Below are 230,686 nucleotides of genomic sequence, written 5' to 3'. Positions count from 1 at the left end.
CTACCAGCGTGTCTATCTGCGGGACGGTAATTTCGAAATCATCGCGCATCGAGGCATGGGATTCCGCCATCAGTTGGCCCATACGTTGCAAATCACCTTTCTCCAGCGCGCTTGCTGCTTCAACGGTGCGCGCATTTTCGCTCAATACATGGCGAACGCGTTTTGCGACTACCGGGTCCAGCTCGCTGGCAACGGCATTGAACGTCTCGAGGCTGACATCGCGCAGGGCCGGCTGCTGGAAGAAACGGGCGCCGGTTTCGCACTGTTCACGGCGGGTATTATACTCGCTGCCCACCAGAGTGCGCTTAAAGTTACTATTGATGATCACCACGGCGACGCCTTTCGGCATGGAAACCGCTTTGGCGCCGAGCGTACGGCAATCAATCAGCAACGCATGATCTTTTTTGCCGAGCGCAGAGATGAGCTGGTCCATAATGCCGCAGTTACAGCCGACAAACTGGTTCTCGGCCTCTTGTCCGTTGAGCGCAATTTGCGCGCCGTCCAGCGGCAGGTGATAAAGCTGCTGGAAGACGGTGCCCACCGCCACTTCCAGCGAGGCGGAGGAGCTTAACCCGGCGCCCTGCGGCACATTGCCGCTGATGACCATATCCACGCCGCCAAACGCGTTGTTACGCTGTTGCAGGTGTTTCACTACGCCGCGCACATAGTTAGACCACTGCTGGCTGTCGTGGGTCACGATCGGCGCATCCAGTGAAAATTCGTCCACCTGATTATCGTAATCGGCGGCAATCACCCGCACGGTACGATCGTCGCGCGGCGCACAGCTAATTACGGTCTGGTAATCGATAGCGCAGGGCAGAACAAAACCATCATTGTAATCAGTGTGCTCGCCGATCAGATTGACGCGGCCTGGCGCCTGAATCGTGTGGGTGGCAGGGTAGCCGAAAATTTCAGCAAACAGAGAGCGCGTTTTCTCTTTCAGATTCATTTTTATACTCCGGATTCGCGAAAATGGATGTCGCTGACCGCACGCAGGCGTTCAGCCGCTTGTTCTGCGGTTAAATCACGCTGGGTTTCCGCCAGCATCTCATAGCCGACCATAAATTTACGGACGGTCGCAGAGCGCAGCAGCGGTGGATAAAAGTGCGCGTGCAACTGCCAGTGCGCGTTTTCTTCACCGTTAAACGGCGCGCCGTGCCAGCCCATTGAGTAGGGGAAGGAACACTGAAACAGGTTGTCATAACGACTGGTCAGCTTTTTCAACGCCAGTGCCAAAGAGTCGCGCTGCTCGTCGCTTAAATCGGTAATGCGCAGGACATGCGTTTTGGGTAACAGTAGCGTTTCGAACGGCCACGCCGCCCAGTAAGGCACCACCGCCAGCCAGTGTTCGGTTTCGACCACGGTACGGCTGCCGTCCGCCAGTTCTCGCTGTACATAATCCACCAGCATTGGCGAACGCTGCTCGGTGAAATAGGCTTTTTGTAAACGATCTTCGCGTTCGGCCTCATTCGGCAGAAAGCTGTTGGCCCAGATCTGTCCATGCGGATGCGGGTTCGAACAGCCCATCGCCGCGCCTTTATTTTCAAAGACCTGCACCCACGGATAGGTTTTGCCTAACTCGGCGGTCTGCGTCTGCCAGGTTCTCACGATTTCCGTCAGCGCGGGCAGGCTCAACTCCGGCAGCGTTTTACTGTGATCGGGAGAAAAGCAGATCACGCGGCTGGTGCCGCGCGCGCTCTGACAGCGCATCAGCGGATCGTGGCTGTCCGGCGCATCCGGCGTGTCGGCCATCAGCGCCGCGAAATCGTTAGTAAAGACGTAAGTCCCTTTGTAATCGGGATTTTTATCGCCAGTCACACGCGTATTGCCCGCGCACAGGAAGCAGTCCGGATCGTGCGCCGGTAGTATTTGCTGAGACGGCGTTTCCTGCGCCCCCTGCCAGGGGCGTTTTGCGCGATGCGGCGAAACCAGAATCCACTGACCGGTAAGCGGGTTATAACGACGATGTGGATGATCGATGGGATTAAATGGGGTCATAACAACATCCTTAATCTGGGTATCCCTGCGGATGGCGTGACTGCCAGTGCCAGGTGTCCTGCGCCATTTCGTCAAGCGTGCGGGTGACACGCCAGTTCAGCTCGCGATCGGCTTTGCTGGCATCCGCCCAATACGCTGGCAGATCGCCGTCGCGACGCGGTGCGAAGTGGTAATTAATGGGCTTACCGCAGGCTTTACTAAAGGCGTTGACCACATCCAGTACGCTACTGCCGACGCCAGCGCCGAAGTTATAAATATGTACGCCGGGTTTGTCCGCCAGTTTTTCCATCGCCACGACGTGCCCGTCGGCTAAGTCCATAACGTGAATGTAATCGCGCACGCCGGTGCCATCTTCGGTCGGGTAATCGTTGCCGAAAACGGCGAGCGATTCGCGACGACCCACGGCGACCTGGGCGATATAGGGCATCAGGTTATTCGGAATACCTTGCGGATCTTCTCCCATGTCGCCCGACGGGTGCGCGCCGACCGGGTTGAAATAACGCAGCAGCGCAATACTCCACTCCGGCTGGGCTTTTTGCAGATCGGTGAGGATCTGTTCTACCATCAATTTACTTTTGCCATAGGGGCTTTGCGGCGTGCCGGTAGGAAAACTTTCGACGTAAGGAATTTTGGGCTGATCGCCATAAACAGTGGCGGAGGAGCTAAAAATAAGGTTTTTAACGTTGGCCGCACGCATTGCGCTGATCAACCGCAGCGTACCGTTGACGTTGTTGTCATAGTACTCCAGCGGCCTGGCGACCGATTCGCCGACGGCTTTCAGGCCGGCAAAGTGAATCACGGTATCAATCGCGTGATCGTGCAGAATTTCGGTTATAAGCGCTTCGTTGCGAATATCGCCTTCGACAAAGGTCGGGTGCTTACCGCCCAGACGTTCGATAACGGGCAGTACACTGCGCTTGCTGTTGCAGAGGTTATCGAGGATGACGACGTCATGACCATTTTGCAGCAATTGCACACAGGTATGACTTCCAATGTAACCGCTACCACCTGTAACCAATACTCTCATAATTCGCTCCGTTAAGCATATGGTATGGAATAACCATAGCATAACAAAGATGCGAAAAGTGTGACATGTAATAAATTAGTGGAATCGTTTACACTTGAGTTAGCTCACAAATAGTCGCCAATAATTTGATGATAAATCAATGGATTTTAGAATGATCACGCCTTTTATCTGAAAAAGCACGAAAAAAGGGCGCTTCACACGCCCCGGTTGGCATTAAGGTAACGTAGATTGCCGATAGAGATAGTGGTCGCCTTCTGGCACAAATTCCAGCCGATGGGTAATACAGGCAGGCGCATCCTCTGCATGATGGGAAACGAACAGCAGTTGGGTCTCTCCCTGGCGAATTAATACATCGACAAAACGGCGTACCAGTTGGCGGTTCAGCGGGTCGAGCCCTTGCAGCGGCTCATCCAGTATCAACACTGTCGGATGCTTAACCAGCGCGCGCACGATCAGCGCCAGCCTCTGCTGTCCCCAGGAGAGGCTGTGGAAGGGGGCATCCGCCGTACGCTTATCGATTCCCAGAATATCCAGCCACTGTTGCGCCAGCTTTCGTTGCCTGTCTGAAACGGCCTGGTAAATGCCGATAGAATCGAAATAGCCGGAGAGAATTACATTGCGCACCGTGGTACTGACGCGGTACTCCAGATGTAAACTGCTGCTGACGTAGCCGATATGTTTTTTGATATCCCAAATCGTTTCGCCGCTTCCTCGCCGCCGACCGAACAGAGTGAGATCGTTGCTGTAGCCTTGCGGATGATCGCCAGTAATAAGGCTAAGCAGCGTAGACTTACCCGCCCCGTTAGGACCGACGATCTGCCAGTGTTCGCCCGGATTTACTCGCCAGCTTAGATGGTGGAGGATAGGGCGATCGTTATACGAGACCACGCCATCGTTAAGTACGATCCGTGGTTCGCCATCGGGTAACGCATGGCGGGCGGGAGGTTCGTCCGGTTCGGGTAATTGTACGTCGGCCAGACGCTCGCTGTGCGCGAGTTGAGCGACCAACGCCCGTTGCAGCAACTCTGCCGTCGTTCCGGTTTCCGCCAGCGTACAGTCGGCAAGCACGCCGGCAAACTGAACAAAGTCCGGGATTTCATCAAAACGGTTGAGTACCAGCGCCAGGGTAATACCCGCCTGGCTCAACGCCGTCAGGCGTTGCGCCAGTTGTTGACGGGAGACCACGTCAAGCCCGTCGAACGGTTCATCGAGGATCAATAACTCCGGCTCAGACATCAGCGCCTGACACAGCAGCGCTTTCCGCGTCTCGCCGGTAGAAAGGTATTTAAAACGCCTGTCGAGTAAAGCGGAAATGCCGAACTGCTGCGCCAGCATCTCACAGCGGGCGGGATGGTGAACATCATCCTGAATAATTTCCGCGGTAGTGCGCCCGGTATCTTCTTCGCCAGGACTGAGCATATCGGTGTTATTACGTTGCCACTCATCGCTGACCAGCTTTTGCAATTGTTCAAAGGACAGACGAGTAATGCGGGTAAACCGACACTGGCGTTCGCCTTTTAATAGCGGCAGTTCACCCGCCAGCGCGCGGGCGAGTGCCGACTTCCCGCTCCCGTTAGCCCCAACGAATGCCCAGCTATCGCCCGCATTTAGCGTTAGCGAATCCAGATGAAGTGTTTTTGTATCGCTCAGACGAAACGTGCCTTGCGAAATTTGCAATGATGACATTTTGCATCCCATTTTTTGCAGCGATGAATGACAGGGATACGTCTTTCGGCAACGGATGTCAATGTGCTTAGCACAACGTCGCAATAATCACTCTGTCCGCATTAAACCAGGCAATAACGTCATCGCCTTCCTTTAACGTAGCGGCATCCGCAGTGGGTATAGTGGCGCACAGCGTCTGGCCGTCCGGCAGCGCCATCAACACTTCACACTGTTCTGCGCCGCGCTCAATATGGCTAATCGTTCCCGACAACTGATTGTCAGCGGCGCGCGCAATGGTTGCATCCCGGGTAATGCCAACCCACGGCGCTTTTAGCAGGATCAGCACTTCTTTACCTTCCTCCAGACCGAGTCGTTCGCCGCTTTGTGCCGTCAGCGCGACTTTGAGCCGCGTTTCGCCGTCGGCCAGCAATACGTCGACATGCTGTTGTACCTGATCGCGATCGCGTGCGGTAATGGTGCCGAACCACTGGTTGCGGGCACTGGTTTGCAGTGAAAAGCGGGAGATGGCGGCCAGCAGACTGTCAAGCGGCAGGGCGTCATCGTCGCTTAATACATCGAACGCTTTTTGCTGAATTTGGCCCAGCAGATCGTAAAGCTGGATCAGACGCTGGCCATAGCGGGTTAATACCGCGCCGCCACCGCCTTTGCCGCCCGTCGCGCGTTCAACCAGCATATGTTCGCTAAGCTGGTTCATGTCATTTATCGCATCCCAGGCGCTCTTATAGCTGATTCCCGCGTCTTTCGCGCCCTGACTAATAGAGCCGGAAAGCGCAATGTGTTTCAGCAGAGAGATACGTCGGGGATCGGCAAAAAGCTTTTGCTGAAGTTTCAGGGTAAGAAGGATTTCGGCCTGCATAACCAGCTCCTGGTAAAAAGGCTATTGTGACTGAAAAGCGCGCCAGCGCAAAGCCGACCGCACAAAAGGGGAGTGCTTTTCTGGGTTATGCGGTTAGAATATAAAAAGGACTATATCTGGAGTTGCCCATGTTAGAGTTATTAAAAAGTCTGGTATTTGCCGTCATCATGGTACCGGTAGTGATGGCCGTCATCCTCGGTCTGATTTACGGTCTGGGTGAGGTGTTCAACATTTTTTCCGGTATCGGTCAGAAAGACCAGTCCAGACAGAACCGCTGATTTCCCCAAACGCCCGCTCAGTCGGGCGTTTTTGTTACTCAAGATCCTGCTTTTCCTGCCGATATTTTCTGTGTTTAATCGTTAATGGGTATGAATAACCGCTGGGAAACCTCTGGAATTATCGTTATATTATCATTTACATAACGGAACGCAAAAGGAGTTACAGATGGCTCATTCCTGGTTACGCCTGGTCGCAGGGGCTACATTATCTTTCGCCATCGCTGGTCATGCGCTGGCGGATGAAGGCAAGATTACCGTATTTGCCGCCGCGTCGCTAACGAACGCGATGCAAGACATTGCGGCAGAATATAAAAAAGAGAAAAATGTGGATGTGGTCTCCTCATTCGCCTCCTCTTCAACACTGGCGCGCCAGATAGAAGCGGGCGCGCCGGCGGACCTGTTCATCTCTGCTGACCAAAAGTGGATGGATTACGCAGCCGATAAAAAAGCGGTGGATACCGCGACGCGTGAAACATTGCTTGGCAACAGCCTGGTGGTGGTGGCGCCGAAAGCCAGCGAGCAGAAACCGTTTACCATCGACAACAAAACGGACTGGATTCGTCTGCTGAACGGCGGGCGTCTGGCGGTGGGCGATCCGCAACACGTACCGGCGGGAATTTATGCCAAAGAAGCGCTGCAAAAGCTGGGCGCATGGCAAACGCTTGAACCGAAACTGGCGCCGGGCGAAGATGTGCGCGGCGCGCTGGCGCTGGTCGAACGTAACGAAGCGCCTTTGGGCATTGTATACGGTTCTGATGCGGTCGCCAGCAAGGGAGTCAACGTGGTGGCGACGTTCCCGGAAGATTCACATAAAAAAGTGGAATACCCCATCGCTATCGTGGAGGGGCATAAAAATGCGACCGTCAGCGCGTTCTATGATTACCTGAAAGGACCGCAGGCCTCGGCAATCTTTAAACGTTATGGATTTACGACGAAGTAATGATACTGACCGATCCAGAATGGCAGGCTGTCTTTCTTAGCCTGAAAGTGTCTTCCCTGGCCGTGCTGTTTAGCCTGCCGTTTGGGATCTTTTTTGCCTGGTTACTGGTGCGATGCCGGTTTCCGGGCAAAGCCTTACTTGATAGCGTCCTGCATCTGCCGCTGGTGCTGCCGCCGGTGGTGGTCGGCTATCTGCTGCTGGTGTCGATGGGGCGACGCGGATTTATTGGCCAGTGGCTGTATGACTGGTTCGGTCTCACGTTTGCCTTTAGCTGGCGCGGCGCCGTGCTGGCGGCGGCGGTGATGTCCTTCCCGCTGATGGTGCGGGCCATTCGGCTGGCGCTGGAGGGTGTGGATATCAAGCTTGAACAGGCCGCCAGAACGCTGGGCGCCGGGCGCTGGCGCGTTTTTCTGACTATCACCTTACCGCTTACCCTGCCGGGCATTATTGTCGGTACGGTGCTGGCGTTTGCCCGTTCGCTTGGCGAATTTGGCGCGACCATTACCTTTGTTTCCAATATTCCGGGCGAAACCCGCACCATACCTTCCGCCATGTATACCTTGATCCAGACGCCTGGCGGGGAGAGCGCGGCGGCGAGGCTGTGCGTGATTTCGATTGTATTAGCTCTGATTTCGCTGCTGATTTCTGAATGGCTGGCGCGGATTAGCCGTGAACGGACGGGGCGCTAACCATGCTGGAGCTTAATTTTTCCCAGACGCTGGGAACGCACTGTTTAACCCTCAACGAAACGCTGCCAGCCAGTGGAATCACGGCTATCTTTGGCGTCTCCGGCGCAGGAAAAACCTCGCTGATTAATGCCATCAGCGGTTTGACTCGCCCGCAAAAAGGACGCATTGCGCTGAATGGCCGGGTGTTGCATGACGCGGAAAACGGCATCTGTTTAACGCCGGAAAAACGCCGCATCGGTTATGTTTTCCAGGATGCGCGCCTGTTCCCTCATTACAAAGTACGCGGCAATTTGCGCTATGGCATGGCGAAAAGCATGAGCGGTCAGTTTGACAAACTGGTGTCACTGCTGGGAATTGAGGCGTTGCTTGACCGCCTGCCGGGGAGCTTGTCCGGCGGGGAAAAACAGCGCGTGGCGATAGGCCGGGCATTGCTCACCGCCCCGGAGCTGTTGTTGTTGGACGAACCGTTGGCCTCGCTGGATATCCCGCGTAAACGCGAATTACTGCCGTACCTGCAACGGCTGGCGCGGGAAATCAATATTCCCATGCTGTATGTCAGCCATTCTCTCGATGAAATTCTCCACCTGGCGGATAAAGTCATGGTGCTGGAAGACGGTCAGGTTAAAGCGTTTGGCCCGCTGGAAGAGGTCTGGGGCAGCAGCGTCATGCACCCGTGGCTGCCAAAAGAGCAACAGAGCAGTATTCTGAAAGTCAGCGTACTGGAGCATCACCCGCATTACGCTATGACCGCCCTGGCGCTTGGCGACCAGCACCTGTGGGTGAATAAACTCAGTCAGCCGCTGCAATCCACGCTGCGTATTCGTATTCAGGCGTCGGATGTCTCGTTGGTACTACAGCCGCCGCAGCAGACCAGTATCCGCAACGTATTGCGGGCAAAAGTGGCGAATTGTTATGACGATAACGGACAGGTGGAAGTCCAGCTTGAGATAGGCGGTAGAACGCTGTGGGCGCGAATAAGCCCGTGGGCCAGGGATGAGTTGAGTATCAAGCCTGGCCTGTGGCTTTACGCGCAGGTGAAAAGCGTTTCTATCACCGCCTGACTATAGCAGGTGCGTGTAAATAAATTTTGCGATGCTATCGGTGGTGTTATCGCCGATCACGACGTCAGCGCGCGCTTTCACCGCATCGTCGGCGTTCCCCATCGCAACGCCGGTGCCTGCCGCCTCCAGCATACTGATGTCGTTGTAGTTATCGCCGAAAGCGATCACATTCTTCATTGACCATCCCTGCGCTTCTATCCACTGGGTAAGGCGCTTGCCTTTACTATTGCCCTGGCGAGCGATATCCACCTGATCGTGCCATGACCATTCACACTCCAGGCCCAGCACCTGTTCAACATGCTGACCGAACCGCTGTAGCCTGGGAATATCTTCATCGGTAAGCGCAAACTTCCACACGGCGTTCACGTCGCGCGCCGCCTGCGCCAGCGAAGAGACCTGCGTAAAGGTCGGACGTTGTTCCGGCGGCAAGGTTTGCGCCCACCGGGAGGTACGCACGACGTGACCGGTCGGGCGCTCGTAAAGCATAGCGTCATCAACATACATCAGGCCGTGAATCTGATGCTCATCCAGTAAATCAATCAACTGCAACGCCTTATCCACGGGCATAGGATCGGCATCCAGCACCGTTTTCGCTTGATAATCATACAAATAGGTGCCGTTGCAGCAAATAGCAGGTGTTTCCAGCGCCAGCGCCTGATAAAAAGGATGAATAGCAACATGATGGCGGCCGGTAACGATGATAAGTTGAAAGCCCGCTTCTCTGGCGCGTGAAAGCGCATCGAGTGAGGAGGGGAGTAAGGTTTTTTGCGGAGTTAATAACGTTCCGTCTAAATCGAGGGCAATCACGCGTGCAGTCATAATTTTTTCCAGATTAAGAGTAATAATTCCGTCTGTCGGCATGGTACACCGGGACGGTAAGCAGACAAAATTCTGCGTCTGAATTCAGCATTTGCCGTCAAAAGCGACTACGTTAAGCTGTATCCTGTCATTGCAGCTACATGCCATATGCAAAGGAGTATTCATGAAACAAACAGTCTATACCGCCAGTCCTGAGAGTCAGCAAATTCACGTCTGGAGCCTGAATCACGAAGGGACGCTGACACTGGTGCAGGTAGTGGATGTGCCCGGTCAGGTTCAGCCGATGGTGGTCAGTCCGGATAAACGCTACCTCTATGTCGGCGTGCGCCCGGAGTTTCGTGTGCTGGCGTATCGTATTGCGCCGGATGATGGCGCGCTGACGTTTGCCGCCGAATCCGCCCTGCCGGGTAGCCCGACCCATATTTCTACCGATCATCATGGTCGTTTTGTCTTTGTCGGATCGTATAACGCCGGTAATGTCAGCGTGACGCGTTTACAGGATGGTCTGCCGGTTGAGCTGGTGGATGTGGTGGAGGGGTTGGACGGATGTCACTCGGCGAATATTACGCCTGATAACCGTACTCTGTGGGTGCCTGCACTGAAACAGGATCGCATTTGTCTGTTTACGCTAAGCGATGACGGTCATCTGGTGGCCCAGGAGCCGGCGGAAGTGAATACGGTTGAAGGGGCTGGCCCGCGCCATATGGCCTTCCACCCGAATCAACAATATGCGTATTGCGTCAATGAGCTGAACAGTTCGGTGGATGTCTGGCAGCTTAAAAATCCGCATGGCGAGATAGAGTGCGTACAAACGCTGGATATGATGCCCGCCGATTTTTCCGATACGCGCTGGGCGGCGGATATTCATATTACGCCGGATGGACGGCATCTGTATGCCTGTGACCGCACCGCCAGTCTGATTACCGTCTTCAGCGTCTCCGAAGACGGCAGCGTACTGAGCGTTGAAGGCTTCCAGCCGACGGAAGCCCAACCGCGCGGCTTTAATATCGATCACAGCGGGAAATACCTGATTGCTGCGGGTCAAAAGTCACATCATATCGCGGTCTATGAAATTACAGGCACCCAGGGACTGCTGACGGAAAAAGGTCGTTATGCCGTCGGCCAGGGGCCGATGTGGGTTGTGGTGAACGCGTACTAAAGACGCTGTCTGCCGGATGGCGGCGGCGAGCTTGTTAAACAACTGCTGAATGATACCTGGGATATTGATTATCCCGATGTGGTCGCCGTGTATCTGACCGGCCAGCCGGCGGCGTATGTAGGGCCGCAGGATGTTGCGTTGGCGATGATCGCGCTGCCTTTCCACCCCAGCAACGTCTATGAAAGCGATACTTTAAATGAAAATCTGGCGGATATTCTTCGCCAGACGGAAATAGAATCGGCGCGCATGACGCAGCAGACGCTTATTTATGGACCCAACATTAAAGACTGGCTGGCGTCAGGCACGCTGACAGAGAATACTCTATTCAGGGTCTGCTCGAAAATTCTCGATAAGGTGACTACCATCGACGAGTCGCTCCCTTCCGGCGAGACTTCCTCTTACCGCTCAAATCCGGTGGGGCTGGCGGAATTTACCCTCTCGCACCGCGTCCGGGCTATATCGGCAGAAGTAAAGCCGTCGCCGCGCTGGAAAAACGGCGACAGGACGGCGAGGCCGCCGAACTGGCCCCGATGTTCGCGTGTATTCAGCAGATTGCTGGTCAGGAAAATGTACGCCCCGAGGATACCGGGATAGGGAGCTTGATTTATGCCGTTAAACCGGGGGACGGCTCGGTGCGGGAACAGGCGGCAAGCCTGATCAATTTCAATAAACACCGCTTGCAGTAAAACCACGGGCCGCCGCATCTGATGCGGCGGCCCGTTTATAAGCCTGAACCGGAACTGCGATTACTGCTTAGGTTCCGCCACCACGTTACTGCCTACACCGCGGTTGTTGTATTCCCACATGCGGTTGTAGTTAGTGTCGTTCAGATTACGCTGTACCTCGCCTTTGTCATCCACGGTTCCCGTATTTCCGGCAAACGGACGTTTCGAGATGACCGCGTAGGCCCACGGTTTGGCGACGTTGAAGCCCTCGTTAATCACGCTGTCGCGGATCACCACCTGACCGTTGGTGTTGGCGTCGACATCCAGCGAGCGGCCAAGCTGCGCAACGCCATCGCCGGATGCGTTAAAGCGGCTGTTGATCGCCAGGAAGCCATAGTAAATATTGGACAGCGTCGCCGGGGCGAAGACGTAGGCTTCCTGCTGTGTGCGTGAGTTGACGACCTGGAAGTTGGTGTTATCGAACACCACGGCGCCGCGTCCGGAAACCATATCCACATCACCTTCAATATAGCTATTCGTCACCAGCGTACGCGGCTGGCGATCGGTTTGCAGACGGTTCTGCACGCCGCTGTTGGTCACAAAGAAGGTGTTCTGGCGGCCAAGGATATTTACCTTGTTAATCTGGACTTTATCGCCATCGGTACGCAGCGCCACCGCCGGATGGTTTCCAGCATCGACGCTGTCGCCCAATGTGTTTTCGATGGTCAGATTCTGTAGCTGCAGGCCGTTATTCTGCGACCAGAACGCGGCAGAACACATCACACCGATCGTCGTAGCGTGTTTGCTTTGGCAGTTATCGAACATATACCAGGCGGGTTTACCTGGCATATATTTCCCGCCGGGATTCACCGCGCGGCGCCAGTCAGCGGCACTCATTTCACCATCAATCGCCATACCAATTTTCACATCGATCGGTTTTTCACCGGTCCCGTACAGGGTCAGACTTCCCGGCGCGGCGGGAACATACACGGTCCCCTGATAGTCGCCCGGCATAATAGCGATGTACTGGCGTTTGTTCGTGCGTTTAACCATTGCCGCATCGACGGCGGCCTGAATCGAGGTGTGCGTAACGCCAGGCGTACCTGCCGGACCCACGACAAAGTCAGGCTGCGCGGGTAGGGTAATCGGCGACGGCGACCACGGGGCGGTATTCGGCGTCAGGGAGGCAAAATAGTGCGCCGCAACGAAGTTTTTCGCTTCCTTTGCCGACAGAATCGGGCGCGAGGCGGTGCCAGGCGCGGTTTGATCGGAAGGGATCTGATCGGGTGGCGTAGAGCTACAGGCGCTCAGCGTCACGCCAAAAGCCACTGCCAGCGCCAGACGGGAAACCGATAATGTATTCACAGGTTGCTCCGGGCTTGAAAAAGTTAAATGACATCCATTGAAGCCTGCTTTTTTATACTAAGTTGAACGAAACGGGAAGGCGAAAAGGTAAAAAGTTCCTTTTCAGGCTGGAAACACCTTTAGCATCAGATGGTTTTGTCACAATTAAGTAACAACTTTCGCACTTTGAGTTGACAATCTGGAGCAGAAAGAAAATAAATGTCTATACAACTCATGACAGGCAAGAGAGCGACAGGAATGCGGCAACTTTTACCGGGCGATACTGTCTGGCGAAACATCAGGCTGGCGACAATGGACCCGCAGCGGCAAGCCCCGTATGGGCTGGTGGATAACCAGGCGCTGATTGTGCGCGGAGGGCATATTTGCGATATCGTGCCAGAGACGCAGCTTCCCGTCAGCGGGGACAATATTCATGATATGCAGGGACGACTGGTAACGCCGGGACTTATCGATTGCCACACGCATCTGGTGTTTGCCGGCAACCGCGCCGGAGAGTGGGAGCAGCGGCTTAACGGCGCGTCATACCAGCATATTAGCGCTCAGGGCGGCGGCATTAACGCGACGGTATCAGCGACCCGCGCCTGTGCGGAGGAGACGCTCTATTGGCTGGCGCGCGAACGCATGATGCGTCTTGCCAACGAAGGCGTCACGCTGCTGGAGATTAAATCCGGCTACGGTCTGGAACTGGCGACAGAAGAAAAGCTGTTGCGCGTCGCTGCAAAGCTTGCCGCCGAAAACGCTATCGACATTAGCCCCACGCTGCTTGCCGCTCATGCCACGCCAGCGGAGTATCGTGACGATCCGGACGGCTACATCGCTCTGGTCTGCGAGACGATGATTCCGCAGCTATGGAAAAAAGGGCTATTTGATGCGGTAGACCTCTTTTGCGAGAGCGTCGGCTTTAATGTGGCGCAGAGTGAGCGCGTATTGCAGACGGCGCAGGCGTTAGGTATTCCCGTTAAAGGCCATGTTGAGCAGCTTTCGCTATTGGGCGGCGCGCAGTTAGTGAGTCGTTATCAGGGCTTATCGGCGGATCATATCGAATATCTTGATGAAGCGGGCGTCGCGGCGATGCGTGACGGCGGTACTGTCGGCGTGCTATTGCCCGGCGCGTTTTATTTTCTGCGCGAGACGCAGCGTCCGCCAGTGGAACTGCTACGCCGCTATCAGGTGCCTGTCGCCGTCGCCAGCGATTTCAATCCCGGCACCAGTCCGTTTTGCAGTTTGCATCTGGCGATGAACATGGCCTGCGTACAGTTTGGTCTGACACCGGAAGAGGCATGGGTGGGCGTTACACGCCATGCCGCACGCGCGCTAGGAAGACAGGCGACGCATGGGCAGATCAGGGCCGGCTACCGGGCGGATTTTGTCGTATGGGATGCTGAACAACCGGTAGAGATAGTGTATGAGCCGGGACGTAATCCTTTATATCAGCGGGTATACCGGGGGCAAATCACATGATGCAATGGTATCCGGCTTCCCTGGCGCTTTGGCAGGGGCGCGATGACAGCACAGAAGCGCCGGATGCGCGGCGTCTGTTTCAGACCGTAACGCGCAGCGAGGCTTTTGTGCCCGAAAACTGGCCGCAACAGATCGCGTTAATGGGATTTGCCTGCGATGAAGGGGTAAAACGCAATGCAGGCCGTCCCGGCGCGGCAGGCGCCCCGGACGCGTTGCGTAAAGCGCTGGCGAATATGGCCTGCCATGATGGTCATGAGCGGCTGGTGGATTTAGGCAATTGGGTTGCGCCGACGCCCGATCTGGAAGGCGCGCAGCAGGCTTTGCGCGATGCGGTAAGCCGTTGTCTGCGGGCCGGGATGCACACGCTGGTGCTGGGCGGCGGTCATGAAACCGCGTTTGGACACGGCGCGGGTGTGCTGGACGCGTTTGCGCAGGAGAGCGTAGGGATCATTAATCTTGATGCGCATCTGGATCTCCGTCAGGCCGATCGGGCGACGTCCGGTACGCCGTTTCGTCAACTGGCGCAGCTATGCGACGCGCAGCGCCGCGCGTTTCATTATGCCTGTTTCGGCGTGAGCCGTGCGGCGAATACGCGGGCGTTATGGCGGGAAGCGACGCGGCGGAATGTTACCGTGGTGGAGGATCTGGACTGCCATGACGCTCTGGCGCAGATGACGCAGTTTATCGACAAGGTGGATAAAATTTATCTGACTATCGATCTCGACGTATTGCCTGTCTGGGAAATGCCGGCCGTCTCCGCTCCCGCCGCTCCGGGCGTGCCGCTGATACAGGTTCTGCGTTTAATTGAGCCGGTTTGCCGCAGCGGAAAATTACAGGCGGCGGATCTGGTTGAATTTAATCCACACTTTGATGAAGATGGCGCAGCGGCGCGCGTGGCGGCGCGGCTTGGCTGGCAAATTGCGCACTGGTGGCGTTAATCTGTCATCCCGGAAAATACTATCTGCATAAGGAAGGCTTCACGCATGTATTCATCCCGATCCCGTTCTGCACCTGCCCCTTTTTACGAAACGGTGAAACAGGACATCTGTAAAAAAATTGCCGGCGGCGTCTGGCAACCGCACGATCGCATTCCGTCTGAAGCCGAGCTGGTCGCCCAGTATGGCTTTAGCCGAATGACCATCAACCGGGCGCTACGCGAGCTGACGGATGAAGGCTGGCTGGTGCGTTTACAGGGCGTGGGGACGTTTGTCGCCGAACCAAAAGGCCAGTCCGCGCTGTTTGAAGTCCGCAGTATCGCCGAGGAGATTGCCGCCCGTCATCATCAGCATCGTTGTGAGGTACTGACGCTGGAGCGCGTGCGGGCAAACGTCGTACAGGCCAGCGCTCTCAACGTCAATGAGAGCGATGTCATTTTCCATTCCATCATGGTGCATTATGAAAACGATCTGCCGGTACAAATTGAAGATCGCTGCGTGAATGCGGATATTGCCGTGGATTACCTGACGCAGGATTACCGTCAGACCACTCCACACGCTTATTTGTCGCGGATCGCGCCGCTAACGGAAGGGGAACATATTGTGGAGGCCGTGCGCGCCACGGCGCAAGAGTGCGCGTGGTTAACTATCAAAGAGCATGAGCCCTGCCTGCTCATTCGTCGTACGACCTGGTCCGCGTCGCAGATTGTCTCTCACGCCCGCTTACTTTTCCCCGGGTCGCGCTACCGGTTACAGGGACGATTTATCTCCTGAGCGGGCCGCTGCCGGAAAACGTGATTGCTGACACAATATAACGAAATTGTATCATTTTTGTTAATTTTATTCTTGTTCTTACTTGTATAGACAAGTATATGTCTGGTTCTTATCTGTGGGTCTGCGGCAGTGCCTGATAGTGACGTTTTAGCGTTATTCGGCGATGGCAGACCGATAATAATGAGGAGTCATTGCTATGCCTGAAAGTAAGTGTCGTCAGCAGACTATCCGCGCTCCCAGAGGCACGGTATTAACGGCGAAAAGCTGGCTAACTGAAGCCCCGCTGCGGATGTTAATGAATAATCTTGATCCTGATGTGGCGGAAAATCCGCATGAGCTGGTGGTCTACGGCGGAATTGGTCGCGCCGCGCGCAACTGGGAATGCTATGACGCTATTGTTGATTCGCTAACCCGGCTGGAGGCGGACGAAACGTTGCTTATTCAGTCTGGCAAACCGGTCGGCGTATTTAAAACGCACGACAACGCGCCGCGGGTATTAATCGCCAACTCCAACCTTGTCCCCCACTGGGCGACATGGGAACACTTTAACGAACTGGATGCGAAAGGGCTGGCGATGTACGGTCAGATGACGGCCGGAAGCTGGATCTATATCGGCAGCCAGGGAATCGTGCAGGGAACATATGAAACCTTTGTCGAGGCGGGGCGTCAGCACTATAACGGCACGCTGGCGGGACGTTGGGTGCTTACTGCCGGACTGGGCGGCATGGGCGGCGCGCAACCGCTAGCTGCGACGCTGGCCGGAGCGTGTTCGCTGACGATTGAATGCCAGCAAAGCCGTATCGATTTTCGTCTGCGTACTCGCTACGTGGATGAGCAGGCCGCCACGCTGGATGACGCTCTGGCCCGCATTACGCACTACACCCGCGAGGGGAAAGCCGTGTCCGTGGCCCTGTGCGCGAACGCGGCGGATATCCTGCCGGAGCTGGTTAATCGTGGCGTGCGCCCGGACCTGGTGACCGATCAGACCAGCGCCCACGATCCGCTACATGGCTATTTGCCTTCCGGCTGGCGCTGGGAGGAGTATCAGGAAAACGCGCAATCCGATCCCCAGGGGACGATGCAGGCGGCGAAACGTTCAATGGCGGCGCACGTTCGGGCGATGCTGGCATTCAGTAAAATGGGCGTGCCGACCTTTGACTATGGCAACAATATTCGCCAGATGGCGAAAGAGATGGGGGTGGAAAATGCCTTTGATTTTCCGGGATTTGTGCCAGCCTATATTCGTCCGCTTTTTTGTCGAGGAATCGGGCCGTTTCGCTGGGTGGCGTTGTCCGGCGATCCGCAGGATATCTATAAAACCGATGCCAAAGTCAAAGAGATAGTGGCTGAGGATAAACATCTGCATCACTGGCTGGATATGGCGCGCGAGCGCATTCATTTTCAGGGACTACCGGCGCGTATCTGCTGGGTAGGTCTGGAGTGGCGGCAAAAACTGGGGCTGGCATTCAACGAAATGGTGCGCTGCGGCGAGGTATCCGCGCCCATTGTGATTGGCCGCGATCATCTGGATTCCGGTTCTGTCGCCAGTCCTAACCGTGAAACCGAAGCGATGCGCGACGGTTCCGACGCGGTTTCCGACTGGCCGTTGTTAAATGCGTTGCTCAATACCGCCAGCGGGGCGACATGGGTATCGCTCCATCATGGCGGTGGGGTGGGGATGGGTTTTTCGCAACACGCCGGTATGGTGATTGTCTGTGATGGCACTGACGAGGCCGCTGCGCGTATTCGCCGCGTGTTACACAACGATCCGGCGACGGGCGTCATGCGCCATGCCGATGCCGGGTATGATCTCGCGGTGGAATGCGCTGTTGAGCAAGGTTTACATCTACCCATGGTTGCGGCGACGCAGGGGAAAGGCTGATATGAATACCATGACACTCACTCCGGGGCAGTTAAGCCTCTCTCAACTGTACGACGTCTGGCGTCATCCGGTACAGCTTCGCCTGGACGCCAGCGCCATTGACGGCATTAATGCCAGCGTCGCGTGCGTCAATGATATCGTTGCCGAAGGGCGTACCGCCTACGGCATCAACACCGGTTTCGGCCTGCTGGCGCAGACGCGCATCGCCGATGAAGACTTGCAAAATCTACAGCGATCGCTGGTGTTGTCTCACGCAGCGGGCGTAGGCGACCCACTGGATGACGCGATGGTACGTCTGATCATGGTATTGAAAATCAATAGCCTGGCACGCGGGTTTTCCGGGATTCGGTTGAGCGTGATAGAAGCGCTCATCGCTCTGGTGAATGCCGGAGTGTACTCGCTGATTCCGGCAAAAGGGTCGGTCGGCGCGTCGGGCGACTTAGCGCCGCTGGCACATCTGTCGCTGACGCTGCTTGGCGAAGGAAAAGCGCGCTGGCAGGGCGAATGGCTTCCGGCGCAGATGGCGCTAAAAAAGGCCGGACTGGAGCCTGTCGCGCTGGCGGCCAAAGAGGGGCTGGCGTTGCTTAACGGCACCCAGGCGTCAACGGCCTTCGCGCTGCGCGGCTTATTTGAGGCGCAGGAGTTATTTGCCTCCGCCGTCGTCTGCGGCGCGCTGACCACCGAAGCCGTACTGGGATCGCGCCGTCCTTTTGATGCGCGTATTCATGCCGCGCGCGGACAGCAGGGGCAAATTGACGCCGCGCGGTTGTTCCGGCATCTGTTGACCGATACCAGCGCCATTGCTGAATCACATCACCATTGCAATAAAGTTCAGGACCCGTATTCCCTTCGTTGCCAGCCGCAGGTGATGGGCGCTTGTCTGACCCAGTTACGCCAGACGAAAGAGGTGCTATTAGCTGAGGCCAACGCGGTGTCCGATAATCCTCTGGTCTTTGCCGATGCGGGGGAGGTGATCTCCGGCGGTAATTTCCATGCTGAACCGGTCGCTATGGCGGCGGATAATCTGGCGCTGGCGATAGCGGAAATCGGCGCGCTGTCGGAGCGGCGCATCGCGCTGATGATGGATAAACATATGTCGCAGCTACCGCCGTTTCTGGTGAAAAATGGCGGCGTTAATTCCGGTTTTATGATTGCCCAGGTCACCGCCGCGGCGCTCGCCAGCGAGAATAAAGCGCTGGCGCACCCGCACAGCGTGGATAGCCTGCCGACCTCGGCGAATCAGGAAGATCATGTCTCAATGGCCCCGTCGGCAGGGCGGCGACTCTGGGAAATGGCGGCGAATACCCGCGGCGTCATTGCCGTGGAGTGGCTGGCTGCCTGTCAGGGGATAGATTTACGGGAAGGGTTAACCTCCAGCCCGTTACTGGAACAGGCGCGGCAGATACTGCGCGAACAGGTGGCGCACTATACGCAGGATCGTTTTTTCGCGCCCGATATTGAGTGTGCGACGACGCTGCTGGCGCAAGGCGCGTTACAGCGTCTGGTGCCGGACTTTATGTGAATGCTGCCGCATGGCGAGGCGGTTACTCGACCTACCCAACCCGTTGGCAGGGTAAGACGTTTACGCCGCCATCCGGCACAGCGTTTAACTGAATATCGCCGTTATCGAGGCGCTGGCGAGCGAATGGAAATGCACGTTAAAGCCAACCATTGCGCCGCTGGCGTCTTCATCAACGTCAAGACGTTCGACGTCCAGCGCGTGAACCGTAAAGATATAGCGATGCGTTTCCCCTTTAGGCGGCGCCGCGCCGCCGTAACCCGCTTTACCGAAATCGGTACGCGTCTGAATGACGCCGTCTGGTACGGCCACCAGACCTGAGCCGAACCCCTGGGTCAGTACGCGCGTATCCGCCGGGAGGTTAACCACCACCCAGTGCCACCAGCCGGAGCCGGTTGGCGCGTCAGGATCGTAACAGGTCACGACAAAACTTTTGGTGCCCATCGGTACTTCGTCCCAGGCCAGATGTGGCGAAATATTATCGCCATCATAGCCCATACCGTTAAAAACGTGACGATGAGGAAGTTTATCCCCATCGCGCAGATCGTTGCTGATAAGTTTCATGCGCTCTCCTTTTGACTCACCAGAAGTGTAGCCAGAAGCCGCGCCGCTTACCGCTGATTAATGGCTAAAAAATGTTTCATTGTGTACCGCGTCATTAACCGCCTGGGTCAGACGGCGCAACTGCTCTGGACGAATAATGTAGGGCGGCATCAGATAGATTAGTTTGCCGAACGGCCTGATCCAGACGCCTTGCCCGACGAAGAAGCGCTGAAGCGCCGCCATATTGACCGGATGTGTGGTTTCAACCACCCCAATCGCGCCCAACACCCGCACATCCGCCACCCAGGGCGAACGTTGTGCGGGGGCTAACTCAGCGCGTAACTGAGACTCGATGGACGCCACCTGTTGGCGCCATTCGCCGCTTTCCAGCAGCGTCAGGCTGGCGCAGGCGGCGGCGCAGGCCAGCGGATTCCCCATAAACGTCGGGCCATGCATAAAACACCCCGCCTCGCCGTTGCTAATAGTCTCTGCAACCTGGCGTGTGGTGAGCGTTGCCGAGAGGGTCATGGTGCCGCCGGTTAACGCTTTGCCGAGACACAGAATATCCGGCGCGATCCCGGCGTGCTCGCAGGCGAACAGTTTGCCGGTACGGCCAAACCCGGTGGCTATTTCATCGGCAATCAGCAGAATGCCTTCGCGATCGCACATGTTACGGATACGCCTGAGCCATTGTGGATGATATATGCGCATCCCGCCCGCGCCCTGGACGATGGGTTCCAGAATCACGGCAGCTATTTCATGGCGATGCGCGGCCATCAGGCGGGCAAATGGCGCAATGTCGCTTTCATCCCATTCGCCATCCATCCGGCTTTGCGGCGCCGGCGCGAACAGATTTTCCGGCAGATAGCCTTTCCACAAGCTGTGCATGGAGTTATCCGGATCGCACACTGACATCGCGCCGAACGTGTCGCCATGATAACCGTTGCGGAACGTCAGGAAACGCTGACGCGATTCGCCCCGCGCCCGCCAGTATTGCAGCGCCATCTTCATGGCCACCTCCACCGACACCGAACCGGAGTCGGCCAAAAAGACACACTCCAGCGGCTCAGGCGTTATCGCGACCAGTTTACGGCACAGATTCACCGCAGGCTTGTGGGTTATGCCGCCGAACATCACATGCGACATGGCGTCAATTTGCGATTTCATCGCCGCGTTCAATTGCGGGTGGTTGTAACCATGAATGGCCGCCCACCAGGAGGACATCCCCTCAATCAGGCGTTCGCCCGAGGCGAGGATCAGTTCGCAGCCTTCGGCCCGCTCAACGGGATATACCGGCAGCGGCGAGGTCATGGAAGTGTAAGGATGCCAAATATGGCGTTTATCGAAGGCAAGATCGTCCGTTGTCATAATCGACTTGTAAACCAAATTAAAAAGATTTAGGTTTACGAGTCTACACCATATCAAAAACAAACAACATATTTTGGAGAAGCCCGATGGCTCGCCACCCACGCTGGACACTGTCGCAAGTAACCGAATTATTTGAAAAACCACTGCTGGAATTGCTGTTTGAAGCGCAGCAAATTCATCGCCAGCATTTCGACCCACAGCAGATACAGGTCAGTACGCTGTTGTCGATTAAAACCGGTGCCTGCCCGGAGGATTGTAAATACTGCCCGCAGAGCTCGCGCTATAAAACCGGACTGGAAGCCGAGCGTTTAATGGAGGTCGAGCAGGTACTGGACTCCGCCCGCAAAGCGAAAAACGCTGGTTCGACCCGCTTCTGTATGGGGGCGGCCTGGAAGAATCCGCATGAACGCGATATGCCTTATCTGGAGCAGATTGTACAGGGCGTCAAAGCGATGGGGCTGGAAACATGTATGACGCTCGGCATGTTGAACGAGAGCCAGGCGCAGCGTCTGGCTAACGCCGGGCTGGATTACTACAACCACAACCTCGATACCTCGCCGGAGTTTTACGGCAATATCATCACCACCCGTACCTATCAGGAGCGCCTCGACACGCTGGAAAAAGTCCGTGAAGCAGGGATTAAAGTGTGCTCCGGCGGCATTGTCGGTCTGGGCGAAACGGTCAACGATCGCGCCGGACTGTTGTTGCAGCTCGCGAATCTGCCGACGCCGCCGGAAAGTGTGCCAATCAACATGCTCGTGAAGGTGAAAGGCACGCCGCTTGCGGATAACGATGACGTGGATGCGTTTGATTTTATTCGTACTATCGCCGTGGCGCGCATCATGATGCCGACCTCATACGTGCGTCTTTCTGCAGGGCGTGAACAGATGAACGAGCAGACTCAGGCGATGTGTTTTATGGCCGGGGCGAACTCGATTTTCTATGGCTGCAAATTGTTAACTACGCCAAATCCGGCAGAGGACAAGGATCTGCAGTTATTCCGCAAGCTGGGACTGAATCCGCAGCAGACCAGGGTGCTGGCGGGCGATAACGAGCAGCAGCAACGTCTGGAGCAGACGCTGATGACGCCGGACACTGATGATTATTACAACGCGGCAGCATTATGAGTTGGCAACAACGCGTCGACGATGCGCTGACGGCGCGTCGGGCGACGGATACGTTGCGCCGCCGCTATGTGGTGTCGCAGGGCGCCGGACGCTGGCTGGTAGCGAACGGGCGACAGTATCTTAACTTCTCCAGCAATGATTACCTCGGCTTAAGTCAGCATCCGCAGATCATTCGCGCCTGGCAACAGGCGGCGACGCGTTTTGGCGTCGGCAGCGGCGGGTCGGGGCATATCAGCGGTTATTCCGTGGCGCACCAGGCGTTAGAGGAGGAACTGGCGCAATGGTTAGGATATCCGCGCGCGTTGCTGTTTATCTCTGGCTTTGCGGCGAATCAGGCGGTTATTACCGCGTTAATGAAAAAAAACGACCGGATTGTGGCCGACAGGTTGAGTCATGCTTCGTTGCTGGAGGCCGCTAATCAGAGTCCGGCGCAGCTTCGTCGCTTTATCCATAATGATACGCGGCATCTGTCGCGTTTACTGCAATCGCCCTGCCTGGGTCAGAAACTGGTCGTGACGGAAGGTATGTACAGTATGGACGGCGATAGCGCGCCGCTGGCGGAAATCCAGCACATTGCCCACAAGCATCATGCCTGGCTGTTGGTTGATGATGCGCACGGCATCGGCGTGACTGGCGATGAGGGGCGGGGCACCTGCTGGCAACAGGGGGTGAAGCCTGAGTTGCTGGTGGTGACTTTCGGTAAAGGATTTGGCGTCAGCGGCGCCGCGGTGCTCTGTTCGGAAAGCGTCGCGGATTATCTGCTGCAATTCGCCCGTCATCTGGTTTACAGCACCAGTATGCCCCCCGCGCAGGCGCAGGCGTTAAGCGCCTCGCTGGCCGTGATCCGTAGCGATGAAGGTTGTGAACGGCGCGAAAAACTCGCCGCTCTGGTTCAGCGCTTTCGGGCGGGCGTTAACGCGTCCCGATTTACGCTACTGAATGCCCATAGTGCCATCCAGCCGTTAATGGTGGGCGATAACAGCCGCGCGCTGCGCCTGGCGGAGGCGCTGCGTCGACAAGGATGCTGGGCGACGGCGATTCGCCCGCCGACGGTGCCTGTCGGTACGGCGCGCCTGCGCTTAACGTTAACGCAGGCGCATGAAGCGTGCGATATTGATCGTCTGCTGGAGGTGCTGCATGGCGCAGGTGAATAAGCAGGCTATTGCGGCGGCGTTTGGCCGGGCCGCATCGCAATATGAACAGCACGCCTCTTTGCAGCAACACAGCGCGGATGCGCTGCTGACGCTGTTGGCAGGCCGTCACTTTGCCAGTGTATTGGACGCAGGCTGTGGCCCCGGACGTATGAGCCGTTACTGGCGTGAACGGGGGAGCGAAGTGACTGCCCTGGATCTTTCGCTGCCGATGCTGCAACAGGCGCGCGATCGTAAGGCGGCGCATCACTATTTGCTGGCGGATATCGAAGCGATTCCCCATGACGCCGGCATTTTTGACCTGGCCTGGAGCAACCTGGCGGTCCAGTGGTGCGGTGATTTACGCGACGCGTTGAGCGAGTTGTACCGGGTCGTACGGCCCGGCGGCGTGGTGGCATTTACCACGTTGTGCCAGGGATCGTTGCCGGAACTGCGTCAGGCATGGCAGGCCGTCGATAATCGCGCTCACGCGAATAGCTTTTTGCCGGAAGAGGCAATTGACCACGCGCTACGCGGCTGGCGGGCGTATCGTCATACTCAGGCGATGACATTGTGGTTTGAGGATGCCCTGAGCGCGATGCGCTCGCTCAAAGGAATTGGCGCCACTCATCTTCATGAAGGGCGGGAGTCTGATGTGTTAACCCGCGCCCGGCTTAGAAAAATTCAGTTGGCATGGCCGCAGCGGCAGGGGAAATATCCGCTGACGTACCATCTTTTTATGGGAGTGATTGAACGTGACTAAACGCTATTTCGTCACCGGTACTGATACCGAAGTCGGTAAAACGGTCGCCAGTTGCGCCTTATTGCAGGCCGCAACGCAGTTAGGTTATCAAACCGTAGGCTATAAGCCCGTCGCTTCCGGCAGCGAAATGACAACCGACGGGCTACGCAATAGCGATGCGTTGGCCTTGCAGCGTAACAGCAGCCTGCCGCAACCTTATTCTGCTATCAATCCTTATACTTTTGCCGAGCCTACCTCTCCCCACATCGTTAGCGCCGACGAAGGCCGGACGATAGAGGCGGCGGTGTTATCACGCGGATTGCGAACGCTGGAGGCGCAGGCAGATTGGGTGTTGACAGAAGGGGCAGGCGGCTGGTTTACGCCGCTCTCTGCCACACTGACGTTTGCCGACTGGGTACAGGCGGAGCGGTTGCCGGTGATTCTGGTCGTTGGCGTCAAGCTGGGCTGTATTAATCACGCCATGCTGACGGCGCTGGCGGTAAAACAGGCCGGGTTGCCGCTTGCCGGATGGATAGCCAACGACGTACAGCCGCCGGGCGCGCGTCATAGTGAATATCTCGCTACGCTTCGCCGCGTCATACCGGCCCCGCTATTAGGGGAAATTCCGTGGCTGGGCGTTTCCCCCTCTCAGGCTGCAACAGGACAGTATCTTGATCTTAGCCCCCTGGAGCGGTCATAACCTCGCTTAAAAACCGCCTTCTTGCAGGATCAGACGATCCTGCTGTTCTTTCGCCAGACCCTCCTGGCTTCATCCTGATAAAAATGTGCAAAATGTGAGCGTGTACGCATCAGTTTTTCCCGCTACGTTAGCCAATAATCAGCCAAAAATAGCGATAATTTTTTTTTATCGCCCGGCGAAAACGTCCGGCGCTGATTTTGCCAGGCGGCAGGGGATACGGGCTGGAAGCAGTTATCCACTATTCCTGTGGATAACCTTGTGTATTAGAGTTAGAAAACACAACGTAAGCGAGAGGCGACGCGGCCTGCGACTAAATTGGCGCGAAAGACGGCTTGAGAAAATATCCCTTTTTAGACAGCGAGTTATATAAAATCAATGGTTGTAAAGGAAGGGGGAGGCATTGACATAAAACTTTCATCATACGTCTTGACAAATGTTAAAAAAGACTCTGGTCTGGGGATAACCGCATGCTGCTGGAATTTTATTCCGCGACTGTCTACATTTTGCCTCGCGACGGCGTGGGTTATTTGCCGATAGCCACTATACATTAAAGTGTTACTGTTTTTTCATCCAGTATTTTTTATTGGCAATATTCACCGCCAGGAGTAAAATTATACACCTGCCCGCTCACACCTTCAGGTAGCCGCCCATGAGTAAACCGTTCAAACTGAATTCCGCTTTTAAACCTTCTGGCGATCAGCCGGACGCTATACGTCGCCTGGAAGAGGGACTGGAGGACGGGCTGGCGCATCAGACGCTATTGGGCGTAACCGGCTCCGGGAAGACATTCACCATTGCCAACGTCATTGCTGACTTGCAGCGGCCAACGATGGTGCTTGCGCCCAATAAAACCCTGGCGGCGCAGCTCTACGGCGAAATGAAAGAGTTTTTCCCGGAAAACGCGGTGGAGTATTTCGTCTCCTACTATGACTACTATCAGCCGGAAGCGTATGTGCCAAGTTCGGATACGTTTATCGAAAAAGACGCTTCGGTAAACGAACATATTGAGCAAATGCGGTTGTCGGCAACGAAAGCTCTGCTTGAGCGACGCGATGTCGTGGTGGTGGCTTCCGTGTCCGCTATTTACGGGCTGGGCGATCCGGATCTCTATCTGAAAATGATGCTGCATCTGACGGTCGGAATGCTGATTGACCAGCGTGCAATTTTGCGTCGGCTGGCGGAATTGCAATACACCCGTAACGATCAAGCTTTTCAGCGCGGCACCTTTCGCGTGCGCGGCGAAGTGATCGACATCTTCCCGGCTGAATCTGACGACATTGCGCTACGCGTTGAGCTGTTTGATGAAGAAGTGGAACGTCTGTCGCTGTTTGACCCGTTAACCGGGCAGGTAGAGTCAACGGTGCCACGTTATACCATCTATCCCAAAACGCACTACGTGACGCCGCGCGAGCGTATTCTGCAGGCGATGGAAGAGATAAAAGATGAGCTGGCGGACAGGCGTAAGGTCCTGTTGGCGAATAATAAGCTGCTTGAAGAGCAGCGATTAAGCCAGCGCACGCAGTTCGATTTAGAGATGATGAACGAGCTGGGCTACTGCTCAGGCATTGAAAACTATTCCCGCTTCCTGTCGGGTCGTGGGCCGGGCGAACCGCCGCCAACCTTGTTCGATTATCTGCCCGCCGATGGACTGCTGGTAGTGGATGAGTCCCACGTCACGATCCCGCAGATAGGCGGCATGTATCGCGGCGACCGGGCGCGCAAAGAGACGCTGGTCGAGTATGGCTTCCGTCTGCCTTCGGCGTTGGATAACCGTCCGCTGAAGTTTGAAGAGTTTGAAGCCTTGGTGCCGCAAACCATCTATGTTTCCGCCACGCCTGGCAACTATGAGCTGGAGAAATCTGGTGATGAGGTGGTGGATCAGGTCGTGCGACCGACCGGGCTGTTGGACCCGATCATTGAAGTGCGTCCGGTGGCAACCCAGGTGGACGATCTGCTTTCCGAAATCCGTCAACGTGCGGTCATTAATGAACGCGTCCTTGTCACTACGCTCACCAAACGGATGGCGGAAGATTTGACCGAATATCTGGAAGAGCACGGCGAGCGCGTGCGTTACCTGCACTCGGATATTGATACCGTGGAGCGCATGGAAATCATCCGCGATTTGCGTCTGGGCGAGTTTGACGTTCTGGTGGGGATTAACCTGCTGCGCGAAGGGCTGGATATGCCGGAAGTCTCGCTGGTGGCGATTCTGGACGCCGATAAAGAGGGCTTCCTGCGCTCCGAACGTTCCCTGATTCAGACCATAGGTCGCGCGGCGCGTAACGTTAACGGTAAAGCGATTCTGTATGGCGATAAAATCACGCCGTCGATGGCGAAGGCGATTGGTGAAACCGAGCGTCGTCGCGAGAAGCAGCAGAAGTACAACGAAGAACACGGTATCACTCCGCAGGGACTGAACAAAAAAGTGGTCGACATCCTGGCGTTGGGGCAGAACATTGCGAAAACCAAAGCGAAGGGGAAAGGCAAGGGCCGTTCTACGGCAAAAGCCGGGATTGTCGAACTGGATATGACGCCGAAAGCGTTGCAGCAGAAAATTCATGAGCTGGAAGGGCAAATGATGCAGCACGCGCAAAATCTGGAGTTTGAAGAAGCCGCGCAAATTCGCGACCAGTTGCATCAGCTACGCGAGTTGTTTATCGCGGCATCCTGACAACGCGTCGATCGTCGGCGCTTTCGCATTGTGAGTAGCATCAGGTAAGGGGTACATACATCACCTGTATAATTGCCTGCTTTTGATAGTTTTAGTCCAACAGCAAGGGCTGAGTTAGTCAGGAACGGAAAACAGTTACAGGCGTTGATCAACGAGATTGCCTGAAATATCAAAAAAAACAGTAACTTAGGTGGTTAAATCACTACTGAAGAAAATTAGCGTTGAGGTCGAGCTCAACGCTAAAAGTACCTGTCTCCCCAGCTATGAGAAAAACTGCTTCGTATTATCGGTATAGCTATTCTTATGGTCGTCATTTTAATCTTATGTGAGTTCGTTGAAAGAGTGTTATGGCAGCAGATTACATCATTCTACGTAAAAATGGGGTGATGGAAGTCCTGGCATTTATAAGTAAGGTGCTAAAAATACTGGGTGACTAGCCCAAAATAATAACTAATATGGCCTTTTATTTAAAGTTGAGAATATCTGTATCCGCTACTTTGGGTTACTTCCAGATCAGGGAGGGAAAATATGTTTAATATCACCAATACGCAATCTGCTGTAAGGAATCAAAGTATTAGTAACGAGGAATTAAAAGAGGTACTTCCGGAAGATGAGATATGGAGTAAAATTAGTATTTTTTTCGCTTCAGAATATCAGATTGAAGTACAAAGCTGCATCGCTTATCTTTGTCATCCACCTGAAACCGCCTCGCCAGAAGAGATCAAAAGTAAGTTTGAATGTTTGAGGACGGTAGCTTTCCCAGCGTATGCGGATAATATTCAATGTAGTAGAGGGGGGACAGACCAATACTGTATTTTGAATGAAAATAGTCAGGAGATCCTGTCTATAATTTTTAATACAGATAGTTATACCGTTGAGTGCGGGGGAGAGACGGTAACCTATACCCGTGAGACAGAAAGCGAGCAGGCGAGTGGCGCTCCAGGCTTCAGCCCCAAAGGTGCTGTGAATTATGAGTTAATCTGGTCTGAGTGGGCAAAAGAGGCGCCACCGAAAGAGGCTCAAGGTCGTGAAGAAGCCGTACAACGGATGCGTGACTGCCTGAAAAATAATAAGACGGAACTCCGTCTGAAAATATTAGGACTTACCACTATACCCGCCTGTATTCCTGAGCAGATAACTACTCTGATACTCGATCACAATCAACTGAAAAGTTTGCCGGAAAATTTACAGGGAAATATAAAGACCCTGTATGCCAGAAGTAATCAGCTAACCAGTATCCCTGCCACGTTACCGGATACCATACAGAAAATGGATCTGAGCATTAACTTTATTACTGAATTACCGGGACGTTTGCCTTCAGCGCTTCAATCGCTGGATCTTTTTCATAATAAAATTAGTTGCCTACCTGAAAATCTACCTGAGGAACTTCTGTACCTGAGCGTTTATGCTAACAGCATAGGGACACTGCCAGAACATTTTCCGTCAGGGATTACCCATTTGAATGTGCAGAGTAATTCGTTAACCGCTCTGCCCGAAACACTGCCGCCGGGCTTGAAGACTCTGGAGGCCGGCGAAAATGACTTAACCAGTCTGCCCGCATCGTTACCAACAGAATTACAGGTTCTGGATGTAAGTAAAAATCAGATTACTGTTCTGCCTGAAACACTACCTCCCACGATAATAAATCTGGACGTTTCCCGTAACGAATTGATTAACCTACCGGAAAACCTCCCGGTGGCATTACAAGTCATGCAGGCCTCTCGCAATCACCTGGTCCGTCTCCCGGAGTCGTTACCCCATTTTCGTGGTGAAGGACCTCAACCTACAAGAATAATCGTAGAATATAATCCTTTTTCAGAACGAACAATACAGAATATGCAGCGGCTGATGTCCTCTGTAGATTATCAGGGACCCCAGGTATTCTTCGCCATGGGCGACTTTTCAATTGTTCGGGTAACACGACCACTGCATGAAGCTGTCCAGGGTTGGCTAACCTGTCTCGAGGAGGAAGATGTCAACAAATGGCGGGCGTTTGAGGCAGAGGCAAACGCTGCAGCTTTCAGCAGATTCCTGGACTATCTTGGTGATACGCAGAATACCAGACACCCGGATTTTAAGGAACAAGTCTCCGCCTGGCTAATGCGCCTGGCTGATGATAGCGCACTAAGAGAAACCGCATTTATTATAGCGATGGATGCAACGATAAGCTGTGAAGATCGGGTCACACTGACATACCACCAAATGCAGGAAGCGACGTTGGTTCATGATGCTGAAAGAGGCGCCTTTGATAGCCAATTAGCGGAACTGATTATGGCGGGGCGTGAAATCTTTCGGCTGGAGCAAATAGAATCGCTCGCGAGAGAAAAGGTAAAACGGCTGTTTTTTATTGACGAAATTGAAGTATTTCTGGGTTTTCAGAATCAGTTACGAGAGTCGCTGTCGCTGACAACAATGACTCGGGATATGCGGTTCTATAACGTTTCGGGTATCACTGAGTCTGACCTGGACGAGGCGGAAATAAGGATAAAAATTGCTGAAAATAGCGATTTTCACAAATGGTTTGCGTTGTGGGGGCCGTGGCATAAAGTGCTGGAGCGTATAGCGCCAGAAGAGTGGCGTGAAATGATGGATAAAAGGGCTGAGTGTATTGAAACGGATGAGTATCAGATCCGAGTCAACGCTGAACTGGAAGCGTTAGGAATAGCAGGTGATCCTGACGCAGAGCGCATGACTGGGATGCGGATAATGGAAGAGATTAATCAGACCCTCTTTACTGAGAACATGGAGAATGTATTGATGAAAAAAGGGGTGAGCTCGCTCATGAGCGCCTACTGGCGATAGCTGAGCGCAGTTTATCAGAAGGGGGAGAGAGCCTGTTTACCATTCGGTGTAAACAGGCTTCTGATAAGCGCAGCGTCATCCGGTAAATGTCATTAACCCAACGCCTGTAGCGCTTTTTCCAGCGCATTATGTAATAACTGACGATCGTGGCGATAGGGGATATCGCTGGCCTCCAGCACTTCCTGAATCACCACCCGGTCGTTAACCGCGCTGACATCGACTTTCGGTCCAACCACCACTGCGTCAATAACCTTTTTGCCAATATATTGTTCCATCATCGCCAGCTTATCGACCAGCGTTAAACTGGCGGCGGGCAGACTTAATTCGCGGCCCAGATTGCCGATATACACCATTGGCGCCGGGGTGCGCCGCAGTGCCTGCGCCAGTTCATCCAGCAGCAGGCCAGGCATCAGGCTGGTATAAAAACTGCCAGGGCCAATCAGAATCAAATCCGCGTCATTAATGGCCTGTACCGCTTCCCGCGTCGCCGGAACGTTTGGCGTTAACATGATCTCCTGCGGCGGCGTCGCTAACTGATCGATATTCACCTCGCCGTAAACCTCATGCCCCTGTTCGTCAATCGCCATCAGATCTACCGGTAGTTCGGACATCGGGATCAGCTGCGCGTCCACTTTAAGCAGATTACGAATTAGATTGATCGCTTCCAGAGGCCGCACGCTCAGGTGATCTAACGCCTTTAACATCAAATTTCCGAGATTATGACCAGAAAGTTCGCCATTACCGCCAAAACGATACTCAAACATAGCGGATGCGACGCTGGGTTCGGTAATTAACTGGTTCAGACAGTTGCGCATATCGCCCCAGGCGATCCCGCCTTCCGAACGGCGAATACGGCCAGTTGACCCTCCGTTATCCGTGGTAGTAACAATACCGGTCAGGCGTGAACCTAATGAAGAAAGCGAGGAGAGGACGCGTCCTAATCCATGCCCTCCGCCGAGGGCGACGACACGATCCAGGTCAGCCAGCGTACGATTGCGCATAAAAATTCCTGAAGTCAGATAAACAGCGTTACAGTAGCGCAAATGGCGGGTTTTCAGCAATTAGCTAGCAGGCTAAAAGTCGATAAATTGTTTTTAACTACCCCTTTTTAGCGAGGACGTTGTCACCGCTAAATGATGTATATCAATATAAAAGTGCGATTTTCACGTATTCTGTCGTTAAATAGCACGATCATGTCGCTATGTATATGTTTATATAGCGAAAGCGGGATGGCGAAATTGTCATTTACACGCTAGTATCGGCATAACCACAGTAAACACTCTAGCCTCTGCACCTGGGTCATTTTGATACGGTGTTTTGGCCGTGACAACGTTCAGCGTTTGCCACCAGGGCGCAGGAAGAAATGACTCCGCCTCCCGTATTTGGAAAGGTGTACATGGCTTCACAACTTACCGATGCTTTCGCGCGTAAGTTTTATTACTTACGTTTGTCGATTACCGATGTGTGCAACTTTCGTTGCACCTACTGTCTGCCGGATGGCTACAAACCAGGCGGCGTCACTAACAATGGTTTCCTTACCGTCGATGAAATTCGTCGCGTTACGCGCGCTTTTGCCAGTCTTGGCACGGAAAAGGTGCGTCTTACCGGCGGCGAGCCTTCATTACGTCGCGATTTTACCGACATCATTGCCGCCGTAGGTGAAAATGACGCTATTCGCCAGATCGCGGTGACAACTAACGGTTATCGACTGGCGCGTGATGCTGCGAACTGGCGCGAAGCGGGTCTGACGGGCGTCAACGTCAGCGTGGATAGTCTGGATGCGCGTCAGTTCCATGCGATTACCGGTCAGGATAAATTCCGCCAGGTGATGGCGGGCATCGATGCCGCCTTTGACGCCGGTTTCGAAAAGGTGAAAGTCAATACCGTGCTGATGCGCGATGTGAATCACCATCAGTTGGATACCTTCCTTGCATGGATTCAGCCTCGCCCCATTCAGCTACGCTTCATTGAACTTATGGAGACGGGCGAGGGGAGCGACCTCTTCCGTAAACATCATATTTCTGGTCAGGTACTGCGCGACGAGCTGATTACGCGCGGCTGGAACCACCAGCAACGCCAGCGTAGCGATGGCCCGGCGCAGGTTTTTTGTCACCCCGATTATGCCGGTGAGATCGGCCTCATTATGCCGTATGAAAAAGACTTCTGCGCCACCTGTAACCGCCTGCGCGTTTCGTCCGTCGGTAAGCTGCATTTATGTCTGTTTGGCGACGGCGGCTTGAGTTTGCGCGACCTGTTGCAGGATGACGCGCAGCAATACGCGCTTGAGGAACGTATTTCCGACGCGTTGCGGGAGAAAAAGCAGACCCATTTCCTTCACCAGAGCAATACTGGTATTACGCAAAATTTATCCTACATTGGCGGTTAATCCTTAATAAGGAGATTTCAGATGAGTCAGGTAAGCGCTGAATTTATCCCGACCCGCATCGCTATTCTTACTGTTTCCAATCGACGCGGCGAAGACGACGATACCTCCGGTCATTATCTGCGTGATTCGGCGCAGGAGGCCGGGCATCAAGTAGTGGCAAAAGCCATCGTTAAAGAGAACCGTTACGCGATTCGCGCCCAGGTTTCCGCCTGGATTGCCAGTGATGAGGTGCAGGTCGTATTGATGACTGGCGGGACCGGTTTGACCGAAGGCGATCAGGCGCCGGAAGCGCTGTTGCCGCTGTTCGATCGTGAAGTGGAAGGATTTGGCGAAGTGTTTCGAATGCTCTCGTTTGAAGAGATCGGCACCGCAACTCTGCAGTCGCGCGCGGTAGCTGGCGTGGCGAATAACACCTTGATTTTCGCCATGCCGGGCTCCACAAAAGCGTGCAGAACCGCATGGGAGAATATCATTGCGCCGCAGTTGGATGCCCGTACGCGCCCATGTAATTTTCATCCTCATTTAAAGAAATAACGATGTCGCAATTAACCCATATAAACGCCGCAGGCGAAGCGCACATGGTGGACGTTTCCGCCAAAGCGGAAACCGTTCGTGAAGCGCGGGCGGAAGCATTCGTTACCATGCGTAGTGAGACGCTGGCGATGATTATTGATGGCAAACACCACAAGGGCGATGTTTTCGCGACCGCCCGTATTGCCGGTATTCAGGCCGCCAAACGCACCTGGGAGCTGATCCCGCTGTGCCACCCGTTACTGCTAAGTAAAGTGGAGGTTCAGCTTCAGGCCGAGCCGGAGCATCGCCGCGTGCGTATTGAGTCTCTGTGTCGCCTGACCGGTAAAACGGGCGTCGAAATGGAAGCGTTAACCGCGGCGTCCGTCGCAGCGTTAACCATCTACGACATGTGCAAAGCGGTACAAAAAGATATGGTGATTGGTCCGGTGCGTCTGCTGGCGAAAAGCGGCGGCAAATCAGGGGATTTTAAGGTGGATGCGCATGATTAAGGTGCTTTTCTTCGCCCAGGTTCGCGAGCTTACAGGAACTGACGCGCTGGATCTTCCAGCAGATTTTTCCACCGTTGAGTCGCTGCGACAGCATCTGGCGGCAAAGAGCGATCGTTGGGCGATGGCGCTGGAAGACGGCAAGCTGTTGGCGGCGGTCAACCAGACGTTGGTGAGTTTTGACCATCCGCTGACGGCGGGCGATGAAGTGGCGTTTTTCCCGCCAGTCACGGGAGGCTAACATGCGTGAAACGCGAATTATAGTCGGTCCTGCGCCGTTTAGCATCGGGGAGGAATATCCCTGGCTGGCGGCGCGCGACGAAGACGGCGCGGTCGTCACCTTTACCGGAAAAGTGCGCAATCATAACCTGGGCGATAGCGTTAAGGCGCTGACGCTGGAGTATTATCCTGGCATGACAGAGAAAGCTCTGGCGGAGATCGTCGCTGAGGCGCGCTCCCGCTGGCCGCTGGGTCGGGTAACGGTGATTCATCGCGTTGGCGAATTATGGCCGGGCGATGAGATCGTGTTTGTCGGCGTCACCAGTGCGCACCGCAGTAGCGCGTTCGACGCCGGTCAGTTCATTATGGATTATCTGAAAACCCGTGCGCCGTTCTGGAAGCGTGAAGCCACGCCGGAAGGCGATCGCTGGGTTGAAGCGCGCGACAGCGACCAGCAGTCGGCGAAACGTTGGTAGCATAATGTGATACGCTTTAGGGTATCATTTCCACACAGGAGTTTATCATGGACAGATTTCCACGATCTGATTCAATAGTGCAGGCGCGTTCTGGCCTGCAGACCTATATGGCGCAAGTGTATGGCTGGATGACGGTCGGACTGTTACTGACCGCGTTTATCGCGTGGTATGCGGCTAATACGCCAGCCGTCATGATGTTTGTCTTTTCCAGTAAGATCACCTTCTTTGGGTTAATCATTGCTCAGCTTGCGCTGGTGTTTGTTCTGTCGGGACTGGTGCATAAACTTAGCGCCGGAATGGCGACGACGCTGTTTATGCTCTATTCGGCGCTAACCGGATTGACGTTATCCAGTATTTTTATCGTTTACACCTACTCCTCTATCGCCAGCACGTTTGTGGTGACGGGGGGAATGTTTGGCGCCATGAGCCTGTACGGGTACACCACTAAACGCGATCTTAGCGGTTTCGGCAATATGCTGTTTATGGCGCTTATTGGTATCGTTCTGGCGTCGCTGGTCAATTTTTGGCTGAAGAGCGAAGCGCTGATGTGGGCGGTAACCTATATCGGGGTGGTTGTGTTTGTCGGTCTGACCGCCTACGACACGCAGAAACTGAAAAATATCGGCGAGCAAATAGATACCCGCGATAGTGCTAATCTGCGTAAGTATTCGATTCTCGGCGCGTTAACGCTGTACCTGGACTTTATCAACCTGTTCCTGATGTTACTGCGTATTTTTGGCAACCGTCGCTAAGTTTCATTGCCGGATGGCGATGCGCAGCGCCTTATCAGGCCTACGGCACTTTGTAGGCCTGAAAGCTATGCGCCATCAGGCAGTTTCGCACGATCATTTCGCCATCGCCCGTTCGTTTTTCGCCCGCAGCTTTTTCGCCCGGCTCTCCAGGACCAGATAACACACCAGCGCCAGCAACAGGGGAATAAAATAGTAAAGCACGCGGTAAGCGAGCAGGGCGGCGATAATCGTGCCTTGCGACGTATGTTCGCCCGCCAGCAACGCGAGGAATACGGCCTCCAGCACGCCGATGCCTGCCGGAATATGTACGATGACGCCCGCAATACTGCTCACCAGCAGTACGCCCAGTACAAAGAAATAGTTCACATCCTGGCCCATCAGCAGCCAGATTATGGCGCCCATCGCCATCCAGTTCGCGCTGGAGATCGCCATCTGCGCCAGCGCGAATTTCCATGACGGCAGCACCAGTTTCTGCCCTTTAATCGTCATATGCCGCCGCTTTGCAAAGGCGCAAAACCACAGATAGACCGCGATAATCAACAATAAAACGATACCGAGAATACGTAGCGTGCCTTCATCGATATACCAGTGGTCGGGAAGCTGGACAACGCCGAAGGTAAAAATGATGCCGCCAAGCAGAATATAGCCCAGCCAGTTAGTGGTAATACTGAGCGAGAAAATACGCGTGATAGTACTGCCTGGCAAGCCGAGGCGGGAGTAAAGTCGGTAACGCATTCCGATCCCGCCGACCCAGGTGCTGAGCGTCAGGTTAAAAGCGTAGCAGACGAACGATACCAGCATAACCTGCCGCTTCGCCAGTTTATGGCCGCAATAAAGCCGTCCAAGCAGGTCGTAGCAGCCGTACAGAAGATAGCTAACGATCACCAGTCCCACGGCGCTTAAAAGTGCCGTGCGGTTATAGTCGCGGATGACGGTCCAGACATCGCCCTAGTCGACCTTTTTAGCATAAACCACCAGCAGAACGACGACCGCAATAAAAAACAGCCAGGTCAGCACTTTTTTAGCCAGCCGCCAGCGCGGATGCGATTTAGCCATTAGGGCTTCACTCCTGTATTTTCTGGATCAACGCGATCCTGGGTTTCCATTTCTGGCTGGGCAGGCGGGGGAACCTGCGCCAGATGCGGGGTATGCGCAGGTAGCCAGCCGACCAGCGCCGGGAAATGGCGTAAAAAGTGGAACGCCAGCACGCTTTTGGTCAGGTTCCACCAGGTGCGTTTCGGCAGCATTGACTCATCGACCTGCTTACAATCATTCACGATGATGCCTTGTAAATTATCGCGCAGGGTCTGGTTAAAATTGCGATCGTGAATGATCAGGTTAGCTTCAAGATTAAGCGACAGGCTGAGCGGATCGAGATTACTTGACCCTACCGTGGCCCAGTGATCGTCCATCAGCGCCACTTTGCCGTGCAGCGGACGGCGACGGTATTCATAAACCTGTACGCCGCCCTTCACCAGATAGTTGTAGAGCAACCGCGCGCCGACTTTGACAATCGGCATGTCTGGCTCCCCCTGGACAATCAGTTTTACGCTCACGCCACGGCGGGCGGCTTTACGCATTGCGTGGAGCAAGCGATAGCCGGGGAAAAAATAGGCGTTAGCGATAATCACTTCACGCTTTGCCTGGGTCAGCATTTTCAGATAATGACGTTCGATATCGTCGCGATGCTCTTCGTTATCCCGCCAGACAAACAGCGCCTGCGCCTCGCCGGGCTGGCGGTTTTCTTCTGCCTGATGATGGCGTTTCCACCAGCGGCGCGCAGGGCTTTGCCCCGGCAGGTTCTCGACTTCGAATTGCAGGATATCGGCCACTACAGGCCCTTCGACCCGTACCGCGTAGTCTTGTTTCGCCTGCGGGCCGTAATCCGACATATGCTCGGCGGAATAGTTAATGCCGCCGACAAAGGCAATACGATCATCAATCACCACAATTTTGCGGTGCATTCGGCGGAAGATATTGGTTCGCAACCCCAGTAGACGCGGGCGGGGATCGTAATAGCGAAAAATAACGCCCGCTGCGGTTAACTCACCGACAAACGCGTCGCTGAGATCGGGAGAGCCGTAGCCGTCGAGTAATACTTCGGCTTTTACGCCGCGCTGTGCGGCTTTTAGCAGAGCGGCATGGAGTTTTTTGCCCACCTCATCTTCAAATAAGATAAAGGTTTCCAGAATGATTTTTTGCTGTGCCTGAGCGATAGCCGTAAACACGGCAGGATAGAACTGGTCGCCGTTTTCCAGTAGCTGAATTTGATTACCTTCACGCCAGCCGCATTTCATAGATGGATCTCCGCGCTAAGGGGGGCATGGTCTGATAAATGTCGCCAGTTCCGCAGCGGTAGCGCCGTAGGAGAACTGGCGTTAGCATTCTTGACGTAAATACGATCGAGTCGCAGCAGCGGCATACTCACCGGGAATGTGCGCGCCGGTCGACCGTGGGCGCGGGTGAATATCTCCTCCAGCCCGGCTGCGTTTAGCGGCGGGCCGGCCTTTTGCCGCCAGTCATTAAAGTCTCCGGCCACCAGTACTGGTTCTGATTCCGGCAAGGCATTCACCCATCCCGCCAGCATGGTTAACTGCGCCTGCCGATGGCTCTCCCGCAGGCCGAGATGCACGCACATGACGTGGATAGGGTGGTTGAGCATGGGCGGCGTAATGCGGCAATAGAGCACGCCGCGTTTTTCGCTACCGTCGACCGAGACGTCGCGATTTTCATAATGTTCAATGGGATAGCGAGAAAGAACCGCATTACCGTGGTGGCCTTCTGGATAGACCGCATTGCGGCCATAGGCGAAATCGCTCCACATGGTGTCGGCCAAAAATTCATAATGGGTGGTGTCCGGCCAGTTTTCGATATGCAGCGGATGCACCTCATGCGCACCCATCACTTCTTGCAGACAGACGATATCGGCGCCGACCGTTCTGACGGCGTCGCGTAGCTCCGGCAGGATGAAGCGTTTATTAAAGGCGGTAAAACCTTTGTGCGTATTAATCGTGAGCACTTTGAATGAAAAATTTCGCGTGTGTTGAGTCATTTTCTTCCTGTCCGCGTCACTATCCTGATTGAAATAGTGTAGTCGTCGTCACAAAAAGATGCGGTCTTACGGAATTTTCCGTAAAGTTCGGTACTCTGAATAATGAGAGAAAAATGCTTCAGGAGAAAAGCCATGAAGTGGCAACAACGCGTTCGTGTCGCAACCGGCCTCGGTTGTTGGCAGATTATGTTGCATTTACTGGTAGTGGCGATGCTGGTAATAGGCTGGATGAGCGGCACATTAGTGCGCGTCGGCCTGGGATTATGCGTGCTTTATGGCGTGACGGTACTGCTGATGCTGGCGTTGCAGCGTCATCATGAGCAACGCTGGCGCGATGTGGCGGATGTGCTGGAAGAGCTGACTACCACCTGGTACTTCGGCACCGCGCTGATTGTCCTCTGGCTGCTATCCCGCGTATTGCAAAATAATGTTTTACTGGCGCTGGCGGGGCTGGCTATCCTGGCCGGGCCCGCCGTGGTTTCGCTACTGGCGAAAGATAAAAAGCTACATCACTTTGCGTCTAAACATCGCATACGCCGCTGAACCTGTGGTGGCCGCTATCACCAGTAGCGGCCACAAACTTCCCCAGACAATCCCCAGACTCGCGTCCTTAAGATAAATTTGCTTAGTAATATCAGTAAAGTGGCGGATAGGGTTTATCCACGTCAAGTTTTGCAGCCAGACCGGCATATTTTCCACCGGTGAGACATAACCCGAGAGCAAAATCGCCGGCATCATAAAGACAAAGACGCCGATAAACGCCTGCTGTTGCGTGGCGCAAAGCGATGATATCAGCAAGCCAAAGCCTACCAGCGACAGCCCGTAAATCACCATCGTGAAATAAAACAGCGCTAACGAACCGGCGAAGGGGATTTGGTACGCCCAAATGCCGATAGCCAGCACGATCGTAGCCTGGAAGGTCGCGACAATCAGCGCCGGCACCGCTTTACCGACGAAAATCTGCCAGGTAGTGAGCGGAGAGACCAGCAGTTGATCCAGAGTGCCTTGTTCACGCTCGCGGGCGACGGACAGCGAAGTAACGATCATCACGCCGATAGTGGTGATCATGGCGATCAGCGAGGGCACCACAAACCACTTGTAGTCCAGATTCGGGTTATACCAGTTGCGTACCACCAGTTCGCTATTGTTGGGCTTTGGCTTGCCGTCCATCAACGCCTGCTGATACTCCTTGACGATCTGTTGCAGATAATTGGCGGCGATTTGCGCGCTGTTGGAGTTACGTCCATCAAGAATGAGTTGCATCGGCGCAGGCTGGAAGGTATCCAGATTCCGCGAGAAATCCGCCGGGAAGCGCACCAGCAGCAGCGCTTTTTGCGTATCAATAGTCGGCTGGATCTCCTGCGGACTGTTCAGCAACAGCACATGGGTAAACGCTTTCGCGCGGGCAAAGCGCTGGGTAAGTTCTACCGAATGTTTGCCGTTATCTTCGTTATAAATGGCGATGGTCGCGTTAGTGACTTCAAGCGTCGCGGCGAACGGAAACAGGATAACCTGAATCAGCACCGGCAGAATCAGGATCGCGCGCGTTTGCGGTTCGCGTAAAAGCGATTGCAGTTCTTTGCGGATTAACGTCCATAAACGATGAAACATAGTCTTGCCCTCAGTGCCGGATAGCAAATCATCAGTCCAGCCGTCGTTTGGTTTTTAGCCACGTCAGGCCAATAAACATCACCGCCGAGGCGATTAAAAACAGTACGTTAATGCCTAACACGACCGGAATATTGCCAGCCAGAAACAGACTTTGCAGGGTACTGACAAAATAGCGCGCCGGAATAATATAGGTCACCGCGCGGATCACCGCAGGCATACTGTCTATCTGGAAGATAAACCCGGACAGCATAATCGAGGGTAAAAAGGCGGCGTTCAGCGCCACCTGCGCGGCGTTAAACTGGTTACGAGTGATGGTGGAAATCAACAGCCCCATCCCCAACGTACTCAGTAAAAACAGACTGGTGATGATAAACAGAATCACCAGCGAACCGCGATACGGTACGCCGAGAATAAACACCGATACCAGCATGCAGAGCAGCATCGCCAGCATACCGAGAAAGTAATAGGGAATAAGCTTACACAGCAGCAGTTCAACACGCGTCACTTCGGTTGAGAGCAGCGCCTCCATCGTGCCACGCTCCCATTCGCGGGCAACGACCAGCGAGGTGAGGATCGCGCCAATTACCGTCATGATAATGGTCACTGCCCCGGGAATAATAAAATGTTGACTGATCGCCGCCGGGTTAAACCAGTAGCGCGTCTGAACATCGATGAGCGGTTCAAAAGTGTCGCCGCGATCTTCCGCCCGCTGTTGTTGCCAGATTTGCCAGATGCCTTCAACATAACCCTGAACGAAGTTGGCGGTGTTTGGCTCACTGCCATCGGTAATAACCTGAATTGGCGCGCTGTCACCGGCGCGCGCCATTTGTTGCGCGAAATCCACCGGAATCACCACCAGTCCGCGAATGCGTCCGGCCTGCATTTTTTCAATTAATTCATGGCGATTATCGCTAATGGTCGCGTCGATATAGGGTGAACCGGTCATCGCATGAGTGAAATCCAGCGCCTCCTGGCTTTGCTGTTCAAGCAGAATCCCCACTCGTAGCTTGCTGGAGTCGAGGTTAATGCCGTAACCGAAAATAAACAGCAACAGCAGCGGGATCACCACCGCAATCAGCCAGCTACTGGGATCGCGAACGATCTGGCGCGTCTCTTTGACGCACAACGCACGCACGCGGCGCCAGGAGAGAGACTTACTCATGTATATGCTCCTTATCCCAGTCATTGATGAGAGTGATAAAGGCCTGCTCCATCGTCGGATCGGCCTGTTGCTCATCGGCGGCCTGCGCTTTGAGATCGTCCGGCGTACCGCTGGCGATAAGCTTCCCACGATAAACCAGTCCAATGCGATCGCAATATTCCGCCTCATCCATAAAGTGGGTCGTCACCATTACCGTGACCCCTTTTTCCACCATGCTATTAATATGCAGCCAAAATTCACGGCGGGTGAGGGGATCAACCCCGGATGTTGGTTCATCAAGGAATAAAATATCCGGTTCGTGCATCAGCGAGCAGGCCAGCGCCAGACGCTGTTTAAAGCCCAGCGGCAGCGCATCGGTGGGATGCGACGCAATGCTTTTCAGACCAAACGCTTCGCTCATGCGCTGAATTTTTTCATTCTGCGCGCGGCCCCGCAAACCGTAGACGCCAGAGAAAAAACGCAGGTTCTGCTCGACCGTCAGGTTGCCGTAAAGCGAAAATTTTTGCGCCATATAGCCCAGATGCTGACGAGCTTTGCCGGAGCTGACTTTCAGGTCCATATCCAGCACCAGCGCCTTGCCGGACGTCGGCACCAGCAGGCCGCACATCATTTTAAAGGTGGTTGATTTACCCGCGCCGTTCGGGCCGAGCAGGCCAAAAATCTCGCCGCGTTGTACGACGAAATTAACATGGTTCGTGGCCGCGAAATCGCCAAATTTTTTCGTCAGTTCCTGCGCTTCAATCACCGTTTCGCCGGGAGTGCCTTCAACCGTATGGAGGATTGAACCCAGCGGAGACTCCGCGGTTCCCGCCCCGCCAAGAAGATCGATAAACGCATCTTCGAAGCGTGGCGCGGTCTCATTGAGGGTGATTTCCGGCATCCCTTCGGCCTGACGAATATCTGCTGCAGTTGCCTCTTTTTTCAGGATCAGGCGTACCGAACGCCCCTGAATCATGCCGTCGCTCACCTGTGGTAGTCTGAGCGCTCTCTGTAGCAACTTACGGTTGTTTTCCTGTGGACTGCTCATCAGAAAGCTGCGACCGGCCATCGTTTGCGTCAGCGCTTTAGGTTCACCCTGATAGAGCAATTCGCCTTCATTCATCAGCAGCACGTCGCGACACTGTTCGGCTTCATCCAGATAGGAGGTGCTCCATAAAATCAGCATCCCGTCGCCCGCCAGTTCGTGGACCATTTGCCACAACTCGCGCCGTGAAATCGGGTCAACGCCAACGCCCGGTTCATCCAACAGCAGCACTTTCGGTTCGCCGACCAGCGTACAGGCCAGCCCCAGTTTTTGCTTCATCCCGCCGGACAATTTTCCCGCCAGACGGCCAGTAAAAGGGCCGAGGGCGGTAAACTCCAACAAACGGGCAAAGGTCCGTATCTCGCCGGTAACGCTGCGCAAATCAGCATAGAGATTAAGGTTCTCCATGACGGTAAGATCTTCATACAGACCGAATTTCTGCGGCATGTAGCCCAGAACCGCGTGCAGCTCGCTGTCGTTTTGTATCGGGTCGAAGCCCAATACGGACGCGCTGCCGCCATCGGCTTTGAGCAGGCCCGCCAGCATACGCATCAGCGTGGTTTTTCCTGCGCCGTCCGGCCCTACCAGCCCGGTGACATAACCGGAATGAATGGTACAGTCGAGCGGCGCGACGGCGGGTTTATCCATTCCCGCAAAGCGCTTCGTCAGACCGTGCAGTGTAATAACGGCCTCACTCATGCCGTGCCTCGTCATTAAATTTCACCGTGACCGGCATCCCCTGGCGTAACGCATCGTCCGCATCGGTGACGATAATACGCAGGCGATAGACGAGATCGGTACGCAGATCCGGCGTTTCGACGGTTTTCGGCGTAAATTCCGCGGTCGGTGAAACGAAACCAATCTTGCCGTGGTAAGGTTTGTCAGGACGTCCGTCGGTATACAACAGAATGTCGCGCCCCGGTTGCGTCTGACTGAGGTTGCGTTCATCGACGTAGGCGCGCACCCAGACGGGGCGGGTCAGCGAGAGCGTTAATACCGTGCTGCCGGCGTTCAGCATACTGCCCGGCTCGACCGCGCGGGTGAGCAAGGTCCCGTTGGCAGGCGCGATAAGCGTGGTGTCTTGTAAATCAAGCTGCGCCTGCGCCAGTTGGGCTTTTGCCTGTTCCAGGCTGGCTTTCGCCTGGGCGATATCCTGTTCGCGATTACCGGTGCGGTACTGGCTCAGTTTATCTTGTGCGGATTTCAGCGTTGCCTGCGCCTGATCGCGCGATGAGCGGGCGTTTTCCAGATCATTAGCGGAAATGGTGCGGCTTTTCCACAATCCTTGCTGACGGTTATAAAAGTTTTGCGCGTAGTCATAGGCGGCTTGCGCCTGTCTGACGGCGGCGGCGGCCTGGGCTATCTCTTCATCGCGATAGCCTGCCAGCATCAAATCGTATTGCGCCTGAGCGACCGATACGCCAGCTTTCGCCTGCATCAGCGCGTTTTCGTATGGCGCGTGATCCAGTTCGCCGAGCACCTGTCCGGCTTTGATAGTATCGCCTTCATCAACATTCAGCGACGCCAGCCTGCCGCCGACGCGAAAGCTGATATTGACGGTACGGATATCGACATTACCGTATAGCGTCAGCCCATCGTCCTGCCGACTTTGATACCACCAGGTTCCACCAGCAACCACAGCGACGATCGCTGCGATTACCAGTCCGATAACGACAGGTTTTTTCATCAGTCCAGACTCCTTTGCGTTAAACCGTGCAGAATAAGATCGATGTGGCAGGTTACCGTCTGGTAAATCAGCTCCGCTTTTTCTTCATCAAACTGCGGCCAGCCGGTACGTAACAAAATAGTTTCTTTGCCGAGACGAAACGCCAGCACTTCGCCCAGTAAGGCATGGGTATGCAAAATCATGCGCGTATCATTGGCGTCGCAGCCGGTATAAGCGGCAACCAATCTTGTCAGATGGGTGTGCAACGGAGCGATAACTTGTTCATGAACCAGTTGATAGGCCGACGTGGGAGAGAGCTGCTCGCGTGAAATAAATTTACTCAGGTTAACGGTGTCTTCCTGCGTCAGCAGCATAATCATGTTCTTGCAGGCGAGCAGAATGAGCTCGCGTATGGCGTCCCGGTCAGGATCAGGCTGGCTAAACAGATGTTCCGCTTTTTCAGCATGGGGGCGAAATTTTTCGCCAAGAAAATCGGCAATCCACTGGGCGCAGGCGAGGTATAAATCCTCTTTTGAGCCGAAATAGTAAGTAATGGCGGCAATATTTTGCCCCGCCAGCGCGGCGATATCGCGCGTGGTGGCATGGAGGCCATACTCGCCAAACTGCGCCAGCGCGGCGGCAATTAGCTGGCTTTTCGCCTGCTCGCCCTTGGTGGTCGTGGTGGGAATATTCATCACACGCCCTAATTCTTAATCAATCGATTGATTAAGATTATGACTCATAATGGCACTTGTCCAGTGTGGTCGATTAATTTGTCTTTGCCACCTTTCGGGATAATTTATGCGCCGCATCACAAAAACTGCTACACTCCGCCCCTTCATGACATTGTGGTTTTTGTCATTCCAAATTTGAGCATCTCCCTGAAAACTACACCGGTAACGGTCGGGGCGGTCCGGAGTAGTTATGTCTTTTGATTCCCTGGGATTAAACCCTGATATCCTGCGCGCCATTGCCGAGCAGGGTTACCGTGAACCTACCCCTATTCAGCAGCAGGCGATTCCCGCCGTGCTGGAAGGCCGCGATCTGATGGCCAGCGCCCAGACCGGGACCGGTAAAACGGCGGGCTTTACCTTGCCATTGTTGCAGCATCTGATTACCCATCAGCCGCACGCTAAAGGTCGTCGCCCGGTGCGTGCGTTGATCCTCACGCCAACCCGCGAGCTGGCGGCGCAAATTGGCGAAAATGTCAGAGATTACAGTAAATATCTCAACATTCGCTCGCTGGTGGTATTTGGCGGCGTAAGCATCAATCCGCAGATGATGAAACTGCGCGGCGGGGTGGATGTGCTGGTGGCGACGCCGGGACGTCTGCTTGATCTGGAACATCAAAATGCCGTGAAGCTGGATCAGATTGAGATTCTGGTACTGGATGAAGCCGACCGTATGCTGGATATGGGCTTCATTCACGACATTCGTCGCGTGCTGGCGAAACTGCCGTCAAAACGCCAGAACCTGTTGTTCTCCGCCACTTTCTCCGACGACATCAAAGCGCTCGCCGAAAAGCTGTTGCACAACCCGCTGGAAATCGAAGTGGCGCGCCGCAACACGGCCTCAGAGCAGGTGACGCAGCACGTGCACTTTGTGGATAAAAAACGTAAGCGCGAACTGTTGTCGCAAATGATTGGCCAGGGCAACTGGCAGCAGGTGTTGGTCTTCACCCGCACCAAACATGGCGCGAACCATCTGGCGGAACAGCTTAATAAAGACGGTATTCGCAGCGCGGCGATCCACGGTAATAAATCGCAGGGCGCACGTACCCGTGCGCTGGCCGATTTTAAATCCGGCGATATCCGCGTGCTGGTGGCGACGGATATTGCGGCGCGTGGCCTGGATATTGAAGAACTGCCGCACGTGGTCAACTATGAACTGCCGAACGTGCCGGAAGATTATGTACACCGTATTGGCCGTACCGGTCGCGCGGCGGCAACCGGCGAGGCGCTGTCGCTGGTCTGTGTTGACGAACATAAGCTGTTGCGTGATATCGAAAAGTTGCTGAAAAAAGAGATCCCACGCATTACGACGCCGGGCTATGAGCCGGACCCGTCGATTAAAGCGGAGCCGATTCAGAATGGTCGTCAGCAGCGCGGCGGCGGTCGTGGACGCGGTCAAAGTCAGGGGGGAGCGGGGCGCAGTCAGCAGCCGCGACGTCAGGATAGCGGGGCGGCGAAGGCGAAACCAAAACCGCGCACAGGCGAGGGGAAACCCGCTGGCGACAAAGCACGTCCGCCGCGTCGCCCGCGCAGAATCACGCCTGCCCAGTAAATTTTATCCGGCAACATGCCCGGTGGCGCAACGCTTACCGGGCCTGCGTAATACGCGGCGTAGGCGGATAAGGCGCTTGCCGCCGCCATCCGGCAGATTAAAGCGGCATTGTGAGCCGTATTCCAGAACCGGCAAAAAAGGTACTTCCCGCCCCTGAAATGTGACACAATAGTGGCTATTTATACAGTACTTCAGGTTTTCTCATGGCATTGACCGCTGCGCTGAAAGCGCAAATCGCCGCCTGGTATAAGGCGCTTCAGGAACAGATTCCCGACTTTATTCCCCGTGCGCCGCAGCGGCAGATGATTGCTGACGTTGCCAGAACGCTGGCCGGGGAAGAAGGGAGACATCTGGCTATTGAAGCGCCGACCGGCGTCGGGAAAACCCTTTCCTATCTTATTCCCGGTATCGCCATTGCCCGGGAAGAGCAAAAAACGCTGGTGGTCAGTACCGCTAACGTGGCGTTACAGGATCAGATCTTTAGCAAAGATTTGCCGCTGCTACGAAAAATCATCCCCGATCTGCGCTTTACCGCCGCCTTTGGCCGCGGGCGTTACGTGTGTCCGCGAAACCTGGCGGCGCTCGCCAGTAGCGAGCCTACGCAGCAGGATCTGCTCGCCTTTCTTGATGACGAACTGACGCCTAACAATCAGGAAGAACAAAAGCGCTGCGCCAGGCTGAAAGGGGATCTTGACGGTTATAAATGGGATGGTCTGCGGGATCATACCGACATTGCTATTGCCGACGATCTGTGGCGGCGATTAAGTACCGATAAAGCCAGTTGTCTGAACCGCAACTGTCACTATTACCGCGAATGTCCATTCTTTGTCGCCCGACGTGAAATACAGGAAGCAGAAGTCGTGGTGGCGAATCACGCGTTGGTAATGGCGGCGATGGAAAGCGAAGCCGTACTACCGGAACCAAAGCATCTGCTGTTAGTACTGGATGAAGGTCATCATCTGCCCGATGTCGCTCGCGACGCGCTGGAGATGAGCGCGGAAATTACCGCCTCCTGGTATCGCCTGCAACTGGATCTGTTCAGCAAACTGGTGGCGACCTGCATGGAGCAATTTCGTCCTAAAACCACGCCGCCGTTAGCGAACCCTGAGCGACTTAACGCCCATTGTGAGGAGGTATACGAACTGATCGCCTCGCTCAATGCCATTCTTAATCTGTATATGCCCGCAGCGCAGGAGGCGGAGCACCGTTTTGCAATGGGCGAGTTGCCAGATGAGGTCATGGAAATCTGCCAGCGGCTGGCGAAGTTGACCGAAACGCTGCGTGGGCTGGCGGAATCCTTTCTCAACGATCTCAGCGAAAAAACCGGGTCGCACGATATTGTGCGTTTGCATCGGGTGATTTTACAGATGAACCGGGCGCTGGGAATGTTCGAGGCGCAAAGTAAATTATGGCGGCTGGCTTCGATGGCGCAGTCTTCAGGCGCGCCGGTGTCCAAATGGGCGACGCGCGAAATACGCGAAGGGCAGCTCCACGTCTGGTTCCATTGTGTCGGTATCCGCGTCAGCGATCAGCTGGAAAGATTGTTATGGCGCAGCGTACCGCACATTATTGTCACCTCGGCGACGCTGCGCTCGCTTAATAGCTTTTCGCGCCTGCAAGAAATGAGCGGCTTAAAAGAAAAAGCCGGCGACCGCTTTGTGGCGCTGGATTCGCCGTTTAATCATGTGGAGCAGGGGAAACTGGTGATTCCTCAAATGCGCTACGAACCCACCATTGATAACGAAGAACAGCATATTGCCGAAATGGCGGCCTATTTTCGCGAGCAACTGGAGAGCAAAAAACATCATGGTATGCTGGTGCTATTCGCCAGCGGGCGGGCGATGCAGCGTTTTCTGGAGCATGTCGCTGATGTGCGCTTACTCCTCTTAGTCCAGGGTGATCAGCCGCGTTACCGGCTGGTGGAGCTGCACCGTAAACGGGTGGAGAACGGCGAACGCAGCGTGCTGGTTGGGCTTCAGTCTTTTGCCGAAGGGCTGGATCTTAAAGGCGAGCTACTGACGCAGGTCCATATCCATAAAATTGCCTTCCCGCCGATCGACAGCCCGGTCGTGATCACTGAAGGCGAATGGCTAAAAAGCCTGAATCGTTATCCGTTTGAGGTACAAAGCTTACCAAGCGCGTCTTTTAATTTAATTCAGCAGGTAGGGCGATTGATCCGTAGCCACGCCTGTCGGGGAGAAGTGGTCATTTATGATAAGCGTTTGTTGACCAAAAACTACGGACAGCGTTTATTGAATGCCTTACCTGTTTTTCCGATAGAGCAGCCTGCCGTGCCAGACGTTATAGTAAAACCAAAAGCAAAACCTGCACGCCGCCGACGGCGTTAATGCTGTGAGCACACTTTAAGGAGCTTTCAATGGATTATCGCAAGATCATCAAAGAGATCGGGCGAGGTAAAAATCACGCCCGCGATCTGGATCTGGATACCGCGCGCGGTTTGTATACCCGAATACTGAATGGCGACGTCCCCGACCTGGAAATGGGCAGCATATTGATGGCGCTGCGTATTAAAGGCGAAGGCGGAGCCGAAATGCTGGGCTTTTATGAAGCCATGCAGAATCATACCATCAAACTGACACCGCCTGCGGATAAGCCGCTGCCGATTGTTATTCCCAGCTATAACGGCGCGCGTAAACAGGCGAATTTAACGCCGCTGCTGGCCATCCTGCTGCATAAGTTGGGCTTTCCAGTCGTAGTGCACGGCGTCAGTGAAGATCCGACCCGCGTACTGACGGAAACTCTATTTGAGCTGATGGGGATTGTACCCACCCTACACGGCGGACAAGCGCAGGCCAAACTGGACGGACACCAGCCGGTGTTTATCCCGGTGAGCGCGCTCTGCCCGCCGCTGGAAAAACAGTTGGCGATGCGCTGGCGGATGGGCGTGCGCAACAGCGCGCATTCACTGGCCAAACTGGCGACGCCGTTTGCTGAGGATGCCGCGCTGCGTTTATCAAGCGTTTCTCATCCTGAATATGTACCGCGTGTGGCGACCTTTTTTAGCCGCATTGGCGGGCGGGCTTTGCTGATGCATGGCACCGAAGGCGAAGTCTATGCCAACCCGCAACGCTGTCCGCAAATCAGCCTGATTGATAGCCGCGGCGTGCAGGTACTACATGAGCGTCAGAGCGACACGCACGACGAGCCGTTTTCACTGCCTGCGAATAAAGATCCTGAAATCACCGCGCGCTGGATTGAGCGCTGCGTTGCCGGACGCGAGCCGGTGCCGCAATCATTAAAAACGCAAATGGCCTGTTGTCTGGTTGCGACGGGAGAGGCGGCGACGTTAGAAGACGGGCTTGCGCGAGTCGAACAGACTTTTAGCGAATAAAAAAAGCCCGTCCAGTGGCGGACGGGCAAATAAGGGTAACAAACAGGGTTAATGAGGGTTGGAGCAGTGGGTCTGTTGGCAAGCAGACGAAGGTAATACCCGTCAGAATCCAAACAACAGCGATGTTACAGCCTGAAATCTGGCGGGCAGGTAAATCATTTATAAATCACCGCAGTACCGCTCATTTTGGCATTACCCACGGCGGAGGTGATGTTATAAGCGCTTGCGCCAGCAGCAGCGGCTTTTTCGGCCAGTTTAGCCTCCAGGCCATCCAGCGTGGTGGCGCCGTCGGCAGAAACTACGCCGATTTTATGCAGGTTTTGCGTCTGAGACGCGCTAACCGGTTCTGCGGCAAAAGCGCCAAAAGAAAGGGTGGAAAGCGCGATGGCTGCAACAGCATATTTAATGGTTTTCATGGTTCATCTCTCGCAGGTTATTCTGTTTATGGGACGTTGTTTCGTCGATGTGATGAGTATCACGGTTTTTTGCGAAAGATAAAATCGAATAGAATTGACGTCCTTGCTCAAAATTTTTGAATGACAAATAACCTATTGATTATTAATTAATTCAACGGTGGAATTTACCGTTCTTGTCATCTGGCTTTACAGAGCCGAGGTTAACGGCACATTCTGCGATGCAGAACGCTAAAAAGCATGAGCGTAAAGGAATGGATAATACTGGCGGTTTAGGTAAAGAAAGGTTAGCGTAACTGGCTGTCTTTTGAACCTCTGCGATTATATCCTGAAAATGTTGCGTTATGTAAATCTTTCTCCTGCTGGCAGGATAGACATAACCGAACGCCCGGTACGGCTTTACGCCGCGCTTCAGGGATAGGGTCGCCGCAAGATTCGCATTCATCGAGACTTTCGCCGTGCGGAAGTTCGCCGCGAGCGCGGGCAACGGCATCTTCAATGGTATTGTTGATTTGTTCATTCACTGCGTCGTCATTTGCCCAGCCGGATGCCATCACGCTCTCCTGATTGTAGGGTGCCTGAGGTTAAGTGTAGCGCCGTCAGGCGAAAAAATCGCATCGCACGACCTTTTCAGACCATGAGCAGAGCCAATGATATTCAGGTATCCGATAAATCGAGCGAGACAGGGAATTCGCGGTGGTATATTTACCCCGTGGCGTTATACGGGTATCTTACGCCGCTGCTAAAAGGAGAATGCCATGTCCGCCCAGAAACCGGGTTACACCCGCGCAACCGCCATCAACACCGTTATGATCTCGCCGCACTGTGTCAGACCACGCCGGAATTGACCTCCTTTCTTACCCGCACGCCCGCAGGTGAACAGAGCGTTGATTTTGCTAATCCGCAAGCGGTAAAAGCGCTCAATAAGGCATTGCTGGCGCATTTTTATGCCGTCACACACTGGGACATTCCTCAAGGGTTTTTATGTCCGCCGGTGCCTGGTCGTGCGGATTATATTCACCATCTGGCGGATCTGCTTGGTGAAACGACAGGGAGTATTCCGGCGCAGGCAACCATTCTGGACGTGGGCGTGGGCGCTAACTGTATTTATCCGCTTATTGGCGTACATGAATATGGCTGGCGATTTACCGGTAGTGAAGTCAGCGACGCAGCGATGTCCAGCGCGCAGGCTATCATTCAGGCAAATGCGGGGTTAAGCCGCGCGATTCGTCTGCGTCGGCAAAAAGATCCGGCGGCCATTTTTACCGGTATCATTCATAAAAATGAATCTTTTGACGCAACGCTTTGTAACCCGCCTTTTCACGACTCCGCCGCCGCAGCCCGCGCGGGCAGCGAGCGTAAGCGCCGCAATTTGGGGCAGAATAAAGATGATGCGCTGAACTTTGGCGGTCAACAGCAGGAGCTATGGTGTGAAGGCGGCGAAGTCGCTTTTATTAAAAAAATGATTGCTGAAAGCCAAGCCTTCCGCCGTCAGGTGTTGTGGTTTACGACGTTGGTGTCGCGTGGCGAGAATTTACCGCCGCTTTACCGGGCGTTGACGGAGGCTGGCGCGGTGAAAGTGGTGAAAAAAGAGATGGCCCAGGGGCAAAAGCAAAGCCGCTTTATTGCCTGGACCTTTATGGATGACGACCAGCGTCGCCGTTTTATCACCCGTAAACGCTAAATCGTCGGTTCGCGCGGCGGCAGAGAATCAGGCGACGGGCCGCCAGCGGGGGCGGGCAGAACCTGATACGTTTGTACCGGCGCGCGAACATTGGCCAGATCAAAATGCTTTTTCACCTGGCTATCAAGGGCAAAACGCACCGTCCACTGCTTGAGCGGTAGGGTGGTGAACGATACGCGTAAAGTAAACGCCGTGTTCGTTAAACCGACAATACCGGCGAATGTGGGTTCACCGATAATCAGCCCGCGAATATCCTCCGTCTGCATCAGCGCCGTTACCGCGTCTTTCAGCGCCTGATTCGCTTTATCCGCATCCTCATGGCGATCCACGTCATAGTTGGCGACAACAGAGCCGATACCCCGCACAAAGTTGGCGAAAGTGGTGATCGAGGACCACGGGATAATATGGTATGCCCCGGTATCCTGCCGCACGCCGACGGAACGAATCGACATTCTTTCGACCGTCCCCGTCAGTGGGCCTATGGTGACTAAGTCGCCGGTATTCATCCCGTTTTCAAACTGGATAAAGACGCCGGTAATAATATCTTTCACCAGGGTTTGCGAACCGAAAGAGATCGCCAGACCTAACGCCCCCGCGCCAGCCAGCAATGGCGCGATATTGACGCCGATTTCCGATAACACGATCATGATGGTTATGGTGCTGATAATCACCGCCAGCGCATTGCGAAACAGCGTCAGCAGCGTGCGCGTGCGGGCGCTGGGCAGCGGGCGACCGTGAATATCGGAGGCCAGGCGATTCTCAATCAGACTGGCGAGAATCGTCCATCCCACGGCAGAGAAGAATAAGATTAACGCGATACGGATGAGGATATCGACCATCTTTTCCCCCGCGCCATAATGTAGCCAGTGCCAGAAATCGAATAGCCCCCAGGCGTTGAGCAACAGCATGACGGCGACGCAGACGGTCAGAAAGCGTGCGACTTTTAGCGCCGAGGAGAGCCAGCCGTTAAGCCGCTTTTGTAATTCCGGGTAATTGCGTTGCGTATGGGGCGACAGGGTGATGGTTTTCGCTATCCAGCGGGTAAACATACCGGAGATAAACGCCGCGATACCAATAATCGCCAGACTGCGGACGGTCGCGCCCATCATAAACTTCAGGCTATTGCCGGGATCGAATAACGAGAAGAAAAACAGCACGATAAAGTAAGCGCTGGCCAGCCAGTGCCACACCAGCGCGAAGGCGCGGATAAACAGACTAAAAAAGGCTAACGATCGTTCCGCCAGACTTAACAAATGCTGCGTAATCTCAGCTTTGTTTTTAAAGATCAGGTACAGCGCCCAGATAGTGATGCAGAGCATGATCGCCACATTAGCCATCGCGCCAACCTGAACATTCACCTGGTTGGAAATAATCGGAACGGCAACAATTAGCCCATAGCCAATCAAACTGCTAAGCGAACTCATACGGCGATTCCAGTAACGCGCTGTCGCGTCCTGAATCGTGAATGGACGTAATTCCGGTACATTAGGGCAAAAAATAAGCCGCAGAATCGCTTTAAAGAACTCTATCAGTGCGAAGGCATTCAGGAACAGGCTTTGCTGAAAAGCGATAGTTCGACTTCCGGCATGGAAATTATCACTGAGCATCTGACCGATAAATAATGTGAGCGCCAGTAGCAGGAGGTCGATAATAAACGCGCCGACGATCATCGCCGGGAGCTGTAGCCAGTTGCTGCGTTCACGGTTTTTCTTGCGCGCCCACAGACCCATTTTTCGATATAACGGCAGGGCGCAAAGCCGTATCACGCTATAAAAACCAAATACTGCGACTGCCAGAAATAAAAAGTGGGTTAACGCATTAGTGAAGGTCTGCGAGTTAAACGGCTTGTGCGGTGCATCGGTGATGTTGCGATAAAGCTGGGCGAAACGGGTGGCGAAAGCGTCGCCGTACTGGCGGGTGATGGTGGTGACGTTCTCCAGTACCGTTTTCTCATCTTTGGCCGCAGGCGGCGCAAGCGCTGGCGCCGGTTCGGTCGGCGGCGTGGTTGAGGCTTCGCGTAGTTGCGCTATCAATTCGTTACGTGAAGCCTCGTTTTCCAGTACGTCAGCCAGGGCCGCATAGGCCGCTTTTTTTTGTTCAGGGCTGGGCTCTGGTGTTGTTTGCTGGCTGGTTGATGTCCCTGTGGTCACGCCGGGTATGGTGACCGCATGGGCAGGCGCGCCCAGTAGACAAAACAGGATGAACAGGGTCCACCGCATGACTCCTCCAGTGAGAAAAGAGACGCAAAACACTAAGTATAGATGGCACAGGGGAGGGAAAATGAAATGGGACTATTCCATGATGCCCTGCCTGCCACAGGGCAGGAAGGGCGATATCTCAGGAGACGTGCTGTAAAAATTCCTGTAAACGTGGGCTTGGCGGGTTTTCGATCAACGCCTGCGGACTGCCATCTTCGGCAATACGGCCTTTATCGATGAAAATCAGCCGTGAGGCGACTTTTTCGGCAAAGCCGATTTCGTGAGTGACAATGACCATGGTCATGCCTTCTTCCGCCAGATCCTGCATTACTTTCAGCACTTCATGGCGCAGTTCAGGGTCCAGAGCGGAGGTTGGCTCGTCAAATAGCATCATTTTTGGCTTCACTGCCAGCGCTCGGGCAATGGCGACGCGCTGTTGTTGACCGCCGGAAAGCTCGGAGGGATAGTGGTGCGCCCGTTCCGCCAGTCCAACTTTCGCTAACAGTGCTTTCGCCTGTTTTTCCGCTTCTTCTTTCTTCGCGCCACGCACGCGCAAAGGGCCGAACATAACGTTTTCGAGCGCAGTCAGATGCGGGAACAGATAAAACTGTTGAAACACCATGCCGGCTTCCTGGCGAATCAGCCGTTCGTCTACTTTAGGATCGTTGACTTTCAGACCATCGACAATCAGATCGCCGGAGGTGATCTCTTCCAGTTTGTTGATACAGCGTAATAACGTGGATTTACCCGAACCGGAAGGGCCGATGATCACAACCACTTCGCCCTGACGGATGTTTAAATCAATGTTATGCAGCACCTGGGTGGGGCCAAAGTGCTTGGAGACGTTTTTAAATTCAATCACAGGATTTTCATCCTTCTTTCAAGACGACGCAAAATAAAGCTCAGCACCAGCGTAATGATCAAATAGAAGACGGCCACGGCGCTCCAGATTTCCAGGGCGCGAAAGTTACCGGCAATAATTTCCTGGCCCTGACGGGTCAGTTCGGCTACGCCGATAACAATAAACAACGAGGTGTCTTTGATGCTAATGATCCACTGGTTGCCCAGCGGCGGCAGCATACGGCGCAGAGCAAGCGGTAAAATAACATGGCGGATGGTTTCCCGACGAGAAAGGCCCAGCGCCAGGCCCGCTTCGCGAAAACCTTTGTGAATGGATAGTACTGCGCCGCGAGTAATTTCCGCGATATAAGCGCCGGAATTAATCATAATTGTCACGACCGCTGCGCTGAATGGATCAATACGCAAATCATTAAATGCCATCGGCAGCGCAAAGTAGATAAACATCACCTGGACAACGATGGGCGTCCCGCGAATAATTTCAATGAAAACCAGGGCGATGTGGTTGGCGAACCAACCTCCAAACGTACGGGCAAAACCTGCCGCCAGTCCAATAACCAGGCCGCCAGCCAGACCGAGGACCGAGATCCACAGGGTCATTTTAGCGCCCTCAAGCAAAAGCGGAATGGCGGGCCAGATGGCGCTCCAGTCAAACTGCATATGTTGTTCCTGTTACCGTGGTGTAAATAGTCAAATGCTCTATCCGACGCGATATGGAGTGAAAGTGTCTTACCCGTCACGGAAAAGAGCCGTAGGCCCGGTGAGCGTCCTCACTACCGGGCCACAAGCCAACATCAGGCCGTTTTATTTAGGTTCTGTACCGAACCATTTTTTGTAGATTTCGTTATAGGTGCCATTCTCACGCAGCGTTTTCAGCGCACCGTTGACCTTCTCGCGCAGTTCATCGCTACCTTTCGGGAAGGCAATTCCGTATTGCTGTGCTTCCAGCGATTCGCCTACCGGCTTGAACTGTCCGTTGCCTGCGGTTTTGATAAAGTACAGGATGTTCGGCGTATCGTGCAGAACGGCGTCTGCGCGGTTGGTGCCTAATTCCATATACGCGTTATCAATGTTCGGGAACTGACGCAGGTCTTTGGTTTTGATATTTGCTTTCGCGTAATCCACCGACCCGGTCCCGCTCTTCACGGCAACGACTTTGCCATCCAGGTCTTTAACGCTTTTAATGTCGTTATTGTTGGCTTTAACCATCACGAGCAGACCGCTTTTGTAATAGCCATCGGAAAAGTCGATCGCTTTTTTACGTTCGTCTGTAATCGTAATACCCGCCAGCGCCAGATCGATATTTTTGGTTTGTAACGCCGGAATAATGCCGCTGAAATCCATCGGTTTCAGGGTGTAGTCCAGCTTCAGTTCTTTCGCGATAGCGGCCCACAGATCAACATCAAAGCCAACGTATTTGTCGCCCTGTTTAAATTCAAACGGCACGAACGCCGTATCGGTTGCCACAACGAGTTTTTTATCCGCGGCATGAGAGGACACCGCAAAAGCCAGGGTAAGTGCAGCCAGTGAAACTTTTAATAGAGACTTCATAGCATTTCCTTTTCTATCCATAGGGCGATCCCCTGCGAGAACATTTAGCGTAATGAAAAAATCATGCCAATTCTGTAACCCATTGTTTTAACAGAAGCATGAATCATTCCTGTGCACAATAAGTCGGGCAAAACCAGTATATTGCACCGTTTTGGGGCACTGATTTAGTGCATGAATAACAGCGTAGAAACACAGGGTCTATTTAGCGTAAAAATTGTTGTTAAAACAATCTTTAGTTAACGATTGTGTGAGGTAATTATTACAAATAATTCACTTTTGCTGGAGGGGAGTACAAGAAGTGTGCACTATTTAAGTGCAAAACCCCTGTGCCTGGCAGGGGTATAGGGATTACTTATCTACCCGTAGACATCAAGTTGCAGGTGCGTTCGCCCCAGTCATTGACGGAAGTCAAGCTCCCGGGGATTCGCTGCGTTTGTACCTTCCTGCAACTCGAATTATTCAGGGTAGAGATAGGTTTATTCGATGTTGGATTCGATAAACCACAGGAATTTATCGAGGTCGCGTGATGCGGCGGTAAAGATATCGGCAGTGTCTTCATCTTTGGCTTCACCGATAGCTTTGCGAACATCATTAGCTACAACGGCGTAACGATCGGCCAGTTCTTTTAAGTGATCCTGCACATTATGAATGTCGAGCGGATAGCTTTTCAGCGGGGTTTTGCTGTTGATAACTTGCGTAGTGCCTAACGCCACGCCGCCAAGCTGTACAGCGCGCTCGGCCATAGTATCCAGATGATCGGTCAGCGCAGTACGGAAGCCATCCAGCATCTCATGTACGGCAATAAAGTTAGCACCGCGCATGTTCCAGTGGGCCTGTTTTGTGATCAGCGACAGGTCAATGAACTGGATCACCTGACGATTAAGCAACTCAACCGTCGCTTTTTTATCGCTCTCTGATACATCGTTACGGGTATAAAGCAGATTAGACGCTTTTGTTTTTACCAGTTTAGCGGTACTCATAATCTCATATCCTCTTGATGTTTGTGTCCCAGGTAATTAACGAAAGTAAGTATAGCACCGGTTTTTCACTTTGCTTTTCTGAATTTACCTATCACTTTAATAGTACAGACAAGGTTTAATATTTATTCTAATTTTAAATCAATGGGTTATGTTAAGGTGTTGTTTGGTGGGTAATAATTCTCATTTTAATGTAAAAATGAGAAAAATATGACAAAAAATGACGAAGTAATAGAGCGATAATAAACGGTGAATAATGAGGTGATATTCTGCATGATTATGCATATCATGCAGAATAAGAAACTATTTTACTTCAATCTGTTTAATTTGCGGTTCGCGTCGAATCGTTAGGGTAGACCCCATAGAGGCGGCAATGATGGCACACAGGGCCATCATTTGTACGCCCGTAAGCGTTTCGCCCAGAAAAATCATTCCGGAAACGGCGGCAAGCGCGGGTTCCATGCTCATCAGCGTACCGAAAGTGCGGGTTGGCAGCCGCGTCAGTGCAATCATTTCCAGTGAATAAGGTAGCGCCGTAGAAAGTACAGCTACCGCTAACCCTAAGGGAAGAATCGACCAGTGCCATAGCGCGTCGCCAGCCTGAACTGCGCCAATCGGCACGAAAATGAGGGCTGCAATCAGCGAGCCTACCGCTACCGTGGCCGGACCATGTTCCGCGCCTGCCCGCTGGCCGGTAAGAATATAGACAGCCCAGCACGCGCCAGCGCCGAGCGCTAACGCCGCCCCGGTAAGATCAACGTGAGACACATCTTGTCCTAATGGCAGCAGAAACCACAGTCCAAGCACCGCCAGTACGACCCAAATAAAATCTACCGGCCGCCGGGATGAAAACAGCGCGACCGCCAGAGGACCGGTGAACTCCAGCGCGACTGCAATACCTAACGGCACCGTCTGAATCGACAGATAGAATAGATAGTTCATCCCGCCCAGCGACAGACCATAAAACAGTAAAGGCAGCCGCTGTTCTTTGGCAAAACGCAAGCGCCAGGGTTTGAAAAAGGCGATAAGGATAAGCGTTCCCAGCGCCAGACGAAGCGCCGTTACGCCCGGCGCGCCGACAAGAGGAAATAACGATTTTGCCAGTGAAGCGCCACTCTGAATAGAAGACATGGCAATGAGCAAAACCAAAATGGGCAACCAGACTGGTAATTTACGTGTCGACCCCGGCATCCTTTCTCCTGTCAAAAAATGTCAGTACGAGTAAAAGTGGCAGTGTAATGGAAATTCCCCAGGGTAGTTCAGGATTCGTTGAAAAAAATTTCCAGGATTCCATAAAATGAACTTTAATTGATGGATAAATAGACTGATAGTTTAGGAATAATCTGGATGAATGTATCGCGCCGCACGCGCATTATTGGTGCAATCAACCGGAAAAGTGATGTTAATTGAACAAGATAGCGCGGTATGGAAACGTTCTGTTACATGAAAGGCGCTCTTAGACACCGTGAATCGCAAAGAGTTTCCCATTAATTTTTGATATATTTAAAACTTAGGACTTACTTGAAGCACATTTGAGGTGGTTATGAAAAAAATTGCATGTCTTTCAGCACTGGCCGCTGTTCTGGCTTTTTCCGCAGGTACTGCAGTAGCTGCTACTTCTACCGTTACCGGTGGTTACGCTCAGAGCGATGCGCAGGGCGTAGCGAACAAAATGAACGGTTTTAACCTGAAGTATCGTTACGAGCAGGATAACAACCCGCTGGGCGTAATCGGTTCCTTCACCTACACCGAAAAAGATCGTACTAACGGTGCGGGCGATTACAACAAAGGTCAGTACTACGGCATCACTGCCGGCCCGGCTTATCGTCTGAACGATTGGGCGAGCATCTACGGTGTGGTCGGTGTGGGTTACGGTAAATTCCAGACTACCGACTACCCAACCTACAAACATGACACCAGCGATTATGGCTTCTCCTATGGCGCTGGTCTGCAATTCAACCCGATGGAAAATGTTGCGCTGGACTTCTCTTACGAGCAGAGCCGTATTCGTAGCGTTGACGTTGGCACCTGGATTGCTGGCGTGGGTTACCGCTTCTAATCATTTCGGTGAAAATGAAAAATCCGCCTTTCGGGGCGGATTTTTTTTGCCTGAAACATACATTATTTTAGTGAAAATATATCGGTGCCCAGATGGTTATAGTCCACTTTCTGTAATTTGAAATTGGTGATATAAACGGGCCCGGCTTTTTGTTCCGAAATAAACCGATAGCGATTTTTGATCTCTTTAGCGCTAATTCCCGTCCATTGCGAAAAAAAAGTCAGGAAATCGTTCGCGGAACGGCGAGCTTTAATGATCCTGTGCGCTTTACTGTCGCTGGATAACACCATAAACGGCACCTGGAAGTTTTGCTGGAATTTGTCGTCATGCGCCAGGTACTGTACCGCTTTGCCGCGTTCTTTAAACGCCAGCCCGTGATCGGAGAAATAGACGAGCGAAAAACTGTCGCCGCTATGACGAAGCTGAGTATAGAGCTGACGGAGCAAATCGTCGGTTTGCGTCATTGTGTATAAATAACAAGACGTCTCTTTCGACTGGACAAACGTCGCGTATTTTCCCTGAGTACGGTCGCAGGCCTGGGGATGTGACCCCATTAAATGCAACACAATCAACTGCGGTTGCGTGCGTTCTGTTGCCAATACCTGCGCCGTCATGGTTAACAGCGCGTCGTCGCGAGTATTTTTATCCGCTTCAAAATCGCCGTTTTTCAGGAAATGCGCTTCATCGGCGCGTTTGGCAATACTGGCGATGGCCGTGTCGTATTCGCCGATTTGCCCCTGATTGGAAAACCACCATGTCTGAAAACCGGCGCGGTTAGCCAGCGTGACGAAGTTATCCTGATACTGCGGTTTGTTATCCACCACGCGATTAAGCGTTAAACCGAGCGATTTTTGCGTTGAGCCGCTGGCGGCGATGTAATCCATAAAGAAGTCGCCATTCACATGGCTGGAGAAGGGGGTATTATCCCAGTGGCCGCCGAAAGCGCCCATCGCATCCCGTCGCGCGCTTTCACCAATCACCACGACATAGATGTGATATCTGGGTTTCACCGCAGTAACGGTCCAGCTATCTTTTATGTCGGATAACTGCGCCATACGGTGCTGCTCTTCAATGACTTCGTTGTTATTGACGATGACGTCTTTGGCGAAGCGAAAAACCGGATAGCCGGTATCAATAACCTTAAAAACGCCGCCCCAGGCCAGATTTTGTACCGGCGCGACGAAAAATGCCGCGACGCTAATCAGCAGACACAGGCTATCAAGGCTATTCCAGCGCGGCCTGACCTCTTCTTTTTGGCGGCGAAGCGCAATAATACCCAGCGCGAAAATAAAAAGCCCGGTCAGGTAGCTATACCACGGGAAGATGGTCAGGATTTCGCTTGACTCTTCCATATTGGTGGAGTGCAGCGCCAGCAGAGTATTAAAGTTCGGCGCGCCGTAAGCCTGGCCAAAGGGAAAATAGAAAGCGGCTACCAGCGAACAGATGCCGAGCAGTGCTTTTTGTCCGCGGGGCAGGTAGCGCCAGAGCAGCAGCAACAGGCAGGTAAACGCCGCAGTATAAAGCAAGCTAAAGGGGTAGCCGAGCGCGAGGTTAATCAGCAGCGACTGTAAAAAGTAGAGACCCGCCCACGGGCTTACAGCCCGACGACGGGCCAGAAGTGAATCGATAAGGGTTGAATTCATATGCCACTATTGCAAAAACGCCATGTGCTAACCCTGGCGCGAAGGGTCATTACCTGCCTGATTATGCGTAAAAAATGTATTGGGTTCGCAACGGCGAGTCGCAAAATATTCAGGGCTGCCAGAAGATAGAGCGTGTGGGTAAGAAGGTCAACCGCCGGAAAGAAAATGTTTTGCGAAGAGAATAACAAAACCACAAAAAAACAGGGGAAATGAGCGCCATTTCCGTTGAGGATGCAAAATAAGGCGGCGTACCGCGACGCCGCCTTATTTCGTGGAAGAGTTATCCTGCTCCGGTTTGCCGTTGATCATATCGCACAACATAGAGAGCAGCATTAACCGGACTTTAAAGGGAGAGTGACTGAACACGCGTATACACCTCTTAAATTCGTTCATATAAACCTCCTGATGTTTCTATCCCATCGATCCGTGAGGGATGTCTGCATTACATACAGATATAGCACAGGCTATGTTTTATAGCTATTGCTAAAACGTTAATTTTTTGTGCCCGGACAACTCTGGTTTACAATGAGCGCTCTGTCAGCTGACGCGTTAACGCGTCACAGAAACGAGGAAGCAAAATGAGTCGTCGCGCAGGTACGCCAACAACAAAAAAAGTGACGCAATTGGTGAACGTAGAAGAACACGTTGAAGGATTTCGTCAGGTCAGAGAGGCGCATCGCCGTGAGTTGATAGACGACTACGTTGAGCTGATTTCCGATTTAATTATTGAGGTAGGGGAAGCGCGTCAGGTGGATATGGCGGCGCGGCTCGGCGTGTCCCAGCCGACCGTGGCCAAAATGCTTAAACGCCTGGCATCGTTAGGATTTATTCAAATGATCCCCTGGCGCGGCGTTTTTCTGACGCCGGAAGGGGAGAAACTGGCGCAGGAAAGCCGCGAGCGGCATCAAATCGTCGAAAATTTTTTGCTGGTGTTAGGCGTAAGTCCGGAAATTGCGCGTCGTGATGCGGAAGGGATGGAACATCATGTCAGCCAGGAAACATTGGATGCCTTTTTGGCCTTCACGCAACAGCATGGAACGCCTGTAGAATGAATCTGGCTTTTTTACGGGCGCTGCGGCGAGACCGTTTTTTTCAGTTGTTGATCATTGTGGGTATTGCGTTAAGCCTGTTTGTTCCTTTTGCGCCTCGTGCCTGGCCTGACGCGATTGACTGGCACACCATTATTACCCTCAGTGGTTTGATGCTGCTCACCAAAGGCGTTGAGTTAAGCGGCTATTTTGATGTGCTGGGGCGCAAGATGACGCGCCGATTTCATACCGAGCGGCAACTGGCGATGTTCCTGGTGCTGGCTGCGGCGGCACTGTCGACCTTTCTGACAAACGATGTTGCGTTGTTTATCGTTGTGCCGCTGACGATAACGTTGAAAAAACTGTGCGCGATTCCGGTCAACCGATTGATTATTTTTGAAGCGTTGGCGGTGAACGCCGGTTCGCTGCTGACGCCTGTCGGTAATCCGCAAAATATTCTGTTGTGGGGACGCTCCGGCTTAACCTTTGCTGAATTTAGCGGGCAAATGGCGCCGCTTGCCGTCATGATGATGCTGACGTTACTGCTCTTGTGCTGGTTTTGTTTTCCGGGTAGGGCGTTACAGTACCATACCGGTACGCGTTCGCCGCAGTGGCAGCCCCGTCTGGTGTGGAGTTGCCTGGGATTATATATCGTTTTTCTTACCGCGCTGGAGTTCAGGCAAGACTTATGGGGACTGGTGTTGGTCGCGGTCGGGTTTATTGCGCTGGCGCGCAGGGTGATAGTCAGCGTGGACTGGACGCTGCTGCTGGTATTTATGGCGATGTTTATTGATGTCCATCTGCTGACGCAACTGCCTACGTTGCAGGGCGTTTTCAACCAGGTTGGCGCATTGTCTCACCTGGGACTTTGGCTAACCGCTATCGGCCTGTCGCAGGTTATCAGTAATGTGCCCAGTACCATTCTCCTGCTGAACTATGTACCGGCCTCGACGCTGCTGGCGTGGGCGGTGAATATCGGCGGTTTTGGTCTGCTGCCGGGGTCGCTGGCGAATCTTATTGCTTTACGAATGGCGAACGATCGCCGAATCTGGTGGCGATTTCATCTTTATTCGCTGCCGATGCTGGCATGGGCGGCGTTGGTGGGATATGGATTATTGCAACTGATGTCGTAAGAGAAGCCCGAGAGTGTCTATCGGGCTTCGTAGGCAGAGCCTGTCAGTTCAGACGAACCGGCATCCCGGAACGATCCTGAACCGCCTGTTGTACGATGGTCTGATCAACGTCAGGCTCGTTGGTGACGGCCAGGATACTCTTATTAAGCGTGATCGGCACCGCTTCCTTACCTTCAAACTGCGCTTCCGTCGTTGACAGCGGGTTATGCACCTCAATGTAACGGCTGCCGTCCGGCTCGGTGGTGGCTTTTACCGGTTCATCAATAAACTGCACGCGGGTGCCGACCGGCACATTTTCAAACAGGAACTTGATATCGTCGTTGCGCAGACGCACGCAACCGTGGCTCACGCGAAGCCCGATGCCGAAGTTGGCGTTGGTGCCGTGAATAGCATACAGGCGACCAATGTACAGCGCGTACAGGCCCATCGGGTTATCCGGGCCCGCAGGCACTACGGCAGGCAGCGGCTCGCCGGCAGCGGCGTATTCAGCGTGCATTTTCGCCGTAGGCGTCCAGGTCGGACCGGCTTTTTTACGTTCAACTTTGGTCGTCCAGTTGATAGGCGTGTCTTTACCTAACTGACCAATCCCAATCGGCAGGACGATAACGGTGTTCGTGCCTTTAGGGTAGTAATAGAGGCGCATTTCCGCGCTATTGATGATAATGCCTTCGTGGACGGTATCCGGCAGGATCAGTTGTTGCGGAATATTCAGCACAGTACCGCCCTTCGGCAGGAAGGTATCCACGCCAGGGTTGGCTTCCAGCATGTTGGACAGCCCCATCTGATACTCCGCGGCGAAATACTCCAGCGGTTGGGTATTGCCCTCCGGAACGGTGATGACCTGATTTTGCCCAATTAAACGACTGCCATCGGTAGGCAGCGGGTAAGTGACTGCTGAGGCTGTTTTACAAAAACCAACTACAGCGAAAGCCGCCGCGAAAAGCGTTGTTAATTTCATATTCATGTTATGCGAGATTCTGTGCCAAGCAGGCTAGTGGGTTGAGAATTCTGTCATGTTGGGAGCGCATTATAGGTGCATTCCAGTAAACAGGGAATTCAGATGTGTACGAAATCACGTTTTTTTCCCCTTACGGTTCAGTGTAGCCCTTTGTCACAGGGAGCGATCTTATTTCAGACTTGTGGCATAATAAGCGGTTTGTCACATCTTTTTTCAGGATAAGCCTGTGTTAGTTTCCAGCAACGTTACCATGCAGTTCGGCAGTAAGCCGCTGTTCGAAAACATTTCCGTCAAATTTGGCGGCGGCAACCGTTACGGCCTGATCGGCGCCAACGGTAGCGGAAAGTCCACTTTTATGAAAATCCTCGGCGGCGACCTGGAGCCGACGCTGGGCAATGTTTCCCTCGATCCGAATGAGCGCATCGGTAAGCTGCGTCAGGACCAGTTCGCTTTTGAAGCGTTCACCGTACTTGATACTGTCATTATGGGACATGGCGAACTGTGGGAAGTCAAACAGGAGCGCGACCGTATCTACGCCTTGCCGGAAATGAGCGAAGAAGACGGTTATAAAGTCGCCGATCTGGAAGTAAAATACGGCGAGATGGACGGTTATTCCGCTGAGGCGCGCGCGGGCGAACTGCTGCTGGGGGTGGGCATCCCGCTGGAGCAGCATTACGGTCTGATGAGTGAAGTCGCGCCAGGCTGGAAATTGCGTGTGCTGCTGGCGCAGGCGTTATTCTCTAATCCGGACATCCTGTTGCTCGACGAACCGACCAACAACCTGGATATTGATACTATCCGTTGGCTGGAGCAGGTGCTGAACGAGCGCGACAGCACGATGATCATCATTTCGCACGACCGTCACTTCCTGAACATGGTCTGTACGCATATGGCGGATCTGGATTACGGTGATTTGCGCGTCTATCCGGGTAACTATGATGAGTATATGACGGCGGCGACCCAGGCGCGTGAACGTCTGTTGGCCGATAATGCGAAGAAAAAAGCGCAAATTGCCGAGCTGCAATCTTTCGTCAGCCGTTTTAGCGCCAACGCTTCTAAATCGCGTCAGGCAACGTCGCGCGCGCGGCAGATCGATAAAATCAAGTTGGAAGAGGTGAAAGCCTCCAGCCGTCAGAACCCGTTCATCCGTTTTGAGCAGGATAAAAAACTGTTCCGTAACGCTCTGGAAGTGGAAGCGCTAACGAAAGGTTTTGATAACGGTCCGCTGTTTAAAAATGTCAATTTGCTGCTCGAAGTCGGTGAGAAGCTGGCGGTACTCGGCACCAATGGCGTGGGTAAATCTACGCTGCTGAAGACGCTGGTTGGCGATCTGGACGCCGATCACGGCACCGTTAAATGGTCGGAAAACGCGCGTATTGGTTACTACGCGCAGGACCACGAATATGAATTCGAAAATGACCTGACGGTGTTTGAATGGATGAGTCAGTGGAAGCAGGAAGGCGACGACGAGCAGGCAGTGCGCAGTATTCTGGGCCGCCTGCTATTTAGCCAGGATGACATCAAAAAGCCTGCGAAAGTACTCTCCGGTGGCGAGAAGGGCCGTATGCTGTTCGGCAAGTTGATGATGCAAAAGCCGAATATCCTGATCATGGACGAACCGACTAACCACCTGGACATGGAGTCGATCGAGTCGCTGAATATGGCGCTGGAGCTGTATCAGGGCACGCTGATCTTTGTTTCACACGACCGTGAGTTCGTCAGCTCGCTGGCGACCCGCGTCATTGAAATTACGCCGGAGCGCGTGGTGGACTTTAGCGGCAACTACGACGATTATTTGCGTAGTAAAGGGATTGAAAGCTAAAAACTGACGCCCGGTAGCGCTACGCTTACCGGACCTACGTATCCTGACGCGTAGGTCCGGTAAAACGACAATATTTACTACCGTGCCCACTCACTCCTGTCTTCATTATTTACCCGCAGCTTGCGTTTTTCTCCTGGCGGTAATGATACCTGCAATGTTTGCCACGCCGGGCGATAATCGCCGCGCGCGTTTATCGTCAGATCAATCGTCGTGGCGGTACAGACCATCTCCCATTCCAGCCACAGCGCGTGACCTTCCTTATACCCCCATGACTCGCCGTCATCCTCAAACAGTAGTCCTGACGATACGCCTGCGCCTTTCACCGGGAACAGTTTTAGCTCACGCGAGGTATCTTTAGCCGCGTTCACGTAGGAGATGCGATCGCTCAGCGGCAGTCCCGCGCCTGCGCGTACCAGCAGCGGCAGTTTTTCCAGCGGCGCGTCGACGATAATCCACTGACCGCCGCTGAACCACGCGCCAGTGTAGAAATCATACCAACCCGTTTCGTTGTCCGGCAGCCAGAGGCGGCGCTGACGTTCGCCCGGTATGACGACACTTGCGACCAGAATATCGCGTCCCAGCAGGAAGTCGTCGCACTCCTCAAAAGTCTGCGCGTCGTGCTCGTGGTCGAGGAAAGTAGGGCGCAGCATCGGCTCATCGTCGGCATGCGCCAGCCATAACAGAGTGTAGAAGTAGGGCAACAGACGGTAGCGTAGCTCAATGGCGCTGCGAATCGCTGGCGTGACGCCCGGATACATCCACGGTTCGTTGACCGTATGGTCGTCGTTCCACGAATGGATAGTAAAGCGTGGGTGCATCACGCCGTTCTGTACCCAGCGCACAAATAGCTCCGGGTCTGGTTTATCGCCGGAGAAACCGCCGACGTCGTGGCCCAGGTTATACAGCCCGGAGAGGCTCATCCCCAGCCCCATGCGAATGTTGTAGCGCAGGGTATCCCAACTGGTGCGGTTATCGCCGCTCCATGTTTGTACGTAGCGCTGCATCCCGGCGCAGCCTGAACGGGAGATCAGATACGGGCGTTTTGTCGGCGCAAAGCGTTGCTGCGCTTCCATCGACGCGCGGATCATCAACAGCGGCATCACCGGGCGAATATGTTTAATGGCTATCTCATTGCCAAAGCCGTGGCAGCGCGCTTCGCCGTCCCACACTTCAAATTCGTTGTTATCGTTCCAGGTGGCGTCGATGCCCATCTCCAGCAATTGCGTGGTAATGCCATTCTGCCACCAGGCGACAGTTTGCGGGTTAGTAAAGTCGAGATTGGAGCCTTCATCATCCCAGAAACTGGAGCGTTCCGGCGTATCGTTTTCGGAGTCGCGGATAAATAACCCTTGTTCCGCCACTTCGTGATAGCGCGGGTGATCCTGCAACAGGCACGGTTTGATGTTGGCCGCCAGATGTAGTCCCGCGTCGTGGAATGCCTGACTCATCACCTTCGGCTGCGGCACCTTGTCGTAGTTCCAGTTGAACACGTAGCGCTTGCCGTTAATCGAGGTATAACCTGAAGAGAGTTGGAAGGAATCACACGGAATGGCATGTTCGTCGCACAGGCGAATAAATTTCATCAACTGGTTTTGCGCATCCGACGCATCGGTGTAATGCATAGTCGAACCGCTGTAGCCCAGGCTCCACTTCGGCCCGAACAGCGTTTTCCCGGTCAGGCGAACAAAGGCTTTGGTGACGTCAAGCACACGCTCGCCGGTAAACAGGTAGTAGTCGATATCGCCCGCTTCCGCCTGCCAGCGACGGTAGGCGGTGTGGTAGTTATCAATTTCATTGCCCAGATCCAGCCAGCAGCTACTGAGGTTGTCATAAAACAGCCCGAAGCTAACGTCATCGCGGCGGGTAATGGTAAACGGAATATGTTTATACAGCGGATCGGTGCTGACTGCGTTGTAACCCATCGCGTCAAGATTGCGCATTTCATAGCGTTTTCCGGTACGCTGTAGATCGCCTGCTTTATCGCCCAAACCATAAAAACGCTCGTCCTTACGGCGGTGTTGATAGTGGGCCACGCCGTCGCCGTGGGCGTTCAGCAGATAGGCGCCGGTTGGGCGGTCGTTAACCAATGGCTGCCACTTGCCTTCGTTATTGCGGTATTGCCATTCAATCCACAGCGGCTGGTGGACGGTAGCGCGCAGCGATTCGGTAGCGACAATCAGCGTACCGTCTTGCTGGCGTAGTGTCCAGGCGGGCAGGGTAAAGCCGCTGAGGTCTTCTCGCTTGCGGCCTTTCCACGGTACATCCTGCACAGGAACGATACTCCAGGTGCGGTCCAGCGCCAGTTCGCCTTTGCGTTTTATCAGCATACGAAACAGATTCTCCTCCAGCACGTAAAGACACAGCGTATGCTGGCCGTCGACCAGTAGTTCAACGTGGTGGGATAACTGTTTTTGCAATACCCAGTTCTTCAGCGTTTTCATATTTACATTCACTCTCAGGCGCGTTTTGCGCGACGTTCAGCAATAAAAGTGACCAGGAAGAAGGCGCCAATCAGGTCGAAGAAGCCCATGGCGATAAACAGCGGGTTGAAGCCAATTTTGTCGGCTGTCACCCCGATAATCAGGGAAAACAGAAAGCTCGCGATCCATGCGGCAGAACCGCGCATACCGTTAACGGTCGCCATTTGTCCCTTATCGAACGACTCCACGACCAGCGCGCTTAACATGCAGGAGATGATCTGATGGCCGAAGCCGCCGATGGAAATCAGGATGATGGTGATATAGGGACTTTTGGTGAAGGTGACGATCGCCAGTGAAATCATCAGAAATGCGCCGGTAACGGAGCTCGCGACGACCGAGTTGATGCGGGTAAAACCGAAAATACGGGTATAGAGCCTGGTCAGATAACCACTGGCAACGCTACCGAGATCGGCGGCGAGGAATGGCAGCCAGGCGAACATGGCGATTTGCTTAAGATCCATACCCAGCTCTTTTGACAGATATAACGGCACCCAGAAGCTCAGTACTGCCCAGGCAGGTTCCGCCATAAAAGCCGGGATAGCGATCCCATAGAAACGTTTATCCCTGGCGACCGTTTTTAACGCAGTGAGGAACGGTAATTTTATCGCCGGAGTTTCATTATCCTGGTGAATATAGTCCAGTTCACTCTGGCTCAGGTTCGGGTGTTTATCCGGCGTGTTATAGAATATCCACCACAGTATGACCCACAACATCGCCAGCACGCCGGCAAACATAAACGCGCCCTGCCAGCCAAAAGATGCATGGGCAAAGTAAATGATGGGCGGCGCCAACATTGCGCCGATAGAGAAGCCGACGCCTGCCCAACCCGACGCGATAGGGCGTTCGGATTTCGGGAACCATTCGCCAATGGTTTTAGCATTGGCCGGGGTCGCAGCCGCCTCCGCGCCGCCCATAAAAAAACGCAGAATAGCAAGCTGTAACCAGCTACCAGCGCCAGCATGAAGTAAGCAGGTCAGCGCCCACAATCCGGCGCAGATCATAAAGCCCAGCTTGAGGCCAATCACGTCAATTAGCCAACCGCACAGCGGCTGGAACAAGGTATAGGCTAGCTGGAACGCACCGACAATCCACGAATACTGCTCGGTGGTGATCCCCAGACTGCTTTTCAGTTCCGGCGCCAGAATGCCCAGCGAATTGCGAGTGATGTAGTTAACGGTGACGCCAAGCAAAAAGAGGATCAGCATCCACCAACGCAGATTTTTTACTACGCGGCGGGGTTTGCTGGCGGCCATATTATTATTGATGCCCTGGCTCATAAGGGTCTCCACGTAATGGTATAGGGCGCGGCGGAACAGTTGTTGAGAAAACGGTTACACCACATTATTTAACGTTTTGATTTTTATTATTTTATTTTTTGAAATTTCCACTATTACTGGGGGAAGCTGTTCTGTCAGTTCACAATAAGAGAGTGAAAAAGCGCCGAAAAGCGGGTTTTGTGCACGTTTTTTCATCACGCGCTACGCTAGGGTACAAACACCTTTTTCAGGTCAGGCAAGCCGGGTTTTTTTGGCTATGAAATTTCTTTCATTTCTGAATTTGAAGTGGATCACAAAATGGAAAAGAAGCTGAAAATCGCAGAAATTGCCGCACGCACCGGACTGTCTGCCAGTACGGTGTCGCGCGTGTTGTCCGGGAAATCAAATACCAGCGACCACGCGCGTAAAGAGGTTCTGGCCTGCGCCCGCGAGTTGGGGGTAATGGAAGGTATGGCCGCAGGCCGCCTGTTGCTTAACAATTTGCTTGTTTTCGCGCCGCCGCGGGCGTTTGATGAGCGACTGGATATTTTTTACTACCGCGTAATCCAGAGCATCAGTAAAGCGCTCGCGCCGCATGAAGTACGCCTGCGCTACTGTGCGCTGGAAGAGAACGACAGTGACCCGGCGCTGTTTCTGGCCAGAGTGAATGATGCGGAGACTCAGGCGGCGATCCTGATTGGTATTGATGATCCGCATATTCACGATTTGGCGGTGGATCTCGCTAAACCCTGCGTATTGATCAATTGTCGCGATGATCGGATGCGGCTGCCCTTAATTGCGCCAGACCATCGTCTGATTGGCGCTTTTGCCGCCCGCTATCTTTTTGAGATGGGACATCGGGAGGTAATGAACGTCATGTGCCTGCGCCGTTACACGATGGAACAGCGTCTGGCGGGCATTAAAGAGTCATGGCGGCAGCACAACCTGGATTTTCTGGACGAGCGAGATTTACTGAATATCAGCAACTTCAGCGCTAAAGAAACGGAAGACAAGGTTGGAGCCTGGCTGGATGCAGCCGATGGAAGGCGGTTGCCGACCGCCTTGCTGGTCGGCGGTGATTTTATGGCGGCAGGCGCTATTAATGCGTTACGTCTTCGCGGCCTGCGCGTGCCGCAGGATATTTCAATTATGAGTATTGACGCGTTTAATCTGGCGGCGATCGAAGATGTTCCACTTACGGCGGTGCACGTGCCACGCGATGAGCTGGGCGTGGAGGCGGTACAGATGCTGCAACAGCGCCTGATCCGCCCGCATGCGCCCATCGGCTCGTTATTGTTGCATGGGCGTCTGGTGGTACGGGAGTCGGTACGACGGGTGCGCCCAGGCAAAGGACACACCATTGTCACAGGCGAGGGGCTGTACGACAGTCAAACGTCCATACCTAATGCCCGTTTGCCGTGAATATTCAGATCGCGCAGCGTGAAGCGCCCCTCCCAGGTTGTTTCATAGTCCTCGCGCGGGAAATCGCCCGGTGATGCGCCTGTCTCCAGCGCCGCTTTTACCTTACGCGCATAGGCCAGATTCTTCTCACACACTGGTGCGGCAGGAATGTACATCACATTACCCCAGCCCTGCTGATTTTCGACGGGGGCGACGGAGTGGATGATATCGCAATGCCACCACACGGAATCCCCGGCTTCCAGCGGCGGAATGCTGGTTAACGCCGCCATCAGTAAAGGATGCCACCGTTCCGAAACTGGCAGCACCCGGCCTGGCGCGACGCCGCATAATTCATCTTCCGGGACATCATCCAGTAGCGGGCGCAGCAGAATATACGCCATCGCCTCCGGGATAGGGACGACATGAAGCAAGCCCTGACCGGGCAGCATATCGGAGAGCGCGGTCCAGCCCTGGAAGGTGCGAAATACCGAGCATTTTGTGGTGTTATCCACCGTATACTCTTCAACTTCGGTACGGTGCGCCGCATTCCAAGGATCGTACTGCTCGACATTGCCGTTAAACACGCTGGCGAATACCTGCTGATAGGCTGGCAACAACCAGCGTTCCAGCGCGCCGGAGTCGGTATGCGCTCCCAGCCCTTTGGACGTGGTGCCCGGCGGGCGGCGACGGATACGATCCGGGTAAATTATGCTGATATCCGGATTAAACCATCGCTTGCCGTCGCGTTCTACCTGCCACAGGCGGTTGAGGAACGACTGCGCCAGCGCCATCTCTTCACTTTGGCGGACCTGCATTTGCGCCTGCGACCAGTAGACAGGATAGATTTCAGGCCGGGAGGCGCTCAGCGTACCGAAAAAATTATCCCCCGGTCCTTTATACACCTCGTCAAAATGGTTCTTGTCCAGATAGTCGAGCATCGACTGGTCCCATGCCAGCGCACGTTCGCGTGGAAAATGACCTTTAATTACCGCGCACCCGCGGCGCTTAACCTCGTCGCGGGTGGCATCGCTAATGTTGCCCATCGCCAGTTCGCTAAAAGGGATCATCGGCCATATCGGCTGTCCCTGCGCCTTTAGATCGTTAATTTCCGCCACCCGGGCTGCTATGGTGGCGCTCAGACGGTCGAACACCGCCTGCACGTCGCCGATTTGCGCGCGTAGCGCCTGCTTCATCTGACGAATAGCCGCTTTTGGGTCGGTGGGCAGCGTTTCGTGGGTAAAAGGAATCGTCATATCAACCTCACTAACCTTCGCTCGAAGGTAAAATTCATTACATATGATACTTTAAGTTAAAATAAAGCTAATGCAAGTTTAAAATATTGCAGGGGATCACAAGGCGGAAAGCGAGATGAAAACGTAGGGGGGTAGGACGCTTTAATGTCTTATGCGGCTATTCCTTTCGTTCAGCCACTTTTCATTCGAAATAAATTTGTGGTTCTGCTCACATTGTTATTAAAATGTTTCTGGTCGCAGTTACAGCCAGGAGCTTAAGTATGACCGTTAACGTTGTCGTTACCGATATGGACGGCACTTTTCTCGACGATGCCAAGCAGTACGATCGTGTACGCTTCATGGCGCAGTATCAGGAACTGAAAAAACGTAATATCGAATTTGTGGTCGCCAGCGGTAACCAGTACTACCAGTTGATCTCCTTCTTCCCCGAACTGAAAGACGAAATTTCCTTCGTCGCAGAAAATGGCGCGCTGGTGTATGAACATGGCAAGCAGTTGTTTCACGGGGAGCTAACCCGGCATGAATCGCGTATTGTGATTGGCGAACTGCTGAAAGATAAGCAGCTTAACTTCGTCGCCTGTGGTCTGAAAAGCGCTTATGTCAGCGAAAATGCTCCCGATACTTTCGTGGCGCTGATGGCCAAACATTATCACCGCCTGCAGCCGGTAAACGATTATCACGACATTGACGATATCCTGTTTAAGTTTTCCCTGAATTTGCCCGATGAACAAATTCCGCTGGTTATCGACAAACTGCACGTATCTCTGGATGGCATCATGAAGCCCGTCACCAGCGGCTTTGGTGATTATCCCGGGACTGCATAAAGCGAATGGCATCAGTCGCCTGTTAAAGCGCTGGAACAGGTCACCACAGAATGTCGTCGCCATTGGCGACAGCGGTAATGATGCGGAAATGTTGAAAATGGCGCATTACTCTTTTGCCATGGGCAATGCCGCAGACAATATCAAAGCGCTTTCACGTTATCACACTGATGATAATAACCATCAAGGCGCGCTCAACGTCATTCAAGCCGTGCTTGACGGCACCGCTCCCTTCTGATTAACAGACCTGCGTAGGCGCTGTTAAGCGCAGCGCCATCAGGCAGTTCGGACATATTGCCGGATGGCGCCAGGGTACATTACAGCATATGTTCGGTACGGGCGATGATATCGTCCTGCGCATCCGGCGACAGCGCGGTGAAGAAAGCGGAGTAACCTGCCACACGCACGACCAGATCGCGGTACTGGTCCGGATGTTTTTTCGCATCCAGCAGTGTTTCGCGCGATACGATATTGTACTGAATATGCCAGCCTTTATGCACCTCAAAGAACGTCCGTAGCAGAACCATCAGTTTCTGTTTGTCGGATTCGTTTTCCAGCGTCGTTGGGTTTAGTTTCTGGTTGAGCAGCACGCCGCCGAGAATTGAACCGGTAGGTAATTTGCCTACGGAACCAATCACCGCCGTCGGGCCGAGATGATCCGTACCTGACGCAGGGCTTGCGCCTTCCGCCAGCGGTGTATGTGCTTTGCGACCATCCGGGGTTGCCATGGTCGCGGCGCCAAACGGCACGTTTGCTGAGATAGATGACGTACCGGCGTAATAGTTGCCGCCGATAGGGCCACGACCATAGCGCGGGTTATGATATTGCTTCAGCTCATCAATATAGGTCTGATAAGCGCGCGCCAGCAGAGTATCGACACTATCATCATCGTTGCCGTACTTCGGTGCGCCGTTAATCAGACGGTGGCGCAACTGTTCATGGGTCAGCCCGTCAAAGTCATCGGCCAGCGCGGCGGCAAGCTGCTGTTGACCGATAACGCCCTGTTCGAAGACCAGTTTTTTCACGGCGGCGAGGCTGTTGCCCAGGTTGGCGATACCGACCTGGAGACCGGATACCCAGTCATATTTAGCGCCGCCTTGCTTGATACTCTTCGCGCGCTCAATACAGTCATCTACCAGCGCCGAGCAGAGAATATCGTGGACGTTCTCTTCCAGCATGGTGTCGACCACATACTCAATTTCGATCGATTTGCGCGTGTAGTAGCGTATTTGGGTATCCCAGGCAGCCATCACTTCATCAAAATTGTTGAAGTTGCCTGCGGAAAGCGCCTTTTCCTGCGGCAGAAATACCTTGCCGCTGGTGGCGTCGCGACCGCCTTCCAGCGCCGCCAGCATGACGCGGGCGAAGTTAATAAAGCTCATGCCAGTGCAGCGATAGCCCCATTTCCCGCCGACGGCGGTTTCGATACAGCCAATCGCCGCGTAATCGTAAGCGTCCTGCGGTTCGATCCCCAGCTTGATAAATTCCGGGATGACGATTTCATCATTGTTAAACGCCGGCATCCCAAAGCCACAGCGGATGACCTGGACGCAGGCGTCGAGGAAATCGTTACTCATTCCGGCGTGATAACGCACACTGAGGTTTGGCTGGGTAGAACGCAGACGACCGCAGGACTCCAGAATGGCGTAAGAGAGCGGATTCACTGCGTCCATTGGCTGTCCGTTGGTGAGATTCTGACCGCCAATGGTGACGTTTTGATATAGCGGGCTGCCCGCGGAAGCTTTAGAGTGCGAACCGGAACGGATCTTGTTTACTTCCAGCAGTTTCAGCCAGCAGCTATGCAGCAGTTCAATGGCGTGTTCACGATCCAGCGTCTGGTTTAGCTCGACATCGCGACGATAATAGGAGTAGAGATATTGGTCCATACGACCAAACGACACCGAGTGACCATTAGACTCAATTTGCAGAATCAGTTGGATGAAGTAGCACAATTGCAATGCTTGCCAGAAAGTCTGCGGCGGTTCGTGAGCTATCGCCTCGCAGTTTTCCGCGATGGTGAGTAGCTCTTTACGACGGCTTTCGCGGGTCTCTTCGCCCGCCATCTGGCGCGCCAGCTCGGCAAAGCGCGTGATGTGCTGGCTTACCGCGTCCAGCACAATATCAATCGCCTTCAGGAACTGTTCGCCATGCAGATCTTCCAGTACGGTCAGGTTGATGCGTGATCGACGTTCGGCGACTTTATCGCGCAGGCCATCAAGTCCTTTTTCCAGCAGCAGCGGGAAGTTCACCGCCAGGTGCGCATCGCCGGAGGTCATATTGCCTTCGGCTTTGATAATGCCAGTCGCCAGCAGCCCCTTTTGTTCATCGGTAAACATACCGTAGCAGCGATCCTGGACGGTTTGGCCGCGCCACCACGGGCAGACGTCATGCAGAATACGTTTGTTTTCTTCACTTACGGAAAAACCCGCGCCGGGCCTGTCCGCCAGGGCGTCGATCTCTTTTTCAATCCACGAGACGGTATATTCCGGGAAAATTGGCGCGGCCCGAACTTCGCTTGCCTGGTTGCCGACGATCAGTTCATCATGCTTAATCCAGATAGTGCGTTCCGCCAGGTGATGGGCCAGCGCCAGCGCACGGCGTACCGGAATCGGTTTATCCAGATGCTGCTGATACATTTCGGTATAATGCTGCGCGCGTTCGGTACAGACCGGTGGTTTCACGATATGTACCAGCGCGGTTTTGTGCGCCTTAATGCGGTCGCTGAGCGTGTCCAGTTTCAGTTGGGTCATGATAATTATCCTCGTAGGGTCGCGGTTAAACCTTTTTGGCAGGCGTACTTCTGGGCAAAATCAAGTAACGCCGGCGCATCCAGTGGTTTATCCGGGGCATGATAGGGCTGACTGAGTAAGTGGTATTTATTGATGCCCAGCGTGTGGTAGGGCAGAAAATGAATTTCCCCGACGTGCAGTTCGTCGGCGGCAAAGTCGGTAATGGCTTTAATGGCCTCCTCATCGGCATTAAATCCCTGAATCAGCGGGACGCGAATCACCATTTTTTTACCCGCGGCGGCGAGTTTCCTGAGATTTTCCAGCACCCGCGAGGCGCTGCCATCGGTCCACTGCTTAAACGGCCCGTCGGCGACATGTTTCAAATCAGCCAGAAACAGATCGATATAAGGCAGTGAGGGCGCAATGTATTTCCATGGGACATGCAGACAGGACTCAACCGCAGTATGAATACCGGCGTCATGGCTGGCTTTAAACAGCTCTGTCGCCAGTTCTGGCTGCATAAACGGTTCGCCGCCGGAAAGCGTAAGACCGCCGCCGCTGCGATCGTAAAAAGGTTTATCGCGCAGTACTGTCGCCATGATCTCATCTACGCTTTTTATTTCGCCGCACACGGTTAACGCCTGCGTGGGGCAGCAATGCGCCAGGATAGAAAAATGGGCGTCGGTCAGTTTCTCGCGATGGATGAGCAAGCCGTTTAGCGCGCGCTCAATGACTTCCGGCGCGGCTTGCGCGCACAGGTCGCATCCTTCGAGACACAGCCGCGCATCGTATAACAGATCCTGAGCGCGGGCGCGGCTTTCCGGGTTCTGGCACCAGCGACAGCCCAACGAACAACCTTTGAGAAATACTACGGTACGGATGCCGGGGCCATCGTGGGTAGAATAGCGCTGAATATTGAAGATCATAAACGGCCTCTCTTATTTCATATAAAGATTAAATTACTTTCGAATGAAAGTTGTCTTGATGTACATCAACGAATGGAGTGGTTCTGACAGAGAGGTGTTAAACGAGGTATAACATCACGGATTGAGACTGTGGTATGGCGTTTAGGATTATGCCGCACTGGCGTATCGCGCTGCTTAAGCCGATCGTCAGTGGGAGCTCATGGGCGTAGTGGGTAAGCTGGCTTCGCTTCTGATGACAGGTTGCGCTAATGACAGCCAGCTTAAAACGCTGCTTAATTATCTGTTGATGCAGCACGGCCATAAACCGTGCTTCGGTATGTTTATCCGCAAAGTGACTACTGCCCGCAGACCTCACAGCCGGGGTTGCGCATCAATTTCATTTCGCGAAACTGACAGGTCATCGCATCGTACATGACGATTTTTCCGCTGGCGGGATGACCGTAATGCGCCAGCAGCTTAATGGCCTCCATTGCCTGTAGCGAACCGATCACGCCAATCAGCGGCGCCATCACCCCTGCCTCTACGCAGGTCAGAGCGTTTTCGCCAAACAGACGGCTCAGGCAGCGGTAACAGGGTTCGTTTTCCCGATACGTAAAGACGGTAACTTGTCCTTCCATACGAATTGCCGCGCCGGAGATTAGCGGTACTTTCGCGGTATAGCACCCGGCGTTAAGTTGATTACGTACGCTAACGTTATCGGTACAGTCCAGCACCAGCGAATGCCCGGCAATCAGTCTGGTCATAGCGTCGTCGTCCAGCCGCGCGTTAACTGGCGTAATGGTAATATGCGGGTTGATTCGCGCCAGCGCGTCGCGGGCGGACTCTACCTTCGGCTGCCCGACCGTCGCGTCGCTGTGCAGGGTCTGACGCTGGAGATTGGAAACGGAAACGGTATCAAAATCGAGTAACGTCAGTTGCCCGACGCCAGCGCCGGCCAGATACTGCGTTGCCGCGCAGCCGAGTCCGCCCAGTCCGACCACTAATACCCGCGCATCTTTTAACGCTTCCTGCCCTTCAAAATCGAAGCCGCGCAGAATAATTTGTCGGTTATAGCGCAGCATCTCCTGGTCGCTAAGTTCCGCCATTACAGGCCTCCAAACAGAGCATTAAACGGCTCGACTTCCACCCATTCTCCCGGCTCAACATTGCCGCGTTCACGCTCCAGCACAATAAAGCAGTTGCCCAGACTAAACGAGCTGAAAATATGTGAACCCTGGTGCCCGGTGGTCGTGACCTCCAGTTCGCCGTTGGCGTTACGTTGCAGTATGCCGCGCTGGAAATCGAGACGACCCGGTGTTTTCTTCAGGCGAGATGCTGTGCGTACACGCTGGCGCGGCGGCACAGCGCTTGCCGTGTTGCCGCCAAGCTTCGCCAGTAAGGGCTGAACCAGTTGATAAAAGGTGAGCGCTGCAGAGACTGGATTCCCCGGCAGGCCACAGAACCAGCTATTATTGAGTTTGCCGAAGGCAAACGGTTTGCCTGGCTTGATAGCCAGCTTCCAGAAGGCGATTTCGCCCAGCTCCTCAAGGATGGTTTTGGTATAGTCCGCTTCACCGACCGAGACGCCGCCGGAGCTGATCACTACATCGGCCTGGCTGTCGGCGTCGATAAACGCGGCGCGAAGCTTACAAGGAGCGTCAGGAATAATGCCTAAATTGATAACTTCGCAGCCAAGCTGTTGCAGCATCAAATGTATAGTTAAACGGTTAGTGTCATAAATTTGCCCCGCGCCCAGCGGCTGGCCCGGAAGCTGGAGCTCGTCGCCGGTCGAGAACAGCGCTACGCGCACTTTACGTACTACCTGCGCATCGGCAATTCCCAGCGACGCCAGCACCGGCAGTTCGGCTGTAGTCAGGCGCGTACCGGCCGGAAAGACCACCGCATCCTGACGAATATCCTCGCCGCGGCGACGGATGTTTTGCCCGCAACGAACCCCGGCGGTAAAACGCACTCCGCCATCGGTTTGTTCCGTTTGCTCTTGCATGACGACCGCCTCGCAACCTGCCGGCACCGGGGCACCGGTCATAATGCGAATACAGGTTCCCGCAGGCCACTCTCCTTGGTAAGGCTGACCGGCAAATGCTTTGCCGGCGACGGGTAACGGCTTATCGGCGGACAGATCCGCGACACGTACCGCATAACCATCCATAGCTGAATTATCAAAGCCGGGGACATCGAGGGGAGAAACGATATCGGTCGCCAGGATGCGGCCAAAGCAGTTCACCAGCGGCAACGTTTCTACGGCGGTGAGCGGGGTAATACGTGAAAGCATCTGAGTCAGCGCTGTTTCAAGCGGCATCAATCCGGCGGAAAATTCCATGAACACACTCCTGCGAGGCAAAATCGAATCCGTCTATTATGTCAGAAAACAGCGGCGGGCAGTATGCTACCTCGGTCTTAGTGGCGGCCTTGCGCCTTTACATACCTTACGCATCTTTCTATATTCAAAAATCGAATGAATAACTCACAACAATTCTGATAGTTATAGTAAAAGTTGTGTGCCACCGTGAACAGCGCCTGAATAGGGATACGCCAGGCACAGGAATTTACCGGGAATAAGGAGCCGCAGGTGCCGCACAGCGATGAACTGGATAGCCGCGATGTTCTGTCCGTCAGTGGCCTGAATATCGCGTTTCACCACGAAGAGCAGCAGGTAGACGCCGTGCGTAATTTGTCATTACGCCTGAAGCGTGGAGAGACTCTGGCGATTGTCGGCGAGTCGGGATCGGGAAAATCGGTGACGGCGCTGGCGTTAATGCGGCTGATTGAGCCGTCGGGTGCGAACGTGCGCTGCGGCGAAATGCTGTTGCGTCGGCGTAATCGTCAGGTGATTGAGCTGTCTGAGCAGAGTGACGCGCAGATGCGGCGTGTGCGCGGCGCGGATATCGCCATGATTTTCCAGGAGCCAATGACCTCGCTCAACCCGGTATTTACCGTTGGCGAGCAAATTGCCGAATCTATTCGTTTGCATCAGGGCGCCAGCCACGAAGAGGCGCTGGCGGAAGCGAAACGTATGCTCGATCAGGTACGGATCCCGGAGTCGCAGGCGATTTTATCGCGTTATCCGCATCAGCTTTCCGGTGGGATGCGCCAGCGAGTCATGATCGCGATGGCGCTATCCTGCCGTCCGGCGGTCTTGATTGCCGATGAACCCACTACGGCGCTGGATGTCACTATCCAGGCGCAAATTCTGCAACTTATCAAAGTATTGCAGCAAGAGATGTCGATGGGCGTGATTTTTATCACTCACGACATGGGCGTCGTGGCGGATATCGCCGATCGCGTGCTGGTGATGTATCAGGGCGAGGCCGTGGAAACCGGCAGCGTAGAGCAGATTTTCCATGCGCCAGCGCATCCTTATACCAAAGCGTTGCTGGCCGCCGTCCCTCAGCTTGGCGCGATGCGCGGCCACTCGCTGCCACGCCGTTTCCCGTTGATTTCCGCTGACGAACCGGCCCTTTATGAATCGCAGATTGAGCAAGATACGGTGGTAGAAGGCAAACCTATTCTCCAGGTTCGGGGACTGGTGACGCGATTCCCGCTGCGTAGCGGTCTCTTTAACCGCATTACGCGTGAAGTTCATGCCGTTGAGAATGTCAGTTTCGATCTCTGGCCCGGCGAAACGCTATCGCTGGTGGGCGAGTCCGGTAGCGGAAAATCGACGACCGGACGCGCGTTACTGCGGTTGGTTGAATCCCTGCAAGGAGAGATTGTCTTTAACGGCCAGCGCATTGATACGCTGTCTGCGGGTAAACTCCAGCCGTTGCGCCGCGATATTCAGTGTATTTTCCAGGACCCTTACGCCTCGCTCGACCCGCGCCAGACCGTGGGGTATTCCATTATGGAACCTTTACGGATTCATGGTCTGGGGCAGGGTGACGCCGCGGCAAAGCGCGTGGCCTGGCTGCTTGAGCGTGTCGGGTTACGTCCTGAACATGCCTGGCGTTATCCGCATGAGTTTTCCGGCGGTCAACGTCAGCGCATCTGCATTGCTCGCGCGCTGGCATTGAATCCTAAAGTGATTATTGCTGATGAGGCGGTCTCCGCGCTGGATGTTTCCGTTCGCGGACAGATCATTAATTTACTGCTCGATTTACAACGGGAAATGGGGATCGCCTACCTGTTTATTTCGCATGATATGGCAGTTGTGGAGCGAATTAGCCATCGCGTGGCGGTGATGTATCTTGGTCAAATTGTTGAGATGGGGACGCGGCGCGCCGTTTTTGAAAATCCGCAGCATCCTTATACGCGTAAATTGATGGCGGCGGTGCCGGTTGCCGATCCCTCCAGACACCGGCCTCGGCGCGTTTTGCTATCAGATGATATACCCAGCAATATTCATAAACGTGGCGAAGAGACGCCCGCCGTTTCATTACAGTTGGTCGGGCCGGGACATTATGTTGCGCGGCCCCTGCAGGATAATGCGCTCTCGCGCTTATAACATTCAGACTGGCAGGGTTTCAGGAGAACAACATGACGCAATTTATTACGCATAAATGGCTGGCGGCGCTGGGACTGGCCTCATCCATCGCGGCTTTTCCGGCCCTGGCGGCCAAAGATGTGGTGGTGGCGGTAGGGTCTAATTTCACCACGCTCGATCCGTATGACGCTAACGATACGCTCTCGCAGGCGGTAGCGAAGTCATTTTATCAAGGGTTGTTTGGCCTGGATAAAGACATGAAGGTAAAAAACGTGCTGGCGGAGGGCTATACCGTTTCTGATGACGGCCTGACCTACACCATTACGCTACGACAGGGGGTGAAATTTCAGGACGGCGCTGATTTTGATGCGGCGGCGGTGAAAGCGAACCTTGATCGCGCCAGCAATCCGCATAACCATCTCAAGCGTTATAACCTGTATAAAAATATCGCGAAAACGGAGGTCGTCGATCCGGTAACGGTAAAAATTACCCTGAAACAGCCATTCTCCGCCTTCATTAATATTCTGGCGCACCCGGCGACGGCGATGATCTCGCCGCAAGCGCTGGAAAAATATGGCAAGGATATTGGTTTTCATCCGGTGGGTACCGGCCCATACCAGCTTGAAACATGGAATCAGACCGATTTTGTCAAAGTGAAAAAGTTCGCTGGTTACTGGCAGCAGGGATTACCCAAGCTGGATTCTATTACCTGGCGTCCGGTCACTGACAACAATACCCGCGCGGCGATGCTGCAAACCGGTGAAGCGCAATTTGCTTTTCCTATCCCTTATGAGCAGGCCGCATTACTGGCGAAAAATAAAAACCTCGAACTGGTCGCCAGCCCGTCCATTATGCAGCGCTATATCAGTATGAATGTGACGCAGAAGCCGTTTGATAATCCTAAGGTGCGTGAGGCGTTGAATTACGCCATCAACCGTCAGGCGCTGGTTAAAGTGGCGTTTGCCGGATACGCCACGCCGGCGACGGGTGTGGTGCCGCCGTCGATAGCCTATGCGCAAAGCTATCAGCCGTGGCCCTATGATCCGGCTAAAGCGCGCGAACTGTTGAAAGAGGCGGGATATCCAGACGGTTTCAGTACCACGCTGTGGTCATCGCATAACCATAGCACCGCGCAAAAAGTGTTGCAGTTTACCCAGCAGCAACTGGCGCAGATTGGCATTAAAGCCCGGATAACATCGATGGATGCTGGCCAGCGCGCTGCGGAAGTTGAGGGCAAAGGGCAAAAAGAGAGTGGCGTGCGAATGTTCTATACCGGCTGGTCGGCGTCGACGGGCGAAGCTGACTGGGCGTTATCGCCGCTCTTCGCATCACAAAATTGGCCGCCGACGCAGTTTAATACCGCCTTTTACAGCAACAAGCAGGTCGACAGCGATTTGGCGGCGGCATTAAAGACCAACGATCCGCAGAAGAAAACACGATTGTACAAAGAGGCGCAGGATATTATCTGGAAAGAGTCGCCATGGATACCGTTGGTGGTGGAGAAATTGGTTTCTGCGCACAGTAAAAATTTGACCGGTTTCTGGATTATGCCGGATACCGGTTTCAGCTTTGACGATGCGGATTTGAAGTAAGTAATGCGATGGGGCTGGATGGCGCGTGCGTTGTCCGTCATCCGGTAAAAGGTTTGTGTGATGCTTAACTATGTTTTCAAGCGCCTGCTGGGATTAATTCCTACGCTGTTGATTGTGGCAGTGTTGGTATTTTTATTTGTTCATCTGTTGCCCGGCGACCCGGCGCGGCTGATAGCCGGACCGGAGGCCGACGCGCAGGTGATCGCGCTGGTTCGTCAGCAGCTTGGTCTTGATCGGCCGCTTCACGTCCAGTTTTGGCATTACATCACCCATGTTTTACAAGGCGATTTCGGTACGTCAATGGTTTCCCATCGCCCGGTTTCTGAGGAGATCGCCAGCCGCTTTTTGCCGACTCTGTGGCTGACGATAACCAGTATGATATGGGCGGTTCTGTTTGGCATGGCGACCGGCATCGCCGCCGCCGTGTGGCGTAATCGCTGGCCTGACCGGGTAGGAATGACGCTTGCTGTGACCGGTATTTCTTTTCCGGCTTTTGCGCTGGGAATGCTGTTAATGCAGATTTTTTCCGTGGAGCTGGGCTGGCTACCGACCGTGGGGGCGGATAGCTGGCAACATTATATTTTACCCTCCCTGACGCTTGGCGCGGCGGTGGCATCAGTCATGGCGCGTTTTACGCGCTCCTCGTTTGTCGATGTCCTGAGCGAAGATTACATGAGGACCGCGCGGGCGAAAGGCGTTAGTGAAACGTGGGTGGTGTTAAAACATGGCTTGCGCAATGCGATGATTCCGGTCGTCACCATGATGGGCCTGCAATTTGGTTTTCTGCTTGGCGGATCGATCGTCGTCGAAAAAGTGTTTAACTGGCCGGGGCTTGGGCGATTACTGGTGGACTCCGTCGAAATGCGTGACTACCCCGTGATTCAGGCAGAAGTGCTGTTGTTTTCTCTGGAATTTATTCTTATCAACTTAGTGGTGGATGTCCTCTATGCTGCCATTAATCCGGCTATCAGGTATAAGTAAGGATGCGATTATTTAACTGGCGCCGTCAGGCGATTTTACATGCTATGCCGGTGGTAAAACCCGAACAGATACGCACGCCGTGGCGGGAGTTCTGGCGTCGTTTTCGCCGCCAGCATGTCGCTTTGGTCGCTGGGGGATTTGTCCTGGCGTTAATTCTGGTGGCGATTTTTGCCCGTTGGCTGACGCCCTACGATGCGGAAAACTATTTTGACTACGATAGCCTGAACAATGGCCCCTCTTTGCAGCACTGGTTTGGCGTTGACTCGCTGGGAAGAGACATCTTTAGCCGGGTTCTCGTTGGGGCGCAGATCTCACTGGCGGCGGGCGTGTTCGCGGTATTTATCGGCGCGATAATCGGTACGGTGTTGGGATTGCTGGCGGGATATTATGAAGGCTGGTGGGATCGTTTCATTATGCGCATTTGCGATGTGCTGTTTGCCTTCCCCGGCATTTTGCTGGCGATTGCCGTTGTGGCGGTGTTAGGCAGCGGTATCGCTAATGTGATCGTTGCGGTGGCGATTTTTTCTATTCCGGCGTTTGCTCGTCTGGTGCGCGGAAATACGCTGGTCTTAAAACAGCAGACGTTTATTGAGTCTGCCCGCAGTATCGGCGCCAGCGACACGACGATTTTGTTTAGCCATATCTTGCCGGGAACGGTCTCGTCAATTGTGGTTTTCTTTACGATGCGTATCGGTACGTCAATCATTTCCGCGGCAAGCCTGTCATTTCTCGGATTAGGCGCGCAGCCGCCAACGCCGGAGTGGGGAGCGATGCTCAATGAAGCGCGGGCGGATATGGTCATCGCGCCGCACGTAGCGCTCTTCCCGGCGGTGGCGATTTTCCTGACAGTGCTGGCGTTTAACCTGTTAGGCGACGGGCTGCGCGATGCGCTGGACCCGAAGATTAAAGGATAAGCTTCTGCGGTACTGCCCGGCACCCGCGCCGGGGGAGGAGGCGTTAAACCCGACTGCCCCACAAATCATATTCGTCGACGTTTTCTACTTTCACGCGCACGATATCGCCCGGTTTGACGTTGGTTTCGCCGTTCAAATAGACCGCGCCGTCAATTTCCGGCGCATCCGCCATGCTACGCCCAATAGCGCCTTCTTCGTCAACCTCATCAACGATCACCAGAATTTCGCGGCCCACTTTTTCCTGCAAGCGTTCAGCGGAGATTTGCTGTTGCAGTTGCATAAAGCGGTTCCAGCGTTCTTCTTTCACCTCTTCCGGCACCTGATCCGGCAGGTCATTCGCGCCTGCGCCTTCCACAGGGCTGTACTTGAAGCAGCCTACGCGATCGAGACGCGCCTCTTTCAGGAAGTCGAGCAGCATCTGGAAGTCTTCTTCCGTTTCGCCGGGGAAGCCGACAATAAAGGTGGATCGTAGGGTCAGTTCCGGGCAGATTTCGCGCCACTGCTTAATGCGCGCCAGTTGGCGGTCAACGGAACCTGGACGTTTCATCAGTTTAAGAATCCGCGGGCTGGCATGTTGCAGCGGGATGTCCAGATAGGGCAGGATTTTGCCTTCCGCCATTAGCGGAATCACATCATCGACGTGCGGGTAGGGGTAGACGTAGTGCAGACGCGTCCAGACGCCCAGTTTTGATAACTGCTCGCACAGGCTCACCATACTGGTTTTCACCGGTTCGCCATTGTGGAATCCGGTGCGGTGCTTTACATCTACGCCGTAGGCGGAGGTATCTTGCGAAATCACCAGAATCTCTTTGACCCCGGCATCAACCAGACGTTTCGCTTCGCTTAATACGTCGCCAATTGGACGGCTGACCAGATCCCCGCGCATCGACGGGATGATGCAGAACGTGCAGCGGTGATTACAGCCTTCAGAAATTTTCAGATACGCATAATGGCGCGGCGTCAGTTTTACACCCTGTTCCGGTACGAGGCTTAAAAATGGATTGTGCTTCGGTTTCGGTACGTAATGATGGACGTGCTGCAGAACTTGCTCATAGCTATGCGGCCCGGTGATTTCCAGTACTTTCGGATGCACTTCGCGGATCTGATCTTCTTTTGCGCCCAGGCAGCCGGTGACGATTACCTTACCGTTTTCGTTCAGCGCTTCGCCAATGGCTTCCAGTGACTCTTGTACCGCGCTGTCAATAAAGCCACAGGTATTAACGATAACCATATCCGCATCGTCATAGCGTGGTACAACGTCATAGCCTTCGGTACGCAGTTCAGTCAGGATGCGTTCCGAATCAACGAGGTTTTTCGGACAGCCCAGGGAAACGAAGCCGATCTTTGGCTGGTGGGTTACATTACTCATAGCTTAAAAAGTGTTCATTTATTGGAATGGTCAGGGCAGGGATTCTACAGATATCCGGACAAAAATTGTATCGCAATCTCATCGGGAACGTCGGCGTCAACCGCTGTGGTTATCAGCAAAAGGTGAAAAAGGCTAATTCTAAGAAAATTCTTGATCTCTGACACCCCTTTGTCTAAAAAACGACCATACTATTATGTTGAACCCTGGTAGAAAAGAGGAGGAAAAAAGGTATGGTCGTTGACAGACTGAGAACCGATCTTCTCAACAAGCTGATAAACGCGCGCATCGATCTTGCCGCTTATCTGCAATTGCGAAAAGCGAAGGGGTATATGTCAGTCAGCGAAAGTGACACTCTGCGTGACAATTTTTTTGAACTGAATCGCGAGCTCCACGATCAAGCTTTACGGCAGGGACTGCATCTCGATCAGGAAGAGTGGAACGCGCTGCGCCGTGCCGAAGGCGCGCTCGCAGCCGCCGCCGTTTGTTTAATGAGCGGACACCATGATTGTCCGACCTTTATTGCCGTCAACGCAGATAAACTTGAAAACTGTCTGACAACTTTGACGCTGAGTATTCAGAGTCTGAAAGCACATTCACCGCTTACACAGGTCTGAACAAGGGGGGAGGCGACTCCCCCTTTTTACCGGACCGTGCCGCTTAATGTTTTGTAAAAATAAATCGACCTCTTCCGATGCTGGCTACGCTTTAACGCAGAGCACTGAAGGAGGTGGTATGCGTCGAATACTTCTCGCGGTAGTTTCATTCTCTCTTTTCTCTTCGTGGGCAAACGCGAATCTTGCGCCGGTGAATGTTGAGGTACTGCAAACCCGGCTCGATCACCCGTGGTCGCTGGCTTTTTTACCGGATAATCGTGGGATGCTCATTACCCTGAAAGGGGGACAACTGCGCCACTGGCAGGCGGGGCGGGGACTTTCCGATCCGCTGGCTGGCGTACCGAAAGTGTGGGCAAACGGGCAGGGAGGTTTGCTGGACGTCGTGCTGGCACCTGATTTCGCCCAGTCGCGCCGCGTCTGGCTGAGCTATGCTGAAGCTGACCGCGAAGGAAACGCCGGTACGGCAGTCGGCTTTGGGCGGCTGAGCGACGATCTTCAGCGTCTGGAGCATTTTCGTACCGTGTTTCGCCAGATGCCTAAGTTGTCTACCGGCAACCATTTTGGCGGACGTATGGTATTCGATGCGAAAGGGGCTCTTTTTATTGCCCTGGGTGAAAATAACCAGCGCGCTACCGCACAGGATTTGGATAAATTACAGGGTAAGCTGGTGCGCCTGACCGGGCAGGGCGAAATCCCGCCGGATAATCCGTTTGTACATCAGGCGGGCGTGCGTCCGGAAATCTGGTCTTACGGTATTCGTAATCCGCAGGGACTGGCCATCAATCCCTGGAGCGGCGCGCTATGGCTGCATGAACACGGCCCGCGCGGCGGCGATGAAATTAACATCCCGGAAAAAGGCAAAAATTATGGCTGGCCGCTGGCCACATGGGGCATCAACTATAGCGGTCTGAAAGTGCCGGAAGCTAAAGGTGAAATTGTGGAGGGGACAGAGCAACCGGTTTACTACTGGAAGGATTCTCCGGCGATCAGCGGAATGGCTTTTTATGCCAGCGATGTTTTTGCGCCGTGGCGGCACAAACTGTTTATCGGCGCGCTAAAAGATAAAGAGGTTATTGTGATGCGCGTCGATGGAAATACGGTGACGGAAGAAGGCCGTATTCTGGGTGACAGAAAGCAGCGTATCCGTGATGTACGTGTCGGACCTGACGGCTACTTATATGTGTTAACCGATGAGTCCGACGGGCAGTTACTCAAGGTAAGTCCTTCACCCGATACCGCAGCCACGCGTTAGGTAACCGGGATCATCACCACTTTACGAAAAGCAGGGCGCTCGGTGAGCTGTTGATACCAGCGCTCCAGATTCGGGCGTGGCGTCCACTTCAGACCCACGTTCAACAGGTTATAGACGAAAGGCGCAATGGCGATATCGCCGGTGCCAAAGTTATCCCCGGAGAACCACGGCTGGCGGGCCAGAGCATCATCAAGAAGCACGAACAGGCTATCACACTTTTCGATACCGGCTTCAATTGCCGCCCGATCGCGTTTTTCCGGCGGGGTTCTGACCAGTCCCATCAGGATCACGCGGTGCGCCGGGCTTAACGTTTGATTCGCCCAGTCCATCCATTTTTCGCCCTCCGCACGCCGCGCCGGATTATCAACCCATAGCCGGTTCTGGCCGTATTGCGCCGCCAGATAGCGGACAATGGCATTGGATTCCCACAATAACAGGTTGGTTTCATCATCTTTAAGCAGCGGCACCAGCCCATTAGGATTCATCGCCAGATAGTCGGCATCCTGGTTAACGCCGAATTTTCCGCCTGCCAGAATTTGATCGTATGGCAGTTCCAGCTCTTCAAGCGTCCACAACACTTTTTTAACGTTAGCCGAGTTGTTCCGGCCCCACAGCGTAATCATATTAACCCCTTCTGTTTTATCAGGATGATGACAGTAATCGGCCTACAATGAGATAAACCTAACATTTACACAACATTCTGTAAAAAAATCGTTATGAAGGAAGCGTAACGGGATGTTATTGCATAAACTTTAAAAACTTTACCAAGTTACGGTTTCTTTAACGTTGTGAGTGCGTTATTACTCACCGCACTTATTACACGGTGGTGTGACGTGTGTTTTTGGAATGGATACTCGGGTGGTACTATGACGCAATACGCTTCTTCCCTTCGTAGCCTCGCGGCAGGTTCGGTTCTCTTATTCCTTTTCGTTTCGCCTGTAAAGGCAGAGGAACAAACGATCGCGCCGCCGGGCGTTGATGCGCGAGCCTGGATCTTAATGGATTACGCCAGCGGTAAAGTGCTGGCGGAAGGCAACGCTGATGAGAAACTCGACCCTGCCAGTTTGACAAAAATTATGACCAGCTACGTGGTGGGCCAGGCGCTGAAGGCAGGGAAAATCAAGCTGACCGATATGGTGACGGTGGGCAAAGATGCCTGGGCGACGGGGAACCCGGCGCTACGTGGGTCGTCGGTGATGTTTCTGAAGCCGGGCGATCAGGTGTCGGTTGCGGATCTTAATAAAGGCATCATCATTCAGTCAGGTAACGATGCCTGTATCGCGCTTGCCGACTACGTTGCCGGAAGCCAGGAGTCCTTTATCGGCCTGATGAACGCCTATGCGAAACGACTGGGGTTAACGAATACAACCTTCCAGACGGTGCACGGTCTTGATGCGCCAGGGCAGTTCAGTACCGCTCGCGATATGGCGCTGCTCGGCAAAGCCTTGATTCACGACGTGCCTGACGAATACGCCATTCATAAAGAGAAAGAGTTTACCTTTAATAATATTCGTCAACCAAACCGCAACCGCCTGTTGTGGAGCACCAATCTGCATGTCGACGGCATGAAAACGGGGACAACGACAGGCGCTGGGTATAACCTTGTCGCCTCCGCCACTCAGGGCGATATGCGTCTGATCTCCGTCGTGCTGGGGGCGAAAACGGATCGTATTCGTTTTAATGAGTCAGAAAAACTGCTGACCTGGGGTTTCCGCTTCTTTGAAACGGTCACGCCGATTAAACCTGACGCGACATTCGTGACGCAACGGGTCTGGTTTGGCGATAAGCGTGAGGTCAATTTAGGGGCGGGCGACGCGGGGTCTGTGACGATTCCGCGTGGGCAGCTTAAAAACCTGAAGGCCAGTTTTACGTTGAATGAACCACAGCTCATGGCGCCGTTGAAGAAAGGGCAGGTTGTCGGCGCCATCGATTTCCAGCTCAACGGAAAATCCATTGAGCAACGTCCGTTAATGGTGATGGAAAACGTCGATGAGGGCGGATTTTTTAGCCGGATGTGGGATTTTGTGCTGATGAAATTCCATCAATGGTTTGGCGGTTGGTTCTCGTAAAATAACCTCGTTGCCGGGTGTGCGTCTCATCCGGCGACTTGCGGTTAATACATCAGGTTAATTTGTTGCGCTTTGGCGTAGGCCACAAATGTCTCATCGGGCCGGCGGTCGCTGATAATCGTATCAAAGCGTGATAATTCCCCCATTCGCGCCGGACGTACCTTGCCGAATTTACTGTGATCCACCACCAGCACATGGCACTGCGCCATCGTCATTGCCCAATGTTTTACCGGCAGTTCTTCCAGATTAAAGCAGGTAGCGCCTTTACTGGTATGAACGCCGGCGGCGGAATAAAACGCGATATCCGGACAAATATTGTTTAACGTTTCATGGAAATCAAGCGGTTTGAAAATGGCGTTGCTGGCGTGAAACTCCCCGCCGCTGAGGATGGCGCGACAATGTGGTTTGTCCTGCAGCGCCAGAAAGGTATTAAGTGAATAGCACACCGCCGTAAAGGGAAGGTCATTATCAATGGCTTCAATGATCCACGGCGTGGTGGTGCCGCAGTCAATAAATACCGTCTGATGCGCCTGTACCAAGCCCGCAGCCAACTGAGCGGCTCGGCGTTTTTCTTCCACCAGACGAGATTTTTGATCGCTTAACAGATAATGACTGGCGCTGCGGGGCTCCAGTACGATATAGCCGCCCAGCAACACGACAGGCGCGCTTTTATGGTTCAGGTCGCGACGAATGGTCATTTCAGAGACGCCCAACAGGGTCGCGGCTTCTTTAAGGTGAAGTTTATCGCTGCGTTTTAAGGCCTGCAGCAATTGACCAATACGCTCGTCGCGTCGCGTTTCCATAGTTCTCCTGGAGAGTTAAATAAGCGCTCCGCACCATACAGAGCGCTTAATATTACTCTTTTTTTCGCTGTTTAGTCACGTACCCAGCCTTTTCGAATGGGCAGCGCGAAACAGAAACGGTAACAACGTTGCAGCGCCTGGTAGATCGGCGCGCCGTACCGTTGCCAGATCAGTTGCGCGCTCAGGCAACCAAGCATCGCTACCAGTAGCGCGCCAATCATATCTAACGGCCAGTGTACGCCGAGATAGACGCGCGACCAGGCGATGGTAATAGCTATCGCCATCATCACGATGCCTGACCAGAGGCGGTGCCAGAACAAAAACGCCAGCGCAAAGGTAAAAATCACCGTACCGTGATCGCTGGGGAAAGAGTCATCGGCGGCATGATGCAGGAAGTTGTAGCCGATATGATCGACAAAAGGACGGTCGTGCGGGAAAAGGTGTCCCATTGTCCAGGAGACCGCCAGACTGATAATCAGCGCGATGCCTATTTTAACGATCAGTTGGCGCTGAGCGCAGACCTGATCGCGCGGGCCCCACAGCCAGAGCACAACAACTAAAAGCGGGACGATGTTGATGGCATCTTTGGCGATAAAGATAGCGAGCGAAATCATCCACTGCGCGGAATCAGGCGTGGCGTTAATAACATAAAACAGCGAGTCGTTAAGGTTTTCCAGCATAACATCCAGGCTCAGAGCAATGAAATCAAAAGGGACAGCCAACTCATCCCCGTGCAAACTGAGCATAAATGCAGCGTAACAGGGAGGAAAAGCGGTATTGTCTTATTTGGCTGCAACATGAAGAGATTTAAGACAATGGCATAAAACAACTTCCATGATAACGGCGCAAACTTAAATTAACCTTAAAGTACGCAAGCGCTAAGCGGCTTTCTGTAAAAATGTGCGCTATTTCCCTTGCAGCCTCATAATTCGCTATCTCAGTTCCCGGACTTTCATTACACTCTGCGCGGTTTTTTATTGGCGAAGAGATGGTATGCATAACCGTTTACAATCAGGCGCCAGGCTGGGACGTCAGGCTCTGCTTTTTCCCCTCTGTCTGGTGCTGTACGAATTTTCTACTTATATTGGCAATGACATGATACAGCCGGGTATGCTGGCGGTGGTTGAGCAGTATCAGGCGAGCCTGGACTGGGTTCCTACGTCTATGACCGCTTATCTGGCGGGCGGCATGTTCTTACAGTGGCTGCTTGGACCGTTGTCAGACCGTATTGGCCGTCGTCCCGTGATGCTGGCGGGCGTCGTGTGGTTTATTGTCACCTGCCTGGCGACGCTACTGGCGAAAAACATTGAACAATTTACGTTCCTGCGTTTTTTGCAAGGGATTAGTCTGTGTTTTATCGGCGCTGTAGGGTATGCCGCGATTCAGGAATCCTTTGAGGAAGCGGTATGTATAAAAATTACCGCGTTGATGGCAAACGTGGCGTTAATCGCGCCGCTACTGGGACCACTGGTCGGGGCGGCATGGGTACATGTCCTGCCGTGGGAGGGGATGTTTATTCTGTTCGCCGCGCTGGCCGCTATCGCCTTTTTCGGGCTACAGCGCGCAATGCCGGAGACTGCCACGCGGCGGGGTGAAACGCTATCGCTCAAGGCGCTGGGCCGGGATTATCGACTGGTGATAAAAAACCGGCGGTTTGTCGCAGGGGCGTTAGCGCTGGGATTTGTCAGCCTGCCGCTGTTGGCCTGGATTGCGCAGTCGCCGATTATCATTATTAGCGGCGAACAGCTCAGCAGTTATGAATATGGTCTGCTACAGGTGCCCGTTTTTGGCGCGCTGATCGCCGGTAACCTGGTGTTGGCGCGTTTAACCTCCCGACGTACGGTTCGCTCGCTGATCGTTATGGGTGGTTGGCCTATCGTCGCGGGGCTGATCATCGCCGCGGCGGCGACGGTGGTCTCATCCCATGCTTATTTATGGATGACGGCGGGATTAAGCCTATACGCTTTTGGCATTGGGCTGGCGAATGCCGGACTGGTGCGTCTGACGCTTTTCTCCAGCGATATGAGTAAAGGAACGGTCTCGGCGGCGATGGGAATGCTACAAATGCTGATTTTTACCGTTGGCATTGAAGTAAGTAAACACGCCTGGTTAAGCGGCGGCAATGGGCTATTTAGCCTGTTTAATCTGGCAAACGGTATTCTTTGGCTGTTGCTGATGCTGGTCTTCTTAAAAGATAAGCGGGCGGGGGATTCGCAAACAGACCCAGAGAGCGGCTATGCCTGATAAGCTTTCTGCTATCAGGCATAGAGAGGCCATCCGCTAGAGGTTGAATGGTGGCTCGTTTTTTAATACGCCGTCGATGATATCCAGCACGCCTTCCTGGTTGTTCGATCCGGCGCGGTATTTCGCCGCCGCCGCGACTGCTTCGCTGGCGTGCGACATCGCAAAACTAAACCCGGCCTGACGTAGCATCTCAATATCGTTGCCGCCGTCGCCGAACACTACCACTTCATTATCACGAATGCCCCAGCGCTGCTGTAACAGACGCAGACCGTTGGCTTTATGGACGCCGGGAATAATTAAATCGATGCTGCCATAGCCGGTATGAACCGGGACCATGATATCGCCAATGGCGTTGTGCAGCGCCGCCTGTACTTCCGGTATCCGCTCATCGGTAATATTAAGGCCAAATTTGAAAAAGACATCGTTGATATTATTAAAATTATCTACAAACTCCAGGCGATGGTAATACATCGCCGCAACGGCTTTTAACGCATCATCGTACTGTTTCAGCGTGTAGGCGCTGTTTTTTCCACAGGCGATAATCTCCACATCGGCGCGTGTGAGCAGGTGTTCGACAACCGTCTGGAAGTCGGCTTTTGTCAGCTCGCCATTAAAAACATCCTTTCCTTCGCTGACCACCCAGCCGCCGTTTTCCGCGACAAAAGCGATTTCGTGCGCAATTTCCGGAAAGAAGGAGATTAACTGGTAATACTGATTGCCGCTGGCCACGACAAAGCGAATGCCTTTCCTCTTCATTTGTTGGTACTGCGCCATAAACCGGTCACGGTTATAGGTTTTTTGATCGCTCAGAAAAGTGCCGTCCATGTCGACGGCGATTAATTTGATACTCATGCGTTATGCTCCATTACTGGTTGCGGAGTCAATACAGGTTTGGCGACGGCCTTCGCTACCAGCGCCGCCAGAATAACCAGCGCCAACACGACCATCATGGCGCTGCGTAATCCATAGTGCTCTCCCAGATAGCCCAACAGCGGCGGTCCGACCAAAAACGCCAGATAGCCGGTCGTGGCGACAACGCTCACGCGCGTCGGCGCGTCGGGACCAGTATCGCTGGCGGCGGAAATGGTCAGCGGGAAGCCGAGCGAGGCGCCTAAGCCCCAAAGAATGACTGATACGCCGGCAACCCAGGCGCTATCAACAAAAATAATCAGGCCAATGCCCAGTGCTCCCATCAACGCGCTGGCGCGAACAACCGTCACACGGCTATAGCGGTCAATAAACCAGCCGCCGCTAAAGCGACCAACGGTCATGCCAAGCGTGAAACCGGCGTAAATCAGAGAGCCGGAGGTTGGGCTGAAACCGTGTCCGTCTACCATCAGTAACGGCAGCCAGTCATTCGCAGAGCCTTCGGCGAATGCCATTGCCAGCACCACCACGCCAATGAGTAAAAGCTGGATGTCCCGATAAAAAGGTAATCCTTTTTCCTGAAAGTGAGAACCTTCCGATGCGTTTTTACCCGTACCGTCAGGGATCGCCCGAATGGCGATAAAAATGGGCGCGATAGCCACGGCAGCCGCGAGGATGATATGAATGTTAGCCGGGACGCTTAATGCGGTTAACGCCATGCCGACACCAGCGCCCGCCAGCGTGCCGAAACTGTAAAAACCATGCATCATCGGCAGAACGGTTTTATTCAGCTCGCGTTCGACCGCCGCGCCTTCGACATTAATCGCCACTTCGGCGGCGCCAAAACTGGCGCCGAAAACGGCTAACCCCAGGGCAAAAATCAGCGGCGAGGCGCACCACAGCGCGACGCTAAGAATAACCATCCCGCCTACTGCGCAGGTCATCGTCGTGCGAATAACTTTCCGGGTGCCAAATCGTTTCACCAGCCAGGCGGAACAAAGAATACCGCTCATTGAACCGATAGAAAGCCCGAATAAGACTGCCCCCATTTCCGCGATAGAGACGGAAAGAATATCCCGAATAGCAGGCGTTCGGGTTGCCCAGGAGGCCATCAGCAGGCCGGGTAAAAAGAAGAACATAAACAGCGCCCAGGTACGGCGTTTTAAGGCGTTACGTGAGGAGAGGACGGTCATAGCGTCAGGCCAGAAAATAGAAGCGAGAGGTAAACATTAGCAAGCTTGTGTACATTTGTACATATCGTCGTCATACTTCGTTGTGCAGACAGTTTTTACTATCTGTTTTTTCAGCGTAAGCGGCAGGCTACTATAGCCTGCATCCTGAATGAGATGTGGAACTCATCATGAAAGAAAATGCCGTAAGACGCGCCAATGATCCTAAGCGACGTGAAAAAATTATTCAGGCCACACTGGAAGCGGTAAAGACCTATGGCGTTCATGCCGTGACGCACCGGAAAATCGCCGCTATCGCTCAGGTGCCGCTTGGCTCGATGACCTACTATTTTGCCGGTATGGATGCGTTATTGAGTGAAGCTTTTACACTTTTCACCGAGAACATGTTGCGTCAATACCAGGACTTTTTTGCGCAGGTGACGGATGCGGAGGGGGCGTGCCAGGCAATAACGGAAATGATTTACGGCTCGCAGGTTACGACGCAGGTTACGACGCCGGATAATATGGCGTTAATGTATCAGTTATATGCCTATGCCAGCGATAAGCCAGCGTTAAAAATAGTCATGCAAAACTGGATGCAGCGTAGCCAGAATACGCTGGCGCAGTGGTTTGACGTGCAGACCGCCCGCGCGCTGGATGCGTTTATTGAGGGGATGACGCTGCATTTTGTAACGGATCGAACACCGCTGGCGCGTGAAGAGATTTTACGGATGGTAAAGCGAATCGCCGGAGAGTCAATGTTGCCCCACTCTGCGTCAGGCAACAAAAAACCCATCAACCTTGAACCGAAATGGCGGGGTTGATGGGCTCCACAAAATGGGGACATCAAAGAAAAGCAGTGGCAATAGGTATGACTGATGCTTTAATGAAAAGTTCTACCTATTGGCAAAATTTTTTCACTCAAAGGCAAACTTCAGTTTTATCCTAATCCCGGCCAGATGATGACAATAAGTGTTCCCGCCAGTGTCAGCAGAACGTTGGCGATGGCGTAAGTCCCCGCATAACCCAGCGCCGGAATATTGCTGCGCGCCGTATCGCTAATGATTTCCATCGCCGGGGCGCAGGTACGCGCCCCCATCATGGCGCCGAACAGCAGTGCCCGGTTCATGCGCAGTACATAAGCGCCAAACAGGAAGCAGATCACCACCGGTACCAGGCTGACGACAAGCCCGGCAATCAGCATTTGTCCGCCGACCGCGCCCAGCCCGTTGCTGATACCGCTGCCGGCGCTTAAACCAACGCCTGCCATAAATACCATCAAGCCGAACTCTTTCACCATGTTAAGCGCGCCCTGCGGAATATAACCAAAGGTAGGATGGTTGGCGCGCAGGAAACCGAGCATGATCCCGGCGAACAGCAATCCGGCCGCGTTGCCGATGCCGAAACTAAAATTGCTGAACTGGAAGGTAATCATCCCGATCATTAAACCGATGATAAAAAAAGCGCAGAAAGCGAGCAGGTCAGTCACCTGACTATGGATCGAAATAAAACCAATGCGATCAGCGATGGTTTTTACGCGTCTGGCGTCGCCGCTCACCTGTAACACGTCGCCTTTATTCAGCACTACGTTATCGTCGATAGGCATTTCGATCTGGCTGCGGATGACGCGGTTAAGGAAGCAGCCATGATCGGTCAGCTTGAGCTGAGCGAGGCGGCGACCGACCGCATTGTGGTTTTTCACCACAATTTCTTCCGTCACGATGCGCATATCAAGCAGATCGCGATCAAACACTTCCTTACCATTACGGAAGCTGGGATCGAGCCTGGCGTGCGCGTCCGGATAGCCGACCAGCGCAATCTCATCGCCCATTTGCAGTACCGCATCGCCATCCGGGTTCGCCAGAATACCGTTACGGCGAATACGTTCGATATAGCAGCCTGTCTGGCGGTAAATACCCAGCTCGCGCAGATTTTTGCCGTCAGTCCAGGCCACCAGTTCCGGGCCAACCCGATAGGCGCGGATAACTGGCAGATAAACCTTGCGATTAGCATCGGTATCCAGACCGCGCTCGCGAGCAATTTGCTGGGCGCTGGTTTGCAAATCCTGATGCTGTAGTTTAGGCAAGTAGCGCGCGCCCACGATCAGACTGACCAGCCCGATCAGATAGGTCAGGGCATAGCCCAGGCTCAGATTATCAAGGGCGGAGGAGAGTTGCGTGTTGGCGATGCCGGAATGTCGCAGGGTATCCCCTGCGCCAACCAGCACTGGCGTAGATGTCATTGAGCCGGCCAGCATACCGGCCGTCAGGCCGATATCCCAGCCGAATAGCCTACCAAGGCCTAAGGCGATTAGCAGAGCGCTACCGACCATGACCAGGGCAAGCATCAGATAATTTTTACCGTCACGAAAAAAAATCGAAAAAAAGTTGGGACCAGCTTCGACGCCGACACAAAAAATAAACAGCATAAATCCCAGATTTAGCGCGTCGGTGTTAATACTAAAATGCTGCTGCCCTAATAATAGAGAGACCACCAAAACGCCAATGGAATTACCAAGTTGGACTGAGCCCAGACGTAACTTGCCAAGACACAGGCCAAGAGCCAGGACCACAAATAATAACAGGATGTAATTCCCATTTAACAAATCTGCGACGTTTATATTCACGGAGACTAACTTCTTGTTTACGAGTAAGCTGTTGAAAGAAATGATAATTTACGCTACTGTTTTTATCATGAATTAAGGGTGCAATCGTATTGCATGCAGCATCCAAATAAAAACAACACAACAATATATCCTGCTAGTTTAATCTTATTGCGTACTAACGGCTATAAGAATCGTGCAGGTGTGTTTTTGGCATGGAATGCCACATGACTTTATCTGACTGGACGCCTCACGGCGGAAAGCGTGTTCGATAGAGAGTGTCAGGAGGAACGATTGAAACATAAACAGGGGTGGGCAGGCGTTGTCTGCTGCTTTGTACTCTTTATTGTGGTGTGTCTTTCATTAACTATGCATATGCAAGGCGCTTTTCGCGCGGCAGGGCATCCTGAGATTGGGCTGTTATTTTTTACGTTGCCTGGTGCGGTGGCCAGTTTTTATTCTCACCGACGCGAAGTGATCCGACCGCTGATCGGGGCGATGCTGGCGGCGCCATTTTGCCTGGTGCTAATGCGTGTTGTATTTATGCCAACCCGATCGTTATGGCAAGAACTGGCGTGGTTATTTAGCGCCGTATTCTGGTGTGCTTTAGGCGCGCTCTGTTATTTGTTTATTAGCACCCTGTTTAGTCACCGGCGAAAAAAACACCGATAGCGCCCTCCGGCAGAGGGCGTTGCCAGAGCAATCAGGCGAAAAGATTCAGATTTTCTTTTGCCCATGCTTCAAAGTCCGTACAGCCGCCGATATGTTTTTGATCGACAAAAATCTGCGGTACGGTTTCTACGGGTTTACCTACGGTTTTTTCTAAATCCGCTTTAGTAATGCCTTCGGCATGGATATCAATATAGCGATAGTTGAAATCGTCGCGTTCGTTGCTCAGTTTTTCCGCCAGCTCTTTTGCACGCACGCAATAAGGGCACCCTGGGCGGCCAAAAATAACAGTAAACATATCTCTCCTCGAACATAAAGCCAGACGGCGAACAGACGTTATCATGCCGCGATTTACGGTGGATGAAAAGCAGGTTACGCCTGTTCCTTTGATAATCTAAGACTATATCTGCTAAACACGCCGGACCAGAACGTTCTACACTGTGCCTCAGTTTACCGGGAGGCTTGATATGCGCACAATTGGCGTGTTACCCAAAAGCATACTGATACTGGAATGCCTCGGTATGATTTTGCTGGCGCTCGCTTTGCTATCGCTTAATCATTACCTTACGCTGCCAGCGCCGTGCAATACGCCTCTGGCTGGCGTATTGATGGTTTTCCTGGGCGTCGTGTTGATCCTCCCCGCCGCGGTGGCGATGATGTGGCGTATTGCGCAGTTACTGGCGCCGCAATTGATGAAACGTCCACCCGACATTTCTTCCCGTTCAGATAGAGAAAAGCATAATGAGTCCGACCATTGAACTTCTTTGTGGCCATCGTTCTATTCGCCATTTCACCGATGAACCCGTGACTGACGCGCAGCGAGAGGCCATTATTGCCGCTGCACGCAGCACGTCCAGTTCCAGTTTTTTACAGTGCAGTTCTATTATCCGTATTAGCGATAAGGCGCTGCGCGAGGCGTTGGTGTCCCTGACGGGCGGGCAAAAGCATGTGGCGCAGGCCGCTGAGTTTTGGGTATTTTGCGCCGATTTTAATCGTCATTTGCAAATCTGCCCTGACGCGCAGTTGGGGCTTGCCGAACAACTGCTGCTCGGCGTAGTTGATACAGCGATGATGGGGCAAAATGCGCTGACGGCGGCGGAATCGCTGGGGTTAGGCGGCGTGTATATCGGCGGCATCCGTAATAATATTGAGTCTGTTACCGAACTGTTGAAATTGCCGAAGTATGTATTGCCGCTGTTTGGCTTGTGTTTGGGCTGGCCTGCGGATAATCCGGATCTGAAACCGCGCCTGCCTGCCGCGCTGGTGGTTCATGAGAACCGGTATCAACCGCTTGATGAAAAGCTGTTGGCGCGCTATGACGAGCAGTTGGCTGAGTATTATCTGAACCGCGGCAGCAATACGCGACGCGATACCTGGAGCGATCATATCCGTCGCACCCTGATTAAAGAAAATCGCCCATTTATTCTCGAATATTTGCATAAACAGGGCTGGGCGACGCGCTAAAACCTGCGGGCCAGTGTATGATACGCGGGCTTTTCAGGGTTTTCAGCGAGGTGCAGGGTGAAAATTGCCATATTGTCCAGGGATGGAACGCTCTATTCTTGCAAACGTCTGCGCGAAGCCGCGATGCGGCGCGGCCATCTGGTAGAGATACTCGATCCTCTTTCCTGCTATATGAATATTAACCCGGCAGCGTCGTCGATCCATTACAAGGGACGTCGTCTACCCCATTTTGACGCCGTTATTCCCCGTATTGGTTCGGCCATTACCTTTTATGGTACCGCTGCGCTACGTCAGTTTGAGCTGCTGGGTAGCTATCCGCTGAATGAATCCGTCGCCATTACCCGCGCGCGCGATAAGCTGCGATCCCTACAACTTCTGGCGCGCCAGGGTATCGATCTTCCCATTACCGGGATCGCCCATTCGCCGGATGATACCAGCGATCTCATTGATATGGTCGGCGGGGCGCCGCTGGTCGTGAAGCTGGTAGAAGGCACGCAAGGGATCGGCGTGGTATTGGCGGAGACGCGCCAGGCTGCTGAAAGTGTCATTGATGCGTTCCGGGGGCTTAATGCCCATATTTTGGTTCAGGAATACATTGCCGAAGCTAAAGGATGCGATATTCGTTGTCTGGTCGTCGGCAATGAGGTTGTGGCGGCGATTGAGCGGTGCGCGAAAGCAGGCGATTTTCGCTCCAATCTTCATCGCGGCGGGGTGGCCAGCATCGCGACGATCACTCCCCGTGAACGGGATATCGCCATCAAAGCCGCACAGACGTTGGGGCTGGATGTGGCGGGCGTTGATATTTTACGCGCCGCGCGCGGGCCGCTGGTTATGGAAGTGAATGCCTCACCGGGACTGGAAGGCATCGAAAAGACCACGGGCGTGGATATCGCGGGGCGAATGATCCAGTGGATAGAACGCCACGCCACCCCTGAATTTTGCCTTAAAATCGGCGGCTAATCGCAATCGTGGATTCCGTCGTAGTACGAAGCACGCTTTTTGCGTAAGCTGTGCCGGTAATTTTTTCATCGTCATCGTAAGAGGTAGCACATTATTATGATATCACTGGTCGTTCCCACTCTGGATACGTTGCGTCAATGGCTCGACGACCTGGGCATGAATTTCTTCGAATGTGATACCTGCCAGGCGCTGCATTTGCCGCATATGCAGAATTTTGACGGCGTCTACGATGCTAAAATCGATTTGGTGGACAACACCGTCCTTTTTTCCGCGATGGCGGAAGTCAGGCCTTCCGCGTTGTTGCCGCTGGCGGCCGATCTCTCCGCTATCAACGCCAGTTCGTTGACGGTAAAAGCTTTTCTCGATATGCAGGATGATAATCTGCCAAAACTGGTTGTGTGCCAGTCTTTATCCGTTATGCAGGGTGTCACCTACGAACAATTCGAATGGTTTGTTCGCCAAAGTGAAGAGCAGATCTCTATGGTGATCCTTGAGGCCGGGGCGCATCAGCTTCTGTTTAACGCGGAAGAAGACGCGCAAAAAACCAGCGCAGTTGACCATTTTCTTCACTGATCCCTCCCGATAATCAGGCAGTCGCTGCCAGCGCGGCTGCTGTTTACGTTTTTTTATGCTGCTATTAACCTTTCTTTAAAGAATTATTCACCTCCTTTCTGACCATTTCGCTTTATCACATAGACAAAACCTGCATAAAAAATTGATAAAAGGCGTTTTTTAATCTGGGCTATAGCCTCAAACCTTAGCTAAAGTTATTCTTGCGAAGCTTTCATAGCGAGCTTGATGGCAGGGAGGGCGACCTCTCTTCTTCATTTGTATCAAATGAAAAGGTATGCACGTTTCAGGCATGTTTTAAACCGCGTCTAATGGGTTCATTTGTTAACGGATTTCAGAAGGAAAGCGATGATGACCGCCTTAAATAAAAAATGGCTATCGGGTCTGGCTGCGGGTGCGCTGATGGCCGTCTCTGTCGGCACGCTCGCTGCCGGACAAAAAACGCTGCACATTTATAACTGGTCAGATTATATCGCGCCGGACACGGTGGCGAACTTTGAAAAAGAGACCGGGATTAACGTTATCTATGATGTTTTTGACTCTAACGAAGTGCTGGAAGGTAAGTTAATGGCAGGAAGCACCGGTTTCGATCTGGTGGTGCCGTCGGCCAGTTTTCTTGAGCGCCAGCTCACCGCAGGCGTTTTTCAGCCGCTGGATAAAAGCAAACTTCCCGGCTGGAAAAACCTCGATCCTGAACTGCTGAAACTGGTAGCGAAGCACGATCCTGACAACAAATACGCCATGCCCTATATGTGGGCCACGACGGGCATTGGCTATAATGTTGATAAAGTGAAAGCGGTGCTGGGGGACGATGCGCCAGTGAATAGCTGGGATTTAGTTCTCAAGCCGGAAAATCTGGAGAAGCTAAAAAGCTGCGGCGTCTCTTTCCTTGATGCGCCTGAAGAAATTTTTGCCACCGTGCTGAACTATCTGGGTAAAGATCCGAATAGCAGCAAAGCGGATGACTACACCGGCCCGGCAACCGATCTGTTGTTGAAGCTACGGCCAAACATTCGCTATTTCCACTCCTCGCAATACATTAACGATCTGGCTAATGGCGATACCTGTGTGGCCATCGGCTGGGCGGGCGATGTCTGGCAGGCCGCTAACCGGGCGAAAGAGGCGAAAAATGGCGTCAATATCTCTTTCTCGATCCCCAAAGAGGGGGCAATGGCATTTTTTGATGTGTTTGCCATGCCGGCTGACGCCAAAAATAAAGATGAGGCCTACCAGTTCCTTAATTATCTGCTGCGCCCTGATGTGATTGCCCATATTTCCGATCACGTTTTCTATGCCAATGCGAATAAAGAGGCGACGGCGCTGGTCAGCCAGCAGGTGCGCGATAACCCGGGAATTTATCCGCCGGCGGATGTGCGGGCCAAGTTGTTTACCCTGAAAGTGCAGGAGCCGAAGATTGATCGCGTCCGTACCCGCGCATGGACGAAGGTGAAAAGCGGTAAGTAATTTATTAATGGTATGGTCTGATAAGCGTGCGTTATCGGGCATTCCACCGTTTGTATCGTTTGATTGTATTATGCCGGAGAGCGCCTTGTGAATGATGCCCCCCACCGCCCGCAGGTGAAAACCCGTAAAGCGCTGACGCCGCTTCTGGAAATTCGCAACCTGACGAAGTCATTCGACGGGCAACATGCTGTCGATGATGTCAGTCTGACTATCTATAAAGGCGAGATTTTTGCTCTGCTGGGCGCGTCAGGATGTGGAAAATCGACCCTGCTACGGATGCTGGCAGGTTTTGAAGTGCCGAGCAGCGGGCAAATTATGCTCGACGGCGTCGATCTGGCGCATGTTCCGCCATATCAGCGCCCGATTAATATGATGTTTCAATCCTATGCGTTGTTTCCGCATATGACGGTAGAACAGAACATCGCTTTTGGTCTGAAGCAGGACAAACTGCCGAAGGCGGAGATTGCCAGCCGTGTCAAAGAGATGCTGGGTCTGGTACACATGCAGGAGTTCGCGAAACGTAAGCCGCATCAGCTTTCCGGCGGTCAGCGCCAGCGCGTGGCTCTGGCGCGCAGCCTGGCTAAACGTCCTAAGCTGCTCTTGTTAGATGAACCGATGGGCGCGCTGGATAAAAAATTACGCGACCGGATGCAGCTTGAAGTGGCTGATATCCTTGAGCGCGTCGGCGTGACCTGCGTCATGGTGACACACGATCAGGAAGAAGCGATGACGATGGCGGGGCGCATCGCCATCATGAACCGTGGCAAGTTTGTGCAAATTGGCGAACCGGAGGAGATTTACGAGCATCCGACGACCCGCTATAGCGCCGAATTTATCGGATCGGTAAATGTTTTTGAGGGCTTACTAAAAGCGCGTGAAGAGGACGGTCTGGTCATTGACGCGCCCGGTCTGATACATCCGTTAAAAGTCGATGCGGATGCCTCTATCGTTGATAATGTGCCGGTATATGTGGCGCTACGTCCGGAAAAAATCATGTTGTGTGATGCGCCGCCTGCCGATGGCTATAACTTCGCCGTCGGCGAAGTGGCGCATATTGCCTATCTTGGCGATCTGTCTATTTATCATGTGCGGCTAAAAAGTGGGCAGATGATCAGCGCTCAACTGCAGAATGCGCACCGTTACCGGAAAGGGTTACCAGCCTGGGGCGACGAAGTGCGTTTGTGCTGGGAAGCGGATAGTTGCGTGGTCCTGACGGTATAAGGGGGAAACATGAGCACACTTGAGCCTTCGGCGCGCAACAGCAACCCTGGCGGCGCGGCGCTATGGTTGGCGCGAATGCAAATGAAACATGGGCGTAAGCTGGTTATCGCCTTGCCCTATATCTGGCTCATTCTGCTGTTTTTACTGCCGTTTCTCATTGTCTTTAAGATAAGCCTGGCGGAAATGGCGCGGGCGATCCCGCCGTATACCGATTTACTGGAATGGGCCGACGGTCAGTTGTCGATTACACTCAATCTCGGCAATTTTTTGCAACTGACCGATGATCCTCTCTATTTTGAGGCCTACCTGCAATCTTTACAGATTGCAGGTATTTCCACGATCTGCTGCTTGCTGCTGGGCTACCCGCTGGCGTGGGCGGTGGCGCATAGTAAACCCTCCACGCGCAATATCCTGTTGCTGCTGGTGATTCTGCCCTCATGGACGTCTTTTTTAATTCGCGTCTATGCATGGATGGGCATTTTGAAAAACAACGGCGTGCTGAATAATGTGTTGCTGTGGCTCGGGGCTATCGATCAGCCGCTGACTATCCTGCACACTAACCTGGCAGTCTATATTGGCATTGTTTATGCCTATCTGCCGTTTATGGTTCTGCCCATTTATACCGCATTGACGCGCATTGATTATTCGCTGGTGGAAGCGTCGCTGGATCTCGGTGCCCGACCGCTGAAAACGTTTTTTAGCATCATTGTCCCGCTCACCAAAGGCGGAATCATCGCCGGCTCGATGCTGGTTTTTATCCCGGCGGTGGGCGAGTTCGTGATCCCGGAATTGCTTGGCGGGCCGGACAGTATCATGATTGGTCGCGTCCTGTGGCAGGAGTTTTTCAATAACCGCGACTGGCCGGTCGCTTCTGCGGTCGCCATTATTATGTTGCTGCTGCTGATAGTACCAATCATGTGGTTCCATAAACATCAGCAAAAAAGTGTGGGAGAGCACGGATGAATAACTTACCGGTCGCTCGCTCGCCCTGGCGCATTCTGATTCTGGTGCTGGGGTTTACTTTTCTCTATGCGCCGATGTTAATGCTGGTGATTTACTCATTTAACAGTTCGAAGCTGGTGACGGTGTGGGCGGGATGGTCGACGCGCTGGTACGGCGAGCTGTTTCGGGATACCGCCATGATGAGCGCGGTGGGATTAAGCCTGACGATTGCCGCCTGCGCGGCGACGATGGCGGTGATTCTCGGTACTATCGCCGCGGTGGTGATGGTGCGATTTGGACGATTTCGCGGCGCAAACGGCTTTGCGTTTATGATCACCGCGCCGCTAGTGATGCCGGATGTGATTACCGGACTGTCGCTGCTGCTGCTGTTTGTCGCGCTCGGTCATGCCATCGGCTGGCCCTCCGATCGCGGTATGCTGACCATCTGGCTGGCGCACGTCACTTTCTGTACCGCCTATGTGGCGGTGGTGATCGCTTCGCGATTACGCGAACTGGATCGCTCTATTGAAGAGGCGGCGATGGATCTTGGCGCAGCGCCGCTGAAGGTCTTTTTTGTCATTACGCTACCAATGATCATGCCAGCGGTGATTTCGGGCTGGCTGTTGGCCTTTACGCTCTCCCTTGACGATCTGGTGATTGCCAGCTTCGTTTCCGGTCCCGGTGCCACCACGTTGCCGATGTTGGTTTTCTCCAGCGTGCGCATGGGCGTGAACCCGGAAATCAACGCGCTGGCGACGTTAATCCTCGGCGTGGTAGGAATCGTCGGATTTATTGCCTGGTACCTGATGGCGCGAGCGGAAAAACAGCGGATTCGCGATATCCAGCGTGCAAGACGCGGTTGAAGCCACTAAAATCTTCCACTATGGCAATGCGTTGCCGCGCGGGTCGCGGCATCATTTTCAGGGAAGACATTCATTGGGATTTTTAAAGCAATCAACCTCATCACATGCTCGTCTAAATGTGCCTACGCTGGTGCAGGTTGCGGCTATGGCGATTATTTTGATTCGCGGTCTCGATGTGCTGATGATTATGCATACCCTCGGCATACGTGGGATGGGCGAGTTTATTCATCGCAGCGTGCAGACGTGGAGCTTAACCCTGGTCTTTCTGGCAAGCTTAGTATTGGTCTTTATTGAAATTTATTGCGCGTTTTCGCTGGTGAAAGGGCGTAGCTGGGCGCGCTGGGCGTACATGGCGACACAAATTATTGTGAGCGGCTATCTGTGGGCGGCTTCGTTGGGCTACGGGTATCCGGAGCTGTTTAGTATCGCGGGAGAATCGAAGCGTGATATCCTGCATTCACTGGTCATGCAAAAACTCCCCGATCTTTTAATTCTGTTTCTGCTGTTTATTCCCGCTCCCAGCCGTCGGTTCTTCCGGCTGCAATAATGTGTATAATCGTCGCCCCGGATAATATGAAGGTTTTTTGGTATGCAGTGCGCACTCTATGACGCGGGTCGCTGCCGTTCCTGTCAATGGATTACGCAGCCGGTTAACGAGCAACTTTCCGCAAAAACAGCCGATTTACATCGTTTGCTGACCGGACTGCCTGTTGAACAGTGGTGTGCGCCGATTGGCGGCCCGGAGCAGGGTTTCCGTAATAAAGCGAAAATGGTTGTGAGCGGTAGTGTAGAAAAACCGCTATTCGGGATGCTGCATCGCGACGGTACGCCGGTTGATCTTTGCGGCTGCCCGCTGTATCCCGCTTCCTTTGCCCCCGTGTTCAGCGCGCTAAAACCCTTTATCGCCCGCGCCGGGCTCACGCCTTATAACGTGGCGCGAAAACGCGGCGAACTGAAATACCTGTTGCTGACGGAAAGTCAATTTGATGGCGGCATGATGCTACGCTTCGTGTTGCGTTCAGAAAACAAGCTCAGGCAACTGCGCGCGGCGTTACCGAGGCTGCGCGAGCAACTGCCGCAGCTCAGGGTGATTACCGCGAATATTCAGCCGGTACATATGGCGATTATGGAAGGAGAGACGGAAATCTACCTGACGGATCAGCAGGCGCTGGCGGAACGTTTTAACGATGTGCCGCTGTGGGTTCGCCCGCAAAGTTTCTTTCAAACTAACCCTACGGTTGCCAGCCGATTATATGCGACGGCGCGCGACTGGGTAGGGCAATTGCCGGTACGCCATATGTGGGATCTTTTTTGCGGAGTGGGCGGATTCGGCCTGCACTGCGCGACGCCGCAGATGCAATTAACCGGTATTGAGATCGCGCCGGAGGCGATTGCCTGCGCGAAGCAATCTGCGGCCGAGCTGGGATTAACCCGCCTTCATTTCCAAGCGCTGGATTCCACCCAGTTCGCCACCGCACAAGGCGAAATGCCCGATCTGGTGTTGGTGAATCCTCCCCGCCGCGGCATTGGCAAGCCGTTGTGCGATTACCTTGCACAAATGGCACCGCGTTTTATCATTTATTCAAGCTGTAACGCAAAGACAATGGCGCAGGATATTCGCCATCTGCCGAACTACCGTATTCAACGTGTTCAGCTTTTCGATATGTTCCCCCATACCGCGCATTATGAAGTGTTAACATTGCTTTGCAGGCTGTAGCGCCAGAAGTTATGCATACAAAATATCTATACTAACTGTTTAATTATCCATAAATAATAATAACCATAATCGATCGATAAAAAACACCGATCGATCATGGTTATATATTGCTCTATTTTTGCAAATCAAATCACAAATAGTCACTTTAAATCTTTCAATGACTATTTGTGATTATTACAGTGCGTATAAGGCAAAATGAGATAAGGCGGTTTATCGAATAAATTTTAATAGCATCAGCGAAGCAATACGTAACGTCAGTAAAGGGGTCAATTATGACAACGAATAGGTACGCTTATGGAGGGCGTTCAGATGATGTTTGCCAAATTTATAGATGTTATTCAAACGTTTTTAACTGAACCTGCAATATTAATTGGGATATTAGTCGGTATTGGCTATACACTGGATAAAAAGACGCCTATAAAAATTATTACCGGTATGATCAGCGCGATGGTCGGTTTGATGATGGTGCTATTTGGCGGCTTTCAATTTTCAGCTACTTTTAAACCGGTTGCAGTGGCAGTAAGTAAGGCTTATGGCGTGCATGGATACTTAATGGATTCATACGCGATGAAAGCCGCGACGCAAATAGCTCTGGGTGATAATTTCGGTTATGTCGGATACGTTTTTGTACTGGCGTTTTTTACTAACCTGGTATTAGTTTTATTCGGGCGTTATACCGGTGCAAAAGGTATATTTCTTACCGGCAATACCGGGGTCTCTCATTCGCAAGCGGTACTGTGGTTAATCGTCTTCTGGCTGGGTTTCGGTTGGGTGCAATCAATTGTGATTGCCGGGATATTGACCGGGGTATTTTGGGCGTTTTCAACCACGCTCATTGTTAAACCCATCGCCAAAGTGACCAATAACGCAGGTTTTACCATCGCGCATAACCAGATGCTGGGACTGTGGTTTTTCTCGAAATTCGCGCATAAATTCGGCGATCCGCAAAAGCATGATGCTGAAAACCTGAAACTTCCCGGTTGGTTAGCTATTTTTAACCACAATGTTACGGCAATCGCCATTGTGATGACGCTCTTCGTTGGTGGTTTTTTACTGGCGACAGGGATCGATAACGTACAGCTAATGGCGAAAGGCAAACCCTGGTATATCTATATTATCAATCTGGGCCTGCAATTCTCTATGTATATGGTCATCTTGCTGCAGGGCGTGCGGATGATGGTGGGTGAAATTAATGGCTCGTTTAAAGGATGGCAGGATCGCTTTATTCCTAACGCCATACCGGCTGTGGATGTTGCTGCCTTATTACCTTTCTCGCCGAACGCGGCCACTCTGGGATTCGTCTTTTGTACCTTCGGCACGATTTTTTCCATGGGCATTCTGCTGCTCACTCATAGCCCTATTATGGTATTGCCTGGTTTTGTTCCACTCTTCTTTTCCGGCGGTCCAATCGGCGTATTAGCCAACCGGATGGGGGGATATCGTTCCGTTATTATTTGTACTTTCTTGTTAGGAATTATTCAGACTTTCGGTACGGTATGGGCCATTCCTTTAAGCGGGCTGGCAAAAGAAGGTGTGGGCTGGACGGGAATATTTGACTGGGCAACTTTGTGGCCGGCGATTTGTGAATTACTGAAATTTATTGCTTCAACGTTCCATCTTGGTCCTTATTCCATTTAATTGATTCGGTTTATATAAAGGATTTTATTATGAAAGATTCTGTAAATATTTTATTCGTATGTGGTTATGGCGTAGGTAGTAGCGTAATGCTACAGACTGTTGTTAAAAAAGCGCTAGTAAAATATAACTTCTCTTTTGCTATGGAACATACGGCGGCAGGAGAGGTCGGTGGATTTACCGACTGGGCTGATATTTATGCAATTTCGAAAAAATTGCTTGATGTTGTCAGCCTCGATCCTAAACACGGACAATATCTCATTCCCATTGAAAATATCATGGATGGTGAATCAATAGGTAAACAGATTTACGACGTGGTAGAGAAAAATTTTCCGCACCTGCTCAACAAATGAGGGTGAGTCATGAAAGCGATTATTCTGCTGTTTGACAGTCTGAATAAAAACTATTTGCCGCCCTATGGCGATTTACTAACAAAAGCGCCTAATTTTCAACGTTTGGCGACACATGCCGCCACCTTTGACAATAGTTATGTCGGCAGTATGCCCTGCATGCCAGCCCGTCGGGAGCTGCACACCGGGCGCTATAATTTCCTGCATCGTGAGTGGGGGCCGCTGGAACCCTTTGATGATTCTATGCCGGAATTACTGAAAAAAGCGGGTATCTACACCCATCTTATCAGCGATCACTTGCATTACTGGGAAGATGGCGGCGGTAACTACCATAACCGCTATAGCTCCTGGGACGTAGTGCGCGGGCAGGAGGGCGACCACTGGAAGGCGAGCGTTGGCGAGCCGCCCATTCCGGAAGTGCTGCGTATCCCACAAAAACAAACCGGAGGCGGTGTTTCCGGGTTGTGGCGTCAAGACTGGGCAAATCGCGAATATATTCAGCAGGAAGCCGATTTTCCTCAGACAAAAGTTTTTGACGCCGGGTGCGATTTTATCCATAAAAATCATGCCGAAGATAATTGGTTATTGCAGGTTGAGACGTTCGATCCGCATGAACCGTTTTATACCACCGAGGAATATTTATCGCTCTATGACGATGAGTGGCAAGGCCCACACTATGACTGGCCGCGTGGCAAAGTCAGTGAAAGTGAGGAGGCGATTGCGCATATTCGCTGTCGTTATCGGGCCCTGGTTTCCATGTGCGACCGCAATCTGGGACGCATTCTTGATCTTATGGATGAACGCAATCTTTGGCGCGATACGATGCTGATTGTCGGTACCGATCACGGCTTCTTACTGGGAGAGCACGGCTGGTGGGCTAAAAATCAGATGCCCTATTATAACGAGGTGGCGAATAGCCCGCTGTTTATCTGGGACCCGCGCAGCGCGGTATGCGGAGCGCGACGGCAATCGTTGGTACAGATGATTGACTGGGCACCAACGCTACTGGATTATTTTCAGCAACCCATTCCCGCGGACGTTCAGGGACAAGCGTTGGCGAAAGTGATTGCCAGTAATGAATCCGTCAGGGAAGGCGCGCTGTTTGGCGTGTTTAGCGGGCATGTCAATGTTACCGACGGACGCTACGTTTACATGCGGGCCGCACAGCCGGGGCGTGAGCATGATATTGCGAACTACACGTTAATGCCGATCAAGATGAATGCGCGTTATGACGTGGATGAACTGGGAAAATTATCTTTGGCACCTCCGTTTAACTTTACTAAAGGGCTTCAGGTATTACGTATTCCGGCCAGGGAAAAATATAAAGGTGTGAATAGCTTTGGTCATCTCTTGTTTGATCTCAGAGACGATCCGCAGCAGCAACATCCCATTCGTGATGAGGCCATCGAAGCAAGGATGATCAACTTACTTATTCGCTTGATGAAAGAAAATGATGCCCCGGCGGAGCAGTATCGCCGTCTGGGTCTGGACATTGCCTAAGAACGTTACAACGTTGTAAGCCGGGTACGCGTCAGCGCCACCCGGCAGGTATTAGTGCGAATCGCCTGTTGATGCAGGCGATTGAGACTGATGACAAATTATAGAATGCCCGATGGTGCTGCGCTTATCAGGCCTGGATGATTTCCTGATTGCGACCCGTGGGCTGAATAAGGCATTTACGCTGTCATTTGGCAATACGATGGGCTAATAACATGCGTCTTACTGCGGGAACCACTGATCGCTGATTTTCTGATAAGTGCCGTCCGCTTTAATGGCCGTCAGCGCATTATTCAGTTTTTCCAGCAGCGCTTTATTGTCCGGACGCACCGCGATGCCAAGCCCGGTGCCGAAGTATTGCGGGTCAGTCACTTTCTCTGTTGCCGGACCCAGTTGCGGATTCGTTTTCAGCCACTCATTGACCACCGCGGTATCGCCAAAGACGCCGTCAATACGGCCATTTTTCAGGTCGATAATCGCATTCTGGTAGCTATCGTAGGCCACGGTTTTGACCTCCGGATGTTTATCCTGGAGATATTTCTGATGCGTGGTGCCGTTTTCCATACCGATACGCTTACCTTTTAGGTCGGCAAAGGTTTTATACGTCTCTTTTTTCGCAATCACCAGCGCGGAGTTTGCATAATAGGGGTTGCTAAAGGCGACCTGTTTGCTGCGCTCCGGGGTAATGTCCATTCCGGAAATTACCGCATCATATTTTCTGAATTTCAGCGCCGGGATAAGGCTATCGAAAGCATGATTGGTAAAAGTACATTCTGCCTGCATTTGTTTGCATAATGCGGTCGCCAGATCGATATCAAAGCCCACAATTTTATTGTCCGCATCCAGGGATTCAAACGGTGGATAGGTGGCGGAAACACCGAAATTGATTTTTTCAGCGGCGATGCTGCCAGTGGCAAAAGAGGCGAGTAATGCAGCCAGAACTAACTTTTTCATGATGTCACTCCCGTAATCTTATGATTATGCGCCGTATCTGCGGCATAGATTTACAATGCCATTATTTGAATTTATATGCAATATAAATGATTAAATATTTTATTGAGAATGAAAAAAGACGGACAGGTTAACCACTTGTCCGTCTGATTTATTCAATATTATGCATCGGAGACTTGATAATCGCAGCGCCATTAGACAATTGCCGGATGGCGGCGCGAACGTCTTATCCTGCCTGGTTAATTGCGCCGCTCAAACGCCAGGGCTTTACGCTCAATCAAACGCATCATCAGCGTCAATAGACCGTTGACGACCAGGTAAATTACGCCTGCCGCGCCAAATACCATTACATCGTAGGTGCGACCATAGAGCAATTGACTGTAACCCATGACTTCCATCAAGGTGATGGTATAGGCCAACGAGGTACTTTTGAAGACCAGTACCACCTCATTAGAGTAAGAGGAGAGGGCGCGTTTAAACGCATAGGGCAACAAAATCGCCAGCGTATCTTTTTTACTCATCCCCAGCGCGCCGCAGGACTGCCACTGACCTTCCGGAATCGCGCGAATCGCGCCATAAAATAGCTGCGTGGTGTAAGCGGCGCTGTTTAGCGACAACGCGATCAGCGCGCATAGCCACGGTTCAGACAGTAGATGCCAGAGTATTGGATACTCTTGCAGCGTCGGGAATTGGCCGGGTCCGTAGTAGATCAGAAAAATTTGCACCAACAACGGCGTGCCGGTAAACAACGTGATATAGCCGCGCACCAGCCACACCACGAACGGCGTTTTTAGCGTCAGGATGATGGTAAAAACTAACGCCAGCACCAGAGCGACGGCAATAGAAGCCACGGTCAACGTCAGGCTGGTGTGTAGCCCTTTTAGCAGTTCAGGTAAATACTCAAGCATTAGTTCGGCCTCCGCTCAAAACGTGTCGCGCGCAGGTCTATGCGTTTGAGAATGTACTGACTGATCAGCGTAATGACCAGGTAAATAGCCGCCGCAATAATGTACCAGTTAAACGGTTCCTGGGTGCGGGTGGCAATACTTTTTGTCTGCAACATCAGATCGTTAACGCTGATAAGGCTGACCAGAGCCGTATCTTTTAGCAACACCAGCCACTGATTACCCAGCCCTGGCAGGGCGTGACGCCACATCTGCGGCATCACCAGACGGAAAAAAATCGCCGTCTTTGATAATCCCAGTGCCTGACCCGACTCCCACTGACCCGACGGAACGGCTTTCAACGCGCCGCGTAGCGTCTGCGACGCATAGGCCGCATACAGCAGGGACAACGCAATCACACCGCACAGGAAAGGACTGACGTCAAAGTTCTCAATCTCCATTTGCACTGGGATCTGTGCAAAGCCGAGATGGAGGGTAAACCCGTCAGACAGCGTAAGCAGGAGCTGCGAGGAGCCGAAATAGATAAACAGCACCACCAGAATTTCCGGCAGGCCGCGCAAAATAGTAACCAGCGCGGAACCCATCCAGGCAATCGGGCGCCATTTTACGGACTCCCAGACGGCAAAGAACATGGCTAACGCGAGGCCAATGATCAGCGCGCAGACGGCAAGGCCGACGGTCATCCCGGCGGCGCTTGCTAAAGGAAAAAATTCGTTCATCAAAGATTACTTCTGGAACCATTTGTTATAGATGGTCTCGTAAGTCCCATCTTTCTTCACTTTTTCCAGCGCAGTATTGAATTTCTGCTGCAGCTCGGTGTTGCCCTGGCGTACCGCGATACCCAGACCAGTGCCGAAATAATCTTTATCGGTGACTTTATCGCCGACCGGTGCCAGCTTAGGATTGGCTTTCAGCCATTCGGTCACGACCGCCGTGTCGCCGAAAACGGCGTCGATACGGCCATTTTGTAGATCCAGCTTCGCGTTCTGATAGCTGTCATACGGTACGGTGGTGATTTCCGGATGTTTATCCATGATGAATTTCTGGTGCGTCGTACCGTTCTGTACGCCGACTTTCTTACCTTTCAGTTGATCGACGCTGGTATATTTACCCTGCTGACCAATAAACAGCGCGGAGTTGTCGTAATATGGCGTAGTAAACAGCACCTGCTTTTCACGTTCCGGCGTGATATCCATTCCCGCCATTACAGCGTCGAAGCGGCGGAATTTCAGGCTGGGGATCAGGCTGTCGAACGCCTGATTGGTAAAGGTACAGGTGGCGTCGATCTCTTTACATAGCGCGTTGGCCAGGTCGACGTCAAAGCCGACAATCTTGTTATTAGCATCCATCGATTCGAACGGAGGATAGGACGCTTCGGTCGCAAAACGAATGGTCTGGGCTGCTGTAGCGGAAAGGCTAAAGCCTGCAATTAGCGCGGCAATCAGAACTTTTTTCATTGTCATTGTCCCGAATCTTAGTGAGAGAGATAGTTTTTGAATGCTTCGGTCTGAGGGTGGGCAAAGCAACCCGCATCACCGTGCTCGACGATGTGACCATTTTCCATATAAATCACACGACTGGCGGTCTTACGCGCCACTTCGACTTCATGCGTAACGATCACCTGAGTAATGTTCGTTTCTGCCAGTTCATGAATAATACTGACGATTTGAGCAGTAATTTCCGGGTCCAGCGCGGCGGTCGGTTCATCAAACAGCAGCACCTGCGGTTCCATCATCAGCGCGCGGGCAATCGCGACGCGCTGCTGCTGACCGCCGGAAAGGTGCAACGGATAACGATCGCTATATGGCTTCAGACGCAGACGCTCCAGCAGCTTTTCTGCGCGCGCCAGCGCCTGATCTTTTGTCAGACCCAGTACGCGGCAGGGCGCTTCAATCAGATTCTGCACAACGGTGAGATGCGGCCAAAGATTATATTGCTGAAAGACCATTCCAACATTTTGACGCAGCTCACGAATCGCCTTATCGGACGGCGTTTTCGTAAAGTCAAAATGGTTCCCGGCGATAGTCAGAGTGCCGGAGCGCGGCATCTCAAGCAGATTGAGTACACGCAGCAGCGAACTTTTACCCGCCCCGCTTGGGCCAAGCAACACCAGCGTTTCGCCTTCGGGGCAATCCAGCGTGATATCGAACAGCGCCTGATGCGCGCCGTAAAAGCAATTAATGCCGTTTAATTGAATACTCATTGACACTCGTATACTGGCAGTCTGATAGCTATTGAAGCCGCAGATAGTACCTTTGACAGAATAGTTATGCAATATTTATGCGTTAAAAGTTAAATATATCCCACATTCTTCCCTAAACATAGCACAAAATAGCAGGAGGGATAGACGGTAAGAAGAATTGTCGGCATTCCGTGCAGAATGCCAGACAATTTACGGGGGTTATGAGTGCAGAAGCGGGGAATACTGTCTGTTAACGGTTTTCTATCGACTGGCGTAGCGTACCGGCAGGGGCATGGACATTTCCGCCCAGATAGCGAACGTCGTCAATCACCCAGCATGAGCCTTCGTGAATCATAAGCACTTCATCTTGCCAGCTTTGATCGCCCTGTTTTAACGCCACCCGCAGAGGAATATTGCGCGCATCTCGGTTCGGAATGGTTGATGCGCTGGCGACGTTGGCGCTATCCGGCAGCGTAGCGCGGCTGGAGAACGGATCGCTGCTCATCAACTGACGGTGTTCCGTATCGCGGCTGGCGTCGGTCAACAATTTCGCCAGGTTATCGCTCAAGTAAGGGCGAAGCGCGGTGATATCGTTGCTGTGGTGTTGAATACGGTAGTCGTAAAATTGTTGAGCCACGCTGTCCGGGCCACCTTCTACACACGCGCCGATACGCGGGCCATTATCTTTGTAGGCGGGAGTGACGGTCGTACAGGCGCTAAGCAGAAGCGCGCACGGGATGAGCAAAGAGAGTTTAGAATAGCGCATGATGATTTCCTTATAGGCGATCGAGCAAAAACCGATCTACGATAATCAATTATATCCTTTCAATGATAGCGTATCAGCTTGATAATGCGTTTGAGATCGTGTGCTTAGCTAACCCGGGAGATTCACTATGCAGTTTTCAACTACCCCAACGCTGGAAGGACAAAGCATCGTAGAGTATTGCGGTGTGGTGACGGGCGAAGCCATTTTAGGCGCTAATATTTTCCGCGATTTTTTCGCCGGCATTCGGGATATCGTCGGCGGACGTTCCGGCGCGTATGAGAAAGAGCTGCGTAAAGCGCGTGAAATCGCTTTTCAGGAACTTGGCGAGCAGGCTAAAGCGTTGGGCGCCGATGCCGTTGTGGGCATTGATATTGATTACGAAACCGTCGGCAAGGATGGCAGTATGCTCATGGTCAGCGTCAGCGGAACGGCGGTGAAAACGCGCCGATGAAAGCGCTACTGTGGCTGGTCAGTCTCGCGTTGCTCCTAACGGGTTGCGCGAGCGAAAAAGGGATTATCGACAAAGGCGGATATCAGCTTGATACCCGACATCGGGCGCAGGCGGCTTATCCGCGCATTAAAGTCCTGGTTATTCACTATACGGCGGAAAACTTTGACGTTTCGCTGGCGACGTTAACGGGTCGCAACGTTAGTTCGCATTACCTGATTCCCGCGATCCCGCCATTATATGGCGGTAAACCGCGCATCTGGCAACTGGTGCCGGAACAGGATCAGGCCTGGCATGCGGGCGTCAGTTTCTGGCGAGGCGCCACGCGTCTCAATGATACGTCTATTGGCATTGAGCTGGAAAATCGCGGCTGGCGAATGTCCGGCGGGGTGAAATCTTTCGCGCCGTTTGAATCCGCGCAAATTCAGGCATTAATTCCGTTAGCGAAGGACATTATCGCGCGCTATGACATCAAGCCGCAGAACGTGGTGGCCCATGCGGATATCGCGCCGCAGCGTAAAGATGATCCCGGCCCGCGCTTCCCGTGGCGCGAGTTGGCGGCGCAGGGTATTGGCGCCTGGCCTGACGCCCAGCGTGTGGCGTTTTATCTGGCCGGACGCGCGCCGTATACGCCAGTCGATACCGCAACGATGCTTGCGTTACTCTCGCGCTATGGCTATGAAGTCAAAGCCGATATGACGGCGCGCGAGCAGCAACGGGTGATTATGGCATTCCAGATGCACTTCCGTCCGGCGCAATGGAACGGTATCGCAGATGCCGAAACGCAGGCGATTGCCGAAGCATTACTGGAGAAGTACGGCCAGGATTAACGCGGTAAATTTCCGTGATCGCGCAGCCAGGCGGCGGTGCGCTCAATGCCTTCGTCCAGCGTGACGATGGGCTGGTAGCCCAGTTCGTCCTGCGCGCGAGTCGTATCGAGCGTAAAGTCAAAATTCAGTTTTGACACGCCATAATGCGTTAGCGGGGGCTCTTTGGCGGATTTTTTGCCGAAGCGCTCCATACTGCGGGCGATCATATCCAGCATCGGGTAAGGCACAGAGCGAATGCGGCAGTCGATAGTGAGTTCATCAATTAACTTTTGTACGATGCTGCGTAAGGTGCGATTTTCACCGTTAGTGATGTTATAAGCGCGGCCAGAAGGCAGATGATCGCAACCCGGCAGGTTGGCCAGCCACATGGCGTGGATCGCATTTTCATAATAGGTCATATCGACCAGCGCGCTGCCCCCGTGCGGTAATAAGACGCTACCGTAATGGTGCATCATATGCGCCAGACGCGGGATAAATACTTTATCGTGCGGGCCAAACAGGCTTTGCGGACGCAATACCGTAAAACGTGTTTGCGGATTGGCCTGCGCCAGCAGATTAATCACCTCTTCGCCGGCGGCTTTGCTGCGGGCGAACTCATTAGCAAACCGATGTGGACGGAAATCTTCTTTGATATCACGGTGATGGTGGTAATCAAAATAGAGCGAGGGAGAGGAGATATGAATAAAATTACGCACACCCCAGGCGACTGCCCATTCACCCAGACGGCGAGTGGCGCGAACATTCGCCAGATCGAAAGCTTGTTGGGTTCCCCAGGGCGAGGTAAAGCTGGAGCAGTGCCACAACGTGTCGATTCCGGCGAGCATCACCTTAGCCTGTGAGGAGACCAGTTCGGTTAAGTCCGCATGGACGAATTCCGCGCCCATTTTTTCAAGCAACTTACCCATCGCTTCATTGCGACCCGTCGCTCTGACGCTGATGCCTTTATTGCGCAAAAATTCAACCGCGTTTCGACCTAAGCTGCTGGTGGCGCCGGTAACCAGTACCTTCATATCAATCCACTGTGTTTAATAAACCGTCGTGCGCATTCTTCCGTGAATTACGTCTGTATGCAATGGGAAACATGAAAGAATACAGCAAGTTTTTCTCATTTTTCTGTGATTTGTTCTGCAAGTCTGGCAATACGCTTTGCCATTCCCCGGAAAATAAACAGGTGCGCCGGGATCATCAGTAGCCAGTAAATCAGGCCCGGCATTCCGTGTGGATGCCACCAGGCGCGCACGTCAATTTCGCGATAGCGGCCTTTATCGTGCAGCGTGAAGCTAAGCCGCCCCAGACCCGGCGCTTTCATGCCAAACAAGAGCGTGAGCTGTTTTTCTGGTTCGACAATGATCACTTTCCAGCTATCTACCGTATCGCCAGGCTTGAGAAAGGGATGCGACGGGCGGCCTTTCGCCAGTTTATGCCCCACCAGACGGTCCATCGCGGCGCGCGTCTTCCACAAAATATTGCCGAAAAAATAGCCCTCTTTGCCGCCCAGCCGGTTTACGACCTGCCACAGCGCCGATAGGCTGGCCGGAGTCTGCGCGGTAAAGCCCGCCTGCTTTGGAAAATAGCCGTATTCGGGACGCCAGCGGGCGAAGGCCAGCGCGTCGTAGCCCCAGTCGCTGGAGTTCACCAGTTTTTCTTCTTCTTTCAGCGTGCGGCGAACAGCGTCGTCAAAGGTGATAAGCGTTTGGGGGATCAACATTTTTAACGCGGCGTCATCGGCCAGCAAATCGTGCCTTAGCCCCTGGATTAACGCTTTTGCGGTAGTCGGCGGCACGGAGGTAATGACGTTTAAAAACCAGACCGAAATCCAGCGGGTCGGAAAAGGAACCGGGATCAGCGGACGCCGTTTACCGCTGACCGCCATAAAACGTTCAAACTGCTGCTGATAGCTTAATACCTGCGGCCCGGCGGCTTCCAGAATGCGGTGCTCGCACGCGGGATGGTTCAGTAAGCCGACCAGGTAGTTGAGTAAATTTTCCAGGGCGATAGGCGTGGTGCGCGAACGCACCCAGCGTGGCGGCGTGAGTATTGGCAGGTTGTAAACCATGTCACGCATGACTTCGAAGGCGGCGGAGCCTGCACCGACGATGATCCCGGCGCGTAATTCCGTCACCGGTACGCCCGCGTCGCGCAGCGTGTCAGCCGTAAGCTGGCGGGCGCGCAGGTGATCGGATTGCTCATGCTCCGGTGCCTGCAATGAACTGAGGAAAATAAGTTGTTTAACCGGCATCTGGCGCAGCGCGTCGCGCACATTGAGCGCCGCCTGGCGCTCATGGGCGATAAAATCGCCGCCTTCCCCCATGCCGTGTACCAGATAGTAAACGGTATCAATGTCGCGAAGCAGCGCGGGTAAATTCTCCGGCCAGTGCAGATCGACCTTATGACAACTGACGTTGGCAAGGCGCTGTTTTTCCAGACGTTCGACGCGCCGCGCCGCTGCCCGCACCTGATACCCTTGCTGACTTAGCGCAAAGACCAGGTGCTGGCCGATATAGCCGCTGGCGCCGAGAACCAGAATGCGTTGCGCCACGTTGCTCTCCTTAGCGGGCTAAAAAGGCGCGCCAGTGGGCGACGACGTTGACAAGCTGCTCGCGAGAGACATCCAGATGCGTTACCAGACGCACAATCGGCGCGGCGTTAATCAGGATATTCCGTTCCCGCAAATAGTCGCCAAGCGCGGCGGCTTGTGCTTCGCCAACGCGAACAAATAGCATATTCGTTTCGTGGCGCATGACCTCCGCGCCCGCTTCGCGAAGCTGCTGCGCCAGCCAGGCGGCGTTATCATGATCCTCTTGCAGGCGCGTTACGTTATGCTTTAGCGCATACAGTCCGGCCGCTGCCAGAATCCCTGCCTGACGCATTCCGCCGCCGACCATTTTACGCCAGCGCGTCGCGCGTTTAATGTAGTCGCGGTTGCCGACCAGCAGCGAACCGACCGGCGTCCCGAGACCTTTTGACAGGCAGATGGTAAAAGAGTCGCAGTACTGCGTAATCTCTTTTAGCTCACAGCCGTAGGCGACCACCGCGTTAAAAATTCGGGCGCCGTCAACGTGCAGTGCCAGCCCACGTTCACGGGTAAACGTCCAGGCGTCTTTCAGATACGCACGCGGCAGCACTTTCCCATTATGCGTATTTTCCAGACTGAGCAAGCGCGTGCGCGCGAAGTGGATGTCATCCGCTTTAATCTTCGCCGCCACGGTCTCCAGCGGCAGCGTGCCGTCTGCGGCGGCATCGATGGGTTGCGGCTGAATGCTGCCGAGTACCGCAGCGCCGCCAGCTTCATAGAGATAATTATGCGCGCCCTGACCGACGATATACTCTTCGCCGCGTTCACAATGGCTAAGCAGAGCGACCAGATTGGCCTGGGTGCCGGTGGGTAAAAAAAGCGCCGCTTCTTTGCCGGAAAGGTCGGCAGCATAGTGCTGAAGGTCGTTAACGGTAGGGTCATCGCCGTATACGTCGTCCCCGACCGGGGCGGCCATCATAGCCTCAAGCATGGCGCGGCCCGGTCGGGTAACGGTATCACTGCGTAAATCAATCATGGCACATCCCTGGATTTTAAAAGGTGATGTGCACTGTTTTACCTTAGCCAGTTCGTTTTCGCCAGTTCGATCACTTCATCGCCGCGGCCGCTAATAATGGCGCGTAGCATGTACAGGCTAAATCCTTTAGCTTGTTCCAGTTTGATCTGTGGCGGGATCGCCAGCTCTTCTTTTGCCACGACCACGTCAACCAGTACCGGGCCGTCGATGGAAAACGCGCGCTGTAGCGCTCCGTCCACGTCTGCGGCTTTTTCCACGCGAATACCAGTAATGCCGCAGGCTTCGGCGATACGCGCGAAATTGGTGTCGTGCAGTTCCGTACCGTCGGTAAGGTAGCCGCCGGCTTTCATTTCCATCGCCACAAAGCCCAGCACGCTGTTATTAAAGACCACGATTTTTACCGGCAGCTTCATCTGTACCACCGAGAGAAAATCGCCCATCAGCATACTGAAGCCGCCATCGCCGCACATCGCGATAACCTGACGGCCAGGCGCGGTGGCCTGAGCGCCGAGCGCTTGCGGCATGGCGTTGGCCATTGACCCGTGGTTAAACGAGCCCAGCAGGCGGCGCTTGCCGTTCATTTTTAGATAGCGGGCCGCCCAGACGGTCGGCGTACCGACATCGCAGGTAAAAATGGCGTCGTCAGCGGCGAAATGGCTAATTTGTTGCGCCAGATATTGCGGGTGGATGGCTTTATCGCTGAGTTTGGCTAAGTCATCCAGCCCCTTACGGGCGTCCCGATAGTGCTCCAGAGCTTTATCGAGGAATTTACGATCGCTTTTTTCTTCCACCAGCGGCAGCAGAGCGTGAAGCGTGGCTTTAATATCGCCCACCAGCGCCATGTCGACTTTGCTATGGGCGCCAATACTGCCTGGGTTGATGTCAATCTGAATGATTTTGGCATCGCTCGGATAAAAGGCGCGATAGGGAAACTGGGTGCCGAGCAGGATGAGCGTATCGGCGTTCATCATGGTGTGGAAGCCAGAAGAGAAGCCAATCAGGCCCGTCATTCCCACATCATAAGGGTTATCATACTCAACGTACTCTTTGCCACGCAGAGCATGAATGATTGGCGCTTTTAGTTTTGCCGCAAACTCGACCAACTCCTCATGCGCGCCCGCGCAGCCGCTACCGCACATCAATGCGATATTGCTGGAGTAGCGCAGCAGTTGCGCCAGTTTTTTCAGCTCTTCCTCCGCCGGCGTGACGAGGGGGTGCGGGGCATGATACCAGTGGGTGACGGCGTTTTCAGGCGCGGGTTTTAGCGCCACGTCGCCCGGAAGTACCACCACGGAGACGCCGCGGTTTAGCACCGCTTTGCGCATGGCGATGGCGAGTACCTGCGGGATCTGCTCCGGGCTGGAAACCAACTCGCAATAGTGGCTGCATTCACGGAACAACTCCTGCGGGTGGGTCTCCTGGAAATAACCACTGCCGATTTCACTGGACGGAATATGGGCGGCGATCGCCAGAACAGGGACGTGGTTACGGTGGCAGTCAAACAGGCCATTGATCAGGTGCAGGTTGCCGGGGCCGCATGAGCCGGCGCATACCGCCAGCTCGCCGGTAAGCTGCGCTTCCGCGCCGGCGGCGAAAGCGGCGACCTCTTCGTGGCGGGTTGGCATCCATTCAATGGTTCCCATACGATTAAGACTATCGCTCAGGCCGTTCAGGGAGTCGCCAGTGACGCCCCAGATTCGTTTTACGCCAGCCTGTTCCAGCGTTTTGGCGATAAAAGCGGCAACGGTTTGTTTCATGGTTTTCCATCTCCTTAAATGTGATAACGGTTACAAGTTTAGTTGAAGATGGCGATGACGTTTTTCTTTGGCGGAGAGAGAGGAGCGAAAGGATGAAGCGAGCGGCAAATCGCCTGGTGGCGCTAACGCTTACCGGGCCTATGATGGAACGTTTACCGATTATGCGAGAACAAGATCGCCCTGCGGATGGCAGGAGCAGGCCAGTACGTAACCTTCGGCGATCTCCGCCTCGCTCAGCGTCATGGTGCTGCTCACCGTATAGTCGCCGGAAACGACTTTGGTTTTACAGCAGCCGCAAACGCCTGCCCGGCAGGCAGCGGCAACCGGTACTTTATTACTCTCCAGCGCCTCCAACAGCGTAGTACCGACCGGGGCATAAAATTCCTGCGCTGGCTGTAGTTTGGTGAATTTCAGGCCGCTGGTTGCTGTTTCCGCCACCGGAGTGAAGAACTTCTCTTTAAAGAAGCGCGTTAGGCCAAGTGCTTTCACTTCCTGTTCGACGAAATCCATATAGGGCGCCGGGCCGCAGGTCATGATGGTGCGCGACGCCAAATCCGGTACGCGCTGTAACAATTCCGTGGTCAGACGGCCCGCAACAAAACCTTCCGTGGCATGATTTTCCGCCACTAGCGTGACCGGGTACTGCCGCCACTCGTCGGCGAAAATCACATCTTCCGGCGAGCGGACGTTAAAAATGACCTGTACGTCGGCCTGCGGGCGGTATTTCGCCAGCCAGCGACGCATCGACATGATTGGCGTCACGCCACAACCGGCGGCGAGTAGCAGAAACTTATCTTCTGTTTTATCGTCACAGGTAAAATCGCCCATTGCATCAGACAGCCAGATGTAATCACCGCGCTTGATGTCATGGGTCAACCACTGTGAACCCGTGCCATCTTTAATCCGACGAACGGTCAGCGTAATATATTCACTGACGCCCGGCGTAGATGAAAGGGTGTAGGCGCGCAGCGTTTCCGCTGAGTTACGTACGCTCACCAGCGCATACTGCCCGGCGCGGTAAGGGTAGTAGTCATGGCATAATAGCGCAATCGTCCATACATCTGGTGTCTCCTGGCGGATGTGATGCACCTGCATTCGCCAGGGACATTGTGAGGCTGGCATCGTCATCATTGACCTCCTTACGCGCTCAGCAATTGCTTCATGTCTTCTTCAACGGTGGTCACGGAACGCAGACCGAACTTCTCGTTGAGGATAGCCAGCAGATCCGGCGTGAAGAAGCCCGGCGCGGTCGGACCGGTGACAATATTTTTCACGCCTAATGACAGCAGCGTCAGCAGAATAACGATCGCTTTCTGCTCAAACCATGAGAGCACCAGTGATAGCGGCAGATCGTTTACGCCGCAGCCCAGTTTTTCCGCCAGCGTCACCGCCAGGATAATCGCGGAGTAAGCATCGTTACACTGACCGGCATCGACCAAACGCGGCAGCCCTTCGATGTCGCCAAACTCCAGTTTGTTGAAACGGTATTTACCGCACGCGAGAGTCAGGATCAGGCAGTCATCCGGTACGCTGGTGGCGAAATCGGTAAAGTAGTTGCGCTCGCCGCGCGCGCCGTCACAGCCGCCGACCAGAAAGATGTGGTGCAGTTTTTTACGACTGACCAGATCGATCAGCGTATCGGCAGCGCCGAGCAGGGTCTGACGGCCAAAACCGACGGTGATGAGATGCGGGATTTCGCTATACGGGAAGCCCGCCATCTGCTGCGCCTGGGCGATTACCGGCCCGAAGTCGTCGCCTTCAAGATGGCTAACGCCCGGCCAGCCGACGATGCTACGGGTCCAGATACGGTCGTCATAGCTGCCCACGGTCGGGTCGATAATGCAGTTCGAGGTCATCACGATTGGGCCAGGGAAGCGGGCGAACTCGACCTGCTGATTCTGCCAGCCGCTGCCGTAGTTACCGATCAGATGCTTGAATTTACGCAATTCCGGATAGCCATGTGCGGGCAGCATTTCACCGTGAGTGTAGACGTTAACGCCGGTGCCTTCGGTCTGCTCCAGCAGGTTGTAGAGATCTTTCAGATCGTGACCGGAGATCAGAATGCACTTGCCTTCAGTCGCTTTGACGTTGACCTGAGTCGGCGTCGGGTGTCCATATTTGCTGGTTTCACCGGCATCCAGAATGCTCATCACTTTAAAGTTCATCTGACCGATTTCCATTGCGCACTCCAGCAGCGCGTTCATGTCGGCAGGCCAGGTGCCTAGCCAGGCCATGATTTTGTGGTACTGGGTGTAGATATCGTTGTCTGACTTCCCAAGAACGTGCGCGTGCTCCATGTAAGCCGCCGCGCCTTTCAGACCGTACAGGCACAGCAGACGCAGGCCGAGGATGTTCTCGCCAATGGCGGCTTTATCTTTATTCGGGGTAAATTCTACCGCCTGACGTTGCAGCTCGCCCAGATCGTCGCTAACCAGTTGCAGATTAGCCATCGGATTGTCGCAATACGCATTGGCATCCACGCTCAGGCACTGGGCTTTCAATGCTTCACGCATGGCGATAGCGTCACGGGCGTAGCCGACGATACGCGGAGAGTCGAAGTTAACGTTGGTCAGCGTGGAGAAAAACGCGCGCGGTGCAAAGCTATCAACGTCGTGATTAATGATGCCATATTCACGGGCTTTCGCCGCCCAGGCAGACAAACCCTGCAAGGCCGCAATCAGCAGATCCTGCAGATCGGACGTTTCAGCCGTTTTACCGCACATTCCCTGCGCGTAGGAGCAGCCGTTTCCGGCTGGCGTACGGATGGTTTGTTCACATTGCACACAAAACATGGTCACACCCTTTAAAGTTATATTTAATATACATGTTTAAGGTTATGCCTGTGAACAAAGGGATAAAAGGGATTTCTGCCATAATTTGCAGGGAGATTGATTTAGCGCAATTTTGGCGGCAGATGCCTACCGCCAGAGAGGTATCAGGCCGAGAAGAACGCCATTAAGAGTGGTACCAGCAGGCTGAGGATAAAGCCATGAACGATGGCCGCCGGAACAATCTCTACGCCGCCGGAGCGCTGTAATACCGGCAACGTAAAGTCCATTGAGGTTGCTCCGCACAGGCCCAACGCCGTTGAACGGCTGCGGCGAACCAGACCGGGAATAAGCATAATGGCCAAAAGTTCGCGGGCCAGATCGTTAAAAAATGCCGCGCTACCAATAACCGGTCCAAACGACTCCGTCAGCAAAATACCGGAAAGAGAGTACCAGCCGAAACCTGACGCCATCGCCAGAGCGGTTTTTAGCGGTAAGTCGAGGATAAACGCATTAATCACGCCGCCCAGTAATGAACTTGCCACGACAACGACCGCGACAATCATTCCCCGGCGGTTAAGCACAATTTGCTTTAAGGTCATGCCGCTATTTCGTAGCTGAATCCCCACCAGGAACAATAAAAAGATCAGCGTATATTCACTGGCTTCCGTGGCGTGTTGTAAAACAGAGAGTCCGCTCAGGCCGATAACAAATCCCAATACCACCACGCCGCACAGTTGCAGCGACTCCAGCGCCATGGCAATACGCGAAGGCAGTTTTTCCTGCTGATGATGGTGACGCCACGGGAGGGTACGATCCAGCCAGAATAATGCGGCGATATTGCACAATAAAATGATGGTAATACTGACGGCGGAATAATGAAAAATCGCGACCAGATTACTGGCGAGGTTATCCAAAAACGCCAGGCTTATTCCCATAAAAAAGAGAATAAGGTACACGATCCAGCTCAGTAGTCGATTAATGAGTTGTAATGCGGCTTTATGTCGCAGTGGAATGAGATAGCCCACAATCAGTGGAACCAGAATGATTAAAAGTCCTGAAAACATGAACAGCCGGGCCCTTTTTTATTGTTTGAGTAGCGTACATGACACTACCGAATTCCAGACTATCAGTAAAGCGACACCGTCAGCCGTACATTTATCAGACAGTTGCCCCGGGCAAAGGGGGAATATCACGCCAGGCGGAAGCATTTGCCGTTATACTGCGGTGAGTTTAATGGAGTGGTGACGCTTTTCTGGAGGAAGTATGATTCTCGAACGCGTTGAAATAGTAGGATTTCGCGGTATCAACCGGCTGTCGTTGATGCTGGAGCAAAACAACGTGCTGATTGGGGAGAACGCCTGGGGCAAATCCAGCCTGCTGGATGCGCTGACTCTGTTACTGTCTCCGGAACTCGATCTCTACCATTTTGTCCGTGAGGATTTCTGGTTTCCGCCTGGCGACATAAAAGGACGCGAGCATCACCTGCATATTATTCTGACTTTTCGCGAAACGCAGCCAGGGCGGCATCGGGTACGTCGTTATCGGGCGCTGGAAGCATGCTGGTCGCCTTGCCAGGATGATTTTCATCGTATTTTTTATCGGCTTGAGGGCGAATGCGGCGCCGATGGCAGCGTGATGACGCTGCGCAGTTTTCTCAATAGCGACGGGCAGCCATTGCCGGTTGAAAATATTAACAATCAGGTACGCCACCTGGTTCGTCTGATGCCAGTGCTACGCTTGCGCGATGCGCGTTTTATGCGACGTATTCGCAACGGTACGGTGCCCAATGTGCCGGATGTTGAAGTCACGGCCCGGCAACTGGATTTTCTGGCGCGTGAGCTGGCGACCCGGCCGCAAAATTTAACCGATGGACAGATTCGTCAGGGACTGTCCGCGATGGTGCAACTGCTTGAACACTATTTTTCAGAGCAGGGCGCAGGACAGGCCCGTCACCGACTCATGCGCCGGCGTTCGCAAAATGAACAGCGTAGCTGGCGCTATCTGGATATTATTAATCGGATGATCGACAAACCGGGCAGCCGGTCGCATCGGGTGATCCTGCTGGGGCTTTTCTCCACGTTGTTACAGGCGAAGGGGACACTGCGGTTACATAAAGACGCGCGACCGTTATTGCTGGTGGAAGATCCGGAAACCCGTTTACATCCCATTATGCTCTCGGTCGCCTGGCAATTGCTCAATCTGTTACCGCTACAGCGGATAGCGACAACCAACTCAGGCGAACTGCTCTCGCTAACGCCGGTGGAGCATGTCGTACGGCTGGTGCGCGAATCTTCCCGTGTCGCCGCCTGGCGCCTGGGCCCGGGGGGATTAAGCGCAGAAGATGGACGGCGCATCGCCTTTCATATCCGCTTTAATCGCGCGTCGTCGCTGTTTGCGCGTTGCTGGCTGCTGGTGGAAGGCGAGACGGAGACCTGGGTTATTAATGAGCTGGCGCGCCAGTGTGGACATCATTTTGATGCGGAAGGCATTAAAGTCATTGAGTTTGCTCAGTCCGGTCTGAAACCGCTGGTGAAGTTTGCCCGTCGTATGGGAATCGAGTGGCATGTCCTGGTGGATGGCGACGAAGCGGGGAAAAAATATGCCGCGACGGTCCGCAGCCTGCTCAATAACGATCGGGAAGAAGAGCGCGAGCATCTCACCGCGCTGCCTGCGCTGGATATGGAGCATTTTATGTACCGCCAGGGCTTTGCCGATGTTTTTCACCGGGTTGCGCAGCTACCGCCTAATGTGCCGATGAATACCCGAAAAATTATCACTAAAGCTATCCATCGCTCGTCAAAGCCGGATTTGGCGATTGAAGTCGCGATGGAAGCTGGGCGGCGGGGAATTGACGCCGTGCCGCCGCTGTTCAAAAAGATGTTTTCGCGCGTGGTTTGGCTGGCGCGAGGCCGGGCGGATTAGCGTTTGAATATGGCCGGAACCTGTTCGACGATACTATCGAGTAAAGCATAGCGACGACGATACTCGGCCCGTTTTTTACTGGCGATCTCCGCTTCGCTTTTTCGGGCGATCGCCAGCGGTAGTGCATAGTAATTCCCTTTAATCCGTTCACCGCCTAACGATTCCCAAAACGCGTCATAGTCGGCATGCATTTGCGTCTTTTTATCCATGTATCGCCAGCTACGGTAAACGTGCGCATCGTTACTCACGGCTATAATCTGCTCTGCCTGAAAGACTTGCGCAAACTGACAGAGAGCCTCCATCACGATGCGTTTAGGAAAAAGACCATGGCAGGCTTTGGTCGCCTGCTGGATAACATCGTGAGGGACGTCGTTTGCCGCGCCCTGTAATCCGCCGATAAATAGTGTGCGTTGTTGATTAAAGCGACACAGGGTAAATGTGATCTCTGCCAGAATACGTAACTGTGCGTCGCGAACAACAATGGTGCTTTCACCTTCTTTATCCAGTGAGACCAGACTGACTAAATCAAGTTGAAACAACTCGCCGGTTTTAGTTTCAAATTTAGCAAGATTCAGGCCATACTGACTTAAATAGCTAACTTGTTGTTCCCGCGATAAAAGCTGGCGCATCTGTTGATAATGAAAACACAGAGCATCTAAGGCGAAATCGCGTTTAATATTTACAGCCATATAAGGACGATGTAGCCGAATAGGCAAACGCGGCTGACGAGCAAGTAAAGTATTTAACTCCGGCCACTGGGTAAGATTCGTCAGTAATTGGCTGGTCGCACGCGGCATGACTAATGAGCGGATTAAAAACTTGCGACGAAAGCTGGCTTTACGCCAGAATTTTCCTGGCTGTAATTGCCCGCGCGTCAGACGAATAAATAATTGTAAAGGAGAGATGTAATCTGAAGTGTACCAGGTATTATCTGTAAGCTGTGTCATGATCGTAATCCGCGACATAAGATTGTCGAGATTGAACCACAGGAAACATTAACCAATCGTCAATACGGCCGGCGTTATCTTTATTACGTTAGGTTTGTTTAGATTCGGTTTACTTTCTGGTTAAAATTTTGCCGTCAGGATTTCTATGCGTGCTAAGGGAAAGAAATTTAAAAAGCGTTATCTGGTCATTATTTTAATTCTTTTAGTAGGGGGGATAGCTGGCTGGCGAATGCTAAATGCGCCGCTGCCAACTTATCAGACATTAATCGTGCGGCCAGGCGATCTTGAACAGAGTGTACTGGCGACTGGAAAACTGGACGCGTTGCGTAAAGTGGATGTCGGCGCGCAGGTGAGCGGCCAGTTGAAAACGCTGCTGGTCTCTATTGGCGATAACGTTAAAAAGGATCAGCTACTCGGCGTGATTGATCCCGAGCAGGCGGAGAACCAGATAAAAGAGGTCGAGGCCACCCTGATGGAGCTGAACGCGGAGCGTCAGCAGGCGGCCGCTGAGTTAAAACTGGCGCGGGTTACGCTGACGCGCCAGCAGCAGTTAGCTAAGACTCAGGCGGTATCGCAACAGGATCTGGATACCGCCGCGACGGAGATGGCGGTTAAACAGGCGCGTATTGGCACCATTGATGCCCAGATCAAACGTAATCGGGCCTCTTTGGACACCGCGAAAACCAACCTGGAATATACCCGTATTGTTGCCCCGATGGCGGGGGAAGTGACGCAAATCACTACCCTGCAAGGACAAACGGTGATTGCAGCTCAGCAGGCGCCTAATATTCTGACGCTGGCGGATATGAGCACCATGTTGGTAAAAGCGCAGGTCTCAGAAGCGGACGTGATCCACCTTCGAGCGGGGCAGAAAGCATGGTTCACCATTGCAGGCGATCCGCAAACGCGCTATGAAGGCGTTTTAAAAGATATTCTGCCGACGCCGGAAAAGATCAACGACGCTATTTTTTATTACGCCCGGTTTGAAGTCCCGAACCCCAAAAGAATTTTGCGTCTTGATATGACCGCGCAGGTTTATATTCAACTCATGGATGTAAAAAATGTGCTGATTATTCCCCTCGCCGCGCTTGGCGAACCGGTGGGCGACAATCGTTATAAAGTGGCGCTGTTGCGTAACGGCGAAAAACGTGAGCGTGAAGTCGTCATTGGCGAGCGTAATGATACAGACGTAGAAGTGGTTAAAGGTCTGGAAGCGGGCGATGAAGTGATCATCGGCGAGGACAGGCCGGGAGCGACGCCATGACGGCATTGCTTGAACTGTGCAATGTGAGCCGCAGCTACCCCTCCGGAGAAGAGCAGGTGGCGGTGTTGAAAGATATCTCCCTGCAAATCCACGCCGGGGAGATGGTGGCGATTGTCGGTGTTTCCGGTTCTGGAAAATCAACGCTGATGAATATCCTTGGGTGCCTGGATAAACCGACCAGCGGCACTTATCGGGTGGCGGGGCAGGACGTCTCGACTCTGGACCCGGACGCGCTGGCGCAGCTGCGGCGTGAGCATTTTGGCTTTATCTTTCAGCGCTACCATCTGTTGTCGCATTTAACGGCGGCGCAAGACGTTGAAATCCCTGCCGTCTACGCTGGCATTGAATGCAAAAAACGACAGGCACGCGCCAGGGAGTTGCTCCAGCGATTGGGACTAAGCGATCGCGTCGATTATCATCCTTCGCAGCTTTCTGGTGGACAGCAGCAGCGTGTCAGTATTGCCCGCGCGCTGATGAACGGCGGACAAGTGATTCTGGCGGATGAGCCGACCGGCGCGCTGGATAGTCACTCCGGCGAAGAGGTGATGGCGATTTTGCACCAACTGCGCGATCGCGGACATACGGTGATCATTGTGACGCATGATCCGCTGGTTGCCGCCCAGGCTGAGCGCGTTATTGAAATTCACGATGGCAAGATTGTCCATAACCCGCTCGCGCAGGAAAAGAAACGCGAACAAGGCGTTACCACTGCCGCGGTTAATATGGCTTCCGGCTGGCGTCAATTTGCCAGCAGCTTTCGCGAAGCGCTGGCGATGGCGTGGTTAGCAATGGCTGCTAATAAAATGCGTACTTTACTTACCATGCTGGGAATTATTATCGGTATTGCGTCGGTGGTGTCGATTGTGGTGGTCGGCGACGCCGCAAAACAGATGGTGCTGGCGGATATCCGCGCAATGGGCACTAACACGATTGATATTCATCCGGGCAAAGATTTCGGTGACGACAACCCACAGTATCGCCAGGTGCTGAAATATGATGATCTGGTCGCTATTCAGAAACAGCCGTGGGTTAACTCTGCGACGCCCAGCGTTTCAAAGAGCTTACGTCTTCGCTATGGCAATATTGATATTGCCGTAAATGCTAATGGCGTTAGTGGCGATTATTTTAACGTTTACGGCATGTCCTTTAGCGAGGGGAATACCTTCAATACGGTACAGCAACGGGATCGCGCGCAGGTGGTGGTGCTGGATGCCAACACGCGACGCCAGCTATTTCCAAATAAAGCGAATGTCGTAGGGGAAGTGGTGCTGGTGGGTAATATGCCGGTTATTGTTATTGGCGTGGCGAAAGAGAAACAGTCCATGTACGGCAATAGCAATCTGTTGCAAGTTTGGTTGCCCTACAGCACGATGTCAGATCGCATAATGGGTCAGTCATGGCTTAACTCGATCACCGTTCGTGTGAAGGATGGCGTTAATAGCGATCTGGCTGAACAGCAGCTTACCCGCCTGCTCACATTACGTCACGGTAAAAAAGACTTCTTCACCTGGAATATGGACAGCGTCCTGAAAACTGCTGAAAAAACCACCTATATTCTTCAGTTATTTCTGACGCTGGTGGCCGTCATTTCGCTGGTTGTCGGCGGCATCGGCGTTATGAATATTATGCTGGTTTCCGTCACCGAGCGAACGCGTGAAATCGGCATCCGTATGGCGGTAGGCGCACGCGCCAGCGATGTGCTACAGCAGTTTCTTATTGAAGCGGTGCTGGTCTGTCTGGTTGGCGGGGCGCTGGGGATTAGCGTGTCGATGTTAATCGCATTTATGCTACAGTTTTTCCTGCCCGGCTGGGAGATCGGTTTTTCACTGACTGCGCTGGCGAGCGCGTTTTTATGTTCGACGTTTACTGGGATACTGTTTGGCTGGCTACCGGCGAGAAACGCGGCGCGACTGGACCCGGTGGATGCGCTGGCAAGGGAGTAATCTTGCTGACGTCATTTGTAGGTCTGACAAGACGCAATAGCGTCACCTTCAGGCAATGGCGTTATCAGCCAGAAATAAAAATGCCAGCCGATCGGGCTGGCATTTTGCCTCCTGGATGTACACAATGAGACAGAGGAGCTATGCAACGGCCTCTGCTTCGATGGGCACGATGACGCTGGCGTGATTGCCTTTTGGCCCCTGGTGTACATCAAACCGGACAGACTGCCCGGCTTTAAGCGTTCTGTAACCATCCATCTGAATGGTGGAGTAATGGGCGAAAATATCCTCGCCGCCGCCTTCAGGGCAGATGAAACCAAACCCTTTGGCATTGTTGAACCACTTTACAGTACCCGTTTCCATGCTTCGACATCCTTCGTAAATCTTATATAAGTAAGATGGAATGAACCGGTGACGGAGTGGGGGCTGTTCAAAACCTCACCAACTCTCGACAGTACAATTTAGAGAAATCAGGCGAGGCGTCAAGCATCAGGCAGGGGGAAACGGGTAAAAATGAATCAAAAATTTGAAGCAGTTAACGCTATTGCCGGGAATGTGACAGAGGTCGCGGATGGTACTGATAGATGTTAGTTATCTATCAATTGAGGTAGATTGATTGTGTGCATAGACTCTGGTCAGCGGCAGATTTTCCTGCCGGCAACCGTAACCGATAATGACGACTGACAATGGGTAAGACGAACGATTGGCTGGATTTTGACCAGTTGGTGGAAGATAACGTGCGCGACGCGCTGAAACCACCATCTATGTATAAAGTGATATTAGTCAATGATGATTACACTCCGATGGAGTTTGTTATTGACGTGTTACAAAAATTCTTTTCTTATGATGTAGAACGTGCAACGCAATTGATGCTTGCAGTTCACTATCAAGGCAAAGCCATCTGTGGCGTGTTTACCGCCGAAGTGGCGGAAACCAAAGTGGCGATGGTGAACAAGTATGCAAGGGAGAACGAGCATCCGTTGCTGTGTACGCTGGAAAAAGCCTGAATGCAGGTATAAAAATTGGGGGAGGTGCCTATGCTCAATCAAGAACTGGAACTCAGTTTAAACATGGCTTTCGCCAGAGCGCGCGAGCACCGTCATGAGTTTATGACCGTCGAGCATCTGTTGCTGGCGCTGCTCAGCAACCCATCGGCTCGCGAAGCGCTGGAAGCATGCTCCGTGGATCTGGTGGCGCTCCGTCAGGAACTCGAAGCCTTCATTGAACAAACCACACCCGTACTGCCTGCCAGTGAAGAAGAGCGTGATACGCAGCCGACGTTAAGTTTCCAGCGTGTCCTGCAACGCGCTGTCTTCCATGTTCAGTCTTCCGGGCGCAGTGAAGTGACTGGCGCGAATGTGCTGGTGGCTATCTTTAGCGAACAGGAATCACAGGCGGCTTATCTGCTGCGTAAGCATGAAGTGAGCCGTCTGGATGTCGTGAACTTTATTTCTCACGGGACGCGAAAAGACGAACCGAGCCAATCTTCCGATCTCGGCAATCAGCCAACTAGCGACGAACAAGCTGGCGGGGAGGAACGTATGGAAAACTTCACGACGAATCTTAACCAACTTGCTCGCGTGGGCGGCATCGATCCGCTGATTGGTCGTGAAAAAGAACTGGAACGCGCGATCCAGGTATTGTGTCGTCGCCGTAAAAATAACCCGTTGCTGGTGGGGGAGTCCGGCGTCGGCAAAACGGCGATTGCCGAAGGACTGGCCTGGCGTATAGTACAGGGCGATGTGCCGGAAGTGATGGCCGATTGCACCCTATACTCGCTGGATATCGGTTCGCTGCTGGCGGGCACCAAATATCGCGGCGATTTTGAAAAACGGTTTAAGGCGTTGCTGAAACAGCTTGAGCAGGATACCAACAGCATCCTGTTTATCGATGAAATCCATACCATTATCGGCGCGGGCGCGGCGTCTGGCGGACAGGTGGATGCGGCAAATCTGATTAAACCGCTGCTCTCCAGCGGCAAGATCCGGGTGATCGGCTCAACAACCTATCAGGAATTCAGCAATATCTTTGAGAAAGACCGCGCATTAGCGCGCCGTTTCCAGAAAATTGATATTACCGAGCCTTCGGTGGAAGAGACGGTGCAAATTATCAACGGCTTGAAACCTAAGTACGAAGCGCACCACGACGTGCGTTATACCGCGAAAGCGGTGCGTGCTGCGGTTGAGCTGGCGGTAAAATATATCAATGACCGGCATCTGCCGGATAAAGCCATTGACGTGATTGACGAAGCGGGCGCTCGGGCGCGTCTGATGCCGGTGAGCAAACGTAAGAAAACGGTCAACGTGGCGGATATTGAGTCCGTAGTGGCGCGAATTGCGCGAATTCCTGAAAAGAGCGTCTCGCAGAGCGATCGCGATACGCTGAAGAATCTGGGCGATCGACTGAAAATGCTGGTTTTCGGCCAGGATAACGCGATTGAGGCGTTGACCGAAGCTATTAAGATGAGTCGTGCGGGGCTGGGCCATGAGCATAAACCTGTCGGCTCGTTCTTGTTCGCCGGGCCAACTGGCGTAGGGAAAACCGAAGTTACGGTACAGCTTTCAAAAGCGCTGGGTATTGAGCTGCTGCGTTTCGATATGTCCGAATATATGGAACGTCATACGGTGAGCCGTCTGATCGGCGCGCCTCCGGGATACGTCGGTTTCGACCAGGGCGGGCTGCTGACGGATGCAGTAATTAAGCATCCTCATGCGGTGCTACTGCTGGATGAGATCGAAAAAGCACACCCGGATGTCTTTAACCTGCTGCTACAAGTGATGGATAACGGTACGCTGACCGATAACAACGGCCGTAAAGCGGATTTCCGTAACGTGGTGCTGGTGATGACCACCAACGCCGGCGTGCGAGAAACCGAACGTAAATCTATTGGTCTTATTCATCAGGACAACAGTACCGATGCGATGGGTGAGATCAAGAAAGTGTTTACGCCGGAGTTCCGTAACCGTCTCGACAACATTATTTGGTTCGATCATCTGTCTGGCGAGGTGATTCATCAGGTTGTCGATAAGTTTATCGTCGAGTTGCAGGCTCAGTTGGATCAGAAAGGCGTCTCCCTGGAAGTTAGTCAGGAAGCGCGCGACTGGCTGGCGGAAAAGGGCTATGACCGGGCGATGGGCGCACGACCAATGGCGCGTGTGATTCAGGATAACCTGAAAAAACCGCTGGCCAATGAGTTGCTGTTTGGATCGCTGGTTGACGGCGGACAGGTCTCCGTCGCGCTGGATAAAGAGAAAAATGCGTTGACGTATGGCTTTCAGAGTGCGCAAAAGCATAAGCCGGAAGCCGCGCATTAATCTTCGTTTCACTGTCGTACAAACCGGGCCTTAGCGCCCGGTTTTTTTACGCCGGATAATAGTATTCATGTCTGATGGCGCTGTGCTCGCGGTAGGCCGGATAAGACGCCTGTGCCGCCATCCGGCAATGATGGGGCAATATACGAAAAAAAAGCCCGTACTTTCGTACGAGCTCTTTCTTTAAGATGGCGGTGAGGGGGGGATTCGAACCCCCGATACGTTGCCGTATACACACTTTCCAGGCGTGCTCCTTCAGCCACTCGGACACCTCACCATATTGTATTGCTGCCTGACCGCTTGGGGGCAACGGGGCGCTACTATAGGGAGTTGCGCTAAAACGGTCAAGCAGAATTTACATATTCACTGTCGTTTGCTCATGCAATAGACATAATCCCCGCCCAAACTGGCGCGGGGAGGCAAATTAGCGCTGTGAATCCAACATCTCGTTGTTTTTCACCACATCCTGCGCTTTGCTGTAGCTTTCGATCAGCAGTTGATATGCCGGGAATACCTGAGTATAAACGTCGGCCCACGCGGCGGCGTATTCACGGTTCCAGGTGCCTTGCAGCTCAGAGGCGACCGCGGCGGTATCCATCGGTACGACGCCAGCCTGCACGATACGTGCCAGGGTGATCTCCTGCGCCATCTTGCTGTAGGTGCCGGAGGCGTCGATCACGGCAAATACCTTATAACCTTCCGCTACCGCGCTAATGGCCGGGAATGCCATGCATACGCTGGTAATCGTCCCGGCAATGATCAGCGTCTTACGACCGGTCGCTTTTACCGCGTTAACGAAATCTTCGTTATCCCAGGCGTTAATTTCACCTTTGCGCGCAATGTACTGCGCATGCGGCGCATTAGTGTGGATCTCCGGGATCAGCGGGCCGTTCGGACCTTGCGGTACGGATGCTGTGGTGATGACCGGCATTTTCGCTAGCGTCGCCATCTGCGCCAACGCCGCTGCGCGAGCGCGTAATTCGGGCATTGGCATATCGCCTACGGTCTGGAAAAGACCGCTTTGATGATCGATTAAAAGCATCACGGAATCGTTAACATCAATTACCGGGCGCAAACCATTAAAATTAGCAGGACTGGACATCGTGTTCTCCTTCATGTTTTCAGATTTGGCCAAAACGGCCGGAGTTGAAATCGCGTACTGCTTCTGCGATCTCTTGTTTCGTGTTCATAACAAATGGGCCGTAACCCACAATCGGTTCATTCAGCGGCTCGCCTGATAACAGCAATACGCTGGCGTCGCTGCTGGCCTCAAGGTGCAGCGTTTTCCCTTGCTGGCTCAATACCACCAGTTGCGCTTCGTTGACCGGCGTCGTGCCGTTCACCGTGATATTGCCTTTCAGTACCACCAGCGCGGTACTGTCAGCGCCAGTGATATAAGACGGTAATTCACCATTTGGATTGTCCGCTCCACCCAACATGTTGTTTCCTTAAGGTTCTCACACCAGAAAGGACATCAACATGCTGAGCAGAGAGGACTTTTACATGATAAAGCAAATGCGCCAGCAGGGCGCGTACATTGTCGATATTGCGACTCAGATTGGTTGCTCTGAACGGACGGTCAGACGCTACCTCAAATACCCTGAACCGCCAGCCAGAAAGACCCGCCACAAAATGGTTAAGCTGAAACCGTTTATGGATTACATCGACATGCGCCTGGCAGAGAATGTCTGGAATAGTGAGGTTATCTTCGCGGAGATTAAGGCAATGGGTTATACGGGCGGACGTTCCATGCTGCGTTACTACATCCAGCCCAAACGTAAAATGCGTCCGTCAAAAAGAACAGTTCGCTTCGAAACTCAGCCTGGATACCAGCTCCAGCACGACTGGGGCGAAGTTGAGGTGGAGGTTGCCGGGCAACGGTGCAAAGTTAACTTTGCGGTTAATACGCTGGGGTTCTCCCGCCGCTTCCATGTCTTCGCAGCACCAAAACAGGATGCTGAGCATACCTACGAATCACTGGTTCGCGCCTTCCGCTACTTCGGTGGTTGTGTGAAAACGGTGCTGGTTGATAACCAGAAGGCTGCGGTGCTGAAGAATAACAACGGGAAAGTCGTGTTCAACTCCGGATTCCTGTTGCTGGCCGACCACTATAACTTCCTGCCACGGGCATGCCGTCCACGCAGGGCCAGAACAAAAGGTAAGGTTGAGCGAATGGTGAAATACCTCAAGGAGAACTTCTTCGTCCGGTACCGCAGGTTCGACAGCTTCACTCATGTTAATCAACAACTGGAGCAATGGATAGCCGATGTGGCTGACAAACGGGAACTTCGCCAGTTCAAAGAAACGCCGGAACAGCGCTTCGCGCTGGAGCAGGAACATCTGCAGCCGTTACCGGATACGGACTTCGATACCAGTTACTTCGATATCCGCCATGTGTCCTGGGACAGCTATATCGAGGTTGGTGGTAATCGTTACAGCGTTCCCGAAGCGCTGTGTGGTCAGCCGGTATCGATACGAATATCGCTGGATGACGAGTTGCGGATCTACAGTAATGAGAAACTGGTGGCCTCACATCGCCTCTGTTCGGCATCGTCTGGCTGGCAGACAGTGCCGGAGCATCACGCCCCGCTCTGGCAGCAGGTCAGTCAGGTGGAACATCGACCACTGAGTGCCTATGAGGAGCTGTTGTGATGCATGAGCTGGAAGTCCTGCTGAGTCGCCTGAAAATGGAGCATCTGAGTTATCACGTTGAAAGCCTGCTGGAACAGGCAGCTAAAAAAGAGCTGAACTACCGGGAGTTCCTGTGCATGGCGCTACAGCAGGAATGGAACGGCAGGCATCAGCGCGGTATGGAGTCCAGGCTGAAGCAGGCTCGTCTGCCGTGGGTCAAAACGCTGGAGCAGTTCGACTTTACCTTCCAGCCGGGCATCGACCGTAAGGTTGTCCGGGAACTGGCTGGTCTGGCGTTCGTGGAGCGCAGCGAAAACGTGATCCTGCTGGGACCTCCTGGTGTCGGAAAAACTCATCTGGCCATAGCTCTTGGCGTGAAAGCGGTGGATGCGGGACATCGGGTACTGTTTATGCCACTGGACAGACTGATCGCGACACTGATGAAAGCGAAACAGGAAAACCGTCTGGAGCGTCAGCTGCAGCAACTGAGTTATGCCCGGGTGTTGATCCTGGATGAAATAGGCTATCTGCCGATGAACAGAGAGGAAGCCAGCCTGTTCTTCCGGCTACTGAACCGTCGATATGAAAAAGCGAGCATCATACTGACGTCAAACAAAGGGTTCGCAGACTGGGGAGAAATGTTCGGAGATCACGTGCTGGCAACAGCGATACTGGATCGGTTGCTACATCACTCAACCACGCTGAATATCAAAGGAGAGAGTTACCGGTTAAAAGAGAAACGTAAAGCTGGAGTGCTGACCAAAAACACAACGCCAATCAGTGATGATGAAATGGTGAAAAGCGGACAGCATCAGTAACGAAAGTATCTTAGCGGGCATGAAAATGGCAAATAACGGTCAAACATCGTGGCGTTGACAGTACTCCATCCTTCCGGCTGAGACAGCGTGAGCTGGCGATTGCGTTGCAGGCGCATATCCCAGACATTGAGCGGCGAGAAAGTATGCGCCGGGCCTTTTGTCTCTTCATAACGCCCCGCGATGATGCGCACGGTTCCGGCGTCATCCGGCAACGTAACGGTCGGGATAACATCGTGGTTGATGCTTTGATAACCCGGGGTGGTCATTTTGTCCTTCATTGGAAGGTTGACCCACAACTGCACCATTTCCAGTTCGCCACCCTGACGGGTAAAGGCGTCGGAGTGGAACTCTTCATGCAAAATACCTGCGCCTGCGGTCATCCACTGAACGTCGCCCGGGCCGATAACGCCTCCGCGACCGGTAGAGTCCCGATGCTCGACTTCGCCGCTATAAACAATCGTCACGGTCTCGAAACCGCGGTGTGGATGTTCTCCAACGCCGCGTTTTTCATTACCTGGCGTAAATGAGTGCGGCCCGGCATAATCCAGCAGCAGAAATGGACTCAACTGCTGCGCATGTGACTGATAAGAAAAGAGTGAACGAACCGGAAATCCATCGCCAACCCAGTGCGGGCGAGGTGCGGTATAGACGCCTGTAATCTGTTTCATGGTGTTCTCCTCAATGGCGCTGTCTTGATGTGAATAAGCTTATATTCATGACAAAAGGTTCGGTAGTGGCTAAAATGGCTCATACCGTTCCATTAATAGGACAATGTAATGATAAAAACGGATCTCAATGATTTTGCGTGGTTTGTACATGTGGTCGAAGAGGGGGGGTTTGCTGCGGCGGGGCGGGCGCTTGATGAACCAAAATCAAAACTGAGTCGGCGTATTGCGCAACTGGAGGAGCGGCTGGGCGTGCGATTGATTCAGCGAACCACGCGGCAGTTTAACGTTACCGAAGTGGGGCAAACATTCTATGAGCACTGTAAAGCGATGCTGGTGGAAGCTCAGGCGGCGCAGGATGCCATTGCCGCGTTGCAGGTAGAACCTCGCGGTATCGTGAAGCTGACCTGCCCAGTGACGCTGCTGCATGTACACATCGGCCCAATGCTGGCGAAGTTTATGGCGCGCTATCCTGATGTTTCGCTACAACTTGAAGCGACCAATCGTCGGGTGGACGTCGTAGGGGAGGGGGTGGATGTGGCGATTCGCGTCAGGCCACGCCCGTTTGAGGATAGCGATCTGGTGATGCGCGTCCTGGCCGACAGAGGGCATCGTCTGTTTGCCAGCCCGGATCTCATCGCACGGATGGGAAGCCCTTCCGCCCCGGCGGAGTTGAGCCATTGGCCAGGGCTAAGTCTTGCATCAGGTAAGCATATCCACCGCTGGGAACTTTATGGCCCGCAGGGCGCGCGTGCGGAAGTCCATTTCACCCCGCGTATGATTACCACCGACATGTTGGCGCTACGCGAGGCGGCGATGGCGGGCGTGGGACTTGTTCAGTTGCCTATTTTAATGGTGAAAGAACAACTGGCCGCCGGTGAACTGGTCGCAGTGCTGGAAGAGTGGGAGCCCCGGCGGGAGGTGATTCATGCTGTGTTTCCATCCCGGCGAGGATTATTACCTTCCGTACGCGCGTTGGTCGATTTTTTGACAGAAGAGTATGCGCGCATGGTGGAAGAGTAACCTGCTCGTCATTCATCTATTTAATGGACGCAAAAAAGGCCGGTTAAACCGACCTTTTATCCAGTCGCCCTTCAGGGCGTAGGGGGACAATTAGCGACTACGGAAGACAATGCGGCCTTTGCTCAGGTCGTACGGGGTCAGCTCAACGGTCACTTTGTCGCCCGTCAGGATGCGGATGTAGTTCTTACGCATTTTACCGGAGATGTGTGCAGTAACCACGTGACCGTTTTCTAACTCTACGCGGAACATGGTATTAGGTAACGTTTCGAGAACGGTACCTTGCATTTCAATATTGTCTTCTTTGGCCATCTAATCCTCTGGGGTATCACTACCATAATTTGAACCGGCAAGATAATGCCGAAGTTCTTTTGATAAGTAAAGATTTGTGCGTTTAAAACACAGCAAACCAGGTTTAGCGCATGATTCCGCGACACACGACAACGCCGCGCTATACACCTTTTCCCTGATACTACCGCCTGATGTATCGACATAAGCGCAACATATAAGGGAACGGTGAAATAAACGATGGGCGTTACCTGACAGCGGGCTGCGGGATAATGAGCTAAACCAATTCTGCGGCAGCAATTATAACACCCCAATAAAAAATGTGCCGAAAACATTCACTTCCGGGGCAAAAATAATGTACGTGGTACCCAAAAATGGGAGGTCAGCGGCTGTTGGCGTAAGCACACGAGGTGATCGAGGTAGTCGCGACGTGGAATTTCAATTGCGCCAAGCGAGGCGGTATGACTATTAAGCACCTGACAATCAATAAGTTTTCCGCCGTGATGAGTAAATTCAGCGCAAAAAACCAGCAGTGCGGTTTTAGAGGCATTCTCCTGGCGGCTAAACATCGATTCGCCGCAAAACAGCGCCCCCTGCGAGACGCCATACATCCCGCCGACCAATTCCTGATCGCACCACACTTCAATGGAGTGCGCGTGGCCCAATTCATGTAATCGGCGATAGGCTTCCTCAATGCCGCGTGTTATCCAGGTGCCTTCGTCACGGTGATTGGCGCATCCATCAATGACCCGGTCGAAAGCGTAATTGAGCGTCACACGGTAAGGGGAGGCGTTGTGAAAGCGTTTCATGCTGCGACTGAGGTGAAACTTTTCAGGCCACAGCACGGCACGCGGATCGGGCGACCACCACAGAATCGGATCGCCCGGCGAAAACCACGGAAAAATCCCGTGCTGGTAGGCCATTAACAACCGGGCAGGGCTGAGATCGCCGCCCAGCGCCAGTAAACCGTTAGGCTCGCGTAAAGCGCCTTCAGGCGAAGGGAAGGCGATAGAATGTCGGGAAAGCTGAACCAGACGCATGACGGCGAAACTCCAGTACGCAAGTCGGATCGTTCAATAATAGCTTACAGACGTTGTTTAAACTGATAATAGCGCCCTTGTCCGGCTAACAATTCTGCATGAGTACCCCGCTCAATGATGCGTCCGTCGTCCATTACGATAATTTGATCAAAACGGGCCAGACCGCGCAAACGGTGAGTCACCATCAGGACGGTTTTCTCGCGCATCACATCGGCAAGTAATTCCAGCATTTCGCTCTCGGTGGTCGCATCTAATCCCTCAGTAGGTTCATCCAACAGCATTAACGGGGCATCATGCAACAGCGCGCGAGCGATGGCCAGACGACGAAGTTCGCCGCCGGATAGCAGTCGACCGCCTTCGCCGAGCCAGCTATTAAGCCCACTATCTTCAAGCAGTTTTTCGAGGCCGACGCGACGCAGCATGTCGGAAAGGGCTTCGTCGCTGGCATTGGGCGCCGCCAGTAATAAATTATCACGCAGCGTGGCGCTGAACAGGTGGACACGCTGCGGCACCACGCTGATAGTCCGGCGTAAGGCGGATTCGCTCAGCGAGGATAGCGGAAGATCGTTGAGCAGAATTTCGCCTTGTTGCGGGTCCCAGGCGCGGGTGAGTAGCTGCAACAGCGTTGATTTTCCGCAGCCGGTACGCCCCAGAATAGCGACATGTTCGCCAGGGGTAGCCTGTAATGAAAGGGCACTGAGCGCATTAATCGGCTGGTCGGGATAACGAAACGAAACGTCCCGCAGGGTGAGCGTGACCTTTTCCAGCGCGAGAGATTCTGTCTGCGGAAAGGCCACCTCCGGTTTTTGCTCCGTTAACTCAGTAATACGAAGTGCGGAGGCGATAACCTGTCCCAGATGCTGAAATGCACCAGTAACGGGCGCAAGCGCCTCGAAAGCCGCCAGCGCGCAGAAGACAAACAGCGCGATGAGCGCGCCGGGCTGCGTATTGCCGCCAACGCCGCCGGAGGCCATCCACAACATTAACATCACCGCCAACGCGCCAATCAGCAGCATCAACGCCTGCGATAAGGCGGTCAGTTCAGACTGCCGGCGTTGGGCCTCATGCCATTGTAATTCGGTGGCTTCCATTTGCGCCCGATAGCGTTTGCTGGCGCCAAAAATGGTGAGTTCCGCCTGGCCCTGTAACCATGACGTGAGTTGCTGGCGATACTGACCACGTAGATGCGTCAGATTTTGGCCGGTATTTTTGCCGGCGCGATAAAACACTGGCGGCATAATAAACAGCGTCAACAGCATAATGCCGCCCAGCGTGATCGCCAGCGTAACGTCGAGAATGCTGAGCCCCAGGGTGACAATCATAATCACCACAAAAGCGCCGACCAGCGGGGAGATGACGCGCAAATAGAGATGATCCAGCGTGTCGACGTCGGCAACGATGCGATTCAGCAGTTCACCTTGCTGATAACGCGCCAGACCCGCGGGGGAGAGCGGTAAAAGTTTGCTAAAGGTATAAATACGCAGATGTTGCAGCACGCGGAAGGTGGCGTCATGACTTACCAGACGTTCAAAATAACGACCGGCGGTACGGGTAATGGCTGCGCCGCGAACGCCTGCCGCCGGGAGCATATAGTTAAAACTGTAAATTCCCGCGAAGCCTGCAATAGCGGACGCAGACAGGAACCAGCCGGAAAGCGTCAGTAGCCCGATACTGGCAAGCAGGGTCAGGATTGCCAGCGCAATTCCCAGCGTTAGCATCCATTTGTGGCGTTTATAAAGCGTCAGATAAGGGAGTAGCGCGCGCATTTAAATATCCTCCTGACGGTGAGCCAATAACGTCGCAAAAGCGCCGTTGGCGGCGCTGAGTTCGGCATAACTGCCTTGTTCGACAATCGCGCCATCTTGCATAACCCAGATAGCATCCCAGTCGGCGAGGTCTTCCAGTTGATGCGTCACCATTAATGTGGTCTGGCGTTTTGACGCCGCTTTTAACGCCTGCATGACGTGCTGCTCGCTGTGAGCGTCCAGGCTTGCCGCCGGTTCATCCAGCAGCAGCAGTTGACAGGGGTTAAGTAGCGCACGGGCGACCGCTACACGCTGCGCCTGGCCGACAGAAAGTCTGCTGGCATGATTGCCGAGCGGAGTATCCACTCCCTGCGGTAGCAGCGGTAAAAACTCGCTTACCCATGCGGCGTCAAGCGCGGCGTGAAGTTCCTGCTCACTGGCGTCCGGGCGCGCCAGTAATACGTTTTCGCCTAGCGTCGCCGCAGGTAATTGCGGGTTTTGTCCGACCCAGGAGAGATGCTGGCGCCAGGATTCCGGCGAGAGCTCGCGAAGCTCGACACCGTTAATACGCAAAGATCCCTGATAGGAGAGAAAACCGGATAGTACATTCAGCAGAGAGCTTTTACCGGAACCGCTGCGTCCTACCAGGACGGCGCGTTCTCCTGACGCTAATGAGAAATTCAGCGGCCCGGCAAGCGTTTTGCCTTCTGGCGAGGTGATAATGAGATCGATCGCGTCAATGGTTACAGGTTCGTTTTCCGCCAACTCAACTTCGCCGCGCGCCGGGTGGGCGAGGGGGGTTTCCAGAAAAGTTTTCAGACTATCCGCCGCGCCAACCGCCTGCGCCTTAGCATGATAAAACGTGCCGAGGTCGCGTAACGGCTGGAAAAACTCCGGCGCGAGGATTAAGGCGAGGAACCCGGCGGCGAGCGTCACGCCGGTACCGTAATGACCAAAGTTCAGTTCGCCCAGGTAAGAGAAGCCAAAATAAACGGCGACCAGCGCAATAGAAAGCGAGGTGAAAAACTCCAGCACGCCGGAAGATAAAAAGGCGAGGCGCAGTACTTCCATCGTGCGCTGACGAAAATCCTGTGATGCTGCGCGAATGCTGTCGGTTTCCGCTTCGCCGCGACCGAAAATTCGCAGCGTTTCCATCCCGCGCAGACGGTCAAGAAAATGGCCGCTTAGTCGGGCAAGCGCCAGGAAATTGCGGCGATTGGCGTCAGCCGCGCCCATCCCCACCATCGCCATAAATAAGGGAATGAGCGGGGCGGTGCCCAGCAGAATCAGCGCCGCCGCCCAATTTGACGGGAAAATCGCCGCCACGATTAAGAGCGGTACGCAAATGGCAAGCGCCATTTGCGGCAGATAGCGCGCATAATAGTCATGCATATCGTCAATCTGCTCCTGCACCAGCGTTGCCCAGCTCCCGGCGGGTTTGCCCTGAATCCAGGCGGGGCCGGCTTGCTGCAGACGATCCAACACCTGACGGCGGATCTCAAAGCGAATATGTTGCCCGGCATGAAAACCGACGCGCTCGCGCAACCACACCACCCAGGCGCGGAGGACAAAGACCAGTATCAGCAGGATAAAAGGGAGCAACAGCGCTTCCCGTGGAATGTTCTCCATGATCATATGCTGCAGGATACGCGCCATGATCCAGGCCTGAGCGACAATTAATACGCCACTCATGAGCCCCAACAGGCGGGAAATATTTAACCACCGTTGGGAGATTACGCTTTGCTGTTTTAACCAGCGGGTCAGCTCTTTTTGACGGGTTTTATTCATTGCACGCTTAGCAGGTGAGTTATTGGAATTTCAGGCTGGGGCAATGTTACAACGACGCAAAAATAAAGGCGACTTATAGTCGCCTTTTTTACTTTTGTTACTGATTTGTAAAAACTATTTGCTCGCGTCGGCCAGACCATCGAGATAGCGTTCGGCATCCAGCGCCGCCATACAGCCCGTACCTGCAGAGGTGATCGCCTGACGGTAAATATGATCCATGACGTCACCCGCCGCGAATACGCCAGGGATGCTGGTTTGTGTGGCGTTGCCATGGGTGCCGGACTGAACTTTGATATAACCATTTTCCAGCGCAAGCTGCCCTTCGAAGATCGCCGTGTTTGGGCTATGACCGATGGCCACGAAAAGTCCGGCGACGTCCAGAGTCTCTATATTATCGCTCTGCTGCGTGTCGCGAAGACGCAGACCGGTGACGCCCATCTGATCGCCGGTCACTTCTTCCAGCGTCCGGTTGGTGTGCAGGATGATATTGCCATTTTCGACTTTATCCATCAGGCGCTTAATCAGGATTTTTTCAGCGCGGAAACCGTCACGGCGATGGATAAGGTGCACTTCCGAAGCGATGTTGGACAGATAAAGCGCTTCTTCAACCGCTGTGTTGCCGCCGCCGATCACCGCCACTTTCTGATTGCGGTAGAAGAAACCGTCGCAGGTTGCGCAGGCGGAAACGCCGCGTCCTTTAAAGGCTTCTTCAGACGGCAGACCCAGATAGCGCGCGGAAGCGCCGGTCGCGATAATTAACGCATCGCAGGTATACTCGCCGTTGTCGCCCTTCAGGCGGAAGGGACGGTGTTGCAGATCCACGCTATTGATGTGATCGAAAATGATCTCAGTAGCAAATTTTTCCGCGTGTTCATGCATGCGTTCCATCAGCAGAGGACCGGTTAGATCGTTTGGATCGCCGGGCCAGTTTTCCACTTCCGTCGTGGTAGTCAGTTGACCGCCTTTTTCCATACCGGTAATAAGTACCGGCTGTAAATTTGCGCGCGCGGCATACACCGCCGCGGTATATCCCGCCGGTCCTGAGCCCAGAATAAGCAGCTTACTGTGTTTGGTCGTGCCCATGAGATCCCCATAGTTGTTGGCAGACAATGGGCAGAATTGTAGGGAATTTACAGACGTAAAAAAAGAGCATAACGATTTTGTTAACAATACGTGTAATAGCATGAACCGATGAACGACCACTACAGCGGCGTGATTATCACAAATTTTACTTAAAATCGGTGACTTATAAGGTGACAAAATGACAGTTTACCGCCCTCTCTAATGAATAACTGGCATGTTGTACTAAAAAACGATGTTTTGCTTTGACAATCACCTGCTGTTTTGCGAAAACATTCGAGGAAGAAAAAAACTGTGTTATGTATGTGCTGCATAATCATGCATGTAAATACCATGTTTACCGGGCTAGTGAAATCTACGCATGGCGTGGACAGACGCCATTCGTGATGTTGATAGCTGCCGCGAGGCAACGGTCTTCTCACCATAGACCCAGGCATTGCGCGCCGTTAATCCCTCTGGGTTTCGGTCTATTGTGATGGGCAGCGACTCTGAACAGTGATGTGAGTAGAGTCAGGCAGGAGTAGGGAAGGAATACAGAGAGACAATAATAATGGTAGATAGCAAGAAGCGCCCTGGCAAAGATCTCGACCGTATCGATCGTAACATTCTTAATGAACTGCAAAAGGATGGGCGTATTTCCAACGTCGAGCTTTCTAAACGAGTAGGACTTTCGCCGACACCTTGCCTTGAGCGTGTACGTCGGCTGGAACGACAGGGGTTTATCCAGGGCTATACGGCGCTGCTGAACCCGCATTATCTGGATGCGTCACTTCTGGTATTCGTTGAGATTACCTTAAATCGCGGCGCGCCGGACGTGTTTGAACAGTTTAACGCCGCCGTGCAAAAGCTTGAAGAGATTCAGGAGTGTCATTTGGTTTCCGGCGATTTCGATTACCTGTTGAAAACCCGTGTACCGGATATGTCAGCGTATCGAAAATTATTGGGAGAGACGTTGCTGCGCTTGCCAGGTGTGAACGACACCCGAACTTACGTAGTGATGGAAGAGGTAAAACAGAGTAATCGTCTGGTTATTAAGACACGCTAACACGGAACAGGTGCAAAATCGCCGTAGTTTGATTACACTCCTGTTAATCCATACAGCAACAGTGCCGGGGTAACCCGGTGCTGTTGTCCGTTTTAGCATCGGGCGGGAAAAGCCCGGAACCTGGAGAGCCTTTTTTGAGCCAGGAATATACTGAAGACAAAGACGTCACATTGACGAAGTTAAGCAGCGGGCGCCGACTTCTGGAAGCGTTGTTGATACTTATTGCCCTTTTTGCCGTCTGGTTGATGGCGGCCTTGTTGAGCTTTAACCCTTCGGACCCCAGTTGGTCGCAAACCGCCTGGCATGAACCCATCCATAATTTAGGCGGTGCGCCGGGCGCGTGGCTGGCCGATACTCTGTTCTTTATTTTTGGCGTGATGGCCTACACCATCCCTGTCATTATTGTCGGTGGGTGCTGGTTTGCGTGGCGTCACCAGTCTACGGATGATTACATCGATTATTTCGCCGTGTCGCTACGCCTTATCGGCGTGCTGGCGCTGATTCTCACCTCCTGCGGTCTGGCGGCCATTAACGCCGACGATATCTGGTATTTCGCCTCCGGCGGCGTAATTGGCAGCCTGTTAAGCACCACGCTGCAGCCGTTGCTGCATAGTAGCGGCGGAACGATAACGCTTCTCTGTATTTGGGCTGCCGGGCTGACGCTCTTTACCGGCTGGTCCTGGGTTAGTATCGCCGAAAAATTAGGCGGCTGGTTACTTAATATACTGACTTTCGCCAGCAACCGTACCCGGCGTGATGATACGTGGGTTGACGACGAAGAGTATGATGACGAATACGATGAAGAAACAGACGGTGTGCAGCGTGAATCTCGCCGGGCGCGTATTCTGCGCGGCGCGTTGGCGCGTCGTAAACGACTGGCTGAAAAATTCAGCAATCCACGGGGCCGTCAGACCGATGCCGCGCTCTTTTCCGGCAAACGGATGGATGATGACGATGATATCCAGTATAGCGCGCGCGGCGTCGCTGCCGATCCCGACGATGTTCTGTTTTCGGGCAACCGTGCGACGCAGTCGGAATATGATGACTATGATCCTCTGCTAAACGGTCACTCTGTGGTTGAACCTGTCGCCGCCGCTGCGGCCGCAACCGCAGCCACTCAGACGTGGGCGGCGTCCGCCGATCCCATCATGCAAATGCCGTCCATGCCGGGGGCGGAGCCGGTTGCTGCGCAACCGACCGTGGAGTGGCAGCCCGTACCGGGGCCGCAAACTGGCGAACCGGTTATCGCGCCTGCGCCGGAGGGGTATCCGCCGCATCCGCAATATGCTCAACCGCAGGAGGCGCAAGGTGCGCCGTGGCAGCAACCTGTTCCTGTCGCCTCCGCGCCGCAATACGCCGCGACGCCAGCGACCACAGCAGAATATGAATCTCTTGCGCCGCAGGAAACACAGCCGCAATGGCAGGCGCCGGATGCCGAACAACACTGGCAGTCGGAGCCGACCCATCAGCCGACGCCAGTTTATCAGCCGGAGCCGATAGCGGCTGAACCTTCCCACATGCCGCCGCCGGTTATCGAACAGCAGGTTGCCACCGAGCCTGAACCTGGCATAGAAGAGACCAGACCCGCCCGTCCTCCGCTTTACTATTTTGAAGAGGTGGAAGAGAAACGCGCCCGTGAGCGCGAACAACTGGCGGCATGGTACCAACCGATTCCGGAGCCGGTAAAAGAGAGCACGCCGGTCAAACCTTCGGTATCTGTCGCGCCATCCATACCGCCAGTAGAAGCGGTAGCCGCCGCCGCGCCGCTTGCCGCAGGTATCAAGAGTGGCGCCCTGGCAGCAGGCGCCGCAGCCGCTGCGCCTGCATTTGGTCTGGCTACCGGCGGCGCGCCGCGTTCGCAGGTGAAAGAGGGGATTGGTCCGCAACTGCCGCGTCCGAACCGCGTTCGCGTGCCGACTCGTCGGGAACTGGCGTCGTACGGTATTAAACTGCCGTCGCAGAGGATTGCAGAAGAAAAAGCCCGCGAGGCGGAGCGCAATCAGTACGAGACGGGCCCGCAGTTAACAGATGAAGAAATAGATGCAATGCATCAGGACGAGTTAGCCCGTCAGTTTGCGCAGTCGCAGCAGCATCGTTATGGTGAGGCGTATCAGCACGATACGCAGCAGACAGATGATGACGATACCGCCGCGGAAGCTGAATTGGCCCGTCAGTTTGCTGCTTCGCAACAGCAGCGCTATTCCGGCGAGCAACCCGCTGGCGCGCAGCCGTTCTCACTGGACGATCTTGATTTCTCGCCAATGAAAGTATTGGTTGATGAAGGCCCGCACGAACCGTTGTTCACGCCGGGCGTAATGTCCGAGTCAGCGCCTGTTCAGCAGCCGGTAGCGCAGCCGCCGCAGTATCAGCAGCCGCAACAGCCGGTAGCGCCGCAGCCGCACTATCAGCAGCCGCAACAGCCGGTAGCGCCGCAGCCGCATTATCAGCAGCCGCAACAGTCGGTTACGCCGCAGCCGCAACAACCGGCAGCGCCGCAAGACAGCCTGATCCACCCGCTGTTGATGCGTAACGGCGACAGCCGTCCATTACAGCGTCCGACGACGCCGCTGCCTTCGTTAGATCTTCTGACGCCGCCGCCGAGCGAAGTTGAACCGGTAGATACCTTTGCGCTGGAACAAATGGCGCGTCTGGTTGAAGCGCGCCTGGCGGATTTCCGCATTAAAGCTGATGTGGTGAACTATTCGCCAGGCCCGGTCATTACTCGCTTTGAACTGAATCTGGCGCCGGGCGTTAAAGCGGCGCGTATCTCCAACCTTTCCCGCGATCTGGCGCGTTCATTGTCAACCGTAGCCGTACGCGTTGTGGAAGTCATTCCAGGCAAACCTTACGTAGGGTTGGAATTGCCGAACAAGAAACGGCAAACCGTTTATCTGCGCGAAGTGTTGGATAACGCCAAATTCCGCGAGAATCCGTCACCGCTTACCGTGGTGTTAGGTAAGGATATCGCGGGCGATCCGGTAGTGGCGGATCTGGCGAAAATGCCTCACCTGCTGGTGGCTGGTACGACCGGTTCCGGTAAGTCGGTCGGGGTTAACGCCATGATCCTCAGTATGCTGTATAAAGCGCAGCCGGAAGACGTTCGCTTTATCATGATCGACCCGAAAATGCTGGAACTCTCGGTCTACGAAGGTATTCCGCATCTGCTGACCGAAGTTGTCACCGACATGAAAGACGCGGCTAACGCGTTACGCTGGAGCGTCAATGAGATGGAACGTCGCTATAAGCTGATGTCCGCGCTCGGCGTGCGTAACCTGGCCGGTTACAACGAGAAAATCGCCGAAGCGGCCCGCATGGGACGTCCGATTCCGGACCCGTACTGGAAGCCGGGCGACAGTATGGATATTCAGCATCCGGTTCTGGAAAAACTGCCGTATATCGTGGTACTGGTCGATGAATTTGCCGACCTGATGATGACCGTCGGTAAAAAAGTTGAAGAACTGATCGCGCGTCTGGCACAGAAAGCGCGCGCCGCGGGGATTCACCTGGTACTGGCGACGCAGCGTCCGTCGGTCGATGTGATTACTGGTTTAATTAAAGCCAACATTCCAACCCGTATTGCTTTTACCGTATCCAGCAAGATCGACTCCCGCACCATCCTTGATCAGGGCGGCGCTGAGTCGCTATTGGGGATGGGGGACATGCTCTACTCCGGACCAAACTCCACCATGCCGGTACGTGTCCATGGAGCGTTTGTACGTGACCAGGAAGTCCATGCGGTGGTCCAGGACTGGAAAGCGCGCGGTCGTCCGCAATATGTGGATGGCATTACCTCCGACAGCGAAAGCGAAGGTGGTGGCGGCGGTTTTGACGGCGGCGAAGAATTAGATGCGCTATTCGATCAGGCCGTTAATTTCGTCACCCAGAAGCGTAAAGCGTCCATTTCCGGCGTTCAGCGTCAGTTCCGCATCGGCTATAACCGTGCGGCGCGTATTATCGAACAGATGGAAGCGCAGGGTATTGTCAGCGCTCAGGGACATAACGGTAATCGTGAAGTGCTGGCTCCGCCGCCTTTTGAGTAAACCTGTAAGCCGGATGGCGCCGTTCAGGCTGCCATCCGGTAACAAAATTCAGTATTTTCTTCTTTCCTCATGCTGATTTTTGGCCTGGAATAGAAAGCAAAAGGCGCTCCTGGTCGGGAGTGTCGAAACTTGAGGAATAATGATGAAAAAAATGGCAATCGCCTGTGCATTACTTTCAAGCGTTGTAGCCAGCAGCGTATGGGCTGACGCCGCCAGCTCTCTGAAAAGCCGTCTGGATAAAGTGAGCAGCTTTCACGCCAGCTTTACTCAAAAAGTCACCGATGGCAGCGGCGCTGCGGTGCAGGAGGGGCAAGGTGATTTATGGGTTAAGCGGCCAAATTTATTCAACTGGCATATGACGCAACCCGACGAGAGTATTCTGGTTTCTGACGGCAAAACGTTATGGTTCTATAACCCGTTTGTAGAACAGGCTACCGCCACGTGGTTGAAAGATGCCACCGGAAATACACCGTTTATGCTAATTGCCCGCAACCAGGCCAGCGACTGGCAGCAGTATAATATTAAGCAGGATGGCGATAATTTTGTGCTGACGCCGAAAGCCAGCAACGGCAATCTGAAACAGTTCACCATCAATGTGGGACGCGACGGGACTATCCATCAGTTTAGCGCCATAGAACAAGACGATCAGCGTAGCGCCTATCAGTTAAAATCCCAGCAAAACGGCGCTGTTGATCCATCAAAATTTACGTTTACTCCGCCGCAAGGGGTAACGATAGACGACCAACGTAAGTAGAGGCGATGAGTGAGCAATCTGTCGCTCGATTTTTCTGATAATACCTTTCAACCGCTGGCCGCGCGGATGCGGCCGGAAAATTTAGCGCAGTATATCGGCCAGCAGCATTTGCTGGCCGCAGGTAAACCGTTGCCTCGCGCTATTGAGGCCGGACATCTGCACTCTATGATTTTATGGGGGCCGCCAGGCACGGGAAAAACCACGCTCGCCGAAGTGATCGCCCGCTACGCCAGCGCTGATGTCGAGCGTATTTCCGCTGTTACTTCCGGGGTGAAAGAGATCCGTGAAGCTATCGAGCGTGCCCGCCAGAATCGTAATGCCGGACGCCGTACCATCCTGTTTGTCGATGAAGTGCATCGCTTTAACAAAAGCCAGCAGGACGCCTTTTTACCGCATATCGAAGATGGCACTATCACCTTTATCGGCGCGACCACGGAAAACCCCTCTTTTGAACTGAACTCGGCGCTATTGTCGCGAGCGCGGGTCTATCTGCTGAAATCATTGACCACCGACGATATTGAGCAAGTGCTGGACCAGGCGATGCAGGACAAAACGCGTGGTTACGGCGATCAGGATATCGTGTTACCGGATGAGACACGGCGAGCGATTGCTGAGCTGGTCAATGGCGACGCGCGACGCGCCTTAAATACGCTGGAAATGATGGCCGATATGGCGGAGGCGGATGACAGCGGTAAACGGGTTTTATTACCCGCCTTATTGACCGAGATCGCCGGCGAGCGCAGCGCGCGTTTTGATAACAAAGGCGATCGTTTCTACGATCTTATTTCCGCCTTACATAAATCAGTGCGCGGTAGCGCGCCGGATGCTGCCCTCTATTGGTATGCCCGAATTATTACCGCAGGAGGCGATCCGCTGTACGTGGCGCGTCGCTGTCTGGCTATCGCCTCGGAAGATGTTGGTAATGCCGATCCGCGCGCGATGCAGGTCGCCATTGCCGCCTGGGATTGTTTCACTCGCGTTGGCCCGGCTGAAGGCGAAAGGGCGATCGCGCAGGCTATCGTTTATCTCGCCTGCGCGCCGAAGAGCAACGCCGTCTATACCGCCTTTAAGGCTGCGCTGGCCGACGCGCGCGAACGTCCTGATTATGACGTTCCTGTCCATCTGCGTAATGCGCCAACCAAACTGATGAAAGAGATGGGCTATGGCCAGGAGTACCGCTATGCCCACGATGAGCCCAATGCTTATGCTGCGGGTGAAGTGTACTTCCCGCCGGAAATCGCGCAAACGCGCTATTATCATCCGACAAATCGTGGTCTGGAAGGCAAGATTGGCGAAAAGCTCGCCTGGCTGGCTGAACAGGATCAAAATAGCCCCACAAAACGCTACCGCTAGGGTAAACGTTGCGGTAAGGTTATCTCTAAATATGATGCTCCAGGTATCATGGCGTTGATGATGAATCTCGTTATGCCTGATAGCGCGTTGCTTATGAGGTCCGCGGGTATGGCGCAATGGATGCGTTATTGCTGTTGTCGGTCAGATAAGGCGAAAACGTCGCCATCAAATAAACGGGTTTTACGTTCATCAATATAATCAGATGCGATCATCAATTGATCGCGTTTCCTTTTATTATTCGATAAGCACAGGATAAGCATGCTCGATCCCAATCTGCTGCGTAATGAGCCAGACGCAGTCGCTGAAAAACTGGCACGCCGGGGCTTTAAGCTGGATGTAGATAAGCTGCGCGCTCTTGAAGAGCGTCGTAAAGTTTTGCAGGTCAACACGGAAAACCTGCAGGCAGAGCGTAATTCTCGATCGAAATCCATCGGCCAGGCGAAAGCGCGCGGGGAAGATATTGAGCCTTTACGCCGGGAAGTGAATAAACTGGGCGAAGAGCTGGATGCGGCGAAAGCCGAGCTGGATTCCTTGCTGGCGGAGATCCGCGATATCGCGCTAACCATTCCAAATCTGCCTGCGGATGAAGTGCCGGTAGGCAAAGATGAAAACGACAACGTTGAAGTCAGCCGCTGGGGTACGCCGCGTGAGTTTGATTTTGAAATCCGCGATCACGTCACCTTAGGGGAAATGCACTCCGGCCTCGACTTTGCCGCTGCGGTTAAGCTGACCGGCTCCCGTTTTGTGGTGATGAAAGGACAGATTGCGCGTATGCATCGCGCATTGTCGCAGTTCATGTTGGATCTGCATACGGAACAGCACGGCTATAGCGAAAACTACGTGCCGTATCTGGTTAACCACGACACGCTGTATGGCACCGGTCAATTGCCGAAATTCGCAGGCGACCTGTTCCATACTCGCCCGCTGGAAGAAGAAGCAGACAGCAGCAACTATGCTTTGATCCCGACGGCGGAGGTTCCGCTGACCAACCTGGTACGCGATGAAATCATCGACGAAGATCAGTTGCCGATTAAAATGACGGCGCATACGCCCTGTTTCCGCTCTGAAGCGGGTTCTTATGGTCGTGATACCCGTGGTCTGATTCGTATGCATCAGTTTGACAAAGTTGAGATGGTGCAGATCGTTCGCCCGGAAGATTCCATGGCGGCGCTGGAAGAGATGACCGGCCACGCGGAAAAAGTGCTCCAGCTACTGGGACTGCCGTACCGTAAAATCATCCTGTGCACCGGTGATATGGGCTTCGGCGCCTGCAAAACCTATGACCTCGAAGTCTGGGTTCCGGCGCAGAATACCTACCGCGAGATCTCTTCTTGCTCTAACATCTGGGACTTCCAGGCGCGTCGTATGCAGGCACGCTGTCGCAGTAAGTCCGACAAAAAGACCCGCCTGGTCCATACCCTGAATGGTTCTGGTCTGGCGGTAGGCCGTACCCTGGTAGCCGTGATGGAAAACTATCAGCAGGCTGATGGTCGCATTGAAGTGCCGGAAGTATTACGTCCGTACATGAACGGACTGGAATATATCGGCTAATCCTCGCTTTCTCCTCTCCTAAAAGGCGCCTTCGGGCGCTTTTTTTATGCCAGTTTGATACCGGACAATAATCCCTACTCTATTAGGGGTAATACTGATTTCGAATGAAGGTCAGTTTTTAACGCTATTTTTCTACTTTTTCGATATATATCAGACTTTATAACGGTGTCATCGCTATATAAAAATCTATACATCGACTTATTGTTTTTATTGTGAGCAGCAGAGTGAGCCCTTATGAAAACTAAGATCCCTGATGCCGTGCTGGCAGCCGAGGTGAGCCGTCGTGGTTTAGTCAAAACCACTGCGATAGGCGGCCTGGCGATGGCCAGTAGCGCATTTACCCTGCCATTTACCCGCATCGCTAACGCCGCAGAGGCGATAAGCCCGGCGAAAACGGGCGAGAAAGTCGTCTGGAGCGCCTGTACGGTAAACTGCGGCAGCCGTTGTCCGCTACGTATGCATGTTATGGATGGCGAAATCAAATATGTAGAAACAGATAATACCGGAAACGATGATTACGATGGTCTGCACCAGGTTCGCGCCTGCCTGCGTGGTCGTTCTATGCGTCGTCGCGTCTATAACCCGGATCGGCTCAAGTATCCGATGAAGCGCGTCGGCGCGCGCGGCGAAGGTAAATTTGAGCGTATTAGCTGGGACGAAGCCTACGATATCATTGCCACCAATATGCAGCGTCTTATCAAAGAGTATGGCAACGAGTCCATTTATCTGAACTATGGCACGGGAACTCTGGGCGGTACGCTGACACGTTCATGGCCGCCGGGAAAAACGCTGGTCGCCCGTCTGATGAACTGCTGCGGCGGTTATCTCAACCATTACGGCGATTACTCTTCCGCGCAAATCGCAGCGGGTCTGAACTACACCTATGGCGGCTGGGCGGATGGCAATAGTCCATCCGACATTGAAAACAGTAAGCTGGTGGTGTTGTTTGGCAATAATCCAGGCGAAACCCGCATGAGCGGGGGCGGTGTAACGTATTATCTTGAACAGGCGCGGCAGAAATCAAACGCGCGGATGATCATTATCGATCCCCGTTACACCGACACCGGCGCCGGTCGTGAAGATGAGTGGATTCCGATTCGCCCAGGTACCGATGCGGCGCTGGTCAATGGCCTGGCATATGTATTAATTACCGAGAACATGGTCGATCAGCCGTTCCTGGATAAATATTGCGTCGGTTATGACGAAAAAACCTTGCCTGCCAGCGCGCCGAAAAACGGCCACTATAAAGCCTATATTCTGGGCCAGGGTAAAGACGGTGTCGCGAAGACGCCGGAGTGGGCGGCGCAAATTACCGGTATCCCGGCGGATCGCATTATTAAGCTGGCGCGAGAAATCGGCAGCGCTAAACCCGCCTATATTTGCCAGGGGTGGGGACCACAGCGTCACGCTAATGGAGAAATCGCCACGCGCGCCATCTCGATGCTGGCGATCCTGACGGGTAATGTTGGGATTAACGGCGGTAACAGCGGCGCGCGCGAAGGGTCTTATGACCTGCCATTTGAACGTATGCCCACGTTGGAAAACCCGGTTGAAACCAGCATCTCCATGTTTATGTGGACCGATGCCATTGAGCGCGGCCCGGAAATGACGGCGCTGCGTGATGGCGTGCGGGGTAAAGATAAGCTGGATGTGCCGATCAAAATGATCTGGAACTATGCTGGCAACTGTCTGATTAACCAGCACTCTGAGATTAACCGCACCCACGAAATCTTACAGGATGACAAGAAGTGCGAAATGATCGTCGTTATCGACTGTCATATGACCTCGTCGGCAAAATACGCCGATATTCTGTTACCGGATTGCACCGCTTCTGAGCAGATGGACTTTGCGCTGGATGCCTCCTGCGGGAACATGTCTTACGTTATCTTCACTGACCAGGCGATTAAACCGCGCTTCGAGTGTAAAACGATTTATGAGATGACCAGCGAACTGGCGAAACGTCTTGGCGTGGAGCAACAGTTTACCGAAGGACGGACGCAAGAAGAGTGGATGCGTCATCTGTACGAACAGTCGCGTAAATCCATTCCGAATCTGCCCACCTTTGAGGAGTTCCGTAAGCAAGGCATCTTCAAACAGCGCGACCCCGAAGGCCACCATGTTGCCTATAAAGACTTCCGCGAAGATCCGCAGGCGAATCCACTTACAACGCCATCGGGCAAGATTGAAATCTATTCACAGGCGTTGGCGGATATCGCCGCCACCTGGGAGTTGCCGGAAGGCGACGTGATCGATCCATTACCGATCTACACGCCAGGTTTTGAAAACTATAACGATCCGCTAACGGATAAATTCCCGTTGCAGTTGACGGGCTTCCACTATAAAGCGCGTGTTCATTCCACTTATGGCAACGTAGACGTCCTGAAAGCTGCCTGTCGCCAGGAAATGTGGATTAACCCAATGGACGCGCAGAAACGCGGTATCAAAAATGGCGATAAAGTCCGCATCTTCAACGATCGCGGCGAAGTACATATCGAGGCTAAAGTGACGCCGCGCATGATGCCGGGCGTGGTCGCCCTGGGAGAAGGCGCATGGTACGACCCGGATGCAAAACGCGTGGATCAGGGCGGATGTATTAACGTACTGACGACCCAACGTCCTTCTCCGCTGGCGAAGGGGAACCCGTCACATACGAACCTTGTTCAGGTTGAAAAGGCGTAAGGAGTAACCGATGACAACCCAGTATGGATTTTTTATTGATTCCAGCCGTTGCACCGGTTGCAAAACCTGCGAACTGGCCTGCAAGGACTACAAAGATTTGACGCCGGATGTCAGCTTCCGCCGCATTTATGAGTATGCGGGCGGCGACTGGCAGGAAGATAACGGCGTCTGGCACCAGAACGTCTTTGCCTATTATCTCTCCATTTCGTGCAACCACTGCGAAGACCCGGCCTGTACCAAAGTCTGCCCGAGCGGCGCGATGCACAAGCGCGATGACGGTTTTGTGGTGGTGAACGAAGAGGTCTGTATCGGCTGCCGCTACTGCCACATGGCCTGCCCGTACGGCGCGCCGCAGTACAACGCGGCCAAAGGTCATATGACCAAGTGCGACGGCTGTTATGACCGGGTGGCGGAAGGCAAGAAACCGATTTGCGTGGAATCCTGCCCGCTGCGGGCGCTGGATTTCGGCCCGATAGACGAACTGCGTAAAAAACACGGTGAGCTGGCCGCCGTTGCGCCGTTGCCGCGCGCGCACTTCACGAAGCCGAATATTGTGATAAAACCCAACGCCAACAGCCGCCCGACCGGGGACACCACCGGTTATCTGGCCAATCCGAAGGAGGTATAAGATGGGAAGTGGATGGCATGAATGGCCGTTGATGATCTTCACGGTCTTTGGTCAGTGCGTGGCTGGTGGTTTTATTGTTCTGGCCCTGGCGCTGATGAAAGGCGATCTGCGCGCGGAAACGCAGCAGCGGGTAATCGCCTGTATGTTTGGTCTGTGGGTGCTGATGGGGATTGGCTTTATCGCCTCGATGTTGCATCTGGGTTCGCCGATGCGCGCCTTTAACTCGCTTAACCGCGTGGGCGCTTCCGCACTGAGCAATGAAATTGCCAGCGGCTCGGTGTTTTTTGCGATCGGCGGGATTGGCTGGCTGCTGGCGGTACTGAAAAAGCTGCCGTCGGCCTTGCGTGTACTCTGGCTGGTTATCACGATGGTACTGGGCGTCGTCTTCGTCTGGATGATGGTACGCGTGTATAACAGCATCGATACAGTACCGACATGGTATAGCATCTGGACGCCGCTAGGCTTCTTCCTGACGCTCTTTATGGGGGGGCCGCTGCTGGGTTATCTACTGCTGCGTATCGCGGGCGTGAATGGTTGGGCGATGCGCCTGTTGCCTGCGGTTTCGGTGCTGGCGCTGGTGGTCAGCGCTATTATGGCGGCCATGCAGGGCGCGGAACTGGCGACGATTCACAGTTCCATTCAGCAGGCGTCTGCGCTGGTGCCGGATTATGGTTCGCTGATGGCATGGCGTATGGTGCTGCTGGCGGCGGCGCTGTGCTGCTGGATTGTGCCGCAGTTAAAAGGGTATCAACCTGCGGTACCGTTGCTCTCTGTCGCCTTCATTCTGATGCTGGCGGGGGAATTGATTGGCCGCGGCGTATTCTATGGTCTGCATATGACTGTGGGCATGGCAGTAGCCAGTTAACATACTGCTTTTTATCCGGCAGTGGAGTAAAATCGGGGCTTTCGCCCCGGTTTTCTATTTCTGTTTCGTCAACGTATCATAGCTGGTCATCAAATTGCGATAATCCGGTATGTGATTGGAAAACAGCGTAGCCAGGCCTGTAATATCGTTTCGCCAGTCCCGGTGTAATTCACATGCGATGCCAAACCACGTCATCAACTGAGCGCCAGCCTGAGACATACGATCCCACGCGGAGTGGCGGGTAATTTCATTAAATGTGCCCGAAGCATCGGTCACAACAAAGACCTCAAAACCCTCCTCAATGGCCGACAGCGCGGGAAATGCCACGCATACCTCGGTGACGACGCCCGCAATAATTAATTGCTTTTTGCCGGTTGCTTTGACGGCAGTGACGAAATCTTCATTATCCCAGGCATTAATATTCCCGGGGCGTGCGATATAAGGGGCATCCGGAAACTGTGTTTTTAACTCCGGAACCAGCGGCCCGTTGGGCCCGGTTTCAAAACTGGTGGTCAAAATGGTTGGCAGGTTAAAGTATTTTGCTAAATCGCCGAGGGCGAGCACATTATTCTTAAATTTATCCGGTTCGATATCCCGAACCAACGAAAGTAAACCCGCCTGATGATCAACCAGTAGCACGGCGGCATTATTTTTATCGAGACGAACATAAGGTCTGGCCATTATCTTCTCCATTGGAAGGGGAGTGGGGTAACAAAAGCCTTGCGATGCAGTCCTCCTCTGAAAGCATAGACCGGAAAAATGCGTCTGCAGGAACCATGAAATTTTTCGACTGAGCGAAACGCCGCTTTTGTGGGTTAGATCAATAAAAACAAGGAGATGAATTTTTAACCGTTCAATATATTCACGTTCAGAATCAGTAAATCAAATCGATAGTCTCAAAACTTGCGGATCGCCCATGCGGAGCCGATTGACAATGTTTTTGGCGGTGGCATGATGCGCATGAAATTTGAACTTCCTCACGGTTTTTATTCATGTCCACCTATACCCGTCCCGTCATGCTTTTGCTGTGCGGGCTACTTTTGTTGACTCTGGCCATTGCGGTACTGAATACGCTTGTTCCGTTGTGGCTTGCCCAGGCAAACCTTCCTACCTGGCAGGTGGGGATGGTCAGCTCGTCTTATTTTACCGGCAATCTGGTCGGGACATTATTTACCGGGTATTTAATTAAACGCATTGGGTTTAACCGTAGCTATTATCTTGCCTCGTTGATCTTCGCCGCAGGTTGTGTCGGATTGGGCGTGATGGTGGGGTTCTGGAGCTGGATGAGCTGGCGTTTTATTGCCGGCATCGGCTGTGCCATGATTTGGGTTGTTGTCGAAAGCGCGTTGATGTGCAGCGGAACCTCGCATAATCGCGGGCGCCTGCTTGCCGCCTATATGATGGTCTATTACGTGGGGACCTTTCTTGGACAATTACTGGTCAGTAAAGTGTCTGGTGAATTGCTGCACGTCCTTCCCTGGGTTACGGGTATGATTCTGGCGGGAATTCTACCGCTACTCTTTACCCGGATTGTAAATCAGCAAACGGAGGCGCGTCATTCCACTTCTATTAGCGCCATGCTGAAGCTACGCCAGGCGCGTCTTGGCGTGAATGGTTGTATTATTTCCGGCATTGTTCTTGGTTCATTATATGGCCTGATGCCGTTATATCTGAAGCATCAGGGGATGGCTAACGCCAGCATCGGTTTCTGGATGGCGGTGCTGGTTAGCGCCGGTATTTTGGGGCAATGGCCAATGGGACGTCTGGCGGACAAATTTGGTCGCTTGCTGGTGTTACGCGTACAGGTATTCGTTGTAATACTCGGCAGTATCGCCATGTTAACCCAGGCGGCGATGGCGCCGGCTCTGTTTATTCTGGGGGCGGCGGGTTTTACGCTTTATCCCGTCGCAATGGCCTGGGCCTGTGAAAAAGTCGAACACCACCAGCTTGTGGCAATGAACCAGGCGCTGTTGTTAAGTTATACGGTAGGAAGCCTGTTAGGGCCGTCTTTTACTGCGATGTTAATGCAGAATTATTCAGATAATCTGCTGTTTATTATGATCGCCAGCGTATCGTTTATTTATCTGCTGATGCTGTTACGTAACGCCGGTCAGACGCCCAATCCTGTCGCCCACATCTAACTGTTCTCTGAATCGTATGCAGGACGTGAGTCTTGCATACTCTTTATTTATGTTTTATGTAGAATAATTGACCTGCATAATTTTCTTGCTTTGCTGAAAAATAAAATGTGCCGAAGGTTATAATTTTGCGTTCCTCTATTTTCTCTTCCCGTCTTTACCGCGCATAATTCCCCGCTTCATTTATAGTAATAACATTGTGTTCACGAAGGATCGCGTTATGCCGAATGTGCAGGAAAAACAGTTGCGATGGTACAACATTGCCTTGATGTCGTTTATTACCGTTTGGGGATTCGGCAATGTTGTCAATAACTATGCTAACCAGGGGTTAGTGGTTGTCTTCTCCTGGGTGTTTATTTTTGCGCTCTATTTTATTCCTTATGCCTTGATCGTGGGCCAACTGGGCTCAACCTTCAAAGAGGGAAAAGGGGGCGTCAGTACCTGGATTAAGCATACGATGGGGCCGGGGCTGGCTTACCTTGCGGCATGGACCTATTGGGTGGTGCATATTCCCTACCTGGCGCAAAAGCCGCAGGCGATACTCATTGCTCTGGGATGGGCGTTAAAAGGCGACGGCTCGTTGATAAAAGAGTATACCGTCGTTGCCTTGCAGGGGCTGACGCTGGCATTGTTTGTTTTCTTTATGTGGGTTGCTTCCCGGGGGATGAAATCGCTAAAGGTTGTTGGGTCTGTGGCCGGGATTGCCATGTTTATCATGTCAATTTTATACGTTGTGATGGCAGTGACCGCGCCGGCCATTACAAACGTTGAAATTGCGACCGCTAACATCACCTGGCAGTCATTTATTCCCCATATCGATTTTACCTATATCACCACCATATCTATGTTGGTCTTTGCGGTTGGCGGGGCGGAGAAGATCTCACCTTACGTCAACCAGACGCGGAACCCAGGAAAAGAGTTTCCGAAAGGGATGCTCTTTTTAGCCGTCATGGTTGCGGTCTGCGCTATCCTCGGTTCGTTGGCGATGGGAATGATGTTTGACTCCCGGCATATACCTGACGATTTAATGACCAATGGGCAGTATTATGCGTTCCAGAAATTGGGTGAGTATTACCATATGGGTAATACATTAATGGTGATTTATGCTATTGCCAATACTCTGGGTCAAATCGCCGCGCTGGTGTTTTCTATTGATGCACCACTGAAAGTATTGCTGGGTGACGCAGACAGTAAATATATCCCGCAGCGCTTATGTCGAACTAACGCTTCAGGTACGCCAGTTAACGGTTATTTGCTGACATTAGTGTTGGTCGCTATCTTGATTATGTTGCCAACACTTGGCATCGGCGATATGAACAACCTGTACAAATGGCTGCTTAATCTCAACTCTGTCGTTATGCCGCTGCGCTATCTGTGGGTATTTGTCGCCTTTATTGCCGTCATTCGACTGGCGCAAAAGTACAAACCCGAATATGTGTTTATTCGCAACCGGGCGTTGGCGTTAACCGTGGGGATTTGGTGTTTTTCCTTCACTGCGTTTGCCTGCCTTACCGGTATTTTCCCCAAAATGGAGGCGTTCACGCCGGAGTGGATATTCCAGCTTACGTTGAATATTGTGACGCCTTTTGTGCTGGTCGGGTTGGGTTTAATTTTCCCGTTACTGGCGCGTAGACACGCATAACGATACGCTTTTCCACGGCGCTCCTGTTATATGAGCGCCTTTTAAGGTCACTGGTGTTTTCGCGGTAAGAGCGTTATCCAGATAGCAAAACGGCTACCGTTATAGGTAGCCGTTTAAAAGCGGATAAGACAGTTGTCGATTAATACATCACTTTATGACCATACTGCTCAAGGATGCCTTTTACGCGCTCCATGGTCTCTTTCTTCGGCGGCTTCACGCCATCCAGCTTATATTCTTCGCCCATTGCCACCCATTTATGTTTGCCCAGCTCATGATAGGGCAGCAGTTCGATTTTTTCGACATTGCCCATATCGCGGGTAAACTCGCCCAGGCGATGCGCGGAATCATCGTCGTCAGACCAGCCGGGAACCACAACGTAACGGATCCAGACCTTCACATTTTTCTTTGATAAGTACTGAGCGAATTCCAGCGTCCGGTGGTTGGATACGCCAACCAGATTCTGGTGGATCTCATCATTCATTTGTTTGAGATCGAGCATCACCAGATCGGTAACGTCCAGTAGTTCATCAATCACCGGGTCATAACGGCGCACAAAGCCGTTGGTGTCGAGACAGGTATGGATACCTTCTTTTTTACAGGCACGAAACCAGTCGCGCACAAATTCTGCCTGCAAAATGGCTTCGCCGCCGGATGCCGTCACACCGCCGCCGGATGCGTTCATAAAGTGACGATAGGTCACTACCTCTTTCATTAAGTCTTCAACAGTAACTTCTTTACCGCCGTGCGTATCCCATGTGTCGCGATTATGACAATACAGGCAGCGCATCAGGCAGCCCTGGAAAAAGGTAATAAAGCGGATGCCCGGGCCATCAACAGTGCCACAGGATTCAAAGGAGTGAATGCGACCAATAACCGGCTTTTCATCAGCAGTTACTGCAACATTTTCTTTTGTAATACAATTGGTTAAGTTACTCATATCGCTTCGGCTAGCTCTAAATAACGTGGGGTTTATGGACACATTCCGGGCATGTTGAGCACCCTGGTAAGGGGGTTGCATCCTGTAAAAAAGCGGTACTGCGAGCGTAAATTTTGGACTACAGAATGTGTGGCTGTTCCAGAATGTACTGCAATGGCGCTATTTTACCTCTATTCAGTATAAAATATACGGCAAATCTATGCTGCATAACTTGCACTGCCAGAAATTCTGGTTCATTAACCCGCTCTGAACCTCTGTTTAACGCCTGAACCGCAATACATACTGCAAGCGTATCATCCATAGCGTGCTGGTTTTGCTGTTTATGACCCGCCTCTTTTTTCGAATGGTTGGCGCCGTTTTGTCCTGGTCAGAACGAAAATAATTCTCAACATAATTCAGATGCGTCCAAAGAACGCTATGCCTGTCCAGCGCCTGGCGTCGCATTCAACATGCAATCAGGTCTAAATCTGATGTTATTTCTAAAGCCGGAGTGATTCAATCTCTTAAAATAGAGTGTGGCTTTAATCAAAAAATGAGAGCAACGGATTGAATTTTGCTTTCGCGGTAAATAATCAAAGGAGTTATTATGCCAGTTACGTTAAGTTTTGGTAATCATCATAACTATGAAATTAATGCTTCACGGCTAGCCCATTTGATGAGTTCTGACAAAGAAGAAGCGCTATATATGGGGGTATGGGATAGATTTAAGGACAACTTCAGGACACAAAAAAAACAAGAGGCACTGGAGGCATTATATACACTCATCCATGGATGTAGACGTGAAAATCAAGCTGAACTTAATGTTGATACAGACGGCATGGATAAGATACATGCCTTTGTACAATTAAAAAAATATACTAATCCATCTCAACAAGACCGCTTTGTTATGCGTTTTGATCTGAGTCAGACACAAGTTTTATTTGAGATTGATGGCAAGGTTATTGAGAAATGTAATTTGTATCGTCTCCTCAATGTTTCAGAAAACTGTATTTTTAAAGTGATGGAAGAAGATGAAGAAGAGTTGTTTTTTAAAATATGTATTAAGTATGGAGAAAAAATTTCTCTCTATCCAGACTTATTACAAAACTTTGCTTTTAAACTTAGACAGGAAGTTAATGAGGATGATGAAATTAAGGATGAAGTTTATAAGCTTATGCGGTCTGGAGAAGATCGAAAAATGGCATGTGTTGAATGGAATGGTACGCTTACTGAGGATGAGATGGATAAACTACGCTGTCTTCAAATGGGGTCTTTTGAGATTTCTACCCAATTTTTTAAAATAGGTTACTGGGAATTAGAGGGGGAAGTCCTGTTTGATATGTTTCATCCAACACTTATCTATCTGCTACAAGGATATACACCGTCATTGTCATGTGATTTTACAGAAGCTAACACCATGCTGTTATCTGATGCATTAAATAAGGATGATGATGATTATCACAATAATAAAAGAGAAATTGATTCTATTCTGGAAAAAATATATAGATCACATAATAACACTTTATTTATAAGTAAAAATTCTGGTTGTCGTAATATGCTTTTATAAAAAATTAAAAAGGCCCCACTGACATGGAGCCTTTTTTGTACGCTTTTTATGGCGTAATTTCAGTCAAACCCATTACATGGTCTGCGTGAAGGTACGAGTAATAACGTCCTGCTGCTGTTCTTTCGTCAGGGAGTTAAAACGTACTGCGTAACCAGATACACGGATGGTCAGTTGCGGATATTTTTCCGGATGTTCCATCGCGTCCAGCAGCATTTCACGGTTCATGACGTTCACGTTCAGATGTTGACCGCCTTCAATGGACGCTTCGTGGTGGAAGTAACCATCCATCAGGCCAGCCAGGTTAGTCTTACGAACTTCGTCGTCTTTACCCAGTGCGTTTGGAACGATAGAGAAGGTGTAAGAGATACCATCTTTAGCGTAAGCAAACGGCAGTTTAGCAACGGAAGTCAGAGAGGCGACAGCACCTTTCTGGTCACGACCGTGCATCGGGTTAGCACCTGGTCCGAACGGCGCGCCAGCGCGACGACCATCCGGGGTGTTACCGGTTTTCTTACCATACACAACGTTAGAAGTGATGGTCAGAACAGACTGCGTCGGGATAGCGCCACGGTAGGTGGTCAGTTTCTGAATTTTCTTCATGAAACGTTCTACCAGGTCAACCGCCATGTCATCTACACGAGCGTCGTTGTTACCAAACTGCGGGTATTCGCCTTCGATTTCGAAGTCGATAGCCAGACCATCTTCGTCACGAATCGGTTTAACTTTCGCATATTTGATGGCAGACAGGGAGTCAGCAGCAACGGACAGACCTGCGATACCACACGCCATGGTACGGATAACGTCACGGTCGTGCAGCGCCATCAGAGAGGCTTCGTAGCTGTACTTGTCGTGCATGTAGTGGATAACGTTCAGCGCAGTGACGTACTGTTTAGCCAGCCAGTCCATGAAGTGATCCATACGTTCCATCACTTCGTCGAAGTTCAGAACGTCGCCTTTGATCGGCTCGGATTTCGGACCCACCTGCATTTTCAGTTTTTCATCAACGCCGCCGTTGATAGCGTACAGCATGGTTTTCGCCAGGTTTGCACGCGCGCCGAAGAACTGCATTTGTTTACCAACGATCATCGGGCTTACGCAGCACGCGATAGCGTAGTCATCGTTGTTGAAGTCCGGACGCATCAAGTCATCGTTCTCATACTGCAGAGAAGAGGTGTCGATGGATACTTTAGCGGCGAATTTCTTGAAGTTCAGCGGCAGTTTTTCAGACCACAGTACAGTGATGTTCGGCTCCGGAGACGGCCCCATAGTGTACAGGGTGTTCAGGAAGCGGAAGCTGTTTTTGGTGACCAGAGTACGACCGTCAACGCCCATACCACCGATAGATTCGGTTGCCCAAATTGGGTCGCCGGAGAACAGTTCATCGTATTCAGGGGTACGCAGGAAGCGAACCATACGCAGTTTCATGACCAGGTGGTCAATCATTTCCTGAGCGTCTTGCTCGGTGATTTTGCCTGCTTTCAGGTCACGTTCGATATACGCATCCAGGAAGGTGGATACGCGACCGAAGGACATTGCCGCGCCGTTCTGAGATTTAACCGCAGCCAGGTAGCCAAAGTAAGTCCACTGGATCGCTTCCTGAGCGTTAGTCGCCGGACCAGAGATATCGCAGCCGTATTTAGCCGCCATTTCTTTGATCTGACCCAGAGCACGGTGCTGTTCAGCGATTTCTTCACGCAGACGGATAGTCGCTTCCAGATTTACGCCGTTTTCCAGATCGGATTGCAGAGACGTAAACTGCGCGAATTTGTCTTTCATCAGGTAGTCGATACCGTACAGCGCTACGCGGCGGTAGTCACCGATGATACGACCACGGCCATACGCATCCGGCAGACCGGTCAGAACGCCGGATTTACGGCAACGCAGGATGTCCGGAGTATAAACGTCGAATACGCCCTGGTTGTGGGTCTTACGGTATTCAGTGAAGATTTTTTTGATAGTCGGGTCCAGCTCGCGATTGTACGCTTTGCAGGAACCTTCAACCATTTTGATGCCGCCGAACGGGATAATCGCACGTTTCAGCGGAGCTTCAGTTTGCAGACCAACAATTTTTTCCAACGCTTTGTTGATGTAACCAGCGTCGTGAGAAGTGATGGTAGAAGCAACAGAGGTGTCAAAGTCAACAGGCGCATGAGTGCGGTTTTCCTGTTTAACGCCTTCCATTACGCTGTCCCACAGAGTGGTAGTGGCTTCAGTAGCGCCAGCGAGGAAGGATTCGTCACCCTCATAGGGAGTGTAGTTTTTCTGGATGAAGTCACGGACGTTTACTTCATTCTGCCAGTCACCTTTGGTAAAACCTTCCCAGGCTGTGGCTAACTTTTCATTAAGCTCGGACATGTAACACCTACCTTCTTAAGTGGATTTTTTATTTACTGCGTATAGCGAACATCACGATTAATGATGATCGTTACCACGCAGGTAAATGACCCAGTATGTCAACCCAACCAGCAAACCGCCGCCGATAATGTTACCGATCGTGACCGGAATCAGGTTATCAGTGATGAAGCTCATCACGGTCAGGTGAGAAAAACTTTCCGGAGATGAACCGACCGCGGTCCAAAACTCCGGTGTAGCGAAATCGCGTATTACAATACCCATAGGGATCATAAACATGTTTGCGATACTGTGCTCAAAACCGCTGGCGACAAACATGGCGACGGGCAGTACCATGATGAACGCTTTGTCCATCAGGCTGCGACCTGAATAGCTCATCCACACGGCCAGACAAACCATCAGGTTCGCCAGAATACCGAGGCAGACAGCTTCAATAAAAGTGTGGTGCATTTTGTGGTCGGCGGTTTGCAGGACGTTCAGTCCCCACTGACCGTTGGCAGTCATATACTCGCCGGAAAGCCACATCAGTAACACGAAAAGCAGAGCGCCAATCAGGTTACCAAAATAGACGTTTAACCAGTTTTTAGCCAGTTGCCCCCAGGTGATGCGACCGCTGGCTTTAGCCACAACGATCAGAACGGTGGAGGTGAAAAGATCAGCGCCGCAGATAACACAGAGAATCAGTCCCAAAGAGAAACAGATACCCCCGATAAGTTTTGCCATGCCATAAGGCATCGCGCCAGTACCGGTTGTCGCAGTAATATAAAAAACAAAGGCAATTGAAATGAATACACCGGCGGTAATCGCCAGATAGAAAGTCTTAAGCGGATGTTTCGTTGCTTTATAGACGCCTGCTTCTTCAGCCACTTTGGCCATTGCTGCAGGGAGTAAAAGGTCAAAAGGGTTGTCAGCTTTCACACTAACTCTCTCTTTATTAAGTCGGCGACGAGATACTAACAAAGCATTATAGATGAGAATTTGATATAGATCATATCTCGCCTGGCTTATAGGCCCGTAAGACGCATGGTTTTTATGCAATTACGGTGTAACTTTTTGATTATCCAAATAAAAATAAATTTTAAAAATTATAATGTGAGTTGAATCTTTTCCCTAATCCTCCTGTTACACGGTTAATTAAAATGGAGTAATCAACAAATAAAGTAACATCACTATGTTAATTAATTTAATATTAACTACCAATATTTAACCTTGTTATTACATTTTTGCCGCCTATCGAAAATAAATATTACGGGGGCCCGAAAGCGCCCCGTAATATAACGCAGCCGATAGTGTAAACCTACCCTAAGACACTCATATGGCCTTATTTTAACCAGTATGCTGCTTTCGCGCGCTGTAATTTATCATAAGCTTTTAACAAGGACTGATGGGCCGGGAACGTTTGCAGATCGTGGTCGACAGTCGGTAGTCCGTAAAAAGCCGCTTCACCGCTAAGCGCGGCGCTGGCGGCTTCTACAGCCTCTGCGCCATACATTTTTATAAAAGCATTGAGATATTGCAGCGGCTGACGCGAGTCTTCTTGCGACAGTAACAGTAACGTTTGCAGGCAACGGTAATAGTTCGCGCGTGTCGGACTAAAGATCGACGAATTGAACTCCATCGTCCATTCTGTCCAGATCAGCGCCTGCTCCAAATCGCCGCCCGCTAACGCCAGCATTGCTTTTAATTCGCCGACACGCAGTGTATGCCAACCATTGTCCGCTCCGGTCGCCAGACCCAGCAGTTCACGCACGCGGGTGAAATCGTCAAAACCTTCTTCATCCAATTGTTCAATCAGATTGAGATAGTCGTCTTTATTCCAGGCGCTACCGGGCAGCGAAAGCAGAATCTCACGAAGATGGCTACCCATATTGTTGTTGGCCAGCCACAGATCTTCGGCAGGATAAATATCAGACATTCCCGGTACGATAATACGACAGGCGTACACGCCGAGATGCTCGTAATCGGCAATGTAAACTTCTTTATCTTCAGCAGCGAAGATGGCCATCAGCGTGGCGAACTCTTCTTCGGTAGTGCCGGAGAAACTCCAGTCCGCGAACGGGTAATCGGCGTCCTGTTTGAACAGATCCCAGGAGATCAGGCCGCTGGAGTCGATGAAGTGGGTCTCCAGATTAGTGTGCTCCGCGACTTCTTCATCATCGAACGTTGGCGGGGTGAAGACATCAAGATCTTTCAGACCGCGTCCCTGGAGTAGCTCGGTCACTGTACGTTCCAGCGCAACGCCAAAGTCAGGATGCGCGCCAAAAGAAGCAAAGCAGGTACCGTTAGCCGGGTTGAACAGCACGACGCAGATAACCGGATACTGACCGCCCAGCGAGCCGTCATAGGCGAAAATCGGGAAACCCTCGGCTTCCAGCGTGGCGATTGATTCCATTACCGCCGGATAACGCGCCATCACCTCTGCAGGAATCTCCGGCAGACTGATGCTTTCCGCAATAATACGATTCTTCACATAGCGCTCGAAGACCTCCGACAGTCCCTGAACGCGGGCTTCATTACACGTATTGCCGGCAGACATCCCGTTAGAGACGTACAGGTTGCCGATGATATTCATCGGAATATACACGGTCTGGTTATCGGACTGACGGGTAAATGGCAGGCCGCAGACGCCGCGTGCTTCATTGCCGGACTGAAGATCAATCAACTGACTTCCGGTGAGTTCATTTTCCGGATCGTAAAACGCGCGCAAACGGGCATCAAGCAGGCCTTCCGGCACGTCGTCATTTTCAGTCAGCGGGAACCACTTTTCGTTCGGGTAATGCACGAACGGCCCGTTGGCGACCGTTTCACCAAGCCAGAAATCAGCAAAAAAGTAGTTGGTTGACAGACGCTCGAAGTATTCGCCCAGCGCCGAGGCCAGCGCCGCTTTTTTGGTCGCGCCTTTTCCGTTGGTAAAGCATAACGCGCACTCTTTATCGCGAATATGCACTGACCAGACGTTTGGCACCGGGTTCAGCCAGGAGGCCTCTTCGATGTGAAAGCCGAGGTCGAGTAACTTTTGCTGGAAGCGGGCGATGGAGTCTTCCAGCGCGGCGTCTTTGCCGGGAATAAATGTTTGCGTCATGAAAATCACTTTTGTCGTACGGAAAGCGCGCAATGATACGGGTTTTATGTGACGGGCGCTATCTCGCCGGGACATCGGCGGAAATAAAAGTATTGGCTATGCTTTTACACAGGAATTCACAGGAAGAGCATAAAAAATGAAGGCATTTGATTTGCAACGAATGGCGCTGGATAACGTGCCGATAGCATTTTTGGGGGAAGTGGCGCTACGTAGCTTTTACACCTTTGTCCTGGTCTTTCTCTTCTTAAAGGTGACAGGACGACGCGGCGTGCGGCAAATGTCGCTTTTTGAAGTGTTGATCATTTTGACATTGGGATCTGCGGCAGGCGACGTCGCGTTTTATGATGATGTTCCGATGCTTCCCGTTCTGGTGGTATTCATCACCCTGGCGCTGCTCTATCGTCTGGTCATGTGGCTGATGGCGCATAGTGAAAAGTTGGAGGATCTACTGGAAGGTAAGTCAGTGGTCGTTGTTGAAGACGGCGAACTGGCGTGGGAAAAACTGCAACGCTCGAATATGACAGAGTTTGAATTTTTTATGGAGCTTCGTTTGAATGGCGTTGAACAACTGGGGCAGATCAGGCTGGCCATCCTTGAGACGAATGGTCAAATTAGCGTCTATTTCTTTGAAGATAAAGACGTGAAGCCGGGATTAAGCATTCTTCCTGAACACTGTACGCCACGCTTTACGGTGGTGCCGGAGGCTGGCGATTATGCCTGTGTACGTTGCAGTGAAGTGGTACGAATGACCGTCGGAGAAAAACAATTATGTCCGCGCTGCGCAAATCCAGAATGGACGAAGGCAAGCCGGGCTAAACGCGTTGTTTAACAGCGAAAATATCGGATTTATACGGTTAATCCGGAAGATTCTGTTGTGTGACGTACGCCGCATTTCCCCCGCGTATTGTTTTACCCATTGCGGCGCGTGTCACTGAATGATAAAACCGATATCCACATGAATAACGTTTGCCTGATGTCTGTCAGGCAGGCAACAATGCAGCGTGGTGAGGGGAAATGGCTCAGGTCTTTAATTTTAGTTCAGGTCCGGCGATGCTACCGGCGGAAGTACTTAAACTGGCGCAACAGGAACTGCGTGACTGGCACGATCTTGGTACGTCGGTAATGGAAATTAGCCATCGAGGCAAAGAATTTATCCAGGTTGCTGAGGAGGCGGAGCAGGATTTTCGCGATCTCCTTAATATCCCCTCCAACTATAAAGTTTTATTTTGTCACGGCGGCGGTCGCGGGCAGTTTGCTGGTGTGCCGCTAAATCTGCTGGGCGATAAAACCACGGCGGATTATGTCGATGCCGGTTACTGGGCGGCGAGCGCCATCAAAGAAGCCAAAAAATACTGTGCGCCGCAGATTATCGACGCCAAAATCACCGTTGACGGCAAACGTGCCGTGAAACCGATGCGCGAGTGGCAGCTTTCCGATAATGCCGCTTATTTACACTATTGCCCGAATGAGACCATTGACGGCATCGCCATTGATGAAACGCCTGATTTTGGCCCGGAGGTGGTCGTCACGGCGGATTTCTCTTCTACCATCCTTTCTGCGCCGCTGGACGTCTCTCGCTATGGCGTGATTTATGCTGGCGCGCAGAAGAATATCGGTCCGGCAGGGCTGACGCTGGTTATCGTCCGGGAGGATCTGTTAGGCAAGGCGCATGAGAGCTGCCCGTCTATCCTCGACTACACCGTCCTGAATGATAACGACTCGATGTTTAATACGCCGCCGACTTTCGCCTGGTATCTTTCCGGTCTGGTGTTCAAATGGTTGAAAGCGCAGGGCGGCGTGGCGGCGATGCACAAAATTAATCAGCAAAAAGCGGAACTGCTGTACGGTGTGATTGATAACAGCGATTTCTACCGTAACGATGTCGCGCAAGCCAATCGTTCGCGGATGAATGTTCCGTTCCAGTTAGCGGACAACGCGCTGGACAAGGTATTTCTGGAAGAGTCTTTCGCCGCCGGTCTCCACGCGTTGAAAGGGCACCGTGTCGTCGGCGGTATGCGTGCCTCTATCTATAACGCCATGCCGATTGAAGGGGTGAAAGCCCTGACCGATTTCATGATCGATTTTGAGCGTCGCCACGGCTAATTCGTTTCTTTTTTCATCCCCACGGTCAGTCTGTGGGGTTTTTATTTCTGTTTTTTGAGAGTTGAGTTTCATGGAATCCCTGACGTTACAACCTATCGCGCGGGTCGATGGCGCCATTAATTTACCTGGCTCCAAAAGTGTTTCAAACCGTGCTTTGCTCCTGGCGGCTTTAGCTTGCGGTAAAACCGTTCTGACGAATCTGCTGGATAGCGATGACGTCCGCCATATGCTCAATGCCCTGAGCGCGCTGGGGATTGATTATACTCTTTCTGCCGATCGCACCCGCTGTGACATCATCGGTAATGGCGGTGCATTGCGCGCGCCAGGCGATCTGGAACTGTTTCTCGGTAATGCCGGAACCGCGATGCGTCCGTTAGCGGCAGCGCTATGCCTGGGTCAAAATGAGACAGTGTTAACCGGCGAACCGCGCATGAAAGAGCGTCCGATAGGCCATCTGGTCGATGCGCTGCGTCAGGGCGGGGCGAATATTGATTACCTGGAACAGGAAAATTATCCGCCCCTGCGTCTGCGCGGCGGTTTTACCGGCGGCGACGTTGAGGTTGACGGTAGCGTTTCCAGCCAGTTCCTTACCGCGCTGCTGATGACCGCGCCGCTGGCGCCTAAAGACACAGTGATCCGTATTAAAGGCGAACTGGTATCAAAACCTTACATCGACATCACGTTAAATTTAATGAAAACCTTTGGCGTGGAGATAGCGAACCATCGCTACCAACAATTTGTCGTGAAGGGCGGTCAACAGTATCAGTCGCCGGGTCGCTATCTGGTCGAGGGCGATGCCTCGTCGGCTTCTTATTTCCTCGCCGCCGGGGCGATAAAAGGCGGTACGGTAAAAGTGACCGGGATTGGCCGTAATAGTATGCAAGGCGATATTCGTTTTGCCGATGTGCTGGAGAAAATGGGCGCGACCATTACCTGGGGCGATGATTTTATTGCCTGTACGCGCGGCGAGCTGCACGCCATAGATATGGATATGAATCATATTCCGGATGCGGCGATGACGATTGCCACCACGGCGCTATTTGCGAAAGGAACCACGACGCTGCGCAATATTTATAACTGGCGGGTGAAAGAAACCGATCGCCTGTTTGCGATGGCGACCGAGCTGCGTAAAGTGGGGGCTGAAGTCGAAGAAGGGCACGATTATATTCGTATCACGCCGCCAGCAAAGCTCCATCACGCGGATATCGGCACGTACAATGACCATCGTATGGCGATGTGCTTTTCACTGGTCGCGCTGTCCGATACGCCAGTCACGATCCTGGACCCTAAATGTACCGCAAAAACGTTCCCTGATTATTTCGAACAACTGGCGCGGATGAGTACGCCAGCCTGATCCTTCTGTTGCGCCAGCCGACAGGCTGGCGCGCCGGTGTCCGCACTCGCGCTATTTTTACAATCACGACTACTGCTAATCTTTCGGGCTGGTTCCTCGTCGGCCCGCTATAATTGCGCAATTATTCCGCATCTGATTACAGACAAAACTGGTTTTTGCACGCAACGTTAACGGTCGCGAGCGTTGGCGCGTATAATGCGCGGCGTTTACGTTAACGGTACGCCTGTTTAAGGAGATAAAGATGACGGCAATTGCCCCGGTAATAACCATTGATGGCCCAAGCGGTGCAGGTAAAGGCACCTTGTGCAAAGCAATGGCGGAAGCATTGCAATGGCATCTGCTGGATTCCGGCGCGATATACCGCGTACTGGCGCTGGCGGCATTGCATCACCATGTCGATCTCGCCTCTGAAGATGCGCTGGTGCCGCTGGCGTCCCATCTGGATGTGCGTTTCGTCTCAACGGACGGCAATCTGGAGGTTATCCTGGAAGGCGAGGACGTTAGCGGCGAAATCCGTACGCAGGAAGTCGCGAACGCGGCATCCCAGGTGGCGGCGTTTCCACGCGTGCGTGAAGCGCTTCTTCGTCGCCAACGCGCGTTCCGCGAAGCGCCCGGTTTAATCGCCGATGGGCGCGATATGGGCACCGTGGTCTTCCCGGATGCGCCGGTAAAAATTTTCCTTGACGCCTCCTCGGAAGAACGTGCGCATCGACGCATGCTACAGTTGCAGGAGAAGGGCTTTAGTGTTAACTTTGAACGCCTTTTGGCCGAGATCAAGGAACGCGACGATCGCGATCGTAATCGCGCTGTAGCGCCGTTAGTTCCTGCTGCTGATGCATTAGTTTTGGATTCTACCCGATTAAGCATTGAGCAAGTGATTGAAAAAGCGTTACAATACGCGCGCCAAAAATTGGCTCTCGCTTAAATGCGACCGAATTTGCAGTACCCCCGCTGCAAGGGAATGACAGCGGGTATGTTAAACAACCCCATCCGGCACGGAGCCAGGTGGACGTTAAATATGAAACCTGAAGATTAAACATGACTGAATCTTTTGCTCAACTCTTTGAAGAATCCTTAAAAGAAATCGAAACCCGCCCGGGTTCCATCGTTCGTGGTGTTGTTGTTGCTATCGATAAAGATATCGTACTGGTTGACGCTGGTCTGAAATCTGAATCCGCCATTCCGGCTGAGCAGTTCAAAAACGCCCAGGGCGAACTGGAAATCCAGGTTGGTGACGAAGTTGACGTTGCTCTGGATGCAGTAGAAGACGGCTTCGGTGAAACTCTGCTCTCTCGTGAGAAAGCTAAACGTCACGAAGCATGGATCACGCTGGAAAAAGCTTACGAAGATGCTGAAACTGTTACCGGTGTTATCAACGGCAAAGTTAAGGGTGGCTTCACTGTTGAGCTGAACGGTATTCGCGCGTTCCTGCCGGGTTCTCTGGTCGACGTTCGTCCGGTGCGCGACACTCTGCACCTGGAAGGCAAAGAGCTTGAATTCAAAGTAATCAAGCTGGACCAGAAACGTAACAACGTTGTGGTTTCTCGTCGTGCCGTTATCGAATCTGAAAACAGCGCAGAACGCGATCAGCTGCTGGAAAACCTGCAGGAAGGCATGGAAGTTAAAGGTATCGTTAAGAACCTCACTGACTACGGTGCATTCGTTGATCTGGGCGGCGTTGACGGCCTGCTGCACATCACGGACATGGCCTGGAAACGCGTTAAGCATCCGAGCGAAATCGTGAATGTTGGCGACGAAATCAACGTTAAAGTGTTGAAGTTCGATCGCGAACGTACCCGTGTATCCCTGGGCCTGAAACAGCTGGGCGAAGATCCGTGGGTTGCTATCGCTAAACGTTATCCGGAAGGTACCAAACTGACCGGTCGCGTGACCAACCTGACCGACTACGGCTGCTTCGTTGAAATTGAAGAAGGCGTTGAAGGCCTGGTTCACGTTTCCGAAATGGACTGGACCAACAAAAACATCCACCCGTCCAAAGTGGTTAACGTTGGCGACGTAGTGGAAGTGATGGTTCTGGATATCGACGAAGAACGTCGTCGTATCTCCTTAGGGTTGAAGCAGTGCAAATCTAACCCGTGGCAGCAGTTCGCAGAAACCCACAACAAGGGCGACCGCGTTGAAGGTAAAATCAAGTCTATCACTGACTTCGGTATCTTCATCGGCCTGGACGGCGGCATCGACGGCCTGGTTCACCTGTCTGACATCTCCTGGAACGTTGCAGGCGAAGAAGCAGTTCGTGAATACAAAAAAGGCGACGAAATCGCTGCAGTTGTTCTGCAGGTTGACGCAGAGCGTGAACGTATCTCCCTGGGCGTTAAACAGCTCGCAGAAGATCCGTTCAACAACTGGGTTGCCCTGAACAAGAAAGGCGCTATCGTAACCGGTAAAGTGACTGCAGTTGACGCTAAAGGCGCAACCGTAGAACTGGCTGACGGTGTTGAAGGTTACCTGCGTGCTTCTGAAGCATCCCGTGACCGCGTTGAAGATGCAACTCTGGTTCTGAGCGTTGGCGACGACGTTGAAGCTAAATTCACCGGCGTTGATCGTAAAAACCGCGCAATCAGCCTGTCTGTTCGTGCGAAAGACGAAGCTGACGAGAAAGATGCAATCGCAACTGTTAACAAACAGGAAGATGCAAACTTCTCTAACAACGCAATGGCTGAAGCATTCAAAGCAGCTAAAGGCGAGTAATTCTCTGGAACTTCGGGCATTTTAGTCCGAAGTATAACGAGTTTACTTGACAGATTGCAGGATTCGTCCTGTAATCAAGCACTAAGGGCGGCTACGGCCGCCCTTAATCAATCTAACGGCTGCAGCCAAATTTGCCTTTAAGGAACCGGAGGAATCATGACCAAGTCAGAATTGATTGAAAGACTTGCAACCCAGCAATCTCACATTCCCGCTAAGGCGGTTGAAGACGCAGTAAAAGAGATGCTGGAGCATATGGCCTCGACTCTTGCGCAGGGCGAGCGTATTGAAATCCGCGGTTTCGGCAGTTTTTCTTTGCACTATCGCGCGCCTCGTACCGGACGTAACCCCAAGACCGGTGATAAAGTGGAACTGGAAGGAAAATACGTTCCTCACTTTAAACCAGGTAAAGAACTGCGCGATCGCGCCAATATTTACGGTTAAGTTTTAACGCAAAACTTAAATCCGAAAAAAGCACCGTCAGGGTGCTTTTTTCATTTATACGCCGTCAGGCGCAAACTGGAAAGCGTTTCGCATTTTTTGCTGCGCCTTACATTTGCCGGGTAAAAAACCTGGAATCCGCGCCGTATAGCACAAAATCCCCACCAGACAATGGCGTCCTGAACCTGCACACTTTCCTGCACAGGGAGGTGTCTATGAAGATAACGACGGTCAGCGTATGCGTAGTATGCGGCATACTTCCACTTACGATATTGCCAGTATTACCCGACACGTGGATTCTCGCGACGCTGTTTTGTCTGGCATGTTTACTTTGCCTCATTCCTCACCACTATGCGCGCTACGCGGCATTAACCTTGCTCTTTTTCCTGTGGGGAATATTTGCCGCCAGGCAGGCCATTTGGGCGGGTAACGTCCTGCCCGCCGCGACGCAGGAGGCGACAGTCGTCATTACCGCCACCGATCATATGACGACCCATTATGGGCGAATTACCCATTTGCGCGGAAAGCCGCTCTTTCCTGCTGTAGGGGTTGTCCTGTATGGTCAGTACTTACCCACGGAAGTGTGTGCCGGGCAACAGTGGGCGATGACGCTGAAGGTCAGAGCGATACACGGTCAGCTTAACGAAGGCGGTTTTGATAGCCAACGCTACTCACTGGCGCAGCACCAACCATTGACCGGGCGTTTTCTACAGGCTAAAGCCATTAACCCAGAGTGTAGCTTGCGTGCGCGCTACCTTGCTTCGCTTCGCGCTACGCTTGCGCCTTATCCGTGGCAGCAGGTTATTCTGGCGTTGGGAATGGGGGAGCGGGGAGCGGTGTCGCAGGAGGTGAAAGCCATTATGCGCGATACAGGGACCGCCCATTTGATGGCGATTTCCGGCCTGCATATCGCTTTTGCCGCGTTATTGGCTGCCGGGTTAATCCGCGGCGGGCAATTCTTTTTGCCGGTCAGATGGATTCGTTGGCAGACGCCATTGCTGGGCGGCATTCTTTGCGCGATGTGTTATGCATGGCTTACCGGCTTACAACCGCCTGCGCTGCGCACGATGGTGGCGCTGAGCGTCTGGGGAGGATTAAAATTAAGCGGACGACAGTGGAGCGGCTGGCAAGTCTGGTGCTGCTGTCTGGCCGCGATTATTTTCGCCGATCCTGTGGCGGTTATATCGCAAAGTCTTTGGCTGTCAGCATTTGCGGTTGCCGGCCTGTTATTCTGGTATCAGTGGTTTCCTGCGCCAAACGGAAATTTTCCACGGGGCGTACGCTGGTTGCTTAACCTGCTTCACCTACAGGCAGGCATTACACTTCTGCTTTTGCCTCTCCAGGTGGCGCTTTTTCATGGCATAAGCGTTACCGCAATACTGGCGAATCTTTTTGCCGTACCCTGGGTCACATTTTTGACGGTTCCGCTCATCCTGGCGGGAATGATTCTGCATTTAACCGGGCCGCTTTTTCTTGAAGAGTGGGTATGGTTCCTGACCGATCGCGCGTTAGCCGCGCTATTTTACCTATTGAATGCTTTACCGCAGGGCTGGGTGAATATTGATAACCGTTGGCAGTGGCTGACGCTATCGCCCTGGTTAACGCTTATCGCGTGGCGATTAAACGTCTGGCGTACCTGGCCGGCGGTCTGTTTATGCGGGTTATTGCTGATGAGCTGGCCACTCTGGCGGCCGATAAACGCCAGCGGATGGCAGGTGCATATGCTGGATGTCGGTCAGGGGCTGGCGATAGCGATCGTCAGGGGCGATAAAGTAATACTCTACGATACCGGCCGGGCATGGCCGGAGGGCGATAGCGGGCAACAGGTTATTATTCCCTGGTTGCGCTGGCATAATCTGACGCCGGAGGGCGTTATTTTGAGTCATGAGCATCTGGATCATCGGGGCGGGCTGCGTTCGCTACAGCGGGTCTGGCCGTCAATGTGGATTCGCAGCCCGTTAGGCTGGCAGGGACATTTGCCCTGTTTTCGCGGCGAGCAGTGGCAATGGCAGGGGCTGACGTTTCAGGCGCACTGGCCGTTACGCGAAAGTACCGATCGAGGAAATAACCGCTCTTGTGTGGTCAAAGTGGATGATGGCGTACACAGCATCCTGTTCACGGGCGATATTGAAGCGGGCGCTGAACAAAAAATGCTAAGTCGTTACTGGCGACATCTTGCGGCGACGTTTATCCAGGTGCCGCATCATGGCAGTAATACGTCGTCGTCGCTACCGCTTATTCAGCGGGTACATGGTAAAGCGGCGCTGGCGTCCGCCTCGCGCTATAACGCATGGCGGCTGCCGTCACGTAAGGTAAAACAGCGCTACCGACAGCAGGCGTATCAGTGGCTTGATACACCCCACCAGGGGCAAATTTCGCTGCGGTTTTCTCCGCAGGGCTGGCGCATACAAGGCTTACGGGATCAAATTTTACCTCGTTGGTATCATCAGTGGTTTGGCGTGCCCGAGGATAACGGGTAGAATATGCGGCTATTTCAACAAATGCTGGTTTTTTGAATGCATAACGATAAAGATCTCTCTACGTGGCAGACCTTCCGCCGACTGTGGCCAACCATAGCGCCTTTTAAAGCAGGTCTGATCGTGGCGGGCATAGCGTTAATTCTCAACGCAGCCAGCGATACCTTCATGTTATCGCTCCTCAAGCCATTACTGGATGATGGTTTCGGTAAAACGGATCGCTCAGTGTTGCTGTGGATGCCGCTGGTGGTTATTGGGCTGATGGTATTACGAGGCATCACCAGCTATGTCTCCAGCTACTGTATTTCATGGGTGTCAGGCAAGGTGGTAATGACCATGCGCCGTCGCCTGTTTGGTCATATGATGGGAATGCCCGTCGCCTTCTTTGATAAACAGTCTACCGGTACGCTGCTGTCGCGTATTACTTACGATTCAGAACAGGTTGCCTCTTCTTCATCTGGCGCGCTGATTACCGTGGTGCGTGAAGGGGCATCGATCATCGGATTGTTTATCATGATGTTCTATTACAGCTGGCAGTTGTCGATCATCTTGGTTGTTTTAGCGCCGATTGTGTCGATTGCGATTCGCGTTGTCTCAAAGCGGTTCCGCAGCATCAGTAAAAATATGCAGAACACGATGGGACAAGTGACTACCAGCGCCGAACAAATGTTAAAAGGGCATAAAGAGGTACTGATTTTCGGCGGTCAGGAAGTCGAAACTAAACGCTTTGATAAAGTCAGCAATAAGATGCGACTACAAGGCATGAAAATGGTCTCAGCCTCGTCAATTTCCGATCCTATCATTCAGCTCATTGCCTCGCTGGCGCTGGCGTTTGTCCTCTATGCAGCGAGCTTCCCAAGCGTAATGGATAGCCTGACGGCTGGGACCATCACCGTGGTGTTCTCCTCCATGATCGCGCTGATGCGTCCGTTAAAATCGCTGACAAACGTTAACGCGCAGTTCCAGCGTGGGATGGCGGCTTGTCAGACGTTGTTTGCAATTCTGGACAGCGAACAGGAGAAAGATGAAGGTAAACGTGTCATTGACCGCGCGACCGGCGATCTTGAATTCCGCAATGTGACGTTTACTTACCCGGGCCGTGAAGTTCCGGCATTGCGTAACATCAATTTGAAAATTCCTGCGGGGAAAACCGTGGCGCTGGTGGGGCGTTCCGGATCGGGTAAATCGACTATCGCCAGCCTGATCACGCGCTTCTACGATATTGATGAAGGACACATCCTGATGGATGGTCACGATCTGCGCGAATACACTCTGGCCTCTCTACGTAATCAGGTGGCTCTGGTTTCGCAAAACGTGCATCTGTTTAACGACACGGTCGCCAATAACATTGCTTATGCACGGACGGAAGAATACAGCCGCGAGCAGATTGAAGAGGCGGCGCGCATGGCCTATGCCATGGACTTTATCAACAAGATGGATAATGGTCTGGATACCATCATCGGCGAAAATGGCGTACTGCTTTCCGGCGGTCAGCGCCAGCGTATCGCGATTGCCCGCGCCTTACTGCGCGACAGCCCGATTTTGATCCTTGATGAAGCCACGTCCGCGCTGGATACCGAGTCTGAACGTGCGATTCAGGCGGCGCTGGATGAACTGCAGAAAAACCGTACCTCGCTGGTGATTGCGCACCGTCTCTCCACCATTGAACAGGCGGATGAGATCGTTGTGGTCGAAGATGGCATTATCGTTGAGCGCGGCACTCATAGCGAGCTGCTGGCGCAACGCGGCGTTTACGCCCAGCTACATAAGATGCAATTTGGCCAATGATTGCGCGTATCTGGTCGGGTGAATCCCCACTATGGCGGTTACTGCTGCCGCTCTCCTGGCTGTATGGCCTGGTGAGCGGGGCGATTCGTCTGAGCTATAAGCTTGGTCTTCAACGCGCCTGGCGAGCGCCGGTACCGGTGGTTGTGGTAGGGAATCTCACGGCCGGCGGTAACGGTAAAACGCCGGTGGTAATCTGGCTGGTGGAGCAGTTGCAACGGCGTGGCATGCGCGTGGGGGTCGTTTCTCGTGGCTACGGCGGGAAAGCCGCGGCTTATCCGCTACTCCTGACGCCGGAGACGACAACCGCAGAAGCGGGAGATGAACCAGTATTGATCTATCAACGGACCTGTGCGCCTGTCGCGGTTGCGCCTGAACGCGCCGCGGCGGTGAAAGCGATTCTGGCGGCGCATGATGTGCAGATCATTATCACCGACGATGGGTTACAACATTACCGACTGGCGCGAGATATTGAAATTGTGGTGATTGACGGCGTGCGCCGATTTGGCAACGGCTGGTGGCTTCCCGCCGGTCCTATGCGCGAACGCGCCAGTCGCCTGAAAACCGTGGACGCCGCCATCGTGAATGGCGGCGTCGCCCGGGCGGGCGAAATACCCATGCAGCTAGCGCCTGGACTGGCGGTGAACTTACGTACGGGAGCGCGTTGCGACGTAGCGCAACTGAGCAATATTGTGGCGATGGCGGGCATTGGTCATCCGCCGCGCTTTTTCGCAACGCTGGAATCCTGCGGCGCGCATCCGCAAAAGTGCGTCCCGCTGGCGGATCACCAGACGCTTGCCCCTGCTGAGGTTCAGGCTCTGGTCAGCGAGGGGCAGACCCTGGTAATGACGGAAAAAGACGCGGTGAAATGCCGTGCTTTTGCCGAGGAAAACTGGTGGTTTTTACCGGTTGATGCGCGTTTGTCCGGCGAGCAGCCTGATAAGTTGCTTGAGCATATCACCTCGCTGGTTCGCTAGCGCACCCTAATGCAGCGGCAGTGATGAATTTATGGAGTTATGAATGTCATTGCCGTACCTCTCTCTTTCCCAGGCCCGTTGTCTCCATCTTGCTGCGCAGGGGCTATTGAAAAAGCCGCGCCGTAACGCGATGCCTGGCGATGTTCTTGCCGCCATTTCACGTATGGCGTTGCTGCAAATTGATACCATCAATGTTGTCGCGCGTAGCCCCTATCTGGTGCTGTTTAGCCGTCTCGGCTCGTACCCACAGGCCTGGCTGGATGAGGCGCTGCTACGCGGCGAGCTGATGGAATACTGGGCGCATGAGGCCTGTTTCTTACCACGCCGCGACTTCAAACTTATCCGTCATCGTATGCTGTCGCCGGAAAAGATGGGCTGGAAATATCGCGCGGCATGGATGCATGACCATGAGGCAGAAATAGAACAGCTAGTGCGGCATATCCAGGAGCACGGTCCGGTGCGTTCTGCCGATTTTGAACATGCGCAGAAAGGTGTCAGCGGCTGGTGGGAATGGAAACCGCATAAACGCCACCTTGAGGGATTATTTACCGCCGGAAAGGTCATGGTTGTTGAGCGGCGTAATTTTCAACGCGTATATGATTTAACGTACCGTGTGATGCCGCATTGGGATGATGAACGCGATGGACTGTTACAGCCGCAGGCGGAACGTCTGATGCTGGATAATAGCGCGCGCAGTCTGGGGATTTTCCGTGAACAGTGGCTGGCGGATTACTACCGCCTGAAACGTCCTGACCTGAAGGGATGGCGGGAGAGCCGGGCGAAACAGCAGCAGATTATTCCGGTCGAGGTGGAAACGTTGGGGCGGATGTGGCTTCATGCCGATCTTTTTTCGCAGCTTGAACCGGCGCTGAATAACACCTTAAAGGCGACCCATAGCGCAGTGCTGTCGCCTTTCGACCCCGTAGTATGGGATCGTAAGCGGGCAGCGCAGCTCTTCGCATTCAACTACCGGCTGGAATGTTATACGCCCGCGGCGAAGCGCCAGTACGGTTATTTTGTGCTGCCGCTATTATACCGGGGCCGTTTAGTCGGGCGAATGGACGCCAAAATGCACCGTAAAACGGGGGGGCTTGAGGTCATCTCGCTGTATCTGGAGGACGATATTCGCCCTGGCGCTAGTCTGCAAAAAGGAATTTTGCAGGCCATTAGCGCGTTTGCCACCTGGCAACGGGCATCGCGCGTGACGTTGGGACAATGTCCGCCAGGCTTGTTTAGCGGCATGCGTCACGGCTGGGAAATAGACCCTGCACCATAACCGATTATGTTAATATTGAAGGATTCACAATCCGGTCCATCTGGAGGAACTATGGATCATCGTCTGCTTGAAATCATCGCCTGCCCGGTATGCAATGGCAAACTCTGGTACAACCAGGAAAAGCAAGAATTAATTTGCAAACTGGATAATCTGGCTTTCCCGTTACGCGACGGCATTCCTGTATTGCTGGAAAATGAAGCTCGCTCCCTGACATCTGATGAGAGTAAATCATGAGTTTCGTCGTGATCATTCCGGCCCGTTTTTCATCTACCCGACTGCCAGGCAAACCATTGCTGGATATCAATGGCAAGCCCATGATTGTTCATGTCCTGGAGCGGGCGCGCGAATCTGGCGCGGAACGCATTATTGTCGCGACCGATCATGAAGATGTGGCCCATGCGGTAGACGCGGCTGGCGGCGAAGTGTGCATGACGCGCGCCGATCACCAGTCCGGTACCGAACGGTTAGCGGAAGTGGTAGAGAAGTGCGGATTCAGCGACGATACCGTTATTGTGAACGTCCAGGGCGATGAGCCGATGATCCCGGCGGTTATTATTCGCCAGGTCGCAGAAAATCTGGCGCAGCGCCAGGTTGGCATGGCGACGCTGGCGGCGCCGATTCACAGCGCCGAAGAGGCATTTAATCCGAATGCGGTGAAAGTTGTGCTGGATGCCGAAGGCTATGCGCTCTACTTCTCCCGGGCGACGATTCCCTGGGATCGCGATCGCTTTGCAAAAAGTCTGGAAACGGTAGGGGATACTTGCCTGCGCCACTTGGGCATTTACGGCTATCGCGCGGGTTTTATCCGCCGTTACGTGAGCTGGCAGCCCAGCCCGCTTGAACATATTGAAATGCTGGAGCAACTCCGTGTGCTGTGGTACGGCGAAAAAATTCATGTCGCTGTCGCCAAAGCGGTGCCTGGTACGGGCGTAGACACCGCCGACGACCTTGAGCGCGTTCGCGCCGAAATGCGTTAATATGACCCTGTTCATGATCGTCGCAGACGGTCATGAACAGCCCTGTATGGTAGCGCAAAGATGAATACTCACGTCTGCTCGCCAGTGACCCTTCTCTCGTACCGTTACGATTTTCCTCATTTTTCTTTTCTTCTCTTGATCTCATACGGGTGACATCTGTCCATACGACGCTCATTATTAAAGCAGTAGCACTAATGGGGGTAATCTGGAATGGAACAGTTGCGGGCCGAACTCAGCCATTTACTGGGTGAAAAACTTAGCCGTATAGAGTGTGTAAATGAGAAAGCGGATTCCGCATTGTGGTCATTATATGACAGCCAGGGAAATCCGATGCCGCTGATGGCGCGAAGCTTTACAACTCCCGGCGTGGCGCAGCAACTGGCATGGAAAACCTCAATGCTGGCGCGTAGCGGTACGGTGAGGATGCCGGTAATCTATGGCGTATTGACGCATGAAGAGCATCCTGGTCCGGATGTGCTGCTGTTGGAACGACTGCGCGGCGTGTCGGTAGAGGCGCCAGCGCGCACGCCGGAACGCTGGGAACAGCTAAAAGATCAGATTGTTGAAGGATTGCTAGCCTGGCATCGGCAGGATAGCCGCGGTTGCGTTGGCGCCGTAGACCATACTCAGGAAAATATCTGGCCTTCCTGGTATCGCCAGCGGGTGGAGGTGCTGTGGACGACGCTAAACCAGTTCAGCAATACCGGCTTAACGATGCAGGACAAACGCATTCTGTTTCGCACCAGAGAGTGTCTTCCTTCGTTATTTGAGGGGTTTAATGACAACTGCGTACTGGTGCATGGTAACTTCTGCCTGCGCAGTATGCTTAAAGACGCCCGTAGCGATCAGCTCCTGGCGATGGTCGGCCCCGGGCTGATGCTGTGGGCGCCGAGAGAGTTCGAACTGTTTCGCCTGATGGATAATCCCTTGGCGGAGGGATTGCTTTGGCATTATCTGCAACGCGCGCCAGTGGCGGAGTCATTCATCTGGCGGCGTTGGCTCTATGTGCTGTGGGACGAGGTTGCGCAGTTGGTGAATACCGGGCGTTTTAACCGTACCAATTTTGATCTGGCGGCGAAATCATTGCTCCCCTGGCTTGCCTGATGCCCCTTTCAGCCATTGCCAGAGTCGTCCTAATGTTTCATACCCAGCGCGATCGCTATGCATTAGCCAGACCGGGGACGGAATTGCCCGCTCCCAGGGATTGAGTGGCGAATCGATCGCCAACTGATTCGCTGGCGCAGGAAGCGGGTTCAACCCGACATGCTGAAAAAAGATCATCGCGCGTGGCAAATGCGAGGCGGATGTCACCAGCAGGAAAGGTGCGTCGCCGATGGCCTGCTTAACGGCGGCGGCTTCTTCTTGCGTATCTTTTGGCTTATCCAGCGTAATAATATCGCTACGCGGTACGCCCAGCGACTGCGCCACTCGCGCGCCGACTTCCGCCGTGCTTACCGTATTGGTTTTTGCTACACTGCCGGTAAAAATCAGCTTTGCTCCCGGATTCGCTCGCCATAGTCGAATGCCCTCCGCAAGCCGCGGCAAACTGTTGTTAATTAAATTAGAGCTCGGCGCCCACTGCGGGTTCCAGGTATAACCGCCGCCGAGAACCACAATATACTCCACCTTTTGCGGACCCTGCCAGGTGGGGTAGCGGTTTTCTATCGGACGCAGCAGATGGTCAGCGACGGGTTGCAGGCTTAATAGCAATAGCGCCAGTCAACCTACGCTGATAAATACTTTTCCGGTCTTCTGAAAGCGGCTAAACCAGACCAGCACCAGGCCGACGCCAATCATCAGCAACATCAGCGGGAGCGGCAACAACATACCGCCAATCACTTTCTTTAGCGTAAAAAGCATCCTTTTTGGTTCCTTTTTTAACCATATAGCGGAGGATTAACGGTGATATTACACCAGACAGGTTCATTCTCGCCGTGGCTGTGACAAAATAGCGGTTTTATCAGATAACGCCTGAGCCAGCCTGTGGAGAGTCCGATGCAGGATCGCAATTTTGATGACATTGCTGAAAAGTTTTCCCGTAACATTTACGGCACAACCAAAGGGCAACTGCGGCAAGCCATTCTGTGGCAAGACCTGGATCGCGTGCTGGAGGCGTTCGGCGGGCGAAAATTGCAGGTGCTGGATGCTGGCGGTGGCGAAGGGCAAACGGCGATTAAGATGGCTGAGCGCGGCCATCAGGTGACGTTATGCGATCTGTCTGGTGAAATGATCGCCCGCGCGCGGCAGGCGGCCGAGGCAAAAGGTGTGAGCAAAGACATGCATTTTATACAATGCCCGGCTCAGGACGTCGCTGCGCATTTGGAAAGCCCGGTTGATCTGATATTGTTTCATGCTGTGCTGGAGTGGGTAGCCGATCCTGTCGGCGTATTAGAAACGCTCTGGTCAGTATTGCGCCCTGGCGGCGCGCTGTCGTTAATGTTCTATAACGCTAACGGTTTGCTGATGCACAATATGGTGGCGGGTAATTTTGACTACGTGCAGGCGGGGATGCCTAAACGCAAGAAGCGCACGTTGTCGCCTGACTACCCGCGCGACCCCGCGCAGGTGTACCAGTGGCTGGAGGCGATTGGCTGGCAGATTACCGGTAAAACCGGCGTGCGTGTGTTTCATGATTATCTGCGTGAAAAGCACCAACAGCGTGACTGTTATGAGACATTGGTCGAACTGGAAACGCGTTATTGCCGCCAGGAGCCGTATATTAGCCTTGGGCGCTACATTCATGTCACCGCGATTAAAAGCCCGGCGCTAGCCGCAGATGCAAGGATAACCTATGAGTGAATTTTCCCAGACAGTCCCCGAACTGGTTGCCTGGGCCAGAAAAAACGACTTTTCCATCTCGCTGCCGGTAGACAGGCTTTCCTTCCTGCTGGCGGTCGCCACGTTGAACGGCGAACGCCTTGACGGCGAGATGAGTGAAGGCGAGCTGGTGGATGCATTCCGCCATGTGAGTGATGCGTTTGAGCAAACCAGCGAAACCATCGGCGTGCGCGCTAATAACGCGATTAACGATATGGTGCGTCAACGTCTGCTGAACCGCTTTACCAGCGAGCAGGCGGAAGGCAATGCGATTTACCGATTAACGCCGCTGGGAATTGGCATCACCGATTATTATATTCGCCAGCGGGAGTTCTCTACGTTACGTCTCTCCATGCAGCTATCAATTGTGGCAGGCGAATTGAAAAGCGCGGCGGATGCGGCACAAGAGGGCGGCGACGAGTTCCACTGGCACCGTAATGTCTACGCGCCGCTGAAATATTCGGTGGCGGAAATTTTCGACAGTATCGATCTGACTCAGCGCATCATGGATGAGCAGCAGCAGCAGGTAAAAGATGATATCGCACAACTGCTGAATAAAGACTGGCGCGCGGCGATTTCGAGTTGTGAACTGCTGCTTTCCGAAACGTCCGGTACGCTGCGTGAATTGCAGGATACGCTGGAAGCGGCGGGCGATAAGCTGCAGGCTAACCTGCTGCGTATTCAGGATGCCACGATGTCCCACGACGATCTGCATTTTGTCGACAAGCTGGTCTTTGACCTGCAAAGCAAACTTGACCGTATTATCAGTTGGGGACAGCAGTCTATCGATTTATGGATCGGCTACGACCGTCACGTGCATAAATTTATCCGTACCGCGATCGATATGGATAAAAACCGTGTCTTCGCCCAGCGTTTGCGTCAGTCTGTGCAAACGTATTTCGATGAACCGTGGGCGCTAACCTACGCGAATGCCGATCGTTTGCTGGATATGCGCGATGAAGAGATGGCGTTGCGTGACGATGAAGTCACCGGGGAGTTGCCGCCGGATCTGGAATATGAAGAGTTTAACGAGATCCGTGAGCAACTGGCGGCCATTATCGAAGAACAGTTGGCTATCTACAAAACCAGACAAAAGCCACTAGATCTTGGACTGGTGGTGCGCGAGTATCTGGCGCAATACCCGCGCGCGCGTCATTTCGACGTGGCGCGTATTGTTATCGATCAAGCGGTACGTCTTGGCGTAGCGCAAGCAGATTTCACCGGACTGCCAGCCAAATGGCAGCCGATTAATGATTACGGAGCCAAGGTACAGGCGCATGTCATTGACAAATATTGAACAAGTGATGCCGGTTAAGCTGGCGCAGGCGCTGGCGAATCCGTTATTTCCGGCGCTGGATAGCGCATTGCGTTCGGGCCGCCACATCGGGCTGGACGAACTGGATAATCATGCCTTTCTGATGGATTTTCAGGAATACCTGGAAGAGTTTTACGCGCGTTATAACGTGGAGCTGATTCGTGCGCCGGAGGGGTTTTTCTACCTGCGTCCGCGTTCCACCACGCTTATCCCGCGCTCGGTGTTATCCGAACTGGATATGATGGTCGGTAAAATTCTCTGCTACCTCTATCTCAGCCCGGAGCGTCTGGCGAACGAAGGGATTTTTACCCAGCAGGAGCTGTACGACGAGCTGCTTACCCTGGCGGACGAAGCCAAACTGCTAAAGCTGGTGAATAACCGCTCGACGGGATCTGACGTCGATCGCCAGAAACTGCAGGAAAAGGTACGTTCTTCTTTGAACCGCCTGCGTCGTTTGGGCATGGTGTGGTTTATGGGCCACGACAGCAGCAAATTCCGCATTACAGAATCGGTCTTCCGTTTTGGCGCGGATGTACGCGCCGGCGACGATCCTCGCGAGGCGCAGCGTCGTCTTATCCGCGACGGAGAAGCGATGCCAATTGAAAACCATCTGCAACTTAATGATGAGACCGAAGAGAATCAGCCGGACAGTGGAGAGGAAGAAGAATGATTGAACGCGGTAAATTTCGCTCGCTAACGCTGATTAACTGGAACGGTTTTTTTGCCCGTACCTTTGACCTTGATGAACTGGTCACGACGTTATCCGGGGGTAACGGCGCCGGGAAATCCACGACGATGGCGGCGTTCGTCACGGCGCTGATTCCGGATCTCACATTACTGCACTTTCGTAACACCACGGAAGCCGGCGCCACCAGCGGTTCGCGCGATAAAGGTTTGCACGGTAAGCTGAAGGCGGGCGTTTGTTACTCTATGCTCGACACCATTAATTCCCGCCATCAGCGGGTGGTGGTCGGCGTGCGTCTGCAGCAGGTCGCCGGGCGCGATCGCAAAGTGGACATTAAACCGTTCGCTATTCAGGGACTGCCGATGTCGGTACAGCCGACGCAACTGGTGACAGAGACATTAAACGAACGTCAGGCGCGTGTACTGTCGCTTGCTGAGCTGAAAGACAAGCTTGACGAGATGGAAGGCGTGCAGTTTAAGCAGTTTAACTCCATCACCGATTATCATTCGCTGATGTTTGACTTAGGGATTATCGCTCGTCGTCTGCGCTCAGCGTCGGATCGCAGTAAATTCTATCGTTTGATCGAGGCCTCGCTGTACGGCGGGATCTCCAGTGCTATTACCCGATCGCTACGCGATTATTTATTGCCGGAAAACAGCGGCGTGCGCAAGGCGTTCCAGGATATGGAAGCGGCGTTGCGCGAGAACCGGCTCACGCTGGAAGCGATCCGCGTTACCCAATCCGATCGCGATCTGTTTAAGCATTTGATCAGCGAAGCCACCGATTATGTGGCTGCGGATTATATGCGCCACGCCAATGAGCGTCGGGTTCACCTTGATCAGGCGCTGGCGTTTCGACGCGAACTGTACACATCGCGCAAGCAACTGGCGGCGGAGCAGTATAAGCATGTCGATATGGCTCGCGAGCTGGGTGAGCATAACGGTGCCGAAGGTTCTCTTGAAGCGGATTACCAGGCGGCGAGCGATCACCTGAACCTGGTGCAAACCGCGCTGCGCCAGCAGGAAAAAATTGAACGCTACGAAGCGGATCTTGAAGAACTGCAGATTCGACTTGAAGAGCAAAACGAAGTGGTGGCGGAAGCTGCCGAAATGCAGGACGAAAATGAAGCGCGTGCCGAAGCCGCCGAGCTGGAAGTCGATGAACTCAAAAGTCAGCTTGCGGATTACCAGCAGGCGCTGGATGTACAGCAAACGCGCGCGATTCAGTATAACCAGGCGATATCCGCGCTCGCCCGCGCCAAAGAAATTTGCCATCTGCCGGATCTAACGCCTGAAAGCGCCGCCGAATGGCTGAATACTTTCCAGGCAAAAGAGCAGGAAGCTACGGAAAAACTGCTGTCGCTGGAACAAAAAATGAGCGTGGCGCAAACCGCGCACAGCCAGTTTGAGCAGGCTTACCAGTTGGTTGCGGCGATCAACGGCCCGCTGGCGCGTAGCGAAGCCTGGGACGTGGCGCGCGAGCTGTTACGGGACGGCGTGAACCAGCGTCATCTGGCGGAGCAGGTACAGCCGCTGCGGATGCGCCTGAGCGAACTGGAACAGCGGCTGCGCGAGCAGCAAGAGGCGGAACGTCTGCTGGCGGAGTTCTGTAAGCGACAGGGCAAAAATTTTGATATTGACGAACTGGAAGCGCTGCATCAGGAGCTTGAAGCGCGCATCGCGGCGCTGTCTGACAACGTGGCTAACGCCAGCGAACAGCGTATGACCTTGCGTCAGGAGCAGGAGCAGCTTCAGTCGCGTATTCAACATCTGATGCAGCGTGCGCCCGTCTGGCTGGCGGCGCAAAACAGCCTTAACCAGCTTAGCGAACAGTGCGGCGAGGAGTTTACGTCCAGCCAGGAAGTGACAGAATACCTGCAACAGTTACTGGAGCGTGAGCGCGAAGCCATTGTCGAACGCGACGAAGTGGGCGCGCGTAAAAATGCGGTTGATGAAGAGATCGAACGTTTAAGTCAGCCGGGCGGCGCGGAAGATCAGCGTTTGAATGCGCTGGCGGAGCGTTTTGGCGGGGTATTACTGTCGGAAATCTACGATGATGTCAGCCTTGAAGATGCGCCGTACTTTTCCGCACTGTATGGCCCGTCGCGCCATGCGATCGTCGTGCCGGATTTATCACAAATAGCCGAACAGCTTGAAGGTCTGACCGATTGCCCGGAAGATCTGTACCTGATCGAAGGCGATCCGCAGTCTTTTGATGACAGCGTATTCAGCGTTGACGAGCTGGAAAAGGCGGTGGTAGTGAAAATTGCCGATCGTCAGTGGCGTTATTCGCGCTTCCCGTCGCTGCCTATTTTTGGCCGTGCGGCGCGCGAGAACCGTATTGAAAGTCTCCATGCGGAACGGGAAGTGCTTTCCGAGCGCTTTGCCACGCTCTCGTTTGACGTTCAGAAAACCCAGCGTTTGCACCAGGCGTTCAGCCGTTTTATCGGCAGTCACCTTTCCGTCGCCTTTGAGGACGATCCGGAAGCGGAAATTCGCCGACTGAACGGGCGTCGCGTCGAGCTGGAGCGCGCGCTGGCGACGCATGAAAACGACAACCAGCAGCAGCGCATTCAGTTTGAGCAGGCGAAAGAGGGCGTTTCCGCGCTTAACCGTTTGCTGCCGCGGCTGAATTTATTGGCCGATGAAACGCTGGCCGATCGGGTCGATGAAATTCAGGAGCGGTTGGATGAGGCGCAAGAAGCGGCGCGATTTGTGCAGCAATATGGCAACCAGTTAGCCAGACTGGAGCCAGTGGTTTCCGTTCTGCAAAGCGATCCGGAACAGTTTGAGCAGTTAAAAGAAGACTATGCATGGTCGCAGCAAATGCAGCGCGACGCGCGCCAGCAGGCTTTTGCGCTGGCTGAAGTTGTCGAACGTCGGGCGCATTTCAGCTATTCCGACTCGGCGGAAATGCTGAGCGGCAACAGCGATCTCAATGAAAAGCTGCGCCAGCGGCTGGAGCAGGCGGAAGCCGAGCGTACCCGCGCCCGCGAAGCGCTGCGCAGCCATGCTGCGCAGCTAAGTCAGTACAGTCAGGTTCTGGCCTCGCTAAAAAGTTCTTACGACACGAAAAAAGAGCTGCTTAACGATTTGCAGCGCGAATTACAGGATATTGGCGTTCGCGCCGACAGCGGGGCGGAAGAGCGCGCCCGCCAGCGTCGGGATGAGCTGCACGCCCAGTTGAGCAATAACCGTTCGCGTCGCAATCAGCTTGAGAAAGCGCTCACCTTCTGCGAAGCGGAGATGGATAACCTGACCCGCAAGCTGCGCAAGCTGGAGCGCGATTATCATGAAATGCGCGAGCAGGTCGTGACCGCGAAAGCCGGTTGGTGCGCAGTCATGCGGATGGTTAAAGACAATGGCGTGGAACGTCGTCTGCACCGTCGTGAGCTGGCTTATCTGTCGGCGGATGAACTGCGCTCCATGTCGGATAAGGCGTTGGGCGCGCTGCGCCTGGCGGTCGCGGATAACGAACATCTGCGCGACGTGTTGCGCCTGTCGGAAGATCCAAAACGCCCGGAACGTAAAATCCAGTTCTTTGTGGCCGTTTATCAGCATCTGCGCGAACGTATTCGTCAGGATATTATTCGTACCGACGATCCTGTTGAAGCCATTGAACAGATGGAGATTGAACTGAGCCGTCTGACGGAAGAGCTGACGTCGCGTGAGCAAAAGCTAGCGATCAGTTCCCGCAGCGTGGCGAACATTATCCGCAAGACTATCCAGCGCGAACAGAACCGTATCCGAATGCTGAACCAGGGTTTGCAAAGCGTCTCGTTTGGACAGGTGAATAGCGTGCGGTTAAACGTCAACGTGCGTGAAACGCATGCCACCCTGCTGGATGTGCTTTCAGAACAGCATGAGCAGCACCAGGATCTGTTTAATAGCAATCGTCTGACCTTCTCCGAAGCGCTGGCGAAATTGTACCAGCGCCTGAATCCGCAGATCGATATGGGGCAACGCACGCCGCAGACTATCGGCGAGGAGTTGCTGGACTACCGTAACTATCTGGAGATGGAAGTCGAAGTTAACCGTGGATCAGACGGTTGGCTGCGTGCGGAATCCGGCGCGCTGTCTACCGGGGAAGCTATCGGGACCGGGATGTCGATCCTGGTGATGGTGGTACAAAGCTGGGAAGACGAAGCACGCAGATTGCGCGGGAAAGATATTTCGCCATGTCGCCTGCTGTTCCTCGATGAAGCGGCGCGTCTGGATGCGCGCTCTATCGCCACGCTGTTTGAACTGTGCGAACGTTTGCAGATGCAGCTCATCATCGCGGCGCCGGAAAACATCAGTCCGGAGAAGGGCACGACGTATAAACTGGTGCGTAAAGTGTTTCAGAATACTGAGCACGTTCATGTTGTCGGACTGCGTGGCTTTGCGCCGCAACTTCCGGAAACGCTTCCCGGTACGCAGACGGAAGATACACCTTCAGAAGCGAGTTAAACACAGCAGAAACGGTGGCATGCCTGATGGCGTTTGTTTCGCTTATCAGACCTGGATGATTTCCTGACGTATTGAAATTATCGCGAACAGAGGCCGGATAAAGCGTTTACGCGTCATCCGGCAAAATAAGTTCTGCTTTATCATTAGACTGGGGCGGCGAAAGCCGCCTTTTTCTTTATCTGAAAAATCTCTCCGGGTAGTGTATTTTCTTTAAACTTCTTTACATTAGGTTAGGCAAAAACGTATCGAACTTTATATACTGGAGTTAAGCCTGACGAGTGAGCAGGCTGACTCGTCATACTAAACAAAAGCATTGGTGAGGTTGACCCGCGCCGCGGGCTGCACCGTCATGCGGAGTATGATAACGAAAACAGGGGGCAAGGGATGTTGCTTAACAAGATGTGTGGTCGTCGTCTGTCGGCAATCAGTTTATGCCTGGCCGTAACATTCGCTCCACTGTTCAATGCGCAGGCCGATGAGCCTGAAATGATACCTGGCGATAGCGCCGTTGCCGCGACTGGTCTGGCTGGGCCGCAGAAGCAATCAGCCGCGACGGCGATTCTGGCCGGGATTCAGCCGCTGCCGGAGGGCGCTTCAGCCGGGAAAATTCGGGCTGATCTACAGTCGCAGCTCCCTTCCGGCTATACGCCGGTCTATATGAGCCAGTTGGCATTGCTTTACGCCGCGCGCGACATGAAGCCCATGTGGGATAATCGCGATGCGGTGAAAGCCTTCCAGCAACAACTGGCGGAGGTGGCGATTGCCGGATTCCAGCCGCAGTTTACCGCCTGGGTGGCATTGTTGACCGATCCCGCCGTAAACGGTATGGCGCGCGATGTCGTGTTGTCAGACGCCATGATGGGCTATCTCCATTTCATTGCGAATATCCCCGTCAAAGGCAATCGCTGGTTATATAGCAACAAACCTTATGCATTGGCGACGCCGCCAGTCTCGGTGATTAACCAGTGGCAAATCGCGCTGGAAGAGGGGCAGTTGCCGACGTTTGTCGCCAGCCTGGCGCCGCAACATCCACAGTATGCACTCATGCATGACGCGTTGCTGAAGTTGGTGGCGGACTCTCGCCCGTGGCCGCAGTTGACCAATACCGTGACGCTGCGCCCGGGGCAATGGAGTAACGATGTGCCTGCGCTGCGCGAAATATTACAGCGTACGGGGATGCTGGATGGCGGTCCAAAGATTGCCTTACCCGGCGATAATACTGCTGATAGCGCCGTTGTCAGCCCCTCCGCCGTGGGCGTCGAAACACCGGCGGCGCAGCCGGTCGCCGAACAAACGGCCCGCCGTAGCAAGCCGGCTCCGGCGGTACGCGCCGCCTACGATCGTGAACTGGTCGAGGCGGTAAAGCGTTTCCAGGCATGGCAAGGTCTGGGGGCGGATGGCGTAATTGGCCCGGCAACGCGTAACTGGCTCAATATGACCCCCGCGCAACGCGCAGGCGTACTGGCATTGAATATCCAACGTTTACGCCTGCTGCCGGCGGAATTATCTACCGGTATTATGGTGAACATTCCCGCTTATTCGCTGGTCTACTATCAGAATGGCAACCAGGTGCTGGCTTCGAGGGTGATCGTCGGGCGTCCTGATCGCAAAACGCCGATGATGAGCAGCGCGCTGAATAATGTGGTGGTGAACCCGCCGTGGAACGTTCCGCCCACGCTTGCGCGTAAAGACATTTTACCGAAGGTGTGGAATGACCCAGGCTATCTGGAGCGCCATGGCTACACCGTGATGCGCGGCTGGAACAGCAAAGAAGCGATCGATCCGTGGCAGGTTGACTGGGCCACCATTACGCCATCGAATCTTCCGTTCCGTTTCCAGCAGGCGCCAGGCGCGCACAATTCGCTGGGGCGTTATAAATTTAATATGCCGAGTTCAGATGCGATATATTTGCACGATACGCCCAACCATAATCTCTTTCAGCGTGACGCCAGGGCGTTAAGTTCCGGTTGCGTGCGCGTCAATAAGGCCTCTGAACTGGCTAATATGCTTTTGCAAGATGCGGGCTGGAACGATGCGCGGATCTCTGGCGCTCTGAAGCAAGGCGACACGCGGTATGTCAATATCCGGCAGAACATTCCGGTTAATCTTTACTATCTGACCGCGTTTGTCGGCGCAGATGGTCGTATGCAGTATCGTACAGATATTTACAATTACGATCTCACAGCGCGATCCAGCGCACAAATTGTGCCAAAGGTTGAACAATTAATCAGGTAAATGAAGAAGTTCTGGTAAATATGTTGTCCTAATGTTTAGCTTCAACGGGGTCGTTTCGCTGTAGACCCCGTCGTTGCTGGGGGAGGGCAATCTTGACGCAGGCTTTATCGCCAGTTAAGGTGCCTTTCGTGCGCCAGAAGTGCATATACAACAACCTTTGAGTCGACCGGGCCGTTCAGAAGCCTGTGCCTGTCGGTATTATGCCTGCTTAAAGGTAGAAGTGTATTAACGATAACATTGACCTGTAGACCTGATTATCATGGACAAATTTGACGCTAATCGCCGCAAGCTGCTGGCGCTTGGTGGTGTCGCCCTCGGCGCCGCCATCCTGCCCGTGCCAGCGTTTGCCACACTCTCGACCCCACGCCCGCGTATTTTGACGTTAAACAATCTCCATACCGGAGAGTCAATCAAGGCGGAGTTTTTCGATGGAAGAGCCTACATTCAGGATGAATTAGCAAAGTTAAACCATTTTTTCCGTGACTATCGCGCGAATAAAGTCCGATCAATCGATCCCCGCCTGTTTGACCAACTTTACCGACTTCAGGGGCTGTTAGGGACACGTAAACCTGTGCAGCTCATCTCGGGCTACCGCTCTCTTGATACCAATAATGAATTACGCGCCCGTAGCAGCGGCGTAGCGAAAAAAAGCTACCATACGAAAGGGCAGGCGATGGATTTTCATATTGAGGGCGTGGCGCTGAGCAATATTCGCAAAGCGGCGTTATCTATGGGCGCAGGTGGTGTAGGATATTACCCACGTAGTAACTTTGTGCATATTGATACCGGGCCGGCGCGGCACTGGTAATCAGCGAGGCTTAATCAAAGGAGCAGTATGAACTATCGTATTATTCCGGTCACCGCGTTCTCCCAGAACTGTTCATTAATCTGGTGCGAACAAACCCGGCTGGCGGCGCTGGTCGATCCGGGCGGCGACGCTGAAAAAATTAAACAGGAAGTGGACGCCAGCGGTGTGACGTTGATGCAAATTTTACTCACGCATGGTCATCTCGATCATGTCGGCGCAGCGAGTGAACTGGCGCAGCATTACGGCGTTCCTGTTATCGGTCCGGAAAAAGAAGATGAGTTCTGGCTGCAAGGACTGCCGGCGCAAAGCCGCATGTTTGGTCTGGATGAGTGCCAGCCGCTGACGCCTGACCGCTGGCTGAACGAAGGCGATCGCGTCAGCGTAGGGAATGTGACGTTACAGGTGTTACATTGTCCGGGACACACGCCGGGACACGTGGTTTTCTTTGATGAACAGTCGCAACTGCTGATCTCCGGCGATGTGATTTTCAAAGGCGGCGTCGGGCGCAGCGATTTTCCTCGCGGCGATCACAATCAGTTGATTGACGCCATTAAGCGTAAACTACTGCCGCTTGGCGATGATGTGACCTTTATCCCTGGCCACGGCCCGCTCTCCACGCTCGGTTACGAGCGTCTGCATAACCCTTTCCTGCAAGACGAGATGCCGGTCTGGTAAGCAGAATGAAAAAAGCCTGCAATGTGCAGGCTTTTTTGTCGGTCACGCCAGCCGACAGGTTTTTACAGTACCGCGACGATGGCTTCGCACAGCGGTGCCATATTATCCGGCGTCATACCTGCCACGTTCACGCGACCAGAAGCTACGGCATAAACGCCAAACTCTTCACGCAGACGTAGCACCTGCTCTTTGGTCAGACCACTGAATGAGAACATCCCGTTCTGCTTGATAATAAAGCTGAAGTCGCGGTTTGCGCCTTTCTCCTGCAAGGTATTCACGAACAGTTGACGCATACGCTGGATACGCTGGCGCATGTCCGTCAGCTCCTGTTCCCAGATGGCGCGCAGTGCGTCATTACTCAGGATAGTGGCGACGATGGACGCGCCGTGCGCCGGCGGGTTAGAGTAGTTAGCGCGAATGGCTGATTTCATCTGGCTAAAAGCGCGATCCACGGTTTCCGCGTCGGCGGCAACGAGTGTGCAGGCACCGACGCGTTCATTATATAAACCGAAGTTTTTGGAGTAGGAGCTGGCGACAATCAGCTCCTTATGCAGCGCGGCAAAGGCGCGCAGACCTTCCGCATCTTCTTCCAGGCCGCGGGCAAAGCCCTGGTAAGCGAAATCAAATAGCGGTAGCCAACCTTTTTCAACAGAAAGCTCAGCCAGAGCTTTCCACTGTTCCAGAGTAGGGTCAATGCCGGTTGGGTTGTGACAGCAACCATGGAACAGAACCACATCGCCGGCCTGTGCTTCGCTCAGACTGGCTTGTAGCGCGTCAAAATCCAGCGTGTGATTCTCCGCATCGTAGTAAGCGTACTCCCGGACTTCCAGTCCGGCGGCGTTAAACACGCTTTTGTGGTTCGGCCAACTGGGGTTGCTCACCCACACCCGTTTTACCGGGGTATTTTTTGCCAGGAAGTCGGCGGCAACGCGTAGCGCCCCGGTACCGCCCGGCGTTTGCGCCGTGCGTGCGCGCTTGTCGTTAATCAGCGCGCTGCCTTTGCCAAACAATAATTCCTGGGTGCAGCGAGCAAATTCCGGAATCCCGTCAATGCCGAGATAGTTTTTCGTCGTTTCATTTTCCAGTAAATACTGCTCGGCTTTTTTAACGCTGGTGAGCACCGGTGTTTTGCCGGTTTCATCCTTATATACGCCAATGCCAAGGTTAATTTTCCCTGGACGGTCATCGGCGCGAAACAGATCGGCCAGGCCCAAAATCGGGTCGGCAGGAGCGGCGGTTATGTTCTCAAACATGACGAGGTTCCATTATAGTTACAGAAGGGAAATCCGCTATCAGGTTAACGGCAGATTTACAAAATGCCAACCGTTAGCGCTAAAAAGCCCGACTGTTTTTGAAAGACGCACGTTTTCTCTAAGAGACATAAAAAAACAGGACCGAAGTCCTGTTTTTGAGGCATAAAACAAAGGGGTCTGCTGGTCAGAACTGGTAAGTAATACCGACTGCCGCCTGATCGTCGGTGCCAACGTAGCTGGAGCTGTAGTCGTTTTTGTCCAGCAGGTTGAAACGGTAGTCAACCCATACGTTCATGTTTTTGTTGAAGTAGTAAGTCGCGCCCGCCTGAATGTATTTCGCCAGGTCGGCTGTGCTGTCGGCACCGTTCAACTGCTTACCTTTACTCTGCACATACGAGATTGCCGGACGCAGGCCGAAGTCAAACTGGTACTGAGCGACCACTTCAAGGTTCTGCGTTTTGTTTGCCATTTCCACGGTATTGGTAACCGTATTTTCAACAATGCTCATATTGCGGGTTTCGGCATATACGGCAGCCAGGTAGACGTTGTTCGCATCATATTTCGCGCCAACGGCCCACGATTCTGCGCGATCGCCATTACCATCGCGATCCTGCTGATCGTTAGTACGCTTGCTGTTGCTGTACGCTGCGGTGACGCCAAAGCCGTCGAACTCATATGCCATGGTGTAACCTACGCCATCGCCATTCTGAGAGTTGATGCTGTGGTTGTCCTGATTTTTACCCTGATACTGGATACCGAAAGAGAGACCGTCCACCAGACCGAAGAAGTCAGAGTTACGGTAGGTCAACAAACCGCCAGCACGGCTGGTCATGTAGTTATCAGTATAGGCGCCGCCCCAGGTTTCGCCGGAGAAGTAGGGTGCCATATCGGTATATGATTCAACATCGTAAACGATACCGTAGTTACGACCATAATCGATTGAACCCACTTCTGCATATTTCAAACCTGCGAAGGCCAGACGGACCAGATTCGAGTTCTGCTGTTCGCCTTCAGCGCGATCTGCTTTGGTACGGTATTCCCACTGACCGAAACCGGTCAGATCGGTGTTAATTTGCGTTTCCCCTTTAAAACCAATCTGGGCATAAGTCTGGTCGGCATTTTTGCTATCGCCGGTCGTTGTCCATACGTGACGACCCACGGCTTTACCGTACAGATCCAGCTTATTACCATCTTTATTATAAATTTCTGCTGCGTTTGCGGTTGCAGCAGCCAGCAGGGCAGGGATCACCGCTGCCAGGATTTTGCGCTTCATCATTATTTATTACCCTCATTGGTTTTTTTATATGACACCTGCCACTGCCGCCAATAAATTCCGTCAATAAAACTTTACAGAAATATTGATGAGAGTTTGGTGTCTTTATGTGTCTGACAGGCATCTTTCCATTCAAACTAACGTTTCGCTACCGTGAAAATGCTACAAATATAAAGATTTAGTATCAAAAGGAAAAAATATGTAATAAAATGTTATTTTTGCGGAACTTTGTGAACAACGTCAAACTTCCCCTGATTTTTCGTCTTAATTTGTTCTTTTTAATTTTATTCATATGATTTTATTATATTTATTGGCATGCGACACCATTGTGCCTGAAAAAGCAGCAGATGAGCCATTTTATAAAAATAGCCATTTAGATGTCCTGATGTCTGAAATGATGGGGAAAAATTGTGCTATTAGAGCATAAAAATCTAATCCTTAATAAAATTAAGGATTAGATTTTTATGTGTAAATATTTTTGTGAAATATACAGTAACAAGATGTGGTAATTCAGAGGGTTGTAATTAAATTTATTTACTTATTGAGAATAAAACTGACATTCAGGTGAAAAAAAGGCCAGCATAGCTGGCCTTGAGTGTGACGTAAAAATTAGAAGCTGGCGTTGCGTGGCGTCCGTGGGAACGGAATAACATCGCGCACGTTTTGCACACCCGTGACGTAAGCGATCAGGCGTTCAAAGCCCAGGCCAAAGCCGGAATGCGGTACAGTACCGTAGCGACGTAAGTCGCGATACCACCAGTAATCCTCTTTATTCAGCCCCATTTCGGCCATACGGGCATCCAGCACATCCAGACGCTCTTCACGCTGGGAACCGCCGATGATTTCGCCGATTCCCGGCGCCAGTACATCCATTGCCGCTACGGTTTTGCCGTCTTCGTTAAGGCGCATGTAAAACGCTTTAATTTCTTTCGGATAGTTTTTCACCACCACAGGTGCTTTGAAATGTTCTTCCGCCAGATAGCGTTCGTGTTCGGAAGAGAGGTCGACGCCCCAGAACACCGGGTTTTCAAATTTCTTACCACAGCGTTCCAGAATGGCGACCGCATCGGTGTAATCCACCTGAGCGAAGTCGGTAGAGACAAAACGCTCCAGACGAGCGATAGCGTCTTTATCCACGCGTTCGGCAAAGAACTTCATGTCATCCGCACGCTCTTCCAGAACCGCGTTGAAGACATATTTCAGCATGGCTTCCGCCAGACGGGCGTTGTCTTCCAGATCGGCGAACGCCACTTCCGGCTCCAGCATCCAGAACTCCGCCAGGTGACGGCTGGTGTTGGAGTTTTCCGCGCGGAAGGTCGGCCCAAAAGTATAGATTTTGGACAGCGCGCAGGCATACGTTTCGCCGTTTAGCTGGCCGGAGACGGTCAGGAATGATTCTTTGCCGAAAAAGTCTTTGTCAAAATCTACCTTGCCCTGGTCGTTACGCGGCAGGTTTTCCAGATCCAACGTTGAGACGCGGAACATTTCGCCAGCGCCTTCGGTATCGGAAGCGGTAATCAGCGGGGTGGAGACCCAAAAGAAGCCCTGCTCATCGAAGAAGCGATGCAGCGCCTGTGCCAGAGTATGGCGGACGCGCGCTACCGCGCCAATCAGGTTGGTGCGCGGGCGCAGATGCGCGACCTCACGCAGATACTCAATGCTATGGCGTTTTGCCGCCATCGGGTAGGTATCCGGATCTTCCACCCAACCTGCGACCTCTACTTTCGTGGCCTGGATTTCGAAACTTTGCCCTTGTCCCGGCGACGCGACAACCTTACCCGTTACCACCACGGAGCAGCCTGTCGTCAGGTGTAATACTTCTTCATTATAATTGGGCAGAGAATTATTAATTACAGCCTGTACAGGATCAAAGCAGGAGCCGTCATAAACGGCGAGGAAGGAGATGCCAGCTTTTGAATCTCGGCGGGTACGCACCCATCCGCGCACGGTGACTTCTTGGTCAACGGCTACGCGGCCCTGGAGTACGTCGGCTACAGGCACAACGCTCATAATATTCTCTCTGTTAATAGTCGGAAAAAATAAACACTTGTCCACCCGAAATGGGGGGATTCCTATGTTACCTGGCATCTGCAATCAGACAAGCAGAAATCGTAGCTGAAGTGAAAGATTTCGGAAATAAACCTGAAAAAGGAGCCCTGGCAGGCTCCCTGGGAAGAATTAACTGGCTTTGCGGACCTGCGGGAGATCAAAAGCTTTACGCAGCGCACGCACAAACGCTTTATCATGGCAGATCGTTTTACCGGGGCTGTCGGAAAGTTTAGCCACCGGCTTTCCGTTACATTCCACAAGCTTAATAACGATATTGAGCGGTGTTACCTGGGGGATATCGCAGGTCAGGCGGGTACCTATGCCGAAGCTTAACTGCACGCGAGACGCGAAATGGCGATAGAGCTCGACCGCCTTTTGCAGATCAAGGTTATCTGAAAAGACCAGCGTTTTTGTCAGCGGATCAATCCCCAGCTTTTCATAATGGGCAATCGCCTTTTCACCCCATTCGACAGGGTCTCCTGAGTCGTGGCGTAACCCCTGATAACGGCTGGCGAATTCAACGCCGAAATCGCGTAAAAACGCATCCATTGTAATGCAATCTGTCAATGCGATACCAAGCTGGTCCGGATATTCGTTGAGCCAGGCGGCCAGCGCGGCAAGCTGACTGGTCGCCAGATCCGGACTGATTTGTTGATGCGCCTGAAACCATTCGTGCGCCTGAGTGCCCATCGGCGTCAAAGCCAGGCGACGCGCGAGATCATAGTTGCTGGTGCCGACAAACCATGACTCCTGCTGGAGACGTTTAACTATCGCCTGCTGCACTTCACGAGAGAAACGACGGCGGGTACCGAAGTCCATCAGGTGGAAGCGGGACATATCGAGATCGGCGGTTAACGCAGTGAAATCAACCAGCTTACTTTCCAGCGCGTCGAGCGCCTGAGCAACGCCCGCGTTTGGCGAGCGGTAGTGGTGAACCAGTTCACTGATCACGGCCAGCAGCGGCACTTCCCACATAATCACTTCACGCCACGGGCCGGTTAAGCGAATATTCAGCTTGCCGTTATCGTTGGTGACACAGACTTGAGCGGGGTTATAGCGAAATTCGCGTAACCAGTTCAGATAATCCGGTTTAAAAAAGGGCAGGCCAGAGAGCCACTGGAACTCGTCCTTCTGGAGGCGCAGGTGCTGCATCGCGTCCACCTGCTCGCGAATAGCATCGGCATAAATACCCAGCAGGTCGTCGCCACGGCAACGAAACTCAGCCGCTACCTGCACATCATAGTAGTGGTGAAAAACGGCTTGCTGCATATGCAACTTATAAGCATCTGTATCCAGCAACGAGTGCAGAACAGGAGAAGCGAATTGTGTCATAGGTGCGCTGTAGCGTCCTCTCACGGGAGCGTTTAGTACAATAAACAACTAAGAAAACCGCTGGAGTATACCTTGTTTAGCGATTTATTGAACCCCGATCACACCATAAGCTGTCTTTAGGGTCGAGCGCATTTCGTGCCCCATGTTATAAAAATGTAGCAAAGAGGCTGTTTGTGCCTGAAAAGATGAACATTCTGCGTAGCGCGATTTGCGCAACAGGAATAGACTGGAGTCGACACTCTACAAAAGATGCGAAAGGTTTTTTATGACACAACAGCCACAAGCCAAATACCGCCACGACTATCGCGAGCCGGATTACCAGATTACTGATATTGACTTGACCTTTGACCTCGATGCCGAAAAAACCGTGGTCACCGCAATAAGCCAGGCTGTTCGTCATGGCGCGCCTGATGCGCCTCTTCGCCTTGATGGGGAAGATTTAACGCTGGTATCCCTCCACGTCAACGATGCGCCGTGGACAGCATATAAAGAAGAAGAAGGCGCGCTTATCATCAGCGACCTGCCAGAGCGTTTTACGTTACGCATTGTCAACGAGGTAGGTCCGGCGGCGAATACGGCGCTGGAAGGATTGTATCAGTCCGGCGATGCGCTCTGTACTCAGTGTGAAGCGGAGGGCTTCCGCCATATCACCTGGTATCTTGACCGCCCGGACGTACTGGCGCGATTTACCACCAAAATTATTGCCGATAAAACCAAATATCCGTTCCTGCTCTCCAATGGCAATCGTGTTGCGCAGGGCGAGCTGGAGAATGGCCGTCATTGGGTACAGTGGCAAGATCCGTTCCCAAAACCGTGTTATCTGTTTGCGCTGGTGGCCGGTGATTTTGACGTTCTGCGCGATACCTTTACCACCCGTTCCGGACGTGAAGTCGCGCTGGAACTGTACGTTGACCGCGGCAATCTGGATCGCGCGCCGTGGGCGATGACCTCGCTGAAGAATTCCATGAAATGGGATGAAACGCGTTTTGGACTCGAATATGACCTCGACATCTATATGATTGTCGCGGTGGATTTCTTTAATATGGGCGCGATGGAGAATAAAGGTCTCAATATCTTTAACTCCAAATATGTGTTGGCGCGTACCGATACCGCGACGGATAAAGATTATCTCGATATTGAGCGCGTGATAGGCCATGAGTATTTCCACAACTGGACCGGCAACCGCGTCACCTGCCGCGACTGGTTCCAGTTGAGCCTGAAAGAGGGGTTAACCGTTTTCCGCGATCAGGAATTTAGCTCTGATTTGGGGTCACGTGCGGTGAACCGCATCAGTAACGTGCGTACCATGCGCGGTTTACAATTTGCGGAAGACGCCAGCCCGATGGCGCATCCTATCCGCCCGGATAAAGTTATCGAAATGAATAACTTCTACACCCTCACCGTTTATGAAAAGGGCGCGGAAGTCATTCGCATGATCCACACGTTGCTGGGTGAGGAAAATTTCCAGAAGGGGATGCAGCTCTATTTTGAGCGCCATGACGGCAGCGCCGCGACGTGTGATGACTTTGTACAGGCGATGGAAGATGCTTCTAATGTCGATCTGTCCCATTTCCGCCGCTGGTACAGTCAGTCCGGTACGCCGATTGTAACGGTAAAAGATGATTATAATCCGGAAACCGAGCAGTACACGTTGACCATCAGCCAGCGCACTCCGGCGACGGCGGATCAGGCAGAGAAGCAGCCGCTGCATATTCCATTCGCCATTGAACTGTACGATAACGAAGGCAACGTTATTCCGTTGCAAAAAGGCGGTCATCCTGTCAATGCTGTGCTGAACGTCACGCAGGCGGAGCAGACATTTACCTTTGATAATGTCTACTTCCAGCCTGTTCCGGCCTTGCTGTGCGAGTTTTCAGCGCCGGTGAAACTGGAATATAAATGGAGCGATCAGCAACTGACGTTCCTGATGCGCCATGCGCGCAACGATTTCTCCCGTTGGGATGCGGCGCAAAGCCTGCTGGCCACTTACATTAAACTGAATGTGGCGCGTCATCAGCAGGGGCAGCCGTTATCGGTTCCGGTGCATGTCGCTGATGCGTTCCGCGCGGTGCTGTTGGATGAGAAAATCGATCCGGCGTTGGCCGCAGAAATTTTAACGTTGCCTTCGGCCAATGAAATTGCGGAGCTGTTTGAGGTCATCGACCCGATCGCCATTGCGCAAGTTCGTGAAGCGCTAACGCGTACGCTGGTGGCAGAACTGGCGGATGAGTTCCTTGCTATCTATAACGCCAATCATCTGGATGAGTATCGTGTTGATCACGGCGATATTGGTAAGCGCACGCTGCGCAATGCTTGCCTGCGCTTCCTGGCGTTCGGCGAGACGGAGCTGGCTAATACGCTGGTCAGCAAACAGTATCGCGACGCCAATAACATGACCGATGCGCTGGCGGCCCTGTCTGCTGCGGTGGCGGCGCAGTTGCCGTGCCGCGATACGCTGATGCAGGAATATGACGATAAGTGGCATCAGGACGGCCTGGTGATGGATAAATGGTTTATCCTGCAATCCACAAGCCCGGCGGAAAATGTACTGGAAACTGTACGCGGCCTGCTCAAACACCGTTCTTTCAGCATGAGCAATCCGAACCGCATCCGTTCATTGATTGGCGCGTTTGCCGGCAGTAACCCGGCGGCGTTCCATGCGCAAGACGGTAGCGGATACCAGTTTCTGGTCGAGATGCTGACCGATCTGAATAGTCGTAACCCGCAGGTTGCATCTCGCCTCATTGAACCGCTGATTCGTCTGAAACGTTATGATGGTAAGCGACAGGAGAAAATGCGTGCGGCGCTGGAGCAGTTAAAAGGACTGGAGAATCTTTCCGGCGATCTGTACGAGAAGATAACTAAAGCGTTAACCTGATCATATCCGCTATAAAAATGTAAGACATACCCGGTAAGCGTTAGCGCTGCCGGGCATTTTTTTGCCGGATGATGACGCTCCCTGGCGAAGCGTGAAGTGGGGCTGAAGGAAAACGATTGCTATTTATTGCCGTAGGTCAATTCCCTTTTGCACGGTTATCGCCCATAATACGCCCCCGGTTTGCACACCGGGAATCCAGGAGAGTTCATGTACTACCCCTTCGTTCGTAAAGCCCTTTTCCAGCTCGATCCAGAGCGCGCTCATGAATTTACATTTCAACAATTACGCCGCATTACAGGTACGCCGCTGGAAGCACTGGTGCGCCAGAAAGTACCAACAAAGCCGGTCACCTGCATGGGACTTACCTTTAAGAATCCACTGGGGCTGGCTGCCGGTCTGGATAAAGACGGGGAGTGCATCGACGCGCTAGGCGCGATGGGGTTTGGTTCCCTGGAAATCGGCACCGTGACGCCGCGCCCACAGCCGGGTAACGATAAGCCGCGTCTTTTTCGTCTGGTGGATGCTGAAGGTCTGATCAATCGGATGGGATTTAATAATCTGGGCGTCGATAACCTTGTCGAGAATGTTAAAAAGGCCCATTTTGATGGTATTCTGGGAATTAACATCGGTAAAAATAAAGATACCCCTGTCGAAAATGGCAAAGATGACTACCTGATTTGTATGGAAAAAGTCTATGCTTATGCGGGTTATATCGCCATTAATATTTCTTCGCCGAATACGCCAGGGTTACGCACGCTCCAGTATGGCGATGCGCTGGATGATCTATTGAGCGCCATTAAAAATAAGCAAAACGATCTTCAGGCGATCCATCATAAATATGTGCCGGTGGCGGTAAAGATCGCGCCGGATCTTTGTGAAGAAGAATTGATCCAGGTTGCCGATAGCCTGCTTCGACATAATATTGATGGCGTGATTGCGACAAATACCACCCTCGATCGTTCTCTGGTACAAGGAATGAAAAATTGCCAGCAAACGGGGGGATTAAGTGGCCGGCCATTACAATTAAAAAGCACAGAAATTATTGGCCGTTTATCCCAGGAGTTAAAAGGACAATTACCTATTATCGGCGTCGGCGGCATTGACTCAGTTATCGCCGCGCGCGAGAAGATAGCGGCAGGAGCAACTCTGGTACAAATTTATTCCGGCTTTATTTTTAAAGGCCCGCCATTGATTAAAGAAATCGTAACGCATATCTAAACTTTACCCTTTATCAGACAACCAGGGCTTTATTTCCGGCGCTGGTTGTTTTATATTTCTCCACTGTTGCTTATTTAGACATTTTGGGCTTTTATTATTGGGGTAATAAACGAAGCGGCAAAAGGACAATGCTGTTACAAATTGCTTAAAAGCGGGAGAGAGGCCAATGCGAATTAAACCTGACGATAACTGGCGCTGGTATTATGATGAAGAGCACGATCGTATGATGCTCGATCTCGCCAATGGTATGCTTTTTCGCTCGCGCTTCTCTCGTAAGATGCTTACGCCGGACGCGTTTTGCCCGACCGGTTTTTGTGTGGATGATGCCGCGCTCTATTTTTCCTTTGAAGAAAAATGCCGGGATTTCGAATTAACCAAAGAGCAACGCGCGGAGCTGGTGTTGAATGCGCTGGTGGCGATTCGTTATCTCAAACCGCAGATGCCAAAAAGCTGGCATTTTGTGGCGCATGGCGAAATGTGGACTCCGGGAACGGGTGATGCCGCAAGCGTCTGGTTAAGCGATACGGCGGAGCAGGTTAATTTGCTGGTCGTTGAGCCGGGAGAAAATGCCGCGTTGTGCCTTCTGGCCCAGCCGGGCGTGGTGATAGCAGGCCGAACTATGCAGCTTGGCGATGCGATTAAAATTATGAACGACAGGCTGAAACCGCAGGTTCACTGTCACAGTTTCAGCCTTGAACAAGCGGTTTAATTTTCCAGTCGTAACGCGGTTTTAGGCACGCAGCTACAGCTCAGAATCGTACCATCGTCGCCAATGGCCGATTTTTTCAGCGGGCTTACTTCGCCTTCCAGTAAACGTATCCGGCAGCAACCACAGATACCCGCCCGGCAAGAATACGGAATACGAATTCCCTGATTCTCCAACTGTTCCAGTAGCACCTGTTGATTATTCCCGCAGAAGGTTTGTCCTTGCCAGTCGATGGTCACGCTCGCATCCGGGTGTTTATCTGGCGTAATGCTGTCGTCGACCGCTGTGGCGCCATAGGCTTTTGCCGGGGCTGTTGCCAGAATCTCCACCTCATCGCCGACGCGAATGACGCCGCTATTGCGGGCGATCAGGTTCTGACCAAAATCCACATCGCCATTGTCCAGGGCGGTACGAAAAGCTTGCAGCGTCGCCAGCGGTTCGCCGGAGGGATGTTTTTGCCCCTTTTCGGGGCTGACGGTCGTAAAAATACAGCGGCTACAAGGTTTCACAACGTCAAAAATCACCTCGCCAATGCGAAGAACTTTCCAGTTATCTTCTTCCCAGGCCGCTACGCCGGAAACCACTAAGTTTGGGCGAAACTGTTCCATTTGTACGCCAGCCGGACAACGCTGTTGCAGATCGCGCAGCGAGGCTTCGTTAGTCAATAAATACGGGTAGCCATCGGCAAATCCCAGCGGCACCGCGTTATGCCGTTTAACCCGGCGCGTCAACTGCGGCCCAACCCAGCGCAACTGGACATCGCGGGAGAAAAAGCCGCTCAACCATTGATTAATCACCGTCGGAGCGACGCGAGCGGTAAAATGGTTTCCCCAGACTTCGGTCGGCGCATCCTGCGGGGTGAAATCCGTAAAGCGAACCAGTGAGCTACTGCCGTCTGGCGCGGTCAAATGGAGGCCGTCATGTAAGGGAGAGGGGGTAAAACGTACCATTTGTGGAAACTGGCGGGCGGTAATAAATGTACCGTCAGGCTCGGTAATCATGAAGATGCGATCAAAAGCCAGACCGCTGATATCTGCCAGCGCATGAGTCAGACCAATGCCGCGCATGGATTTGACCGGATGAATAAAGAGCCGTGATAACGTCGCCACCGTACAGTCCCTCAAATGAAAATAAGCCTTCAACTTTATGACATGGGCGTGAGATTAGCTATAATGCGCAACAATTTTCTTAGCGTAAAAGTGACAATATGAATTCTCTGTTTGCCAGTACGGCCCGCGGGCTGGAAGAGCTGTTAAAAACTGAACTGGAAAAACTGGGCGCCGTAGAGTGTCAGGTTGTTCAGGGTGGGGTCCATTTTCAGGGCGACACGCGGCTTATTTACCAGAGCCTGATGTGGAGCCGCCTGGCCTCGCGTATTATCCTGCCGATGGGCGAGTGCAAGGTCTACAGCGATCTCGATCTTTATCTCGGCGTTCAGGCGATAAACTGGACAGAGATTTTTAATCCTGGTGCGACGTTTGCGGTGCATTTCAGCGGCCTGAACGACACCATCCGTAATAGTCAGTATGGCGCGATGAAAGTTAAGGACGCGATTGTCGATGCATTTACGCGGAAAAATCTTCCGCGTCCAAATGTGGACCGCGAATCGCCGGACCTCCGTATTAACGTCTGGCTGAATAAAGAAACTGCCAGCATTGCGCTGGATCTCAGCGGTGATGGCCTGCACCTGCGCGGTTATCGCGATCGCGCCGGTCTGGCGCCAATCAAAGAGACGCTGGCGGCGGCGATTGTTATGCGTTCCGGCTGGCAGCCGGGTACGCCGCTGCTCGACCCTATGTGTGGTTCCGGGACATTATTGATTGAGGCCGCGATGTGGGCGACCGATCGCGCACCGGGACTGCACCGTGGCCACTGGGGATTTAGCGGCTGGGCGCAGCATGACGAGACTATCTGGCAGGAAGTGAAAGCCGAAGCACAGACCCGGGCGCGTAAGGGACTGGCGGAGTATTCCTCTCATTTCTACGGTTCCGACAGCGATGCGCGCGTCATTGAGCGGGCGCGCAGCAACGCCCGTCGCGCTGGTATCGGCGAGCTAATCACCTTTGAAGTGAAAGATGTGGCGCAACTGAGCAATCCGTTGCCGAAAGGCCCGTATGGTACGGTTATCAGTAACCCGCCTTACGGCGAACGTCTGGACAGCGAACCGGCGCTGATTGCGCTGCACAGTCTGCTGGGCCGTATCATGAAAAATCAGTTTGGCGGCTGGAACCTGTCGCTGTTCAGCGCCTCGCCCGATCTGCTGGGCAGCCTGCAACTGCGTGCCGACAAACAGTTTAAAGCCAAGAATGGCCCGCTGGACTGCGTGCAGAAAAACTATCATATTGCGAAAACCACCGCAGACAGTAAACCGGCGACGGTGGCGGAAGATTACGCTAATCGCCTGCGTAAGAATCTTAAAAAGCTGGAAAAATGGGCGCGCCAGGAAGGCATTGAATGTTATCGCTTGTATGATGCCGACCTGCCGGAATATAACGTGGCGGTAGACCGTTACGGCGACTGGGCGGTGATTCAGGAATATGCGCCGCCGAAAACAGTGGATGCGCAAAAAGCGCGGCAGCGTTTGTTCGATATTATTGCGGCAACCTTGTCAGTGCTCGGTATTGCGCCGAATAAACTGGTGTTAAAAACCCGCGAACGGCAAAAAGGAAAAAATCAGTATCAGAAAATGAGCGAGAAGGGCGAGTTCCTTGAGGTCAGCGAATATAATGCGCGCTTATGGGTAAATCTGACGGATTATCTCGACACCGGTCTGTTCCTCGATCACCGTATTGCCCGCAGGATGCTGGGAGAGATGAGTCAAGGCAAAGATTTCCTGAATCTCTTTTCTTATACCGGCAGCGCCAGCGTACATGCGGGTCTGGGCGGCGCGCGCAGCACCACAACGGTGGATATGTCCCGCACCTATCTGGAGTGGGCCGAACGTAATTTGCGTCTGAACGGACTGAGCGGTCGCGCGCATCGCCTGATTCAGGCCGACTGCCTGGGCTGGCTGCGCGAGGCGAATGAACAGTTCGATTTGATCTTTATCGATCCGCCGACGTTCTCTAACTCAAAACGTATGGAAGAGTCGTTTGATGTTCAGCGCGATCATGTCGCGTTAATGAAAGATTTAAAACGCCTGCTGCGTAAAGGCGGCACCATCATGTTCTCAAATAATAAGCGCGGATTCCGTATGGATCTGGAAGGTCTGGCCGAACTGGGGCTTACAGCACAAGAAATTACGCAAAAAACGCTCTCCCCGGATTTTGCCCGTAACCGTCAGATCCATAATTGCTGGCTGATCCGCGCTGCCTGAAAGGAAAAGTAAATGTCATTAATCAGTATGCATGGCGCATGGCTGTCGTTCAGCGACGCGCCGCTTCTCGATAACGCAGAGTTGCATATCGAAGATAACGAACGCGTCTGTCTGGTGGGGCGTAACGGCGCCGGGAAATCCACCTTGATGAAGATCCTCAACCGCGAACAGGGTCTGGACGATGGGCGTATTATTTATGAGCAGGATCTGATCGTCGCGCGTCTGCAACAGGACCCGCCGCGTAATATTGCGGGCAGCGTCTATGACTTTGTCGCCGAAGGTATCGAAGAACAAGCGGAATACCTCAAACGCTATCATGAGATTTCCCGTCTGGTGATGAGCGATCCCAGCGAGAAAAACCTCAATGAAATGGCGCGCGTACAGGAGCAGCTCGATCATCATAATCTGTGGCAGTTGGAAAACCGTATTAATGAAGTGCTGGCGCAGCTTGGACTCGATCCTAACGCCGCGCTGTCGTCGCTCTCCGGCGGCTGGCTGCGTAAAGCCGCGCTGGGTCGGGCGCTGGTCAGCAATCCGCGCGTATTGTTACTGGATGAACCGACTAACCATCTGGATATCGAAACCATCGACTGGCTGGAAGGGTTTCTGAAAACCTTTAACGGAACGATTATTTTTATCTCTCACGATCGTTCGTTTATTCGCAATATGGCGACCCGCATTGTCGATCTCGATCGTGGCAAACTGGTCACCTATCCGGGAAATTACGATCAATACCTGCTAGAGAAAGAAGAAGCGCTGCGCGTAGAAGAGCTACAAAACGCGGAGTTTGATCGCAAACTGGCGCAGGAAGAAGTCTGGATTCGCCAGGGTATCAAGGCGCGCCGCACCCGTAATGAAGGGCGTGTGCGGGCGTTAAAAGCGATGCGCCGTGAACGCAGCGAGCGTCGTGAAGTGATGGGCACGGCGAAGATGCAGGTCGAAGAGGCGACGCGCTCCGGTAAAATCGTTTTTGAGATGGAAAATGTCGATTACCAGGTAGAAGGAAAACAACTGGTAAAAGATTTCTCAGCTCAGGTACAGCGCGGCGACAAGATTGCGTTAATTGGCCCGAACGGCTGCGGTAAAACCACGTTACTGAAACTGATGCTGGGACAGCTTCAGGCTGACAGCGGGCGTATCCATGTGGGAACGAAGCTGGAAGTCGCCTACTTCGATCAGCATCGCGCCGAACTGGACCCGGAAAAAACCGTGATGGATAACCTTGCGGAAGGCAAGCAAGAGGTAATGGTAAACGGTAAACCGCGCCATGTACTGGGCTATTTGCAGGACTTCCTGTTTCACCCCAAACGGGCGATGACGCCAGTTCGCGCGCTTTCCGGCGGCGAACGTAACCGTCTGCTGCTGGCGCGACTCTTCCTCAAGCCGAGCAATCTTTTAATTCTCGATGAACCAACGAACGATCTTGACGTCGAAACGCTGGAACTATTAGAAGAATTAATTGATGGCTATCAGGGCACGGTGCTACTGGTCAGCCACGATCGCCAATTTGTCGATAATACCGTGACGGAATGCTGGATTTTCGAAGGCGGCGGCAAAATCGGACGTTATATCGGCGGCTACCATGATGCGCGTGCGCAGCAAGCGCAGCATCTGGCGACGAAACAGCCGATGGTGAAAAAAAATGAGGAAGTTATTGCCCCTAAAGCAGAAATTGTAAAACGGGGCAGTAGCAAACTAAGCTATAAACTGCAGCGCGAGCTGGAGCAATTACCCGGTCAGCTTGAAGACCTGGAAGCGAAGCTGGAAGCGCTACAGGCGCAGGTTGCGGATGCGGCCTTTTTTAGCCAGCCCCATGAGCAAACGCAAAAAGTTCTGGCCGATTTAAGTCAGGTGGAGCAAGAACTTGAGCAAGCCTTCGAACGTTGGGAGTATCTTGAAGGCCTGAAAAACGGGGCATAATTAAAGGAGCGCCTATGTGTGAACATCACCATGCTGCGAAGCACATATTGTGCCCGCAATGTGACATGCTGGTGGCTTTACCCCGCCTCTCGCATGGACAAAAAGCAGCATGTCCACGATGCGGCGCAACGTTAACGACCGAGTGGGACGCGCCCCGGCAGCGTCCTACCGCCTATGCGTTAGCGGCACTATTTATGTTGCTGCTTTCTAACCTGTTTCCCTTCGTGAATATGAATGTCGCGGGTGTCACCAGCGAAGTCACGCTTCTGGAAATCCCCGGGGTCATGTTTTCTGAAGATTACGCCAGCCTCGGCACGTTCTTTTTATTATTTGTCCAACTGGTGCCGGCATTTTGCCTGGTGACCATTTTATTGCTCGTCAACCGAGCCAATCTGCCGTTGTCGGTAAAAAAAACGCTGGCGCGGATCTTTTTCCTCCTGAAATCGTGGGGAATGGCGGAGATATTTCTCGCCGGGGTGCTGGTCAGCTTTGTTAAGCTGATGGCCTACGGCGATATCGGCATCGGCAACAGTTTTATTCCCTGGTGCTTATTTTGTCTCGTTCAACTGCGGGCATTCCAGTGTGTTGATCGCCGTTGGTTGTGGGATGATATCGCCCCTCAGCCGGCGTTGGCGCAGCCGTTAACGCCGGGGATTACCGGTATCCGGCAATCTTTGCGCTCCTGCGCCTGCTGCACGGCGATCCTGCCTGCGAAGAGTCTCGTTTGTCCGCGTTGCCATACGAAAGGCTATGTCCGGCGTAAGAACAGTTTGCAATGGACGCTGGCGTTATTATTTACCTCGATCATGCTTTATCTACCCGCCAATATTTTGCCGATTATGATTACCGATTTATTGGGCTCGAAAATGCCGTCGACCATTCTGGCTGGCGTGATTTTGCTGTGGAGTGAGGGGTCTTATCCGGTTGCGGCGGTTATCTTTCTCGCCAGTATTATGGTGCCGACGCTAAAAATGATCGCCATTGCCTGGCTTTGTTGGGATGCGAAAGGCCACGGTAAACGCGACAGTGAGCGGATGCATTTTATTTATGAAGTAGTGGAGTTTGTGGGGCGCTGGTCAATGATTGATGTATTTGTCATTGCCGTACTCTCTGCGCTGGTGCGTATGGGAGGGTTAATGAATATTTATCCTGCGATGGGTGCGTTGATGTTTGCTTTAGTCGTCATAATGACAATGTTTTCTGCGATGACCTTTGATCCGCGTCTGTCGTGGGATCGTGAATACGAACCAGGCCATGAGGAGTCCTGATAGCATGGAACCTAAAAAAGGGGAAGCCAAAGTACAAAAGGTGAAAAATTGGTCGCCTGTCTGGATATTCCCGATTGTTACTGCGCTTATCGGAGCCTGGATTCTGTTTTATCACTACAGCCACCAGGGACCGGAAGTTACCTTAATCACCACCAATGCGGAAGGTATTGAAGGCGGAAAAACGACGATTAAAAGTCGCAGCGTGGATGTCGGCGTGGTTGAAAGCGCGACGCTGACTGACGATCTGACCCATGTACAAATCAAAGCGCGGCTTCATTCCGGTATGGAAAAGTTGTTGCATAAAGACTCGGTATTTTGGGTCGTAAAACCGCAGGTGGGGCGTGAAGGCATCAGTGGGCTTGGGACGTTGTTATCAGGCGCGTATATTGAACTACAACCAGGGAGCAAGGGCAGTCAGCCGGAAAGCTATCAGCTTCTTGATTCACCGCCGTTGGCGCCGCCCGATGCCAAAGGTATTCGTGTGATTCTGGACAGCAAAAAGGCTGGCCAGCTCAGTCCTGGCGATCCTGTTCTGTTCCGAGGCTATCGGGTGGGGTCCGTTGAAACCAGCTCTTTCGATCCGCAAAAACGGACAATGAGCTATCAGTTGTTCATTAAGGCGCCAAACGATCGGCTGGTCACCAGTAATGTACGATTCTGGAAAGATAGCGGTATCGCTGTGGATCTGACATCTGCGGGAATGCGCGTGGAAATGGGATCGTTGACGACGCTGTTTGGCGGCGGGGTGAGTTTTGACGTGCCGGAAGGACTTGAGCAGGGACAACCCGTCGCCGAAAAAACGGCGTTTAATCTCTACGACGATCAAAAAAGTATTCAGGATTCGCTGTACACCGATCATATCGATTACCTGATGTTCTTTAAAGATTCGGTGCGCGGATTGCAACCTGGCGCGCCGCTGGAGTTCCGCGGTATTCGTCTGGGGACGGTAAGCAAAGTGCCTTTCTTTGCGTCTGATATGCGTCAGGTGTTTAACGATGATTACCGTATTCCTGTGCTGGTGCGCATTGAACCGGAGCGTCTGAAAGCGCAACTGGGAGAAAATGCAGATGTTGGCGCGCATTTGACGGAACTGCTTAAGCGCGGTTTACGCGCTTCGCTTAAAACAGGTAACTTGGTTACCGGGGCGCTGTATGTCGATCTGGACTTTTATCCCAAGGAGCCGCCGATTACCGGGCTACGCGAATTTGATGGCTATGAAATTATTCCTACCGTCAGCAGCGGCCTGGCGCAAATTCAACAGCGGCTGGTGGAAACGTTGGATAAGATTAACAACCTGCCGCTGAATCCGATGATTGAACAAGTGACCAATACGCTGTCTGAAAGCCAGCGCACTATGCGTCGGCTGCAAACCACGCTGGATAATATGAACAAGATTACCTCCAGTCAGTCGATGCAGCAGCTTCCGGCGGATATGCAAACGACGTTACGCGAACTTAATCGCAGTATGCAAGGCTTCCAGCCTGGATCGGCAGCGTATAACAAAATGGTGGCGGATATGCAGCGTCTCGATCAGGTGCTTCGTGAGTTACAACCGGTGTTGAAGACTTTGAACGAGAAAAGCAACGCGCTGGTATTTGAAGCGAAGGATAAAAAAGATCCCGAGCCTAAGAGGGCGAAACAATGAAAAAATGGCTAGTCGTGATAATGGCGTTCTGGCTGGCGTCATGTAGCTCCGGCAGAGAGAATAAAAGCTATTATCAGCTCCCGATAGCGCAAAGTGGTGTGCAAAGCACTACGAGCCAGGGCAACCGCCTCTTATGGGTAGAGCAGGTTTCCGTACCTGACTATCTGGCAGGTAACGGCGTGGTGTATCAAACCAGTGATGTCCAGTATGTGATTGCCAATAACAATCTATGGGCCAGCCCGCTGGATCAGCAATTGCGTAACACTCTGGTGGCAAATCTTAGCGCCCGGCTTCCTGGCTGGGTCGTCGCTTCTCAGCCATTGGGAACAACCCAGGATACGTTAAACGTGACTGTAACCGGGTTCCATGGACGTTACGATGGTAAGGTTATCGTGAGCGGGGAGTGGCTATTAAACCACAACGGACAACTGATTAAGCGGCCTTTCCATATTGAAGCCAGCCAGCAGAAAGATGGCTATGATGAAATGGTCAAAGTACTGGCGAGCGCATGGAGCCAGGAAGCGGCCGTTATCGCTGATGAGATAAAACGGCTTCCCTGAGATAAAAGTAATGTAAATTTAACCGCTTCAGGTCATGCGCCTGAGGCGGTTTTTTTACGTTTAACGCCGGAAAAATAGTTGTTCTGGCTCACATTTTTTGTACAAATGATTTTCCGTATAGCTCACAAATATGACATTGGTGTGAATTTTGCGCATTGACGGGCGATCCATTTAGAGGTATTCGTGTAGTGTGATTGCACATTTTGTAATCACTGTTTTCTTTTCCACCAGATACAAATATGAGGGAAACGAGGCATGAAGAGACAAAAACGAGATCGCCTGGAACGGGCACATCAACGTGGATATCAGGCCGGCATCGCCGGACGATCAAAAGAAATGTGTCCCTATCAGACGCTGAATCAACGGTCATACTGGTTGGGAGGTTGGCGACAAGCCATGGAGGACAGGGTGGTAATGGCCTGATTCTGTCTCTTTAGAAAAAGAAACCTCCGCACTGCGGAGGTTTCGCCTTTATTGGCTTTGCAAGCATGATACCGATAGCGCGGAATATCAATTCAACACTTAGAACGCGGAAGTATCCTGGAACAAACCGACTTTCAAATCGTGTGCGGTATAGATCAGACGACCATCCACCAGAACCTCACCGTCCGCCAGTCCCATGATCAGGCGACGGTTTACGATACGTTTGAAATGAATGCGATAGGTGACTTTCTTTGCCGTCGGCAGAACCTGACCGGTAAATTTCACTTCGCCCACGCCTAGCGCGCGGCCTTTGCCTTCGCCGCCCAACCAGCCCAGGTAGAATCCCACCAATTGCCACATAGCATCCAGACCCAGACAGCCGGGCATCACCGGATCGCCGATAAAGTGGCATCCGAAGAACCATAGATCAGGATTGATATCCAGCTCGGCTTCGACATAACCTTTGTCGAAATTGCCGCCCGTTTCGGTCATTTTAACGACGCGGTCCATCATCAGCATGTTCGGCGCAGGGAGTTGCGGCCCTTTAGCGCCAAACAGTTCACCACGACCAGAGGCAAGAAGGTCTTCTTTTGTATAGGATTCGCGTTTATCTACCATGTTTTATGTAAACCTTATTTTATTGAAGCACGCAGGATAGCTAACACGTGTACGCTGAACAAGTCCGATCAGTTCGGAATAAAAGCGTTCAGCCAACGTAATGGCCACGGGAAACGATGACGGCCTTCCTGTTGCGTCGCCTGCGCGATACGCTCCTGGATAGTCTGCATCAATGTCGTTTGTCCTTCGCCATCCCACACCAGATTTAACAGTAGCGGTAAGGCGTCGGTCACGTCGTCTACCGCCCAGATAGTGAACTTCTCTTCTTTAACCGCTTGCAGCAGTTCAGATTTAAGACTGAGATGCCGGACATTGGCGGCAGGGATAATGACGCCCTGTTTACCGTTTAATTCCCGCTGCTCGCAGATGGCGAAGAAACCTTCAATTTTTTCGTTTAGCCCGCCCACCGGTTGCGCGCGACCAAACTGATCGACCGAGCCAGTAATCGCAATGTTTTGATTCACAGGCACATTGGCCAGCGCGCTGATGAGCGCACATAATTCAGCCATTGAGGCGCTATCGCCATCCACTTCGCTGTAGGACTGCTCAAAGGTTAACGAGGCAGAGAAGGGAATTTGTTGCTCAAGCTGCAACTCCGACATCAGGAAGGCTTGCATAATCATCATTCCCTTAGCGTGAATATTTCCGCCAAGTTCGGCCTTCCGCTCAATATCGTTAAATTCGCCATCGCCGATATGCACAACACAGCTAATTCGCGACGGTTCGCCAAAGGCGCGAGGATGCCCGGGAAACTCAATGACGGAAAGCGCGTTGATTTGTCCAACGCGTTCGCCTTCGGTTTCAATCAGGATCTGCTCTTGCAGAATCTCGTCCTGCATCCGTTCCGCCAGAAAGCCTTCTCGCCATTCGCGTCGGGCAAGCATCAGGCTGAGCGCTTCTGCGCCGCATGTATCGCCTTCGCATAAGGGCGCCGCCTCCTTAAACTGGCGGGCTATCCACAGTGGGCAAAGGGGCAGAGTGTCCTGTTCGCCGGTATAACGCACAGCCTCGCGTATCAGGACGGGCCAGGCGTCCGGTGCCGGGGCAGGCAAATTATCGCGTGAAGCGATACGCGTCACCCATTGACACCACAGGGTCATAGCTTCTGCGTCCGCTATCTGTAAATTGTCTTCAAATTCACTGTAGATAGCTTGTTCCGCGAGCTCCGGTTCCATCTCCTGAAAATCGGCCAGTGATTCACGTTCGCCAACCAGAATCACCTTCAGTTTGAGCGGCATTGATGGCACGGAGACCGGCAATGGACGCGACTCGTCAAACGCCACCCAGTCAAAACGCTCGCGGCTAACGATCGCTTTCAGACGCATCCATAGCAACGGCTGCGCCAGAAGGGTTCGTAAGGAAATAATAAGTACGCCGCCGTTCGCCTGATGAACCAGACCCGGCTGCAGGGAAATGTCGCCATTATACTGCCGCAGGCAACCAAAAAGCTGTTCGGCTTCGACCCAGTCCGCGCTGACGACTTGTGTGACGGTGGCAAAGTTGTCTTGCGCATTCTGCGCGGCGCGGTAATGAATAGTATGCCCGGAAACGTCATAATGCCCGCCGGTTAATTGTCCGGCGTCGGTTTGCAGAGCGCGGACGGCATCTGAAAGTAAAGTAAGATACTCTTGCTCTTCAGGCGCTTTAGTCAGCATAAAAGAGGATGATGTCCACGGCTGAATAAGTTGCTCAAGCGCAAATTGCAGTCGTGGCTGAGTATCACTGAGTAAGGTGTCGTTTTCGTCAGTCGCGTGTGGCTGTGCAAATATCTCCTGATAGCTTTCGCTATCCGGAACCAGATCACGCCATGCAAGTTTCGTAATGGTCAAAGTTGAGGTTTTTTAGTCTGTTGTAAAAGGGGGGATTATAGCCTAACCCGTCACGCTGCACACGCGGAAAGCGAATGCAAAGTAATGTGAAGACGTGTAACCATTCACAGGTTCGAGATTCTTTTCTTCAGATGGCTAAAAAACTGATATTCTGATAACAGTTACACGGTAACATTGGGATCACAATGAAATATCAACAACTTGAAAATCTTGAAAGCGGTTGGAAATGGAAATATCTGGTGAAAAAGCACCGCGAAGGGGAGTTGATCACCCGCTACGTGGAAGCCAGTGCTGCCCAGGAAGCCGTCAATTTGTTGTTGGCCCTCGAAAATGAACCGGTGCGGGTAAATGTCTGGATAGACAGGCATATGAATCCTGCCTTGCTTAATCGGATGAAACAAACCATTCGGGCAAGACGCAAACGACACTTCAATGCGGAACATCAGCATACGCGCAAAAAATCTATTGATTTAGAGTTTATGGTCTGGCAGCGTCTGGCGGGCCTTGCGCAGCGACGCGGTAAAACATTATCCGAAACGATTGTGCAACTCATAGAAGACGCGGAGCATAAAGAGAAATATGCCACGCAAATGACCACGTTAAAGCAGGATTTACAGGCGTTATTAGGCAAGAAGTAACGCTGAAAGGCGTTGTCACCCAGACCAGAGCAAAAAACCCCGCGACGCGGGGTTTTTTATCAGACGGAAACTTAAGCCTGCGGCTGAGTTACCACGTCTTTAATGCCTTTAACTTCGATCTCTACGCGACGATCCGGTGCCAGGCAGTCAATCAGGGCAGCGCGAGGTTTCACGTTGTCACAGGTGTTGCCGGTAACCGGGTTAGATTCGCCCATACCACGTGCGGAGATTTTGTCAGACGGGATACCTTTGGAGATCAGGTAATCAACAACAGACTGAGCACGTTTCTCGGACAGACCCTGGTTGTAAGCGTCAGAACCGATGCGGTCAGTGAAGCCCAGAACGACTACGGAACCGTCTTTCGGGTCCAGGTTGCTCAGCTGGTTGTACAGTTGATCCAGCGCCTGCTGACCTTCCGGCTTCAGGGTAGATTTGTTGAAGTTGAACAGTACGTCAGACTTCAGAGTGAAGTGCTTGGTCTGTACTTCCGGAGCCGGAGCCGGGGCTGGAGCCACTACCGGAGCAGCTTCTTGCTGGCCGAAACGGTAGGAAACACCTACGCTCAGCAGGCCGTTATCCGGACGGGTGCTGATGGTGTTGGCATCACCGATGTTGTTAGTCCACTGGTATTCCAGACGGGTTGCGATTTCAGGGGTGATGGCATACTCGATACCGCCCGCGAATACCGGGGAAACGCCGGTGTCGTGGTTTTTAGTAGACTCACCGCCAGGGGTGTTAGACTTAGTGTCTGCACGCCATACCATACCACCCAGACGGGTATAAACGTCCAGATCGTCAGTGATTGGGTAACCCAGTTTAGCGGTCAACTGAACGCCCTGAGCTTTGTAAGCGCCATTGATGTTGTCGCCTTTGTACGGCATACGGCCTAACCAGTCGTAGCCCATTTCAAAGCCAACGTACGGATTAACCTGGTAACCACCAAAAGCACCTGCGCCCAGTTGGTTTTCATGGGTCGGGCCATTGTTAGGAATGAAGCCAGTGTCATGGTACTGAGACCAGCCCAGTTTAGCACCAGTGTACCAGGTGTTATCTTTCGGAGCGGCCTGCGCTACGGTAGCGAAACCAGCCAGTGCCACTGCAATCGCGATAGCTGTCTTTTTCATTTTTTGCGCCTCGTTATCATCCAAAATACGCCATGAATATCTCCAACGAGATAACACGGTTAAATCCTTCACCGGGGGACCTGCTCAATAGTTACTCTACCGATATCTACGGCTTATGCCGAGCACCCCTGGCGATGTAAAGTCTACAACGTAGTTGGAAACTTACAAGTGTGAACTCCGTCAGACATGTGAAAAAAACATGACGAACATACACATCATTTAACACTTTTAGATGATAAATCGTACAGCAAAAATCGCGGAAACCGCTTCTGACAAGCTTTCTCGTAAAAAAAACGTTAGCACTCAAAGGAGATGCAATCGCGTAAAAAAAAATTCCAGGATAAATCCTAATTTTACTTAATGATACAAATTAGAGTGAATTTTTAGCCCGGAATGCTGTCTCCTGGGTAAAGCGTGCGCACGTACAGGGCGCATGATAAACCCTACCGCATTGCCTACATTTGCTGCTTCAACCAGGCTGGCATGCTCTTCTTCCGTAAGTTCTTCCGCCAGCCAGCCAATCACTACACTGTAATTTCCTGTACGCAGAGCGCGAATCATTGCCTCCAGCGTATGACGAGGCGCAAGCTGACTAATTTGCATCACTTTCGTTAATGGCAAACCTGCAGACTGTACCCATTCACGGCTGAGTTTTTGCTGCGGCGTGAGCCAGAGCTGCCAACGTGATTGTTGGCCTAACTGCCGGAGTAAAGGCAAAAGCAGGAGTTGCGCCATCATGGGCTGGTCTTCGTGGTAGACAACTTCACTGACCAGCCCTGCGGCGGCATTTTCCGTAGCGGCACGCGCAGTGTTGTGGGGAGTGGTAGAAAATGACGAAGAACGATTTGCATAACCTGAAGTGTACATAATCAATCCAGCCCTGTGAGTTACTGTATATCCATACAGTACCCCTGTAGCGATGAAAGATCAACTCTATTTTCGGAAACTGTCTCGCAATTTTTATTCTTAGTGACGTCAAAAATAAAAATCATCTTGCTCGCGGAGTATAAGTTGCCTATTTTCGTCATTAACGGATCTGTTATTACAAATCATTCTTTTACTTTATGATTTAAAAGGAATTTTATGAGAGCACTCTCTTATGACAGGATCTATAAATCGCAAGAATATTTGGCCTCTCTGGGGACGATCCAGTATCGATCCTTATTCGGCAGCTATAGTCTGACCGTGGAAGATACCGTCTTTGCGATGGTGGCTAACGGCGAGCTTTATCTCCGCGCCTGTGAGCAAAGCGTACCCTATTGTGTGAAGCATCCTCCCGTCTGGCTCACATTTATGAAGTGTGGACGCCCTGTTATGCTCAACTATTATCGGGTGGATGAAAGCCTGTGGCGCGATCAGCAGCAACTGGTACGTTTATCGAAGTATTCTCTTGACGCGGCAATGAAGGAAAAACACAGCCGTATTTTACAGCACAGGCTCAAAGATCTCCCCAATATGACCTTCCATCTGGAAACATTGCTCAATGAGTCAGGGATAAAGGACGAGAATATGTTACGCGTACTGGGTGCAAAAATGTGCTGGCTAAGGTTGCGACAAAGTAATCCTTTGCTGACGGTAAAAGTTCTGTATGCGTTAGAAGGCGCAATTGTTGGCGTACATGAAGCGGCGCTCCCGGCGAGTCGTCGCCAGGAGCTTGCCGATTGGGCTCATTCGCTTACGGCTGGGTAATGGATGTAGAAGATGGCGGTGAAATTTGCCGTTGTAAGCGCCCGATTTCGGGTAGTAAGGCAATGAGCAAACCAATTTGTTGAACAACCAGAGGTTCTTTGCTGTCCGGACGTGTTTCCAGCGACTGAACTCGCTGCTTTAAATCCTCCAGCGCCTGGTGTACTCGCTGTTCGTCTTCAGGTTGATGATGAAGCGCATCATCAACGTAGCAGACCGCGTCATCCAGAAGCCCCAGCACATCCGGATTACTGAGCTTTTCGCGGTGCGCGCCGAGGGCGGAAATATAGCTGGTAAAAGTATGATTGAGGCAAAGCAGCCTGAACGCCGCTTCCCGGGTTTCGGCCTTGACGTCGGGTTCGCTTGACATATTAGAAACCACGGATGCCAGTTCCGCATCGCGGTTGTGCGCGTCGCGCCTGGCAATGCGATAGGTCAGGCGGTTGTCCCGGCCCTGGTGATATTGCTCAAGGATCGCATCAAGGTAGCGGCAATTCGCATCGGTGGCGCGCTGGAGTACCCGGGGAAGGTTGCGAAAGCGCCAGTCCGGCCAAATAAAGCTGACCGCAGCCCAGGCGATAGCGCAGCCAATCAACGTGTCGATGACGCGCGGTAACGCTACCTCAAAGCCTTCGCCCAAGAGGTTAAAGCAGAGTAATACCAGCAGAGTGATGAACATCGTCGCATGGGCATACTGTACATTACGGAATGCGAAGAAAAGCACGCCGGTAATCACCAGCAGAACTAACTGTCCTTCAAGCGAAGGAACAAACCATAAAATCGGCAGGCCGATAGCAACGCCTACCAACGTACCGATAATCCTGAGCGCAAGGCGATGGCGGGTCGCGTTATAGTTAGGCTGACAAACGAACAGGCTGGTGAGTAATATCCAGTACCCGTGGCGCATCCCGGTAATTTGAATGAGAGCATAACCCACGCACAATACCAGCGACATGCGTACTGCATGGCGAAAGAGAGCGGACTCTGGGGTAAAATTACGGCTCAGACGCAGCCAGATGTCGCTAAACCCGTGCAGGCTATCATCAGCCAACTGGTTTTCTGACTCATTGCGCGGCATTGCCTGGGCCTGCTCCGACTCGATCGTCGCCAGTTGCGCGTCAATGGCGCGCAGGTTGGTTAATAAGAACCCAAGCGTATTCAACAGTTCCAAAGAAGCGCCGCTGGCGCGCATACGTTCAAGCGCGGCGTCAATGTGGGTAAAGACGCGTTCAAAGCGCGGATCATGCTGGTATGGCGTGCGCAGTAAGATACAGCGCGCCAGCTGCGTGCAGGCCTGTGCCTGCATTGACATCAGACGTTGAAAGCGAAACATCACGTCGCTGTGACGAAAGTGGTCGCGCAGCGTCTGGTATTGAATATGCGAAGAGCTGGCGCGTTCATGAATATCCTGCGCCACAAAATAGTAATGGAGGGTGCGACGCGTGCCGCGTTGACCGCGATCGCCGCGCAGGCGAGTCAACAACGACACTTTCGTTTGGTTCAGCGTCGCCATTAACTGCCCGTTCGCTAATGCTAAATCATAGAGCGGTGCCTGGCTCTCATCTTCAATATCAGGATCAAACAGGCGTGATTTCAGTTCCAGATAGTGCGCCAACTGTTCGTAACTGCGCGCCAGATTATCCTGTAATGGGCGGATAGGAAATAGCAGGTGCCCGGTTAGGGTCAGCAGGTTATACCATACCGCGCCCGCCAGCAGGAGTAGAGGTTGCTGATACCAGTGCGCATATAAAGAGGCGCCCAGCATCGTGTAGATGGCAATGAGTAATGCGCCGAACGCGATGGTGGCATAGCGTTGCCCTAATCCTCCCAACAGAATAAATCCACTGGTGGATAAAGTTAAGCCCAACGCAAATAGCCACGGCCAGGGAAAGAGCAGCTCAACAGAAGCAGAAGCGATAAAAAAGCAAATTAACGTAATGATTAAATTACGTAAACGCCCGGCAAGGCGGTCGTCGAGATCGGTTAGCGCCGTGGCAACCATACCGAGCGTGAGCGGGATGGTAAGTTTGACGTCGCCCAGCCACCAGGGCAGGGCGGTGGTGCCGCACAGAGCGATAAAAATGCGGATGTAATACAGCCAGGTACTGTTCCAGGTATAACGGCGAATCAACGGACTTAACATAAAGGCTATTTGTCCCGATCATTCAAAACGGCGGCGCGCGTTAGCTTCTCGCGCGGCGCGAGCGGTTTCTACAGAGACGACGCGGCGACCGACAGGCCAAAGCGCAATCGCGGCAATTTTAAAGTTCGCAATGCCGACAGGTATCCCGATGATAGTGACACACTGCGCGATACCGGAGGCAATGTGCATCAGGCATAGCCACCAGCCGAAAAAAAGTAGCCAGAAAATATTCAGCAAGGTACCGCCAGTATTCATTAATAGGTTTTTCGCCGCCGGATTAAGTTCGTCAACATGGATGGCCTCATTGCCGTAAGGGAACAGGGACAGTTTGGTTATCTCCCAGCAAGAGCGGGTCAACGGCAGGGTAAAAATCAGCACAATACTGACAAGCGTCGCCAGCAGCCAGGCCAGCGTAGTGGCAAAGCCGCCCAATACAAAGTTTAAAATATTCAGAACGGTACGCATAAACCCTCAGTTCATTCCGGTTTTCTATCACTGCGGGCAATTGTAACGTTTTTTTAGACTGGAGCACGTTTTCTCTGGCGGTTACACTGATAAGCACATCTTTACGTCTGGATTCGCTGAGTCATGGAACTGAAAGCAACTTCTCTTGGAAAACGTCTGGCGCAACACCCGTATGATCGTGCCGTGATTCTTAACGCTGGGGTGAAAGTGTCTGGCGACAGGCATGAATATCTTATTCCATTCAATCAGTTATTGGCGATTCACTGTAAGCGTGGGCTGGTGTGGGGCGAACTGGAGTTTGTCCTCCCGGAGGATAAAGTCGTGCGTTTGCACGGTACTGAGTGGTCGGAAACCCAGCAATTCCATCGCTTTCTGGACGCGCACTGGCGTCGCTGGAGCCAGGAGATGAGCGATGTCGCCGCGCAGGCATTACAAGAGCAATGGGCGCGTATCAGTGAGCGAACGGGCGAAAACCAATGGCTTACCCGTGAGCGGGTTCGGGGGCTGGAACACGAAATTCGCCAGACGTTTGCCGCCTTGCCGCTACCCATCTCACGTCTGGAGGAGTTTGCTCACTGTCGCGAGATATGGCGTAAATGTCTGGCATGGTTACAGGATAGCGAGGGAAGTCGGCAGCAGCATAATCAGGCGTATGCCGATGCCATGCTGGAAGCGCATGCCGACTTTTTTACGCAGATAGAATCCTCTCCGCTTAATCCCTCCCAGGCCAGAGCGGTGGTTAACGGCGAATCATCGTTACTGGTACTGGCGGGAGCGGGGAGCGGCAAAACCTCGGTGCTGGTGGCGCGCGCGGGTTGGCTGTTAGCGCGCGGACAAGCCGATGCGGGGCAAATTCTTTTACTGGCGTTTGGTCGCAAGGCGGCAGAGGAGATGGATGAGCGTATCCGCGAGCGGTTGCATACGGAAGAGATTACTGCCCGTACGTTCCATTCACTGGCGCTGTATATTATTCAGCAAGGCAGTAAAAAAGCGCCGGTTGTCAGTAAGCTGGAAAGTGACGCCACAGCGCGGCATCAGCTATTTCTGCACACCTGGCGTCAGCAGTGTAGCGAGAAGAAAGCGCAGGCCAAAGGCTGGCGTCAGTGGCTGGAAGAGGAGATGCAATGGTCGGTGCCGGAAGGTAATTTCTGGGACGATGAGACATTGCAGCGGCGTCTGGCCCCTCGCCTGGATCGTTGGGTCAGTTTGATGCGTATGCACGGCGGCGCGCAGGCAGAAATGATCGCTGGCGCGCCAGAGGAGTGCCGCGAACGGTTCGGCAAACGCATTAAGCTGATGGCGCCGCTGCTGAAGGCCTGGAAAAGCGCGTTGAAAGCGGAAAATGCCGTTGATTTCTCCGGGCTGATCCATCAGGCAATAGTGATCCTCGAAAAAGGGCGTTTTATCAGCCCATGGAAGCATATTCTGGTCGATGAATTTCAGGATATTTCCCCGCAACGGGCGGCGCTGTTAGAGGCGCTGCGCAAGCAGAATAGCCAGACTACGCTGTTTGCCGTTGGCGATGACTGGCAGGCGATTTACCGTTTTAGCGGGGCGCAGCTCTCCTTAACGACGGCGTTTCATCAGTCGTTCGGCGAGGGCGAGCATTGCCACCTGGACACTACGTACCGTTTTAATAGTCGGATTGGCGATATTGCCAACCGCTTTGTGCAGCAGAATCCGCATCAGCTTAAAAAACCGTTAAATAGTCTTACCGTAGGCGATAAAAAAGCGGTTACGCTGTTGGATGAAAGCCAGTTGGACGCATTACTGGATAAATTATCCGGCTATGCAAAGGAGGATGAACGTATCCTGGTGCTGGCGCGCTATCATCATCTGAAACCCGCCAGTCTACAAAAAGCGGCGACTCGCTGGCCGAAGTTACAGATAGATTTCATGACTATCCATGCCAGCAAAGGCCAGCAGGCCGATTACGTTATTCTTGTAGGGTTACAGGCGGGTAACGACGGTTTTCCCGCACCGGCGCGAGAGTCTGTTATGGAAGATGCGCTTCTTCCTCAGGTTGAGGATTTTCCGGACGCTGAAGAGCGGCGTTTGTTATATGTGGCGTTGACGCGCGCGCGCGCGCGGGTCTGGCTGCTTTTCAATAAAGATAATCCCTCGCGCTTTGTGGAAGCACTTAAACAGCTAGATGTGCCGGTGGCAAGAAAGCCTTAAAGCGCGGGCGGTACAGCATCCCGCCCGCTTAGCGGTTATTTCAGGCGCTCGGCCAGATAACGCGCATAATCCGGAATAAGAATATCTACAGCGTCATTAAAATGCGGGGACTGGATGATAAAGTCCGCCGTTGAGACGTTAGTGGCGACAGGGATATTCCATACGGTAGCCAGACGCAGTAGCGCTTTTACATCGGGGTCGTGCGGTACCGCGTTAAGCGGGTCCCAGAAGAAAATCAGCACGTCAATTTTCCCTTCTGAAATGAGCGCGCCAACCTGCTGGTCGCCGCCCATCGGGCCACTCAGCATCGCATTAACGTCCATACCGGTTGCGCGCTGGATCAGATTCCCTGTGGTGCCGGTTGCATAAAGAACGTGCTTTTCCAGCAACGGTTGATGGCGTTCCACCCAGTTCATTAACATCTGTTTGCAGTGGTCGTGAGCAACCAACGCGATATGTTTGCGCGTCGGCAAGGTGCGAGTCGTCAGTTCCATAATTCGATTCCGTAGTTAACCTGTCTACAGATTACTGGAAGCGCTTGATGCTGCAAGAGAAAGACAAAAAAATTGCGCTCTGGGGCAACTCATATCAAGAGGGCGGCTGTTTTTCCGCCCATTGCAGGAAATGATTGCGTGTCTGCGGGTCGGCCAGACGGAACCAATATTTCAGCCGCTGTTCTGTCAGAGTTTGTGATTGCGGCGGTACGGTGTCAAGCTCTGAGACGTCGGAAAGTAATGTACTGTCGTCTGCCATCATCGTGGCGAACTGAGGAAGCGAGGCGCGTTTCGCCGATTTGTTATAACGCTCGGTCTCTATTTCATAATCGACCACTTTAGCCGTAGAAGTAATTGCCAGAATATCGAGTTTTACCGGAATAGGCATGGCGTTGCCATCCAAAAGCGTCAAGCGTGGCGCTGCGTTAAAATGCGAGGCTTCGCGCTCGTTTTCCAGCCGCGGGAGCTGGAAATTGACCTGATTTATCAGTTGAGTATCGAAACTTATTACCAGCGGTGGAGAAATATAAAGCCGCTCTTCATTACCGGGCAGGCGGATGGTTTTTTCCACACGGAAAACGAGTTGGTGCGGCCCGTTTTCCAGTTCGATGCTCTCTGCGCCGCGTAATAACGAGCTGGACACCTTTTTGCCGTCCAGCACCAGCAGATCGATCTCATTCGACAGACGGAGTGTTGTGGCAAAAACAGTCACCGGCAAACAGAGAGCAAGGAAGGTGGTTAGCGCGCCGGTTTTCATAAGGTTCTCCTGTCCAAAGGCCGTCTGGCTAATAATGTATCGAAATTTTTCTTAGATCATGTTTACTAACATATAGACATATTTTGGCGTTTTGCTCTCATACATCGGTATGGGATGAATGGTTGCTATGTCAGGTTTGTCGTACACTTTGCAAAACAGCCAGGAGAAAGATGATGAAAGAGACCGATATTGCCGACGTTTTGACGTCCACTCGCACCATCGCGCTGGTAGGCGCGAGCGATAAACCCGATCGTCCAAGTTATCGGGTAATGAAATACTTGCTTGAACAGGGCTACCATGTGATTCCGGTTGCGCCAAAAGTGGCCGGTAAGACATTGCTGGGGCAACAGGGGTATGCCACGCTGGCTGACATTCCTGAAAAAGTCGATATGGTGGATGTTTTTCGCAACTCTGAAGCTGCGTGGGGCGTCGCGCAGGAAGCTATCGCCATCGGCGCAAAAACGCTGTGGCTACAGCTTGGCGTGATCAACGAACAGGCGGCGGTGTTGGCGCGGGATGCAGGCATGACCGTGGTGATGGATCGCTGCCCGGCGATTGAGATCCCCCGTCTGGGGCTGGCGAAATAAAAGTTAAAATGGCCGGATAAAGCAGCATGTCGCCATCCGGCCTGTTAAATACAATCAGTTACGTAGTCGCGGCGCCTGAAGCTGCTTGCGAATCGTACGCGCCAGTTCATCCATCGATGGCTGTTCTGGGTGCTCATCCCGCATTTCGCTTCGCAACTGGGCCTCGGCCAGATAAGTGTGGACTGGCTGACCATCGTCATCTTCCATTACCACGTGGTACCACGGAGCGGCGCGAAGTTCGTCGTTAACCGCCAGTTCATCAGGCGACGGCTCATCAAGCGAATATTCCGGGTCGATATCGACGACCACTCCGAGGTAACCTAACAGGGAATGGCGGACCTGCTGGCCGATACCGAATTTGCTGGCTATCATAGT

General features: G+C 53.1%; 193 protein-coding genes, 1 tRNA gene, 8 pseudogenes and 1 riboswitch (1 of these 203 running past the window's edge). Of the genes and pseudogenes, 111 read left to right on the top strand and 91 right to left on the bottom strand.

Annotation, left to right across the window (positions count from 1 at the left end):
* The 5 genes from galK to modE form a co-directional block, all read right to left on the bottom strand.
* Positions 1-949: the 5' portion of a galactokinase gene (galK, locus tag ACE15A_RS15275; protein WP_053510121.1), read on the bottom strand. 200 nt of this gene lie to the left of the window's left edge; the window shows 949 of its 1,149 coding nt (coding positions 1-949); it begins with the start codon at positions 947-949; its stop codon lies beyond the left edge, outside the window.
* 2 nt (positions 950-951) lie between these two features.
* Positions 952-1,998: a galactose-1-phosphate uridylyltransferase gene (gene galT, locus ACE15A_RS15270; protein ID WP_023248197.1), complete on the bottom strand. Its 1,047-nt coding sequence runs from the start codon at positions 1,996-1,998 to the stop codon at positions 952-954.
* A gap of 10 nt (positions 1,999-2,008) precedes the next feature.
* On the bottom strand, positions 2,009-3,025 hold the full coding sequence (gene galE / locus ACE15A_RS15265) for a UDP-glucose 4-epimerase GalE (protein ID WP_064055744.1): 1,017 nt from the start codon (positions 3,023-3,025) through the stop codon (positions 2,009-2,011).
* A 213-nt stretch (positions 3,026-3,238) separates the two neighbouring features.
* Complete coding sequence (gene modF, locus ACE15A_RS15260) at positions 3,239-4,711, bottom strand: molybdate ABC transporter ATP-binding protein ModF (protein ID WP_053510117.1); 1,473 nt, start codon at positions 4,709-4,711, stop codon at positions 3,239-3,241.
* A gap of 67 nt (positions 4,712-4,778) precedes the next feature.
* Positions 4,779-5,567 carry a molybdenum-dependent transcriptional regulator gene (modE, locus tag ACE15A_RS15255; RefSeq protein WP_023248194.1) on the bottom strand — a complete coding sequence of 263 codons (789 nt, stop codon included), beginning with the start codon at positions 5,565-5,567 and terminating at the stop codon, positions 4,779-4,781.
* A 128-nt stretch (positions 5,568-5,695) separates the two neighbouring features.
* On the opposite strand from modE, the gene ACE15A_RS15250 reads away from it, so the two are divergent.
* From ACE15A_RS15250 to modC, 4 genes are all read left to right on the top strand, one after another.
* Positions 5,696-5,845, top strand: a complete 150-nt coding sequence (locus ACE15A_RS15250; protein WP_053510115.1) for an AcrZ family multidrug efflux pump-associated protein — start codon at positions 5,696-5,698, stop codon at positions 5,843-5,845.
* Between the two features lie 166 nt (positions 5,846-6,011).
* Entirely contained in the window at positions 6,012-6,785 is a 774-nt protein-coding gene (modA, locus tag ACE15A_RS15245; protein ID WP_023248192.1) for a molybdate ABC transporter substrate-binding protein, read from the top strand.
* A complete protein-coding gene (modB, locus tag ACE15A_RS15240) occupies positions 6,785-7,474 on the top strand; it encodes a molybdate ABC transporter permease subunit (RefSeq protein ID WP_000604021.1) in 690 nt (229 codons plus the stop codon). Before modA ends, modB begins: the two co-directional genes overlap by 1 nt.
* A 2-nt stretch (positions 7,475-7,476) precedes the next feature.
* Complete coding sequence (gene modC, locus ACE15A_RS15235) at positions 7,477-8,535, top strand: molybdenum ABC transporter ATP-binding protein ModC (protein ID WP_023248191.1); 1,059 nt, start codon at positions 7,477-7,479, stop codon at positions 8,533-8,535.
* Here the strand turns inward: modC and ACE15A_RS15230 are convergent, their stop codons facing one another.
* Entirely contained in the window at positions 8,536-9,354 is an 819-nt protein-coding gene (locus ACE15A_RS15230; protein WP_053510139.1) for a pyridoxal phosphatase, read from the bottom strand.
* A 163-nt stretch (positions 9,355-9,517) separates the two neighbouring features.
* Here ACE15A_RS15230 and pgl point away from each other — a divergent pair, with 163 nt between their 5' ends.
* Both pgl and ACE15A_RS15220 read left to right on the top strand, forming a co-directional pair.
* Positions 9,518-10,513, top strand: a complete 996-nt coding sequence (pgl, locus tag ACE15A_RS15225; RefSeq protein WP_053510113.1) for a 6-phosphogluconolactonase — start codon at positions 9,518-9,520, stop codon at positions 10,511-10,513.
* A gap of 15 nt (positions 10,514-10,528) precedes the next feature.
* Positions 10,529-11,166 (top strand): annotated as a pseudogene (locus tag ACE15A_RS15220) (hypothetical protein); the annotation flags it as partial.
* Positions 11,167-11,259: 93 nt separating this feature from the next.
* Here the strand turns inward: ACE15A_RS15220 and ACE15A_RS15215 are convergent.
* Positions 11,260-12,543 (bottom strand): putative acyl-CoA thioester hydrolase, encoded by a 1,284-nt coding sequence (locus ACE15A_RS15215; protein WP_053510109.1) that lies wholly within the window; start codon positions 12,541-12,543, stop codon positions 11,260-11,262.
* Positions 12,544-12,780: 237 nt separating this feature from the next.
* Here ACE15A_RS15215 and hutI point away from each other — a divergent pair, with 237 nt between their 5' ends.
* The 5 genes from hutI to hutH all read left to right on the top strand — a co-directional run bounded on the left by hutI (position 12,781) and on the right by hutH (position 19,117).
* Positions 12,781-14,004 (top strand): imidazolonepropionase, encoded by a 1,224-nt coding sequence (gene hutI / locus ACE15A_RS15210; RefSeq protein WP_023248185.1) that lies wholly within the window; start codon positions 12,781-12,783, stop codon positions 14,002-14,004.
* Positions 14,001-14,942 (top strand): formimidoylglutamase, encoded by a 942-nt coding sequence (hutG, locus tag ACE15A_RS15205; protein WP_023248184.1) that lies wholly within the window; start codon positions 14,001-14,003, stop codon positions 14,940-14,942. Before hutI ends, hutG begins: the two co-directional genes overlap by 4 nt.
* A 45-nt stretch (positions 14,943-14,987) precedes the next feature.
* Positions 14,988-15,713, top strand: coding sequence for a histidine utilization repressor (locus ACE15A_RS15200; RefSeq protein WP_023248183.1), 726 nt, complete (start codon positions 14,988-14,990; stop codon positions 15,711-15,713).
* Between the two features lie 196 nt (positions 15,714-15,909).
* Positions 15,910-17,595 (top strand): urocanate hydratase, encoded by a 1,686-nt coding sequence (gene hutU, locus ACE15A_RS15195; RefSeq protein WP_053510107.1) that lies wholly within the window; start codon positions 15,910-15,912, stop codon positions 17,593-17,595.
* Position 17,596: 1 nt separating this feature from the next.
* Entirely contained in the window at positions 17,597-19,117 is a 1,521-nt protein-coding gene (hutH, locus tag ACE15A_RS15190) for a histidine ammonia-lyase (RefSeq protein ID WP_053510105.1), read from the top strand.
* A gap of 84 nt (positions 19,118-19,201) precedes the next feature.
* Here the strand turns inward: hutH and ACE15A_RS15185 are convergent, their stop codons facing one another.
* Positions 19,202-19,678, bottom strand: coding sequence for a kinase inhibitor (locus ACE15A_RS15185; protein WP_053510103.1), 477 nt, complete (start codon positions 19,676-19,678; stop codon positions 19,202-19,204).
* Between the two features lie 57 nt (positions 19,679-19,735).
* On the bottom strand, positions 19,736-21,025 hold the full coding sequence (gene bioA, locus ACE15A_RS15180) for an adenosylmethionine--8-amino-7-oxononanoate transaminase (protein WP_053510101.1): 1,290 nt from the start codon (positions 21,023-21,025) through the stop codon (positions 19,736-19,738).
* 86 nt (positions 21,026-21,111) lie between these two features.
* On the opposite strand from bioA, the gene bioB reads away from it, so the two are divergent.
* The 6 genes from bioB (at position 21,112) to slrP (ending at position 30,197) form a co-directional block, all read left to right on the top strand.
* Positions 21,112-22,152 (top strand): biotin synthase BioB, encoded by a 1,041-nt coding sequence (gene bioB, locus ACE15A_RS15175; protein WP_023248179.1) that lies wholly within the window; start codon positions 21,112-21,114, stop codon positions 22,150-22,152.
* The gene (bioF, locus tag ACE15A_RS15170) at positions 22,149-23,306 is read left to right on the top strand and encodes an 8-amino-7-oxononanoate synthase (RefSeq protein WP_023248178.1); all 1,158 of its coding nucleotides are present in this window, start codon (positions 22,149-22,151) and stop codon (positions 23,304-23,306) included. Before bioB ends, bioF begins: the two co-directional genes overlap by 4 nt.
* The gene (bioC, locus tag ACE15A_RS15165) at positions 23,290-24,045 is read left to right on the top strand and encodes a malonyl-ACP O-methyltransferase BioC (RefSeq protein WP_023248177.1); all 756 of its coding nucleotides are present in this window, start codon (positions 23,290-23,292) and stop codon (positions 24,043-24,045) included. The genes bioF and bioC overlap by 17 nt, the downstream gene beginning before the upstream one ends.
* Positions 24,038-24,724 (top strand): dethiobiotin synthase, encoded by a 687-nt coding sequence (gene bioD, locus ACE15A_RS15160; protein ID WP_053510099.1) that lies wholly within the window; start codon positions 24,038-24,040, stop codon positions 24,722-24,724. The genes bioC and bioD overlap by 8 nt, the downstream gene beginning before the upstream one ends.
* Positions 24,725-25,373: 649 nt before the next feature.
* Positions 25,374-27,395 carry an excinuclease ABC subunit UvrB gene (gene uvrB, locus ACE15A_RS15155; RefSeq protein ID WP_053510097.1) on the top strand — a complete coding sequence of 674 codons (2,022 nt, stop codon included), beginning with the start codon at positions 25,374-25,376 and terminating at the stop codon, positions 27,393-27,395.
* Positions 27,396-27,923: 528 nt separating this feature from the next.
* On the top strand, positions 27,924-30,197 hold the full coding sequence (gene slrP / locus ACE15A_RS15150; protein ID WP_053510095.1) for an SPI-1 type III secretion system effector E3 ubiquitin transferase SlrP: 2,274 nt from the start codon (positions 27,924-27,926) through the stop codon (positions 30,195-30,197).
* Positions 30,198-30,289: 92 nt separating this feature from the next.
* Here the strand turns inward: slrP and yvcK are convergent, their stop codons facing one another.
* Complete coding sequence (gene yvcK / locus ACE15A_RS15145; RefSeq protein ID WP_023248174.1) at positions 30,290-31,198, bottom strand: uridine diphosphate-N-acetylglucosamine-binding protein YvcK; 909 nt, start codon at positions 31,196-31,198, stop codon at positions 30,290-30,292.
* A gap of 264 nt (positions 31,199-31,462) precedes the next feature.
* Positions 31,463-31,606, top strand: a riboswitch (molybdenum cofactor riboswitch).
* On the opposite strand from yvcK, the gene moaA reads away from it, so the two are divergent.
* The 6 genes from moaA to ACE15A_RS15115 all read left to right on the top strand — a co-directional run bounded on the left by moaA (position 31,594) and on the right by ACE15A_RS15115 (position 35,049).
* Entirely contained in the window at positions 31,594-32,583 is a 990-nt protein-coding gene (gene moaA / locus ACE15A_RS15140) for a GTP 3',8-cyclase MoaA (RefSeq protein ID WP_053510094.1), read from the top strand. Its footprint overlaps the riboswitch before it by 13 nt.
* A gap of 21 nt (positions 32,584-32,604) precedes the next feature.
* Positions 32,605-33,117 carry a molybdenum cofactor biosynthesis protein B gene (gene moaB, locus ACE15A_RS15135; protein WP_053510092.1) on the top strand — a complete coding sequence of 171 codons (513 nt, stop codon included), beginning with the start codon at positions 32,605-32,607 and terminating at the stop codon, positions 33,115-33,117.
* A gap of 2 nt (positions 33,118-33,119) precedes the next feature.
* The gene (moaC, locus tag ACE15A_RS15130) at positions 33,120-33,605 is read left to right on the top strand and encodes a cyclic pyranopterin monophosphate synthase MoaC (RefSeq protein ID WP_023248171.1); all 486 of its coding nucleotides are present in this window, start codon (positions 33,120-33,122) and stop codon (positions 33,603-33,605) included.
* Entirely contained in the window at positions 33,598-33,843 is a 246-nt protein-coding gene (moaD, locus tag ACE15A_RS15125; protein WP_023248170.1) for a molybdopterin synthase sulfur carrier subunit, read from the top strand. Before moaC ends, moaD begins: the two co-directional genes overlap by 8 nt.
* 1 nt (position 33,844) lies before the next feature.
* Positions 33,845-34,297: a molybdopterin synthase catalytic subunit MoaE gene (gene moaE, locus ACE15A_RS15120; protein WP_023248169.1), complete on the top strand. Its 453-nt coding sequence runs from the start codon at positions 33,845-33,847 to the stop codon at positions 34,295-34,297.
* Positions 34,298-34,344: 47 nt separating this feature from the next.
* Complete coding sequence (locus ACE15A_RS15115; protein WP_000373611.1) at positions 34,345-35,049, top strand: Bax inhibitor-1/YccA family protein; 705 nt, start codon at positions 34,345-34,347, stop codon at positions 35,047-35,049.
* Between the two features lie 93 nt (positions 35,050-35,142).
* On the opposite strand, the pseudogene ACE15A_RS15110 reads toward ACE15A_RS15115, so the two are convergent.
* From ACE15A_RS15110 to ACE15A_RS15100, 3 genes and pseudogenes are all read right to left on the bottom strand, one after another.
* Positions 35,143-36,105: pseudogene (locus ACE15A_RS15110) on the bottom strand (YbhN family protein).
* Positions 36,105-37,346, bottom strand: a complete 1,242-nt coding sequence (gene clsB / locus ACE15A_RS15105) for a cardiolipin synthase ClsB (RefSeq protein WP_053529665.1) — start codon at positions 37,344-37,346, stop codon at positions 36,105-36,107. The pseudogene ACE15A_RS15110 and the gene clsB overlap by 1 nt, the downstream one beginning before the upstream one ends.
* The gene (locus ACE15A_RS15100) at positions 37,343-38,101 is read right to left on the bottom strand and encodes an endonuclease/exonuclease/phosphatase family protein (protein ID WP_053510087.1); all 759 of its coding nucleotides are present in this window, start codon (positions 38,099-38,101) and stop codon (positions 37,343-37,345) included. The genes clsB and ACE15A_RS15100 overlap by 4 nt, the downstream gene beginning before the upstream one ends.
* A gap of 132 nt (positions 38,102-38,233) precedes the next feature.
* On the opposite strand from ACE15A_RS15100, the gene ACE15A_RS15095 reads away from it, so the two are divergent.
* Complete coding sequence (locus tag ACE15A_RS15095) at positions 38,234-38,644, top strand: YbhQ family protein (RefSeq protein WP_000871970.1); 411 nt, start codon at positions 38,234-38,236, stop codon at positions 38,642-38,644.
* Here the strand turns inward: ACE15A_RS15095 and ACE15A_RS15090 are convergent.
* The 5 genes from ACE15A_RS15090 to cecR are packed head-to-tail and all read right to left on the bottom strand — an operon-like array spanning position 38,606 to position 44,259.
* Positions 38,606-39,712 carry an ABC transporter permease gene (locus ACE15A_RS15090; protein ID WP_000469042.1) on the bottom strand — a complete coding sequence of 369 codons (1,107 nt, stop codon included), beginning with the start codon at positions 39,710-39,712 and terminating at the stop codon, positions 38,606-38,608. The genes ACE15A_RS15095 and ACE15A_RS15090 overlap by 39 nt on opposite strands.
* A gap of 31 nt (positions 39,713-39,743) precedes the next feature.
* The gene (locus ACE15A_RS15085) at positions 39,744-40,874 is read right to left on the bottom strand and encodes an ABC transporter permease (RefSeq protein WP_023246492.1); all 1,131 of its coding nucleotides are present in this window, start codon (positions 40,872-40,874) and stop codon (positions 39,744-39,746) included.
* A complete protein-coding gene (locus tag ACE15A_RS15080) occupies positions 40,867-42,597 on the bottom strand; it encodes an ATP-binding cassette domain-containing protein (RefSeq protein ID WP_053510085.1) in 1,731 nt (576 codons plus the stop codon). The genes ACE15A_RS15085 and ACE15A_RS15080 overlap by 8 nt, the downstream gene beginning before the upstream one ends.
* Positions 42,590-43,585: a secretion protein HlyD gene (hlyD, locus tag ACE15A_RS15075; RefSeq protein WP_053510083.1), complete on the bottom strand. Its 996-nt coding sequence runs from the start codon at positions 43,583-43,585 to the stop codon at positions 42,590-42,592. The genes ACE15A_RS15080 and hlyD overlap by 8 nt, the downstream gene beginning before the upstream one ends.
* Positions 43,585-44,259, bottom strand: coding sequence for a transcriptional regulator CecR (cecR, locus tag ACE15A_RS15070; RefSeq protein ID WP_053510082.1), 675 nt, complete (start codon positions 44,257-44,259; stop codon positions 43,585-43,587). Before cecR ends, hlyD begins: the two co-directional genes overlap by 1 nt.
* A gap of 229 nt (positions 44,260-44,488) precedes the next feature.
* Here cecR and rhlE point away from each other — a divergent pair, with 229 nt between their 5' ends.
* Positions 44,489-45,847: an ATP-dependent RNA helicase RhlE gene (gene rhlE / locus ACE15A_RS15065; RefSeq protein WP_053510079.1), complete on the top strand. Its 1,359-nt coding sequence runs from the start codon at positions 44,489-44,491 to the stop codon at positions 45,845-45,847.
* Between the two features lie 3 nt (positions 45,848-45,850).
* Here rhlE and ACE15A_RS15060 read toward each other — a convergent pair whose 3' ends face one another.
* The gene (locus ACE15A_RS15060; protein ID WP_254893416.1) at positions 45,851-45,982 is read right to left on the bottom strand and encodes a hypothetical protein; all 132 of its coding nucleotides are present in this window, start codon (positions 45,980-45,982) and stop codon (positions 45,851-45,853) included.
* Positions 45,983-46,050: 68 nt separating this feature from the next.
* Here ACE15A_RS15060 and dinG point away from each other — a divergent pair, with 68 nt between their 5' ends.
* Both dinG and ybiB read left to right on the top strand, forming a co-directional pair.
* A complete protein-coding gene (gene dinG, locus ACE15A_RS15055) occupies positions 46,051-48,195 on the top strand; it encodes an ATP-dependent DNA helicase DinG (RefSeq protein ID WP_064055746.1) in 2,145 nt (714 codons plus the stop codon).
* Positions 48,196-48,224: 29 nt separating this feature from the next.
* Positions 48,225-49,199 carry a DNA-binding protein YbiB gene (ybiB, locus tag ACE15A_RS15050; RefSeq protein ID WP_053510075.1) on the top strand — a complete coding sequence of 325 codons (975 nt, stop codon included), beginning with the start codon at positions 48,225-48,227 and terminating at the stop codon, positions 49,197-49,199.
* 155 nt (positions 49,200-49,354) lie between these two features.
* Here the strand turns inward: ybiB and ybiJ are convergent, their stop codons facing one another.
* Positions 49,355-49,615: a DUF1471 family protein YbiJ gene (ybiJ, locus tag ACE15A_RS15045; protein WP_053510073.1), complete on the bottom strand. Its 261-nt coding sequence runs from the start codon at positions 49,613-49,615 to the stop codon at positions 49,355-49,357.
* Positions 49,616-49,899: 284 nt separating this feature from the next.
* Positions 49,900-50,166, bottom strand: a complete 267-nt coding sequence (locus tag ACE15A_RS15040) for a DksA/TraR family C4-type zinc finger protein (RefSeq protein WP_053510071.1) — start codon at positions 50,164-50,166, stop codon at positions 49,900-49,902.
* A gap of 204 nt (positions 50,167-50,370) precedes the next feature.
* On the opposite strand from ACE15A_RS15040, the pseudogene rlmF reads away from it, so the two are divergent.
* Positions 50,371-51,296, top strand: a pseudogene (gene rlmF, locus ACE15A_RS15035) (23S rRNA (adenine(1618)-N(6))-methyltransferase RlmF).
* Here rlmF and ybiO read toward each other — a convergent pair.
* The 6 genes from ybiO to rhtA all read right to left on the bottom strand — a co-directional run bounded on the left by ybiO (position 51,293) and on the right by rhtA (position 58,071).
* On the bottom strand, positions 51,293-53,515 hold the full coding sequence (gene ybiO / locus ACE15A_RS15030) for a mechanosensitive channel protein (protein ID WP_053510069.1): 2,223 nt from the start codon (positions 53,513-53,515) through the stop codon (positions 51,293-51,295). The pseudogene rlmF and the gene ybiO overlap by 4 nt on opposite strands.
* A 118-nt stretch (positions 53,516-53,633) precedes the next feature.
* The gene (glnQ, locus tag ACE15A_RS15025) at positions 53,634-54,356 is read right to left on the bottom strand and encodes a glutamine ABC transporter ATP-binding protein GlnQ (RefSeq protein ID WP_023246504.1); all 723 of its coding nucleotides are present in this window, start codon (positions 54,354-54,356) and stop codon (positions 53,634-53,636) included.
* On the bottom strand, positions 54,353-55,012 hold the full coding sequence (glnP, locus tag ACE15A_RS15020) for a glutamine ABC transporter permease GlnP (RefSeq protein ID WP_001159076.1): 660 nt from the start codon (positions 55,010-55,012) through the stop codon (positions 54,353-54,355). Before glnP ends, glnQ begins: the two co-directional genes overlap by 4 nt.
* A 144-nt stretch (positions 55,013-55,156) precedes the next feature.
* Entirely contained in the window at positions 55,157-55,903 is a 747-nt protein-coding gene (gene glnH / locus ACE15A_RS15015) for a glutamine ABC transporter substrate-binding protein GlnH (RefSeq protein ID WP_000838670.1), read from the bottom strand.
* 476 nt (positions 55,904-56,379) lie between these two features.
* The gene (dps, locus tag ACE15A_RS15010) at positions 56,380-56,883 is read right to left on the bottom strand and encodes a DNA starvation/stationary phase protection protein Dps (RefSeq protein WP_000100805.1); all 504 of its coding nucleotides are present in this window, start codon (positions 56,881-56,883) and stop codon (positions 56,380-56,382) included.
* Between the two features lie 300 nt (positions 56,884-57,183).
* Entirely contained in the window at positions 57,184-58,071 is an 888-nt protein-coding gene (gene rhtA, locus ACE15A_RS15005) for a threonine/homoserine exporter RhtA (protein WP_023246505.1), read from the bottom strand.
* Positions 58,072-58,423: 352 nt separating this feature from the next.
* Here rhtA and ompX point away from each other — a divergent pair, with 352 nt between their 5' ends.
* The gene (gene ompX, locus ACE15A_RS15000; RefSeq protein WP_023246506.1) at positions 58,424-58,939 is read left to right on the top strand and encodes an outer membrane protein OmpX; all 516 of its coding nucleotides are present in this window, start codon (positions 58,424-58,426) and stop codon (positions 58,937-58,939) included.
* A 62-nt stretch (positions 58,940-59,001) separates the two neighbouring features.
* On the opposite strand, the gene ACE15A_RS14995 is transcribed toward ompX, so the two are convergent.
* Positions 59,002-60,582: a phosphoethanolamine transferase gene (locus tag ACE15A_RS14995; protein WP_053510068.1), complete on the bottom strand. Its 1,581-nt coding sequence runs from the start codon at positions 60,580-60,582 to the stop codon at positions 59,002-59,004.
* 264 nt (positions 60,583-60,846) lie between these two features.
* Positions 60,847-60,975 carry a manganase accumulation protein MntS gene (gene mntS, locus ACE15A_RS14990; RefSeq protein ID WP_023246508.1) on the bottom strand — a complete coding sequence of 43 codons (129 nt, stop codon included), beginning with the start codon at positions 60,973-60,975 and terminating at the stop codon, positions 60,847-60,849.
* Positions 60,976-61,160: 185 nt separating this feature from the next.
* Between mntS and mntR the strand changes: the two genes are divergently transcribed.
* Both mntR and ACE15A_RS14980 read left to right on the top strand, forming a co-directional pair.
* A complete protein-coding gene (gene mntR, locus ACE15A_RS14985) occupies positions 61,161-61,634 on the top strand; it encodes a manganese-binding transcriptional regulator MntR (protein ID WP_023246509.1) in 474 nt (157 codons plus the stop codon).
* Positions 61,631-62,743 carry an anion transporter gene (locus tag ACE15A_RS14980; RefSeq protein ID WP_053510066.1) on the top strand — a complete coding sequence of 371 codons (1,113 nt, stop codon included), beginning with the start codon at positions 61,631-61,633 and terminating at the stop codon, positions 62,741-62,743. The genes mntR and ACE15A_RS14980 overlap by 4 nt, the downstream gene beginning before the upstream one ends.
* Before the next feature lie 43 nt (positions 62,744-62,786).
* Here the strand turns inward: ACE15A_RS14980 and ldtB are convergent, their stop codons facing one another.
* Positions 62,787-63,707, bottom strand: coding sequence for a L,D-transpeptidase (ldtB, locus tag ACE15A_RS14975; protein WP_023246511.1), 921 nt, complete (start codon positions 63,705-63,707; stop codon positions 62,787-62,789).
* 220 nt (positions 63,708-63,927) lie between these two features.
* Between ldtB and ACE15A_RS14970 the strand changes: the two genes are divergently transcribed.
* Positions 63,928-65,523: an ABC-F family ATPase gene (locus ACE15A_RS14970; RefSeq protein ID WP_000961434.1), complete on the top strand. Its 1,596-nt coding sequence runs from the start codon at positions 63,928-63,930 to the stop codon at positions 65,521-65,523.
* A gap of 77 nt (positions 65,524-65,600) precedes the next feature.
* On the opposite strand, the gene ACE15A_RS14965 is transcribed toward ACE15A_RS14970, so the two are convergent.
* Together ACE15A_RS14965 and ACE15A_RS14960 are read right to left on the bottom strand one after the other, a co-directional pair.
* Positions 65,601-67,964 (bottom strand): TIM-barrel domain-containing protein, encoded by a 2,364-nt coding sequence (locus tag ACE15A_RS14965; RefSeq protein ID WP_053510064.1) that lies wholly within the window; start codon positions 67,962-67,964, stop codon positions 65,601-65,603.
* Positions 67,965-67,978: 14 nt separating this feature from the next.
* Positions 67,979-69,280, bottom strand: a complete 1,302-nt coding sequence (locus tag ACE15A_RS14960; protein ID WP_053510063.1) for an MFS transporter — start codon at positions 69,278-69,280, stop codon at positions 67,979-67,981.
* 297 nt (positions 69,281-69,577) lie between these two features.
* On the opposite strand from ACE15A_RS14960, the gene ACE15A_RS14955 reads away from it, so the two are divergent.
* On the top strand, positions 69,578-70,681 hold the full coding sequence (locus ACE15A_RS14955) for a LacI family DNA-binding transcriptional regulator (RefSeq protein ID WP_053510061.1): 1,104 nt from the start codon (positions 69,578-69,580) through the stop codon (positions 70,679-70,681).
* On the opposite strand, the gene ACE15A_RS14950 is transcribed toward ACE15A_RS14955, so the two are convergent.
* A complete protein-coding gene (locus ACE15A_RS14950; RefSeq protein ID WP_053510059.1) occupies positions 70,648-71,913 on the bottom strand; it encodes a DUF1479 domain-containing protein in 1,266 nt (421 codons plus the stop codon). The genes ACE15A_RS14955 and ACE15A_RS14950 overlap by 34 nt on opposite strands.
* A 260-nt stretch (positions 71,914-72,173) precedes the next feature.
* On the opposite strand from ACE15A_RS14950, the pseudogene ACE15A_RS14945 reads away from it, so the two are divergent.
* Positions 72,174-72,972: pseudogene (locus tag ACE15A_RS14945) on the top strand (Cof-type HAD-IIB family hydrolase).
* 79 nt (positions 72,973-73,051) lie between these two features.
* Here the strand turns inward: ACE15A_RS14945 and ACE15A_RS14940 are convergent.
* The 4 genes from ACE15A_RS14940 to moeA form a co-directional block, all read right to left on the bottom strand.
* Entirely contained in the window at positions 73,052-75,484 is a 2,433-nt protein-coding gene (locus ACE15A_RS14940; RefSeq protein ID WP_023246517.1) for a glycyl radical protein, read from the bottom strand.
* A gap of 5 nt (positions 75,485-75,489) precedes the next feature.
* Positions 75,490-76,389 carry a glycyl-radical enzyme activating protein gene (locus ACE15A_RS14935; protein WP_053510057.1) on the bottom strand — a complete coding sequence of 300 codons (900 nt, stop codon included), beginning with the start codon at positions 76,387-76,389 and terminating at the stop codon, positions 75,490-75,492.
* A 335-nt stretch (positions 76,390-76,724) separates the two neighbouring features.
* Positions 76,725-77,474, bottom strand: coding sequence for a molybdopterin-synthase adenylyltransferase MoeB (moeB, locus tag ACE15A_RS14930; protein ID WP_023246520.1), 750 nt, complete (start codon positions 77,472-77,474; stop codon positions 76,725-76,727).
* On the bottom strand, positions 77,474-78,709 hold the full coding sequence (gene moeA / locus ACE15A_RS14925) for a molybdopterin molybdotransferase MoeA (protein WP_023246521.1): 1,236 nt from the start codon (positions 78,707-78,709) through the stop codon (positions 77,474-77,476). The genes moeB and moeA overlap by 1 nt, the downstream gene beginning before the upstream one ends.
* A 249-nt stretch (positions 78,710-78,958) precedes the next feature.
* Here moeA and gsiA point away from each other — a divergent pair, with 249 nt between their 5' ends.
* The 4 genes from gsiA to gsiD are packed head-to-tail and all read left to right on the top strand — an operon-like array spanning position 78,959 to position 84,296.
* Positions 78,959-80,830: a glutathione ABC transporter ATP-binding protein GsiA gene (gene gsiA, locus ACE15A_RS14920; RefSeq protein WP_053510055.1), complete on the top strand. Its 1,872-nt coding sequence runs from the start codon at positions 78,959-78,961 to the stop codon at positions 80,828-80,830.
* A 32-nt stretch (positions 80,831-80,862) separates the two neighbouring features.
* Positions 80,863-82,401, top strand: coding sequence for a glutathione ABC transporter substrate-binding protein GsiB (gene gsiB, locus ACE15A_RS14915; RefSeq protein ID WP_023246523.1), 1,539 nt, complete (start codon positions 80,863-80,865; stop codon positions 82,399-82,401).
* A 60-nt stretch (positions 82,402-82,461) separates the two neighbouring features.
* On the top strand, positions 82,462-83,382 hold the full coding sequence (gene gsiC, locus ACE15A_RS14910; protein ID WP_053510054.1) for a glutathione ABC transporter permease GsiC: 921 nt from the start codon (positions 82,462-82,464) through the stop codon (positions 83,380-83,382).
* Between the two features lie 2 nt (positions 83,383-83,384).
* Entirely contained in the window at positions 83,385-84,296 is a 912-nt protein-coding gene (gene gsiD / locus ACE15A_RS14905) for a glutathione ABC transporter permease GsiD (RefSeq protein ID WP_001236028.1), read from the top strand.
* Between the two features lie 43 nt (positions 84,297-84,339).
* Here gsiD and rimO read toward each other — a convergent pair whose 3' ends face one another.
* Complete coding sequence (gene rimO / locus ACE15A_RS14900; RefSeq protein ID WP_023246525.1) at positions 84,340-85,665, bottom strand: 30S ribosomal protein S12 methylthiotransferase RimO; 1,326 nt, start codon at positions 85,663-85,665, stop codon at positions 84,340-84,342.
* Positions 85,666-85,895: 230 nt separating this feature from the next.
* Here rimO and bssR point away from each other — a divergent pair, with 230 nt between their 5' ends.
* Positions 85,896-86,279 (top strand): biofilm formation regulator BssR, encoded by a 384-nt coding sequence (gene bssR, locus ACE15A_RS14895; protein ID WP_023246526.1) that lies wholly within the window; start codon positions 85,896-85,898, stop codon positions 86,277-86,279.
* Between the two features lie 118 nt (positions 86,280-86,397).
* A complete protein-coding gene (locus ACE15A_RS14890; RefSeq protein WP_053510052.1) occupies positions 86,398-87,531 on the top strand; it encodes a PQQ-dependent sugar dehydrogenase in 1,134 nt (377 codons plus the stop codon).
* On the opposite strand, the gene ACE15A_RS14885 is transcribed toward ACE15A_RS14890, so the two are convergent.
* Complete coding sequence (locus tag ACE15A_RS14885; RefSeq protein ID WP_023246528.1) at positions 87,528-88,154, bottom strand: glutathione S-transferase family protein; 627 nt, start codon at positions 88,152-88,154, stop codon at positions 87,528-87,530. The two genes, ACE15A_RS14890 and ACE15A_RS14885, sit on opposite strands and share 4 nt — an antisense overlap.
* Before the next feature lie 243 nt (positions 88,155-88,397).
* On the opposite strand from ACE15A_RS14885, the gene dacC reads away from it, so the two are divergent.
* Positions 88,398-89,600, top strand: coding sequence for a serine-type D-Ala-D-Ala carboxypeptidase (gene dacC, locus ACE15A_RS14880; protein ID WP_053510050.1), 1,203 nt, complete (start codon positions 88,398-88,400; stop codon positions 89,598-89,600).
* A 44-nt stretch (positions 89,601-89,644) separates the two neighbouring features.
* Here dacC and deoR read toward each other — a convergent pair whose 3' ends face one another.
* Both deoR and ybjG read right to left on the bottom strand, forming a co-directional pair.
* Positions 89,645-90,403 (bottom strand): DNA-binding transcriptional repressor DeoR, encoded by a 759-nt coding sequence (deoR, locus tag ACE15A_RS14875; RefSeq protein ID WP_023246530.1) that lies wholly within the window; start codon positions 90,401-90,403, stop codon positions 89,645-89,647.
* Positions 90,404-90,474: 71 nt separating this feature from the next.
* Positions 90,475-91,083 (bottom strand): undecaprenyl-diphosphate phosphatase, encoded by a 609-nt coding sequence (gene ybjG / locus ACE15A_RS14870; RefSeq protein ID WP_053510137.1) that lies wholly within the window; start codon positions 91,081-91,083, stop codon positions 90,475-90,477.
* Positions 91,084-91,396: 313 nt separating this feature from the next.
* Here ybjG and ACE15A_RS14865 point away from each other — a divergent pair, with 313 nt between their 5' ends.
* Positions 91,397-92,647: an MFS transporter gene (locus tag ACE15A_RS14865; protein ID WP_023246532.1), complete on the top strand. Its 1,251-nt coding sequence runs from the start codon at positions 91,397-91,399 to the stop codon at positions 92,645-92,647.
* A gap of 36 nt (positions 92,648-92,683) precedes the next feature.
* Here the strand turns inward: ACE15A_RS14865 and ACE15A_RS14860 are convergent, their stop codons facing one another.
* Both ACE15A_RS14860 and ACE15A_RS14855 read right to left on the bottom strand, forming a co-directional pair.
* Positions 92,684-93,499, bottom strand: coding sequence for a Cof-type HAD-IIB family hydrolase (locus tag ACE15A_RS14860; RefSeq protein WP_053510048.1), 816 nt, complete (start codon positions 93,497-93,499; stop codon positions 92,684-92,686).
* Positions 93,496-94,707 carry an MFS transporter gene (locus tag ACE15A_RS14855; RefSeq protein ID WP_053510046.1) on the bottom strand — a complete coding sequence of 404 codons (1,212 nt, stop codon included), beginning with the start codon at positions 94,705-94,707 and terminating at the stop codon, positions 93,496-93,498. Before ACE15A_RS14855 ends, ACE15A_RS14860 begins: the two co-directional genes overlap by 4 nt.
* Positions 94,708-94,874: 167 nt before the next feature.
* Here ACE15A_RS14855 and ACE15A_RS14850 point away from each other — a divergent pair, with 167 nt between their 5' ends.
* The gene (locus ACE15A_RS14850) at positions 94,875-95,507 is read left to right on the top strand and encodes a TetR/AcrR family transcriptional regulator (protein WP_129382456.1); all 633 of its coding nucleotides are present in this window, start codon (positions 94,875-94,877) and stop codon (positions 95,505-95,507) included.
* 116 nt (positions 95,508-95,623) lie between these two features.
* Here the strand turns inward: ACE15A_RS14850 and ACE15A_RS14845 are convergent, their stop codons facing one another.
* Positions 95,624-97,309 (bottom strand): aspartate:alanine antiporter, encoded by a 1,686-nt coding sequence (locus ACE15A_RS14845; protein ID WP_023246536.1) that lies wholly within the window; start codon positions 97,307-97,309, stop codon positions 95,624-95,626.
* A 270-nt stretch (positions 97,310-97,579) separates the two neighbouring features.
* Here ACE15A_RS14845 and ACE15A_RS14840 point away from each other — a divergent pair, with 270 nt between their 5' ends.
* Positions 97,580-97,957 carry an inner membrane protein YbjM gene (locus tag ACE15A_RS14840; protein WP_023246537.1) on the top strand — a complete coding sequence of 126 codons (378 nt, stop codon included), beginning with the start codon at positions 97,580-97,582 and terminating at the stop codon, positions 97,955-97,957.
* A gap of 31 nt (positions 97,958-97,988) precedes the next feature.
* Here the strand turns inward: ACE15A_RS14840 and ACE15A_RS14835 are convergent, their stop codons facing one another.
* Positions 97,989-98,252, bottom strand: a complete 264-nt coding sequence (locus tag ACE15A_RS14835) for a GrxA family glutaredoxin (RefSeq protein WP_000495514.1) — start codon at positions 98,250-98,252, stop codon at positions 97,989-97,991.
* A 169-nt stretch (positions 98,253-98,421) separates the two neighbouring features.
* Here ACE15A_RS14835 and ACE15A_RS14830 point away from each other — a divergent pair, with 169 nt between their 5' ends.
* From ACE15A_RS14830 to ACE15A_RS14770, 13 genes are all read left to right on the top strand, one after another.
* Entirely contained in the window at positions 98,422-98,712 is a 291-nt protein-coding gene (locus tag ACE15A_RS14830) for a YbjC family protein (RefSeq protein WP_023246538.1), read from the top strand.
* A complete protein-coding gene (nfsA, locus tag ACE15A_RS14825; RefSeq protein WP_053510042.1) occupies positions 98,696-99,418 on the top strand; it encodes a nitroreductase NfsA in 723 nt (240 codons plus the stop codon). The genes ACE15A_RS14830 and nfsA overlap by 17 nt, the downstream gene beginning before the upstream one ends.
* Before the next feature lie 57 nt (positions 99,419-99,475).
* Positions 99,476-100,378, top strand: coding sequence for a 30S ribosomal protein S6--L-glutamate ligase (gene rimK / locus ACE15A_RS14820; RefSeq protein WP_023246540.1), 903 nt, complete (start codon positions 99,476-99,478; stop codon positions 100,376-100,378).
* Between the two features lie 96 nt (positions 100,379-100,474).
* A complete protein-coding gene (locus ACE15A_RS14815; protein WP_000624814.1) occupies positions 100,475-100,951 on the top strand; it encodes a YbjN domain-containing protein in 477 nt (158 codons plus the stop codon).
* 348 nt (positions 100,952-101,299) lie between these two features.
* Positions 101,300-102,412 carry a spermidine/putrescine ABC transporter substrate-binding protein PotF gene (potF, locus tag ACE15A_RS14810; protein WP_023246541.1) on the top strand — a complete coding sequence of 371 codons (1,113 nt, stop codon included), beginning with the start codon at positions 101,300-101,302 and terminating at the stop codon, positions 102,410-102,412.
* Between the two features lie 87 nt (positions 102,413-102,499).
* Complete coding sequence (potG, locus tag ACE15A_RS14805) at positions 102,500-103,633, top strand: putrescine ABC transporter ATP-binding subunit PotG (protein ID WP_023246542.1); 1,134 nt, start codon at positions 102,500-102,502, stop codon at positions 103,631-103,633.
* A gap of 9 nt (positions 103,634-103,642) precedes the next feature.
* Positions 103,643-104,596, top strand: a complete 954-nt coding sequence (gene potH / locus ACE15A_RS14800) for a putrescine ABC transporter permease PotH (protein ID WP_023246543.1) — start codon at positions 103,643-103,645, stop codon at positions 104,594-104,596.
* On the top strand, positions 104,593-105,438 hold the full coding sequence (gene potI, locus ACE15A_RS14795) for a putrescine ABC transporter permease PotI (protein WP_023246544.1): 846 nt from the start codon (positions 104,593-104,595) through the stop codon (positions 105,436-105,438). Before potH ends, potI begins: the two co-directional genes overlap by 4 nt.
* A gap of 73 nt (positions 105,439-105,511) precedes the next feature.
* Entirely contained in the window at positions 105,512-105,985 is a 474-nt protein-coding gene (locus ACE15A_RS14790; RefSeq protein ID WP_023246545.1) for a YbjO family protein, read from the top strand.
* Between the two features lie 42 nt (positions 105,986-106,027).
* The gene (gene rlmC, locus ACE15A_RS14785) at positions 106,028-107,155 is read left to right on the top strand and encodes a 23S rRNA (uracil(747)-C(5))-methyltransferase RlmC (protein ID WP_053510040.1); all 1,128 of its coding nucleotides are present in this window, start codon (positions 106,028-106,030) and stop codon (positions 107,153-107,155) included.
* Positions 107,156-107,449: 294 nt separating this feature from the next.
* Complete coding sequence (locus tag ACE15A_RS14780) at positions 107,450-108,793, top strand: PTS sugar transporter subunit IIC (protein WP_053510038.1); 1,344 nt, start codon at positions 107,450-107,452, stop codon at positions 108,791-108,793.
* A 29-nt stretch (positions 108,794-108,822) separates the two neighbouring features.
* On the top strand, positions 108,823-109,143 hold the full coding sequence (locus tag ACE15A_RS14775; RefSeq protein WP_023246548.1) for a PTS sugar transporter subunit IIB: 321 nt from the start codon (positions 108,823-108,825) through the stop codon (positions 109,141-109,143).
* A 9-nt stretch (positions 109,144-109,152) separates the two neighbouring features.
* Positions 109,153-110,640 (top strand): sulfatase, encoded by a 1,488-nt coding sequence (locus ACE15A_RS14770; protein ID WP_023246549.1) that lies wholly within the window; start codon positions 109,153-109,155, stop codon positions 110,638-110,640.
* 219 nt (positions 110,641-110,859) lie between these two features.
* Here ACE15A_RS14770 and artJ read toward each other — a convergent pair whose 3' ends face one another.
* From artJ to ACE15A_RS14740, 6 genes are all read right to left on the bottom strand, one after another.
* A complete protein-coding gene (gene artJ, locus ACE15A_RS14765) occupies positions 110,860-111,591 on the bottom strand; it encodes an arginine ABC transporter substrate-binding protein ArtJ (protein WP_023246550.1) in 732 nt (243 codons plus the stop codon).
* A gap of 236 nt (positions 111,592-111,827) precedes the next feature.
* Positions 111,828-112,496, bottom strand: a complete 669-nt coding sequence (gene artM / locus ACE15A_RS14760) for an arginine ABC transporter permease ArtM (RefSeq protein WP_023246551.1) — start codon at positions 112,494-112,496, stop codon at positions 111,828-111,830.
* On the bottom strand, positions 112,496-113,212 hold the full coding sequence (gene artQ / locus ACE15A_RS14755; protein WP_023246552.1) for an arginine ABC transporter permease ArtQ: 717 nt from the start codon (positions 113,210-113,212) through the stop codon (positions 112,496-112,498). Before artQ ends, artM begins: the two co-directional genes overlap by 1 nt.
* Positions 113,213-113,218: 6 nt before the next feature.
* Entirely contained in the window at positions 113,219-113,950 is a 732-nt protein-coding gene (artI, locus tag ACE15A_RS14750) for an arginine ABC transporter substrate-binding protein ArtI (RefSeq protein ID WP_053510036.1), read from the bottom strand.
* A gap of 17 nt (positions 113,951-113,967) precedes the next feature.
* Positions 113,968-114,696, bottom strand: coding sequence for an arginine ABC transporter ATP-binding protein ArtP (gene artP, locus ACE15A_RS14745; RefSeq protein WP_000027186.1), 729 nt, complete (start codon positions 114,694-114,696; stop codon positions 113,968-113,970).
* Positions 114,697-114,925: 229 nt separating this feature from the next.
* Entirely contained in the window at positions 114,926-115,441 is a 516-nt protein-coding gene (locus tag ACE15A_RS14740) for a lipoprotein (RefSeq protein WP_023246554.1), read from the bottom strand.
* Between the two features lie 127 nt (positions 115,442-115,568).
* Here ACE15A_RS14740 and ACE15A_RS14735 point away from each other — a divergent pair, with 127 nt between their 5' ends.
* Together ACE15A_RS14735 and ACE15A_RS14730 are read left to right on the top strand one after the other, a co-directional pair.
* Entirely contained in the window at positions 115,569-115,892 is a 324-nt protein-coding gene (locus tag ACE15A_RS14735; RefSeq protein ID WP_001160725.1) for a heavy metal-binding domain-containing protein, read from the top strand.
* On the top strand, positions 115,889-116,719 hold the full coding sequence (locus tag ACE15A_RS14730) for an N-acetylmuramoyl-L-alanine amidase (RefSeq protein WP_023249466.1): 831 nt from the start codon (positions 115,889-115,891) through the stop codon (positions 116,717-116,719). The genes ACE15A_RS14735 and ACE15A_RS14730 overlap by 4 nt, the downstream gene beginning before the upstream one ends.
* On the opposite strand, the gene ACE15A_RS14725 is transcribed toward ACE15A_RS14730, so the two are convergent.
* The 7 genes from ACE15A_RS14725 to ACE15A_RS14695 all read right to left on the bottom strand — a co-directional run bounded on the left by ACE15A_RS14725 (position 116,716) and on the right by ACE15A_RS14695 (position 125,862).
* Positions 116,716-117,729 (bottom strand): NAD(P)-dependent oxidoreductase, encoded by a 1,014-nt coding sequence (locus ACE15A_RS14725; protein ID WP_064055748.1) that lies wholly within the window; start codon positions 117,727-117,729, stop codon positions 116,716-116,718. The two genes, ACE15A_RS14730 and ACE15A_RS14725, sit on opposite strands and share 4 nt — an antisense overlap.
* Positions 117,730-117,824: 95 nt before the next feature.
* Complete coding sequence (locus tag ACE15A_RS14720) at positions 117,825-119,258, bottom strand: SDR family oxidoreductase (RefSeq protein ID WP_053510032.1); 1,434 nt, start codon at positions 119,256-119,258, stop codon at positions 117,825-117,827.
* Positions 119,259-119,268: 10 nt separating this feature from the next.
* Positions 119,269-120,270 carry a low-specificity L-threonine aldolase gene (gene ltaE / locus ACE15A_RS14715; RefSeq protein ID WP_053510030.1) on the bottom strand — a complete coding sequence of 334 codons (1,002 nt, stop codon included), beginning with the start codon at positions 120,268-120,270 and terminating at the stop codon, positions 119,269-119,271.
* Positions 120,271-120,308: 38 nt separating this feature from the next.
* The gene (gene poxB, locus ACE15A_RS14710; protein ID WP_053510028.1) at positions 120,309-122,027 is read right to left on the bottom strand and encodes a ubiquinone-dependent pyruvate dehydrogenase; all 1,719 of its coding nucleotides are present in this window, start codon (positions 122,025-122,027) and stop codon (positions 120,309-120,311) included.
* A gap of 159 nt (positions 122,028-122,186) precedes the next feature.
* Positions 122,187-123,155 carry an NADH oxidoreductase gene (hcr, locus tag ACE15A_RS14705; protein ID WP_023249471.1) on the bottom strand — a complete coding sequence of 323 codons (969 nt, stop codon included), beginning with the start codon at positions 123,153-123,155 and terminating at the stop codon, positions 122,187-122,189.
* Between the two features lie 11 nt (positions 123,156-123,166).
* On the bottom strand, positions 123,167-124,819 hold the full coding sequence (gene hcp / locus ACE15A_RS14700) for a hydroxylamine reductase (RefSeq protein ID WP_023249472.1): 1,653 nt from the start codon (positions 124,817-124,819) through the stop codon (positions 123,167-123,169).
* 143 nt (positions 124,820-124,962) lie between these two features.
* Entirely contained in the window at positions 124,963-125,862 is a 900-nt protein-coding gene (locus ACE15A_RS14695; RefSeq protein WP_023249473.1) for a lysine exporter LysO family protein, read from the bottom strand.
* 199 nt (positions 125,863-126,061) lie between these two features.
* Here ACE15A_RS14695 and ACE15A_RS14690 point away from each other — a divergent pair, with 199 nt between their 5' ends.
* Positions 126,062-127,720, top strand: a complete 1,659-nt coding sequence (locus ACE15A_RS14690; protein ID WP_023249474.1) for an ATP-dependent endonuclease — start codon at positions 126,062-126,064, stop codon at positions 127,718-127,720.
* On the opposite strand, the gene ACE15A_RS14685 is transcribed toward ACE15A_RS14690, so the two are convergent.
* Complete coding sequence (locus tag ACE15A_RS14685) at positions 127,717-128,667, bottom strand: VirK/YbjX family protein (protein WP_023249475.1); 951 nt, start codon at positions 128,665-128,667, stop codon at positions 127,717-127,719. The genes ACE15A_RS14690 and ACE15A_RS14685 overlap by 4 nt on opposite strands.
* A 145-nt stretch (positions 128,668-128,812) precedes the next feature.
* Here ACE15A_RS14685 and macA point away from each other — a divergent pair, with 145 nt between their 5' ends.
* Entirely contained in the window at positions 128,813-129,931 is a 1,119-nt protein-coding gene (macA, locus tag ACE15A_RS14680) for a macrolide transporter subunit MacA (protein WP_023249476.1), read from the top strand.
* Entirely contained in the window at positions 129,928-131,874 is a 1,947-nt protein-coding gene (gene macB / locus ACE15A_RS14675; RefSeq protein WP_053510027.1) for a macrolide ABC transporter ATP-binding protein/permease MacB, read from the top strand. The genes macA and macB overlap by 4 nt, the downstream gene beginning before the upstream one ends.
* A 138-nt stretch (positions 131,875-132,012) precedes the next feature.
* Here the strand turns inward: macB and cspD are convergent, their stop codons facing one another.
* Complete coding sequence (cspD, locus tag ACE15A_RS14670) at positions 132,013-132,234, bottom strand: cold shock-like protein CspD (RefSeq protein WP_000447499.1); 222 nt, start codon at positions 132,232-132,234, stop codon at positions 132,013-132,015.
* 323 nt (positions 132,235-132,557) lie between these two features.
* Between cspD and clpS the strand changes: the two genes are divergently transcribed.
* Positions 132,558-132,878, top strand: coding sequence for an ATP-dependent Clp protease adapter ClpS (clpS, locus tag ACE15A_RS14665; RefSeq protein WP_000520786.1), 321 nt, complete (start codon positions 132,558-132,560; stop codon positions 132,876-132,878).
* 30 nt (positions 132,879-132,908) lie between these two features.
* Entirely contained in the window at positions 132,909-135,185 is a 2,277-nt protein-coding gene (clpA, locus tag ACE15A_RS14660) for an ATP-dependent Clp protease ATP-binding subunit ClpA (RefSeq protein ID WP_053510025.1), read from the top strand.
* Between the two features lie 186 nt (positions 135,186-135,371).
* Here clpA and ACE15A_RS14655 read toward each other — a convergent pair.
* The 3 genes and pseudogenes from ACE15A_RS14655 to ACE15A_RS14645 all read right to left on the bottom strand — a co-directional run.
* Positions 135,372-135,459: transfer RNA gene (locus tag ACE15A_RS14655), tRNA-Ser, on the bottom strand.
* 147 nt (positions 135,460-135,606) lie between these two features.
* Positions 135,607-136,284 carry a hydrolase gene (locus ACE15A_RS14650; RefSeq protein ID WP_053510023.1) on the bottom strand — a complete coding sequence of 226 codons (678 nt, stop codon included), beginning with the start codon at positions 136,282-136,284 and terminating at the stop codon, positions 135,607-135,609.
* Positions 136,285-136,303: 19 nt separating this feature from the next.
* Positions 136,304-136,561, bottom strand: a pseudogene (locus ACE15A_RS14645) (pirin-like C-terminal cupin domain-containing protein); the annotation flags it as partial.
* Between the two features lie 100 nt (positions 136,562-136,661).
* On the opposite strand from ACE15A_RS14645, the gene istA reads away from it, so the two are divergent.
* Positions 136,662-137,834, top strand: a complete 1,173-nt coding sequence (gene istA / locus ACE15A_RS14640; protein ID WP_000952373.1) for an IS21-like element IS21 family transposase — start codon at positions 136,662-136,664, stop codon at positions 137,832-137,834.
* A complete protein-coding gene (gene istB, locus ACE15A_RS14635; RefSeq protein ID WP_000544830.1) occupies positions 137,834-138,631 on the top strand; it encodes an IS21-like element IS21 family helper ATPase IstB in 798 nt (265 codons plus the stop codon). Before istA ends, istB begins: the two co-directional genes overlap by 1 nt.
* Positions 138,632-138,690: 59 nt before the next feature.
* Here the strand turns inward: istB and ACE15A_RS14630 are convergent.
* Positions 138,691-139,299: pseudogene (locus ACE15A_RS14630) on the bottom strand (pirin family protein); the annotation flags it as partial.
* Between the two features lie 108 nt (positions 139,300-139,407).
* On the opposite strand from ACE15A_RS14630, the gene ACE15A_RS14625 reads away from it, so the two are divergent.
* Complete coding sequence (locus ACE15A_RS14625) at positions 139,408-140,319, top strand: LysR family transcriptional regulator (protein WP_053509596.1); 912 nt, start codon at positions 139,408-139,410, stop codon at positions 140,317-140,319.
* Between the two features lie 90 nt (positions 140,320-140,409).
* Here the strand turns inward: ACE15A_RS14625 and infA are convergent, their stop codons facing one another.
* From infA to trxB, 6 genes are all read right to left on the bottom strand, one after another.
* On the bottom strand, positions 140,410-140,628 hold the full coding sequence (gene infA / locus ACE15A_RS14620) for a translation initiation factor IF-1 (RefSeq protein ID WP_001040187.1): 219 nt from the start codon (positions 140,626-140,628) through the stop codon (positions 140,410-140,412).
* Positions 140,556-140,939, bottom strand: coding sequence for a hypothetical protein (locus tag ACE15A_RS14615; protein ID WP_044136385.1), 384 nt, complete (start codon positions 140,937-140,939; stop codon positions 140,556-140,558). The genes infA and ACE15A_RS14615 overlap by 73 nt, the downstream gene beginning before the upstream one ends.
* Complete coding sequence (gene aat, locus ACE15A_RS14610; protein ID WP_023248448.1) at positions 140,940-141,644, bottom strand: leucyl/phenylalanyl-tRNA--protein transferase; 705 nt, start codon at positions 141,642-141,644, stop codon at positions 140,940-140,942.
* Between the two features lie 44 nt (positions 141,645-141,688).
* On the bottom strand, positions 141,689-143,410 hold the full coding sequence (gene cydC / locus ACE15A_RS14605) for a cysteine/glutathione ABC transporter ATP-binding protein/permease CydC (protein ID WP_023248447.1): 1,722 nt from the start codon (positions 143,408-143,410) through the stop codon (positions 141,689-141,691).
* Positions 143,411-145,177 (bottom strand): cysteine/glutathione ABC transporter permease/ATP-binding protein CydD, encoded by a 1,767-nt coding sequence (gene cydD / locus ACE15A_RS14600; protein ID WP_053509598.1) that lies wholly within the window; start codon positions 145,175-145,177, stop codon positions 143,411-143,413.
* Between the two features lie 114 nt (positions 145,178-145,291).
* Positions 145,292-146,260 (bottom strand): thioredoxin-disulfide reductase, encoded by a 969-nt coding sequence (trxB, locus tag ACE15A_RS14595; RefSeq protein ID WP_053509600.1) that lies wholly within the window; start codon positions 146,258-146,260, stop codon positions 145,292-145,294.
* A 547-nt stretch (positions 146,261-146,807) separates the two neighbouring features.
* On the opposite strand from trxB, the gene lrp reads away from it, so the two are divergent.
* The 8 genes from lrp to ACE15A_RS14555 all read left to right on the top strand — a co-directional run bounded on the left by lrp (position 146,808) and on the right by ACE15A_RS14555 (position 159,172).
* The gene (lrp, locus tag ACE15A_RS14590; protein ID WP_000228469.1) at positions 146,808-147,302 is read left to right on the top strand and encodes a leucine-responsive transcriptional regulator Lrp; all 495 of its coding nucleotides are present in this window, start codon (positions 146,808-146,810) and stop codon (positions 147,300-147,302) included.
* A gap of 134 nt (positions 147,303-147,436) precedes the next feature.
* Positions 147,437-151,342: a DNA translocase FtsK gene (gene ftsK / locus ACE15A_RS14585; protein WP_053509602.1), complete on the top strand. Its 3,906-nt coding sequence runs from the start codon at positions 147,437-147,439 to the stop codon at positions 151,340-151,342.
* Between the two features lie 142 nt (positions 151,343-151,484).
* Positions 151,485-152,096: an outer membrane lipoprotein chaperone LolA gene (gene lolA / locus ACE15A_RS14580; protein WP_023183251.1), complete on the top strand. Its 612-nt coding sequence runs from the start codon at positions 151,485-151,487 to the stop codon at positions 152,094-152,096.
* A 9-nt stretch (positions 152,097-152,105) separates the two neighbouring features.
* On the top strand, positions 152,106-153,449 hold the full coding sequence (rarA, locus tag ACE15A_RS14575) for a replication-associated recombination protein RarA (protein ID WP_000067785.1): 1,344 nt from the start codon (positions 152,106-152,108) through the stop codon (positions 153,447-153,449).
* A gap of 258 nt (positions 153,450-153,707) precedes the next feature.
* On the top strand, positions 153,708-155,000 hold the full coding sequence (serS, locus tag ACE15A_RS14570) for a serine--tRNA ligase (RefSeq protein WP_023248443.1): 1,293 nt from the start codon (positions 153,708-153,710) through the stop codon (positions 154,998-155,000).
* Positions 155,001-155,234: 234 nt separating this feature from the next.
* On the top strand, positions 155,235-157,679 hold the full coding sequence (gene dmsA, locus ACE15A_RS14565; protein WP_064055876.1) for a dimethylsulfoxide reductase subunit A: 2,445 nt from the start codon (positions 155,235-155,237) through the stop codon (positions 157,677-157,679).
* Positions 157,680-157,689: 10 nt separating this feature from the next.
* Entirely contained in the window at positions 157,690-158,307 is a 618-nt protein-coding gene (gene dmsB / locus ACE15A_RS14560) for a dimethylsulfoxide reductase iron-sulfur subunit DmsB (RefSeq protein WP_000213069.1), read from the top strand.
* Position 158,308: 1 nt separating this feature from the next.
* Positions 158,309-159,172 carry a dimethyl sulfoxide reductase anchor subunit family protein gene (locus ACE15A_RS14555; RefSeq protein WP_023247073.1) on the top strand — a complete coding sequence of 288 codons (864 nt, stop codon included), beginning with the start codon at positions 158,309-158,311 and terminating at the stop codon, positions 159,170-159,172.
* Between the two features lie 54 nt (positions 159,173-159,226).
* Here ACE15A_RS14555 and ycaC read toward each other — a convergent pair whose 3' ends face one another.
* Positions 159,227-159,853, bottom strand: a complete 627-nt coding sequence (ycaC, locus tag ACE15A_RS14550) for an isochorismate family cysteine hydrolase YcaC (RefSeq protein ID WP_053509607.1) — start codon at positions 159,851-159,853, stop codon at positions 159,227-159,229.
* A 311-nt stretch (positions 159,854-160,164) separates the two neighbouring features.
* Here ycaC and ACE15A_RS14545 point away from each other — a divergent pair, with 311 nt between their 5' ends.
* On the top strand, positions 160,165-161,313 hold the full coding sequence (locus ACE15A_RS14545) for an MFS transporter (protein WP_000109276.1): 1,149 nt from the start codon (positions 160,165-160,167) through the stop codon (positions 161,311-161,313).
* A gap of 217 nt (positions 161,314-161,530) precedes the next feature.
* The gene (locus tag ACE15A_RS14540) at positions 161,531-162,952 is read left to right on the top strand and encodes an APC family permease (RefSeq protein ID WP_023247071.1); all 1,422 of its coding nucleotides are present in this window, start codon (positions 161,531-161,533) and stop codon (positions 162,950-162,952) included.
* Between the two features lie 139 nt (positions 162,953-163,091).
* Here the strand turns inward: ACE15A_RS14540 and pflA are convergent, their stop codons facing one another.
* Together pflA and ACE15A_RS14530 are read right to left on the bottom strand one after the other, a co-directional pair.
* On the bottom strand, positions 163,092-163,889 hold the full coding sequence (gene pflA, locus ACE15A_RS14535; protein WP_023247070.1) for a pyruvate formate lyase 1-activating protein: 798 nt from the start codon (positions 163,887-163,889) through the stop codon (positions 163,092-163,094).
* Between the two features lie 118 nt (positions 163,890-164,007).
* Positions 164,008-164,344: pseudogene (locus tag ACE15A_RS14530) on the bottom strand (cytoplasmic protein).
* A 131-nt stretch (positions 164,345-164,475) separates the two neighbouring features.
* On the opposite strand from ACE15A_RS14530, the gene sopD2 reads away from it, so the two are divergent.
* The gene (gene sopD2 / locus ACE15A_RS14525; protein WP_053509610.1) at positions 164,476-165,435 is read left to right on the top strand and encodes a type III secretion system effector SopD2; all 960 of its coding nucleotides are present in this window, start codon (positions 164,476-164,478) and stop codon (positions 165,433-165,435) included.
* A gap of 72 nt (positions 165,436-165,507) precedes the next feature.
* Here the strand turns inward: sopD2 and pflB are convergent, their stop codons facing one another.
* The 3 genes from pflB to ycaO all read right to left on the bottom strand — a co-directional run bounded on the left by pflB (position 165,508) and on the right by ycaO (position 170,869).
* The gene (pflB, locus tag ACE15A_RS14520) at positions 165,508-167,790 is read right to left on the bottom strand and encodes a formate C-acetyltransferase (protein ID WP_053509612.1); all 2,283 of its coding nucleotides are present in this window, start codon (positions 167,788-167,790) and stop codon (positions 165,508-165,510) included.
* Positions 167,791-167,847: 57 nt separating this feature from the next.
* Positions 167,848-168,705, bottom strand: a complete 858-nt coding sequence (gene focA / locus ACE15A_RS14515; protein ID WP_023247067.1) for a formate transporter FocA — start codon at positions 168,703-168,705, stop codon at positions 167,848-167,850.
* Between the two features lie 403 nt (positions 168,706-169,108).
* The gene (ycaO, locus tag ACE15A_RS14510) at positions 169,109-170,869 is read right to left on the bottom strand and encodes a 30S ribosomal protein S12 methylthiotransferase accessory factor YcaO (protein ID WP_053509678.1); all 1,761 of its coding nucleotides are present in this window, start codon (positions 170,867-170,869) and stop codon (positions 169,109-169,111) included.
* Positions 170,870-171,005: 136 nt separating this feature from the next.
* Between ycaO and ACE15A_RS14505 the strand changes: the two genes are divergently transcribed.
* From ACE15A_RS14505 to ACE15A_RS14445, 13 genes are all read left to right on the top strand, one after another.
* A complete protein-coding gene (locus tag ACE15A_RS14505; RefSeq protein ID WP_053509614.1) occupies positions 171,006-171,698 on the top strand; it encodes a DUF421 domain-containing protein in 693 nt (230 codons plus the stop codon).
* Between the two features lie 185 nt (positions 171,699-171,883).
* Positions 171,884-172,972 carry a 3-phosphoserine/phosphohydroxythreonine transaminase gene (gene serC, locus ACE15A_RS14500; protein WP_023247064.1) on the top strand — a complete coding sequence of 363 codons (1,089 nt, stop codon included), beginning with the start codon at positions 171,884-171,886 and terminating at the stop codon, positions 172,970-172,972.
* 70 nt (positions 172,973-173,042) lie between these two features.
* A complete protein-coding gene (aroA, locus tag ACE15A_RS14495) occupies positions 173,043-174,326 on the top strand; it encodes a 3-phosphoshikimate 1-carboxyvinyltransferase (protein WP_053509616.1) in 1,284 nt (427 codons plus the stop codon).
* Between the two features lie 241 nt (positions 174,327-174,567).
* Positions 174,568-175,251: a (d)CMP kinase gene (gene cmk, locus ACE15A_RS14490; RefSeq protein ID WP_000125003.1), complete on the top strand. Its 684-nt coding sequence runs from the start codon at positions 174,568-174,570 to the stop codon at positions 175,249-175,251.
* 113 nt (positions 175,252-175,364) lie between these two features.
* On the top strand, positions 175,365-177,038 hold the full coding sequence (gene rpsA / locus ACE15A_RS14485; protein ID WP_000140319.1) for a 30S ribosomal protein S1: 1,674 nt from the start codon (positions 175,365-175,367) through the stop codon (positions 177,036-177,038).
* Positions 177,039-177,194: 156 nt separating this feature from the next.
* Complete coding sequence (gene ihfB, locus ACE15A_RS14480) at positions 177,195-177,479, top strand: integration host factor subunit beta (protein ID WP_000167332.1); 285 nt, start codon at positions 177,195-177,197, stop codon at positions 177,477-177,479.
* 212 nt (positions 177,480-177,691) lie between these two features.
* Positions 177,692-179,956 (top strand): ComEC family protein, encoded by a 2,265-nt coding sequence (locus ACE15A_RS14475; RefSeq protein WP_053509618.1) that lies wholly within the window; start codon positions 177,692-177,694, stop codon positions 179,954-179,956.
* 36 nt (positions 179,957-179,992) lie between these two features.
* Positions 179,993-181,741, top strand: coding sequence for a lipid A ABC transporter ATP-binding protein/permease MsbA (gene msbA, locus ACE15A_RS14470; protein ID WP_023247060.1), 1,749 nt, complete (start codon positions 179,993-179,995; stop codon positions 181,739-181,741).
* Complete coding sequence (lpxK, locus tag ACE15A_RS14465) at positions 181,738-182,715, top strand: tetraacyldisaccharide 4'-kinase (RefSeq protein WP_023247059.1); 978 nt, start codon at positions 181,738-181,740, stop codon at positions 182,713-182,715. Before msbA ends, lpxK begins: the two co-directional genes overlap by 4 nt.
* Positions 182,716-182,758: 43 nt before the next feature.
* Positions 182,759-183,991: a winged helix-turn-helix domain-containing protein gene (locus ACE15A_RS14460; protein WP_053509622.1), complete on the top strand. Its 1,233-nt coding sequence runs from the start codon at positions 182,759-182,761 to the stop codon at positions 183,989-183,991.
* Positions 183,992-184,042: 51 nt separating this feature from the next.
* Positions 184,043-184,225 carry a protein YcaR gene (gene ycaR / locus ACE15A_RS14455; RefSeq protein ID WP_000350056.1) on the top strand — a complete coding sequence of 61 codons (183 nt, stop codon included), beginning with the start codon at positions 184,043-184,045 and terminating at the stop codon, positions 184,223-184,225.
* Positions 184,222-184,968 carry a 3-deoxy-manno-octulosonate cytidylyltransferase gene (gene kdsB / locus ACE15A_RS14450; RefSeq protein WP_023247057.1) on the top strand — a complete coding sequence of 249 codons (747 nt, stop codon included), beginning with the start codon at positions 184,222-184,224 and terminating at the stop codon, positions 184,966-184,968. Before ycaR ends, kdsB begins: the two co-directional genes overlap by 4 nt.
* A 210-nt stretch (positions 184,969-185,178) precedes the next feature.
* Positions 185,179-186,072 carry a YcbJ family phosphotransferase gene (locus tag ACE15A_RS14445; RefSeq protein ID WP_053509624.1) on the top strand — a complete coding sequence of 298 codons (894 nt, stop codon included), beginning with the start codon at positions 185,179-185,181 and terminating at the stop codon, positions 186,070-186,072.
* On the opposite strand, the pseudogene elyC reads toward ACE15A_RS14445, so the two are convergent.
* A pseudogene (gene elyC, locus ACE15A_RS14440) lies at positions 186,049-186,828 on the bottom strand (envelope biogenesis factor ElyC). The gene ACE15A_RS14445 and the pseudogene elyC overlap by 24 nt on opposite strands.
* Positions 186,829-186,963: 135 nt before the next feature.
* Between elyC and cmoM the strand changes: the two are divergent.
* The 7 genes from cmoM to ACE15A_RS14405 all read left to right on the top strand — a co-directional run bounded on the left by cmoM (position 186,964) and on the right by ACE15A_RS14405 (position 197,951).
* Positions 186,964-187,767 carry a tRNA uridine 5-oxyacetic acid(34) methyltransferase CmoM gene (gene cmoM / locus ACE15A_RS14435; protein ID WP_023247054.1) on the top strand — a complete coding sequence of 268 codons (804 nt, stop codon included), beginning with the start codon at positions 186,964-186,966 and terminating at the stop codon, positions 187,765-187,767.
* Positions 187,760-189,082 carry a chromosome partition protein MukF gene (gene mukF / locus ACE15A_RS14430; RefSeq protein ID WP_023247053.1) on the top strand — a complete coding sequence of 441 codons (1,323 nt, stop codon included), beginning with the start codon at positions 187,760-187,762 and terminating at the stop codon, positions 189,080-189,082. The genes cmoM and mukF overlap by 8 nt, the downstream gene beginning before the upstream one ends.
* Positions 189,063-189,770 carry a chromosome partition protein MukE gene (gene mukE, locus ACE15A_RS14425; protein ID WP_023247052.1) on the top strand — a complete coding sequence of 236 codons (708 nt, stop codon included), beginning with the start codon at positions 189,063-189,065 and terminating at the stop codon, positions 189,768-189,770. The genes mukF and mukE overlap by 20 nt, the downstream gene beginning before the upstream one ends.
* On the top strand, positions 189,767-194,233 hold the full coding sequence (gene mukB, locus ACE15A_RS14420; RefSeq protein WP_053509626.1) for a chromosome partition protein MukB: 4,467 nt from the start codon (positions 189,767-189,769) through the stop codon (positions 194,231-194,233). The genes mukE and mukB overlap by 4 nt, the downstream gene beginning before the upstream one ends.
* Positions 194,234-194,617: 384 nt before the next feature.
* Complete coding sequence (ldtD, locus tag ACE15A_RS14415; RefSeq protein ID WP_023247050.1) at positions 194,618-196,468, top strand: L,D-transpeptidase; 1,851 nt, start codon at positions 194,618-194,620, stop codon at positions 196,466-196,468.
* Positions 196,469-196,727: 259 nt separating this feature from the next.
* A complete protein-coding gene (locus ACE15A_RS14410; RefSeq protein WP_023247049.1) occupies positions 196,728-197,276 on the top strand; it encodes a YcbK family protein in 549 nt (182 codons plus the stop codon).
* A 27-nt stretch (positions 197,277-197,303) separates the two neighbouring features.
* Entirely contained in the window at positions 197,304-197,951 is a 648-nt protein-coding gene (locus ACE15A_RS14405; protein WP_001109473.1) for an MBL fold metallo-hydrolase, read from the top strand.
* 62 nt (positions 197,952-198,013) lie between these two features.
* Here ACE15A_RS14405 and aspC read toward each other — a convergent pair whose 3' ends face one another.
* The 4 genes from aspC to pncB all read right to left on the bottom strand — a co-directional run bounded on the left by aspC (position 198,014) and on the right by pncB (position 203,858).
* On the bottom strand, positions 198,014-199,204 hold the full coding sequence (gene aspC / locus ACE15A_RS14400; protein WP_053509627.1) for an aspartate transaminase: 1,191 nt from the start codon (positions 199,202-199,204) through the stop codon (positions 198,014-198,016).
* Positions 199,205-199,388: 184 nt separating this feature from the next.
* Positions 199,389-200,480, bottom strand: coding sequence for a porin OmpF (ompF, locus tag ACE15A_RS14395; protein ID WP_023247047.1), 1,092 nt, complete (start codon positions 200,478-200,480; stop codon positions 199,389-199,391).
* A 606-nt stretch (positions 200,481-201,086) separates the two neighbouring features.
* On the bottom strand, positions 201,087-202,487 hold the full coding sequence (gene asnS / locus ACE15A_RS14390; protein ID WP_046093551.1) for an asparagine--tRNA ligase: 1,401 nt from the start codon (positions 202,485-202,487) through the stop codon (positions 201,087-201,089).
* Between the two features lie 168 nt (positions 202,488-202,655).
* The gene (gene pncB / locus ACE15A_RS14385; RefSeq protein WP_053509629.1) at positions 202,656-203,858 is read right to left on the bottom strand and encodes a nicotinate phosphoribosyltransferase; all 1,203 of its coding nucleotides are present in this window, start codon (positions 203,856-203,858) and stop codon (positions 202,656-202,658) included.
* Positions 203,859-204,123: 265 nt separating this feature from the next.
* On the opposite strand from pncB, the gene pepN reads away from it, so the two are divergent.
* The 3 genes from pepN to zapC all read left to right on the top strand — a co-directional run bounded on the left by pepN (position 204,124) and on the right by zapC (position 208,663).
* Positions 204,124-206,736 (top strand): aminopeptidase N, encoded by a 2,613-nt coding sequence (pepN, locus tag ACE15A_RS14380; RefSeq protein WP_380911019.1) that lies wholly within the window; start codon positions 204,124-204,126, stop codon positions 206,734-206,736.
* Positions 206,737-206,943: 207 nt separating this feature from the next.
* Positions 206,944-207,954, top strand: coding sequence for a quinone-dependent dihydroorotate dehydrogenase (gene pyrD, locus ACE15A_RS14375; RefSeq protein ID WP_053509631.1), 1,011 nt, complete (start codon positions 206,944-206,946; stop codon positions 207,952-207,954).
* Between the two features lie 166 nt (positions 207,955-208,120).
* Complete coding sequence (zapC, locus tag ACE15A_RS14370; protein ID WP_001220671.1) at positions 208,121-208,663, top strand: cell division protein ZapC; 543 nt, start codon at positions 208,121-208,123, stop codon at positions 208,661-208,663.
* Here zapC and ACE15A_RS14365 read toward each other — a convergent pair.
* The gene (locus ACE15A_RS14365; protein ID WP_023247042.1) at positions 208,660-209,769 is read right to left on the bottom strand and encodes a YcbX family protein; all 1,110 of its coding nucleotides are present in this window, start codon (positions 209,767-209,769) and stop codon (positions 208,660-208,662) included. The two genes, zapC and ACE15A_RS14365, sit on opposite strands and share 4 nt — an antisense overlap.
* A gap of 98 nt (positions 209,770-209,867) precedes the next feature.
* Here ACE15A_RS14365 and rlmKL point away from each other — a divergent pair, with 98 nt between their 5' ends.
* The 6 genes from rlmKL (at position 209,868) to rmf (ending at position 217,792) form a co-directional block, all read left to right on the top strand.
* A complete protein-coding gene (gene rlmKL, locus ACE15A_RS14360) occupies positions 209,868-211,976 on the top strand; it encodes a bifunctional 23S rRNA (guanine(2069)-N(7))-methyltransferase RlmK/23S rRNA (guanine(2445)-N(2))-methyltransferase RlmL (RefSeq protein ID WP_053509633.1) in 2,109 nt (702 codons plus the stop codon).
* Positions 211,977-211,988: 12 nt separating this feature from the next.
* Positions 211,989-213,896 (top strand): ABC transporter ATP-binding protein, encoded by a 1,908-nt coding sequence (locus ACE15A_RS14355; RefSeq protein ID WP_023247040.1) that lies wholly within the window; start codon positions 211,989-211,991, stop codon positions 213,894-213,896.
* A 14-nt stretch (positions 213,897-213,910) separates the two neighbouring features.
* Positions 213,911-215,164, top strand: a complete 1,254-nt coding sequence (gene pqiA / locus ACE15A_RS14350; RefSeq protein WP_053530141.1) for a membrane integrity-associated transporter subunit PqiA — start codon at positions 213,911-213,913, stop codon at positions 215,162-215,164.
* A gap of 4 nt (positions 215,165-215,168) precedes the next feature.
* Positions 215,169-216,809 carry an intermembrane transport protein PqiB gene (pqiB, locus tag ACE15A_RS14345; protein ID WP_023247039.1) on the top strand — a complete coding sequence of 547 codons (1,641 nt, stop codon included), beginning with the start codon at positions 215,169-215,171 and terminating at the stop codon, positions 216,807-216,809.
* The gene (gene pqiC / locus ACE15A_RS14340; protein ID WP_053509638.1) at positions 216,806-217,369 is read left to right on the top strand and encodes a membrane integrity-associated transporter subunit PqiC; all 564 of its coding nucleotides are present in this window, start codon (positions 216,806-216,808) and stop codon (positions 217,367-217,369) included. Before pqiB ends, pqiC begins: the two co-directional genes overlap by 4 nt.
* Positions 217,370-217,624: 255 nt before the next feature.
* Positions 217,625-217,792 carry a ribosome modulation factor gene (rmf, locus tag ACE15A_RS14335; RefSeq protein WP_023177830.1) on the top strand — a complete coding sequence of 56 codons (168 nt, stop codon included), beginning with the start codon at positions 217,625-217,627 and terminating at the stop codon, positions 217,790-217,792.
* Positions 217,793-217,891: 99 nt separating this feature from the next.
* Here the strand turns inward: rmf and fabA are convergent, their stop codons facing one another.
* Complete coding sequence (gene fabA / locus ACE15A_RS14330; protein ID WP_000227925.1) at positions 217,892-218,410, bottom strand: bifunctional 3-hydroxydecanoyl-ACP dehydratase/trans-2-decenoyl-ACP isomerase; 519 nt, start codon at positions 218,408-218,410, stop codon at positions 217,892-217,894.
* Between the two features lie 68 nt (positions 218,411-218,478).
* Positions 218,479-220,239, bottom strand: coding sequence for a Lon protease family protein (locus tag ACE15A_RS14325; protein WP_053509640.1), 1,761 nt, complete (start codon positions 220,237-220,239; stop codon positions 218,479-218,481).
* Between the two features lie 185 nt (positions 220,240-220,424).
* Between ACE15A_RS14325 and matP the strand changes: the two genes are divergently transcribed.
* Positions 220,425-220,877: a macrodomain Ter protein MatP gene (matP, locus tag ACE15A_RS14320; RefSeq protein ID WP_000877172.1), complete on the top strand. Its 453-nt coding sequence runs from the start codon at positions 220,425-220,427 to the stop codon at positions 220,875-220,877.
* Between the two features lie 71 nt (positions 220,878-220,948).
* On the opposite strand, the gene ompA is transcribed toward matP, so the two are convergent.
* Positions 220,949-222,001, bottom strand: coding sequence for a porin OmpA (gene ompA, locus ACE15A_RS14315; protein WP_053509680.1), 1,053 nt, complete (start codon positions 221,999-222,001; stop codon positions 220,949-220,951).
* Positions 222,002-222,358: 357 nt separating this feature from the next.
* Complete coding sequence (gene sulA / locus ACE15A_RS14310; protein ID WP_023247035.1) at positions 222,359-222,868, bottom strand: SOS-induced cell division inhibitor SulA; 510 nt, start codon at positions 222,866-222,868, stop codon at positions 222,359-222,361.
* Between the two features lie 216 nt (positions 222,869-223,084).
* On the opposite strand from sulA, the gene ACE15A_RS14305 reads away from it, so the two are divergent.
* Positions 223,085-223,690, top strand: a complete 606-nt coding sequence (locus tag ACE15A_RS14305) for a TfoX/Sxy family DNA transformation protein (protein WP_023247034.1) — start codon at positions 223,085-223,087, stop codon at positions 223,688-223,690.
* Here the strand turns inward: ACE15A_RS14305 and yccS are convergent.
* Entirely contained in the window at positions 223,677-225,830 is a 2,154-nt protein-coding gene (yccS, locus tag ACE15A_RS14300; protein WP_129382454.1) for a YccS family putative transporter, read from the bottom strand. The two genes, ACE15A_RS14305 and yccS, sit on opposite strands and share 14 nt — an antisense overlap.
* A gap of 18 nt (positions 225,831-225,848) precedes the next feature.
* Complete coding sequence (locus ACE15A_RS14295) at positions 225,849-226,295, bottom strand: YccF domain-containing protein (RefSeq protein ID WP_001261216.1); 447 nt, start codon at positions 226,293-226,295, stop codon at positions 225,849-225,851.
* 123 nt (positions 226,296-226,418) lie between these two features.
* On the opposite strand from ACE15A_RS14295, the gene helD reads away from it, so the two are divergent.
* On the top strand, positions 226,419-228,473 hold the full coding sequence (gene helD, locus ACE15A_RS14290) for a DNA helicase IV (RefSeq protein WP_053509642.1): 2,055 nt from the start codon (positions 226,419-226,421) through the stop codon (positions 228,471-228,473).
* A 35-nt stretch (positions 228,474-228,508) separates the two neighbouring features.
* Here the strand turns inward: helD and mgsA are convergent, their stop codons facing one another.
* Both mgsA and ACE15A_RS14280 read right to left on the bottom strand, forming a co-directional pair.
* The gene (gene mgsA, locus ACE15A_RS14285) at positions 228,509-228,967 is read right to left on the bottom strand and encodes a methylglyoxal synthase (RefSeq protein WP_000424187.1); all 459 of its coding nucleotides are present in this window, start codon (positions 228,965-228,967) and stop codon (positions 228,509-228,511) included.
* A gap of 94 nt (positions 228,968-229,061) precedes the next feature.
* Complete coding sequence (locus ACE15A_RS14280) at positions 229,062-229,724, bottom strand: DUF2057 family protein (protein WP_053509645.1); 663 nt, start codon at positions 229,722-229,724, stop codon at positions 229,062-229,064.
* A 173-nt stretch (positions 229,725-229,897) separates the two neighbouring features.
* On the opposite strand from ACE15A_RS14280, the gene ACE15A_RS14275 reads away from it, so the two are divergent.
* Positions 229,898-230,311 carry a CoA-binding protein gene (locus tag ACE15A_RS14275; protein ID WP_001537782.1) on the top strand — a complete coding sequence of 138 codons (414 nt, stop codon included), beginning with the start codon at positions 229,898-229,900 and terminating at the stop codon, positions 230,309-230,311.
* Between the two features lie 54 nt (positions 230,312-230,365).
* Here ACE15A_RS14275 and hspQ read toward each other — a convergent pair whose 3' ends face one another.
* Positions 230,366-230,683: a heat shock protein HspQ gene (gene hspQ / locus ACE15A_RS14270; protein WP_000561983.1), complete on the bottom strand. Its 318-nt coding sequence runs from the start codon at positions 230,681-230,683 to the stop codon at positions 230,366-230,368.
* Positions 230,684-230,686: the final 3 nt, after the last annotated feature.

Origin of the sequence: Salmonella sp. HY31, from assembly GCF_042604575.1 — a bacterium.
Taxonomy (GTDB): domain Bacteria; phylum Pseudomonadota; class Gammaproteobacteria; order Enterobacterales; family Enterobacteriaceae; genus Salmonella; species Salmonella diarizonae.
The sequence above is the reverse complement of the archived record's forward strand: the minus strand, read 5'-3'. Positions and strand labels throughout refer to the sequence as shown.

Bases quoted from the DNA above. Each gene is read 5' to 3' on its own strand.
- galT (WP_023248197.1), bottom strand. From the start codon at position 1,998: ATGACCCCATTTAATCCCATCGATCATCCACATCGTCGTTATAACCCG.
- galE (WP_064055744.1), bottom strand. From the start codon at position 3,025: ATGAGAGTATTGGTTACAGGTGGTAGCGGTTACATTGGAAGTCATACC.
- modF (WP_053510117.1), bottom strand. From the start codon at position 4,711: ATGTCATCATTGCAAATTTCGCAAGGCACGTTTCGTCTGAGCGATACA.
- modE (WP_023248194.1), bottom strand. From the start codon at position 5,567: ATGCAGGCCGAAATCCTTCTTACCCTGAAACTTCAGCAAAAGCTTTTT.
- ACE15A_RS15250 (WP_053510115.1), top strand. From the start codon at position 5,696: ATGTTAGAGTTATTAAAAAGTCTGGTATTTGCCGTCATCATGGTACCG.
- modA (WP_023248192.1), top strand. From the start codon at position 6,012: ATGGCTCATTCCTGGTTACGCCTGGTCGCAGGGGCTACATTATCTTTC.
- modB (WP_000604021.1), top strand. From the start codon at position 6,785: ATGATACTGACCGATCCAGAATGGCAGGCTGTCTTTCTTAGCCTGAAA.
- modC (WP_023248191.1), top strand. From the start codon at position 7,477: ATGCTGGAGCTTAATTTTTCCCAGACGCTGGGAACGCACTGTTTAACC.
- ACE15A_RS15230 (WP_053510139.1), bottom strand. From the start codon at position 9,354: ATGACTGCACGCGTGATTGCCCTCGATTTAGACGGAACGTTATTAACT.
- pgl (WP_053510113.1), top strand. From the start codon at position 9,518: ATGAAACAAACAGTCTATACCGCCAGTCCTGAGAGTCAGCAAATTCAC.
- hutI (WP_023248185.1), top strand. From the start codon at position 12,781: ATGCGGCAACTTTTACCGGGCGATACTGTCTGGCGAAACATCAGGCTG.
- hutG (WP_023248184.1), top strand. From the start codon at position 14,001: ATGATGCAATGGTATCCGGCTTCCCTGGCGCTTTGGCAGGGGCGCGAT.
- ACE15A_RS15200 (WP_023248183.1), top strand. From the start codon at position 14,988: ATGTATTCATCCCGATCCCGTTCTGCACCTGCCCCTTTTTACGAAACG.
- hutU (WP_053510107.1), top strand. From the start codon at position 15,910: ATGCCTGAAAGTAAGTGTCGTCAGCAGACTATCCGCGCTCCCAGAGGC.
- hutH (WP_053510105.1), top strand. From the start codon at position 17,597: ATGAATACCATGACACTCACTCCGGGGCAGTTAAGCCTCTCTCAACTG.
- ACE15A_RS15185 (WP_053510103.1), bottom strand. From the start codon at position 19,678: ATGAAACTTATCAGCAACGATCTGCGCGATGGGGATAAACTTCCTCAT.
- bioA (WP_053510101.1), bottom strand. From the start codon at position 21,025: ATGACAACGGACGATCTTGCCTTCGATAAACGCCATATTTGGCATCCT.
- bioB (WP_023248179.1), top strand. From the start codon at position 21,112: ATGGCTCGCCACCCACGCTGGACACTGTCGCAAGTAACCGAATTATTT.
- bioF (WP_023248178.1), top strand. From the start codon at position 22,149: ATGAGTTGGCAACAACGCGTCGACGATGCGCTGACGGCGCGTCGGGCG.
- bioC (WP_023248177.1), top strand. From the start codon at position 23,290: ATGGCGCAGGTGAATAAGCAGGCTATTGCGGCGGCGTTTGGCCGGGCC.
- uvrB (WP_053510097.1), top strand. From the start codon at position 25,374: ATGAGTAAACCGTTCAAACTGAATTCCGCTTTTAAACCTTCTGGCGAT.
- slrP (WP_053510095.1), top strand. From the start codon at position 27,924: ATGTTTAATATCACCAATACGCAATCTGCTGTAAGGAATCAAAGTATT.
- yvcK (WP_023248174.1), bottom strand. From the start codon at position 31,198: ATGCGCAATCGTACGCTGGCTGACCTGGATCGTGTCGTCGCCCTCGGC.
- moaA (WP_053510094.1), top strand. From the start codon at position 31,594: ATGGCTTCACAACTTACCGATGCTTTCGCGCGTAAGTTTTATTACTTA.
- moaB (WP_053510092.1), top strand. From the start codon at position 32,605: ATGAGTCAGGTAAGCGCTGAATTTATCCCGACCCGCATCGCTATTCTT.
- moaC (WP_023248171.1), top strand. From the start codon at position 33,120: ATGTCGCAATTAACCCATATAAACGCCGCAGGCGAAGCGCACATGGTG.
- moaD (WP_023248170.1), top strand. From the start codon at position 33,598: ATGATTAAGGTGCTTTTCTTCGCCCAGGTTCGCGAGCTTACAGGAACT.
- moaE (WP_023248169.1), top strand. From the start codon at position 33,845: ATGCGTGAAACGCGAATTATAGTCGGTCCTGCGCCGTTTAGCATCGGG.
- ACE15A_RS15115 (WP_000373611.1), top strand. From the start codon at position 34,345: ATGGACAGATTTCCACGATCTGATTCAATAGTGCAGGCGCGTTCTGGC.
- clsB (WP_053529665.1), bottom strand. From the start codon at position 37,346: ATGAAATGCGGCTGGCGTGAAGGTAATCAAATTCAGCTACTGGAAAAC.
- ACE15A_RS15100 (WP_053510087.1), bottom strand. From the start codon at position 38,101: ATGACTCAACACACGCGAAATTTTTCATTCAAAGTGCTCACGATTAAT.
- ACE15A_RS15095 (WP_000871970.1), top strand. From the start codon at position 38,234: ATGAAGTGGCAACAACGCGTTCGTGTCGCAACCGGCCTCGGTTGTTGG.
- ACE15A_RS15090 (WP_000469042.1), bottom strand. From the start codon at position 39,712: ATGTTTCATCGTTTATGGACGTTAATCCGCAAAGAACTGCAATCGCTT.
- ACE15A_RS15085 (WP_023246492.1), bottom strand. From the start codon at position 40,874: ATGAGTAAGTCTCTCTCCTGGCGCCGCGTGCGTGCGTTGTGCGTCAAA.
- ACE15A_RS15080 (WP_053510085.1), bottom strand. From the start codon at position 42,597: ATGAGTGAGGCCGTTATTACACTGCACGGTCTGACGAAGCGCTTTGCG.
- hlyD (WP_053510083.1), bottom strand. From the start codon at position 43,585: ATGAAAAAACCTGTCGTTATCGGACTGGTAATCGCAGCGATCGTCGCT.
- cecR (WP_053510082.1), bottom strand. From the start codon at position 44,259: ATGAATATTCCCACCACGACCACCAAGGGCGAGCAGGCGAAAAGCCAG.
- rhlE (WP_053510079.1), top strand. From the start codon at position 44,489: ATGTCTTTTGATTCCCTGGGATTAAACCCTGATATCCTGCGCGCCATT.
- dinG (WP_064055746.1), top strand. From the start codon at position 46,051: ATGGCATTGACCGCTGCGCTGAAAGCGCAAATCGCCGCCTGGTATAAG.
- ybiB (WP_053510075.1), top strand. From the start codon at position 48,225: ATGGATTATCGCAAGATCATCAAAGAGATCGGGCGAGGTAAAAATCAC.
- ybiJ (WP_053510073.1), bottom strand. From the start codon at position 49,615: ATGAAAACCATTAAATATGCTGTTGCAGCCATCGCGCTTTCCACCCTT.
- ACE15A_RS15040 (WP_053510071.1), bottom strand. From the start codon at position 50,166: ATGGCATCCGGCTGGGCAAATGACGACGCAGTGAATGAACAAATCAAC.
- ybiO (WP_053510069.1), bottom strand. From the start codon at position 53,515: ATGCGGTGGACCCTGTTCATCCTGTTTTGTCTACTGGGCGCGCCTGCC.
- glnP (WP_001159076.1), bottom strand. From the start codon at position 55,012: ATGCAGTTTGACTGGAGCGCCATCTGGCCCGCCATTCCGCTTTTGCTT.
- glnH (WP_000838670.1), bottom strand. From the start codon at position 55,903: ATGAAGTCTCTATTAAAAGTTTCACTGGCTGCACTTACCCTGGCTTTT.
- dps (WP_000100805.1), bottom strand. From the start codon at position 56,883: ATGAGTACCGCTAAACTGGTAAAAACAAAAGCGTCTAATCTGCTTTAT.
- rhtA (WP_023246505.1), bottom strand. From the start codon at position 58,071: ATGCCGGGGTCGACACGTAAATTACCAGTCTGGTTGCCCATTTTGGTT.
- ompX (WP_023246506.1), top strand. From the start codon at position 58,424: ATGAAAAAAATTGCATGTCTTTCAGCACTGGCCGCTGTTCTGGCTTTT.
- ACE15A_RS14995 (WP_053510068.1), bottom strand. From the start codon at position 60,582: ATGAATTCAACCCTTATCGATTCACTTCTGGCCCGTCGTCGGGCTGTA.
- mntS (WP_023246508.1), bottom strand. From the start codon at position 60,975: ATGAACGAATTTAAGAGGTGTATACGCGTGTTCAGTCACTCTCCCTTT.
- mntR (WP_023246509.1), top strand. From the start codon at position 61,161: ATGAGTCGTCGCGCAGGTACGCCAACAACAAAAAAAGTGACGCAATTG.
- ACE15A_RS14980 (WP_053510066.1), top strand. From the start codon at position 61,631: ATGAATCTGGCTTTTTTACGGGCGCTGCGGCGAGACCGTTTTTTTCAG.
- ldtB (WP_023246511.1), bottom strand. From the start codon at position 63,707: ATGAATATGAAATTAACAACGCTTTTCGCGGCGGCTTTCGCTGTAGTT.
- ACE15A_RS14965 (WP_053510064.1), bottom strand. From the start codon at position 67,964: ATGAAAACGCTGAAGAACTGGGTATTGCAAAAACAGTTATCCCACCAC.
- ACE15A_RS14960 (WP_053510063.1), bottom strand. From the start codon at position 69,280: ATGAGCCAGGGCATCAATAATAATATGGCCGCCAGCAAACCCCGCCGC.
- ACE15A_RS14955 (WP_053510061.1), top strand. From the start codon at position 69,578: ATGGAAAAGAAGCTGAAAATCGCAGAAATTGCCGCACGCACCGGACTG.
- ACE15A_RS14950 (WP_053510059.1), bottom strand. From the start codon at position 71,913: ATGACGATTCCTTTTACCCACGAAACGCTGCCCACCGACCCAAAAGCG.
- ACE15A_RS14940 (WP_023246517.1), bottom strand. From the start codon at position 75,484: ATGACCCAACTGAAACTGGACACGCTCAGCGACCGCATTAAGGCGCAC.
- ACE15A_RS14935 (WP_053510057.1), bottom strand. From the start codon at position 76,389: ATGATCTTCAATATTCAGCGCTATTCTACCCACGATGGCCCCGGCATC.
- moeB (WP_023246520.1), bottom strand. From the start codon at position 77,474: ATGGCGGAACTTAGCGACCAGGAGATGCTGCGCTATAACCGACAAATT.
- moeA (WP_023246521.1), bottom strand. From the start codon at position 78,709: ATGGAATTTTCCGCCGGATTGATGCCGCTTGAAACAGCGCTGACTCAG.
- gsiB (WP_023246523.1), top strand. From the start codon at position 80,863: ATGACGCAATTTATTACGCATAAATGGCTGGCGGCGCTGGGACTGGCC.
- gsiC (WP_053510054.1), top strand. From the start codon at position 82,462: ATGCTTAACTATGTTTTCAAGCGCCTGCTGGGATTAATTCCTACGCTG.
- gsiD (WP_001236028.1), top strand. From the start codon at position 83,385: ATGCGATTATTTAACTGGCGCCGTCAGGCGATTTTACATGCTATGCCG.
- rimO (WP_023246525.1), bottom strand. From the start codon at position 85,665: ATGAGTAATGTAACCCACCAGCCAAAGATCGGCTTCGTTTCCCTGGGC.
- bssR (WP_023246526.1), top strand. From the start codon at position 85,896: ATGGTCGTTGACAGACTGAGAACCGATCTTCTCAACAAGCTGATAAAC.
- ACE15A_RS14890 (WP_053510052.1), top strand. From the start codon at position 86,398: ATGCGTCGAATACTTCTCGCGGTAGTTTCATTCTCTCTTTTCTCTTCG.
- ACE15A_RS14885 (WP_023246528.1), bottom strand. From the start codon at position 88,154: ATGATTACGCTGTGGGGCCGGAACAACTCGGCTAACGTTAAAAAAGTG.
- dacC (WP_053510050.1), top strand. From the start codon at position 88,398: ATGACGCAATACGCTTCTTCCCTTCGTAGCCTCGCGGCAGGTTCGGTT.
- deoR (WP_023246530.1), bottom strand. From the start codon at position 90,403: ATGGAAACGCGACGCGACGAGCGTATTGGTCAATTGCTGCAGGCCTTA.
- ybjG (WP_053510137.1), bottom strand. From the start codon at position 91,083: ATGCTGGAAAACCTTAACGACTCGCTGTTTTATGTTATTAACGCCACG.
- ACE15A_RS14865 (WP_023246532.1), top strand. From the start codon at position 91,397: ATGCATAACCGTTTACAATCAGGCGCCAGGCTGGGACGTCAGGCTCTG.
- ACE15A_RS14860 (WP_053510048.1), bottom strand. From the start codon at position 93,499: ATGAGTATCAAATTAATCGCCGTCGACATGGACGGCACTTTTCTGAGC.
- ACE15A_RS14855 (WP_053510046.1), bottom strand. From the start codon at position 94,707: ATGACCGTCCTCTCCTCACGTAACGCCTTAAAACGCCGTACCTGGGCG.
- ACE15A_RS14850 (WP_129382456.1), top strand. From the start codon at position 94,875: ATGAAAGAAAATGCCGTAAGACGCGCCAATGATCCTAAGCGACGTGAA.
- ACE15A_RS14835 (WP_000495514.1), bottom strand. From the start codon at position 98,252: ATGTTTACTGTTATTTTTGGCCGCCCAGGGTGCCCTTATTGCGTGCGT.
- ACE15A_RS14830 (WP_023246538.1), top strand. From the start codon at position 98,422: ATGCGCACAATTGGCGTGTTACCCAAAAGCATACTGATACTGGAATGC.
- nfsA (WP_053510042.1), top strand. From the start codon at position 98,696: ATGAGTCCGACCATTGAACTTCTTTGTGGCCATCGTTCTATTCGCCAT.
- ACE15A_RS14815 (WP_000624814.1), top strand. From the start codon at position 100,475: ATGATATCACTGGTCGTTCCCACTCTGGATACGTTGCGTCAATGGCTC.
- potF (WP_023246541.1), top strand. From the start codon at position 101,300: ATGACCGCCTTAAATAAAAAATGGCTATCGGGTCTGGCTGCGGGTGCG.
- potH (WP_023246543.1), top strand. From the start codon at position 103,643: ATGAGCACACTTGAGCCTTCGGCGCGCAACAGCAACCCTGGCGGCGCG.
- potI (WP_023246544.1), top strand. From the start codon at position 104,593: ATGAATAACTTACCGGTCGCTCGCTCGCCCTGGCGCATTCTGATTCTG.
- rlmC (WP_053510040.1), top strand. From the start codon at position 106,028: ATGCAGTGCGCACTCTATGACGCGGGTCGCTGCCGTTCCTGTCAATGG.
- ACE15A_RS14780 (WP_053510038.1), top strand. From the start codon at position 107,450: ATGGAGGGCGTTCAGATGATGTTTGCCAAATTTATAGATGTTATTCAA.
- ACE15A_RS14775 (WP_023246548.1), top strand. From the start codon at position 108,823: ATGAAAGATTCTGTAAATATTTTATTCGTATGTGGTTATGGCGTAGGT.
- ACE15A_RS14770 (WP_023246549.1), top strand. From the start codon at position 109,153: ATGAAAGCGATTATTCTGCTGTTTGACAGTCTGAATAAAAACTATTTG.
- artJ (WP_023246550.1), bottom strand. From the start codon at position 111,591: ATGAAAAAGTTAGTTCTGGCTGCATTACTCGCCTCTTTTGCCACTGGC.
- artM (WP_023246551.1), bottom strand. From the start codon at position 112,496: ATGCTTGAGTATTTACCTGAACTGCTAAAAGGGCTACACACCAGCCTG.
- artQ (WP_023246552.1), bottom strand. From the start codon at position 113,212: ATGAACGAATTTTTTCCTTTAGCAAGCGCCGCCGGGATGACCGTCGGC.
- artI (WP_053510036.1), bottom strand. From the start codon at position 113,950: ATGAAAAAAGTTCTGATTGCCGCGCTAATTGCAGGCTTTAGCCTTTCC.
- artP (WP_000027186.1), bottom strand. From the start codon at position 114,696: ATGAGTATTCAATTAAACGGCATTAATTGCTTTTACGGCGCGCATCAG.
- ACE15A_RS14740 (WP_023246554.1), bottom strand. From the start codon at position 115,441: ATGCGCTATTCTAAACTCTCTTTGCTCATCCCGTGCGCGCTTCTGCTT.
- ACE15A_RS14735 (WP_001160725.1), top strand. From the start codon at position 115,569: ATGCAGTTTTCAACTACCCCAACGCTGGAAGGACAAAGCATCGTAGAG.
- ACE15A_RS14730 (WP_023249466.1), top strand. From the start codon at position 115,889: ATGAAAGCGCTACTGTGGCTGGTCAGTCTCGCGTTGCTCCTAACGGGT.
- ACE15A_RS14725 (WP_064055748.1), bottom strand. From the start codon at position 117,729: ATGAAGGTACTGGTTACCGGCGCCACCAGCAGCTTAGGTCGAAACGCG.
- ltaE (WP_053510030.1), bottom strand. From the start codon at position 120,270: ATGATTGATTTACGCAGTGATACCGTTACCCGACCGGGCCGCGCCATG.
- poxB (WP_053510028.1), bottom strand. From the start codon at position 122,027: ATGAAACAAACCGTTGCCGCTTTTATCGCCAAAACGCTGGAACAGGCT.
- hcr (WP_023249471.1), bottom strand. From the start codon at position 123,155: ATGACGATGCCAGCCTCACAATGTCCCTGGCGAATGCAGGTGCATCAC.
- hcp (WP_023249472.1), bottom strand. From the start codon at position 124,819: ATGTTTTGTGTGCAATGTGAACAAACCATCCGTACGCCAGCCGGAAAC.
- ACE15A_RS14695 (WP_023249473.1), bottom strand. From the start codon at position 125,862: ATGTTTTCAGGACTTTTAATCATTCTGGTTCCACTGATTGTGGGCTAT.
- ACE15A_RS14690 (WP_023249474.1), top strand. From the start codon at position 126,062: ATGATTCTCGAACGCGTTGAAATAGTAGGATTTCGCGGTATCAACCGG.
- ACE15A_RS14685 (WP_023249475.1), bottom strand. From the start codon at position 128,667: ATGACACAGCTTACAGATAATACCTGGTACACTTCAGATTACATCTCT.
- macA (WP_023249476.1), top strand. From the start codon at position 128,813: ATGCGTGCTAAGGGAAAGAAATTTAAAAAGCGTTATCTGGTCATTATT.
- macB (WP_053510027.1), top strand. From the start codon at position 129,928: ATGACGGCATTGCTTGAACTGTGCAATGTGAGCCGCAGCTACCCCTCC.
- cspD (WP_000447499.1), bottom strand. From the start codon at position 132,234: ATGGAAACGGGTACTGTAAAGTGGTTCAACAATGCCAAAGGGTTTGGT.
- clpS (WP_000520786.1), top strand. From the start codon at position 132,558: ATGGGTAAGACGAACGATTGGCTGGATTTTGACCAGTTGGTGGAAGAT.
- clpA (WP_053510025.1), top strand. From the start codon at position 132,909: ATGCTCAATCAAGAACTGGAACTCAGTTTAAACATGGCTTTCGCCAGA.
- ACE15A_RS14650 (WP_053510023.1), bottom strand. From the start codon at position 136,284: ATGTCCAGTCCTGCTAATTTTAATGGTTTGCGCCCGGTAATTGATGTT.
- istA (WP_000952373.1), top strand. From the start codon at position 136,662: ATGCTGAGCAGAGAGGACTTTTACATGATAAAGCAAATGCGCCAGCAG.
- istB (WP_000544830.1), top strand. From the start codon at position 137,834: ATGCATGAGCTGGAAGTCCTGCTGAGTCGCCTGAAAATGGAGCATCTG.
- ACE15A_RS14625 (WP_053509596.1), top strand. From the start codon at position 139,408: ATGATAAAAACGGATCTCAATGATTTTGCGTGGTTTGTACATGTGGTC.
- infA (WP_001040187.1), bottom strand. From the start codon at position 140,628: ATGGCCAAAGAAGACAATATTGAAATGCAAGGTACCGTTCTCGAAACG.
- ACE15A_RS14615 (WP_044136385.1), bottom strand. From the start codon at position 140,939: ATGTTTTCGGCACATTTTTTATTGGGGTGTTATAATTGCTGCCGCAGA.
- aat (WP_023248448.1), bottom strand. From the start codon at position 141,644: ATGCGTCTGGTTCAGCTTTCCCGACATTCTATCGCCTTCCCTTCGCCT.
- cydC (WP_023248447.1), bottom strand. From the start codon at position 143,410: ATGCGCGCGCTACTCCCTTATCTGACGCTTTATAAACGCCACAAATGG.
- cydD (WP_053509598.1), bottom strand. From the start codon at position 145,177: ATGAATAAAACCCGTCAAAAAGAGCTGACCCGCTGGTTAAAACAGCAA.
- trxB (WP_053509600.1), bottom strand. From the start codon at position 146,260: ATGGGCACGACCAAACACAGTAAGCTGCTTATTCTGGGCTCAGGACCG.
- lrp (WP_000228469.1), top strand. From the start codon at position 146,808: ATGGTAGATAGCAAGAAGCGCCCTGGCAAAGATCTCGACCGTATCGAT.
- lolA (WP_023183251.1), top strand. From the start codon at position 151,485: ATGAAAAAAATGGCAATCGCCTGTGCATTACTTTCAAGCGTTGTAGCC.
- serS (WP_023248443.1), top strand. From the start codon at position 153,708: ATGCTCGATCCCAATCTGCTGCGTAATGAGCCAGACGCAGTCGCTGAA.
- dmsA (WP_064055876.1), top strand. From the start codon at position 155,235: ATGAAAACTAAGATCCCTGATGCCGTGCTGGCAGCCGAGGTGAGCCGT.
- dmsB (WP_000213069.1), top strand. From the start codon at position 157,690: ATGACAACCCAGTATGGATTTTTTATTGATTCCAGCCGTTGCACCGGT.
- ACE15A_RS14555 (WP_023247073.1), top strand. From the start codon at position 158,309: ATGGGAAGTGGATGGCATGAATGGCCGTTGATGATCTTCACGGTCTTT.
- ycaC (WP_053509607.1), bottom strand. From the start codon at position 159,853: ATGGCCAGACCTTATGTTCGTCTCGATAAAAATAATGCCGCCGTGCTA.
- ACE15A_RS14545 (WP_000109276.1), top strand. From the start codon at position 160,165: ATGTCCACCTATACCCGTCCCGTCATGCTTTTGCTGTGCGGGCTACTT.
- ACE15A_RS14540 (WP_023247071.1), top strand. From the start codon at position 161,531: ATGCCGAATGTGCAGGAAAAACAGTTGCGATGGTACAACATTGCCTTG.
- pflA (WP_023247070.1), bottom strand. From the start codon at position 163,889: ATGAGTAACTTAACCAATTGTATTACAAAAGAAAATGTTGCAGTAACT.
- sopD2 (WP_053509610.1), top strand. From the start codon at position 164,476: ATGCCAGTTACGTTAAGTTTTGGTAATCATCATAACTATGAAATTAAT.
- pflB (WP_053509612.1), bottom strand. From the start codon at position 167,790: ATGTCCGAGCTTAATGAAAAGTTAGCCACAGCCTGGGAAGGTTTTACC.
- ycaO (WP_053509678.1), bottom strand. From the start codon at position 170,869: ATGACGCAAACATTTATTCCCGGCAAAGACGCCGCGCTGGAAGACTCC.
- ACE15A_RS14505 (WP_053509614.1), top strand. From the start codon at position 171,006: ATGAAGGCATTTGATTTGCAACGAATGGCGCTGGATAACGTGCCGATA.
- serC (WP_023247064.1), top strand. From the start codon at position 171,884: ATGGCTCAGGTCTTTAATTTTAGTTCAGGTCCGGCGATGCTACCGGCG.
- aroA (WP_053509616.1), top strand. From the start codon at position 173,043: ATGGAATCCCTGACGTTACAACCTATCGCGCGGGTCGATGGCGCCATT.
- cmk (WP_000125003.1), top strand. From the start codon at position 174,568: ATGACGGCAATTGCCCCGGTAATAACCATTGATGGCCCAAGCGGTGCA.
- rpsA (WP_000140319.1), top strand. From the start codon at position 175,365: ATGACTGAATCTTTTGCTCAACTCTTTGAAGAATCCTTAAAAGAAATC.
- ihfB (WP_000167332.1), top strand. From the start codon at position 177,195: ATGACCAAGTCAGAATTGATTGAAAGACTTGCAACCCAGCAATCTCAC.
- ACE15A_RS14475 (WP_053509618.1), top strand. From the start codon at position 177,692: ATGAAGATAACGACGGTCAGCGTATGCGTAGTATGCGGCATACTTCCA.
- msbA (WP_023247060.1), top strand. From the start codon at position 179,993: ATGCATAACGATAAAGATCTCTCTACGTGGCAGACCTTCCGCCGACTG.
- lpxK (WP_023247059.1), top strand. From the start codon at position 181,738: ATGATTGCGCGTATCTGGTCGGGTGAATCCCCACTATGGCGGTTACTG.
- ACE15A_RS14460 (WP_053509622.1), top strand. From the start codon at position 182,759: ATGTCATTGCCGTACCTCTCTCTTTCCCAGGCCCGTTGTCTCCATCTT.
- ycaR (WP_000350056.1), top strand. From the start codon at position 184,043: ATGGATCATCGTCTGCTTGAAATCATCGCCTGCCCGGTATGCAATGGC.
- kdsB (WP_023247057.1), top strand. From the start codon at position 184,222: ATGAGTTTCGTCGTGATCATTCCGGCCCGTTTTTCATCTACCCGACTG.
- ACE15A_RS14445 (WP_053509624.1), top strand. From the start codon at position 185,179: ATGGAACAGTTGCGGGCCGAACTCAGCCATTTACTGGGTGAAAAACTT.
- cmoM (WP_023247054.1), top strand. From the start codon at position 186,964: ATGCAGGATCGCAATTTTGATGACATTGCTGAAAAGTTTTCCCGTAAC.
- mukF (WP_023247053.1), top strand. From the start codon at position 187,760: ATGAGTGAATTTTCCCAGACAGTCCCCGAACTGGTTGCCTGGGCCAGA.
- mukE (WP_023247052.1), top strand. From the start codon at position 189,063: ATGTCATTGACAAATATTGAACAAGTGATGCCGGTTAAGCTGGCGCAG.
- mukB (WP_053509626.1), top strand. From the start codon at position 189,767: ATGATTGAACGCGGTAAATTTCGCTCGCTAACGCTGATTAACTGGAAC.
- ldtD (WP_023247050.1), top strand. From the start codon at position 194,618: ATGTTGCTTAACAAGATGTGTGGTCGTCGTCTGTCGGCAATCAGTTTA.
- ACE15A_RS14410 (WP_023247049.1), top strand. From the start codon at position 196,728: ATGGACAAATTTGACGCTAATCGCCGCAAGCTGCTGGCGCTTGGTGGT.
- ACE15A_RS14405 (WP_001109473.1), top strand. From the start codon at position 197,304: ATGAACTATCGTATTATTCCGGTCACCGCGTTCTCCCAGAACTGTTCA.
- aspC (WP_053509627.1), bottom strand. From the start codon at position 199,204: ATGTTTGAGAACATAACCGCCGCTCCTGCCGACCCGATTTTGGGCCTG.
- ompF (WP_023247047.1), bottom strand. From the start codon at position 200,480: ATGATGAAGCGCAAAATCCTGGCAGCGGTGATCCCTGCCCTGCTGGCT.
- asnS (WP_046093551.1), bottom strand. From the start codon at position 202,487: ATGAGCGTTGTGCCTGTAGCCGACGTACTCCAGGGCCGCGTAGCCGTT.
- pncB (WP_053509629.1), bottom strand. From the start codon at position 203,858: ATGACACAATTCGCTTCTCCTGTTCTGCACTCGTTGCTGGATACAGAT.
- pepN (WP_380911019.1), top strand. From the start codon at position 204,124: ATGACACAACAGCCACAAGCCAAATACCGCCACGACTATCGCGAGCCG.
- pyrD (WP_053509631.1), top strand. From the start codon at position 206,944: ATGTACTACCCCTTCGTTCGTAAAGCCCTTTTCCAGCTCGATCCAGAG.
- zapC (WP_001220671.1), top strand. From the start codon at position 208,121: ATGCGAATTAAACCTGACGATAACTGGCGCTGGTATTATGATGAAGAG.
- rlmKL (WP_053509633.1), top strand. From the start codon at position 209,868: ATGAATTCTCTGTTTGCCAGTACGGCCCGCGGGCTGGAAGAGCTGTTA.
- ACE15A_RS14355 (WP_023247040.1), top strand. From the start codon at position 211,989: ATGTCATTAATCAGTATGCATGGCGCATGGCTGTCGTTCAGCGACGCG.
- pqiA (WP_053530141.1), top strand. From the start codon at position 213,911: ATGTGTGAACATCACCATGCTGCGAAGCACATATTGTGCCCGCAATGT.
- pqiB (WP_023247039.1), top strand. From the start codon at position 215,169: ATGGAACCTAAAAAAGGGGAAGCCAAAGTACAAAAGGTGAAAAATTGG.
- pqiC (WP_053509638.1), top strand. From the start codon at position 216,806: ATGAAAAAATGGCTAGTCGTGATAATGGCGTTCTGGCTGGCGTCATGT.
- rmf (WP_023177830.1), top strand. From the start codon at position 217,625: ATGAAGAGACAAAAACGAGATCGCCTGGAACGGGCACATCAACGTGGA.
- fabA (WP_000227925.1), bottom strand. From the start codon at position 218,410: ATGGTAGATAAACGCGAATCCTATACAAAAGAAGACCTTCTTGCCTCT.
- matP (WP_000877172.1), top strand. From the start codon at position 220,425: ATGAAATATCAACAACTTGAAAATCTTGAAAGCGGTTGGAAATGGAAA.
- ompA (WP_053509680.1), bottom strand. From the start codon at position 222,001: ATGAAAAAGACAGCTATCGCGATTGCAGTGGCACTGGCTGGTTTCGCT.
- sulA (WP_023247035.1), bottom strand. From the start codon at position 222,868: ATGTACACTTCAGGTTATGCAAATCGTTCTTCGTCATTTTCTACCACT.
- ACE15A_RS14305 (WP_023247034.1), top strand. From the start codon at position 223,085: ATGAGAGCACTCTCTTATGACAGGATCTATAAATCGCAAGAATATTTG.
- yccS (WP_129382454.1), bottom strand. From the start codon at position 225,830: ATGTTAAGTCCGTTGATTCGCCGTTATACCTGGAACAGTACCTGGCTG.
- ACE15A_RS14295 (WP_001261216.1), bottom strand. From the start codon at position 226,295: ATGCGTACCGTTCTGAATATTTTAAACTTTGTATTGGGCGGCTTTGCC.
- helD (WP_053509642.1), top strand. From the start codon at position 226,419: ATGGAACTGAAAGCAACTTCTCTTGGAAAACGTCTGGCGCAACACCCG.
- mgsA (WP_000424187.1), bottom strand. From the start codon at position 228,967: ATGGAACTGACGACTCGCACCTTGCCGACGCGCAAACATATCGCGTTG.
- ACE15A_RS14280 (WP_053509645.1), bottom strand. From the start codon at position 229,724: ATGAAAACCGGCGCGCTAACCACCTTCCTTGCTCTCTGTTTGCCGGTG.
- ACE15A_RS14275 (WP_001537782.1), top strand. From the start codon at position 229,898: ATGAAAGAGACCGATATTGCCGACGTTTTGACGTCCACTCGCACCATC.
- hspQ (WP_000561983.1), bottom strand. From the start codon at position 230,683: ATGATAGCCAGCAAATTCGGTATCGGCCAGCAGGTCCGCCATTCCCTG.